Source organism: Paenibacillus sp. cl130, from assembly GCF_900116035.1.
Classification (GTDB): domain Bacteria; phylum Bacillota; class Bacilli; order Paenibacillales; family Paenibacillaceae; genus Paenibacillus; species Paenibacillus polymyxa_B.
Genome location: NZ_FOYG01000004.1, coordinates 346,029 through 511,651 on the forward strand (window position 1 = coordinate 346,029; position 165,623 = coordinate 511,651).

Sequence of the window (165,623 nt, forward strand, 5' to 3'; positions counted from 1 at the left end):
GGACATTGACTCACGCGAGGCGCTGGAGGAAGCGTTAGACACCTACACGGGAACGGTACTGGCGATTTCACATGACCGCTATTTTGTGAATAAGCTAGCAGGACGCGTGTGGGAGCTGGAGGCTGGAAAGCTGACCTTTTATCTGGGCAGCTTTGATGAGTACCGAGCGAAGAAGCGGGAGCTGGAAAACGCCCGCTTGCTAAGTGAGGGGGATGCCGGGGTACGCTTGGCATCTGCAAGTAGAGTCGCATCCGATGGCGGCTCGGGCACGGCTGCGCATTCCAGTGCAGCGAGCAAGGGCCCAGAGACGGCTGCGCGTACGGGAGCGACCTCGGGAGCCGATAAGGGTCGTGCTCGCACCGAGTCGGCAGGTCGCTTGGGGGCCCCCGCTGCCGGGTCTGGGGCACGCGAAGCGAAGGCCGCGAAGCCATCACGCCCGCCCGCTGCATCCAGCGAGCGGTTGGAGCGGGCCATCGCCGCCAAAGAAGCAGAATTGGCGACAGCGGATGCCGAGCTGGAGCTGCTCGGCACAAGCGGCGACACGATCCACATGGCGGAGCTGTGGGATGCGCGTGAGCGGTTGCAAGCCGAGCTGGACACGTTGATCGGCGAGTGGGTTGAGTTGGAGTAGGTGACAGGCTAGTAGTTACTGGATAGAAAACAGTTTATTTTATATAGAAGGTAGCCCTGAGGTAGAACGTTTACTGAAGGGCTACCTTTTTTGCAGTGAAAAGACAAAGATATCATCACAAAAATTAATGACCATTAATTAAGATAAATGGTATTGATATATTATTGTTATTATATTTTACATATAAAGAAAGTTGTTTGCATTTCGCAACATATGATACTTTTTAAATTGAATAAATAATATGATTCATTGTTAAATGAAGTTTGTGTTATCCATCATGATCTTACATATCAAATGCACGCGTTGGAACTATGTTGTGATTTGTTATGGATGGAGGGAATAGTATGTCGGACTCCTTACTGGAGGTCAGTCAGGTAACGAAAAAAATGGGAAAAAGGCACTTGTTAGACCGTGTTTCTTTTAAGCTTCAGAAAGGGAAGATATATGGATTCATCGGACCTAATGGAGCTGGTAAAACTACAATGATGCGAATCATGACCGGATTAATACAGCCAACCAGCGGTTCTGTAAAGATAGCCTCATATGATGTACAGACGGATCGGGAAAAGGCGCTGTCCAAGGTGGGGGCTATTATTGAATCTCCGGTTTTTTTTGATTATATGACAGGCAGGCAGGTTTTGCGCAATTTGTCACGGTTACACTTTGAGATTGCGTCCTCAGATCGGGAGACACATATTGAAGAGTTGCTTACAAAGGTGAGGCTGGAAACACGGGGAGATGACAAGGTGAAAACCTATTCGCTGGGAATGAAGCAAAGGCTAGGTATTGCGCAGTCCATGCTGGGGACTCCTGAGCTTTTATTGCTGGATGAACCGTCCAATGGGCTGGATCCTATGGGAATGCAGGAGCTGAAAGATATTGTGCTTCAGCTACGTGATTCAGCGAATTATGCCTTTTTTATCTCCAGTCATTTGTTGGATGAACTGCAACAGATGTGTGATGAACTCGTTGTTATCAAAGAGGGCAGGCTAGTTTGGCAGGGACCTACTGATCAATTAGTAGAGGACGGCCAACGGCTAGAGGATGCTTTTATGGGATTGATGGGACTATGAAATCATTAATATACAGCGAGTTCGAGCGATTGTGGAGACGGAAGTGGTTCTGGCTCATGGTATTATGTACACCGATTCTAGCCTGTTCGACAGGAGTATATTTTTTGCGCACGATGAAGGTTCCTGTAGAGGTATTATCCTTAAACTTTGTCGTTACTGGTCTGCGTGAGAATTTGTTTTTAGTATGCAACATAGCTGTGGCTGCTTTAGCTGCTGCTGTATACACAGAGGAATTTCGAAGCGGGCAACTGCGTTTGTTATTTATGCGCCGATTTACCCGCGGACAGATTTTCTGGAGTAAGCTGCTGGTTTTAAATGTTACTATTTTGTTTCTTCTCATTGTATTTGCAGTATCCTCGCAGGTGATCGTTGAAGTATGGACTCTTTCCTATGATGTAAGTGATGCGGGGCTGTCCGGATCTCAAGGACTGCGGATGCTTAAATACTATGGTTGGGCGCTTGCCTCATTATTTGCAATAAGCTCCTTCTATTGTTTTATCGCTATGTATAGCAAAAGTGTAACGTATGCTATCGGTGTTTGTATGGTTTACAATCTGGGCTCTTTGTTGTTTGATTCATTGTATTTAAAATTGGTCTCTTTTGTTTCTCATATCCCATACCTATACAATGTGATCGCATTTATGATTATTCCATATATGCAGCATACAGGATTAGATAGATCCTTAATCGGGAATTCGTCTGTGAATGGGGCGATTATCACCGTGGTTAGTCTATATCTTATCTTTTTTACTTGGGGCGCATACCGCCGTTTTGTGACTGATGATTATCTGTATTAGGGGCATCCGTAGCCTGAACATCATAAAAGTAAAAGAAAGATCCAATCGACCGCTTGAGGGTCAGTTGGATCTTTTATCGTTTCTTTTCCATAAGGGACGGGTATTAATTGTCTAGTCCCGCATAGATTGACATAGGGGAAAAGGAGGTATGAGCATGTGGAGTTGGGTCAAAAAGCTGTCTACACTGGCGGCGATCCTTTTGTTGGCTGTTTTTGTAAGCGCATGCAACAAGGGCGATGCTTCGGGTAAGGTGAAAATTGAGTTTTTTCAAAACAAGCCGGAGGCCAAGGGTTCATTCGATAAGCTAATCTCTCAATTCAATCAGGAACATCCCGGTATTGAAGTGACACAGGTCAACCCGCCAGAGGCAGAGACCGTGTTATTGACCCGGGTTGTCAAAAACGATGTACCTGACATTGTGGGGCTTGGGGCCACAGATACCTACTCCATTTTGGCACAAAGCGGTATTTTTACGGATCTGGCGAATACAGAATTGCCACGTACGATTGACCCGATTTACCTCAAAATGCTTAAGGATGTGACCGGGGTCGATCCCGTGTATGGAATTCCTTATGCTGCGAATGCGAATGGTGTGATGTATAACAAAACTCTTTTTAAGGAAATGGGATTACAGGTGCCTAAAACGTGGGATGAGCTGATTGCAACGGCGCAAAAGATCAAGGCTGCTGGGAAAATCCCGTTCTATTTTACATATAAAGATGATTGGCAAACGAACCTCCCCTTTAATGCCCTGGGCCCGAATCTGGTGGGCATTGATTTTTTCCTGCAACGGCGTGAAAATCAGGTCACCTTTCAGGACAAGTACCGCGAGGTTGCTGAAAAGCAGCTGGAGCTATTGAAATACGGACATGGTGATAATTTTGGCAAAAACTATGCCGACGGTAATCGTGCCTTCGCTAACGGGCAGGGATTGATGTACATTCAGGGCTCGTGGGCCATATCTGAAATTCGCAAAGCCAACCCGAAAGTGGAGCTTGGTTTTTTCCCATTACCGACAGGGAATGACGAAAAGGCGGTCAAACTGGTGTCCGGTATAGATACGCTCTTGGCCGTATCGGAGAGCACTCCGCATAAAAAGGAAGCCGAGGAGTTCATTGCCTTCTTGTTGAAGCCGGAGAACAGCAAGCAATACATTACAGAGCAAACGCTGTTTTCGGCGGTGAAGGGAGTTACGCAGGATGATCCGAGTGTGGCGGAGCTGTTGCCTTATTTTAAATCGGGCCGCGTCATTGATTTTGCCGATCACTATATTCCCAAAGCGGTCCAATTGAATTCTATTGTGCAGGCCTTCCTGCAAAACAGAGACATCGACGCTTATCTGGCCAAGCTAGACAGTGAGTGGAATAAGGTAGCTAACCGCCGATAGGAGAGGAGGAGGAGACATGAATAAGCGACTAACGACTTTTTACTGGATGACGGTACCGGCGGTGCTATTGTTTTTTGTATTTTTGACCTTGCCTGCCTTGCAGGGCTTTTATTATTCGCTTACGAACTGGAACGGCTTTGGTCATCAGTATCACTTTATCGGGTTTAAGAACTATATTAATTTGTTTCAGGATGACAATGTGGGGAACGCATACTGGTTTACTTTCAAATTTGCGATTGTGGTTACCATTGCGACTAATATCCTTAGTTTGCTGATTGCGCTAGGGCTGAATGCTAAAATACGGTTTCGTAACTTTTTCCGCGGTATTTATTTTCTGCCTAATATTTTGAGCGTGCTAATCGTGGGTTACATATTCAATTACTTGTTCTCGAACGTGTTTACGATTTGGGGGCAAAATTTAGGGATTACCTCATTGTCGACGAACATTTTGGGCAGCGAACAACTGGCTTGGGTGGGGGTTGTCATCGTAGCTGTATGGCAGGGGATTGCCTTTAATACAATTCTCTATCTGGCCGGGCTGCAAACCATTCCGACAAGTCTGTATGAGGCGTCCAATTTGGACGGTGCGGGTAAATGGCGCGAATTCTGGAGCATTACCTTTCCGTTAATTGCTCCATTTTTTACGATCAATATGGTATTGGCGATGAAAAATTCCCTGATGGTGTTCGATCAGATCGTGGCTTTGACGAATGGCGGGCCGGGTCGGGCCACCCAGTCGATTTCCCACCTGATATACACCGGAGGCTTTAGAGGCGGAGAATTTGCTTATCAGTCGGCTAACTCTGTTATTTACTTTATTGTGATCGCGATCATTTCCATCTTACAGCTGCGATTCCTCCAGAGAAGGGAGATGGATAACTGATGAAAACGAGCAGACGTACGAACTGGCCTGTGCTGCTTCTGGTAGCGTTGGGGACAATATTTATTCTGTTTCCCCTCTATATGACGGTGACGATAGCCCTTAAAAATCCCGAGCAGATGGCGCATTCCGCCTTTGCCTTTCCGACCGAGCTGCATTGGGAAAATTTTAGTCGTGCAGTAGAAATGACCAACTTCTTCAGCGCTTTTCAGAACAGTGTGATGGTCACGACATCGACGGTCATATTGACTTTGCTAACCAATTCGATGGTCGCTTATGCGATTGCCCGTAATATGCAGCGACGCTTTTTTAAGGGATTATATTTTTACTTTGTGAGTGCCATGTTTATACCGTTCCCGATCATCATGCTGCCGATTGTAAAACTGGCCTCGGGCCTTCATATGACTAATCTGTTGGGTCTTATTATGCTGCATACGGTGTATGGTTTGGCGTTTAATGTCTTCGTGTATGTCGGTTATATTCGCTCCATTCCGGTGGCATTGGAAGAGGCAGCCACGGTAGATGGTGCGACGACATGGGGTACTTTTTGGCGCATTATATTCCCACTGATGGCGCCGATTAGTGCTACGGTGGGAATTCTCACTTGTCTGTCCACATATAACGACTTCCTGCTGCCGCTCATTATTATCAGCGATGCGGAGCAATATACGCTACCGCTCGTCCAGTATGTATTTCAGGGGCAGTTCAATACTGACTTTAATCTGGCCTTTGCTTCGTACCTGATGGCCTTGCTGCCGATGATTATTATCTATCTGATTGCACAAAAATGGATTATCAATGGCGTTACGCAAGGTTCTGTGAAGTAGGGCGGGAGTCAATCGTCTCAGGCAGACTGTGCCTTACTAGGAAAATAAAAAGGGGTTCCCTATACCACGGTTCACACAGGTATAGAGGACCCTCTTTTTATAACATTGCTATTTAGCTGCTTCGCTGTTGCTTGTCAGAGGCTGCAAGGGTACAGTTGTCTCTGCTTCTGGGTCGTCCGTTGTATAGTAGAACATATAGATAGAAGCTTCCTTCCCTATGAAGTTCTTGTAGACATCCACTGCCTTGTTATTGCCGTCTCCGGCGAAATTGGCTGTGATTGGCTTGCCGATAATCCGTTCTTTACTCAGGCCAATATGCGTCTGGTTAATCCCTCCAAAGTGAGCATCCTCGCTTTCGGTTTCTACGAATAAGTCTGATCCTTGTTTGTAGTAAGTCCACTTCACAGGATAGCCACCGATTTGTGTCGTTAGCGTCTGCTTTGACTCAGAAATATCAGTTAAACGCTGTGGTGTTTTGTCATCCGAATGGGTCGTAACTTTGTATTTGCCTGTAAAAGTAACAGGAGTGTCCTTGGTAATCACAAGATTGGACGGTCGTTCAAAACGGATCGTGTTCAGATCGTGTTCCTGATCAGGTGAAGACCAACGACTACCCTCTAACGTTGTGCCGTTCACAGAAAGAAAGTACTTTTGATAAGGTAACATGGCGAATTTCTTTTCGCTTCTGATCGTGACACGGATTTGTGTAGGTGTGACAATCATTTGTTCTAGCGTAAAATTTCGATTGCCGTTCTCCAATGGGGTGTTCAGCACGCTTTTAATCGTTCCGCTTTCCATTTTCTTCTTGCTTAGCTGCAGATCAAGGTTTATGGGTTCATTTATACTTTTCTCAGTTTGCGCATATTGCAGTTTGAAAGTAGTCTGTCCTTCCGGTATATCTGCTTTAGTAAAATACTGCTGGGCTGTGTATTCCCCATTCTCTCCGGGTGTACCAAAAGCTCCCCCAGGCTGAGGCCGCACAGGTTCTCCACCTTTGTAGGCAATGATTTGTGGATTGTCCCATTCCTTCGGCTTGGACGAATCGAAGGTAATTGCCGATGACAGCATTAGCTTATCCTTCCCTTGTTCGAATACCTGTACCTTCAAATCTTGTAAGCCGTTACGATCCAGCTTGAACGTCTGCATCTGAGGCGATTTGATATCGAGCGGCAATTCCAGTTCCTGAACGCTGGTGAGCTCAATATGATCTACGGTCAGTCGCACGTTCTCTGTTTCTTGCTGCGGTGTCCAATCGCTTTCAAAGTAGCCGTTATAACGTTGGTTTTTCTCGTCCCATTGTTGAAAGCTATACTCGCCCGCACTGCTTTTCCCCGCAGCACTTTTAAGTGATACGCCTTTGACATTCCAAAACTCGTTGTCTGCGCGTTTTCCGACCTCCAAGCTGTACAGAATCACGGTCCGGTTCTCATCGACAATAGCGGTATGCAGCGTCAGCTTCACTCCGTCTCTGGTTACGGATTGCTCCAAGGGCTGTCCAAGGTCTTGATTTAGTGCCGTCTGAATGCCGCTTCTTCCGTGCAGCAGATCGCCCCAATTATAGTGGATGGCGGCATAGACGGGAACGGCAACGAGAAGTGCACTCAGAGAGGCGGCGATAGCTATTTTGCGCCAATTTCTGTGTCGGTGCGGAGTGAATGAATCGGAAGTGTCGGTTAGCGTAGGGGCAGTATGCCCTGTCTGTTCCATCCGGTTCCACATCTCATCGAAGTCAGGATAGGCCATCTCCGAATCATCATTTAACTTGCGCTTCAATGCCTTTTCTACGTTGTTCATAGTTCTCTCCTTCCATCTCGGGAATTTGTACCCCTGCATCCCGCAGTATTTGCTCCAATAACTTTATTCCTTTGTGAGTCCTCGATTTGACGGTTCCCAGCGGAATTTCCAGCAGTTTTGATATTTCCGCCAGCGTGAAATCATGCATATAGCGGAGTGTCAGCACAGCGCGGATTTTGGCTGGAAGACGATTCATATAAACGGCCCATTCCTCTGCCGATTCGCGTTCTTCCACCAGCCTGTCTACAGGCTTACCTTCCGCCCTGCTAAATAGATAGGGATTAGCCGATACCTTCAAATGCAGGCTTTTCTGGCGTTTAAGGTAATTCAGACAATGATTGACCGTAATCTTCATAATCCAGGCTTTTAGTTGTTCGATCTGTTCACGATTGCTGCGAAACAGGATGATAAACACTTCCTGTGTTAAATCCTCTGCATCCGATGCATTATGTACCATGTAGTAGCAGGTTCGGTATACATCTCGTTGATACAAATCAAACAACTCTCGATTACTCTCCAATGATGTGCTCTCCTTTCTCGTGCAGTTTATCTATATAACAACTGAGGTCCTCAAAAGGTTCATTTGGTTGCGAAAAGTAAACCGTCTGCTTCAAATGTACCATGATGTATCTATGTTGTTTGCTCATCTATGGATAAGGAAGTAGCAATAAACGAAAAGAAGCCTGTAAATCTCAAAAAATGCAGATTTACAGGCTTCTTACATTTTCCGAAGCTAGAGCTTACGGAATGAACATTCCTTCACGCGAAACTGCGTTTACGGATTAGCTTGCGGACATACTTCTGCTTAGTCAACCAGCCGTACTAGCGTTCTTCCTTGCGAGCGGGCTGCAAGGATGTCTTCGAGCGCGCTTGGCAGGTCAGCCAATCCGACTTCGCGCTCAACGAGCTGCTCCAGCCGCTCCGGCTTCCATTCGCTGCCGAGTCGCTTCCAGATCGCTACGCGGGTGTCGTATGGGCAGAAGACAGAGTCTATGCCCAGCAGACTTACGCCCCGCAAAATAAACGGCAGCACCGTCGTAGGCAGCTTGGTGCCTGCCGTCAGGCCGCTCACGGCTACAGAGCCATTGTAGGCGATTTGGCTGAGCAGCGAAGCGAGCGGCTTTCCGCCTACAGGATCAACAGCCGCTTGCCAAAGCTGCTTGCTCAGCGGGCGGATGCTCTCCGCACCGTCGTAGACCTCCTCGCGGGAAATGACCTCGGCTGCTCCGAGCGCCTTGAGGTAATCGTGAGCATCAGCCTTGCCACTGCTGGCTACGACATGATAGCCTCTCTTGTTCAGCAGGGCAATGGCTGCCCCGCCTACGCCGCCCGTCGCTCCGGTGACGAGTACCTTGCCCTGCTCCGGAGTAACGCCGTTTTGCTCCAGCCGATATAACGACAGGGCTGCGGTGAATCCAGCTGTCCCGAAAATCATCGCCTCTCTCGGCGTGAGTCCGTCTGGAAGTGGAACCACCCAGTCCGCAGGCACACGTGCATATTGGCTGAATCCCCCGAATTGAGACACACCCAGCCCGTATCCGGTAACGAGCACCGCTTGTCCTTCGCTAAAGCGGCTGTCCTCCGAAGAGACGACGGTCCCCGAGCAATCTATGCCTGGTACGAACGGATAGGCTTTGACAATATTGCCATCCTTGCGGGCAGCAAGCCCATCTTTATAATTGATGCTGGAATAAGCGACACGAATCAATACTTCTCCAGCAGGTAAACTGCTAGCTTCCAGAGAACGTACCTCTGCTTGAACTTCACCGTCCTGCGTCTGATCGACGACAAGAGCTTGAAATGATTGAGTCATCTGTAAAAGCCTCCTTTATTACCTTTTAACCCTATGAATGTCCTATATATTCCATCTTTAATTCACAAATTATGCTTAGGAAGCATACAACAATCTTCACAACCTGTCAGCGGCAATGCTCACAGGCTCGTATTCTATTATACTCTTTAGCTCATAATTACGTCGAAAAGACCAGATTCCTGGTATATTCTTTCAATATTCTGTTTCAATAAAGTTCGATAATCAATTATAAAGAGGGTGATAAATGAATTCTTACGCATTTTGCAAATCATTTTACGTAAACGGGATGTATTTTCAGAATGACTGTGCTAACATACCTTTTGATCGTTAAATAAATCTATGAAGAAAGGTGAATGAATGACAACCAGAGCACTAAAAAAAGGTTCGGTATTGTCCGAAGCTAAGGAACTGAATTTGTTCCGTTTAACATGGCCTATTTTCCTTGAATTGTTTCTGTTTATGCTAATGGGGAGCGTCGACACGTTCATGATCAGTTCTGTATCTGATAATGCAGTGTCGGGTGTGGGCGCGTCCAATCAAATTATTTCAATTGCCATCCTTGTACTGGAGGTTATCGGCAACGGCGCTGCTATCGTCGTAGCTCAATATATCGGTTCTAAGAAACTAGTCGAAGCGGCCCAGGTTACAGGTACGGCCATTACGTTGAATTTGATGGTAGGTCTTTTACTTAGCGTAATTTTTCTTGTATTTGGTACGCACATGTTGCAATGGCTGAATGTCCAGGGTGAGATTCTGGCTTACGCGGAGTCGTATATGAGCATCGTCGGGGGTGCCATTTTTCTTCAAGCATTGATTAATGCGCTGGCGGCGACCATTCGTACACATGGTTTTACCAAAGAAACGATGTATGTATCGGTTTTTATGAACGTGATCCACGTGGTCGGCAACTATGTTTTGATTTTTGGGCATTGGGGAATGCCTGCACTTGGAGTAGAGGGTGCTGCTATTTCTACAGTAGGTAGCCGCTTTATTTGTCTCTTGATCTTCTTCTGGCTGATGTACCGGGTCACTGAGGTTCGTGTCGAGTGGAAATATTACGTCCAACTGTCCAAAAAGTTCATCTCTAAAATATTGCGCATTGGTGTACCATCCGCGCTGGAGTCCATTATGTATCAGTCGTGTCAGCTCATCTTCACACTGTACGTGACTTATCTGGGCGCAGAAGCAATGGCGACACGTCAATATGCGAATAATATTTCAAGCTATATTTACTTGTTCAGTATGGCAGTCGGTATGGGTACGGCTATTGTGGTAGGAAGGCTCGTGGGAGCCAGACAGAAGGATACTGCCTATAAACGTGTACTGACCAGTGTGAAATGGGCGTTGCTCGTGACCGTGATTATTGATGCGGTGGTCATCTTTTTCCGTGTTCCCTTGCTTGGTTTGTTCACGGAAAACCCTGAAATTATTCGTTTGGGAGCACAGGTCATTTTACTTAGCATTCTGCTAGAAACTGGCCGGACAACGAATATCGTCATTATTAACTCGTTGCGTGCTGCTGGAGATGCGAAGTTCCCGGTCTTTATGGGTCTGATCTCCATGGTCTGCATGAGCTTGCCGCTTGGTTATCTGCTTGTGTTCAAGCTGGACATGGGGCTCGCTGGTGTGTGGCTGGCGATTGCTGCTGATGAATGGACTCGTGCTGTCATCATGTATGCCCGCTGGAAAAGCCGGTTATGGGAAAAGCATGCGCTGGTCGAGCACGATACACCAGATCAGTCTGCAACGCCCGTTCCTGCACACTGATCCGAGCAGTATTTATGGTTACGTGGAGGCAGTTCAAGAGAACATCTTGAGCTGCCTCTTTTTGCTGCTGAAGAACCATACTTCTACACGGTGGCACGATAGGCAACTTTGAAGTTCGACTTATATCATAATGGCATTCATAAATAGAAGTATGGTAAATTTACTAAAAAAAAGATATACTTTTGTTGCACTAACGCAGTACATGAAAGACAAGGAGTGTACCGATGAAGAAGCCGACGATTGAAGATGTTGCCCAGAAGGCAGGAGTGTCTAAAAGCACTGTCTCGCAATTTCTGAACAAACGATATAAATATATGAGCGACCAGACCAGAGACCGGATTGCCGAGGTTATTCAAGAGCTGAACTATCAGCCTAACGGGCTGGCCCGCAGCTTGAAGCAAAACCGGACGTTTATGGTCGGGGTCATTGTAGCCAACATTGACTATACCCTTTCGATCCAGTCCATCCGTGCGATTGAGGAGGAATTGCAGCGTTTTGGCATTCAGGTGATCATTTGCAACGCCGATGAAAACCCGGACAAGGAGGGCCAATATATTGATATGCTCAAGGCTCGGCAGGTGGACGGCCTGATCATCTTCCCGACAGGCAAGCATGCAGATATTTACAACCAGCTCATTCGTGAAAAGTATCCGTTAGTGTTTTTGGACCGTTTGGTAGATGGGGTAAATACGCGCAGCCTGCTGCTGGATAACGAAATGGCGATTAAGCTGGCGATTCAGGAACTTGTGGCTCACAAACATGAGCGAATTGCGCTGATTACTTTGCCCCTTGGCTTGAATCGGATTACTCCACGGGTGGAGCGGCTCAGCGGATACAAAAAGGCGCTGGAGGAGCATGGCTTGCCATTTCGAGAAGAGTACATGCGCAGTGTGCCGAGAGAAGAAATCCAGCAGACACTGAAGGAGTTGTTCCAGCTGCCAGAGCCGCCGACTGCGCTGTTGGCCGGGAATGATATTGTGTTAGCAGAGGCGCTGAAATATGTAAATGCCCGCCGTATACGCATTCCGGTAGAGTTGTCTATTATCGGGATTGACGATGCGGAGTTTGCCCATATTTACAATCCGCCGATTACGACTATTACGCAACCGATTGCGGATATGGGGAAGCAAGCGGCAAAGACGCTGCTGTCCAGCATTGAGGAGGGCGGCGAATCGGTTCCGATTATCTACCGATTTGTACCGGATATTAATCGGGGAGAATCCGTCAAAACGCTGTAGACGAGCAGTGTGTCATATATTATAAAAATAGCCCGTATTCCTTTGTACGATCTGAGTATGCGTATGCTGCTCAGATCGTACAAACGCGAATACGGGCTATTGGAAGTTAAGGCTGACTTTGGATTCGGCCTTGTTGAGCTTGCGCTAATAGCGGTGAAGGCTATGCGGGGAATAAAACCGGATTAATTCGTGCTGGCACTGAGCAAAAAGGATTCCAGCTCGGCTCGTGTCGGATAGCCGTCCATATCTCCAGCTGACATGACAGCCAGTGCGCCAAGGGCATTACCGCGTTTGACTGCCTCTGCCAGGGGCAAGCCCTCCAGTAGCGCACTGATAACGCCTGCGGCAAATCCGTCACCCGCGCCTACGGTATCAACGACATGCTCTACACGGAAGCGTTTGACGTATCCCTCAGCATCTGCGGATTTGTAATATGCACCTTCGGTTCCCAGCTTGATGATGACCAGCGAGGTACCTCGGTCAAGATAGAAGGAAGCGATATCCTCCGGTGAGGTGTAGCCTGTCAATATTTTACCTTCATGAATGCCGGGTAGAAGCCAGTCGCACCCCTCAGATGCTTCGTTAATCGCCTCCACCATCGTTTGCGTGTCAGGCCATAACTTGGGTCTGAGGTTCGGATCAAAGGATACGGTTTTGCCAGCCTTTTTCATAAATTGCCGCGCATGTCGTGCGAAATCACGGCACTCAGGGGAGAGGGCGACAGAAATACCTGTAAAATGCAGATGGCGAGCTCCGGAAAAGTAAGCCTCGTTAAAATCAGCGATGCTTAGTGTGGAGGCGGCGGAATGTTTGCGAAAGTATTCCACCTCTGGGTCCCCACTTGTAACTTTGGATTTAATCAGCATGCCGGTAGAGTGGTCTTTGGTAAACATGACGTTCTGGGTGTCGATCCCTTCTTGACGTAGCGCACTGGCAATGAACTTGCCGAACGCATCCTCGCCGAGTTTGGTCACGAGTCCCGCCCGTAGACCCAAACGCGCCAAACCGGCTGAAACATTCGTCTCTGCCCCGGCCAACGCTTTGGTGAATGAACGCACCTCATCCAGAGAGCCTGCTTCATTGGCATAAAACATGGCCATCGGTTCTCCGAAGGTAACAGCATCCAATGTTGCGGTCATTTGTATTCCTCCTTATGTTTAGTAAACTTAATCTGTAAGCGCATGCACCAACTGAATAAATTGAAATTATCACATAAATCGGTTTTTCACAATGATGAAGTTGATATATCTGCTAAAAACTTTTTGGGTAATATAGATAAAAAAATTCGATTCTGTTTATCAAAAGGTGAAAATCGTGTAAAACTTCGTGTGTATTAAGGGTTTTTCTAGGAATAGTGAAGTTTTGGGTTGACACCCTCTTAGATAATTATTACAATTCTAGCTAAGAAGTAGAGTTAGAAACCGCTTTTATAACAATTCCGTTGATAAAAAAGTTTATCTAAACAGGAGGAATGTTTTTATGGAAATGCGTTATTCAACTCATCCCGAACATGCCAAGCATTTTACGACTGAAGAGTTGCGTCAGCACTATCTGATCCAGGAACTGTTTGTACCTGAGGAGGTAAAGTTGGTCTATACGCATGAAGATCGTGTCATTATCGGGGGCATTTATCCCGTGAATAAATCTGTTGCACTGGAAGGTAACGATCAAATCAAAGCGGAAACTTTCCTGGAGCGCCGCGAACTGGGTATTTTTAATGTCGGGGGCAGCGGTACGGTCAAGGTGGACGGTGAAACTTACGAGCTGGCCACAAAAGACTGTCTCTACGTAGGTAAAGGTGGCAAGGAGTTGATCTTTGAAAGCGATTCCAGTGAAAAGCCTGCGAAATTTTATATCGTTTCAGCTTTGGCTCATACCACGTATCCGACGACAAAGCAGTCTTTTGCCGATGTACCGTCTGAAAGTCTGGGTTCGCAGGAAACAGCCAACAACCGTACGTTGCGTCGCTTTATCCATGATGAAGGCATTCAAAGTTGCCAATTGGTTATGGGGATGACGACGTTGGAGAACGGCAGTGTGTGGAACTCCATGCCGACACATGTTCATGACCGTCGTATGGAAGTGTATTTCTACTTTGAACTGGATGAGAATGCGAGAATGTTCCACCTGATGGGTGAACCGAACGAAACGCGCCATCTGGTGATGAAGAATGATGAAGCCGTTATTTCTCCACCTTGGTCTATCCACTGCGGTGCGGCTACGGGCAGCTATACCTTCATTTGGGGCATGGCCGGTGAAAATAAAACATACAAAGACATGGATCAGGTTGCCATGAGCGAGTTGCGTTAATCCGATCAGTGTATTGGAGCGTAGACCTGCAAGCGGCTGAGGTACATGGTCATCCCATTCGTGGAAAGGATCAGGAACATGACGAAAAAGAAAGTTTTGGAACATATCACTTCAGTAGGTGTCGTCGCAGTCATTCGGGGAAACACGGCGGAGGAAGCATATCTCATGTCTAAAGCCTGCATTGAAGGCGGCTTGGATAATATTGAGCTTACATTTACGACGCCGGATGCGGATCAGGTCATTCGAAGATTGAGAGACGAATTTAAAGATCGGGCAGTGATTGGTGCAGGAACAGTATTGGAGTCACTGACGGCGAGAATTGCTATTCTGGCCGGAGCAGAGTTTGTTGTGAGTCCTTCTTTTGAAGAAGAAACAGCGAAGCTATGCAATTTGTACGCGATTCCTTATATGCCCGGCTGTATGACGCTGAATGAGATTAAGGAAGCCATGAAATTGGGTAGCGATGTCGTGAAGTTGTTCCCAGGAAGTGCAATGGGAGCGGACTTTGTTAAGGCCGTCAGAGGTCCAATGCCTCATGTACAGATTATGCCAACCGGTGGCGTTGATCTGGACAATATGGAAACCTGGCTGCGTAATGGATGTGTAGCCGTGGGAATTGGGGGTAATTTGACGGCTCCAGCCAAGGAAGGTCGCTACGACTTGATCACAGAAAATGCAGCACGTTATGTAGCTAAATATAAGGAAGTACGCGCAGCGCTGTAGGCTTCAGGAAATATAGGTTTTTATACTAATTTGTGATGGAGGCGTAGACATGGGTCTGGACAATTTTTCATTGGATTTTTTCAGTCTAAAAGGTAAAACGGCGATTGTAACAGGAGGCAACAGTGGTTTGGGTCAAGGGTATTCCGTAGCTTTGGCCAAAGCGGGTGCAGACCTGTTCATTGTAGCTAACAATGATGATTATGAAGAAACAAGACGTCTGCTCGAACCTACAGGTGTGAAGGTTGTCTTTCATGAGGCGGATCTGACGCAAAAAGAATCCATTAAAAAAATTGTAGAAGAATGCGTCAATGAATTCGGTAAAATTGATATCCTTGTAAACAATGCAGGTACGATTCGTCGCGCCCCTCTGCTGGAGTATAAAGATGAGGATTGGGACGCTGTCATGGAGATCAACCTCAATGCCGTATATCATCTGAGCCAGGAAGTGGCAAAGGTAATGGTAGAGCAAAAAAGCGGGAAGATTATCAATGTCGCTTCTATGCTTGCTTTTCAGGGTGGCAAATTCGTTCCGCCGTATACAGCGAGCAAGCATGCGGTAGCTGGTTTGACCAAGGCATTTGCGAACGAGCTGGCGGTTCATAACGTTCAGATTAATGCGATTGCGCCGGGGTATATTGCTACGGCAAACACGGCTCCAATCCGTGCGGATGAAAGTCGCAATCAAGAAATCTTGTCGCGTATTCCTGCGGGTCGTTGGGGCGATCCGTCTGATTTGATGGGAGTTGTGGTTTTCCTCGCCAGTCAGGGTTCCGACTACATGAACGGTCATATCTTGGCGGTGGACGGCGGCTGGTTGGTACGTTAAGCAGCGCTGGTCGCATCGAAGTTTATGAACTGAAAGCTGCCTCCAAAGGAAACTATCCTTTCAGGCAGCTTTTATTTTTTCAATGAAGCTATATGGTGAACTTGAAGACTTGGGGCGCTGTGTCGATCCGTCCTATGCATATGGCACGAATGCCTTTATAATTTAATGAGATAAAAATTGCTAGGCTCCAGCCGTACACTTGGTTGGAGCCTTTGAGCATAACACAGACGGATTGGAGAATGGAGAGATGAGTTCACAGCAACACCAACGAGCTTTGGTATACAAATCTTTGTGGCATGCCGGTCCTTGGGTGCTTGCCGTAGGGATCATTCTGGTAGGTGCCAATCTGCGCGCCTCGATTACCTCGGTAGGACCTCTTATCGGTTTGATTAAGGATTCTTTGCATATTTCGAATACACTGAGTGGCCTATTAACGACATTGCCGCTGCTGGCTTTTGCCCTGTTGTCGCCTTTTGTAGCCAAACTGTCGCGCCGCTTCGGGTCGTCTCTTATTATTTTTGCAGCCTTGCTGCTGTTGACCGCAGGTATTGTGGTGCGCTCAACGCTGGGGGTGACCGCATTATTTGTCGGGACCGCCATGCTGGGACTGGCTATTGCCGTGTGTAATGTGTTGCTGCCCAGTCTGATCAAAGAGGAGTTTCCTCGCAACAGCGGACTGATGACCGGCGTATACTCAGTATCCATGAATGTGGTCGCAGCAACCGCATCTGGCCTGAGTATACCGCTGGCTATAAATGGAGGTATGGGCTGGCGAGGTGCTTTGGGAATATGGGGGATTGTGGGTGTCGTAGGTATTTTACTCTGGGTGCCCCAGCTCCTTAAGGCACGCAAAACAGCCAATAAAGCGGCAGTGTCTGCCCGAACCGTGAATGTATATACATCGTCTTTGGCTTGGAAGGTGACGCTGTTTATGGGGCTGCAATCTGCTCTGTTCTATGTTCCTGCCGCCTGGTTTCCAGAAATGATGAGCGGACAGGGAATGGATTCAGAGACTGCGGGATGGATGCTGTCTGTGCTGCAGTTTTCGCAAATGCCATTTACCTTTATTGTGCCTATTTGGGCGGCACGGGTGAAGGATCAGCGGGTATTGGTTCTGATTATGGCTGCGCTGTATTTTATCGGTCTGGGTGGATTTCTGCTTGGAGCTACACAGTGGAGTGTGATTTGGGTCATTTGTATCGGTATAGCGGGTGGTTTTGCTTTCCCGTTAGTGATGATGTTCTTTAATTTGCGGACGCGGACACCGCAGCAGGCAGCAGAGCTGTCTGGTATGGCGCAATCCTTTGGTTATTTGCTAGCAGCGACCGGGCCGACACTGTTCGGTTATTTGCATGATGCGACACAAGGCTGGACAATTCCGCTGCTGCTGCTCTTGTGCCTGAGTGTTCTGCTTATGTTTATAGGGCTAGGTGCAGCCAAGAAACGATATGTCGGAGGCGAGGTGGATGATCAGACTGCAATTTGATGCAGACGGTTACAGTGTGATCTGTAGTGCAGGTCGTGTTATGTTGTTGGCTAAAGAGTTTGCGCTGTTGCGCTTTCTGTACGATAACCGGAATCAGGTGTTCACCCGGGAACAACTGCTGGATCGTGTGTGGCCGCTGGAGTATCCGGTGGAGCGTACGGTGGATGATCATATCTACAGATTGCGCAAAAAACTTAAATCATGGGATGTGCTCCGTATTCATACGGTTAGAGGGTATGGCTACAGCTTGACCTTGACTGACGTGCAGCCACAGAATCATCCGTCCTTGCTCGATCAGGAGGTGCAGGACGCCGTACATGGACTATTCCGGAAATACCAGCTATTGGGGCAGGGGAATTCCATCGTAGCGCTGGCTGCCCAGCAGGAGCAGATGGGTTTTGAATTGTCTGTCTTTTATCAAATGTATACCCGTTTTGTACAGGCGGATGTTTCCTGGTTCTTGGAGCGGGAGGACTTTACACGCGCAGACCGATTGTATTGGATGCTGCTGCTATATATGTGCACAGCAGGGGTGACGGATGAGGGGCTTGCTCTATGTGAGTGTGCGCTTTCCAGCAGGCTGCTGTCCAGTGATCAGGAACGGGAATTACGCATTCTCAACATCCTGGAGGCTTATGTGGAAAATGGAAAACCTGAACGCGCACAGGAAGGTCTACCACTGACCTTGATGGTCATGGAGCGGGATGATCTCGATAAATTTGTGATGCCTGTTGCACTGATGGAGATGTACATGCATCTGGCTTCCAATCATATGGAAAAGGCTGCGGAACTGTCTGATCGTCTGGAAGGCATGCTGTCGGAAGCTCCGTATTTGCGCGAACTGGGCCGTTATCGCATGATGCGCGGACTTATGCTTTTACGTACTGGAGATGTGGGCAACGCCGAGCGGCTCATGGATGAAGGGCTGGGCACCCTTGATATGGCTAAACAGGAATTGCTAAAAATCAAAGCGATCTGCCAAATCCGCAGTTTTTTGAAGCTTTGCGGCTCCTATCCCATGCTGGAAGAGAAATATGCGGCTCAATATGATCGGCTTGACCGGGATAACAGTTTAACACTGCATCGTCCAGCGCTAAGGCGCTGGTTGGAACAAACACTTTCTGTCGTCTGATGTTTTTAGCTGTCTGATTTTCCTCTGATATAGACCCGCTAGAATGTTCTTATTGCTAAAGAAGCTGAAAATGAGAGCAGGGTGAGTAGATAATGAAGGAAAAGAAAGAACTGCAATCCACGCCTAGCATTTGGCGCAATGGCCGTTTTCGGCGGATGTTTGCAGCGCACACGGCTGCTTCCTTTGGCGATTGGTTTGATGCTATCGCCATTCAGGTGCTTGTTGCCTATCGCTGGGAAGCCGACCCTATGATGATTGCACTGATTCCGGTAGTGATGGCCCTACCGGGTCTGCTGCTGGGTTCCATCGCGGGCACGTTAGCCGACCGGGTACACAAGGCCAGGCTGATGATCGTCTGCGATGCAGCTATTGCCTTATTGACGCTGGCCATCCTCGCCGTCCCGGGCCCGGCGTGGCTGCTGCCTTTGCTTGGTCTGCGCGCGGCCGCTGGCGTATTCCAAATGCCTTCACAGCAAGGCTTGACCCGCACGGTAGTCACCAGCGACTACCTATTTCGGGCAACCTCGCTGAATGGGTTGGTCAATCAGGCCTCCAAAGTGGCAGGGCCATTACTGGGCGCTATGACCTTGACTGTGTTGTCCCCCCAGGCATGCATTATTCTCAATGCATTGCTGCGTCTCTGTTCCGGCCTGCTGCTGTGGCCGCTGCGCGGAATCGGTCCGGCGCTGGTCAGCGCAGACCAACAAGCTGTTGCAGCCGAGAAGCAAGGAAAGTCGGCTGCGCATACAGCGCCTGAGGCTGATGAAGCTAAAATGCGGGAGGAGCATGTCCGCGCATCTCGTTTTTTCAACCAATGGCGTGAGGGCTGGGCGTTCTTATGGCGCAGTCGAATGCTTTTGCATACGCTCATATTCGGACTTTTCGGCTTAATCGCCATTCTCATGATCGACTACCAGTTCCCTACATTGCTGCGAGTGCTCGCTCCAGGTAATGAATCGCTGCTTGGCTGGCTGGTTTCAGCCATTGGGGCTGGCGCCGTCGGCTGCATGCTTGTGCTTAATCGCTTGAATCGCATAAGCGCAGGCTGGGGGCTCGGTGGTGGATATGTGCTGGTTGGCGGAGCTATTGCTGCTTTAGGCTGGGCGCAACCTGGAACTGGATTGCCTGTACTGCTTATGATCGGGGCTGTGCTGGGCGTGGGCAACGGCCTGTACATTATCACCCAGAACTATATATTACAAGCCAAAACCCCTGCTGATATGGTAGGACGCGTCTTTGGTATCCAAAGTACCGTGATTGGAGCAATCATGGTCGTTTCACCGCTTGCCGGAGGAGTATTGATCCGAATAGCAGGGGCGGGCACGGCTTTTGTCTGGATCGGAATGACTGTTGGAATCCTGGGTTTGACGGGACTGTTGCTTCAATCTGTAATTTGGCGCGAGTCCCTCGCCGATTCTAGCCTGACTACGGAGCAAAATGCAGACCTTGCGTAGTAGATCTTGCGCAATAATTTGCTTTGATTTTCGTCATTTATATTTTTAGCATGGGAGAGATCATGATGACTCAACAAACTTCATCCTCAGAGCCTGTGGCACGGTTACTTGAAGGATCACGGGTATACTTGCGTCCCGTTAACGTAGAGGACACCGAGCTATACTATAATACATTGTTCGATCAGGATGTGAGGCGGCTGACAGGCACACAACGCAGCTTTACCAAGGATCAAATTGCCCGTTATATTGAAGCTAAAGGACAGGAAGCCTCAAGCCTGCTTCTGTTGATTGCGCTTCGCGAAGATGATCGTGTCATTGGGGATATAGCCCTGCAGGATATGGACAGCTTGAACCGCAGCGCCAACATCCGTATTGCAATCAATGAGCAGGGAAATCAGGGGAAAGGCTACGGCACCGAAGCGCTTGTACTCATGCTGGGTTACGGATTTGGTATCTGTAATCTGCATCGGATTGAGCTGAATGTATTTGATTTTAATGAACGTGCCATTCGTTGCTATGAAAAAGTAGGCTTTCAGCGTGAAGGTGTACAACGGGATGCTTTATTCTACAATCATGAATACCATGATTCGATTCTGATGAGTATGCTGGACCACGAATACCGCGACCGCTATGTGAAAAAAGCAGAAAGTTAATTCAACACGTTTACACGGGTTTACAGAAGAGATATAATTAAAGGATAAAGTTGCTTGTTTGCGCAGGTATGACCGACAACATCAAATGAATATATGAATTACCGGAGGAGCCTGTCACCAAGGCTCCTTTATGTCTTTTTTAGGGGAACCTGTGCTGTATCTCGGGTTCCCCTTTTTATTTTGCGAGTTGTCCGTTAAGGTCAGACACATATTTTGCACGTTTGTTTAGCATTTTATGATTCAGGATTTTGCAAAATTCGATTCCAGTCGCTCCGAAGTGCAAGATATAGACGAACTAAACCATTTCGATCTATATCTTGTTCATTGGAAGTCGCTTATGGGATTTTTGCAAAATCCTCGATTATCAGTTTTCTTCAATATCGTGAATTATGCGCATATAAGTTCAAGGATTAAACCAAAGGAGGTTATCAGCCTATGCAATTTATACTATATCTTCTGCTGATTCTACTGTTTACAAAAGTCGCGGGTCATTTGTCTGTCAAGCTCGGTCAACCAGCGGTGTTGGGAAAGCTGATCGCAGGAATTGTCCTGGGTCCAGCCGTATTGGGATGGGTTCAGAATGATTCGCTGATTCATAATATGTCTGAAATCGGCGTGCTGCTGCTGATGTTCATTGCTGGACTGGAGACGGACCTGGATCAACTTCGACGTAACTGGAAGCCTGCGGTAGCTGTGGCGGTTGGAGGTATTATTTTACCGCTAATTTGCGGTTTTGGTGTAGGGGAAGCCTTTGGATTCTCGGTGCATGAAGGCTGGTTTCTAGGAATTATTCTGAGTGCTACCTCTGTAAGCATTACGGTACAGGTACTCAAGGATATAAATAAGCTGAATACCCGGGAAGGCTCGACCATTTTGGGTGCGGCAGTGCTGGATGATGTGCTTGTCGTGGTGCTACTAGCGGTAGTAATGAGTATATTCGGTATGGGTGGAGAAACTTCGCTGGGGCTTCTTGTTGGCAAAAAGCTAGTTTTCTTCGTAGTAGCTATTCTGGGTGGCTGGTTCGTTGTTCCGTGGATTATGAAAATACTTGCTCCACTCAAGGTGACTGAAGCAGTCATCACGACTGCGTTGATTATTTGCTTTGGGTTTGCGTATTTTGCGGATATGTTGGGGATGGCAGGTATTATCGGGGCTTTTGCGGCCGGGATTGCCATTGCACAAACCAGCTTTAAGCACGTCGTAGAAGAAAAGGTGGAGCCCATCGCTTATTCCATCTTTGTTCCTGTATTTTTTGTCAGCATCGGATTAAATGTTTCCTTTGAGGGAGTAGGGCAGCAGCTCGGATTTGTTGTTGTTTTGACACTGATTGCGCTGGTGACAAAGCTAATCGGGGGAGGTCTCGGGGCGCGGCTGACGGGCTTCGATAACCGTTCTGCCCTTGCGATCGGCTCCGGGATGATATCTCGCGGCGAGGTCGCACTTATTATTGCAGCTACCGGTCTACAGACGGGTCTGTTGGCACAGCAATATTTTACATCGGTGATCATTGCCATCATTCTGACGACCTTGGCTTCGCCTCCGATTCTCAAGCTGTGTTTTAGCAATAAAAGGGAGACTTCCGCTCACGATATAGAAAAGAAGGTCAGCACTGACAAGTCATAACGAGAGTATCAACAGGTCATAACAAAAAGACCCTTCGGGTTCAGCTTCTCATAGCGTGCATGGAAAGTCTGATTTAGAGTAAAGCGGACTTTCCATGCAGCATAAGAAAATGGGCGAAGGGTCTCTTTTATGCTATAAACGCTGCAAGAATAGAAAAATTAAGACTCGGACACCACTGTGAAACGTTGGTTTAGATGTTGCGGTTTTTCGATTTCGTCCACTACGGCAACTGCATAATCTTCATAGCTGACATAGCTTGCACCTTTGGAATTAACCAACAGCGTTTCTTTTCCCACTTGGTAAGAGCCTGTACGTTTACCCAGAGCAAATTCCGCAGAAGGACTAATGAAAGTCCAGTTCAGATCGCTAGTACCACGCAGAATTTCCAGGTTTTTTCCTTGGTTATTTGCTGTTGGATATACGAAATCAGGGAAGCCAGGAGCATCTTTTACCAAAAGTGTTTGGGATTCGTCAGTGAACAAGCTGCCTGCACCACCTACGACAATTAGGCGAGTACCGGATACATTACGCAGGGCTTCAATCAGTACGTTACCTGCATCGACATGCAGATGCTCTTGTCCGAGTGGAGCGGCAAAAGCATTAACGACTACGTCAAAACCTTTCAGATCATCTGTTTTCAGATCAAAAACGTCTTTTTGTACTACAGTAGCACGGCTTTCCGTTACTTTAGCCAAGTCACGGACGATGGCGGTTACTTCATGTCCTCTGTCTAATGCTTCTTTTACGATATTACTTCCTGCTTTACCGGTTGCACCAATAACTGCAATTTTCATAATAGATAGCCTCCTATAAATATGATTTGGATGATTCATCAGTTTGATCGTAAATGTACCTGGTACATTTAAGAACTTTAACATGTAACTATTATAGTTACAATATAAAATAAAAGTCAAGCTCTTCTGTTGGGCAAACTAAAGTCCTCCGATTGGAAAGAGAGGAACTCGTTTAAATATATAAGGTGAAACTGAATGAGCAAACTTAAGCCATATTGGATATATGTAGAGCACAGATAAGAAAGGAAGAGTGAAACGATATGAGTAAAAAAGTACAGCTTGAACCCGCAGCGCAGAAATTTGCAGACGACAATGCCAAGCCTCCGTTTCTATATGATTTGGGTCCTGAAAAAGGACGTGAAACGGTCAATGAGGTTCAATCCGGTCCAGCAGACAAACCCGCCGCAGATGTAGAAGATCTGTCTATTCCAGGTGGGCCTGGCGGTGAGGTGAAGGTCAGAATTGTTCGTCCACAACAGGTGACAAGCGATCTCCCGGTCATTGTATATATTCATGGAGCAGGCTGGGTATTCGGTAATGCCCATACGCATGATCGTCTGATTCGTGAATTGGCAGTCGGCTCACAGGCAGCAGTTGTATTCCCGGAATACAGCTTGTCACCTGAAGCTAAATATCCGACGGCAATTGAGGAAATTTACGCGGTCGTTCAATGGGTGGCGCAGCATGGGCGCGAGCATGGATTGAAGCCCGATACGCTGACGATAGCCGGAGACAGTGTCGGCGGTAACATGACCGCGGCCATAACGCTGCTGGCCAAAGAACGCAGTGGTCCTTCCATCCTGCAGCAGTTGTTATTTTATCCGGTGACGGACGCTTCCTTTGACACGGAATCATACCAGGAGTTCGCCACAGGATATTTCCTGAGCCGCGAAGGAATGCAATGGTTTTGGGATCAATATACGACGGATCCCAACGAACGAGCGCAGATCACGGCGTCCCCGTTACGTGCCACCACAGAACAGCTCAAAGGGCTACCACGTGCGCTGGTCATTACAGGCGAGGCCGATGTGCTGCGCGATGAAGGTGAGGCCTATGCGAACAAGCTGCGTGAAGCAGGGGTAGATGTAACCGCTGCACGCTTTCAGGGCATCATCCACGACTTTGTGATGCTGAACCCATTGTCGGAAACAGCAGCCAAGCGCGGTGCGATCATGCTCGCTACCTCATGGCTGCGCCGAGGGTTTGAAGGCTAGTACACTATAGAGCATTTTAAGGGTGCCGTCGTGTGATTTGATCCAGTTTTTTGAACGATTAGGCTGTCTTCTTCCTGCTGACATCTATTGCAGGGAAGGCAGCCTTTATACATATCTGCAATGAAACCGCTTCACCTTCGTCGAACAGAGTGATAATATAAAATTTGAACGAGTTTGACCGACATTCAGCTTTAAGGGGGATATCCATGCCATTTCAGGGACAACGCATTTTACCTGCAGCTAAGCATATGAAGCAGCTGGAGGGTATTTTGGACAGCTCTTATGAGTATGCGGTTTTTCTGGATACGCATGTAGCGCAGCTGCGCAACCTGTACCAGATGGCTAGGAGTCGCAGCAAGCAAATGCTTCTGCATGCCGACCTGGTGCAAGGCTTGAAGAATGACGAGTATGCGGCTGAATATTTGTGTCAGGAAATTAAGCCGTTTGGGATTATTTCGACCCGATCCGGGGTGATTGCAACTGCTAAAAAGAAAGGGATTCTTGCTGTACAGCGGGTGTTCCTGCTCGATACGATTGCGCTGGAAAAAAGCTACGCGCTGGTGGAAAAAACACGACCTGATTATATTGAGGTGCTGCCCGGTGTTGTTCCACCTATGATTAAGGAAGTCAGCGAACGCACGGGCATTCCCATTTTGGCGGGCGGACTTATTCGCACCCCAGAGGATGTGGAAGCGGCGTTGGCTGCGGGAGCTACAGCAGTTACAACCTCCAATAAACAACTGTTCGAGCATTATAGGCAATAGATTAGATTTGATCATATGTATTTTGCATAAATTCAAAAAAACTCATTTTGTATCTTGGGTATTTCTGCAAGATGTTTGTTTAGTCCTATCACGAGGTTGATCTAAATCAGTAGAATTCTGATTTTCAAGATTTTGGTCGAGGACTTAAGCAGTCCCGTATATAAAGAAGTTATTTGGTGGGAGGCCACCTAGGAACATGATCATGCTCTGGTGACCTCGTACAGTCTTTTCATTGCTGAATGGTAATGGGTTAAAGCATGCTGACATTAAGAGTACCCTTGTTGTTGGAGGCAACTCCATGATTGAGTCTGTAGTGACTCGATGTGAAATTCATTGGAGCGTAAAGTATAGACATATTACACTTCTTGTACAATTAAATCACACCAGTGTAGAACCGCCATCCACGACAATGGTCTGTCCGGTGGAATATTTTCCACGCATTAAATAAAGATAAGCCTCAGCTGCGTCTTCGGGTTCTCCCGCTCGGCCAGCAGGGAGGTCTTTTCCGGCAGTTTCATACATCGCGTTTAGGTCTTCCTCAGGAATACTGTCCCACATCTCAGTACGTATTAGCCCTAAACTAACGGTGTTGACACGAAGAGGACTGAGTTCAACAGCCAGCGCCCTGGCTAGAGATTCAACAGCACTACATACGCTGGCTGCGACCGTCAAACCCTTCTGAGGTCGGACTCCGGCAATGCCAGAAGTTAAAATGATGGAACCGTTCTGTCTGATGTTCTCACTTCCGTATTTTGCGGCCATAAACGCTCCCCAGTACCGCAGGTTAAAGGATCGCCGTGCAGTCTCCACGTCAATTGAGCTGAGATTTTTGATTAGTAATGAATCGCCTGCCGAGAAAACCAAGTGGTCTAATTCACCAATTTGGCTGAAAAATGTTTGAACCTGCTCCTCGCTAGATAGATCAACCACATGTCCTTCCGAACCTTGGGGGAGGCGCAAGATCGCATTGTGAACCTTCTCTTTTCGACTGGATACTACGACTACGGACGCTCCTTCCCGTGCAGCGGCTTCGGCTGTCGCAAATCCAACTCCAGAAGTTCCTCCGAAGAGAATAATGCGTTGGCCTCTCAAAGTACTGCTACGATCGTTCTGTTCTGGTTTCACCCTAAATCCTCTCTTCTTCGATTATTTGTTATGGAACGGAAGTACAACCTATTCAGCCTTGACTGCCGATTCCTCCTACACTGTAGGCGACAAATCGATTATAATCAGTTTTGTAAACGCCCAAATAGGTCTGTATTTGTAGTACTGTTCTGAATGCTAATTGTACGGATACTGTTATAAATTCTATCAGGATATAGAGGTGTATCATTGTTATGAATTCTGAAAGAAGACGAAAAGAACTAGCTGATTTTCTTCGGACTCGTCGCACACGTCTATCCCCGCATGATGTGGGATTTCGGGTTGAGACCTCACGTCGTCGTACGCCTGGTCTGAGGCGAGAAGAAGTGGCAAGTCTATCAGGCATTTCCTTACCATGGTACACCGCATTGGAGCAGGGGCGGGATATTCAAGTGTCGGAACAAGTACTGGAGAGTTTGGTGCGAACACTTCGACTCAGTAATGACGAACGCAACCATCTATTCGTATTGGCTAACCATTCTGTACTTCCAAACGTAACAGAAGATGAATCCATTTCTCCAGCCCTTCAACAGGTTCTCGACAAGCTGGGAACATACCCTGCCTATGTCATCGACAGGCGATGGAACCTTTTTGCTTGGAACAAAATGACAAGTATATTGTGTGGAGACTTTAACCAAATAGCAGAAATTGAAAGAAATATTCTTTGGCGCATCTTTATGATGAAGGATAACAAAGCTCGCATAGTTAATTGGGAAGACGTCGCCACCATGCTGTTGGCCCATTTCAGAAGCCGATACGCCTTACACATGAATGATTCGTGGTATCAGGATTTAGTTAACATGTTAAGTGACAGAAGCGAGGAGTTTAGAGAGTGGTGGGGACGCCATGATGTTTCCAGAAACTCGGAAGGGGAAAAAGTGATACATCATCCTCAAGCAGGACTATTGACATTTCGTTACAATACTTTTACAGTCTCTGAAAGTGGTGAGTTCGTGATGGGGATATATACGCCAATCGAAAACACAGGAACTAATGAGCTGTTAGAAGATTTATTACAGGGATCTCTTTGAGGACGATAGAAAGTCAGGTCATTTCGCTAACGGGAAACGTTAGTTCAATACAAGCAGCGGCAGTCTAAGACTTTATTTTCTTGTCTTAGCTCGCCGCTTTTTCATTATTGGGCCAAGGATTTTTAGAATAAGTCTGGATAAGCCTAAAAAGTGGGCATCATAACATTATAAGCAAGGAGATCGGGAAGTGATGGAGCAATACATTCTTGCCTTGGATCAGGGCACAACCAGTTCGCGGGCCATCTTGTTTGATCGGCAGGGAAAAGTGGTATACAAGGCACAACGGGAGTTCCCACAGTATTTTCCCCAGCCGGGGTGGGTAGAGCAAAACGCAAATGAAATATGGAGCTCTATTTTGGCCGTCATCGCCTCCTGCCTGTCGGAATCAGGTGTGAAAGCCAGCCAAATTGCCGGGATTGGTATTACGAATCAACGGGAAACCGTAGTGGTGTGGGATAAACATACGGGTCTTCCTGTATATCATGCGCTGGTATGGCAGTCACGGCAAACAGCCGGGATCTGCGAGGAATTGAAAAGCCGTGGATTTGATCATATTTTTCATAGCAAAACGGGACTACTCATTGATCCCTACTTTTCTGGCACCAAGGTCAAATGGATACTCGACAACGTCGAAGGGGCACGAGCTCAAGCGGAGCGTGGGGATTTGCTGTTTGGTACGATTGATACCTGGCTAATCTGGAGATTGTCCGGTGGTAAAGCACATGTAACGGACTACTCCAATGCGGCCCGCACACTCATGTATAACATATATGAGCTAAAATGGGATGAGGAGCTGCTGGATATTCTCGGCGTTCCTGCGTCTATGCTACCAGAGGTGAAATCATCTTCTGAGATATATGCTCATACGGTGGATTATCACTTTTTTGGGCAGGAAATCCCTATTGCCGGAGCGGCGGGCGATCAGCAAGCAGCTCTGTTCGGTCAGGGATGCTTTGACAAGGGCATGATTAAAAATACATACGGTACGGGATGCTTTATGCTGATGAATACCGGAGATGAACCCTGTGACTCGGAACATGGACTGATTACGACCATTGCATGGGGGCTGAATGGTCAGGTAAAGTATGCGCTGGAGGGCAGCATTTTTGTAGCGGGATCTGCTATTCAGTGGTTGCGTGACGGGCTGCGCATGTTCCGCGAGGCCACAGATAGTGAAGCGTATGCGGCGCGTGTGACCTCGACGGAAGGGGTATATTTTGTCCCAGCCTTTGTGGGTTTGGGCAGCCCGTATTGGGACAGTGACGTGCGCGGAGCGACATTTGGTTTGACGCGGGGAACGACCAAGGAGCACTTTATACGAGCGGTACTGGAATCGCTGGCCTACCAGACTAAAGATGTCCTAACTGCCATGGCGAGCGATTCGGGTGTACCTGTGCGTTCATTGCGTGTAGATGGAGGCGCAGTGATGAACGAGTTCCTGATGCAGTTCCAGAGCGATATTCTCGATCTGCCTGTAGAACGACCTGCTGTGAACGAGACAACTGCACTCGGTGCGGCGTATTTAGCGGGACTGGCAGTCGGGTTTTGGAGCAGTCTGGATGAAGTCCGGGGATATGCGCAGAGTGATCATACCTTTACTCCGTCCATGAGTAGGGACATGCGGACTGAGCTTTATGGTGGCTGGAAAAAGGCAGTTCATGCCGCAATGGCGTTCAAGTAGAGACGGTTATGCGATAGAAGGGAGCCATCTGGCAACAGGCAGATTTCCCTTTTCATAGCGTACCGTGTGTGCTACGATATAGATAAGTTAATACTCGTCAGGAGACTTGGAGAGACCATGAACCGCTCGGCATCCGCCGCAGCGATGTTCGTGGTCTTTTTTTGTACCTTATGATGATTCGGTTGGCAGATTGCATCGTGAATATATACAAAGCTGGAGGGATAAATGATGGGAGAACAGGGATTTGCTGCGCAGGAGAGAACCGCTGTTTTGGAACGTATGGGACATGAGCATTTTGATATTTTAATCATTGGCGGCGGCATTACAGGGGCGGGTATTGCGCTGGATGCGGCGGATCGTGGTTTGAAGACAGCATTGGTGGAGATGCAGGATTTCGCAGCGGGTACGTCCAGTCGCTCGACCAAGCTAGTGCATGGTGGTCTTCGTTATTTGAAGCAGTTTGAAGTTAAGATGGTAGCCGAGGTCGGGAAGGAGCGGGCAATCGTATTCGAAAATGGTCCACATGTGACCATACCCGAGCGTATGCTACTTCCTTTTCACAAGGGCGGCACGTTTAACGCATTCACCACCTCTGTCGGGCTGCTGGTATATGATTTCCTTGCTGGTGTTAAGCGTAGTGAGCGCCGCCGCATGCTGGACATCCAAGCTACACTAGAGCGCGAGCCTTTGCTGAAGCGTGATGGACTGAAGGGAAGCGGCAGCTATGTAGAGTACCGCACAGATGACGCTCGCCTGACGATTGAGGTCACGAAGGAAGCTGTTACACGAGGGGCGCTGGCGGTGAACTATGCCAAGGCTGACAAGCTGCTGTATGACGAAGGACGAATAAGCGGTGCGAGCGTAACGGACTGGGTAACGGGAAAGCCATACGAAATTCGAGCTTCGCTGGTTATTAATGCAGCCGGACCATGGGTAGATACGTTGCGGGAAATGGATCGCTCCAAAGAGGGCAAGGTGCTTCGCCTGACGAAAGGTATTCACCTGGTGTTCGATGCTGAGCGCTTTCCGCTCAAACAGGCAGTGTACTTCGATACACCGGATGGACGCATGGTATTTGCCATCCCACGTGATGGAAAAACCTATGCAGGTACGACCGACACGGTGTATGAGGGGGATACGGCGCATCCCCGGATGACCGCCGAAGATCGGGCCTATGTGCTTCAAGCGATCAACGGAATGTTTCCGGATGTAAAGCTGACTGTTACGGATGTAGAATCCAGTTGGGCAGGGGTACGGCCGCTCATTTATGAAGACGGTAAAAGCCCTTCGGAAATTTCACGCAAGGACGAAATTTGGGAATCCCGTTCAGGTCTGATCACGATTGCAGGCGGCAAGCTGACGGGCTACCGGAAAATGTCCGAACTCGTCGTGGATCGTGCGGTACAGGAGCTGGGGCGCTTGCATGGGCAGAGCTTCCGGGCATGCCGCACCAGACATATCCCGATTTCGGGTGGCAGCGTAGGAGGCTCAGCGGGCTGGGACGCGTACGTAGGTAAGCAAACCGCAGCAGGTGTTGCGCTCGGCCTGTCGCCGGATATAGCTAGAGCATGGGCTACCCGCTATGGCTCCAACACAGAGCGATTGTTTGCCATAGCGGCACAGAGCATGAAGGAGGCTACCGAGAAGGAAGCGGCGCTGCCAGTGGAAGTGCGTGCCCCGCTCCTGTATGCGATGGAACAGGAAATGACAGTGACACCGTCTGATTTTTTTATACGCCGAACTGGGGCTCTGTTCTTCCAGATTGACGAGGTGAAGCGCTGGAAACAGCCCGCCATCGCATGGATGTCTGAACGTGCAGGCTGGAGCGCCGCGCAAGAACGACAATATACGGCTGAGCTGGATGCTTACCTGTATGAAGCTGTAACGCCTGTAGAGGTAGAGGTGAAACCCGGTGACGTTAAAGCTATTTGAGGCCGCGAGGGATATATATCCTTGAGCCATCCATTGCTTTGAGACATGGACTGAAAGCAAAGAAGCAGCGATTCTTCATAACAAGAGAATCGCTGCTTCTTTGTATACAGATGGCTTACAGCATCAAGTGGAACAGGAACGGGGCAGCCGCCAAGGTAAAGAGAGCGGCGAGCACCATCGAGATGCTGGATATCGTCCCCGTCAGCGAACTGAACTCGAATGCTTTGGAAGTGCCTGTACCATGAGCACCGGTACCGAGCAGCACCCCACGTGAGACTTCATTTTCGATACGGAACAGTTTTACAATCATCGGACCGATAATAAGACCGCTCAATCCGGTCAGAATAACGAATACAGCCGTGACCGTCGGATTGCCGCCAATCGTTTGCGATACATTCATCGCAATGGGCGTCGTAATGGAGCGAGGAATCAGGCTGCTCAGCAGCGAAGAATTCAGGTGCATCCACTTAGCAAGCGCCATGGAGGACAACACGGCTACAACAGACCCAGACAGCACGCTAAGCACGATTTGGGTCGCGTGTTTTTTTAACACAGGGAAATATCGGTACAAAGGGACAGCAAATGCAATCGTAGCTGGCTGTAGCAGCATGGACAGCAAGTGAGCGCCCGAATTATAAGAACGGTAGTTCACACCCGTCAGCGTCAAAATCAAAATGATAACAATAGGTGTAATGAGCAATGGAGACAAATACACCTTGGGTAGTGTGCGGTACATGCGTTTGGCCATCCAGTAAATAGCGAGTGTCAATACAATACATAGAAGACCGGTCATGATGATTTATGCTCCTTTCGTTTACCAAGCAGACTAGCGACCATACCTGTGCAGGCCATCACCAGAAAGGTGCCGAGCAACACGACCAGCATAATGCTCATACCATCGTGTTCCAGCATCGGCCAATAATTCATAACGCCGACAGCGGAGGGAATAAAGAATAATAGCAGCTCGGCCAGCAACCAGTTTGCGCCAACTTCAATCCAGCTTAGCCGGACCAAGCCGGTTTGCAGCAGAATAAAAAGGATCAGCATACCAATGATACTACCGGGTACAGGCAGGTGGAGCCAAGAGACTACCGCGTTCAGGATGAGCGAAAAGGCCATCAGGACGGCGATCTGGAGGACACCGCGTATGAAGCTTTTCATATATAATGGCTCCTATCTTTGAGATCGGTTATTTTCAAACTGTAATGAAATTTTACATCACAAGCTTTCATGAGTAAAATGCATATAAAGAATGTAATCTATTCCGTTTGTCTATGGGAGAAGGTGTAGCTTTGGATATCCGACATTTACAATACTTTTTGGAAGTCGCGCGGTTGCGTAGCTTTACAAAGGCAGCCCAGAGCATGTTTATTACCCAGCCGACGATCAGTAAGACGATTAAAAGTCTGGAAGATGAATTGGGGGTCGCTTTGTTCGACCGAATTGGCAAAAGAATCGAACTGACGGACGCGGGAAAGGTAATTGAGCTTCAAGCACAAGCGATTGTAAAGTCCTTTCAGAGCCTGTCCTCGGAGCTGAGTGATTTGATGAACCTGAAAAAGGGACATATCCGTATTGGCCTGCCCCCTATGGTCGGATCGAGCTTTTTCCCGCGTGTCATTGGAGAATTCCATAAGGCATATCCTGATGTGACTATTCAATTATTTGAGGACGGAGCGAAGAAAGTGGAACAGGACGTAGAAGCCGGGGCATTGGATATCGGGGTGATTGTGCTGCCTGCGGTTGGAGATATGTTTGAGACATTTCTGTTTGTGGAGGAAAAGCTGAATTTGCTCGTTCATCCTACGCATGCACTGGCAGAGTGCAAGGAGGTACCATTATCTGCGTTGGCGGAGGAGGCGTTTGTACTGTTCCGTGAGGATTTTACGCTGCATGACCGTATCATTGCCGAATGTGTCCGTGCTGGCTTTCAGCCGCGTGTAGTCTACGAAAGCTCACAATGGGATCTGATTAGCGAAATGGTTGCTGCAAACCTGGGAGTAGCGCTGTTGCCGGAGGCCATTTGCCGAGATCTGGATTCCGAGCGCTTGCGTGTTCTTCCATTGGTGGACCCCGTCATTCCTTGGCATTTGGGGATGATCTGGCGGAACGATCGTTATCTGTCCTTTGCCGCCAGAGAATGGATATCGTTCACACAACAATTGTTGCGGACGGAATATGGCGGAAAATAGTCAGTCAACAAGAAGGTGAGTACGATGCAGAGGTGTACCGAAGGAGGATGAATACTGCTTACATCATAAAAAAGCTGCCCTGAGGGGCAGCGATGTAGCTTGCTTCTATGAGTGTGTTTGGTTTATTGCACGCTTGGTGTGAAGGTACTTGTCCATAATACGGTCAAGTCTGGAGGATTTGTCCAATACACGTTCATCTTTTAATCCGTGTAAGTCAGCCATGCGATTCAGTTCACGGCGTTCTTTTTCCATGAGTTTTTCCAATTGTTCGAGGTTCACAAAGCCCACCCCCCATGTCGATTGTAAGGCATGTCTCCACTAGCGGCAGAAGTTTTTTTGATAACGATGTTATTTCCATTTTACCACTTTTTATTAACAATAATCCAGCTTTCCTGACATTTAGCGACTAATATTTATGGTTTTGCCAGTTTCACCTGATTGCGTCCTGAACGCTTAGCTTCATATAATGCCTCATCTGACTTTTCCAGTAAGTGCCTCGATGCAATGACAGGTGAACTGCCTGCTCCGATGGATACGGTTAGAGAGATCGAGGTTCCGTCATTCAAAAGAAAACGTTCATTTTCCACAGCTTTCCGAATCTTTTCGGCAAAGCTTGCTGCTTTCTGACTATCACAATTTCCAATCAGAATGGCAAATTCCTCTCCGCCTTTACGGGAGGGGTACGCCCTCGTTGTAGATTCCCGGATTAACAGCATTCCTAATTGGCTTAAGACGGTATCTCCGTTCAAATGACCATACGTATCATTAATATTTTTAAAGTGGTCAATATCCAGCATCACGAGTCCAAAGGGCTGTTTTGTAGTCTTGGAAGTATGAAAGACCTCTTCGAATAGCGCATCGAAAGCACGCGGACTGTAGAGTCCGGTTAAATGATCCCGATTTGCAGCTTCTTCCAGCAGATGAACAGCCCGTTCTGTTTTTTTGATATAGGACATCATAAAATAAGTGAACAGGCCGCCAAGTAACTTAACGGTTGTGATTATTATCATAGATTCATTATCAGGAGGATTAACCACATAGAAAGTAGATAACAGCGACACTATAGCAGCTCCAAGCACGGCCGACATCCACTTGCGGAGTGTTAGGCTTTTTTCTCGAATAAAGATAAGTGAAATGCCCAGTGTCATGAAGCAATTGACGGTAGCAGTCAGAGAAACATCTGTCCAACCACCTGTGATGTAAATACGGTACAGGCTTATGATCAAGGTAGTCAGCAGACCGGATATCGATCCTCCCATATAAACAGAAATGATAATCGCCAATTGGCGCAGATCGACCACAAAGTGCCCACGGATCCATAAACCGGTCATCATTAACAGAATGCCAAACAGACCCAGCATTAAACCGTTCATTACCCGATAAATGAATACATGTTTTTTTAGGTAACGCTCATATTTCCGGAAAAATAAATTTCCAAAGAATAAGAAGCTTGTTAATAACGCAAAATTGTTAATTAATTCTTTTAACATATCCCTATCCTTTATGCTGAAATGAGAGTTGTAGTATCGTGGGGAATAAAGCAAAAGGCCTCGTTTCTATATTTCGGTAAAAAGTAGGCATGAGTGAATACCAATCGACCACAAACGATTCTTATGTCCCTTACGTTTCGTTTATCTACGTGGTACAGTGAAAGGACTATGACCGGAACGGGTGATCGTATGAAGGAACCAATTCACATATCGGTGCGTCCACTTGTGGAATATGTGCATCGGAGCGGCAGCATTCATAGCGGCTTTCGCTCGAATAGCAGTATGCTCGAAGGAACTCGCGTGCATCAGGTTATCCAGAAAGGTTACAAGGAGCATGACCGCAAAGAGGTACATTTACGTACAGAAATTTCGTATAAGGACGAATTGTTTATCATTGAAGGTCGCTGTGACGGACTGATTGAGCTGGATGGCGTATGGACGGTTGATGAAATTAAATCGATCTCTTTGCCCCTCGAAGATATTCAGGGTGACGGTCAACCCGTACACTGGGCACAAGCATTTCTGTATGCCTATATGATTGCTCATGAGGAACAACAGCATTCCATGCAGGTCCAGCTTACTTATGTACAGGCACACAGTGAAGACATTCGCCGATTTAGGCGCGAGCTATCCTTTGCTGAGCTGGAAGCTTTCGCACAAGAGATGATTGCTGGTTATGCACCGTATGCATTCCTGCTGAGAGCACATGCGGAAAAGCGGGATGCCAGCATTGCTATGTTGAACTTTCCCTTTGACACGTATCGTTCGGGTCAGCGAACTCTCGCGGGTTCGGTGTACAAGACGATTGCCGAAGGGGTTAACCTGTTTGCCAAAGCACCTACAGGTATTGGTAAAACGGTATCCACCTTGTTTCCTGCGATCAAGGCTATCGGTGAGGGGCAGGTTAGGCGAGTATATTATGTGACGGCTCGTACCACGACTCGGGCAGCAGCCGAAGAAGCTTACGCCAGAATGCAGGCCCAAGGGCTGCACATGCATGTGGTGACTTTGACTGCGAAGGATAAAATTTGCTTTAAGGATGAAAATGATTGTGATGCTGGATCATGCAGCATGTGCGAGGGCTATTACGACCGGATCAACGGTGCGGTATCCGATATTTTGGCGAATGAGACGTTAATGACCCGGGCGGTGATTGAGCATTATGCGCGCAAGCATAAGGTATGTCCCTTTGAATTTTCGCTGGATGTGGCGTATGCCTCGGATGGTATAATCAGTGATTATAATTATGTTTTCGATCCACGGATTTCTTTGAAAAGATTACTGGAGGAGCACAAGCGAAAAGGTGTCGTACTGGTGGATGAGGCGCATAATCTGGTAGAACGCGGTCGGGACATGTTTTCGGCGGAAATTTTGAAATCTTCTTTTTTGGAACTGAAACGAGAATTTAAGTTGCTAAGCCCAGAGATTGCTGCGGCTGCGAGTGCAGTGAACGCACATATGATTATGCTGCGCAAGCAATATGCAGATACAGGAAAAGCAGTGGAGACAGCAGCACCGCAAGAGGTGCTGGAGCTGTTGGCGCCTTTTGTGGAAGCAGCTGAACGTGAACTGGTGACGGGGGGCAGTACAAGCCACGCAAGCGGTGAGGGTACGGCTTATGCATTGCTTCTAGATACGTATTTTACCGCTCAGAATATGCTGCGCATTGCTGCTTTATACGATGAACGATACGTTACTTATGTGGAAGCGGGGCGCAGTGAAGTGAGGGTCAAGCTGTTCTGCCTCGATCCTTCTCACTTGCTGGGACAAGCTATTAAGGGCTACCGCTCAGCCATTTATTTTTCCGCAACGTTGACACCGCTTGCTTATTACCGGGACATGCTCGGAGCAAACGAGGAAGATTATACGTTACAGGTTCCTTCCCCCTTCCATCAGGAGCAATGGGATGTACGTCTGCTGCCGCTCTCCATCCGTTATCGGGATCGTGAGCGTTCCAAAGGGGCGATTGCGGATATGCTGGCTGCATTGGTTGTAGAACGGAAAGGAAATATCCTTGTATTTTTCCCGTCCTATCCATATCTGCGTGAGGTATATGAGGAGTTCATGCTTCGGGACGTGTCCGCAAATACGTTGGTACAAAGTCCGGGGATGACCGAACCAGAGCGGGATCGATTTCTAGAGGCTTTCCAGCCTGGGCAAGAGCACACCTTGCTTGGCTTTGCCGTACTGGGTGGTGTGTTTGCTGAAGGTGTCGATTTACCTGGGGATCGCTTAAATGGGGTAGTGATTGTCGGCGTCGGCTTGCCGCAAATTGGAGCAGAGCGGGATGTGCTGCGGGATTATTTTTCCGAACAGGGACGGAATGGTTTCAACTATGCGTATGTATATCCAGGGATGAACAAGGTTCTTCAGGCAGGTGGCAGACTTATTCGCACAGAGCACGACGAAGGATTGCTGGTTCTGGTAGATGATCGTTTTGCCAAGGAACCGTATGCTTCTTTGCTGCCAGACGAATGGAAAAGCTACCGTCTGACGGAACAAGCGGGATTAAGGAAGGAATGGATAGACTATGAACTTTAATTTTCATAATGACTCCATACGCGGGGTGCTGCGTAGCTTTGGACATGAAGATGCCGAAGTGGATAATATAGAGACTTTTGTGACATTTGCGCGCTTGGCTAACGGTATTTTCAGAGAAATGGATACCGATTTTAGCAAGTTGGGGGCTTCTCAGGGCCGGATTATTGTTCTTAGCCTGTTGCATTGCCATTCGCCGCATCGCATGACACCATCAGAGTTGGCGGAAAAAGCTGATGTGACGCGTGGAACCATGACGGGGCTGATCGACGGATTAGAGCGAGATGGCATGATTGAACGTGTGGCTCATGAGAGTGACGGGCGGATGGTGACTGTCGGATTAAAGGAGGCAGGACGAGAGCTGTTAAGTAAGATAGTCCCTTATTATACGAAGTTGATTCGGTCGTGTATGTCTGAGTTTACGCCGCAGGATCATAAGATGATGAAGGGTTTACTGGGAAAAATGAAAGGCGGTTTTGAGCGGTCCTTGCCGAAATGCTGAATTCCTAATATAAGGAATAAGGAATAGGAGAGAGAACATGTTCTTTTATACAGATGAGGTCTATGAAGCCCGTGATTTTGGATCAATGGATGCCAGAGAAGGCGAGTGGAGAAATTGCGAGTTTACCCGATGTCGCTTTCGGGGTGTGGAGATGAATGAGTCCCTCGTGGAGGGCTGTACTTTTGTGGACTGTGATTTTACCGGAGCCATTCTGAATGCATCTCACTACAAGGAGTCGGCTTTTACCAATTGTTTGTTCACCAGCGCCAATCTGTTTGTAGTCCGGTTTGATAACTGCAAGCTAGTAGGTTCAGATTTTGCGGGGGCGAATATGGATGGTATCACAATTACGGGCGGAGACTGGTCTTATACGAATTTGCGTCATGCAGATTTAAGAAAACAAGATTTGCGAAAAATACGATTCAAGGAAGCTGACTTATCCGAATGCAATTTGGAAAAAGCAGATTTGCGGGAGGCGGATCTTACCCGAGTAAGACTGCACAAAGCCCATCTTCAAGGAACAGACCTGCGCGGTGCGAAAATGGATGGTGTGAATTTTAAAGATCTGGACATCACTGGAGCCAAGCTGGATATCGAGCAGGCAGTAGCGGTAGCTCGCTCCTATGGAGCCAAGGTGGAAGGCTAAAAAGCACGGGATACAGGAGCTGTCTCGATCTGCAGTACCCCGTGTGGGTGAAATGGATGGTTGACTTGAATTTGAAGGACTTAATCTTTAGTGGATGCTGGCAGTAGTGGAATTGCTGCTTCCGGGTCCCGGTTTGGCAAATGATCAACTCCCACAGGCTCTAGCGGCTGCTGTGGAACCGTCCAGTTGCGCGCGATATCTGCCGCAGTTCGCTGCTCCAGCAAGCGCTTGGCCACTTCATAACATTGATCGACATGCCGATTACCAATGGTTCGCATAGCAGTAAAGCCAATTGCCGCGGCTAGCCCTTGCCCCAGAAGGGGGACAAACTTGCTAACCTGCTTGGTAGCGATACGAATGCCCATTTTTTTCAAAATCTGCACGATGACTTCACGGGTAATGAGTCGCCCGATCAGCTTGCTGCCAATTGAGGTGATAAAACCATACACCATGGATTTTGTTTCTGCGTCCAGACCTTCCAGCTGCTTCTCAGATAATCCGAATTTTCCATTAATAGCTGGCAGTAGCTGCATCAAAATGCCAACATCAGCAAGAACGTCAGCCCCTGGAACTGGAACTAATACCGCCCCACCTGAAGCCGCAGCCCTTTTCGTCACCATGGATTTACATTCTTTACGGATCTGCTCCAACTCTTCTATTGTTCGGGCTGTCATATGCATCTCTCCTTCATACGCTTCCGATTAGGACCCATGATTCTACCCTGTTATTACACACATTTCTACCTTTCTTAAGCATGGAGTAAGCAAAAAATCCCTGATTCACGCACTATCCCACATTTACTCCTGTGAAGCGATCAGGCATAATGAAGGATGGTTGCCGATAAGAACAAGCCTGTTTTACGGGGATAAAGGAAGGAAGAGACAGATGAGTCAGACAAACGTTTATTTTAATCATGATGGTGGAGTGGATGATCTAGTATCCCTTTTTATGCTGCTTCAGATGGAGCAGGTTCATTTGACCGGAGTATCGGTGATTCCAGCAGATGGTTACCTGGAGCCTGCGACGGATGCCAGTCGTAAAATTATTGATCGTTTTGGACAAAATAAAAGGCCTGTGGAAGTCGCAAAGTCTAATTCACGCGGTAAAAATCCGTTTCCTGCCGCTTGGCGTTTACATTCCTTCTATGTGGATGCATTACCCGTACTGAATGAATCGGGGCGTATGGAAGCACCGCTTTCATCCCTGCCAGCTCATCAGCATCTGATCGAAAAGGTACGCGGAGCTGAAGGTAAGACGCTGTTACTATTCACTGGACCGCTAACCGATCTGGCGCGAGCGCTGGATGAAGCACCGGATATTGAAGCAAAGATTGAAAAGCTGGTATGGATGGGTGGCACCTTTGAAAAAGGGAATGTAGAAGAGCCGGAGCATGACGGCACAGCAGAGTGGAATGTGTTCTGGGACCCAGAAGCGGCATATCGGGTGTGGCAAAGCGGCATTACGATTGATCTGGTAGCGCTGGAAAGCACAAGCAAAGTGCCATTAACTCCAGCTGTACGCAATCGTTGGGCTGCGGAGCGCCGATATGAAGGCGTGGATTTCTTGGGCAATTGCTATGCAGGATGTCCTCCGCTTGTTTATAGCGAAACGAACTCAACCTATTACTTGTGGGATGTACTGACCACTGCATCCGTAGGACGCCCGGACATTGTCAAGAAAAAGACGGTGCATTGCAGCGTTATCGCAGAAGGACCAAGTCAGGGCAGAACGGTGGAACAGGCAGATGGACGTCCTGTGAACCTGGTATATGATACAGATCCAGAGGCCTTTTTTACGTATATGGCGGATTTGGCTAAGCTGGCTGCTCCCAAACGTTACTAAGTCTGGCTATGCACAAACGTGCGGCATAGGGTGATAATACTGCCTAGTGACACGTACCCATAACATAAAGCCCGTGACGTTATGCGTCACGGGCTTCTATTATAGGATATGCCATATCATCACAAGCTAATCTCTGTTTTAGGCAGACTCCTGGTATATTTTCAGGGTGAACTGGAGCGTTATCTCCGTCCCGCTACCAGGTTCACTGCTCCCTGTCATCTTACCGTTCATTCGTTTTAATAGATGTTTGGTAATCTGCCAACCCAAGCCTGGATTTCCATATGAGAGAGAGTACCCACGGTCATGTTCAAGCAACAAATTCAATTTATTCGGAGATATACCGATTCCGGTATCCTTCACCTTTAATTCCAGTTCAATCTCAGGTGCATCGGTCACGGATTGGGTGGTTGCAGATAAAGTGACAGCTCCTGTGCTTGTAAACTTCACTGCATTATCTACCAAATTAATCAGCATACGGCGAATTTTAGCTTCATCCCCGATAAAAATAGGCGAGCTGGTGAGATTCCAGTCGAGCTTCAACTCGAGATTCCGCTGCGCGGCTACCTCTGTATACAGGCTCAATACATTTTCCATCATCGTTCTCAGATCAAACGGATCTTCAATATCATCAATCTGCCTGGATTCCATAGTGCTGTAATCCAAAATATTACTCAATAACGTCATGAGCGAGCGACTGCTCGACTCCATGATGCTCATATATTGCTGTTGTTCCTCTGTTAACTCCGTCGTCAGCATGAGATCGGTGGCTCCCCATATTTCGGTTAGCGAAAACCGAATTTTATTACTCAGGGAAGATATCAAATCCAGCTTGCTCATAGAAGAGATTTCAGCATCTATCTTGTCTTTCTCCAGTTCTACCACATAACCCAGAAACACAGCCATAGCCTGAAGGGCCTTCAGTTCGGATTCTGTCAAATGTACAGATGGCGCGTCCAAGATACAAATGGTTCCGTAAGCCTGACCATTTTTCATGCGAATAGGGATTCCTGTAAATGAGTGGTTTCCAATGGTTTTAGTCACATCTAAATCACATGTGTGCGGGTGAATAGTTGTTTCTGAAATCGTGAGGTGATCGGCAGGATGGTCCAACACCAGACTACAATAGCTAAGCTCAAAAGGGAGCACATCCCCTTCCTTAACGAGCACCTCTTCCCGGTTAAATGAATCTACAATCACATTCGTAATGCCGTCATTAGCGGCAATAAAAATGGTGTTTACATGTAAAATACCACTTAGCACATCAATGACATGCGCGGTAGCCTCTTGAATACTATTATAAAAACCTGTAGGTGAAGTAATCATGTATCTCCAATCCTGATGCAAAGTGGTGGTTATCCAAAACTCTAGCAGTTTGTGTATCCCATTCCCGATCCTCTGAATGTGTTTTTGGAGCGTATCATTAATTATACATGATTATTTCATTATAAACCGATCTTTCTACTTCCATTTACCTATTCACTTGCGCAAACCTTCATTTCTTAGGTCTAATGCTAGCCTTTCTTGGAGAGTTTTTGTTTATATTATTACATATTCACGAAAAAATGTGATTATTTTCATTCTATTTTCATAAATTCATATGTAATCTCATGATATGAAAATTGTGTAATAAAATAGGAGGATAGGACCAGTAATATCATGTAAATATTCTATATAATAGGTTCAGAGGTGGAATTATGAATAGACTGGAAGCCCTAGAACACTTCCATAAGACCTATGCGGAAGATGTATTGAACCAGAAATTACATCAAGCAGCGTATTTGTATGAACAAAGAAAAGATGAGCTCATTTTTTCTTTTATTCAATCCTTTCAATCGATCTGTCTGCAAGCCCATTCCGGAGAAGTGGCCAAGACAAGGATCGGATACATTACTTATTCTATGAGGCGCACGTATCTGATGGATCGCAACTATAACTATGTCGTCGAAGCCTATGATAAAAATTGGTTCTTTGATCCTCAACCTTGTTATGGAATCTATGATGCAGGCTGGGTATTCCGCTTTTTAGCAGAGATTTTTCAGCCTGATGTCGAGCGATTTGTACTCCAGGCTACAGGGGAATTTCATCAATATATTCTGAAATTAGCGAAAGATGCTATTCAGCAAGCTGTACATTTACCTGAATTCAAGGCGTTGAAATGCGAGGACGATTTGGAAGTAAGAATAGGGGAGTATAAAGGAATCAGTGAGGTGGTGTATTCAACAGCTTATGGAGTACTACATGATTCAACAGGATAATCGTATTACGGAGTATATGTATCCAGTAGAGACGAATCGCAGGCAGTTATTGGAATGGGCAGAAAGCTCATTATGTGCTGATGAAGAATCCATTTTACAATTTTATGTATCAGGTGATTCGGACTATATTGATTTTATAGAGCATCCGGTATCCATCGTTTCTGAACAACTAAAGGAAATATTTGATATATATCAGGCCGGATTAAGCTGGAAGTTGGTTGTTTTTGCCGATATGCAGCGAATGCAGCAAACAAGGTATTGGCTGGTAAATCCGCCTAGCCTGATGTGTTTATCACCATGTAGTGAATATCATAGGGACGGTACACTGAAGAAAATCATTCTAGATGAATATGCAGTGGAGAATCATAAAATATTCACGGTTCAGGATGTCAATCATCATATCATTGTAGACCTCGATGTGGCTGAATGTATTTTGAAGTTCAATCTGGCAGGCTTGAAATTACAAAAGGTCGATACAGAGGGGCCATCTATACAAAGGAGAGTCTAAGAATGAGTGAGAGCTATGTAGTGGATGGGGCACAGATACATTGCAGCTATGGAAGTCATACGGGAAGATTTAGTGTTTCAGCTAACAGGGGGATTAGTATTGGCGACAAACTGCAAGGGAATATTCAGGATTTTCACCCGCAGACGCATATCCCTTCTTTCGGAATGTGCCGTAGTATGCATAATCCTACAGTCTCTTCTGCTAACAAAGGAAATTCCGGAAAAATCATTCCGCTGCCCTGCAAACCGAGCGTTTCTATGCCTTGGTTGAATGGGAAAAAGGATGTATACGTAGATCAATCTCCGGCTCTTATGAGCTGCTCCACGAACTTATGCATGTGGTGTGGAAAAATCTCGTTCACCACAGACGGGCAGGAATAGTTAACAGATTGTAGGATTTGCATCATATGAAAAGCAAACGGGGGGAGTAAGATGGGACTGGCAGGAACTATGCTGACTTATGGAAATATTAGAGTGAATGCACCGTATGAAATTATCAGGCTGCTTGATTTTGAATTGACACAGAAGATAAATGAGCACGGCAAGGTGTACATCACTGCTCTCATACCGGATGAGGATCATGCAAAGTATGATGGATTAGCTTACGATGAAGATGTGCTAGAGGTATATGAGACGGATAAAGAGCGAGGGACAGTTAGCATCTTTAAAGGAATTGTCACCAATATTAGAATTGCATTCAAAAATGGCGTATATCACATGTACATAGAGGCTGCCTCTTTTACATATCTGATGGATCAACAACGGAAAAATCGTTCGTTTCAAAATAGCAACTTGACGTATTATCAACTGTTCCGCAAACTCATGGATACCTATCCACACGGGGATTTTATTGACCTGACGGACAGCGATCAAAAGCTGGGCGGCTTTACTATCCAGTATGGGGAGAGTGATTGGGAGTTTCTAAAAAGAATGGCCTCTCGTCTGCAAGCTGGACTCATTGCCGAGATCACATCCGTGTTCCCGAGACTATGGTTAGGTACCTCGAAAGAACAGGTGAAAGGTGAACTGCGCAGCATTAACTTTTCCCTCCAAAAAACAAAGTCAGGTCCAGAATATACATATGCTGAAGTGGAGGATACGAAGCGTTTTGAACTTGGGGATGTCGCCGTGTTTCAACGAAAGCATTGGGTTATTGATCAGATTCATGCAGAGATGAAGCAAGGCATCATGACATATGGCTACGTTCTCGTTCCGGAAGCAGGTATTCCGAGGGAGGCTATACATAACCCGTTAATCAAAGGTACCTCTATTGAAGGGAAAGTCATTGAGTTAGATGGTGAAAACGAATCCGTTAAACTTCACTTGTCCGTGGATTCTATGCAGTCCAAAGTTGAGGGGTGCTGGTTTTCTTACCCCACCATGTATACCAGTGATGGAATCGGTTGGCATTGCATGCCCGAGCTAGGGGATCATGTTCATTTGTATTTTCCATCCAACAAAGAAAAGGAAGCTCGTGTGGTTCAATCCCTGCGTAAGAGAGACTTCAAAGGAGATGAAATCAGCAAGCCGTCAAGAAAGCTATTTCATACCAAAACTCAAAAAGTGGCGAGATTCGACGACAAAGAAGTGGCACTTTCCACCCAAAAAGAAAAGATACTTGTGCGCTTAAATCCAGCTTCCGGTATTCACGTGTATAGTCATCACGATCTTACCTTTCACGCTGATACAGACTTGGTGCTGCATGGCAAAAAGGTACAGATGACCGCTACTCGCGAAATATCTCTGACGTGCAAAAGCAGTTATATCCGAACTGATGGAACGCTTCATATCAAGGCTAGTAAGCTCATAAAAAATCAGGTGCCTGATGCAGAGCTGAAAGCCTATAAATCCCTAGTTCAAGAATTGAAAGGGAAGGGATATCCGCAATGGGTACAGGACTTGCTGCTTCAATATAAAACGGACTACTACAAGGCCGTGGCAGCCGGGGACAAAAAGGGGGCCAAGGAAGCAGCGGCCAAGGCCAAGCAATTGCGTCAGCAGGTGGCAGAAATAGATCGTATGCCTGCCTGGGCCAGAGCGCAAATGCATGAATACACGTCCCAGTGGTGGGAAGCGTACGGTGCAAATGACAAGGCCAAGCAAAAGCAGATGCATCTTCTCGCGAACCAGTTGCGTGACAATGTGCTAATCAACGAGCTGATTCGTGGTCATTCAGCCAAATCCTATCTAGATGCGAATCGGCTGGAGGAGCTGTCCGGACAATACGCAGATGCGGCCCATAAGCTGACCATCGCCGATCAAAAGGCTATTGCTAAGGAAGCTGCCGCCTTGCGGAGTAAGTATGGCGTGAACAGCCTGCTTGCCAGAGATAATTTGAACAAGCTTGCCAAGAAGTATCCAGACAGCTTCTCGTACAAGCTTCCAGCTACAGGCGATTGGGATAAGGAGCTTAACGCCGCTTTGCATGATTTTGCGAAAAAATACGGCCTGGAGAATAAGGGCTATGGTCGTGATGTGCTCGCAGTGTACCTGCATCAAGTAGCCAATGGTATCCTTCCATGGCCTAAGGTTAGCAAGGCTGCAACGCCAACAATTCCAGCAACGACAACAACGAAAACGGAACCGGGCAAGAAGCCGCCGACTACTCCTGAAAAGCAGCCGAAGGAGGAACCAAAGCCATTAGATCCTGAGGATTATAAAGATGGATTGGTAGCGGTGAAAAAGATTGAGAAGTATTTAAGCAGTAAGGGCATAAAAGGTAATCAGGCTCGAGCTCTGTACAGAATAAACGATTACACGAATAACAGCATTGTTCAAAAGAAACTGTCATCGAACCGTAAGGCACCCCTTGTGTTTTTCTTTGAAGGAGACGGTTCGTATAGTCATAAACAAGAAGATCACCCGGAAGGTCGATATGGAGCTATGGCAATTGTGGTGATAGATGGCGAAATTAAGTATACAAGCAAAAATGCCAGCACACTTCCTGATTATGAGAAGCATAATGTAGCCACTATAAAGGAAGGAGTATATGATTTTATCGGGGGACGTCATAAAGGAATATACCCAGCTTTGCGAGTTAGAGCCGGTGGTGAGATACCAGCTACGTATAAAGGTGGGAAGTTAGATCATCCTGCAACAGGGATTAATGTTCATATGGGCTATAATAACGATACTGCAGGTCGAGATACATCTATAGGATGTATTACTGTCTTTAAGGAAGAGTATGTGAATTTCTTATTAGCAGTGGGGGTTATTAACGAAAAAGTTAGTATAGGTGATATAAATTCTGCCGATGACATTAAAATAAAAGGACTAGTTATTATTGATCGGAAGGATAGAACAAAGTGAAGATGATCAGAAACATATTAATCATTCTTTTTTTAATCATGTTGTCAGCATGTAATGCTTCTCAAAAAGCCCCTACTTCCTTTTCTTCAAAAACGGTAGATATGACTTCAGAAGTGGTGGAATCAGCTACTAAAAATGATAAAACGGAGCTTGTTAAAGGGAATAGCAAGAAAGAATGGGCTTTAACCGTAGAAGAAGGCAAAGAAGATCCAGCAGAATTTTTAGTTCAGCTGGAAGGCTCAAAAGTTGAACGGTTCTTAAGTGCCGAGAAACTGATTAGTCTCCTACAGTCGAAGGAGGATAAAGAGAGATATCGAGATTCTTATGTAAATGTAGGGAGAATCCAAGAAGATGGGAGTCAAATCGTATTTGTATTAGATTTATTTGAAGAAGCGAGATTAGTAATACAGATTTATGATTTGGATTCGGGTAACAAAGTAAATGAATTTAAGCTGCCTTATAACCATCCGGTAATCTCGTCTGATTTAACCAAGTATTTATATGAGGATAAAGACAAAGCGTATATATATGACACGTTAACTAATCAATCAACAGCTATTCAATTAGATGGAAGTTCTATAGATATAGATGACATTCATCAAGGACAATTTTCTCCAGACAGTACCCAGTTTTGTTTTACCGACAGCCAGCAGAATATTGTCGTATTTGATGTATCAAATTATAGAATCATTAAGCAAATCCATATAGATTCTGGTATGGCGATAGTTAATCAATGGGCTCAGAAGAATCAACTAATCTATTCTATTGACTCCATGTCTGTAAATAAAACGTACTTGTTAAATTTAAATAATGGAGAGGAGCACCTTTTAGGCAAAGGGATGGAACGACCTTTAATGTCTCGTGATGGGTCGGAGCTATGGTTTGAAAAGTCAGACTCACCGTCTAATTATAAACTGAATATAAATACAGGTTTAGAAAGTAAAGCCGCATCTATCACTACAATTAGTGGGAATACGGCAACACCTGTGCAGTGGCTCTATACTGCTAATGATTTTTCTAAATATGATAGTGAAATAAAAGTGCATCAAATTAAAGCTTCATCCACTCTGCCAAGTAAAGGCACACAGACTTATGATGCCAAAAATCTGTTGGATGGAGATACATCTACTGCATGGTGTGAAGGTGTGAAAGGCAACGGGGAAGGGGAAACTATACGGTTAGATTTGGGGTCATTACAGAAGGTAAAGGGGATCGAGTTGATTAACGGATATGCTAAATCTAAGAAAAGTTATCTGGAGAATAACAGAGTTCAACAACTAAAACTGGAATTCTCAGATGGTTCCTCTCTAGTAATGAATGATTTTAACACACGAAAGAAATTTAAAGAGCCTATTCATACCTCATTTATTAAATTTACTATTTTATCAGTTGAACGTGGAACGAAATATCAGGATACATGTATATCCGATGTACGGCTTTTCTAGCATTCTTACAAAAGGGAGATAGCCTATGAAGTGGAAAGAGCCAACGTTTGATGCAACACCTATGTTGAAAGCTTTAGCAACCGCTAATGCGCACAGGAAAGCTAAGACTTTTGACCTTGCAGCAGAACAGAAGAAGCAAAAACTGAATTATCCCGACTGGGCTCAATCTTGGCTGCGTAAATATAAAGAAGATTGGTATATTGCTCAAGCCAATGGTGACGAGGTTGGTATGCGTAAAGCGCAAAAGCTGGCAGAGGGGTTGCGAAGCAAATTACGCGAAATGACCACGTTCCCCAAGTGGGCTCAAGAGCAAATGCAAAAAGAAACCGTTCGTTGGATGACTGCGGAGGCAAGCGGAGATATCAGGGAAAAGCTGGCTGCCGAGAAGGCAGGACGAGCTATACGAGAGAAACTTGGTTTGATCGATACGAGTACTAAAGCACCACCAGAAGAACCAGCTATCAACGAATCGAAAGATGAACCTACAAAAACGAACGTAAAGACTCCAGCTGGAAAATGGATACCTGCTGAGTTCCAGTACAACGGTAGTTCTAAAGCTGAGAAAACATTTAAAAGGCGCTCATTAAAATTCACTAAAATGCAATGGAATCAGGAAAAGATACACGGTTTATGGGAAGCTACAAAAAAGATACAAGAAACGTATCATATCCAGATTGATCCCCGTCTTTTGTTAGCAATTATTATTCAAGAAGGAACTGGAAGTTTTAACACTAGTAGTACAAATAGAGCGGCCGATGGTGAGCATGGTGCTGAAACTAATTATGCCAAAGATTTAATGAAAGCCAATAGTTTAGTATTTGGAAAGATATTGGGATATATATACTATGGTCAGGAATTTAGACAAGCCGTAGTGAAAAACAATAAATTAAGTGGTATTACAGGCAAAGGGGACGTTTTTCAATACTGCAATTGGTTCACGCCGATCATTAGAATGAAATCCAAGCGAGTTGAATGTGGAATATACGCTAGCGATAACCTTTGGGGTGAAAATGTGCGGGAAATATACAATATATTTAGTGGAAATGAAGCTTCTAACTATGAACAATATCTGTTGAGTCTCGATAAAAGTGTAACTCAGGAAATTGCTGCGTCGGAAGGTATTAAGCTTCCTAAATTTATATTCAGACCTGAACAAAATGGTAATAATAGCAGGAAAAAAGTTACAGGCGAGTGGACTATCGTTGGCAAACGATGACTACAAGTTAGAAATGAGGAAAAGAAATGTACAGGCAAAGCTACGGTTATCTCATTATGATGCTTGTAATGATATTGGCGTTAACTGCATGTAGTTCTTCGTCTATCCATGATTATAATAGTGCGGAAACAGCTACCGCCAAAGTTAAGCAAGAAGACGGTTACTATCCAGATAAAAAAGCAGACAAAGCCAAAAATGTTGTATCTGCTGATCCTAAACTCCTTCAGGACGACGACTTTGAGGTCTCATATCGATCACATAAGATTGATAAGAATACGGATATTAAAGAACTTATCCATAAGTGGGGTTACAGTGAAGGATTTGAAGCTAACAATAGAGGATATAATAGTGGGAATGGAACATATAGAAGATGGAGTCTGTCCTATCCTAACTATGAGGAGCCAGAAATAAGATTTGTAGTTTTATCTAAGATTGAACTTGAAGGGGAGGAACTGGTGGATGGTGAAAGCTATTTAGTAGCCGTGAGTTTGGAGAATCCCAAGTTTAAAACAAAAAGAGGCTTGAAGATCGGTGATACCCTTGGCAAAGTACTACAGCTCTATGGCAAACCGAGTATTGTAACAAATGGGAGTCTGCTTTATTCCAAGAATGGCTTACATTTGAGGATTCAGTGGGATACTGAAACGGAAAAAGTAAATAATATCTTCATAGAATATAATATGGAGAAATCCATAGAACAGCAACGTAGTGCTGATTATGTAGAAGAGGATGCTCAGCCCGACCCTGATCTAGAACCATATACTATTCAAAGGGAACAATCATTTACTACCATTCTTAATGGATGGGGAGAAGTAAAGTTTATATCCACTTTAAAAGATGAGGATACGAATGATCTGATTCAAGCAAAGTTTTTTTTGGAAGTTAACAGTGACAAAAATGTGGAAAACAAGATCCTGTACGAATTCCCCGAATTTTATGGTAACAACGGTAAAATGATTGATAGGATCAAAGCAGTAAGTTTTAAGGATTTGAATCAGGATGGACGTACGGATATTGTTATTATTGCTGATTATATCACCGGAGTTAATGCACACGGAATAGAGACACTGCCTGTCGCAGGGGTTTACTTTCAGAAAAAAGATAACACATACACTACCCTGCCTGAATTGGATAAGAGTATCAATCAAACTGGACATAACCGAACACTTCAAAATGTCATTCAATACGTAAGCAAACAACGAATAAACGTACAGTGATTAATACAAAAAGGGAGTTTTTTGAAATCAACTTTATAAAACAAAATACAATACTATTTTTAATATTGTTATTTAGTCTGCTATTGAATGGATGTTCTGAACAACCTACGAATGAGAAGCAGCAAGCAGTTGATCCCATCAAACCTAGCACTCAAATGATAGAGAAAAAAGCTGTGACTGAACCAGAGTCTGCTGCTCAAAAACAAGATCGGAATAGCAATATTGTGAATCCGATTAATAAAAGAAATGAAAATTACGCCATAGATTCTAACACATTAGATCAGTTTATAAAGAAAATCCAACCCCCAAATGAGCAGCTTCAGAAAATATTAAAAGAAGATTTGGACCATGATGGAAAGCCGGATTACGTGCTTGCTTTTGGATTAGAAAAAGAGAAAATTGACGCCATATTTGTAGTCCGGGAGGATGCTGGTTATCACATCATTGATAAATTAAAGGACCCAGTTATGGTTGTGCATCTTAATAAAGATGTGAAGATCATGAAGTTGGATCAAACAGAACAAAAATTTATCGTGGTATATTCCACTAGCGAAGTGAATGAGGCAGAAGGCTTCTCTATATTTGCTTTGTACCATAACCAAATTAATAACCTGAATTACAGTTATCCAGAAGCAACAGGGCAAGGGAGCAGGAAGCTAGAGGACATTAATAAAGATGGTGTTTTTGAGGATGTGAGTTACTACCGCTTTCAGGATACTCAGCAACATACGATAATGACTTATCAAAAATTCAACAGGACCGGACCAGAAAAAACAAAAGTACTATATGAGAATGAAAACGAAAAATTTGCATACCCCACGGTTCCCAAAGATATTATTCAAAATTATTTGGAAGATCATTATCTTATGAATCGCTTCTTGATACACTTGCCTGAAATGGCGGAATTCACTGCATTGTCGGCAAGCCCGAAAAATCATTTTGAAGATATCATTGATTTTTCCGCTATGGACTATACGGGATTAGACTTGAATGTAAAAGAGATTGCTTATGAGGCTAATCAGCGGGAGTTTTTGGTAAAGAGTAGCTCAGAAGAAGATGAATCAAACCAAGGACTTCTATTTACATTAGAAAAGCAATCAGGCAAGTGGAAGATTATGAGTATAGAGATGAATGATAAATTGTAGAAAGTGTGATATCCAGCATGAATTACTTGAAGTACGGGCGAGCTTCTTGCGTCCTATTACTACTCATTTCCTGTGTAGTGCTGAATGGGTGCATGAAGGGACAGGATTCTCCAACAACTAAAACAAATCATGCGCTTTCTCTCCAAAATGACGATAAAACGATTTCCTATTCGAAAAAGTTGGATACGTTAGTGAAAAAACTTCATATAGTCAACGATGAAAATAAGGATTCTGATACCAGACAGAATAAGCTTGAGGAGTTAACACAGGAACTTAATTCGTTGTTAAACGAGCCTGAAAGTGTAGAGATGACGGATGGAGAATTAGTAGAAAAGTTCGATAATAATCTCACTATCTTAACAAAATCGTTTTCGTTAAAAAGCGGGCAGCTAAACGTTAGGGTTATGAATTATAGAGCACCTAAAACGGTGACAGGTACGATCGGAGATAAATACACATTTATTCAGTGGTGGAGTACGAAACGACTTGTACATGCCCAGATGATTGAGGATGGCGGGCCAGAATTGACTACAGACTTCGTGGTTCGGGATTCAGACCAAGGAATACAGTTGTGGTTAGGGGGGTATGTCTCCATATATCATCCAGACCCCGTATTTGTTGATCTGTGGGAGTTGTCTGGACAAAAGTGGACGGAGAAAGGCATAAATGTAGGTAAGATGAAGCTCCCGAATGCGTGGGAATTGAACAAGGATATGAATGAGCCCATTATTTTAGAGAGTCGACAACATGATAGCATAGGTATCGAGGTTTTAGACCACGGTGATGGTTTCTTCATAAACAGTGATGATTCTGAACAGAACCTTATCATTGAGTTCTCCAAAAGTGGAGAAGTCCGTATTGATTCCGAATATAGCATCGCCTCGAATACTCATAGTGAACCGCAAAGCTATGAATTCATTCAAGAGAAATATTCAGAAAATGGGATCGTGATTAGATACCCTCAAATTTCAAAACTCAAGGATATTGCAAAGCAAAAATATTTAAACCAAATTCTTAAGACCGAAGCTTTAGAAGGATTACAAGACTATGCGGATTCCAATTCTGGAGTCCATGTCGAAATTGATTATGAGATCAAACGACAAAGTGAACGATTCTTGAGTGTTCAATATACGGGTATTCATTATGTGAAGGACGCAGCCTATCCTACTCATATGTTTTATACGACGAACCTGGATATGAAGCAGGTTTCAAGAATAAGATTGAGGGATTTGGTAAAGATCGAGAAACCTTTTATTGAGCTTATAAAAAGCGGGAAGATTACAGCTGTTCAGCCGGAGCAACAAGGGTTAATTGGTGATTTCACAAAAGATGATTTGATTAAACTGTTAACAAATGCGGATGTAACCAAAGGTTCGCTTGCGGAAGTAGAAATGGAATCGTTTAGTTATTTCACAAATGATTCATTGGGGGTGAGTGTACCTATGGCACATGTGGTAGGGGACCATGCGGAGTATGAAATTCGTTTTGCACAAATTCCAGAGAATATCAGGCAGAATGAGGAACTATGGAGTGAGCTAAGTTCTGTTGAGGATCAGTCTGTTTCCACAGTTGGCGGTGAAAAATTGGATACCGACCAGTATGAAGTTGAAGAGTCACAGTCTTTTCAAACTACTCTTGAAGGCTTTGGGAAAGTAAGATTTGTATCCACATATGGATATCCGGAAGGTCTTCGTAAATTCTTTTTCTTTCTATTAGATGATCAAGGACATATTTTATACTCATTCCCAGAGTTCTACGGGAACCATGAGTGGGTAGCGCGATTTGGAGGCGTAGAAGCGGTGGCCTTCAAGGATGTAAATAAGGATGGATTGAAGGATGTTGTCGTCATTGCCAATGTTGATAATGGGATTCATGGACCTGGTAGAGTTGATGAATTCCCTATGGCCGAGATATATTTTCAGAAAAAAAATAAAACCTTTACCACGCTCCCTGCATTGGATCAGGCTCTCAACGATCAGGAGCATAATCAAACTGTTAAAGATGTCATTCAGTACGTAAGCAAACAACGGATAATTGTAAACTAACCGACAAAAAGGGGCAGAGACATGGGATATCCAATCATAAAGTATAACGGAACGGTTTTATCTCTTAAAAATCCGAAAGTTAAAGTTGTACAGAAAATGAATGAGCATGTGAAAGTCTTTTTGACAGGTGTGTTAACGGGTGCCCAAATGGAAGAGTACACAGATCATATGGAGGCAGGGGCTAAGTTAGTCGTTTCTTATGTGAATGATGATCAAAAGCAGATTGTATTATTTAGGGGATTAGTCATGCAGTTCAGAATCAAGTTGGTGTCCAATGTAGCCTATTTGGTCGTCGAAGCCCTCTCCTATACAAGCCAGCTGGATGAAGTGCTTCATAGACAATCTTTTCAAAATGTGAAGATGAAGGTGCAGGCATTACTTGAACATGTACTTAAATCATATCCCAAAGCCAATTGTACGAGCCGCTTAAAAGATCAGCTTTTACAGGAATTTACGATGCAATTCGACGAAACGGACTGGTCATTTCTAAAACGTATAGCGTCTCGGCTTGGTTGGGGACTGATACCTGATCCGATTGGAGACAAACCTCAGTTTTATTTTGGATTACCGGATGGTGTCAATCAAGGTGAGCTAAAACAGTATAACTACTCGATGACCAGAAAAACCAAGCCAGGGGCCAGCAAGGACGACAATCTTTTGTATTACAAAGTACAAACGACAGGGGCCAAAGATGTTCTGCTGCATATTGGCGCAGAGGTCAAATTCAAAGGAAAAACCTTATATGTCCTGCAATCTGTTGCGTTTATACGGCATAGTGTCTTGTGGCATGAATATGTGCTGACTACATCGGATGGAATGAAACAGGATTTGATTTTAAATGAGAGCATTCGTGGCATATCATTGAAGTCCAAGGTCATTGGAATCGAGCAGGATCATGTAAAGGTTTTCTTTTATGAAATGGATAAGGTCAAGCCTAACGTCAAGGAAACCTTCGCTTTTCCAACGGCTACATTTTATACATCGGAAGGGAATACGGGATGGTACTGCATGCCAGAGTTGTTTGACTTTGTAGATATCTACTTTCCGACCTCTAAAGAAAAAGACGCCATTGTAACTCACTCGATCCGAAAGAGATCCAAGGGCGGTGACTTTATTAAGGACCCGTCGACGAAAATCTTTATGACCAAGTACCGCAAAGCCATTATATTTGAGAAAAATGAAATTTTAATCACGGGGAACGACGATGAAGTGGTGATTCGACTGCTGGATGACCATGGAATTGAACTGCGAAGCAAAAAGGATATCCGTGTAAAAGCTGACGGGAACCTGGTGTTCAATGCGGGTAACACAATACAGGTCACCGCGAAGGATGCCATCGGCTTAAAATGTAAAACGAGTTTGGTAGAAATGGATGGTAACATCAAAATGACTGGAGAAAAGATTAAGACGCAATAACTAATCCATCGTGAAAGGGTAAAGAATATGGCTAAAGAAACTACAGGAGCAATTGTAAACGAGAAACTGCCTACCCAAGAAGATATGATTCAAGAATGGAAACGTAAAATAAGCAAAGGCGAATATCCTTTTATTCATGTAACTAAGCATAGCACCAAAGGTGAAGAGCGTTAAAGATGGTTAGCAACAAGTAAATAAGGCTCCTAAGGAGCCTTATTTGAATTTGATGATCTATACCCTTTTAGCACTATTATGTAGCCGTAAAGGTGAAGTTTATTAACTACATTTGTCATTGCATACTCTTTAGTAGTACAAATTAAAAATGGTGTTCATCTATGCAATTTTCACCTAACATACAGTTACAAAGACCTATTCTACATAAACTATGTACTGTGACCAGATATACTGTATCCAATGACTTTATACTTATTTTTCCTCTCGGCTATATCGCTCGCAAAAAGGATGCACTATAATTATACTACTTCTTAATTTGGGAAAAATTAGACTTTAACATTTATAATAGTCCTTCTCAGGAAGAAGGGGTCTTGTATTTGGGGACTTCACTGTCGATAAACCAATCTGGCCCGGAGACGTCGATCACTTCTTTGGTTTTATAATTATAGTAGATGGTAATTTTGTTGTCTTCGTGGCCTTTAATGTGCCCATACAAATAAAGCCTGGAGTGGACAGCAGGATCATCCACAGCATAATCCTTTAATATGAAATCGGCATTATAGTGTTCTTTAATAAACTCCACACCGATGGGAGTGGCGACGTCTACTAATTCTTTTTTCTCTTTGTCGGACAAGCTGGAACAACCTCCTAAATACATAATAATTAAAATAAGTGCCAGAATCAGTGGGATTTTTCTGTTCAAGTTACAATTCTCCTTTTCTGGTAATCACCTTTTTTCATAACTCTATAATATATTTACACAATAGACAAGGTGGGAATAACTTGACCTTCACTAACGATAAAACATACTGGACCATTGCGGATAGAGTTTATGACCGAGAGTTGACTGCCAAAGATTCTAAAAGCAGAATTCTTCCTGACTGGAAGATTGTTGAGCCTGAAGGAGCTATGCTACATGATACGAACGGTTCTGGATTCGATGCGACTGTATTCCTTAACGAGAAGACCAATCAGGTGATCATCGGTTATAGGGGTACAGAACCTCCAGATCGCCCCAAATGGAGCGTGGCAATGGACTGGGGAACGGATATCAGCGATGTCGTCGGAGGACGCGCAAAAACGTTGGAAGAAGTCCATCAATATTATGAAAATAATAAGGCAGAGGTGGCTAAACTCCCACCACAAGTGCAAAGTGCATTTCTTCAATATGAGGAAAAGTATCAGAATAATCAATTTACACAAGCTGAGAATCTGTATGATGTCGTAAAAAAACAGTATCCCTCTGCTGAAATAACGACCACAGGCCATTCTCTAGGAGGAGCGGAGGCAGAATATGTGGCGGTGCGGAATGGACTGACATCAGTCGCTTATAATCCACCAAGTATTGTACATCTGTTACCGGATGATCTTCAAAAGAAGGTGGAAAATGGCGATTTTCGAAAGACGAATGTCGCTTATGTCAATCCGAAAGATACTATCGGTTCGGGAGCTAATGATGCACAGCCACATGTGGGTACAACCTACTTTATAGACAATGATTATAAAACGGCTAATAAAGCCAAAATCACTATTCCTGTTTCATTACCAGTCGAAAGAGAAAATAAGTGGGCTAACTTTTTTTTGGGGCCCAAATGGTCTCCCATTGTGTATGTCCCGATTACGTTACCTATGATGCAGCAAGATCCTATTACAAAGTTCTATAATTCGGTAATGGGAGAAGCAACACATAGCATGGATCATTTCACATTTGATGAAAATGGCAATATCAGCAATCCGCTGTACACCATGGACGGTCAATTGGTGGAAGGCAATCCACGGGTGCAGGCGTACGAGCAAATGCTGGCCGCGCGAGCAGAACTCAAGGAAGTCATGGGCGACCTGGTTGAACGCTACGGTGGACAAATGGGTGCTTTCGGGCAGTTTGCTGCTACTACACTGGGAGTGAATCTGATGGGAGAAGGACAGCAAAATGGTCGCACCCATGGTGGGGCATATTTTGTGGGCAACAAAAATGGGGGCACAATTCAATTAACACCTGAGGAGCTAAAGCATGCGGCTAACCAGATGCGTTCCAGCCTGCATGGGTTCTCTAGCGATACCCGAGCATCCATCCAGTTATTTCAGGCTCATATCGGGACAAGTGAAAGTCAGTCTTTGACCCCAATTGCGCATAGTGCAACGGCAACGCTAGATCGGATTAATCGCTGGTATCAAGAATCAATTACGGAGATAGCAGAATATATAGATCGCAAGGGTCAGGAATTCACGATGGTGGATCAGTAAAAGATCAGCTGTAAGAACACAACAGGGGGCAAAAGAGATGGGCAGAATATCTTTGAGTCTGGGGGATCTGCGAAGGGCTGTACAGCAATGCGAACAGCTAAAGCAAAGACTTCAGCATCAGGAGCAGCAGATGAGAAATATATATGGTCGTCTGCAAGACTGGAGGGGCGAATCGGCTGCTGAATTAACACGTAAAATGGAGACGTTTCTCCAAGGCACAACTGTACGAATACAGGAATTGGACGATCATAAAGAGCAGTTGAAACGTTATATTCGGAAAATGGAAGAAGCTGATCGACGTGAGGAGAGACGCAAACGGGCTGCACAATGGTGATACAGGCGGACTGCAATAGTTAGGAGAACATCATGAAAGATCAAAACGCATTTGTCATTTTACTTATATTGAATATCGTTTATGGCTTAACGTTATTTGCCTATCCGGTCATGCTGATGGTGGTCGCATTTTCTTTCGATGCACCAACAGCTGGAGATTATCTCATCAGTTATATTTTTGCCTATGTCATAATGAGCTACCCGATAGGAGTATTTATCTCATGGAGCTGTTGGTATTTTTATCATCGTTATGCTTTTAAGAAGGCGTATATCATAGCTAACTTTATGCTGCTGTGGCCAGCTACTCTTGTCGTGTCCTCGTGGATTCAATCGGCTTTTTCTTGAAGGGTTCCCATCTGGCCAGTCAGCTATATAACATAAAAAAACCGTACAATCGCTAGGGGACTCCCGCGGGGTATGGTTAAATGCGTTTAAATAAAACTACATATATAGTAGAAGAAAAAAATATTCTCCCAGAGTGATGACGATAACGACTTTGTAGTCTACTTTAATTTTCCTGCGGGGAATATAGCAGTGTTCGGAAACTTAAGGGTTAGACGAAAAAGTGTAAAAATGTTGAAAAGCTACAAAGTTCGACATATTGTTCGCTTTTTCGCATCATATGTTATTGAATTAGGGATTTTTGTTTGCTATTTATCGTATATTTATGTATAATCTATCGTGTTGAAAGATTGATTGTACGTAATATGCTGATGAGGGTGGGTTCATTGACGCTGCTCGACAGTAACGAAAGCAAGAAGCGGATGTGCCAGATTTACAATGAAGTTTCAAAGGAACTGTTCGGCTTCGGGACCACGCTGCTGCGGGCCACCGTTGAGAACAACATTGTTACCTTTGTGGCGAAGCACCGGCGTTCTCCACGCTCGGCGGCATTGGAAGTGGAAGCCCCCGGCTTGAAGCTGGAAGTGGATTTCCGAATGTCCATGCTGTACAAGAAGAGACTTCGCGAGAAGCTGATTGAGGATATGGAGCTCGATATAGAGGCTTTACTGCGCGATTATGATGCAGCAACGCAGTGGGCAATTACGAACATCATACTGAAAGAATCCTAATAAAATTGGATATTCGGCTTTTCGCTTCGGATCTATCTGAGGGGAGAACCTGTTATAACGCGCAGCGGGATCAACTTATTCTTTGTTTACGAAGAAAAGTATTCTTGTTTTACAAGAGTACTTTTCTTTTTTGTGTCATAAGGTGTGCAGAATAAAAAAACAGGGGGAGTTTCATATGAAAAAATGGTTTAAAGGATTTATGGCTGTGACCTTGGCATCTGTGGTACTGGCAGGTTGCGGCAGCAATGCTACTGGCGGGCAGACAGATGGAAAAGATGGCTCAGCTGATGGGAAAAAGAAACTAGTTATTTCAACATGGGGCTTTTCCGAGGACTTTTTTAACAAAGAAGTGTACGAGCCTTTTGAAAAGGAACATAACGTTGACATCGTAGTCGAAATTGGAAATAACGCAGAACGGCTGAACAAAATCAGTCAAGGCAGCACAGACGTCGATCTGATTTATCTGTCTGATTATTATGCTCAACAGGGAATTCAACAGGGATTGTTTGAGAAGCTGGATCGCAGCAAGGTGCCAAACCTGAACCAAATTTATGACATTGCCAAAGCACCGCTGGGTGAAGAGTATGGTCCTGCTTATACAGTTGGGCGCCTCGGTATTGCCTATAATCCGGAGCTGGTGAAAAAGAATGTGACCTCTTGGGCTGACCTGTGGGGCAGTGAGTTCAAAGGAAACGTGACTCTGCCGAACATTACGGCGACTGCCGGACCAATGATGGTAGATGCAGCCTCCAAAGTAGCGGGTAGTAAGGAGTTTAATGAAGACCAAGCCTTCGGAAAACTGAAAGAGCTGAGTCCGAATATCGTTAAGTTTTATAGTAAAACGTCCGAGTTCGTGAACATGTTTAGTCAACAAGAAATTGCGGGCGGTCCGATCATGGAAATGTACTTCAAAGATTTGCAGGCGGCTGTGCCAGGAGCGAAATTTGTAGCTCCTAGTGAAGGTGCTTACGCAGTAATGAACACGATTAATGTAGTGAAAGGCTCCGACCAGAAGGAGCTGGCTGAGGAATTTATCAACTGGCAGCTGAGCAAGGAAGTTCAAGAAAAATCTGCCAAGGCAAAGGTTGATTCCCCGGTGAATACGCAGGTGGTACTATCCGGTGCGGATACAGAGGGAATTACGTACGGTGCGGATGTAGTGAACAAGCTGACCAAGCTGGATATGAAGTTCGTTAACGATCATATCAAGGCATGGACAGATCGCTGGAACCGGGAAGTTGCACAATAATGAAAAAGGTCATATTAGATGTAGATACGGGCATTGATGATGCGTTGGGTATTTTACTAGCGGCCAAAAGTGGTCAGCTGGATATCCAAGCGATTACTACAGTATGCGGTAATGTTTCACTTAAACAAGCAACATTGAACACATGCAAAATCCTCGACCTTTTGGATAGACCGGATATTCCGGTTTATCGGGGGGCAGAGGCTCCCTTAATACGTAAAGGTCTGCACGAGCACCGTGTCCATGGAGAAGACGGCATTGGAGGTGCATTGAGTGGAGTAGTACCAGCCATGTCTGCGTCCGAAGGTTTTGCACCGGATATCATCATTGATACCGTGATGGCTCACCCGGGGGAAGTGACGCTCATTTGCACCGGCCCACTCACCAATCTGGCACTGGCGCTGCTCAAGTGTCCCGAGCTGACGGATCACGTCAATGAGGTCATTTTTATGGGCGGTGTTATTCACGGATGCGGCAATATTACACCTGTAGCGGAGTACAACATGTATGCTGACCCTGAAGCCGCACGAATCGTATTTCATGCAGGATTTGGTCGATTGATACAGGTGGGACTGGATGTAACACGGAAGGCTCTGCTGACTGCGGATCATATTGCTCGTCTGACCCGCCCAGCAATTCGTAATTATGTAGCTGAAAGCACGGCCGTTTATACCAAGCGTTATGAAGAACGCAACGGGGTAAAAGCGTGTGCGCTTCATGACCCGCTTGCCGTGGGTGTCGCGTTGAATTCGAGGTTAGTAAATACCTCGCTGTTGTATGTCGACGTGGAAACCTCGAGTCGCATATGTGATGGACAAACAGTGGGCGATGTACAGAACCGCCTCAATCATAGCCCTAATATGACTGTGTGCGAACAGGTGGACAGCGAAGCTTTTCTGGAGCTGTTTATCCAGGTGCTGAATAAGGAATAACATTTTGATAACCGCAAGGAGCTACCCATGAAGAAAACATACTTGTATTGGCTGCTGCTGCCAGGTCTGCTCTTTCTGGCGGTGTTCATGGTCATTCCGATTGTGTTGACGATCGGTTCGACCTTCGTACAGAACAGCTCATTCACCCTAGAAGGCTATCTCCATTTCTTCAAGGACCCTTATTTTCTGAAAATATTGCTGACTACGCTGGAAGTCAGTGTCGTAACGACACTTGTGTGCGTATTACTCGGCTTCCCGACGGCTTATTATATTTCGCAAAAGGCCCCGCGTCGTAAAGGGATTTTGCTAGCGCTGGCTATCTTCCCCTTGTTGACGAGTCCGGTGGTGCGGTCATTCAGTTGGATGGTCATTCTGGGTCGCAAGGGGCTGTTAAATAACGTGCTCATCGGTTTAGGACTCGTGGATGAGCCGCTGAATATTTTGTATACTCCGGCAGCGATGATTATTGGTCTGGTTCATTTGTTTTTACCGCTGATGATTATTTCACTGATTGGTGTACTCGAAAATATCGACGGTGATCTTGTTCATGCTGCTCAGAGCCTCGGGGCCTCCAGATTCAGCGCATTTCGTAAAATCGTATTTCCGCTGTCTGTGCCGGGCCTGATCATTGGAAGCATTCTCGTTTTCGTAGGCAGTCTGACTGCATATACGACACCAGCACTACTTGGAGGAAAACAGCGGGTTATCGCTACATTTTTGTATCAGAACGCGATGACGCTAAACGACTGGTTTTTAGCTTCTGTTATTGCAACAATTATGATTGTTATTACATTTATCGTGGTCGGTCTCTTAAATAAGGCGGCCCATAAACTCAATCCGAAGGGGTAGGTGGATATGCGGGAGAAACATTACGGACTAGGCTTCTTTAGCCTGCTGGTCTTCATCTTTCTGCTCGGTCCGCTGTTGATCATATCGGTCACTTCTTTCGAGCCGGGCACGGTGTTAAAATTTCCTCCGCAGGGCTTTTCTTTGCGCTGGTATGAAAATATTTTTGAAGTGGATTTGTTTATGTCCACGTTCAAAACGTCCATTGTCGTTTCTCTGCTAGGCAACATCTTGGCACTGCTGATCGGTATGCCTGCCGCCTATGCACTTAGTCGTTTTTCGTTTCGCGGGAAGGATGCGCTGAATGCTTTGTTCCTTTCCCCGTTGCTTATACCGGGTATTGTTCTTGGTTTTACACTGCTGCGCTATCTGATCATTGTTTACCATTTACCAGTATATGCTGGACTATTGATCGGACATACGGTGATTATGCTGCCGTTCATTATTAGAGTCATTGCATCCAGTTTGTCTAACTTTGATTTTGCGATTGAGGAAGCAGCGCTTAGTTTAGGGGCTGGACGGCTGGAAACCTTTTTCAAGGTGGTTCTGCCCAACATCCGCTCAGGTATTATTGCGGCTATCCTGATTGCCTTTCTGGAATCATTCAACAATGTCGACATTTCCGTCTTTATGACAGGACCGGGCTTCAGCACCCTGCCCATTCAAATGCTGACTTACGTCGAAAATTATTTTGACCCGACGATTGCGGCGATTTCGGTTATGCTGATGATTTTGACCGGTATCCTGATGTTCTTGATTGAACGACTGATGGGATTGTCTTACTTCACTAAAAGGTAATGGAGGCTTCAACCTTATGGCACTGCTTACTCTGGATCGCGTATCGGTCGCTTATGACAACCAACTGATCTTGCAGGATTTCGATTTGCAGCTCGAACGGGGGCAATTGCTCTCGCTGCTCGGACCGAGTGGTTGTGGCAAAACGACCACACTTCGTCTCATTGCAGGATTTCTCGAAGCTAAACAAGGAACATTTTTGTTTGGCGATAAGGATTATACTCGGATTCCGGTAAATAAACGGAACTTCGGCTTTGTATTCCAAAGTTATGCACTCTTCCCGCATTTGTCCGTTTTTGATAATGTTGCCTTTGGTCTGCGGTTACGCAAGGTAAAGGAAGATGATGTAAAGCGCCGCGTTATGACCATGCTGGATACGGTTAGCCTGGGGGGATTTGAAAAACGTTTCCCCGGTGAATTGTCAGGCGGACAGCGTCAACGTGTTGCGATTGCGCGAGCGCTTGTGATTGAACCCGACCTGTTGTTGTTTGATGAACCTCTGAGTAATTTGGATGCTAACCTGCGTGTAAATATGCGTGTGGAAATTCGCCGTATTCAACAGGAACTGGGCATCACTACCGTATATGTATCGCATGATCAGGAGGAATGTTTTTCGATTTCTGACCAGGTTGCGATTATGAATAAGGGGAACATCGAACAATTAGATGCTCCATCGACCATTTTTAAATATCCGACGACCGAATTTGTCGCCCGTTTTATTGGGTTTAATAATTTTCTGAGTTTTGACGAGCGTACTGAAGAAGGGGATCGTATTCGACTAAATACAGGCGATCTTTCGTTCGGTGTAGCGCGTAATCAGGGTACTGCCCAGCCGGGTGCTCGTCAGGGCGCTATTCGCCCGGATGATTTGGTCATTCGAACAGAAGGCAACGAGACAGGGGAAAATGAGCTTCCCGGTATTATTAAGGTAAGTACTTACCTGGGGCGTAGCTATCAGTATGTGGTAGAAACGGCGAAAGGCAACTTTACGGCTAATCAGGAAATGGATACGCCTTACCTGAGCGGTCAACGGGTTACCCTGCATTTTCCGGCAGATAAAATGGTGCTGGTCCAATAATCAGCGGGTTCGATGAAGGAGATACATCATGCGTGCAGACAAAATGATTTTACAAGTTAAGGTGTATAACAGTTACTATAAGACGTTTGAAGAAGGTAATGTAGCTATACTTGACGGTAAGTTTATGTATATCGGTCAGCGTGGTCTGGAGTCTTTTGAGGTGGCTGAGATTGTAGAGGGGCATGGGAAATATATGATTCCCGGCCTGATTGACATCCATCTGCATATCGAAAGCACAATGGTGACACCGGCAACCTTTTCCTATGGGCTGATTCGCAATGGGGTAACGACGATTGTACCGGAACCGCACGAAATGGCGAATGTTTTCGGATTGGAAGGCATTCAGGAAATGATGGAAGCCAGCAAAGATTGCGTGGCTGATATGTTCTACGGTATTCCAAGCTCTGTCCCGGCAACGCCGCTCGAAACCTCAGGAGGCGAGATCGGTATTCCCGAGATAGATGCCTTGCTGCAAACCGGTGAAATGATCTGCCTGGGTGAAATTATGAACTATGTGGATGTCATTCGTGATCCGGAAAGCAAGACGAATCGCATCTTACGCCATGTTCGTGAGCATTACCCGGAGCTGATCATTGAAGGCCATACGCCACAGCTGCTTGATCTGGACCTGCATCAGTTGATCTATGCGGGAATAGGTTCGGACCATACTCACCAAAGTATTGATGGTATGAAGGCGCGGATGGCCGCCGGGATGTTTATTGAAATCCAAGAAAAATCCATGACCCCTGAAGTGATGGACTATCTTATTCAGGAAGATGTGGCACAGCATTTTTGCTTCGTAACGGATGATGTGATGCCAGACTCTTTCGTAGAACGAGGGCATCTGAACCATATTGTAAGTAAAGCTATCGGAATGGGCATGAAGCCTGAGGATGCCATTTATGCAGCTACGTTTACTCCTGCTGCACGGATGCGAATGCATGACCGCGGAACAATTGCACCGGGAAAAATAGCTGACTTTGTACTGCTGTCCGATCTTGGTCAATTTGATGTGGAGCAAGTCTATAAGGACGGACTCAAGGTATTCGATAAGTTCGAGGAATACCATCAAGCACCGATAAAAAGCCGCTTCCCCGCCCATTTTTATCAAAGTGTGAAGCTCAATCCGCTCACGGAGCAGGATTTTACGGTAAAGATGGATGTAGCTGATGGCACACATCAATGTCGTATTATGATGGTCAAGGATGGCTCAACTTTTACGAGCGAACGGATTGCATCTGCACATGTGGAGCAGGGTGAACTGGTATGGGAACATGGTGAACATGGACTCATCGCTACGTTTGAACGGTATGGAAAGAATGGCAACCGTGCTTACGGTTTGATCGGGGGAGATACGATTAAACGTGGGGCAGTGGCAACCACCTATTCGCACGATAACCATAACTTGCTGGTCGTAGGGCATAACAAGCAAGATATGATATTGGCTGCGAATACGGTTTTATCCAGCCAAGGTGGCTTTTGCGTAGTTGAAAATGGCAAGGTGCTGTCCCATTTGCCGTTAACCGTAGGCGGGATTTTAACAGAAGGACCGCTGGAAATGGTTGCAGCCCATGTGAAGGAGCTGCGTTCAGCCTTGTTGTCGCTGGGCTACCGCCATTACAATCCAATCATGTCGCTGAGTACGCATTCTTTGCCGGTCAGCCCAGCCTTGAAGATTACCGATCATGGTCTGATTGATGTAAATGCTGGCAAGGTTGTATCCTTAATCGTGGAACCTTCAGAGATGCAAGAATAATAAAAGAGCCGACCCTCTTACGGGCCGGCTCTTTTTTGTCGTGGCTAGGTATGAGGTAGTATGTTATGGACTTTGTCTACAATACAGATACTTTAGCAGACAAAATTAACATCTTCTTTACTCCTATTGATGTAACCTATGTATAAAAGATAAATAAGTCTTGATTGTGGATGTCCTATTGCATATAGAGTTTGATTTACAATCAATTCACGTAATCTTCATGATTAAAACCGAATAAAGACTTGAAAAACATCGACACAGTGTTATAATTAAAACAGGATTTAGATTAAGTCTAAATTAATAAATAAATATTTATTGGATTCACGCATGGGATTTTGAAGAAAATCAGACACTACTGTTAACGAGTATCCAAGCTTTACACCAACTATATTTTGAATGAAAACGAGAGGGGATTTTAACATGAGTACATTAAATCATACGAACGCACCTACACAAGAGGCCATTCAAGAATTGCACAAGGCATTGAATCGTCAGGTAGCTACCTGGTCTGTATTGTACACGAAACTGCATTATTTTCACTGGTATGTGAAAGGACCTAAATTCTTCACACTGCATGCTAAATTTGAAGAACTTTACAATGAAGCAACAGCTAATCTAGATACGATTGCTGAACGTTTGTTGGCTATTGGTGGCCGTCCGGCTGCGACCTTGAAGGAGCATTTGCAACTTTCAGCTATTCAGGAGTCCGCAGGTGAGCAGACAGCTGACGATATGGTGAAGTCCGTTGTTGCTGATTTTAAAACCATCACTGTTGAACTGGCTAATGGGATGGAAGCAGCGGAAGCAGCACAGGATAAAGCGACAGAGGATCTTCTTAACGGCTTGAGAGAAGCAATGGATAAACATATCTGGATGCTGAGTGCGTATTTGGGATAAGATATTGGGATATATTTCCACGTATATGGAGATCAGGTGAACAAGGTACACATCCCGTTGGTTCCACTCTGCCGCTGGAGTATAATAACGTGAAGGCGTGGAAGACCACAGGCTCTTGAGTCATAGAGCTGCCGGGATGGGGTGTGTGTTATGGAAGTGAAACAACAGCTTTTGCATGAAGCGGAGCAGTTTATATATACATGTTATGAGGAGCTGGGCCGAAGCCGCGATGAAGCGGAAGCCCGGCTTCTTCATATTCGTCACGACATAGAGACAACTGGAACGTATGATCATACGTACGAAGAGCTGGAGCACGGAGCACTCATGGCTTGGCGCAATAGCAATCGTTGCATCGGGCGCTTATTTTGGGACAAGCTTTTGGTCAGAGATGCGCGGGCCGCGTCAGATGCGGCGGAGGTGGTCAGCGAGCTCCTGGAGCATATGCGCATAGGAACGAATGGCGGTAAAATTAAGCCAACGCTTACTGTATTTCGCGCCTCCAAGCCGGGGCAGCCGAATATCCGCATCTGGAACCATCAACTCATTCGTTACGCTGGATATGAAACCGATCAAGGGATCATCGGGGACCCGATCTCGGTGGATTTTACCAATGCTTGTAAAGATATGGGCTGGCAAGGAGCGATGACTCCTTTTGATATTTTGCCACTGGTTGTGGAAGCAGGCGGGCGGCCTCCCGAGCTATTTGATATTCCTGAGCATTTGGTGATGGAGGTAGCCATTGAGCATCCAGAACTTTCGGGTTTCGCTTCCTTGGGATTACGTTGGTATGCCGTGCCTATGATTTCGGACATGACGCTGGAAATTGGCGGTATCATCTATACGGCGGCTCCCTTTAACGGCTGGTATATGGGAACAGAAATCGGCGCCCGTAATTTTGCGGATACCTTCCGCTATAATATGTTGCCACAGGTGGCTAAGCTGATGGGGCTGGATACGACGAGTGAAACAACGCTTTGGCGTGATCGGGCGCTGGTGGAATTGAATATTGCTGTGCTGCATTCTTTTAAAAAAGCGGGAGTCAGCATTGTCGACCACCATACCGCAGCGGCACAATTCAAGCTGTTTGAGGAACGGGAGGCCAAGGCTGGGCGCGCACTGACAGGCAATTGGACATGGCTGATCCCTCCGCTATCCCCGGCGACAACGCATATTTTTCATAGTTCCTACGATAATCGGCTTGTGAAGCCGAATTTCGGAGTTCAAGAGAAGCCGTATATGTCGAGACAGGCTAATACAGCATCAGATGCAGTGCTTCAGCAGAAGCGCCAAGGTTGCCCTTTTCATTCCGGATAATGATGGGAATGACCTAATGGCTGGATTAGGATTCCAGCTTATCCCATGCAACGATAAAAAGGGTAGCCAGTGGCCCTATTAATAGGGAGAGCAGAAACCAATTTAGCCCGCTCCGATTTTTGGATTGTGCCAAACCGGCATTAATAAGGGCAAGCGTTCCCCAGCCTATATAATAATCTTCTGACATGGTATTCTCCTTTGTAAAAAGGTATAATATCGTACTGTGTATGGTATGAACACATCCATGATTTCATAAGTTTAAAGTAAATATAACTTTATATATCCTGGTTTGAGGAGCGAAGCTAAGTTGGAAAGATATCAGGCAGAGCGCGTTGTCGCTGAGCTTTTGGAACGGGCTGCTATAGGTGTGACAGTTAAGCTGGAGAAACGTTTTCCTGGTGGAAGGCTGATTGGGGGCAAATATGCCATGAATGCTCACGCCATTACCATGTATACGGACGTTATTGAAACACAGTGTTTACAAATGTTCGGCAGCGTTGATCAAGTTGAGGAGTATTTTACGGTTGTGCTTGCACATGAGATCGGGCACGCCGCCGATACGGAATTAGTGGACCTCTCCGATGCTTTGGAGCAAGAGAGCGGGATAGGGACCCGGCAACGACTTGCGCTGCAAATTGAAGAAAACGCATGGAATTATGCGCTTAGATTGGTGCCTGAAATAGAAGCAACGTTTATTTCTGCCGTAATAGACGAGTCCTTGCTGGCCTATCGAGTCCCGGTTATGGAGCATTCTGACATTGCGTAACGATGATGATCCGAGAGCCGTCAGGCTCTTTTTTTGTTGATAATAACAGACGGATCGGCAGGATCATTTAAAGGAGTAGCTTTTTAAGCTGCGACACGCGTCCCTGGGATAGTTCGAGCATTTCGGCTAATTCTTTTTGAGATACATTAGGATGCTCCTGCATGAGCTGTTTTAGTTTATTCAGGAGATCATTCTGATTTCTGTAACTCCTTCTTTTCTTGGGCTGGACAGGACGGGATTCACTCAAATGACTGGAAGGATTATCGCTCTTCAGATTTTCAATACAACTTTTACATATCAGATGATCCCTAAAATAGCTCAAATGATCTACGGCACCACAAAAATAGCAAGAAACCCCCGTATACTTGCGAATCATCAGTCCCTCTGGGGTAATAAAAAAATCGAGGGCATCTCCAATATTAATATTCATAGAATTGCGCAGCTCCTTGGGCAGCACAATGCGGCCCAAATGGTCTAATGGCCGTGTCATTCCTGTGTTCTTCATCATTTTTCCCCTTTCCTGAAATGCGCTTATAGTTGTAGGAATTGTATGTATATATGCTGGAAGTAAAAAGCGCTTATATTACAGTTTGTTTTGGTATAGCTATGCTGAAAAAAAGCTCCGGCATGACGAACAATTACGTCTGCCGGAGCATTGTACAGCCAATGAATCTAAGATGTCATGTCGAATTACTGTGGGTTGGTTGTCCAAATACCGGCTACTTTTAATTGAACCCGTGGAGGCAGTTTCAATGCGGCTAATGTCAGATCGGCCAAATCCTGCGGTTGAAGCATGCGATCCTCATCACCAATAGGCAATCCTGCGTTTGCCGCCAGTTCTGTATTGACAGTACTTGGAGTCAGCGCGATGACGCGAATGTTAGATTTGCGAACTTCCTGCATCAGTGCTTCCGTGAAGCCCATCAAAGCAAATTTGGATGCGCAATATGCCGAGCCTGTTGCAAAACCTCGTTCTCCTGCCGTCGAGGAGATATTAATAATGTTTCCGCTTTTTTGTGCCAGCATGCTTGGAAGAGCAGCATGTGTGACATAGTAGGTTCCCATCAGGTTTACGCGAATAATACGTTCCCACTCTTCGGGGTCCATATCTGCGACTGTGCCAAAGGTAGCAATGCCTGCATTGTTGATCAAAATATCGACAGCGCCCAGCTCATGTTCCAGTGAAGCTACAGCGGCAGCGGCCTGTGTGCGATCCGATATATCTGCAACAGCACTCACCACTTTCACACCGTATGTACTCCCCAGCGAATCCTGCAGCTTTTGCAGGTCAGTCAATGTTCGTGAGATTAATCCCAGGTTAACGCCTTCCTTAGCTAAAGTTTCGGCAATTGCTTTACCGATTCCTTTGCTGGCTCCTGTAATAATGGCTGTTTTATTCTTAAGTTCCATCCAGTCTCCTCCTTTTCACTCCATAACGTGGTTGTGCATGTGAGCACATGGTTACATTATACAAGGTTAAACTCATTGAACCAAACTTCGCCTCTGATGAGGTATTCATCTAGAGGTCTCCTATTTGGAAATATTAATATCCCCTGAGGTGGTTTCTACCTTTATCACGTTCACACTACCGGGAACAGATTCGGGAGTATCTATACTCCCAGAGTCAGAGTGGACATTATAAACACCTTTAAAATCGGGAGCTTGTTTAATCTTCACGTCACCAGAATCAGCATTCACTTCCAAGTTGGCTACGGCACGTTGTGTAATATTTGTCTCCCCTGAGGTTAGGGAAATAAGGCCATTACCGCTATAATCGCGGATGGTAACATCGCCTGAAGTAAGCTTCAACTCCATATCTGCTGCAAGCTGACTGGCTGTAAAATTGCCGGATGTTAAATTTGCGATCAGGTGGGTACTTTGGAGGTTTGTAATCTCGGCAGTGCCTGAAGTAGCGGTGATGGAAGTATTCTGCACGGAGGCATCTTGAAGTTTTACATTCCCTGAATGTGCATCTACCTGTAGGTCAGTTAGTGTTTCGCCGGAGGGCATCTCTACGGTAATCGTTTGATCCACATCAGGGGTGATCGAAAGGAATGACAAGGAAGCGGCCGGCTCCGATTGAATCGTAAGCTTACCGTTCTCAATTCGGGCATTATGAATTTGGTCGGCTACCTTTGTCTGAACTTCTCCACTAATGCGTATCGTACCTTGGTCGCCAGAGCCAGGAGTAAACAAAATAGAGACATCATCAGAACTGTCCACTTTCAGCTTCTGTAGCTGACCACGTGTGAACGTCCATTTTTTGTTAATCGCAGTTGTTTCCTTCATGACTTGTTGACTCCATGGGGCACCGTAGGCCACCATTCCGGCTGCGCCGATGACAATGCACAGACCTGCTGCAATAAACCACTTTTTATTCATGTTGTTAGTAAGCTCCCCTCAGGGTAGTCTGATTCCATTTCCAGTATCGTACTGTGCCCTTGACCATAAGGAGTAGGAGATAACGTACTCCAGGCAGCAGCAATAGACCTATACCCGTCAACGTGATAGAGAAAAAGAATTTGGCCGGGTAAAAGGTGCTGTTTAGTGCATAATCAGTAACGGCGAGAAGGGGGGCTGCAATGAAGCTGACCGATAGCACGGTCAATGAAGCCCATACTGCCCATAGGGTAGCCATAATCGGGATGGAGATTAGCAAATTGAGAAACAGCAGCCCTAAGAAAGTAAAAAGATTGCGTGCGAAGCTTCCCTGACGAAGCGGAGGAGAAGCGTTCCAGGCTGCATTGGGATCATCCAACGCTTCTCGGGCAATATCCTCCGGGTTACCCAGTTCATTGGCAATCTCACTTTCGCTTTTGCCATTAACCAACCCGTAGTCAAAATGCTGGCTCAAATCACTAAGCAGCTCATTGCGTACCTCTGCAGGGAGAGGAGAAAGAAGCTGCTCTACCTCTGTAAGAAACTGTTTTCTATTCATCGGAATTCCCTTCCTCCAGTAGGCTTGCGACATGATGGACAAAATCATTCCATTCCCGCGTAAGTATTCTTGTATAATTGCTTCCAGTATCAGTCAGCCGATAATATTTGCGGGGAGGTCCCTCGGTCGATTCCTGTAAATACGTTGTGCAGTATCCTTCTGATACCAGACGGCGAAGTAGTGGATATAGGGCTCCCTCAGCTACTTCAATATGACGGGAGACGGCTTGAGCCAACTCGTAGCCATAACGGTCTCTGCGTCCAATTAGAACTAGAACGCACAGTTCCAGTACCCCTTTTTTGAATTGGATGTTCACATTCACGAGCGGTGCTCCCTTCCTGGATGTTATCAATAATTCATAGGTGTCGTTCGGAATAAGGGGAAGAAACGTGTGTTTGTGCATAATTTGTCACGGGTACTAATTATAGAACAGTAGTCAGGTACAATTTAACATCATGTACTGATTAATGCAAGGTACTAAATTTTTAATAATAAAATATTTGTGCCGAAATGGGCAGATTTTCTTTCTTGAAGGCTTTATTGAATAGCGAATGTTGTAGAAAAAAGTATTTTTATTTGGAAATTACTCGAAATATGGCTGGAAGCACAAATAGGATGCTACTTTAATTTCATTCATTAAAATGATAGATTGTAAAGTATTCAATAGGGTTAAATATTACTTTTTATGAAGAGGTGGGTAAAGGGTGGATTGGAAAAATTGGTATATGGAACTGGAACAGGATGATGAGTCTTGGGATGTATCTGAGGAGATTGTTCTGCGTGGTGTAGTACATCTTAATTTTTGCGGGCAGCCCTCGGAAGTAGAAGTCGAATTTATCGTGGGGGCTGACTCCGAAGAACAGGCACAGACTATAGAAGAACCTACACAGTTGCAAAAAAACACATGGGAGCAGTATATGGAATATTCGTCAGCTATTCATCCTCAAGTGTTGGAGTCCATACACCATCATTATGCTGGCATAGTGGAAAAGTACCGGAATGCTTACAGTATATGGGGAGAGGACCCAGATGAATATGCGCCTTATGTGGAGCGGCCGGAACAATTGCTGGATCGAATACAGCTTGTGTCTATACTGATTTCCGACTCATCGGCAAAGGATGAACTGTATTTGAATTTTAGTTGCTCCTGGGATCAAGAACATGGCTTAGGCGTACATATGAAGCAGATGAAAATGGAGCATATTCAAGGCGTTTATACATTATATGACCTAGAATAAATCCCCCTTCCCGGCTTTTACCAAAAAGGGCCGGAAAGGGGAATAGGATATGGTGAAATGATGGTGCGATTCGATACGATAAAAAGATTAGTTGGATACAGCCAATGCAGCCCGGGCTGCTTGAGCCGCTTGTACCATTAGTCGCAAGGCGGCGATAGATTCCTCCTTGGTGCGGGTTTTCAGACCACAGTCCGGATTAACCCAGAACAAATCTGATGGCAGTACGCGCAGAGCACGCTGGATCATGCTTAGCATTTCAGATACATCGGGGATGCGCGGACTGTGGATATCGTACACGCCCAGACCGATGCCCTTGTCGTATACCTGATCTTCAAAGCTGACAATCAGTTCTCCGTGACTTCGCGAAGTTTCAATAGATATGACGTCGGCATCCATATCGGAGATGGACTGAATCATATGCTGAAATTCGGAATAGCACATGTGCGTATGGATTTGGGTCGCAGGTTCAACGGTGGCCGTGGTCACAAGGAAGGCTTGAACCGCCCAGTCCAGATAGGCTTGCTGTTGTTCTTTTTTCAGTGGAAGCCCTTCACGAATTGCAGGCTCATCGACCTGAATCATGCCGATGCCCGCTTGTTCCAGTGCCTCTACCTCTGCCCGTAATGCCAGAGCCAACTGTAAAGCAACTTGACTACGAGGAATATCGTTACGTTCAAAAGACCAGTTCAAAATGGTCACAGGGCCTGTAAGCATTCCCTTAACAGGCTTGGAAGTTAACGATTGGGCGAATGCCGTTTCTTCCACGGTCATGGGCTGATCGAAGGAAACGTCTCCGTATATAATCGGCGGTTTAACACAGCGGGAGCCGTAGGACTGCACCCATCCGTTTTGCGTAAAAGCAAAGCCGTTCAGCTTTTCGCCAAAAAATTCAACCATATCGGTCCGCTCAAATTCTCCATGAACAAGCACGTCAATGCCAATGTCCTCTTGAATATCAATCCATTCCTTAATTTGCTGTTGGATGAACGCCCGGTATTGCTCGGCTGACCATTCTCCTTTGCGATAGTGCAGGCGGGCCTTGCGGATCTCGGCGGTTTGCGGGAAGCTACCAATGGTCGTCGTAGGCAGTGGAGGCAACTTCAGCTTATTTTGCTGAATCTCACGACGCTCGGCGAAAGGAACGCTGCGTGACAGAGGCTCTTTTGCCAACAGGTCGGCCAGATCGGCAGCTGTCTGTACGCGTGCCGCTGAACTGTTGAAACGGGCTACCGCATCCGCACTTTGCTCAAGCTTGGCGAGTGCGGAAGGATCGTGTTTGCCAAGTGCAGCCGTCAGGACGGCGATTTCCTCCAGCTTTTCATCGGCAAAGGCCAGCGCTTGCACCAGCTCCTTGTCCAGCTTGTGCTCTGCCTCCAGACTGACTGGCACATGCAGCAGACTGCATGATGGCTGTACGATAAGCTGTGCGGCAGTGGTTTGTTCTGCTAACTGACCCAGCAGGGCAGCCACAGCGTTCAGGTCGCTTCGCCATATATTGCGCCCGTCAATAACCCCAGCGCCCAGCGTTTTTCCTTTAGGGAAGCCATGCTGCAATATATGCTGAAGATTTTCGCCATCATCATACACAAAATCAAGACCCAATCCCTGTACCGGAAGTGCGGACAGACGCTCATAATGGTCCAGGCTGCCAAAGTAGGTTTGCAGCATTATATTCAAGGAGGGCGCAGCTTGAGTCAAAGCTTCATAGACTTCCTGAATAATGTCCAAATCCTCTGCCGGGAATGAGGTGGTTAGGACAGGTTCATCGATTTGGACCCACTGAACGCCTTCTGCCGCTAGTTCAGACAGGATACGGGTGTACAGTGGCAGGAAGCTTCGTACGATGGTGGCCAAATCCTTACGATCATAGCCTTTGGATAAGGTAACGAATGAATAGGGGCCGATGAGGACCGGTTTCCCATCAATGCCTAGTTCTTGTTTTGCTTCACGATAAGCCTGTAAGGGTTTATTTTCAGTGAACACCGGGACTGCGTTTGCCAATTCAGGAACGATGTAGTGATAATTGGTATTCATCCATTTGGTCATTTCACTGGCGGTTGCTCCCTTCTGTCCACGAGCGATCCCAAAATACACGGACAGAGGAACCGGACCTGCGGGACGATGGTTGAACCGTTCGGGTACCAGACCGAACATTACAGATGTATCCAGCATGTGATCGTAATAGGAGAAGTCTCCGACAGGAATGCGATCAATCCCCTTGTCACGCTGCTTGCTCAGATGCTCCAACCGTAATCTTTTCATCTCCGTCTGCAGTTCGCTTTCGTTAATGCTGCCGTCCCAGAAGCGTTCCAGTGCTTTCTTCCATTCCCGGTTTTCGCCGATACGCGGATATCCCAGATTACTGCTAATCAAGCCGGACAATTCAGGCCATTCAATAATGGACATGTACTTTTCCTCCTAGTGGGTAGCTGTTTTATTTTTACGTACCAAAAAAGGCATTCTTCCCCCAGAGTTAAAAATAAGTAGGGGAAAGAATGCCTCCGTGATTAAAAAATCAAAAATACGGCGACTGCTCTTAACACCTCCCTATCTTCCGTAGGTACTTGCGATGTTGTTAAAATAGGCAGGTCTCCTGACTTACGGATCATGACTCTCAGCATTCCTTCCCGGTCTGTGGACCAGTGGATATATGAACAGCTGAAAGTTCCCCGTTTACAGTGGCGGGACCGTGCCGGATTTGCACCGGCTTCCCTTTTAAGCCTGATCTGAATAGAACAGACACCTATCTCCAAGCTATACGGTTAAGGTATGACGAATAATTATGCACTCGTATACTTGTTCACCATCATAAGTGAAACTTACAGGATGCGCAATAGAAACTCCAATGGAAACAGTTAGCTATATGAAAAAAAGACAAGCCTTACCCATGATGGGGACTTGTCTTAGATATATAGCATCTTGCCGGGTAAACTTCGCGTTAAGCCAATGAAACGGTATAGCCTGCCTGAATACTGGCTTTTACATCTACCAGACGCTGGTTGCGACTGCCCCGGAAGGGAAGGGTCAGGTCCTTTTGCTGTTCTACAAAACGACCATCCACAATCACATCGCACAAAAGCGCTAGCTCCTGTCGCTCCTGATCTGTGAGTAAATCTTCATAGACAAAGCCAGTATAAGCCCACACGGTTCGGTCGGGACAGGCCTCGCGGAAGTCACGCACAAATTGCGAGCATTCTGCTGCTGAGAAAAACGGATCTCCCCCGCAGAGAGTCAGTCCGTCCAACAACGGATTATCCATGATGTCACGAATGACTTCCTGTTGTCGTTGGGGTGTAAATGGCTCACCTGCACGGAAGCTCCACGACGCTGGATTAAAGCATCCGGGACAGGCATGACGGCAACCGCTAATAAACACGACAGTGCGCAGGCCGTATCCTTCGTTCAGAGATTCCGGAATGTAGCCACACAAATTCACTTATGTTTCACCCGGTCTCGAACTTCTGCCTGTTTTGCAGCATTAAAGCGAACGGTATAATCTCCTGTCAGATATCCGGTTACCCGACGTAAGCGCTGAAAGTGTGTATGCTCCTCATCTGTGCCGCATTGGGGGCAGCTTGTCCCGATAATCCCTTCATAACCACATTCCGTACAACGATCCACCGGGTGGTTGATAGAGAAATAGCCGATGTTCTGATGCAGCGCGTACTGAACAATTTTAAGAAACGCATCCGGGTTATTCCGCGCGTTACCATCCAGCTCGATGTATGAAATCGCACCAGCGTTGCAGAGGTTATGGAACGGAGCTTCCAAGCTGATTTTACGAGCAGCCGGGAGCGTATAATACACGGGAATATGAAAAGAATTCGTGTAATATTCTCGATCATTTACCTCAGGGATAATCCCGAAATCACGTTGATCCAGCAATGTGAACTTGCCCGACAGACCTTCGGCAGGCGTAGCGAACAATGTAATATTTAAATTGTGATATTCACTCATTCGATCGCAATACACGCGCATGGAAGTGATGATTCGCTGTGCCTCGCGGTATACGAAATCATCCTCCCCGTGGTGTTTCCCGTATAGTGCCTTCATGCACTCAGCCAGCCCGATGAACCCGATCGAAAGCGTACCGTGCTTTAGTACGCTTCCCACCTTATCATCTGGCGCCAGTTCTTCTCCACCTTCCCATACCCCTTCGCGCATCATAAAGTCCGAAGCTTTGGCCGGCTGGCTGGTCTGGATTTGATAGCGATGGATTAGGCCATCCACCGCAATGCGCATAACTTCTTCCAGTCTCGCATCAAAGCGATCACGGTCAGGTGTCAGGCGTTTGCCTGTGCAAATACCATACTCAATCCCAAGCCGCACCAGATTAATGGTATTGAAGGAGAGATTTCCCTTGCCACTCTGCCGGTTTCTACCGAAACGGTCAGAAATGGTGCGGGTACGGCAACCCATTGTCGCTATAATGGTATCCGGGTCATCAGCACGGTAAAAAGGCAAGTTGAAGGTGGCATCCACATTCACAAAATTGGGATACATCCGTCTGCTAGAGCATTCTACCGCCCGTAAGAACAAATCATAATTGATGTCGCCTTCTGCCTGGTTGATTCCCTCTTTGCATTGGAAAATATGCTGCGGAAAAATAGGAGTTTCCCCGCTGCCCAAGCCGCGAATAGTGGCCTCCAGCAGCGATTGAGTAACAAGCCGTCCTTCAGCAGACGTGCACATTCCGTAATTCAGTGAAGTGAATGGAATCTGTCCACCTGCCCGACTGCTCATGGTGTTCAGGTTATGAATGAGCGATTCAGCAGCCTGCCGGGTTTCCGTTTCCGTTTCTTCGCGTGCGAATGCGTATGAACGAGGGCAGACTTCTTGCAAATGGGGATTGGCCATATGTAGTTCGTCGTCAGACAGATGGGATTCTATCTCTTCCTCGAACAACCGAAGTCCTTTGCGCAGATGTTTGCGGAAGGACCGGGCAACGTATGGGGCAAGGTCCCAATCTATTTTGTTGGCGGAGACACCTCCGAATTGGCTGTTTTGCTGAGATTGGAAAATAATGGCGACCAGTGCCATAGCGGACATAATCGTTTGCGGTGTGCGCACAGAGCCGTTGCCTGTATTGAAGCCGTCTCGCAGTAAACGACCAAAAGGGATAAAGATACAATTCGTAGTTCCGAGCGCATATTGGTCCAAATCGTGAACATATACATATCCGTGGTCAATCGCGTTCGTCAGTTCAGGCGGAAGTACCCGCAGGCGCGCATACCATTTGGCATACTCGGACCCAAGCTTGCTCATTTTGCCGCTGAACGATTCTCCATTCAAATTTGCATTCTCCCGCAGCATGTCCAGATCTTGTGCCCCAATGACCCGCTCGCCGATGTCGTATAATTGATGTTCCTCCAGCACCTTCATCGTAAAACCCTCCATATAGTAAAATATATATATTTTTCACAAAAACAACATATTGATGATATCTTGTGTTAACCAATTGTTTCGATCTATATATTGTATATACGTATACATTGAGAGTATGTGACTATTGTCACATTGGTAGGAGCGGGCAGCATAAAAAAGCCAGATACAGAGTAAGGGACACATCCGCGGATATGCACCTTACTCTATATCTGGCCATCGTAGTTGCGATGAAAATGATAGGCTTGCGAGTACATAGTATATGATCTTGGGATATTGTTTTGGGAAGGTTTAGAGTAGCTTTTTCAACTGGGACACCCGGCCTTGGGAAATATCTAGCATTTCGGCATATACTTTTTGTGGCAGGTTCGGGTGTTCCTGAATCAGCTTGCGTAGCTTTTTTACCATTTCACCTTGCTGCACTCTAGATTGCTTGGGTTGCCAGGTTGTATTGGTTCGGGTCGGCTTAGAATCTTCTTGAGCCTGGATAGCATCGGTGCTTGTGGCATGCACATTTTCATCGGTCTTTAATACCTGGATGCACTCTGCGCAAATAAAGCTGTCGCGAAAATAAGTTAAATGATCCACTGCGCCGCAAAATTTGCAGGAGACACCGGTGTATTTTCTTAGTACAAACCCTTCTTCATCTACGAAAAATTCAAGTGAATCACCGATATTGATATCCATTGTAGTGCGCATTTCCTTAGGGAGTACAATCCGCCCCAATTGATCCAGAGGCCTTGTCATTCCGGTATTTTTCATTAGCGCTTCCTCCTTCAGTGATATATCCTGATTATACCGAAAAATATTATTTTTAGCTTTGTATATTGAAGGTAAAATACAACTTTTTTTGTCTTTATGCTGCGGTCTCTCTTTCAAATAGTATAGGATGTTTTCGGTATTGTTGCCGGGGTACCCCTTTTTAGCTATGATATATTAAAACGCTTTCATAAAAGTACTTTTTATCATCTTAATTAAGCTAAGGAGATGACGGATATGAGTCATGAAACAACGGGTATCGAATATTTATTTCAAGATCCGAAGATTCATCTGGATGAGCGTGTACGGGATCTCGTTTCGCGACTAACCTTGGAGGAAAAGGTTGAATCCATGTTGCAATACCAGCCGGCCATTGACCGGTTGGGAGTCGCAGCTTATAAGCACGGTACGGAAGCGGCACACGGGATAGCGTGGTTAGGTGAGGCGACTTCATTTCCTCAGCCTGTAGGATTGGCATGTACTTGGGATACGGAATTAATGCGCCTCATCGGCTCTGTTATCGCAGATGAGGCACGTGTTTACTATCGTCGTGATCCCAAATTAAACGGTCTGACCCTGTGGGCACCTACGGTGGATATGGAGCGTGACCCGAGATGGGGACGCAATGAGGAAGCTTACGGCGAAGATCCGTATTTGACGGGAGAGTTGTCAAAGGAGTTAGTCAAGGGGATACAGGGGGATCATCCGGTATATTTGAAAGCGGTTGCCACTTTAAAACATTTTCTGGGTAACAACAATGAAGTGGACCGGGGAATCGGCTCCTCCAGTATAGACCCACGAAATCTGCGAGAATATTACTTAAGAGCCTTTGAGAAGCCTTTTACAGAAGGCGGCGCCCAGTCGATGATGACTTCTTACAACCTGATTAATGGAACGCCTGCTACGTTATATCATGGGGTTAACGATATTGTCAGGGACGAATGGGGGATGGACGGCTTTGTCGTAAGTGATGCGGGTGATGTCATGGGGATTGTCAACGATCATCAGTATTACGATTCCCATACGCCTGGCGTGGCCGAATCTATTCGGGCGGGAATTGACAGCATTACAGATGATGCGGAGCTCTCCAAACAGGCGATTCGTGAAGCCTTGGCGCAAGGAACGCTACAAGAAGAAGACTTGGATCGGGCATTGTTCCATACGTTTCGTGTCCGTTTTCGTTTGGGGGAATTCGACCCGGCGGCAGACAATCCTTATGCCTCAATCGGAGAGGAAGCTCTCATGACAGAGCAAGCCCGTGAATTGTCGTTGCGTGCGGCGAGGGAGCAGATCGTACTGCTTAAAAATGAGCATGAACTCTTGCCATTGAACCCTGCCCGGTGTGGCAAAGTAGCGGTCATTGGTACGCATGGCAATGAGGTGTACCGCGACTGGTATTCCGGTACGCTGCCCTACCGGGTTACACCGCTGGAGGCGATTCGTGCCAAGCTGGAAGGCAAGGACGCAAAGGAACGCGTCGTGTACCGTGACGGTAAGAAACGCGTGATCTTGACGGCGGTGAATGACGGAGCGAAGCTCACAGTCGATTCTTCCGGTGAGATGCGCCTGTCCCAGGATGGAGAGCCCACAGTATTGACCATGACGGATTGGGGCTATGGCAGTGTGACGTTACATGATGAGCATCTGGGTACTTACGTGACGAGTGATGAGGAAACGCTCCGTGTTACAGCTGATGAAGCGTATGGCTGGTATGTCAAAGAGGTCTTTGGGCTGACTCCTGTTGGACAAGGAGAGCATCTGTGGACAACATGGAATGGCAAACCAGTGATTGCCGGAACGGAGGGCTCATTAAAGGTAGTGGAGGCTGAAAAATTTGCACTTAACGCTGTAGAGAGTAACGCCTCGACAGTTTTAGGACAGAGCCAAACATTCCAGGTAGAGACGGTGTCAGATGGTTTAGCGGAAGCGATAGCCGCTGCGCAAGCGGCAGATACAGCAATTGTATTTGTTGGAAATCACCCGCTCATCAATGGAAAGGAAGAGAATGACCGTCCAGGCTTGGAACTGGCAGCTTCCCAGCAACGGCTTATCGAGGAAGTGTATCGCGTCAATCCGAATACGATTGTGGTTCTGACGGGCAGCTATCCATTTGCCATCCCTTGGGTTCAGGAGCATATTCCAGCGATCGTATACACGTCTCATGCGGGACAAGAGCATGGTACAGCAATAGCGGATGTGTTATTTGGAGATTACGCGCCAGCGGGGCGTTTGAACATGACCTGGGTTCAGAGCGAGGATCAATTGGGCGACATCAAAGATTACGATATTATTCGCGGCGGTCGTACCTATCAATATTTTGAAGGTGAATCCTTGTATCCGTTTGGCCATGGATTGACGTATTCGCCTTTTGAATATAATGACCTGCGTACGGATGCCCCAAAGGATAGCGTAAAATCTATTGCTGCACTGGATGCCGTGGATACGCTCCAGGTGTGGGTAGAGGTGACGAATCGGGGTGTAGCTGCTGGTGAAGAGGTTGTACAACTCTATGTACGGCCCGGTGCCTCACGAGTAAAGCGACCACTGAAGACATTGTGCGGTTTTCAACGTATTCGCTTAGACGCAGGTGAGACGCGAACGGTTTCCTTTACGATTCGGATGAAGGATTGGGCGATTTGGGATGTTACACGGGATTGCTATTGCGTTGAATCGGGTGAATATACACTGCTGGCAGGCGCTTCCTCAGCGGATATCCGGTTGGAGCACCCTGTGTACGTTCGTGGCGAAGTTATTCCACCACGCCAAGCTGGACGAAGTATCCGCGCTGAAAACTTTGATAATTGCTCCGACATCGTACTGGATGAAAGCAAGGAGCAAAGGGAGGCCTGTGTACGTCCGCGCACACCTCAACGTTCCGGTTGGATTGCCTTTCATGGCGTAGACATGGATACGGTGAGTGTGGTCGAGCTTCAGTGTCGCGTGTCATGCAACAGTAGCGATGCCACAATTGAGTTGCGTTTGGATGCACCGGACAGCGAAGCTGTGGCACGTGTGAACGTGGGCAATACAGGAGGGGCGCAAGCATGGGTTACGCTTTCGGAAGCGGTACATTCAGTCTCTGGCACACGTGATGTATACCTGTTGTTGAGCGGGGAAGTGCGGCTAGCTCATTTTACTTTGGGCGCTAATGCTACAGAGGATTCCGGCTTTCAGGCTTGAACTTACTTCTGACATCACGTACAATGCATTCAACGAAGTTTCTACAGCTTAGGGGTGTCATCTCATTTGAATAGTGAAAAACGACTACGCACCGCAACGCCCAAATGGCTTGGGGTGGCGGTAAAGGCGCTTGTCTATTTGGAAAAGCACGGAGAACTCTGTGCCAGCGGTTCTATTGCCCGTTCCATTGACTGCGAAGTCACTTTGGTGCGCAGGGTGCTGACGCGACTTGTACAGGCAGATTTGATTGCAGCACGCGAAGGTCGTGAGGGAGGCTATGTGCTTACCCGTTCGGCCGACCATATTACACTTGCTGATATATACCACGCCATTGAAATATGTGATCCGATTTTCCCGGGTATGATGCATGAACCGGAAACCAATCCTTTTTGTGAGGAGTTGGCGATAGCCGTATCCGAAATTTTAGCCGAGAGCGAACGACGTATGCTGGAAGTATGGGGGTCCCATACGCTGGCTTCGCTTGCCAATCGTACATCACTCGTGGTGGGAAAATGCAATCATAATGAAGATTCAAAATGATAATAGCCGATACGACTCTCAAAAGAGGGTTGTATCGGCTATTTCTATGAAATGGTCATGCCTCAAATTATGTTTCATATGAGCAAACCCGGTTACGTCCTGCATTTTTAGCTTCGTATAGTGCTTTATCTGCCTGCTCCAACAGGGCTGCCCCGGACATATCTTCCCCGGTACCAGGAAATGTCGTCACACCGATGGACACCGTGACCTTAAGAACAAGACCATCCGCTAAAATAAACTCGTGCTGATTTACTCCACTAAGAATCTGATTAGCTATTCGCAACGCTTGCCGAAAAGCACAATTTGGCAAAAGCACGGTGAATTCTTCCCCCCCGCTGCGGGTGACTACATCATTAGGACGACATTTTTCCATTAGAATCTGCCCAAGCTGGCGCAGCACTGCATCTCCTGCCGCATGCCCATAGGTGTCGTTGACTTCCTTGAAGTGATCAATATCCAACACCAGTACAGATAAGTGCTCATGACGTTGACGAGCTTGAGGGAGCTTCTCTTCCAATGAAAACTCAAGCTGTCTTCTGTTGCTTAAATTAGTGAGATGGTCTGTGTAGGAGGTATGCTCCAGTCGAAGTAATAGCTCATTGGATGTGTTGATAGATTCAGCAATGAGGTACAGAAGACATCCGCCGATCATGGATATGAATAATTGGAGCGGATAAACGTGCAGAACATCATCAAGATTCTTCAAATTAATCATAAGGGAACAGAATATAATGCCCATAGCAAAAACGTTCATAATCATCAGCTTGGGTAAACGTGACCAGGACAGATGTGACAATAAAGCGCACCCCAGCCCAACGAGCATCATAAAAATAGCGCCTACGATGGCTTGAGTGTTGATACCAAACAGCAATAATCTACCTACACATATAAATAGGGTAGCCATGAGCGTTGCTGGGGCGCCGATGTACGTTGCGGTAGCTACGATGGCCAAATGACGAAGATCGGCAATCGTATTAAATCCTACTGGAATTGAATAGTACATCATAACAATGCCATAGCACCCAAAAAGGCCGCCTCCGATCCAATGTATCTTACGCTTCAAGGTGTGCAGACGGATTTTATATCTTTGTGATATGAGGCCAGTTATGTACAAAAAGGTGACAAGGATACAGGTATTTACAAAAAACGTACTGAACAAGATGCTAACCCTCCCGAGAGGCATATTTCTTCATTTTATCAAAAAAACTGACATTAAGCTTGAAAATGAAGAATTTATTGAAATTTATTACGCTGATGCGCTTATAACGTTTCGTTCACGTGTTTGGTGCATAACTGGGAATAGATTGAGCATACTCCAAAGATACAAGAATAAGGAAAAATAGGCGGTATCTATTGCTGCCTTACTGGAGATGAGGTTTGCTCATGATTCGCTATCCCTATCGCAAACATAATAAAAAGTCGGGTGCGGGCAAGAACAATGAAAATTCTCCGCGCTATTTAAAAATCGATACTTGTTTGGAAACCAACTTGCAGCAAATTAAGAAATTGACATCAGATAGCCCAGACTTTCTGATTCGCCGCTTTAAATTAGGGCTGAGGGCGGATGTTCCCGCCGCTATTGTGTTTCTGGATAGTATGGCTAAAACGGATACGGTGAATGAACTCATCATGAGATCCATGCTTAGCCGCCCATCTGCTGAAGTGGCTGCTGAGGCGGAGAATGCAGAAGCGCTGTACGCAAGAATACAGAGTCATGCGCTTGCACTAGGAGAAGTGAAGGACTGCGATGATTGGAATTCCATGATGGAACAACTGTTAGTGGGGGACACGATCATCCTATTGGAAGGCTGCGAAAAAGCCATTGCGTGCGGCACACGTGGGGGAGAGACACGCGCAGTCAGCGAGCCAACAACACAGACAGTCGTCAGAGGACCGAAAGAGGGATTTGTAGAATCCCTGTTCACGAATATTTCTCTCGTCCGGCGACGGATTAAAAGCTCCGATCTTACACTGGAGATGTTCCAAGTGGGAAGCACGTCCCTCACAAATGTGGCCATGCTCTACATGAAAAATATTGCAAATCCACGTGTCGTAGATGAGGTTCGTAAACGGGTAGAAAGCATCAATATTGACGCTGTATTTGAGTCCGGCATGGTTGAGGAGATGATACAGGAAAATCACTTTACACCATTCCCGACGATTTTTAACACGGAAAGACCGGACACCATTAGCAGCAATATTATGGAGGGTCGAGTGGCTCTCATTGTAGACGGGACTCCGTTTGTACTGGTGATGCCTACAATATTTGCCCAATTTTTTCAGAGTTCTTCGGATTATGAAGAGCGTTACGATATGGCGACTGTTGTTCGGCTCATTAGATATATCAGCTTCATTATTCTTATTCTGGGGCCTTCTCTCTACATTGCCTTAACAACATACCATTATGAAATGATACCGACTCCACTACTGATCAGCATATTGGCTCAGCGGGAATCCGTTCCTTTTCCGGCATTTCTAGAGGCGTTTATTTTGGAGATTACCTTTGAGATTTTGCGTGAGGCGGGTATTCGAATGCCGCGTGCGGGTGGTCAAACGGTATCCGTTATTGGTGCGCTTGTGTTGGGTCAAGCGGCCGTGGAAGCCGGAGTCGTCACCCCGCTGCTCACAATTATAGTAGCCCTGACAGGAATAGCCAGTTTCGCAATCCCAGCCTATAACATGGCAGTGGCCGGGAGATTGTGCCGGTTTATTTTCATGATACTGTCAGCGTTTATGGGGCTATACGGCATTACATTGGGGCTGATTGCGTTGATTGCTCATATGAACAGTCTAAGTTCCTTCGGGGTGCCCTACATGGCGCCTTTCAGTCCTTTTGTGCTGGAGAGTCAAAAGGATGCCGTATTGCGACTCCCATTTTGGATGATGAAGAAACGTCCTAAAAGCATAACGTCTAAGAACCAGAAACGAATGAAGGATGGAAGCGGGAATTCCCCTTCTGATAAAACCACACCGATGCAGGAGGGGGGCAATCAGGGTGTATCAGGGGAAGAGGAATGAACAAAGGGCAGTAACCTTTAAGGGGAGTATAGGGAGACTGTGTTTGGTCCTGTTACTGTTCGCTCCCTTGTTATCCGGTTGCTGGGATTCTGTGGAGTTAAACCAGAGAGCAGTAGTAGCGGGGATAGGAATTGATATGGTTGGGGAGTCAGATTACGAAGTTTCCCTACAGGTGATCGTGGCAGATGAAATCGCCGGAGCCAAAGCGAGAGGAGATACTCCTGTCGTTTTGTATCGGGAAAAGGGAAAAAATCTGTTTCAAGCGCTCCGCAGAGCCTCACAAAAGGTTCCGAGGATCATTTCTTTGGCGCACACCAAACTGGTCGTTATTGGTGAAAAGCTGGCACGGGCTGGAATCGGCGATATGATGGATTCTTTGGAAAGGTCTACAGAAATCCGGTTGCCGGTGAAAATGCTGGTGGCACGCGGTAATACTGGGAAGGATGTACTGGCAATCATGACCGCGATCGGCCGTATTCCGGCCAATGATATTTCAGGAAAGCTGGAAACATCGGAGCGTTTGTATGCCGGGGATTACGCGGTGACTATCGACGATGTCATTCGCAGCATGTCTCATAAGGGTGGCGGTCCTGTGCTGACGGGCATAGGGGTCAATGGGAATTTGGAGCAGGCTGCAAGCAAGAACAATGTGGACAATATTTTACCGAAAGCCATTGTTCATATTAACGGAATGGGGGTGTTCAAAAAGGATCGGCTTGTCCACTGGTTGGACGATGACCAGGCCATTGGACTGTCTATGATCAACAACAAGGTGAAAGGTGCCCAAACAACACTGAGCTGCGGTAAGAATAGGGAAACCATTGGCATCGAAACCTTGTTTTCTGCAACCAAGATACACACTCGGATGGAGCAAGGAGAGCCTATTTTTGTGATTAACTTAAAACAGACCGGGGCAGTACAGGAAGCCGAGTGCTCGATTAACTTACAGAGTCCGGAGGCGATGAAAAGACTGCAGGAGCAATGGACAGAGGAGACGAAAAAAGTAATCGCTTCAACAGTCAGAGACATTCAGCGTACCCGCAGCGATGTAATAGGCTTTGGCCTTGCGCTGGAGAGGAGCCATCCCCAACAATGGAAGAGGCTCTCTCACGATTGGAGCCGTTATTTTGCGGAAAGTACCGTTCGTATTCAAGTGACTTCTATACTGAAACACACTCAGTCGCGGACTAACCCATATTCCAAGGGGGAATCAGACTAGTGAAAAATAGAACAAGGAGGGAAGGCCATGAAAAAAAGGGTACAGATAGGTGCAAAAGAGATGATCTCTCTTATGGTGTTGTTTGAGATGGGTACATCCATGATGTCTATTCCCGGAAGGAATGCGGGCAAGGATGCGTGGATCGCCATCCTCATTTCCACAGTTTTGGGGGCAATGCTTTTTGTATGCTATGGCAGCCTTCACCGACGCTTTCCCGACTTGCTCATGACACAGTACTGCAGAGCCCTTTTGGGCAAGAAAGCAGGGAGTGCGCTTGCTTTTATATATATCGTGTTTTTTCTTTACGGCGGAGCACGGGATCTTCGGGACACGGGGATCCTGATTGCCGACCGGACACTTCAGCATACGCCGTTGACAGTCATTTGTGCCTTAATGATTGGACTTGTAATGTATGTGGTGTATTTGGGAATCGAGGTTGCAGGCCGGACGGCCATCATCATGTTGATTTTGCTACTGTTGCTGGGCCTAGCCACGAATATATTAATTTTGTTGGCAGGCATTGTAGATGTGGGCAATATATTGCCCATAGCCGAGCATGGCTGGCAGCCGATATGGCAAGTTGTTTATTCGCAAGCCGTGATGCTACCGTACGGCGAGATGGTTACGTTTGCGATGATTCTTCCCACATTAAAAAAGGGCTATCGTGCCAATGGGGTAGGGGTCTCTGCTATATTGTTCGGAGGGCTGCTCCTATCTATTGTTACACTGTCCAATGTGCTTGCACTGGGAGAGGATGTGTTTAAACGGGCGACTTACCCGCTACTCTCGATGATCAGCAAGGTCGAAATATCTGATTTTATCGACAGAGTCGATGTCATCGGTGTTATGAGCGTTATTATCTTTGATTTTTTTAAAATTTTCATCTTCTATTATGCCGCGGTTAAAGCCGCAGAGGATGTATTGAGAATGTCATACCATAAACTGATCCTGCCATTTGGGATTATCATGTTAGTCTCTTGTGTATTGATGACACTGAGCTATCAAGATCACCTTCAAACAGGCGAGTTAGTGCTGAAATGGCTGTTTCCGATATTTGCCGTGTTTTTTCCTATCTTGCTGCTAATCGTGTCGTGGCTGAGAAAGACCCGGAATAAAAAAGGAGAGGAAAATGTCTCATGAGACATCGTCTTGCCGACAAAACATACATCAGTACCGGTAAAATGCTCATTTTGATGTTCGATTTTATTCTTGGAAATGCGGTCATTATTAATATGGATAATGAATATGAACGGAATACATGGATTGCCACTTTGAATTTGGACGAATGTCCCTCATCTATGTCCATCCATTATTTGCTTGCGTTTTCCCTTGTTTGTTCTTTCTGATGACTCTCTTGCGGAGAATCAGAGGAAGAAGTAGAAACTTTGAGGAAACGTGACCATTGTGAGAACAGGAAGCGAAATGCGTTTCCTATTGGCTTTTTGCCCACATTTATAAAGAACACTATAAGCATTCCTGCCAGGACGACATATTCCGATGGTCGCATAGTGCGAAAAGCCAATGAAATAGGCTCCCAAGGATGATGAGCGCCGAAAAGCCATTTTATCGATATACTTGTTCCGAGCGTAAGCATCATAAAGAGAATGAATATCCACAGTATTTTCATAAAATATTCCTCCAATGTGTATGGGCTGAGATGTACCATGTATACATTGTGTTGCAAAGCCGTTCAATTTATCCGATCCCATTGACTTGAAATAAATTAAGATTTATACTTATTCTAAGTTGATCTTTATTGTGATTGTAATTTTGTAATTAATATAATCTGCGTTGGTTAAGGGAGATGCGGTATGAGAACTTTAAATTTAACTTCGCAGCGCCAAGCGGTATATGATGTGGTTCGTGAAGCCCACGATCATCCTACTGCGGCTGATGTTATGAATCGGTTGATGGAGCGCGGATATAATCTGGCCTATGGAACAGTATATAATTCCCTACGTTATTTGACGGATAAGGAATTAATCCGTGAATTGAAGCTGGGGGAAGCTGCTAGTCGTTATGATGGACGGATGGACGATCATCAGCATATTATTTGTCAGGTATGCGGCCGAGTAGATGAAGTAATGAGTGAAGTCCCACATGATTGGATTGACACGGTTGCGCATGAAACGGGGTATAATATTGCCCATGCCCATGTCGTATTCGGAGGAGTGTGTAAGGAATGTCAAAGCAAGCGAATCAGATAACGAATCGTTTCAAAGTGGCTGACATGCCTAGACGGGTGAAGGGCAGTTGGACATCGATGTTAGCAGCTCCCTCTACACCTACGGTGCAGACCGTTCCCTCCAATGAGCCTTTGTATTGTCCGACTACACGTCGTATCATTCTGATCAGTTCGGTACCGGGTGTAGTTCATGGGTTGGTGCGTACGTTGTCAGATGCGTGTTTTGATGTGATGGTTTTTCATCGCTGGGAGCCTGAAGTGCAGCGTCATCTGGGAAGCGATTTGTTGATTTACGATTTGACCGCCACCGAACCACAGAGTGAATTACTGGATATCCGCAATCGTCTTGAGGTAGAACATATGAAAGACACACCGGTTATGTATGTGGTACAGGATCGGATGTCTGTACATGCGCATGAGCTGCTTCCTTCGGAAGAGGTGCTGGTGTGGCCGCTGGCTGCCAATCATATGGTGCATGACATTGAACGGATGATTGTACGCCATCCTGCCGCTTCCCGTCAGGTAGCGCAAGCCAGCCGTCGTACGGTATTCAAGGACATCTGGATTGACCGAGATAAAATGCTGGTATATAAAGAAGAGAGTCAATTGAATCTGACTAAAACAGAATACGATTTGCTGCTGAAGCTGATTGATGCTCAAGGCAAAGTGATCTCCCGCGAGCAAATGATGCACGATATCTGGGAGACGGATTTTGTAGGAGGCAGCAACGTTGTAGATGTGCATGTCAAAAGTTTGCGCAAGAAGCTGGATGATCGACCTGCAGAACCTGAATATATTGCAACCGTAAGAGGTGTAGGATACAGATTGGCAGATTGAACTAAAAGCTATGAATACCGATGAATTTCCGCCGGATGGAGACATTCGGCGGTTTGTATATGATTCCATGAAGAAACTGACATTAGGTGTGACGGTTGACTTTATCCGGATATATACACTACAATCGGTAGTGTGAGGTGCTTCTTATGAAACGACTGAATTTTAAAGCTGGCGAAACCGGGCTTAACCGATTTTTCGGACCTCTGGAAGCCAAAATTATGGATATTTTATGGTCCACTTCGGATCGGAGTATCAAAGAAGTGCAGACCGCGTTGGAGGGGGATCGGGACTTTAACTTCAATACGGTAATGACCGTGATGAACCGTTTAGTGGAAAAGGGAATACTGAGTAAGAGTATACGTGGGAGAACGTCTTTATATCGTCCAGTATTAAGCAGGGATGAGTTCATGGATGAGCAATCCAAGGGACTGAGTCACGAATTGGTTGATGAATTTGGTCCGCTTGCTGTCAATCATATGATTGATGCTCTGGAGGTGGCCGATCCGAAGTTGATCGAACGTCTGGAACAAAAAATTAAACAATGGAAAAAGGATATGTAGACGATGTGGAAAACACGTTCTAAATTACTGTTTACAGCAGGCGCCTTGATTTCGGGTTTCGCCCTTATACAGATGGGTATGTACGCCGGGCAGCATGTTTTCGGCTGGAAATTGAATTATAACGTGTTTCAAATATGCAGAAGCTTGTTGCAGCACTACGGAATCGGCTACATGGTGGATGCGCTCAGCGGGCTGGTTCTCGTTACCTTCACTATCGCCGGAGGAGAAGCAGTCAGACAGTGTATGGCTACCAGGGCAGCTTTTCGCAGACTGCACCGAATGCGTGACCTGCCGCTGACCGAAGCACTGGGTGAGCGATATCGTGAACTCGGGACCGATCGGATATGGGTCATTGATTATGCCAAGCCAGCCGCCTTCACCATGGGATTATGGAAGCCACGTATTGTATTGTCCTCTGCACTATTGTCCGTACTGGACAAGCACGAGGAAGAAGCGGTCATATACCATGAAGCCTATCATATGAAACATTATGATCCGTTGAAGACCTGGTTGCTGCAAGTGTGTGCTAAACAGCTATTTTACTTGCCGGTGCTGCGTCACATTACCAATCATTATAAGACGGCCCGTGAAATTTTGGCTGATAACGAAGCGATTCATCGAGCCGGTTCACCAGTTGGGATTGGGAGCGCATTGCTCAAGCTTCTGAGTATGACGCCTGCCAATACTCGCCTGGTAAACTCCGCCGCTTGTTCCTCGTTTGCAGAAACGTCCATTAATTATCGTATCTCACGTATTTTAGACCCTCAGCAAGAACCTGTCATTCAAATGCCTTGGCGTTCGATTATGTTTTCCAGCTATGTGCTAGTGATGCTGACACTTATGTTCGCACTGGCGCTAATCTAGTTGGGTAAGATGTTTCCTACGGGTGGCGCTTTTCGCGCTCCCGATTCTCGATGTGCAATACACTACACTATGTAGTTTGTTACAGGATTTTTATACAACTTAAAAGGAGATGAGCAAATGAATCAAACGCTTATGAATATTGGATTGTTGTTGGTACGAATCTTTACAGGGGTTATTTTTATCGTTCACGGTGCACAAAAGTTTCAGGGATTAGACGGAACCTCTGGTTTCTTCCAAAGCATCGGACTCCCTGGTTGGATGGCTCCTGTGGTCGCCACGGTTGAGCTGGTTGGGGGTATTGCACTGGTTCTGGGTATCGGAACACGACTGGCTGGTGCGGCATTGACCATCGTTATGATCGGTGTATTGCTAACCGCTAAAAAAGGACAGCCTTTTGGCTCGATTGAATTTGATCTGCTGATTCTGTTCACCAGCCTTCAGCAAGCGCTCGTCGGTGGACGTTTTCTGGCAGTGGATCAGTTATTTGGCCGTAAAAAGGCTGAAAACAGTAACGTACAGGTCTAAATGTTCATATAACCGCGTCCTTAGTCTCATAGGGCGCGGTTTTTGTTTTTCTCCTTTGTGAAATTTTATTGTAAATCATTTGTTACTTTCAACCGATATAACTAACACTGAATGTAATTCAAATATATCGTTTTATGAGCAAAGGGGAAAAAACATGGGAACAACGCGAAAGAGAAAAACTATATGGACACTCAGGAACAAGCTAAGTTTAGGCTTTTTGCTTGTTTTGCTGATTCCGAGCTTAAGTATTTCCATTGCGACCTATAAATCATCATATAATGCTATGGAAAAACAGCTCTACAGCAGTGCAAATCAGGGTGTAGCGACGGCTAACTCGATTATTGAATACGCAATCGCCAGTAAAATTAAAGATGCGAAGTATTTGGCGGAGCGTCTGGACGCCTCAATGATAGATGGTCGAAACAGCCCATTGATTCAGCCCAAACTGATTCAATACAAGGGCTTGCACGAAGATGCGACGGATATTTTTGTTGGAACACCGGACGGGCTGATGATTCGGGGGGTGCCCAAGGAGGACGAAGGGACATTTGATCCTCGCACACGGCCATGGTACATCGAAGCGATGAAGCAACCCGGTAAGGTAGCGATCACCCCTGTTATCATCAATTCATCGGGTATTCCTGTTGTGGTGGTATCTCAGACGCTTTCCGACCAGTCCGGGGTTATCGGGATTTCTCTAAATCTGGAAAGTGTACGCAAACTGGCCTCCATCAAAGTCGGCCAGGAGGGGTATATCATCATTTTGGATCATACGAAAAAATTTGTAGTCCACCCTACGGCTAAGCCGGGTACATCTCTTGATGCAAGCTTTATAAATGATATGTATGCTGCGCAGAGCGGGCAGTATACATATGTGTATGAAGGCCAAGAGAAGTACCTGAACTATGTAACGAATAAAGATACCGGCTGGAAAATAGCAGGTACCTTCTATCAATCCGAGATTAGCGATGCCACCGCTGCCATACGTTATGTAACCATTTTTGTGTTGGCTGCCTCATTGGTGATTGCGCTTATCGCGATTTTCCTGATCACCCGTTCTGTTCTGGTACCGATTCGTAAGCTGCAAAAATCAGCAGAACGAATCAGTGAAGGAGATTTGACGGGCGATTTGGAAACTGGAAAAACGGATGAGGTAGGCGAATTGTCTTCTCACTTCCAAACTATGGTCGATAGTTTGCGCACGATGATTCGAAGCGTACACGAAACGACAGATCGGGTAAGTTCTTCAGCGGAGGAGCTGGCTGCGGGTGCAGATCAGACGACCCAAGCGATTGAGCATGTCACCATTGCTATCCAGGAAGTAGCTGTGGGCAGCGAACGTCAGGTGCAGAGCGTCAAGCACGGCTCTGTACATATGGAGGAGCTTGCTCAGCAAGCAGCGAACGTATCCGAGCGTATGCTGGGCGTATCTGAACATGTGAAGATGAACGCCGAGTCGGCTCAGGAGGGTAGCAAGGCTGCTACGCAGGCTGTACAGAAGATGCATGACATCGACGAGACCGTTAACGATCTCGGACAAGCCATGGACTCCCTGAATGAGCGCTCCGGTGAAATCGTGAATATTATCAGCGTTATATCCGGTATCGCTAAACAGACCAATCTGTTAGCTCTGAATGCGTCCATTGAGGCCGCACGCGCTGGGGATCATGGTAAGGGATTTGCCGTGGTCGCTACGGAGGTGCGTAAGCTAGCTGAGGAATCAGCGAAATCGGCTACTTTGATCTCGGAGCGCATTGAAGCGATGCAGGTGGATATGAATCATGCTCTGGGTGCTATGCATCAAGCGCGGACACGGGTGACGGAAGGCATTGGTTCGGTAACCACGTCTGAGCAATCCTTTGCGGAAATCAGCCAAGCCGTGGAACGAGCTATGGAGCATATCAATGACATTACCGGAGTGACTCAGGAAATGGCACGGGGGACTGTAGGTGTCGTAGATATTATGAGCGATATCTCCCACATTTCGGACGAGGCAGCGAGCAACACCGAGTCGATCTCAGCGGCGGCTGAGCAACAGCTCGCTTCTATAGAGGAAATTGCTTCATCTACAGCGGACCTGAGCCAAATGGCAGAGGAGCTACGCGAACTGGTTGGACGGTTTCAGGTTGAAGGAAAATCTTAAAATGATAAAAAGCGCCGGATACAGGAGATTGTACTCTGTATCCAGGCGCTTTTTTTAAATGTTTTAGCAAAATTTTTGGTTTGCAGAGTTAGAAGTTAACGTTGGAAGGACTTGCGGCGATCCAGGCGGAAACGGAAATTCCGTGAGCTGTCGGAAGGACGCAGCGAACTTCTCTGAAACATATTGTTCAGAATCAGTGCGAAAATGACTAGCACTGTACCATATAGTTCAAAACGGCTAATAGCATAACCTTGGAAGTACATGAGTACCAGCGTGGTAATCGGTACAAAGTTAATAAATAGAATTCCGTTCAGTGGAGACAGCTTTCGGATTCCGGCATTCCAGCTAAGCAGGGCGGCTAGCCCTGGAAGCAGGATCATAAAGCTCATTTCGTATTTAACTGACCACACAGCCTGCCAGTCTGGCACCACAATCCAGTTGAAAGCAGAGGCAAATGTGACGACTGCGAAGGAGACGAGAGTTCCGAGCAGACAGGTTAGGGTTGAATACCGAAGAGTAGACCATCCTGCAAAATGGCTGCCTCCCATGGAATATACGACCCATCCGACGACGCCTACGAAAATAAGCAGCAGCGGCAGTAAATGTTGTCCGGCAAGCGTGAAAAAGGTCCATTTTCCGTTCGTGATCACTAGTAAAGCCCCAGCCAGCGCAATCACCATGCTGATTAGTGTATATTTCGGAGGCATTTTACGGGTCATGATCCACACCATCGCAATGGAAATCATTGGCATTAGCACTTCCATTATAGAGGCTACCAGAGTACCTGCTGCCCCCATCGCGTGCTGTCCCTGGAAAACGGCCATATTATAAATGGTGAATCCCATGGTCCCGAAGAATAACAACGTCTTGCCCTTGCCCTCAAAGCGAAATGCTGTCCGTCCCTCTTTGAGCCACAATAGCACGACTAAAATGAGTGTAACCGATAAATAGCGCAAAAATGAAAAGTACAGTGGATTGATGTGTTGTAATGCAATGTGCGAAACCGGAAACATCGCCCCCCAGGACATACTGGCGATTAGGCATAATAAAGATCCGGTCATGATTTGTCTGTTCATGGTGTACAAAAGCTCCTCCTTGCCGGTCTCAGCGGACATATCTTATGGACACATCATAAAGGATAGGAAGCTGTTGGTAAAATGATTGAAAATAAACATTATGATCATTTAAAATGATAATAAGTGACAAGGCGCGTCAATTTTGATGGCCCCTTGTCCTTCACAATAAGGGGGAGCAGTAGTGGATCTGAACGATTTAAACATTTTCCAGACGGTGGCTGCGCATGGCAGTGTCAGCAAGGCTGCAGCCGAGCTTAGCTATGTCCAGTCCAATGTAACGGCCAGAATCAAGCTGCTCGAAAAGGAACTGCAAACGCCTTTATTTAATAGACATAAGCGGGGAATGATCCTCAATGCCGAGGGCAAGCGTCTGCTGCAATATACGAAAAGCATTTTATCGCAATTCGAGGAAATGAAACATGCGTTTCAGAATACCTCTGCACCTTCGGGAGTGCTGGAGATTGGCATTGTGGAGACTGTCATTGCCCTCCCAGCCATTTTACATGCTTACTATAGCAAGTACCCGGATGTCGAGTTGTCCCTCAAGGCCGGGGTTACAGAGTCTCTGGTGCAGGAGGTTGCAGAAATGCGGCTGGATGGAGCTTTTGTGACCGGACCGGTCAAGCATCCGCTGATTGAACAGTTTGATGTATTTCAGGAAAAGCTGGTCCTCGTATCCCAAGGAGATGACTTTTCTGTCGAGGATCTCACTACCCGTCCACTCCTGCTGTATAAAAAAGGTTGCGGCTACCGGGGACGGCTGGAAACTTGGCTCAAGATGGAAGGGATTATTCCCAAGCAGATTATGGAGTTTGGGACATTTGAGACAATTATCGGCAGTGTGGCGGCTGGTATTGGAATGACCGTTTTTCCCGAATCTTCGATCAGCGGGCTGGTGGCTCAAGGCCTTGTCTGCGGTCATGCGATGCCTGAGCCGTACAATGAAGTAACAACGGTGTTTATCCGGCGTAAGGAAGCCTTTGTTACCAGTACTTTGCAGTCTTTTATAGACGAGATTATCACTCAGACAGAGGCGTAGCTTTATTGCTTGGGCTCGGGTACAATGAGAGGGATTTGATCTCATTTTTCTTCCTGAAGGAGGGCTATTATGTTTACAATATATCCGGCGGCTTCCCGATTCAGCTTCGATAAGGGCTGGCTGCGGGGGAGTCACAGCTTTTCATTCGCGGAGTATCAGGATGAGAACAATACAGCGTTTGGTCCTATGCGTGTCTGTAATGACGATGTCATCGCACCGGGACGGGGATTTGGGGCGCATCCGCACAGTGATATGGAGATTGTTTCGATTGTGCTGTATGGGGAATTGCGTCATGAAGACAACCGTGGACATGTAGCGGTGACCCGTTTTGGAGGCATTCAGCGAATGTCAGCGGGCCACGGCATCATTCATACGGAGCACAACGCTTCACAAACGGAGGATGTCAGTCTACTGCAATTGTGGTTTAGTCCGCATACGAGAGGCCTGAAACCGTCATATGAGGCTACAGCGTTCAATCCTGAGCGTCTTCACGGTCAGCTTCTGCCTGTCGTTGCCGGAAAGCGCGTACCAGGCACAGAGGGTGAAATAGCTGCAATCAATCAGGATTTAACGATTTATTTAAGCAAGCTTCAGCCTGGAGAGCAAGTAGAATTCACACAGGCCGAGGGTCGGCGCGTGTTCCTATTCGTCATCGAAGGCTCGCTGCGTGTGAACGGTGAACATATTCTGCAAGGACGCGATTCCGCTCGTATTGAGCAGGAGCCGAAGCTCTCACTGAAAGCAGAAGATTCTGTTTTTTATATGTTGATTGATTTGCCCTAAAAGGAGGTGCGCACAATGGCGCAGCAGGAAACATGGCTGATCAAGCATGCCGTCACGGGACGTAGCTTTGCTGACAGCCGCAAGCAGGTTTTCGATTGCCATTTGGAATCGGCGGACGGCGTGTTTCGCTTTACGCTTCAAGGACTGCCGCATGAGACGGCGGAGGCGATTGTGCGTTATAGCGGGGAGTTGAACGTATTTCGTTTTGTAACGCCGGTAGACGATGGACCCGTGGTGAAGCATTGGTATTACGTCACCCCGGAAAGCGTGGAATATCATGATCAGACAGATGAGCTTACGTTCAAAGCTAGTTCTGAGATTGAATACCATCCCGAGGAGTATTGGGGAGATTAATCATTCCTTTATCATAAATTTTCAGATTTATAATGGATTTTCGAAGGCCCTGCATCATTGCAGGGCCTTTTTGTTATCTGTTCAACATGTTGAGTTCATTGGATACATAATCCTTTGCAGGCTGGTACATCCTATATGTCATATTATCTGTTCGGCTCATTCGTAAAGGGGGAATAACGATGAAGAAAGGGCGCTTTCCCAAGTTGCCGAAGCCACCGTGGAGCCGGCGAGCGATTCCAGCCGCAGACCGCAAGACACGAAATTTCAATGTGCCTAAAGGACTGCCTGAGTCTTCATGGCTAGAACAGCCGCTGCGTAGCAGTGTGGAAGACAATTTGATTGCTTTGCGTGATATTTTCAAGGATTGCTCTGATATCGTCTATCGAGAGCTCATGATTTCCCCTGAACGCAAAGGGTTATTGGCTTATTTTGAAGGTACGGTAAAATCGGAGGATTTGCAGGACCATATTCTGCGGCCTGTCATTCTGGGCATGATGCTCAAGGACCCTGAAGTGAACGGCAAATTGGAGCCGCTGGATGAAACTCGTATCTCCATGTCCCAGACCAAAACGATGGACGAATGGAAGATGGTATCGGCAGCGATACTGGACGGCAATGCCGCCTTGTTTGTAGATGGCACGCCTCGTGCGTATATTTTTAGCGCCAAGGGGGGTGTCCGCCGTGGAGTGGAGGAACCGCAGACCGAATCGGTTATTCGTGGACCGCGTGAAGGATTCACAGAGACACTTCGCGTCAATACGGCACTGTTACGTTTCAAACTGAAAACCTCCAAGCTCAAGATGTACAGCATGACCATCGGAACAGAAACTCAAACGAGCGTCGTCCTTACTTATATTGAAGGGATCATAGATCCAAAACTGGTGGAGGATGTTAAAAAAAGGCTTAGCGATATTAAAATTGATGGTGTTCTGGAGACTGGATATATTGAGGAACTGATTGAGGATCACCCGTTTTCGCCGTTTCCGCAAATGGAATACACCGAACGTCCGGATACCGTCACTGCGCAATTATTGGAAGGACGTTTTGCTATTTTTGTAGATGGAACGCCCTTTGCCCTGATTGGGCCAGTCACGATGTGGCAGATGATGCAAGCGAGCGAAGACTATTACGAGCGCTTTTTTATCAGTAATATGGTGCGCTGGATTCGTTTTCTTTTTCTCATATTGGCTCTGTTTCTGCCTGCATTATATGTAGCGGTGACGACCTATCATCATGATATGCTGCCGACGACACTTATTTTGAGTATTGCGGCAGCACGTGAGTCTATCCCTTTCCCCGCTTTGGTGGAAGCACTAATGATGGAAATTTCCTTTGAAGCGTTACGAGAAGCGGGGATTCGTCTCCCCAAAACGGTCGGTCAGGCTGTCAGTATCCTTGGAGCGCTAGTCATCGGTCAGGCCTCTGTACAAGCAGGGATTGTATCGGCCCCGATGGTCATTATTGTGTCGCTCACAGGTATTGCGTCGTTTACCATCCCGCGTTTTAACTTTGCCATCACAGTTCGTCTGCTACGATTTCCAATTATGCTGATGGCGGGATTATTCGGATTGTTTGGGATCATTATTGCGACAACGCTGATTGCTACGCATCTAACCAAGCTAACATCGTTTGGTGTTCCTTATATGAGCGGATATAGCCCATACAAACATATGGATCAAAAGGATATCGTCGTTCGTGCGCCTTGGTGGAAAATGACTAAACGTCCTTCCTGGATTGGTAAAGACAACAACAAACGAGCGAAGGAAAAGATGAATGGATCGCCTACAACCGAGGAGGGATGGTGATGAAGCCCAAATCCGATGCACAACAAATACGTAAAGCGGCTGTGCTCTGTTGTCTGCTGCTTTGTTCTGTTCTTTTGGGAGGATGCTGGGATCGCCGTGAAGTGAACGATGTGGCCTTTGTGATGGGTACGGGTCTGGATAAAGAAGGCGATCAATATCGGGTAACGATGCAAATCGCTTTGCCCGGACAACTTGGATCTTCGGGCAGTACAGGAGGAGGGGGAGGTACAAGTGGTACGAAATCCTACTACCTGGAGTCCAAAACAGGCCCAAGCTTCCGGGGAGCAAGCACCGAGGAACAGCGTGCGGTTTCGCGAACGCTGAATTACTCCCATCGACGGGTGCTGCTGTTCGGTGAGACGCTGGCGCGGGAAGGGATTAACAAAATGATGGATGTACTGGCGCGTATTCCGCAAAACCGTCTGTCTTCCCTGGTTGTTATTACGAAGGGATCAGCGATGGAAGTGCTTCAGGCAGATGCCCCGATTGAGCAATATCCGGCAGAAATGGTGCGTGAGCTCAACTATTCCTATATGAAAAAACCTCGTTCTGTTAAGCTGCTGATAAATTCCGTCCTGCTGGATGGTATTGACCCGGTGGTGCCGGTGATGTCTCTGGTGAAGAATGGCCCCTCTAATCTTAAAGACAAGAAGACAAATATTCAGGTCGATGGGCTAGCTGTATTTCGGAAAGACAGGTTAACAGGGATTATAGATAACCACCTCAGTCGATTCCTGCTTTTGGGTATGGAGCAAGCCAAGGAGACAGAAATATTTATCCACCCTCCCAAAGGTAGAGGCTACATATCTGTACACCTCATCGAAAATAATGTCCATATCAAGCCATATATTCGTGGGAACGATATTCGCATGACCGTTCATATGAACTGTAACGGGAATGTGAAGGAAAATGAGACGGATTTCGATATTTCCAACGAGGAAAATTTGAAGTGGCTGGAACAGCAGACAGCCGAGGAAATTAAGAGGGAGCTGGGAGAGGGTGTCAAGGTGATCCAGCAAAAATATCACTCAGACGTACTTGGTTTGGGCCGGGCTATTATTACGAGTCATCCGGATGAATGGGAACGGATTAAACCTCAATGGGATCAACTGTATCCCAAGGTGGAGGTCACTATAGATCCGGTCGTGCATATTGAAAATATCGGTGCGGTCACCAAACCATTCGGGGTCAAAAAGGAGCAAATCCAGAATGAATAAAGTATTTCTATTACCTTTATTGCTGGCTATGCTCTTCATGTATCTGATTGACCGCAAAAGTATTAGGGATGCACCTGCCGTCAATCGCTGGATCTCACGCGTATTGTATGTCATTAGCATTGGTGTCTGGATTTACGGAACATCAACGAAGAGCACTGTTTATGTGGCTACATGGCTGGCCCGTTTTATTGACATGTGGCTCCCCCCTACGTTGTAAATCGTGTAATGGATGCCTGCGGGCAAAAGGAGGATGTACCTGCATGAGACAGTTCACAACCAGACAAATCGTGCTGCTTGGTGTATTGATGGAGGTCGGTATTACCCTTGTACATGCTCCGGCGCAGGCAGCAGATTACGCGAATCAACATGCCTACTGGACCTGTGTAATTGCAGCTATCGTGCTATGCTTGCCGATCTGGGCCATGTTGAGACTCAAGCGGCGTTTTCCTGATCAGGACCTGATGCAGGCCATGGTGAGCTCTCACCCTGTGCTAGGACGTATGCTGCTTGCAGTCTACCTTATTTTATTTCTGATCATTTTTGCACGGGATTTGAGAATTATCACGGATTTGGTGGAGGTTGTACTTTTGCCGCTGACTCCGATTGTTGTCGTATCTCTTATTTTGCTTTTGACTCTGGCGTTTATGGCCAAAGGCGGAATAAGCACCATCGTGAATATGACCGAGATTTTTGTACCTTTGTTGATTCTGACGCTGCTGACCATGCCGCTTTTTTTCGGGCGTAATATGGATTTTTCGGTACTGAGACCCTATTTACATCCGGAAGTAGATGGAGTGATCAAGGGCAGCTGGCGCATGCTGGGATATATGGCCGATATCATGATGGTTCCCTTTGTGATTTCTGGGAAGAGCTATAATGGGCGTAGTGCGTGGTATGGGCATTTGCTCGGAACCGCATTTCTGACCATGCTGATGTTGCTGTCGGAGTTGGTTATTGGTGTTCCTATCTTGTCCCGGCTATTTTATCCATCCTATGAACTAGTGCGTCAATTGCAGCTAACGGACTTTCTGGATCGGTTCGACTTGTTCGTGGCAGCACTGACCGTACCGACCTTTCTTACGAAGATTGGGGTTGACCTGTACGTTACCAGTTTGGCAGTAAAGCGTATGTTTGCCCATGCATGGGGAAGTCTGATGGTTTGGCCCGTAGGTTTGTTGGGTTACGTCTGTTCGTTTATGCTGTTCTCCAACATCGTGCAAATTTATGATTTCAGCCGGGAGTGGACCGCGGTGATGATCATTTTTTTTGTTATCATGCCCTTGTTGCTATGGATGTTGCTCCGACCCAAATCTAAAGGGAGAGGCGGAGATGATAAGGCATCTAACGGAGAGCGGGATAGCAGTAGTCAGAAAGAAAGCCAGCATGGAGGCAGAACAGGACACGACCACTTATAAGATTACTGTATTTATCGGAAAAGTAATTCTTATTTGTCTTTTACCCCTCTGATTGTATACTTGGTAGAAAGAAATACGACTTCTACAAGGGAGGCAACAGAATGGCACAACGCATGGCAGGTAAGAGAGTCGCTCTTGCTGGTCCCCGTAAAGCAGAAGAAATGGCGCTGCTAGTTGTGAAGATGGGGGGTGAGCCAGTACAGCGCCCGGCCCAGGGCACCGTTTTTTTGGATGATATCGAGCTGCGCAACGCTGTTGTATCGTGGGTGAAGCACCCTCCGGACTGGTACATCTTCACGACAGGTATGGGGCTGGATGCCTTGTTCGATATGGCAGAGGATATGGGCGTGGCCGAGCAGATTATGGAGTTGCTGCAATCCTCCAACATTGCAGCGCGGGGCTACAAGACGGTCAATGGACTCAAAAAGCGTGGCTTTACGCCAGCAGTACGAGACGAGGACGGAAGTTTGATCGGATTGACAGGAGCTTTCGCCCCATACGATCTGAAGGGGAAGGAAGTATTGTTGCAACTGCATGGCGATCCAGCTCCACGGTTGGTAAAGTGGCTGGACGAGCAGGGGGCAGTGACCCGCCAGGTACTTCCTTATAAGCATATCCCACCTGAGGAAGCAAAATTGCAGACGTTACTGGAGGATGTTATCCATCGTAATGTTGATGCTGTTACGTTTACAAGTGGTCCGCAAATCCGATTTTTGGCCCAATATGCCAGAGAGCAAAATCGAATCGAGGAGTTACTGGAAGCTTTTCGTGAGGATGTGATTGCTGTATCCGTAGGGAAGGTGACTGCACAGTCCATTGTGGAAGAAGGGATTGACCGAGTCGTGTTTCCAACCGAAGAGCGCATGGGCGCGATGATGGTGGAGCTGGGTAAATATTTTGAACATAACGATTCGGTGCATGGCTGTGGTCTGAAGATCGTGAATGGTCATTGAAATGAGATAGAAATTATAAATGCAGTATGCTAAAAAATGAACTTATATTTTGGGATACAGAGTAAAATAAAGATAAGGGCCTACGAGGTCTTTATCTTTTTTTGTTGGACATGCATCGACAAAGATTTTTGTTATAGCGAAAATGTTTATCTAATATAATGAATAAGTTTCGATGCATGATACTTAGGACAGGAGCTGAGACGTTAATGAATTCTATTTGCGTATTTGCCGGGTCCAGACCTGGACATTCATCGGTATATGTTGAGGCTGCAGGCAAGCTGGGGGAAGCCATGGCTCGCCATCATATCCGTCTGATCTATGGTGGATCTAGCAGGGGGCTGATGGGAGAGGTGGCGGATGGAATGCTGGCGGGTGACGGTCAGGTCACTGGCATTATGCCCACCCTGTTATTTGATGCAGAGATCATTCATCGGGGAGTTACCGAATTTATTGAGGTAGCAAGCATGCATGAGCGTAAAGCGGCAATGAGCGAGATGGCCGATGCGTTTATCGCTCTTCCGGGTGGCTTGGGAACCTTCGAGGAGCTATTCGAGGTATTGTGCTGGGCGCAAATCGGGATTCATCGCAAGCCCATTGGGCTGCTGAATGTGAATGGATATTTTGACCCGTTAGTAGAAATGGTGCGTCATAGCGTGCAAGAAGGGTTTACCGGGGCCGAGCACCCAGCGTTATTAAGTATCTCTGCGGACCCGGACGAATTGCTACATATGTTAAAAAATAAAGCAGAGAACTTGAAATAAAGCGTTTTTCGTGCTTGCACAACTGATTGAGGCAAGGTTATGATAAGACCCATAATCAAATAGCGGACAGACAAGGTGCCTTTGCGGTTGAGCAAAGGGTAACAGGGAATCGGGTGCAAATCCCGAGCGGTCCCGCCACTGTAAGGAAGAGGATTTTTTAAAATGGTCACTCGTGAAAAACGGGGAAGACGAAAGAATCCGTTGATGCCAAGCCAGGAGACCTACCTTGATCTGTATGCACCGTTAACCTTCGCGGAGAGGATGGGTGTACGAAATCAGGAAATCAGGCACACGTTGCTTTTTCCATGTTGGCTAGAGGTTTGCGTGGATATGAACGTGCAGCAGCGTTTGAAGCGTAAACAGTCAGATGGAAAACAACGGCAGGCTGGAGGAAGACAAATAGTGTCTTCTTACGCTGTTTGTTCGTCTGATGAGAGATGCGTACATAGAAACCCCATCCGGGCAGGATGGGGTTTTTTTGAGTTACACGATGTGCATAAATCATTGAAATAGATAGCATAGCTGCCCTGAAAAGGATGAATAGGAGGAGCACGATGAGCCCATTAGGAAAATTGCTGGTGATTGGATTTGGACCAGGAGATATGGAACATATCACAAAACGGGCGCTGGATGCGCTGGCCGAAAGTGAGGTCATTATCGGCTACAATACCTACGTTGATTTGATCCGTCCGTTGTTGAACGGACAGGAGATTGTACGCACAGGAATGACAGAGGAAGTGAGCCGTGCACAGGAGGCGGTTCGCCAAGCAGAGATGGGCAAGAAGGTAGCTGTCATTTCCAGTGGAGATGCGGGAGTCTATGGTATGGCAGGGCTGGTGTATGAGGTGCTGATGCAAAAAGGCTGGCGACGCGAGGACGGGGTTGAGGTAGAAGTCGTACCGGGGATCTCGGCTATTCAGTCCTGTGCATCACTGTTGGGGGCGCCAGTTATGCATGATGCGTGCACGATCAGTCTGAGTGATCATCTGACCCCATGGGAAACGATTGTGAAGCGCGTAGAAGCAGCGGCTTCGGCCGATTTTGTGATTGCATTATACAACCCGCGCAGTGGTCGGCGTACCCGCCAGATTGTGGAGACGCAGTCCATTTTGCTGCGTTACCGCGATCCGCAAACTCCAGTCGGGTTGGTGAAAAGTGCTTATCGTGAACGTCAGCAAGTTATTGTAACGACGCTGGAAGATATGCTGAACCATGACATTGGGATGCTGACGACTGTAATCATCGGCAATTCCTCGACGACGGTGTATGACGGCTTGATCGTGACTCCGCGCGGATATCAGCGCAAATACACATTAGATGCGACCGAGCAGGCACTCAAGCCGCATCAGCGTCTCCGCACGGAAGCGGAGCCGTGGTCGCTGGGCGCACAAGAGGATACACCGCAGGCAGGCGCAGCCCCGACTAAGCCCGCTGGACCCTCCGCGAGCGGCGCTGCGGTTGCGACGCAGGCACGCCCGCAAGCGATGGCTGCCGTGCAGGCAACGACTGCTGTGCAAACCGGCGCAGCCCCGGCATCGCTGGCGGCAGAGGCACTAAGCCGCCTCGCTGTAGGCGGCAAGCTGCCTGGCGCAGCCAACGCTCGCTGGAGCGGGCAAGCGCCTACCGCCGAGAGCACCGCCGGAACGTTAGCGGTGGCCGGAGCGGGGGCCGCGTCCGGGATGGCGACAGGCGGCTTTGGCAAGCCTGCGCTGTTTGAGGTGGGCGTTTCCCCGGGTGTGGGAAACAAGAAGTTCACCGCTCGTCAGATGGCGCTGCTCGCCGAGGTAGCGGGTGATGACGGCGAGCTGGAATACACGCCAGATCATCAGATCGTGCTGCGCGTGCCGTGTGCAGACCCCGAGGAACTGGTCGGACGGCTGCGGGATGAACGATTCATTGTCATGCCGATTGGCGATGTGTTTAAGGTGAAGGCGTGCGACTTCTGCAATATGGAGAAGGATGACGCTGTGCCTGTGGCTGAGCATCTACAGGTTGTACTTGGCGGATTACAGGCACCCAAGGAAACGAGTATTGCTTTGAACGGATGCGGTATGGCCTGCTATGGAGCGGTGCTGGAGGATATCGGAATCGTCTATCGCAAGGGAGGATACGACCTCTTCCTCGGTGGCAAAAAATTCGGTCGCAATGCTCATGCCGCTCAGCCCGTAGCGGAAGGGATTCCGGGCGATCAGATTACTGATATCGTGGAGAACGTCATTGCTGAATATAAGGAAAAAGGGCATCCGAATGAGCGTTTTCATAAATTTTTTAAACGTGTAGGCGTCGTTGCGGGTTTCCGGCATGAAGATGCACCAGCAACGGTAGAAGTGAATGCGGTTTGTGGTGATTAATGGAATGAAGGCCTGATGAACTGGATACAAGCATATATATAAAATAGGGCGTCATGCAGGTTATCCCTATTAAAGAGGAGGAAAAAACAGCAGTGGATGCAATATTGTTGGTTGGACATGGAAGTCGGGACCCGGAGGGGAACCAGGAGCTGCTGGAATTTGCACAGGCAGTGGCAGACCGGGTACCGGATATGTGCGTGGAAACCTGTTTCTTGGAGTTGGCACGTCCCAGCATTGCTGAAGGGATGCAAACATGTGTGGAGAAAGGGGCGACGCGTGTCGTTCTTATTCCGATTATCTTGTTCGCAGCGGTACATGCCAAAATTGATATTCCGATGGCTATTGATCGGGCAAAAGCAAAATATCCGCAGGTGGAATTTGTATACGGACGCCCGATTGGTGTTCACGAGAAAATCGTCAGCATTCTGCAAAGCCGCTTGAAAGAGGCCCGTCCGGTTGCGATTCCAGCGGGAATGAATAGCGCTGTAGAGGCATTTCCCGAGGTATCCGACGAAGAAACGGCGGTACTTGTGTTAGGACGCGGAAGTAGCGATCCAGATGCGAACAGTGACTTTTTCAAAATCACCCGTATGCTGTGGGAGCAGCTTTCTTATACGTGGGTAGAGAGCAGCTTTATCGGTGTGACGCAGCCTTCTTTTCCCGATGGATTGGAGCGTTGTGTACGATTGGGGGCCAAAAAGATTATCGTGCTTCCCTATTTTCTGTTCACGGGTGTGCTGATTAAGCGCATCGGAGAAATGACCCAGGAATTTGCCGAGGCTCACCCTACATTACAAGTGGAGATGGGCGGATATTTTGGTTTCCATCCCCAATTGATTGAACTGGTGCTGGAGCGAGCTAAGGAAGGCTTGTTTGGCAAGGTTACGGCCAATTGTGATAACTGCCAGTTCCGTCTGGAGGCGCAGGAGCACCACCATCATCACCACGATCATGACCACGATCACCATCATGAGCATGAGCACGACCATGAACATCATCATCATGCACATGAGCACGATCATCATGATCACCATACACACAGCCACGATCACACTCATGAGCATGTCCATGCTCACAGCCATGATGACCATGATCACCATCACGAGCATTCACATACGCCATCTGTAGTGAACGGAAGCGGGCAGGTGAAGGGCTCATGATATTCATGCTATGCGGAACGAGCGACGCTCGGGAATTGGCGCTGCAAATCCGTGACAATGGCTTCAGCGTATTGACCTCGGTCGTAACCGAAAGCGCGGCAGCCAGCTTGTCCGAAGTGGGACTAGACGTACGTACAGGACGAATGACAGCCGATGAAATGGCTGCAATGATTCGGGAGCAGGGAATACTGGCCGTCGTTGATGCCAGTCATCCTTTTGCAGAAGAAGCACATGCGAATGCGATGACAGCCGCTCGCGTATCCGGAGTTCCTTATATTCGCTACGAGCGAACGGGACTGGTATATGACAATCATCCGTTGCTCCACATCGTGTCTTCCTATGAAGAGGCCGCATTAGAAGCGAAGCAACTCAAAGGCTCTGTAATGCTTACGACAGGCAGTAAGACGCTCGGCACGTTCACCAAGCATTTACTCGGAGACCCGGAGATTCGTCTGGTTGCACGCATGCTGCCGCGCTTGGACAATATGGAGAAATGTAGCGAACTGGGCATGGAGCAAAAGAATATTATTGCCATGCAGGGACCCTTTTCCCGCGAGATGAATGAAGCATTGTACAAGCACTATGGCACGACCGTGATGGTCACCAAGGAAAGCGGACGCACGGGAGCAGTGGATGAAAAGGTTCAATCTGCATTGGAGCTGGGGATTCACGTACTTTTGATTTCCAGGCCGGAAGTGGAATTTGGCACAGTATTTGATCATTTCGACGGAGTCATCGACGCATTGCGTATAGACAAAGAGGAGTCTGTGCTTTAAGACATAAGCCTATGAAGTTGGTCGGTCCAGTCAATCCGATGAATTCAGAACGATTTCTGGCATGTATTTAAAATATAGTCATCTTAAAATGTGCAGTTTTTGTGTAGAGGTGTTTGTAACTCCTTAACATGAATGTTATTTTCCCTATATAAGACGAACTTGAAAAATGAATATAAAACGGAGTAGTCGGAATGGTGCTGTACAAGCGTAGCGGTCGCTTTTGTCCCCGGATTTCTACGCTGATCATAAGTTTTATTCAAGGAATCCGGGGGCGGTGGCGATGGGAAGCACCATCCGACTGCGTAGTGGAACAATAGGTAACTTTAATGTTCTAAGCTAATTTAATTTTCTAATTTTCCATAAGGGAGTGGTCGATACGATGGATTTTAAAACAGATTTCAAACCGCTAACGGTACAGCCGCAGGAGATTGAAGGCAAAAGCTTCGAGATGATCACTGAAGAACTGGGAGAGCATCCTTTTACAGCAGAGCAATATCCCGTTGTACAGCGTGTCATTCATGCATCTGCTGATTTTGAGCTGGGCCGCAGCATGGTGTTTCATCCAAAAGCGATTGAAGCCGGGGTTGCAGCTATTCGCGCAGGACAGCAGGTAGTGGCGGATGTGCAAATGATTCAAGCTGGGCTGAGCAAGGATCGTATCCGTCAATTTGGTGGGGATGTGCATGTGTACATATCTGACCCTGACGTCATGGAAGAAGCGAAAAGGCTGAATACGACACGCGCCATTATTTCGATGCGCAAAGCGATTCAGGCGGGCGAAGGCGGTATCTATGCCATTGGTAATGCACCGACAGCGTTGTTGGAGTTAATTCGTCTGGTGAAAGAAGGAGCAGCTAAGCCCGGACTGGTAATTGGCATGCCCGTAGGCTTCGTCTCGGCGGCAGAATCCAAGGACGAGCTGCGCAAGCTGGATATTCCGTTCATTACGAATATTGGACGCAAGGGCGGCAGTACAATTGTCGTAGCAGCATTGAATGCGATCTCCTTAATGGCTGTCCGCTAGATGCGGTTGTCCGTTTGCTGTATCATGAAATGAATTGGAACATGATCAGCAGAAGAGGTTAAGGAGGAATTGACATGGAAAAGGAAGCGGCGTCCGTCGACAGGCCCAAACGGATGAAAAGCGGTGAAGCTCCCGCACCGGACAAGCCAATGCGGTCAGGCTTTACGACTGGAGCTTGTGCGGCTGCAGTGGCTAAAGGAGCGGTACAACTGCTCATCACGGGCATTCCGCCGAAGGAAGCAGTGATATCGCTGCCCGCGGGCTTTGATCATGCGTTTGAGCTGATTGAGCCTGTGTTGGACGCGGACGAAGCTTCCTGCACGACGATCAAGGACGGTGGCGATGACCCAGATGCCACGCATCAGGCGAGAATTAGCGCCTCTGTTAGCTGGCGCGAGGAGCCGGGCATTGAGCTGGACGGTGGCATCGGCGTGGGGCGGGTAACGAAGCCCGGTCTGCCTGTGCCTGTCGGGGAAGCAGCGATTAATCCGGTGCCGCGCCGGATGATTACGGAGGCAGTGACAGGCGTGCTTGAAGAGCACGGATCGGCCAAAGGTGTCCGTGTCGTCATCAGCGTACCGGACGGTGAAGAAATTGCCAAGAAAACGTTGAATGGGCGACTTGGCATTCTTGGCGGTATTTCCATACTAGGCACGCGTGGTGTGGTCGTTCCGTTTTCCACGTCAGCTTATAAAGCCAGTGTCGTGCAGGCCATATCGGTTGCGCAAGCGATGAACTGCCAGGAAATAGTCCTGACCACGGGTGGCAGCAGTGAAAAATATGCCATGCAAATGTACGATCAGCTGACGGAAGAGGCCTTTATTCAGATGGGGGATTTTGTCGGCTTTGCCATTAAGCACGGGAAACGGCTGGGAATGAAAAAGATTATTCTCGTCGGTATGCCCGGCAAGCTGTCGAAGGTAGCTCAAGGTGTCATGATGGTTCACTCCAAGAGCGCACCGGTGGACTTTGGCTTTTTGGCTGAGGTCGCGCGTGAAGCAGGTGTGGACGAGTCGCTTGCAGCGGCAGTGGCAGAGGCGAATACAGCTACGCAGGTGGCAGATATGATGACCGAAGCGAATGCGCTGAGCTTTTTTGAAAAGCTGTGTACCTATGGATGTCAGCATTGTCTGGACCATGCAGGTGGTGGAATTGTCGTGGAAATGGTACTGGTAACGATGAAAGGGAACGTGCTGGGGAGGGCGAGAGTCGGTGAGTAGAGTGATTCGTGTCATTGGTATCGGTGAAAATGGAGCGGCAGGTCTGTCGCAGGAGACGCTGGAGCACATTGAGCGTGCCGACCTGCTGGTTGGTGGAGAACGCCAGCTAGCCTTTTTCAAGGCATTCGCAGGGGAAAAACGAACATTAAAGAGCGGCTTATCTGCCGTGGTAGAAGAATTGGGACGGTTGCGCAATGACAAGGATATTGTCGTGCTTGCGTCAGGCGATCCGCTTTTTTTTGGAATTGCAGGTTATTTGTCTGCCAAGCTGGGGGCTGAACATCTGGATATTTTGCCGCATCTCAGCTCGGTTCAGCTGGCGTTTGCGCGTCTCGGTGAAAGCTGGCAGGATGCGGTGCTGGAAAGCGTACACGGCCGTCCGATGACCGGATTGGCGCAGCGGATCGACGGACAGAACAAGGTCGCGCTGCTGACGGATGACCGAAATCATCCCGCCACAGTCGCTGCCTATTTGCTGCATTATGGCATGACGGAATATGATGCCTTTGTCGGCGAGCATTTGGGCGGACCGGATGAGGCGTATCAGCATTATACGCTGGAAGAGATGGCACAGAGAACGTTCCAACCATTGAATGTGGTTATTTTACGCCGCCGTAAGGGCGAAGACGTGCCTGCAATTCGTCGGGGATTTGGCTTCGAGGATGCGGAATTTCACCAGCGCAAGCCGGAAAAAGGGCTGATCACGAAGCGTGAAGTACGCGTATTCAGCTTGTCCGAGCTGCGTCTGACCGAACGAAGCATCGTATGGGATATCGGCGCAGGCTCCGGCTCTGTAGCGGTGGAATGTGCGCGGCTGGCCAGGTATGGGCAAGTATTTGCCATTGAGAAGAATGAAGGCGATCTGGCTAATGTCGAAGCAAACAAAATCAAATTCCGTACCGATTTCCCGGTCATTCATGCCAAAGCGCCTGCCGGATTGGAAGATCTGCCAGACCCGGATGCGGTGTTTATCGGTGGGAGCGGGGGAGAATTGGCTGAGCTGATTCGTCTGTGTGCTTCCCGTCTACGTAAGGATGGACGAATTGTAGTGAATGCTGCAACGATTGAGACGTTGCATGACGGTATGAAGGCGATGCAAGCAGCAGGACTCGATACTTCGGTGACGTTACTGCAAACAGCGCGTAGCAAGCCGATTTTGAATATGACTCGTTTTGATGGACTCAATCCGATATATGTTATTACAGGACAGCCGGTGGTGGACGTGGCTGATGAAGTAGCAGGGGAGTAAGCTGGTAATTCAAGAGGGGGAGAGAGACAGCATGAATACAGCGGCAACAGGAACACTTTACGGCGTAGGCGTGGGGCCGGGTGATCCCGAGCTGATTACAGTCAAGGCGTATCGCATGATTCAGGAATGTGCAGTTGTGGCTTATCCGAAGAAACGCCGGGGAGGTAAGTCGTATGCTCACGAGATCGTGGAGTTGTACGTCAACCCGGAGGAAAAGGAGATGCTGGGACTCATTTTTCCAATGACCAAGGACCCGGTTGTACTGGAGCGTGAATGGAACAAAACGGTGGTTGCTTGCTGGGAGGCACTGAGTCAAGGCAAGGATGTAGCCTTTGTCACAGAGGGAGACCCTAATCTGTACAGTACCTTTATTCATTTGGCACGGCTCATGAAGGATCTCCATCCTGAGGTGCCGATTGTATCTATTCCGGGCATTTCGTCTGTGTTGGGGGCGGCGGCAGCGCTGGAATTGCCTTTGGCAGACGGAGATCAGCAGGTCGGTATTATTCCGGCTACGGATGATCGGGAAGCGATGAAGCGGGCGATTGAGAATCACGATACGGTCGTGTTTATCAAGGTTGCCAAGGTGCTGGATTTGATTTTGGATGTGCTGGATGAACTCCATCTTGGGGACCGTGCTTCTGTCATTACCAAGGTCACTTCTCCTTATGAAATGGTATGGCGCAACGCACGTGAGCTGCGCGGACAGGAACTTGAATATTTGAGTTTAATGGTGGTGAGCAAATGACGTTGGAGCCAAAAGTATATATCGTAGGAGCAGGTCCCGGCGACCCGGAGCTGATTACTGTCAAAGGCTCCCGGATTCTACGCACGGCCGATGTGGTATTGTACACGGATTCACTCGTGAACGACGAGTTGATTGCCACGGCCAAACCAGAGGCGCAGGTACTGCAAAGCTCAGGCATGGATCTGGAGCGGCAGGTCGAGATCATGAGCGAGGCTGTGCAGGCTGGACGCAGCGTAGCTCGCGTACATACAGGCGATCCGGCAGTGTACGGAGCCATTTTGGAGCAGATGGTGTTGCTGAAGCAGCGCGGAGTAGCATACGAAATCGTGCCGGGCGTCAGCTCGGTCTTTGCTTCTGCGGCCGTGTTGGGTGCAGAGCTAACTGTGCCTGACCTGACGCAGACCGTCATTCTGACACGTGCCGAAGGCCGTACACCTGTACCAGATCGGGAAAAGTTGCGTGATTTGGCATCCCATCACTGCACAGTGGCCTTATTCCTCAGCGCAACGCTGGCGAAGAAGGTAGTCGTTGAGTTTCTGGCGGCAGGCTGGAGCGAGGACACACCTGTAGCGGTTGTACAGCGAGCGACCTGGCCGGATCAAAAGATCGTACGCACGACGCTTGCCCAATTGCCAGCTGATCTGCGTGCAGCAGGTATTACGATGCATGCCATGATTCTGGCAGGCTGGGCGCTGGACCCGGGACTGGTGGACAAGGACGCGCATCGTTCCAAGCTGTACGATAAGTCGTTCACCCATGGCTATCGGAAGGGAGTGAAGCCCAGTGAGTAATCCATTTGCCGCTGTGGCGATCACGAAGCATGGAGTGGAAATGGTCCGCAATTTGGGAGCCAGCTTTCCGGGCACGGATGTGTATTACATGTCCAAGTTTGAGCGTGGCGACGAGCAGGAGCGTGGCATTCAGTTGTTCGAAGGCTCGGTCAAGCTGATTTTGCCGGATTTATTTAAACAATATAACGGTATTATTTTGTTTATTTCTCTCGGTGCAGTAGTTCGTATGATTGCACCAATTTTGGTGGATAAAAAGGTAGACCCAGCGGTAGTTGTCATTGATGATCGCGGCGAGCATGTCATTAGCGTATTGTCTGGCCATTTGGGTGGCGCCAATGAATTGACCCGCCATGTAGCGACTGTACTAGGCGCACGTGCTGTAATCACGACTGCATCAGACGTGCAGGGCACGATTCCGGTGGACATGTTTGGTCGGGAATTGGGTTGGGTGGTCGATAGCTTCGACAAGGCCACTCCTGTGAGCGCCGCTGTTGTGAACGAGGAGCCTGTTGCGCTCATACAAGAGACAGGCGAACGGAACTGGTGGCGTTATGACAAGCCTGTACCTGGACATATCAAGGTATATGCTTCGACGGCAGAAGCATTACAAGAACCATTTAACGCCGCGTTGGTCGTGAGTGACCGTTTATTGGAGCCGGAGGAAGAGGAGCAGCTTCTTTCTAATGGCGTGCTGTACCGTCCGAAAAGCTTGGTGCTTGGCATCGGCTGCAACCGTGGGACTGCATTAGAGGAGCTGGAGGCGGGTGTGCTGGACACCTTGAAGGAGCTGCGTTTGTCCGTGAAAAGCGTACGGAATATTGCCACTATTGATCTGAAAAAGGACGAAGAGGGCTTACTTGCTCTTTGCGCCAAATACGGCTGGGAGCTGGTGACGTACACCCCGTCAGAGCTGAATACGGTGCAGCTTCCCAATCCATCGGAAACCGTCTTCAAATACACTGGCGCATATGGGGTCAGCGAACCATCAGCCTTGTTGTCTTCTGGTGCAGACCATTGGCTGCTGGAGAAGAAAAAAAGCGGCAATATGACGTTGTCTGTAGCGCGGGTTTCCTATGACTGACGTCATGAAGCAGGCTGCTGTACAGTCTGATCCATCTGCCGCTACGCGCAGAAGCCGTATTGTTGTTGCTGGCACAGGCAGCGGCGCAGGCAAAACGACGGTTACCCTCGGGCTGATGAAGGCGTTCGCCGATAGCGGCCTGCGAGTGCAGGGTTTTAAGTGCGGACCGGATTATATTGATCCGACCTATCATACTGCCGCGACCGGGACTTCTTCCCGTAATCTGGATTCATGGATGACCTCACCAGATACGGTGCGTGAAATCTTTATCCGTGCTTCTGAAGGCGCGGATATCTCCGTGATTGAAGGCGTCATGGGGCTGTATGACGGCAAGGACCCGCTCAGCAACACCGGCTCGACCGCTGAGATCGCCATGCTGACGGACAGCCCTGTATTGCTGGTGGTCGACGTGCGCAGTATGGCACGAAGCGCCGCCGCTATTGTGCTCGGCTTTCAGCGCTTGGAGCCCAAGCTGCGCATTGTGGGCGTAATTGTGAATCGCTGCGGTAGCCAAGGGCACTATGGCATCGTCAAAAAGGCGATTGAGCAGGAGTGTGGCATCCCCGTGCTCGGCTGGTTAAAGCGTGATGACGGGCTGGATATTCCCGAGCGTCATCTGGGTTTAGTACCTGCTGTGGAACGCGGCGAGCTGGAGCCGCTTTTCCAACGGGCGGCAGAGCTGATCCGCGTGGGTACGGATCTGGATGCACTGCGGGCATTGGCAGATTCGGCTCCGCCGTTGTCTCTGCCCGCACAACCGTTGTTTTCCCCGGATTGGCTTCCATCAGCAGGGCATGAAGCTGATACCGGGGAACGTCCCGTCATCGCCGTCGCCAGAGACGCGGCGTTCAATTTTTACTACCCGGAAAATATGGATTTGCTACGTCAGGCGGGAGCGGAGATTGTCTATTTCAGTCCTCTGGCGGGAGAACGCGTACCTGAGCAGGCAAGCGGCCTATATCTGGGCGGCGGTTTCCCCGAAGAGTTTGCCGCAGATATCGCTGCAAATACAGGCTTTTTGGAAGATATCCGCAACGCGGTGAGCCGGGATATGCCAGTATTCGCCGAATGCGGCGGTTATATGGTACTGGCACGGACACTTACGGATCGTATGGGTAATGCCCATCACATGGCCGGGGTTATTCCGTCGGACGTCCGCATGCAAGAGAAACGGGCCGCACTGGGATACCGGGAAGCAACCGCTTTGCAGGATTGCTTGCTGCTGGAGGCTGGAGAGACAATTCGGGGACATGAATTTCATTATTCTGTCATGCACTATGATGAATCATCCGCCCCCTACTTCTATGCCTATCAAACCAAGGGGATGCGTGGTCTCCAGAGCGAGGGCTATGCGAAAGGGAACCTTTTGGCAGCCTACACGCATGTTCATCTCGCTTCTCTTCCCAAAGCGGCAGCACGCTGGGTTGAACAATGCCAGGCTTACGGTCAATAGTTTTGCAAACGAGTCCACTACTTCATAAAAACGAAAAAAAGCCGATTCCCCTAAAGGGTCCGGCTTTTCTAAATATCAATAGACTTAAACCTTACATAGTTTGGAAGCGTATACATTACTTTTTTGGTGATTCGCTTACATGAGCTTTTTCAGTTGGGAAATCCTTCCCTGACTCACACCAAGCATGGAGGCGAGTTGTTTTTGTGAAGATGCTGGATGTTCTTCCATAAGCTCTCTCATTTTCTCCAAAATAACGTCCGTGCGCTGATAAATTTTTTTCATATGCATATTTTGCTTAAGTGGGGGTGAATGGGTTTCAGTCGCTGTGACCGGAAGTAAATCTTCCGTTTTCATCGAGGCTGCACATTCATCGCAGATAAACTGATCTTTAAAGTAGGTGTTGGTATCAACCGCACCGCAAAAAATACAGTTGGTTGATTTGTACTTACGGAGCATGAGTGTCTGGTCTTCAATAAAAAACTCTAATGGATCGCCGATGTCAATCTCCATCGTCATGCGCAACTCTTTAGGTAGCACAATTCGCCCCAAGCTGTCCAAGGGCCGGGTCATTCCAGTCCTTTTCATTCATGCAACCTCCCCGGTTTTTTAAGATTTATAGAATGTATAAGGTTTGAGGCAATTCTTATCAATTCTATAACCGCAAGCATAAATACTTACAAAAAGCGGCCCTTTATTGTTAATCAAGCATGGACGCACTTTTTTTCTTACGAGTATACCATAAACAGGCCGAATCGCCATCGTTCAGATTTATAAATTTTGAATAAGTTTTAAATAAGTTTATCCCGAGCGAACATATATGCTATAATCTTCTGCTAAAGGATTTAATAGGCCGTCTGTAGAATTATTTATATATGCCGTAGCTCGGACAATGATGGCGGTGTTATGGGAAATGGATGAGGGCCAAACGGAATTTTCTGAGCGTTTTGACCCCACAAACAAGAATAAATGACACGGGTCCCGCCTTTAAAGTCCTTATATACAAGTCAGGCAAGGAGGATTTATCATGGAAAAAAGAAAAGCATTGTTGTTAGGAGATTATTCGTATCCGGAGTTTCACCCGCTGCAAGGGGTGGACGAAGAGATTAGCCATATTTTACAGGATTGGATGACCGTACAATGCAGTGAGAATCGTAAAATGCTGCTCAAGGAAAATCTAACCCCATTCGATCTATGTATCTCGTACTGTGATAGCCGCAAGGAGGTTCTGTCTCCTCAACAAACAGCAGGATTGCTGTCCTATGTTAGCGGCGGGGGTGGATTGCTTGTGCTGCATAACGGAATCACATTGCAAGGACGGTATGAGATTGCACAATTAATGGGGGCGCGTTTCTTGCGGCATCCGGCTGCCGGACCACTTTCCTTCAAAGTAACGGCGCCGGATCATCCGATTATGGAAGGAATCGAGCCGTTTGAGATCCAAGAGGAACCGTATCGTTTTGACTTTGATCCATTCACTGAAAAAACACTACTGATGGAATATGAACACGAGGGCGAGTGGTGGCCGGCGGCATGGTCACTGTCCTATGGCTTGGGTCGGGTCGTCTATTTGATGCCTGGACATAATCAGCCAAGCTTCCAGCACGAGGGATACCGCAAGCTGCTGCTTCAGGCTGCCAAGTGGGCTGGACGCTTTCCAGGTTAAACATAGATCATTCCATTCATTGAGGAAGGGGAGCTGCGAGCTTTATGCGGCTCCCCTTTTCAGGTTATACTATAGGTAATCACAGGTAGGGGAGGATATATTATGAGCGATTTGTTCAAAAAAGCCATCTCATTGGGGTGGGGCCTCACCGTTGTCAGCAAAGAAAAGGTGGAGAAAGCCGTCGAGGATCTCGTAAACCGGGGAGAACTTGCGCCCTCGGAATCCAAAGCGCTGGTCGATCGTCTGATCGAACGAGGGGCAGAGGAACAGGGACAATTCAAAACAGTGATCCGCGAACAGGTTAGCCGCATTTTGCAGGAGCTGGAAGTACCTACCGAAAATGATGTTACAAGTTTGGAGCAACGTGTGGCATTGTTGGAAAAACAGGTAGCGGAGCTGGAAAAAGAAAAGGCGGCGCTTACGGGTTCGAGCGACGCTGAAGAAGCGAACCGGCTGGATTAAAATGGCGGTTCGTATGAAGCACGCCGGTCGTTACCGGGAAATTGCCATGGCGCTGGCGCGTCATGGCTTTGGCTATATGGTGGAAGAAATGGGACTGTTCCAGCTGCTGTCATTGCCTCGCAAGTGGCTGACGAGAGAAACTCCCGAGTCCAAAACGCTAGGTGAACGGATTCGACTTGTGCTGGAGGATCTGGGGCCTGCATTCATCAAGCTTGGACAGTTGGCAAGCACACGTGCTGACCTGCTGCCGGAGCCTATTATCCGTGAGCTGGTTAAGCTTCAGGATCAGGTACCGCCGTTTTCATCTGAAACAGCGCGTGGCATTCTGGAGCAGGAGCTGGACACGTCATTAGAGGACATACTGGTTCGTTTTGACGATGTTCCGCTGGCCGCTGCTTCGATCGGGCAAGTGCATCTGGGCAAGCTGCACAGCGGCGAAATGGTCGCCATTAAAATCCAGCGTCCTGGCGTTAATCGCATTATTCGGCGAGATTTGGACATTTTGCGGGAACTGACCGCTATGGCAGCCAAGCGCTGGGAATGGGTAGAGCGGTATCAGCTTCGCCAGATGGTAGAGGAGCTGGGGAGATCGCTCATTCAGGAGCTGGATTACAACCATGAAGCCCGTAACACAGAGAAGATTGCGCTCCAATTTGAGCAGGACCCACATATCTATATTCCGAAAATATACTGGGATCATACCTCTTCCCGTATACTGACCATGGAGTTTCTAGACGGAACTCACTTGGGTAGTCGTGAAGAGCTATTACGCCGTGGATATAACTTGAAAGAACTGGCGCAGCGGCTGGTGAACAGCATGCTGCATCAAATTTTTATGGAAGGTTTTTTTCATGCCGATCCCCATCCGGGGAATTTACTCGTTCTGAAAAATGGCAGTCTCGCTTATTTGGACTTTGGCATGACGGGAAGGCTGAGCGAAGAGATGAAGAATCATCTCGCTTCCCTCATTATTGCCCTGATGCGCAAAAATACCGATGCCATGGTTCGGTCTATCGAACGTTTGGGTCTGGTCGAACCGGACACCGACCTGAATGCGCTGCGTGCCGATCTGGACAAGATACGCGAAGATTACTCAGACGTTCCTTTCTCACAGGTCAGTATTGGTGATGCTTTGAACGACCTATTTGGCGCAGCGCAGCGCCATCGGATTGGTTTGCCGTCGGACGTCCTGTTGCTAGGCAAGGCGTTGCTGACACTGGAGGGGGTCGTGGAGCATCTGGACCCTGATCTCAGTATTATCGCTTTGGCTGAGCCCTTTGGTAACAAGCTGTTGAAGGAACGCTTCAGTGGTCGTCGTATCCGAGGCAAGCTACTGGGTGGTGCAACCGAGCTGGTGGAGACGCTGATGGAACTGCCAGGACAGGCGAGACATTTGGCCTCGATTATCAGCAAGGGCAAGCTTAAGCTGGAGGTTACTGTGCCGGAGCTGGAAATGCTTCTGCGCAGGCTGGATCAGATCAGCAACCGCCTGTCATTCAGTATCGTGCTGTTAGCGTTCAGCATTATTATGGTCGGACTGATTATCGGTTCATCGCTGAATCATCAGGCGACCATGCTGTGGAATGTACCTGCCATTGAAATCGGCTTTGTTGTAGCTCTCTTAATGGTTGCCTTTTTACTGTATTCCATTTTTAAATCGGGAAGGTTTTAGATACCGACCAGGAAGGAGGGGTTATGGATACACATAAGATGAATAATCTCCTAATTGCAGATGTGCCATGGCACCGCCTGACTACTCCTTATGGTAGGGGCACGGAGTTGCCACAATTGATACCCAACGGGGAGTACGCAGCAATTGCTGATCTGATAGAGCATCAAGGCACACTGTGGCAGGTTACGCCATGGGTGTTACTTTTCTTATTGCGTAATATGCATACGAGAAATTCGGATGATATCACGCTGAGTGAGTTGGAACTGTACCATGCGGTTGTTGGAGCATTGGACATGGAAAATGCACAGGAGGATTCACAGAAGTCTGTGGAATCTCTAACCATGCTGCTGGACGAAAAATATCTATGGCCGGCAGACAGCGATCCAGAAGAAGATGAACTGGAGTGGGAAGAGGAAGAAGCACGCGGTTATGATCCGGTAGCTTTTTGGAGTTATTATGACTATAGCTATCGATTATTGAAGAAAGCACTGCCTGACTTTGAAAGCCTACTTCAGCACCATGCGGACTCGGAGATTGCTGAAGCTCTATCGGAGCTTGTACAGGAATTGCGAAAATTTCAAATATAAGAAAACGAATCAATCGAGCTATGACTGGAAACTAATCTTTTGCTAAGGAGTGATTTTAGTGGCAAAAAAATTAACTGATATACATCGAATACGTCTCCTAAGTCTCCTTCGTGATATTGGGTTTGAACCATCAAAAGTTACTATAGAAAATAAACAGGGGGAAACTGAGGTTATTGATTTAGAGTCCCCGTTACCGAAAGGGTTGCAAGCTGTTTTAAATTCCCGAGGCAGCCTAAGTAAGGAGCAATTACTTGAGATCGAAGAGAGTGTTAAACAATCCAGAGAGGATTGGGATTAGAGGGGGTATTTATTTGATACGAATGCAGCTATTGCCCTTCATAGGCTTGACTCATCTTTGGATAGAGTGATACGACAAGCTGAGGAAGATAAAGAAAATATTTTCTTTTCTGTTATAACTCAGTCCGAGTTTATAGCCGGGTTGCCCACTGATACTGACTTAGATTCGATACCTTTTCTTGGCGGGGAATTTATTGCAGTTAATTCAGAGATCGCAGTTAAAGCGGGGCGTATCAGAAGAGAACAAAAAGATAAGTTTGCAAGAAAGCTCAAGACCCCAGATGCATTGATTCTTGCGACAGCTATTATAAACCAATTGGTACTGGTTACGGCGGATCAAGATTTACAGTTCGCGGAGTCTGAGTATGAAGTTAAGGTGATAAACTTTAGCAGGTTAGAATCTTAGTAATTGCGAAAATTTTAATTATAAGAAAACGAATAAGATGAAGATAATGATCGATATTTCAAGGAAATAGATGATTTCTTTCTGTAAACAGCCTTTTAACTCATTCGTCTCTGCGAATTCCTTACGTTATAATGATGGACTAAATGTAACGGACCGGGTTCGTTTGAGAGAGACGAGCTGAATGATAGGAGAGCCTTGGCGATTGGCAGCTGGACGGATGCCCGAAACACACGGGTTGCGAGTCAACACGCTACTCTCTGTAAATATAGGAGGCTGGAACGAGACAGTATGAATCTTAGACAACAATGGTTCGGTAATATCCGGGCCGATATACTTGCGGGCATGACTGTGGCGCTAGCACTAATTCCCGAGGCGATTGCCTTCTCGATCATTGCAGGGGTCAATCCCATGGTCGGACTGTACGCCTCCATCTCGATGGCAATTGTCATCTCTTTTGCAGGTGGACGTCCGGCGATGATCTCGGCAGCGACCGGGGCCGTAGCTGTACTGGTCGTTGGCCTGGTGAAGGATCATGGCGTGGAATATCTGTTTGCAGCTACCATTTTGGCAGGAATCATTCAAGTGCTGCTGGGTGTTTTGAAAATAGGTCGCTTTATCAGCTTTATTTCGCAGCCAGTCATGACCGGATTTGTGAATGCGCTGGCCATCCTCGTCTTTATGGCGCAACTCACCCACTTTCATGGAGCTAATTGGATCATGTACGCGATGGTAGCGGGGACGCTACTTATTGTGTATATTTTACCGAGATTTGTGAAAAGCATTCCTGCCCCATTGACGGCAATCATCATCATGACGATCATTACGTATGTATTTGGATTGAATGTGAAAACAGTAGGAGATATCGGTACACTAACCAGCTCGCTGCCTTCATTCCATTTGCCGCAAATTGAGTGGTCGTGGCACACTTTGCGGATTTTGCTGCCGTATTCCTTTACGATGGCACTTGTTGGACTGCTGGAATCGCTGCTGACAGCCAGTATTTTGGATGAAATGACCGAAACGAAAAGCAATAAAAACCGGGAAGCCCGCGGACAAGGGATTGCCAACTTTGTAAATGGCTTTTTTGGTGGTATGGGTGGCTGTGCCATGATCGGACAATCCGTCATTAATGTCAGCTCAGGCGGAAGAGGGCGTTTGTCCACTTTTACGGCTGGGGTATTCTTGGCCTTTCTGCTGCTCGTGCTTGGCGGGGTTGTAAAGGAAGTGCCAATGGGCGCATTGGTGGGAGTCATGTTCATGGTGTGTATCGGAACCGTGGATTGGAAATCGCTGCGAAACATTGCCAAGGTTCCGAAAGCAGATACGTTAATTATGGTAGTCACGGTGATCATCGTGGTGGCTACGCATGATTTGTCCAAGGGCGTGATCGTGGGCGTACTGCTGAGTGCCCTGCATTTTGGCTGGAAAATGGCTAAAATCCGCATCAGCGCAACGGAGAACAACGATGAAAAGGTGTACCATGTCAGGGGGCCGATGTTTTTTGCTTCAACGACTCATTTTGTCGATCATTTCGAACCTTCGGATGATCCAGAACGTGTCGTTGTGGACTTTAGCCATTCTCATATTTGGGATCACTCCGCGGTTACTGCCATCGGCAAGGTGCTGCAAAAGTATACGAAATCCGGCAAATCTATTACCCTGCAAGGGTTAAATGAGGAAAGCCGTTTAATTATAGAGAAGCTCGGCGGTCCTGTAGTTACAGAGCCACTCGTGTGATGAATCGTATAGCATAAATCAAAGCTTGAAATGAAATTTATTCATTTCAAGCTTTTTTTATTTATTTCTGAAAGAAAACAACACTTTTCTTCCTAAATCATAGATAATTATGACAAATTTTCGTCAAAGTATTGACGTAATAATTGGGCAGGAATACAATCATTGTTATTAAGCACAGCAAATACATAGGAATAATTGAAAATCGAAAGGTATGCACATATGAACTTAGACTGGGAGTTTATTGTAGAGAGCTTGCCGTTATATGGAGAAGCTATGTGGCTGACGTTGAAGATCGCCTTTTTTGCTATTCTATTTTCACTAGTCGTCGGTTTGCTGTGCAGCACAGTACTGTATTACAAGGTAAGGGGAATTAGCGGCATCATTGTTGCCTATATTGAGCTTTCCCGAAATACGCCGCTGCTTGTACAGTTATATTTTCTGTATTATGGGTTTACGAAAATAGGTCTGCATATGAGCGAAATGACGTGTGCCATTGTGGGCATGACCTTTTTGGGCGGGGGGTATATGGCTGAGGCGTTCCGTGGGGGAATGGAAGCAGTGAGTAAAACCCAGACGGAATCCGGGCTGAGTCTCGGGCTGTCCAAGATACAACTGGCGAGATATGTTATTTTGCCACAGGCTTTTGCCATCAGTGTTCCGTCTCTGGGAGCGAATGCGATTTTTTTGCTCAAGGAGACTTCCATTGTTGGCGCCATTGCTTTATTAGATCTGATGAATGTGGCAAAAGACCTGATCGGCATGTACTACAAAACAACAGAATCACTAATTCTGCTGGTATTGGCATATCTCGTCCTGCTTTTACCTTTGTCGATACTGCTGACGTGGGTGGAAAGGAAGGTGCGATATGCTGAATTCGGGGATTAATGTGCTCTTTGAAGGTTCCAATTTCGAGCGTCTATTAGGGGGATTACTCGTTACGCTGGAGATTGCGCTACTTTCCATTATTATCGGTACTCTATTAGGCATTTTGATGGGGTTGCTGCGCACCTTAAAATCAAGACCGATTCGGTTTGTGCTGAAATTATATTTGGAGACATTCCGCATTATTCCAATTCTGGTGTGGTTGTATGTCGTATATTTTGGATTTACTCCTTTGTTGAATGTGAATATCAGCGGGGAATTGACGGCAATTATCGTATTCAGCCTGTGGGGAGCGGCCGAGATTGGTGACATCGTTCGTGGTGCATTGGAATCACTGCCCAAGCATCAGGTGGAATCCGGGCAGGCACTGGGACTGACATATAGACAGTTATACCGCCATGTGCTCATTCCCCAGGCGGTGCGCCGAATGCTTCCCGGTTCTATTAATCTGGCGACACGGATGATCAAAACCACTTCATTAGTGGTGCTGATCGGTGTAGTGGAAGTGGTCAAGGTCGGACAGCAGATTATTGAGCTCGGTGTAATCAAAGCGCCCTCGGCATCCTTCTGGGTGTACGGCTTTATTTTCATATTGTATTTTCTCGTATGCTATCCGTTATCCAGACTTTCCAAAAGATTTGAACGCAGATGGCAAAATTAGCAGGATGGGGTGGGTGTCATGGGAGAGGCTGTGGAGGTTTTACTCGAAATTCGAGGGCTGCACAAAAGCTTCGAAGACCGAAAAGTACTGCAACAGATTAATCTGGATGTAACGAAGGGGGAAGTCGTGGTCGTTCTCGGTCCTTCGGGATGTGGAAAAAGCACACTCCTCCGATGTCTCAATGGTCTGGAACCAGTCCAGAGCGGAGCTATCCGTTATAGAGGGCAGGACCTGACGGATAAGAAAGTGAATTGGCGCGAGGTGCGGCAGCATATCGGAATGGTGTTCCAGAACTACGAATTGTTTCCGCATATGACGGTCTTAGAAAATATATTGCTCGGCCCGCTTAAAGTTCAGCGGAGAAACAAGCAGGAGGCACTTGAGCAAGCGGAGCAGCTATTGGAGCGAGTGGGTCTGCTGGATCGCAAAGATGCGTATCCGAGACAATTATCAGGCGGGCAAAAGCAACGGATTGCGATTGTGCGCGCCCTGTGTATGAACCCAGAAATTATGCTCTTTGATGAAGTCACCGCATCCTTGGACCCGGAAATGGTCAGAGAGGTGCTGGATGTCATGCGAGAGCTGGCACAACAGGGCATGACCATGATTATCGTGACGCATGAAATGGGATTTGCCAAGTCGGTAGGAGATCGTATCGTTTTTATGGATCAAGGACAGATATGTGAAATGACTACACCGCAGCAATTTTTTACCCAACCGGAAACAGAGCGTGCCCAGCACTTTCTGGATATATTTCAGTACGAAACGATATAAACAGGGGGATGAATACAGATGAGAAAAGGAATGAAGTTCACGACGTTATTACTGGCTTTAAGCTTGCTGCTTGTTGGTTTGGCGGGATGTGCAGGAGGCGGAAATACCAACGGTAGTTCAGGCTCGGCTAAATTTGCTTCGATTGAGGACATTAAAAAGAATGGCAAGATTCGAATTGGTGTATTTGCAGATAAGCCGCCTTTTGGCTACGTGGATTCGGAAGGGAAGAATCAAGGCTTTGACGTTTACATTGCGAAGCGGTTTGCCAAAGATCTCTTGGGTGACGAGTCCAAGGTGGAATTTGTCCTGGTGGATGCTGCCAGCCGGGTCGCCTATTTGGAATCCAACAAGGTAGATATCATCATGGCTAACTTTACGGTGACGGATGAGCGTAAAGAAAAAGTCGATTTTGCCAATCCATATATGAAATTATCCTTTGGCATTGTGTCACCTGACAGCGCTCCAATCACCACGATTGACCAATTAAAGAATTCGGACCAGAAGCTGATTGTCGCAAAGGGAACGACGGCTGAAACCTATTTCACGAAAAATTATCCTGACATCAAGCTGCTTAAATTCGATCAATACACAGAAATCTTCTCAGCCCTCAAAGACAAACGCGGTGCCGCCATTGCCAACGATAATACAGAGCTGATCGCCTGGGCCAAGGCCAACCCCGGCTTTACCGTAACCATCCCGGCCTTTGGTGGTCAAGATACAATTGCACCCGCAGTAGCAAAGGGAAATAAGGAGTTGTTAGACTGGATCAACAATGAGCTGGCTACATTAGGCAAGGAAAACTTTGTGCATCAAGCCTACAAGGACACATTGACCTCTGTTTATGGAGAAGGCTTTACAGATCAATTGGTTGTAGAGGGCGGCAAAGTGGATTAATCATAGTATAAGTTGTTGTTTTACCATAAAGAAGCGTTGGGACAACAAGCCCAACGCTTCTTTAATATGGGGAAAAGAGGGCCTTAGCAACCTCTTATTTTGTCATGGAAATGCCCACTGGGCTAATAGTAATCCTCATTCTCATGTTACAGTCTCACTGTCTCTCAATTCCATCTTCAGGAATGTATTCTATAATATCAGCGAGAGTAATAGCCCTTGTAAATCTTCGTTGGCGGGCAAATCTATTCAAAGCATCAAGTATATGGACTAGTGTTTCCAGTTCAAGTCTTTTGGTTTTGCCATTTACCATATCTATTACGGTAGCCGGACGTATTTTTGCTTCTGAAAAATACTCCTTTATCAGTATAGATTCTAGTTACACGTACTCTGAAATAATGATAACAATTATGCTAAATAACAAGGGAAAAAATATCCCTGCCAGGGGCAGAGATATAAGGTGCAGCGGACTATTCTGTGAATGAATTAGTGTTTCTCTAGTTCATTTTCAGGTATATATTCGAGAACATCATGTAGAGTTAATGGACGACCAGAGAGCCGAATCAGTGTTTCCATCACGGTATTAAATGTTTTAAATTCGATTCGCTTGGATGTATTGTTACACATCTCATAGATGGTATTAGGCCTGATTTTTGCCTCACGAGCGAGAGCGTTTTTAGTAATCCCGATTTCTCGAAGTAATTCTTCAAGTTTAAAAACAATTCCCATACATACACCTCATTATAGAAATTTAAATAGAAATAACATTAACTATTGAAGTTTATCTTTAAAGGATATAAAATAACTACAAAGGTTAATCTTTAAAAGTTATAAAATTTACAAATCTAATCTTTAGTAAAAACCGTTTTAATAGATGTGAAGGGAGCTAAATCTAAATGAACAAAAGTAATTTTGAAAAAGTAAGTGTCATTCTTGGTCCCTGTGATCTTCCGCATATGTATGAGCTTTTTGAAGGCTATCTGATCAAGGACCGTTACGTCATGATGATCGACAATAGCGTGCTTACTCTTCGACATGTAAAAAAGGAAAGAAATCATTCGCATCTATATGTTGATGGTGACACGGGAGGAATTCACTCTTGCAAGGCATGTACAACGTGAAGACATAGATGTGATTACTGAGTTGGTCGAACGATTGCGCAACATGGATGCATTAAGTTTTCTTACAGATGAATTGTTATGGAACACATGTCGGGAAGATATAGACTTTGATTTAGTTCGGAATAAAGGACTATGAAAATGGCGAACGTAAATCTGATTCGAATTTTTGTTCTCGTTTTACTTATATAATGTAACACAGAAGCGTAAAAGGGTGAAATGAACACCGTCCTAATAAAGATACATACTCTACCCAAAAGCTCTTGCATGCTAGTAGATTTCATTATATAATATTAAATGATAATGAGAATCATAATCATTACTAACAGTCTTTAGGTGCATGCTCCCAATATGAGCCTAAGTGAATAGGATGGTGATGTGCACATGGCTAAAGCAGATGTGGCAACTGCCAGAAGACAGCTTCGGAGTCCGAACAAGGTAACTCGCAGACGAGCTTTGAAAACGATCAAAGCTGCGAAACGCGCGAAGTAGCAGGTTCCAAGTTAACTGCAAATGGCAATACCAGTGTCAAATTTTTCAGTCTCCTCGTTTTGATATTGCACCTGCTTTCCTGATGGTGGTACACAGGAAGGCAGGTGCCTTTTTTTGAATGATATAAAAAAGCGCCAGACGGGTATCGAACCGTTCTGGCGCATTATTTGGAGATATAAAAAAACCAAACTTAAAATGAACATAAAAATGGAGTAGACGGAATAGTGCTGTACAAGCGAAGCGATCGCTTTTGTCCCCGGATTACTACTCTATAAAAGGCTTTGTTCAAGAAATCCGGGGGCGGTGGCGATGGGAAGCACTATCCGACTGCGTAGTGGCACAATATGAAACTTTTAAGTTCGGTTTTAATACAAAAACTACATTTATTTCTTTTGTGCAAACAGCCATTCAATCATATCCTGATTTTGCAGAGCCGGAACCCAGGAGAAGTGTCCTGTAGGTTTGATAATCCCTGCTTCGTATTCAGTGAAGTGAATGAGGTTTCCGTTTTGTGCTTTAATGGCAGCGACCATTTCTTGCGAGTTTTTAGGACTTACTGTGGTGTCGTCTGCAGCATGGAAGGCCCAAATAGGAACGTTTTTCAATACCTCGACGTGTGTAGGTTCAACAGGCGCGTACATGTTAACGGCTTTTTCATAGTTGGTCAAACCGGCAATCGGCACACCTGCGGCGAACAAGTCAAGATTTTTCTCCAACAATCTCCACGTTCCCATGGCTCCTTGAGAAATACCAACAATATAGATTCGGTTGGTATCGATCGGGTATTTTAACGCCGTTTCACGTACCAAATCGGCTACAGCGCTGTTGCGTGGCTCATCCGCCCAAATGAATTTATGCTCCAGGTCAATCGGGCTTTGTGGAGCGATTACGAAGGATGGGTGTTTGGCTTGCTGCTCAGGAGAAGCCCAAGTAACAGCTCCGGCATTTGCCAGCAGGTTTACTCCGTTTCCGTCGCCACGTTCGCCGTTTCCGTGCAGAAACACAACCAGAGGGTAGGTTTTGCCGGGCTCTACTTTAGGCTCAAACGTAAAGTAGTTCAGCTTGAAGCCTTCTTTATTTTCAAAGGTGTTTTTTTTGAAATCGTCCACGATCGGTGTAATTTTATCCGTTGCTTTTACAATCTGTGCAGAGGCTGGGATAACTATTTTCTTTGAAGTTGCAATATCTTTCTTTTGACTAATCGTATAATTCAACGTGTTGATGCGGTTAACTGCGCTTGTTGCATCGTAAGTAAGGGTACTTGCATTTTTATCTTGCGTATCCAGCTCAATCACGACATATTTACCATGAGTACTGCGGTTGGTGATGGCTCCAGTATCATTGGTATATACACCGGTTACGGTTCTGTCTGTATATACATCATTGAGTACAGATTGAACCTGAAAGCTAGAAGTGGATAAGGATGCCCCGTCAATATGGGTGCTGTATTTCAGTACAACAGCAGAAACGACTTCGCCCAAAGGCTGTACCTGAGTAAGCAGGGTAGCCTGTGGCGCTGGAACATCAGTTGCTGCGGCAGAGCTGGAGGATGGGAAAAAGATCGTAAGCAGGAACACGAAAGATAATAAAACAAGGGCAAAACGTCTTCTTTGCATGAGATTAATCTCCTTTGGTGTCATTTTTTAAAGCGCTTACTACATATTCGGGATGGTTGACTGTTTGCTGTGGAATTCATACAAATCAAAAAAAAGGCAAACTCCGGGTACACAAGTGTACTCGGGTTTTGCCTTTTCAGTAACAATCCCACTTGAAGGATAGCACCTTCATTGGAATCTGACAAGTGAAAGCGCTACAATTTTGGATGTTTTTTATAAAAAATTCTACTTTCGCAACTTAGAATTTTGCAAAAATCCATTGAAGAGATTTGTAATCAGCAAATAGATAGATCGAAAAGATTGTATTCGTCTATGACAGGAAGATAAGAAACCGAGGCTTTCCAACGGTAATATTGTGGTATATAATCTCCTTAACTTAACGCCGTTAACTTATATAACGATGTTAATAAAGGAGATGAAATCATGAATCAATACGATGTTATTGTCATCGGTGCAGGACTGGGTGGCTTGTCCTGTGCAGCAAGACTCTCCGCGCTCGGTTACCGAACAGCTGTTTTTGAGAGCCACACTCTGCCTGGCGGTTTCGCAACTGAATTTACAAGAAAGGGCTACACTTTTGATGTCTCCTTGCATGGTGTCGGTGGACTCGGGGAAGGCAGCTTCGGTCGGATGTTAAAGGACTGTAATGCGGACCAGCGAATTGTTCCTCTCCGCAAAAAGCACCCTTACTCCATTCGTTGGGAAGGGCAGACCATTGATATTCCGTCCGATGTTCAGGAGTATGTGCAGCTCCTCAAAAACATGTTTCCTGCTGAGGTGGCAGCCATCGATAGTCTATTCGCGGGCATTCGCCGTTTTGAAACAGGCTTCTCTGCTTTTTCTTCCCTCACTTCCTGGCGCAGGGCGGCTGGCCTGCTCAAAGCAGGAACCTTCTTCCGCTGGACGCAGATGACTACCTGGGAAGCTGTAAGCCAGTTCGGGTTGTCTGACCGATTCACGGAATTCTTCACCGCGCTGTGGGCCTATTATGGATTGCCTCCAAAACGGCTTGCGGCCTTGTATTTTTTCATTCCCTGGATCGGCTATCATTTGGAGGGGACGTATTACATTGAGGGAGGCGCACAGGCTTTATCCAATGCACTGGTTGACGCTATTAAGTCAGCGGGAGGAGAAGTTCACCTGCGCAGTCAGGTGTCTGAGATTATGCTCGAACGCGGTAAAGCAGCTGGTGTCCGTCTGAAAAAAGGGGATGTATATAAAGCCAACTGGATTGTGTCTGGTATCAGTCCCCATCATACCTATGGCCGCCTACTGGAAAACTATGATGCTGCCCGTCGTGAGCTGGAAGCTGTCAGCAGTTTGGAGACTGGCATATCTCTCACCCAGCTATATCTGGGATTATCATGTGAACCCCATGAGCTTGGTATCACCGAAGAAGACTTAATCCTACGTAATGAGCCGGATTCGGAAACAGATTATGAAGTTATGATGAGCGGCCAGTATACCAAAGGCAACTGGATGCTCACCAATTATAACGCTATGGACCCTAAGCTCAATGAACCGGGGAAGGGTGTCATTGCAATTACATTTTTGGACAGATTGGAGAACTGGCCTGCCGCACGTCCCGAATATAAAGCCAAAAAAGAAGCCGTGACAGAGCAGATACTGGGATGCCTAGAACAGCTGTATCCTGGTTTTCGCAGCAAGGTAGTGGTGGCCGAGTTGGGCACACCGCGCACGATGCAGCGTTATACCGCTAATCCCGACGGGGCCGTTTATGGCTACGCACAAACGGTCCGCCAGTCCGGCATAAAAAGACTGAAGCACAAATCAGCAGTAGACCGTCTGTCATTGGTAGGGGCGTGGACACAGCCTGGAGGCGGGTTTCAAGGGGCTATGAACTCGGGTATAATGGAAGCTGATCGTATCGCCGCCAAATTGGGGTAGGCAGAAGGGGCAAGTACATCTACTCATGAAACATATCAAACGCCGAGAACGTGAAAGCAGTGAGATCCGCCGGAAAATCATTGAGGCCGCCCGGTCGCTTTTCCTGAATCAGGGGTATGCCGAAGTCTCCATGCGCAAAATTGCGGATCAGATCGAATATTCACCAACGACTATTTATCATTATTTTGCCAATAAGGAAGCCGTTGTCCGTGAACTGCTGCTAGAAGGAAATACCTTGTTCCTGCAGGCTCTTCTGCAGCGTGTGGATGAAGCACAGGCAGCGGGATTGAATACGCTGGACACATTGAAAACGGTATCTGATGCGTATGTTCGTTTTGGAACGACTAACCCGGAATATTACAACATCCTGTTTATCAGCAACCTGGAATCTGTAAGCTTGGTCAGTCTTATAGACAGTGGGAGTTTTAAAGGCTTTGAGCTGCTTGAAGCGGGGCTCAAAGCTGCTATGGAGGAGGGCTGCATCATTCAAGGAGATGAGCACCTGATCGCCAGATCCGTATGGAGCATGCTGCACGGATTGACTTCTTTGCTCCTGAATTTTGAACTTCCTATGGCAAAATCCAATGATGAATTGATCGCATTCACTATAGATACTTTCCTCAAGGGGTTAAGCCGCTGACGCAGCGGCTAACTTTCTTTACCTCACACCACTGTACATGCGAATCCGCATACAACCATTCCGAAAGATTAACGAAGTTCCAAATCTGAAAGCTGCTTAAGTACGGCTTCAATACGACGTTTATCTTTTTTGAGCATAACGAGCTGCAAAGAAGCAAGAAGTAGATCTGAGATATTGGCCCAAGCGTCTGCTTCCAGAGCGGGAAGAGGATCCCGATGAATCATAATATCCAGCGCCTCGGTTGCAATTTTTTGATGAAGCTCGCTATCGGATAGCCATTCAATCAACTGCTCAGCTGTAGGACGGGAGTGAGCGAAAAGTATTGCCCAGCCATCCACCGGATGATTGACCTTATCCCGCATCCAGTTAATGATCTGTGGTGAACGAAAATGTTGTAGCTGCCCATTAGCGGTGTATCCTTCTAATTTGTCTTCTGCGACCGAATGCTGTAGCAGGTGATTGCAAACACATACCAAGCCTTCCTGCTCGGGTAGGCAGCGGGCGCTTAGATAAGCACGTGTGGACGCAAATGCACCCTTAGCATGTAGGGTATTGTTTTGAGCTAAAGATGTCCATGCTTGCGCGGTTTCCGGTTCCCACAAGGAGCGGACCCAATCAGCAGCCCCAATCCCCGCAGTCTCCCCTACCAAAACGGCCCAAGTAGAGAATGGAACCTGGCTATGTTGAATGTTCTGCCAGTGCTGCTCCCAGGCAAGAAAAATATCCTTTGGATCATAGGCTTGAAAAGCCTGCAACACAGCAGGATGATCTACGCCATGCATGGTGGTGTAATGGATTAGCGTCTCCAACGACTTCGCATCCTCCAGCTTCATCGTGCAAAACATGTTCAACCAGCGTTGCCACAGTTGCAGTGGTGGGCTGTTTAGCTGAATGCCATGCTCATCGGCCACTTTAAACCAATCCCATAGCCATAGCCCGTGCAAGGTGAGCATGGTGTCTATATAGGCGGGTAGATTTTCCGCGAGCAGCGTGAACTGATCCAGCTCGTGATGATAGCAGAAAACCGCTGGCTCTGTTGCGGATGTTGCCATATCAAGCAGTATCGGATCACCCGCACCATTATAATTAAGGATCAGATATCGTTGCTCGTCCGCTGCTGAGTCGGTATCTTCCCCATAGGATGTAAAATAGCCAATATACTCATGATTCCATCCAAACTCTCCTGTGATATCGTCTAGGATACACTGCTCTTGTTCAAGATCATTGCTGTTTTTATATGAACACTCTGGTCCATCAGCTACAATACAGTGTTGGGGGAGGCACCATAGTAAATTTAAGCTGCCACACCGCTTTATCAATTCAGACAGGGAGGCAGGCAAATGCATCTGCAGCCGTTCCTCCAGCTCAGTTAGTTCACCTGTAGAAATCCCTTCCGTCCATTGGTATACCACATCAGGCATCCCACTTTGTCTCAGACGATCAACGACTTGTTCCAGTTTTTCTAAGGTTTGTGCAAAATGTACTGTCATTCGTATTCGCCCTCCTCTTACTCTACAACCCGGCAATGTTCTTTTTGCAAGAATGATAAAATTTCATCACGAAGTGCTATCGCTTTGGATTCATAAATGATCGCCACTTCGCGTCCATATGCATAGTTAAAACGCACGTATCCGCCAAGAGTCTGAAGAAAAGCCATGCAGATATGCTCATTTTCAATCCATAGATTTGAGTTAAAATGCTGTTTAAATCGCTGAGCCAATGCTTGTAAGGATGCCGGAGCAAAATTCAGCGCCTGATCGCTCGGATTGGCTGGATTGTAGGCCTCGGCCGTATCCAGGGGACTAAACAGTAGGAATGTAGCGGTTTTGTCTTGGCTGACAGGTTCGAAATAACGGGGGAATGGCTCCATTCTTCCAAATTCATCCTGTAGTATATGTCCTAATGTCTCTGTGAATGGAACTTGAACATCTAAAGTCTTCGTAGTAATGATCTCCGAGTGTCGTGGCAGCCACATTAAGCCTTCAACCTGAGGGTGAATCGCTAGGAAGTCACCATCTATGGAACTGCCAATGACCACGCACTCGCCCAGCTGCTGTGCTGTAATTGGGCAGTTATCATCATGCGTCCACAGTTCGTAATCCGTATAGGATTGCAATAGTTGAGGATCAGGCATTTCAATTATCAGCAGGCCACAATAGGTGCCCGGCCCGTAGCGGGTGAGGAATGCTACATAGGGAGGTGGTAAAGTTATTCCATAGGTATGCTCAATATTTGTCAGTTCATCGGTAGCCACCGGTGTGTGCTGTGTGGAAACCCAATACATGTAGAATACACCTGCTTTCCGGCACTCTATCTATAGGGATAGAGCCCAAAAGTAAATGAGAGATATGCTATAATCAGGAAATAAAATAGTTATAGATTAGTCTATCTTAATTTCATAGGAACTACAATTTGTGAGGGGACGAAGGAGGAACACATCTTATGACATCAGAGGTACAAGCCTACATAGATCCAATTTTTGAGGCGATTGATGAGGCGTACGCTTCTGAGCAAAAGCGCATCGCCGAATTCCAAATCAAAAGTGTCCTTCACGAAGGGATTCATGAATACTTAAAAGTTACCTGTAAGAAGGATGGGCTGTGGGTGGATACCTACGAACCGTTTGATTGGGATCATCGTAGACCGGATACGAAAATTTCTGGGTTTACAGATGGGGTAACATTGCAGCAGGTACAGGACGAATGGATGCCTGTGTTTAGGGAACGGATAGAGGCTCTGTTTAAGTCGAAAGAATTTAGTTCCAGGTTCTTTCGTTATCGGCTGGAATTTCATCTGGAAGTAGTCTTGGAGAATAAGGCTAGTCATTTTACATTCTCACTCCTGAACGAAGATAAGCGGCAGCAACTGTTAGCCACTATCCAACAGTTTGTAGAGCAGAAACTCAACCCCTCTAGTAAAGCTGTGCCGAAGGAAGAGGACGATTTTTTCTTAGTAAGGCACTTGCTTGATCCTCATTTGTATCCTGTAAACGCCCAGTGGATGAATGAGCTGCTGAATCGAATGGATGCCAAAGTGAAGGTCAGCCGCAAGCGTGAGGAAGCATGGAGGTATCAGCTCAGTAGTGGCTTGAAGCATTGGGCAGAGGATGAATTTTTGGCCAATTATACAGATCGGGAAAAAAGCTATGGGCTGGATTATAAAGTGAAGCCCGATATTCTCCCTTCGGAAATTCCTGCGCCAGCCATGGAGATGCTCCTGCTTACCGCGATGCGGGTGGGCTCGACCGATGCCGATGCACGGCAGAAGTATTTGGAGATTGCTGCACAGCTAGGCTCGGAGCAGGCTTCCGTGTGGCTTGAGAGCGGATCAGGAAGCATCCCAGCGTTATATACAAGTGAGCGAGTCATCTGCCAAGCCAATGATATTTTGCAAACGCTGGAGGTTCAGATTCGTTCAGAGGAAGAAGAGAGCTATAGAGAAGCACTCGTATATTTATGCGATATTTTAAGAAAGGGCTTTACCAAGGAATATCGGATGAAGTTCAAAAGCAAGGTGAAAAACTACCTGCCTGTACCCAAGTTGGCTAAATCTACGTTACATCGTTTCTTCGCCAACGCACTTGAGTATCCGTCGCTGCATCCGTTGCTGGCTGAATATGCTGAGGTCGTGATGGAAGAGTTCAAGTGGTATAACGATGTAGAGCCCGGTGAAAAGTCGGCGATGCCGGGAACCTATGCGGTGATGGGACTGGGCCTAAAAGGAAAGAACTATTTTCCATTAGTGAATCGTTATATGAAGCTGGTGGACAGTGAACATCAGTCCGTACAGGACGGTTACGCCGCTGTATTTGCTGACGCACACGGACTGACACCGGACACGATCCCCGTTTGGACGAGGGTTCTACTGGCAGGCAACGAGTCTGCCAAACCACTGAAGTCATCCAGAATCGAAACCGTAGAGCAGGCACAGGTACTGGTGGAGGAGCTTGAGAAGCTGGAGGACTATGAACAAGAGGTGCTTGTTTATCGTATATGGGGTGGCGCGAAGAAACTAAAAAACAGCCTGAAGCAGGCTGTCCCTGAGGTAAAAGAGCTGCTGGAAACGCTTATTCCATAAAAGCATCATATTCATGATAATATCGCAGTCCCTGCGCAATGCGTTCAATATCCGGCTCGCTTCCGCTGTGGCGTAACACTTCAATGATATCCTGTACAGTCGCCACCTCCAACCAAGATTGCACGTGATGGTCTGGTAGAGATGCAGGTATACTTTCATCACGATGATTGGTGACGGTGAGACCGGCATCCTCCAGTTCCCACAATTCTTCCTCGGGGATGATGTAATAGGTAGAATTGAGCGGATTACTTTGAACACGTTCCAGATTGGCAAATACCCATTCATTGATCTCTGTTTGGCCAACGGCACGAATCAATGCTTCAAGGCTGTCAAAAGTTTGTATGCTCATGTATGGAGGCCCCTCCCTTAGTCGCTGGCTTATGCTGTAGCTTTTGTAATATTCTCAAGATGGCCTGTCGATTCTTCGCATCCTTAATGTACTTGGGAATGGAATGGGAAGCCGTACGCATCATACCGGATGTAGGCTTTTCTCGCAACTCGGCAGAGATATAGGAGAGCAGGTAATTCAGGTGTATCCGGTTAAGAGCCCAGACAGGTTTCCCCCGGTAGTAATCAAGGAAGTACAGCTGAAGCTGGAAAATAGGGTCTTTTCCGTTTTGGACCACGTCTGTATGCCATTCGTGTGATTGAACACGATGCACCGGAACCTGATTGGGTGTCTCACAGTGCGGACAGTTTATATTCGTATTTTTATGGAGTTTCGTTCGGTCATCATGGATTTCGATATTAAAATACCGCTCGCAATGGTTGCATACGCCGCGTGCATATAATGTATAAGATTCTGGCTGCTGATACGTGTAGTAACAATGAGAACATCGAACGACGTAATGACAGTCTTCCTTTGAGTTGGAAATGAATGCTTGGCCCTGACAACGAGGGCAATGAACAGCTACCTGTTCTCCTCTCCTGATCACGGCGCTAAAGTCATATTTATATCCATGTTCATCTTTGAAGCGCTTTTGCTCCATATTCGTTCCTCCTTTTTCGAAAAGAGCGTAAAAACGTACGTTTTACGAGTCTTATGTTATAATATTCCTCAACAACAGAATGGCTTAGATGGGCGGTCGGCTAGTCTCCTGTAAAGGAGGTGAGGCCTGTGGAGGTTAAAGACACCCTAATGTTGATGATTCAATTCGCAACGTTGGTGATCCTAATTCTTTCCTTCCATAAAAAGAAATAGACCGCCCTCGACAAAGGCAAGCGGTCTATTTCAATGATCATCCTTTGACACGGCTACCGCCCTTAAAAGCGGCTGTTGCCAAAGAGTGAGGATGTTGACGCATCTTCACTCTTTTTTTAGAATATACATCTTATTCCCATTTTAACACTTGAAAATGGCCTTTTCAATGCGCCGAAGGGTGAAAAGGTGAATAGGACGTGCAAAAGGAGAGGGCGAACATGAGCATTTTTACAGGGCTGCAACGTCCGCAGTTTCAGGCTTATTATGATGAGGTTTTTCTAATAGAGCATCGTTTTAAAAATGGTATGGGCTTTCCGCCTTCTTATATAGATTATGTCAAAACTCTTGGTTACGGGCGACTATGTGGCTTATGGAACATTCATATTCCTCTTGGCGATCACCCGGATTCATGGCTTCATCGTTATCATAACTGGCGGGCCTGGTTTGATGATTTACTGGAATCGGAAGAGGTTCTACAAGAAGCGGCGCTGGAGCCAGATGGTTTTCCGGAGCTTTTGGAGCATGCGGTTCCCTTCGCTTCCAGTGAAGGGAATGACCTGCTGATTTGGGATATTCAATCGCCTGATGAACGGGGAGAATTCCCAATCTATGCTTTGAATCTATGCACATGGGGCAATTTTCGGTATGCAGCCTCGGATTTATATAGCCTCGTCGAAGCGTTGGTGGATGAAGAGCGCGTGAAGTCGGTATTGGGGACAGAGCGTACACCATTCTCTTATACGTTCGAGCCCTTTTAGCAGCGTAAATAACCACCTTGGTATCAAACTTCAAGGTGGTTATTTGTGCTGCTATTCTTCTGCTAGTGGTCTTCGTATTGGGCTAAATATCGCTGTACCAACTCATATCCAGCCACGCCCATTACAGTATATTGATTATATTCTTCCAGTTCCAGATTGCGTATATATTCATCCCCGCAATACAGATGGCCCGCACAATTAAAATATTTTAGCTGCTGTTGTTCCTCGGATAGAGGGCGCTGATCGATAATAGGCCATACTCCCTTCGTCAGATTTTGGGTGGCGGTGAATATAACTTCAAATCGGCCGCGATAATTTGTGAACGGAAGATATGTCTTTTCACCCTTGTACGCTTGATTCTGGCCTATGGATAGAACCCCGAAGGAGAACGCTTTTTTGAATCTACCATACAGTGTGCAGATCACCTGACATACCGCAAATCGGCCGTCATGCATGGGGATAACAAAAATATCGCCTTCCCGATGTTTGATTCTTTTGAACACCATCGTCAGGCCAGCTCTTCCTGAATGATCTCTGTTTTTAGACCTTTAGCGTTGGTAATCGTAATGCTGATCGCATCATAGCCGTTCCGCTTCGCATCTTCAAAATCGCATCGTTCGCCGTTGATCAGCTCTAACTGTCCATTCTCATCCACATCGTCTGCAAACTCGTCATCCCAATCAACATTATAAAAAGCGGTCAAGCTTACCTCGAAAGTATCTTCACCATCTTCGTCCAGATAGGGCAGCAGGGGAGTACGATTGTTCTGCTGTTCCTTGGTATAAACTTCGCATAGCAGAGCATCGTAACCATGGCGGGTTCCGTCAAAAATCACGATCTGTTCACCTGTGACTGCCTCTTCTGCAATAATGAGTTGGGGGGCAAATTCAGTTCCAGTGATCAGCTCGTCCATAAGTTCTCCATAATAAAAAATGTGGAATTTCGTATGTCCTGCCTGTGAACGAAGCGTACCTGTCCACTCCTGCTCGACCCATGCCTCTGGGTTTTCGGGTACAACCCAACCTTCTAAATAAGCCGGTCCCCAATTAGGGTTATGTATTTCTGTCATCAGTAGGCCTCCCTTTCTGCTCGTTGAGTCGTTCAATTACCTGATTAAAAAACGTTGTAAAATCTGTTGCCACCAGATACAAATGTCCACATTCGTCCTGCTCTGCAATATCATAGTTCAGTTTGTCATCATAAGCATGAAGATGTGTGCGGTCCCAGTAGTACACATACGGGGTGTATTCATTACATATTAGAACGTAAAAATTGTCGCCCGCATCTGCACCAATCAACAAAGCGTTCTGGACATGATTGATTTCATCCAGAAATTCATCATTAATCGCTAGAAGGTCATGATTTTTGTTGGATACCTCATATCCGAAAAAACAAGTCAAATCAATGTCTCCGTTATCCACGCGATCGAAGGGCACATTGCAATAAAAAGGGGCGGCTACATAAAAACCGTTATATTGTGAAAGAAAACGTGTATAGCCAGCGGGCAATATATGCTGTATCTGTTCCTCCAATGCCGCGATCTGGGCAGGCGAAAGCCCTGATTCAATTGCGAATGACATCAACAACCAGCCTCCTTGATCCTAGTAAACCATAGACCTCTTTTTGGAAATGAGAAGACGCAGCGGTGCATCGTTTGTGAGATCATGTCATGGATAGGGTGACGATTTTGTTGTCCTCATCCACATCTACCTTCACATTCACTCCCAGCTTGTCCTTAAACAGCTTACTGATATTGATATAGTCATCCTTTACCGCACGGCTTGATCTACCGGTCGTGCGAGTCATCCCAGCGGTGATGATGGAACGGACGTATGTTTTATCGAGCTTGGCTTTGGGATTATAGGTATAAATAATCTGTTCCTGCTGATTGTAATAATGGGTTAATTCCGTGTAGTCGTTAGCATTCTCATACTGCTTTTCCTCACGCACATACTCAGGATGGTCCATGGTGTAGTGGACTCCCCCGTCCAGAAAAGGATTTTCCTTGGAGGGTCGGAGTTCATATTGTCCATACGCCAGTTGAAACAGATACTCTATGCCTGAGCCCTCCGCCTGATAGTAGAGCTGACGATTGTCCCCTTTTTTATCTATAGCGGTATAGCTGCTGATTAAAGGCCAGGCATCATACTTTTTATCCTTTACCTCAATGGCAAGCTTGTAATGTACAAGCACCTTTTCATTTTGAAATAATCCAAAGCTGCTCATGATGAAATAGGCAGGCACACATATAATCCCGATAATCAATATGAATATAAATATTCTTACACGCATAAGTAGAGTGATTCTCCTTTGGTTGTCGATTATGTGGACAGCTCCCGTTTGGCAGATGCACCGAATTCTCATGCTGCGATAATTGCTTCAGAGCATGTTGTGCGAAAGGCATGCTTTTATGTGCGCGAAGCAGTGCACAAGCGGCCTCCTTGACTAAGATATATGTATCACTGCGGATCAACTCTCATGTCTGTAGTTCGATAAAGCTTCTTCCCGTCCGCCACCCTCCAGCAGCACCATAACCGCATAGGAGATCGTATCAATCCAATCGTCGAGGGTGTTGATCTGCTCTACGGTCAGCAGGTTGTTTCGCTGCAGCATACTATCAGGATACAATGCCCATGCCCGTGTATATTGACATATCCCCCACAGAGCGGCAATCAGCTCCCGTTCTACGGATGGTTTCTCCAACTCATCTGCGAGAACTTCAATGATGGTCATCAGTTCATGGAAGTTGTCCTCGATCAGTTCTCCCTGAAAGGGGCGGAGCATCCCTAGAAATCCGTTTTGCATTTTGGGATGCTCCAGATCATCGTGAATAAAAGAATGACAACGTAACAGCTTGCGAGCCTCCTGTTTATTCATTCAGCTCCTTAATCTCTGCGCGGATACCTCTGCACAGAAAGCTACCTGACAGTCCCGACAAGGCATCGATATCAACGACCATGTCTGCTTCTTCATAGCGGAAATCAAGCTGCAAGATGATGTTTTCTGTTTCTACAGGAGTTAATACATGCTCTTTGGTTTCCAGAAATGTAAAAGTCACTGCATAGCGTGGGACGTCTTTTACTGGAGCTTCAGGGATTACAGGTGCCTCAGCCGAAGGCTCCAGATCCGGTGATTTAGGGACAAGCACGCTAGCGTAGGATAGCTCAATCGTCAGCGTAATCTGGTCTTTCGTCATATTAGCAGCTGTAATTCGGTCATAATGAAAGGGAGGGAAATAGCCGAGCTTCTCGACAATGCTGTCTGCTCCTTGAATAGAAACGGTTGGAGAGAAAGCCAGTTCCAGTCCGATGGACCCTGCCAGTTGGTCTTCATATTCTGGATTGATACGTACAAGGGCTTGTTCCAGCTCTACTTTCAAAATCGTGCCTATAAAATACTGTTTGCCATGGATCAGAACAATATCATGCGGAACGAACGGCAACGCTCCCCCGGCTTGATAATGAATGAGATATTCGTTCTCTTTTTTTTCAACCTTTTGAACTTGAATTTGCATAAATTGCAGCCTCCTGGGGTAAATGGTATGACGGATTGTTTAAGTGTGTGGTAAAGGGAACGGAGTCCACGTTTGAAAAACATACTTCATATCCGGGGTATCCTGTTCGAGCATAAATGGAAGAATATCCATAATAGCGCGTGCTTTACTGCCAGCATAAAAGTTACGTGAGCTGTGTAGCAGCTTGTTTGCCTTTAACCACTGGCTCAGCTTCATCATAACGTCTTCGACGATTGCTTGGTCGATACTTTCATAAACGTCCTGACGGATTGAAACGAGCATGCCGCAATGATTAGAAGATTGGCACATGGGGTCATTGGACAAAAGAATGTACACTTCCGGCGTTGTCCCTTTGTTATAGGATGATTTGATACTGGGAGCCTCGATAGCTAGCATCAGCGGAATCAATTCATCATCAGTTACAATACGAAGCAACTCCTGCTTGTCCCAGCGAATCTTACCGTGTTTGGCCTTTTTAGCCCCGGCTTGATAGACTGACACACGGGCATTGCGGATTCCTGATATATTCAGGAGCGTTTCAAAACAATCGAACAGGTTAGTAAAGCACTCTTCGGCAAACAAAGTGTGCTTCTCCGACAAGGAACCGGTCATTATGAAATTATAATGCAGGTTGTTAACCACAAGCATCCATCCTTTATTCATGAATTACCAATTCATATACCATAATATATGACATGAAGATCGAATTCACCTTTTACATTGACTGTGGTACTGTTCATTAAAATCGTTTGGAAACCAGTTCAACTTCGCGTATACTAGGAAAGTCATAGATGGAACGGGCCTGAGCCGCATTGCGGCCGTATGTTGGTTACATGAACAGATTCAACGATAACGGATAAGCTCCCTTCCTGAAAAGGGTAGAATGAGAACCGATACAAAAATGGGAATTCTGAACTATGGAACGATAGATGTCATATGGCACATGAACCTATTTTACGTGACACATATTGAATACAGATAAGGGAAGTGAATACCACTTGAAGAATTTTGCAGCATTAGGCGTAGAGCAGCATTGGGTAGAAGCCTTGAAAGAACAGGGAATTTCATCCCCAACTCCTGTACAGCAGGAGTCGATTCCACTGTTGATGGAAGGTCAGGATGTTATCGCCGAGGCACATACGGGAACCGGGAAGACGATTGCGTTCTTACTACCCATTTTGCAAAAAATGAATTTGGACAAGCGTCATCCACAAGCGCTCGTGATTGCACCGACGCGTGAGCTGGCGCTCCAGATTACAGAGGCAGCGAACACGTTGGCCGCTACAGAGCCAAGCTTGTCATTACTGGCTGTTTATGGAGGACAGGACGTAGAGCGTCAGCTTCGTAAACTGAAAGGCGGCGCACAACTGATTATTGGTACACCTGGGCGACTGCTGGATCACCTGAGACGTGGCACGCTGGATCTGGGTGGCATTAAAATGCTGGTCCTGGACGAAGCCGACCAAATGTTACACATGGGCTTTTTGAACGATGTGGAGACGATTCTTCAGGAGGTTCCTTACCGGAGACAGACGATGTTGTTTTCCGCTACGATGCCAGCTGGTATTCGCAAGCTGGCTCGTGTATATATGAACGAACCCGTAGATGTCAAAGTGAAATCCGCTTCTTCCGTTCCGGTGAGCCAAATCCGTCAGGTCGTTGTGCAAACAACAGACCGTGGTAAGCAACAGGCATTGGTGGATATGCTGAATACGGATCGTCCGTACTTGGCTGTTATTTTCTGCCGTACGAAGCGCCGGGCTGCCAAACTGAACGAAGAGCTGCAAGAGATGGGCTTTGAGAGCGGTGAGCTTCACGGAGATTTGTCCCAGAACAAGCGGGAGCAAGTGATGAAGGCGTTCCGTGAAGCGAAACTCCAATTGCTCGTAGCGACTGATGTAGCTGCGCGCGGCCTAGATGTAGAAGGCGTCACGCATGTCTTTAACTATGACATGCCACAGGATGCCGAAAGCTACATCCACCGCATCGGGCGTACCGGCCGTGCCGGAGGCAAAGGCGTGGCAGTGACGCTCGCTACGCCAAGAGATGTTCCAGAGCTTCGGAACATCCAGAAAGTTGCTGGCGTCACATTCACCAGCAGTGAGGGCGGCGGACAGCGTAGACCTGCTTCCGATACGGCTGATCGACAGGGTCGAGAACGCCGTTCGGGCAGAAACGACCGCCGTTCCTACGGCGGCAACGACTCCGGCGGCGGACGCCGGGGCAGCGGCCGCGAACAGGTGGGTCGTCGTGATGCCACAGGCGGCGAACGTCGTTCTAGCCGCGGCAGCAGCGAGCGTGGCGGATATGACCGCAGCAGCAGTGGTTCTGCACGCGGAGGCCAAGGCCGCTCGGCAGGACAAAGCAGCGAGCGTGGCGGATATGACCGCAGCAGCGGCGGCGGTTCCGCACGCGGAGGCCAAGGCCGCTCGGCAGGGCAAAGCAGCGAGCGTGGCGGATATGACCGCAGTAGCGGCGGTTCCGCACGCGGAGGCCAAGGCCGCTCGGTAGGGCAAAGCAGCGAGCGTGGTGGATATGACCGCAGCAGCGGCGGTTCTGCACGCGGAGGCCAAGGTCGCTCGGCAGGACAAAGCAGCGAGCGTGGTGGACAAGCCAAAGGCGGCCCGCGTGGTGGTCAAGGACAAGGCGGCCGTCGCGGACGGTCCAGATAGATAAAACAGGAGTATTCTCATAGAATACTCCACTATGGTTATCATAATAGCCCCGGGGAGGCTCATCTTCCGGGGCTATTGTAATCTTCACCCATAACGCTTGAAGGAGCAGCACCATAAGATGACATGATCAGCGGAGCTACCTTGAAATAAATGATCAGCGTTCAGGATACATTTTTCAAAAGATAAATTTGGAGGGGTTATACATCATGCAGGAACAGGATATGGGCAAGCGCGCCATGGTCTCAGCATGGATCAGCCTGATTAGCAACATCCTATTAACCGGCATTAAAATTATTACAGGACTTATGTTCAACAGCAAGGTGCTGGTGGCCGATGGTGTGCATAATGCCGGGGACGTGATTGCCTCTGCAACGGCACTGGGAGCGATGCGCATATCCAGCCAGCCGCCGGATGAGGATCATCCTTATGGTCACGGCAAAGCAGAAGTGATCGGTGCAAGCGTGGTGGCGGTCATATTGTTTGGAGCGGGCATATTTATCGGCTATCATTCGATTGCAGCACTGTTCGAACCGATGCCACAGGAGCATATACTGGCATTGGTGGCCGCCATTATTTCCTTGCTCTGGAAACAGTGGTTGTATATCTACACGATTCGTATCGGGAGAGCGGCCAATAGTCAGGGTCTTATTGCAACGGCAAAAGATCATCTCGCTGATGTGTACGCCTCTGGGGCTGCTGTACTGGGTATCGGTTTGGGGCTGATTGGGGAGCACTGGAGCATTTCAATCTTATCCTACGGCGACCCTATTGCGGGATTCGTAGTGGCATTGCTAGTTCTGAAATTGGCGTGGGAAATGGGCCGTGAATCCATAGATGTGCTTATGGAAAAAGCGATTGCCACGGAGGAAATTGAAAGCTACGCCGCAGCCGCACTGAGTGTAGCCGAGGTTCAACGTATTGACCGTATCCGTGCCCGTGAGCACGGCCATTATATTATCGTGGATATCCGCGCTTCAGTGGATGCCTCTTTGACGATTCAGCAGGGACACGATATTATCCGACTGATTAAGGGGGCTGTCATGAAGCAGGAACCGCGGGTTTATGAGGTGCTTGTCCATTTGAATCCATGGTATCCAGACGACCACTAGAACAGACGACGCGAATTGACAGATAACTTGCAGGGAGGGTATGCTTTTAAAAGCCGAACGATGATGAATAAAAGCGAGGTTACCCGAAAATATGCGAAAATTTTTAAAATGGTTAGGCATTTCTGTGACTGCGGCTGTTCTTTTAGTGGGCGGATATTATACGTATTCTATATATCATTTTACGAACCAAATTTCGGTTGCTTCCGGACAGGATTCGAAATTCAAACCGCAGGCACAAACTCAAACCAATGTACAACCTGTAGAGGTATCGCTCCCACCAGAATGGGATGGGACAGAAAGAGTGAATATTCTGCTGCTAGGCGGCGACTCCCGTGGAGAGGATTCAGGGCGTTCTGACTCCGTTATGGTTGCTTCTATTGATCCGGTTACGAAAAAGGCTACACTTATGTCGATTCTTCGTGATACGTACGTCAATATCCCAGGTCATGGGCAAAGTCGATTGAATGCTGCTTTTTCCTACGGTGGACCGGATTTAACCAGACAGACCGTGAGCGACCTGTTGGGGATACCGATTCAATATTATGTATATACTGATTTTAATGGCTTTATTGCGTTGGTTGATTCTGTGGGTGGTATTGACCTGGATGTCGAAAAAGATATGCACTATACCTCCAAGGCAGATAAACACCAGTTTGATATTGATTTGAAAAAGGGAATGCAGCACATGGACGGTAAAACAGCCTTGCAATATGTACGCTTCCGTCATGATGCGACTTCCGATTTTACGCGTACGGAGCGGCAACGCAAATTCATTACCGAGCTTGGCGGTAAAATTCAGTCAACCTCATCTCTAATCAAACTGCCAAGTATTTTAAATAGCATTTCTCCTTATATTGAAACGAATCTCAGTACTACGGAAATGCTGCAATTGGCTTCATTGGGCTTTAATATCGATGCAACAACAGTAGCGAAGCAGCAAATCCCACCAAATGAATTGGTACGCGGGGAAACCATTAAGGGTGCGCAGGTGTTGGGTGTGGACGAAAGAAAGCTCAAGCGCTTCATACAGAATCTTTTTGAACAGGAGAACAAACCTGTGACCACGACGGTGGATGCTGCAACCACGATAAATGATACTCCATAACCCTCGAAAGCAAGCGAAGTTCGTACGATGACGTACAACTTTGTTTGCTTTTGTGTGTATTTGGGTATAACCTTGTATATTTTGTTCCAAAAATATATCGTATCTATGAAGAACGTATACTCAATTGTGTAAAGAGAAGGGGAATGTGGTGTGGAAATAACTCCGGCATGGAAAGACCGATTCAAGAAGTTTTTTCTGAACAACAAGTTTGTGTTATTCCTGCTGGTACTGCTGCTGATCGGCTTGAATATCTTGGTGCTTACCAAAATTTCATACATATTCACACCTGTCATGGTGCTGCTGAAAACGATAATTCTCCCTGTCATTTTATCCGGCGTCTTGTACTATCTGTTCAATCCGTTGGTTGATGTACTGGAGCGTAATAAGGTGAAACGAATATACTCCATTATTGTACTGTTTTTGCTCATTATAGGGGTTATTGCGATTGTGGTTACATCGGTGGTACCTGTAATCCGCGATCAAATACAGGGGCTTATCCAGAATTTCCCTGCCTATAGCGAGCAAGTACAACGACAATTCGAGAAACTGATCGGCAGCGATTTTGTAAACCAGTTCCAGAACACCATTCAAATTAATCCATCTGAGCTGGCCTCCAAAGCTTCTGAAAAGTTATCTAGCTTTATTAATAATGCATGGACGGGCGTGGGCAGCTTCTTGGGCGTGGTTACAGAAACGGTACTTGCGATTGCCACGGTTCCATTTATTCTGTTCTACTTGCTAAAAGATGGACACAAGCTGCCACAGTTTATCCTGAAAATGCTCCCGCCTATGTTTCGTAAAGAAACAGATCGCATTATGACTGAAATGAACCATCAGGTCAGTTCCTATATTCGTGGGCAGATTATTGTCAGCTTCTGTATTGGGGCGCTGTTGTATATTGGTTATCTAATCATTGGATTAGACTACTCTCTGACGCTTGCAGTCATTGCATCCTTTACGAGCGTTGTCCCCTACTTAGGTCCCGTTATTGCCATTACACCTGCGTTAATTGTAGCCTTGGTCACCTCACCGATTATGCTGCTCAAGATGGTTATCGTATGGACAGTCGTACAGCTCATTGAGGGTAAATTTATTTCTCCACAAATTATGGGCAAATCTCTTCGAGTACATCCGATCACGATTATCTTCGTTATTCTGACCGCAGGCAATTTGTTTGGTGTGGTGGGAATTGTACTGGCGGTTCCGGGATATGCTGTCTTGAAAGTAATCGTTACACATCTGTACAGTTTCTTTAAAAAGCGTTCGCATCTCTATGAGGCGGATAAAGAGAACGCAAGTCTTTACGAGAAATAAAATTTTCCACTATAAAATTGATATGGCCCCCTCTTGGGTAACTGTGGCTACGCGTGCTATAATTAATGCCTATCCTTATTCCAAAATAGAAAGGTCAGACTTTTATGATAAAACTCAGCATTCTTGACCAATCTCCGGTATCGGAAGGCATGACGCATGCGCAGGCATTACAAAAGACCGCTGAGCTTGCTATAGAGGCGGAACGCTTGGGTTATCATCGCTTTTGGGTATCAGAGCATCATTCTGCCGCAAATCTTGCAGGGTCCAGTCCGGAGGTACTGATTTCACATCTGGCCGCCCGGACTTCAACCATTCGAGTGGGGTCGGGTGGTGTGATGCTGCCTCATTACAGCGCTTATAAAGTAGCGGAAAACTTTCGTGTGCTGGAGGGGTTGTATCCGGGACGCATTGATCTGGGTCTGGGACGAGCGCCTGGAGGAATGCCCATTGCTACCAGAGCACTGCAAGAAGGCAAAATGCGAGGTGGCGTAGATCTATACCCTGAGCAGTTGGATGACCTGTTAGCTTATTTACATGACAGCACAGGCAATGATCACCGTTTCGGTTCGCTACAGGCGATGCCGCTCATAGAAACTGTACCGGAAATGTGGTTGCTCGGCTCCAGCGGTGATAGCGCAGGTCTGGCAGCCGAGCGTGGCGTGGGCTTTGCGTTTGCGCAGTTCATTAACGGTGAAGGCGGCACAGGGGCTATGAAGGAATACCAGGAAAGCTTCCAGCCTTCCCAGCATAGTGACCAACCGCGTTCGCTTGTTGCCGTATTTGCGATCTGTGCGGACACCGAAGAGGAGGCGAATCGGTTGGCTTCCAGTATGGACTTGTCTCTTGTACTATTAGAGCAGGGAATGCGCTCCGCTGGAACACCTTCCGTCGAAAAGGCACTGGCGTATCCGTATACGCCGTTTGACCGGATGCGTATACGTGAGAATCGCAAACGTATGGTGGTCGGTTCGCCCGAACAGGTGAAGCGTCAGATTGAGCAATTAAGTAAGGACTATAATGCACAGGAGATCATGGTTGCGAGCATTATTCACGACTTTGATGCCAAAATGAAATCTATACGTCTCATGGCTGAAGCATTTGGACTGTCTTCTGTATAGTCATAATGCGATTCGCCGGATTTAAAAGATCACAGCTTCGAGGAGCTGTGATCTTTTTTTAAATTTTTTGAGGGAATATTGGATGATATGCACTGTATGATATAGGAAATAAACCAGTTAACACTTGATAATGATTATCAATATCTTTATTATATAAAGATAGAATGAAGTTTTGATGAAAGTCGTGCGTTAAGCCCGTGACTATATATATTGGATAAGGGAAAGGGATGATTCCAAATGTTTCGTCTGAAAACGGCAAATCTGGATATTGCTTATGAAGATCGATTGATTGTAGAAGATCTGAACGTAGAAATACCGCAAGGGAAAATCACAGCCTTGGTGGGCGCAAATGGTTCTGGCAAGTCCACCATTCTGAAGACGATGGCTCGCATCATGAATCCTAAGGGCGGCAGTGTTCTGCTTGACGGTAAATCCATTCATAAGCAATCCACCCGGGAAGTAGCTAAACAGCTGGCTATTTTGCCACAAAATCCGACTGCACCGGAAGGATTAACCGTGACGGAACTGGTATCTTACGGACGTTTTCCCTATCAAAAAGGCTTTGGTTCCATGAAAGCGGAAGATCGCAAAATGGTAGAGTGGGCCATTCAAGTAACGGGAATGAGTGAGTTCCACGATCGTCCGATTGATCAGCTTTCTGGCGGTCAGCGTCAGCGTGCTTGGATTGCTATGGCGCTTGCGCAGGATACGGATATTTTGTTTCTGGATGAGCCGACGACATTTTTAGATATGGCGCATCAACTGGAAGTGCTGCATTTGCTAGAGTATCTGAATACTTCGGCGGAGCGCACCATTGTTATGGTCGTACATGATTTGAACCATGCGGCCCGGTATGCTCAGCATATGATTGCGATCAAAAAAGGGAAGGCCGAGGCGGTAGGAACTCCAACTGAGGTTATGTCTCCTGATGTGCTGCGCGAGGTGTTTGGGATTGAGGCGGATATTGTAACAGATCCTCGTACGGGTGTACCGCTCTGTCTTCCATATGCTTTGGCTGGACAGCCAGCGGTAAGCCAAGCAGTAAAGGAAATGAATGTGGAAGAGAAGCAACCCGTGGGTTCTGTTGCCGAGCGACGTGATGCCAGACCACAAGTAGCGGCAAGAGGTTAAAGGGGACATACCATGAGACCACTGGATTACAATCAGCTTGAGCAATTAGCGAAAATAGTGAGAGTCACGCCGGAGGATGCAGTATATTCCGGCCCAGTGGCGGAATGGCTTGAACCAGAGAAGCTCCGCTCTGTAATGGAGTACTATAGCGATCTTCTGCGTGCTGAAGACGATTTGACCGCAGCTGTTTATTTTGTGAACCAGTTGCGTGGCCTCGTGTTTGCGCAGCATTTTATGGTGTCTCTGTGTGAACGCCGTCTGGACCTGTCCGTTTCCAATCTCAGATTTCATATTTGTTATGAAGGTCAATATCCCTCTATTAGCCTCCAGGTCATCGACCTAACAGAGCTGGACAATACGCGGAACAATGGGGATGACCATTCTTCCGGACAGGCTCAGCAAGCGTTACGTGACTTTTACAGTTTGCAGATGCGGCCCATATTGGAGGCAATAGCTGCAGTGGGGAGCGCATCTATTGGGCAAATGTGGGGACAGTTTCCGTTGACATTGCTGTATTTTAAGGATAGAGTACAGCCATCGTTGACTGATCCTCAGGATGTGGAGCGCTTTGAACAAGATTATATGTATGTGACACGTGAGCTGGAGGGAGAGGTATTCGGGCGTAAAAGAAATCCGTTTACGGTTCGTCTCATTGAATTAGACAATCCTTACCGCCCCGGTGAAAATACCTACATGAAACCGTCCTGTTGCCAATATTACAAGACAGGTGGAGGCCAGCGGTATTGTTATGCTTGCCCAAAAATGTCCGCTTCCGAACGCGAAGAACGCAGACTCGAAGTGATGGCATCACGGTAAAGTCACTGTGGATGTTGGCATGTCCGTCACGTTTTGGTTAAAATAGGTTATGTAACCTAAACCAAGCGACACGAAGGAGGATGCTGTATGTCTGTCTATTCACATAATGCCGTAACACCAGCGAATCAGGAGGTTTCTCTGGATACTTACACCGGTAAGGTGCTGGTTATTGCGAATACCGCCAGTAAATGTGGACTTACCCCGCAATATGGGGATTTGCAAAAGCTTTATGACGAATATAAGGATCGGGGATTAGTTGTATTAGGATTTCCTTGCAACCAATTTGGCGGTCAGGAGCCGGGCAGCAGCGAGGAAGCGGCTGAATTTTGCCAATTGAATTATGGGGTTAGTTTCCCGATATTCGCCAAAGTGGACGTCAACGGACCGGATACAGCGCCTCTGTTTGAATATTTAAAAAAGCAACAACCTGGAGAACAGGAAGATGGGACAATTCAGTGGAATTTCACGAAATTCATTGTGAATCGTGAAGGTGTACCTGTGGGTCGTTTTGAACCGAAGGAGTCACCAGAAGCGATGAAAGCAGCTATTGAGCAATTGCTATAGTAGCTTCGCTTTAATTCCAACGTATATGTTTAAAAAGGGTCTGATTTCCGGAATGTCTCCGGGAAACGGACCTTTTTTGTTCTCTACATATGCATTTGTCTAAGGTGTGTTGCATCATGTGAAGGTCGATTCCAAGGGCATAATCAGGAGGCTTACAGGGAAAACTGGATGGAGCAAAGAAACATTTCAGCAAACGACTGAACTCGTATATCCTTTCTTTTTTAAATGTGGACAAATTGTGAATATCTTAAAAAGCTATTGTAATGTGAAAAATATCACACTATAATAAGCGCATGAAGTGAAATAAATCACAAACGCTAACGAGCCGTTTACGTGAAACTATTCACAATTATTATACATTTTATGCCCACACACCAAGGAGGAATTTAACATGAAAGTAGCAGTTATCGGATGTACACACGCAGGCACGGCAGCTATCGTCAATACAGCTAAATGTTATCCAGATGCCGAAATTACCGTTTATGAGCGTAATGATAATATTTCATTCTTATCTTGTGGTATTGCTCTGTACGTAGGTGGTGTCGTCAAAGATCCGCACGGACTGTTTTATTCGTCTCCAGATCAACTGGCTGACTTGGGTGTAGAGACCAAGATGCTTCATGAGGTAACGAGTGTGGATACGGCAGGCAAGACGCTGCATGCACGTAATCTCCAAACAGGTGAAGAATTTACAGACACATTTGATAAATTAATTGTGACTACAGGATCATGGCCCATTATTCCGAAGCTGGAAGGCATTGAACTTGATCATATTTTGCTCTGTAAAAACTATAATCATTCGAATGATATCATTGAGAAAGCCCAGCACGTACAGAACATTACAGTCGTCGGAGCAGGATACATTGGTGTTGAACTGGTAGAAGCGTTCCAAATGAACGGTAAAAATGTAACACTGATCGACAGTGCTGATCGTATATTGAATAAGTATTTGGACCATGAGTATACAGACCGGATTGAAAGTTCCCTGAAGGAACATGGCATTAAGCTGGTACTTGGCGAGACGGTGAGTCGTTTTGAGGGTACGAACGGTAAGGTAAGTAAAGTCGTGACCTCTAAAGGAGAATATGAAACAGAGCTTGTTATTCTCTGCATCGGTTTCCGACCTCAAACGGATCTGCTCAAAGGTCAGGTAGATATGTTGCCTAACGGTGCGATCATTGTGGATAACTATATGCAAAGTAGCTGCCCGGATGTGTTTGCAGCAGGTGACAGTTGTGCAATCCGCTATAATCCGACAGGCAAAACGGCTTATATCCCTTTGGCAACCAACGCAGTTCGTATGGGTACGCTGGTAGCACGTAATCTGGTACAACCAACCATTGCCTACATGGGAACCCAAGGAACTTCGGGTATCAAAATTTACGAAGACAATATTGCAGGAACAGGCATGACGGAAGCGGCGGCAACGGACGAAGGCATGACTGTAGAAGCTGTAACCATTGAAGACAGCTACCGGCCTGAATTTATGCCAACCTCCGAAAAGGTATTACTGAAAGTGGTATATGAGCAGGAGACACGGAGAATTTTGGGGGCACAAATTATGTCGAAGGTAGATTTGACGCAATCCATTAACACGCTATCCGTAGCCATTCAAAATCATATGACCATTGACCAGTTGGCCTTTGTCGATTTCTTCTTCCAGCCGCATTATAACAAGCCTTGGAATTTCCTGAACGCAGCAGGTTTACAAGCATTACCTACAATATCCGAACGGAACCCAGTTACTGTATAATTCGGTTTGTCTGTGACATTGTTCATAAGTTTGTCAACAATCTGAGACGTATGGACGAATCCTTATAGTACAATATAGAGTAGCATAAGGATTAGGGGGTAAGTAGCTTATGGATTTGTTTTATATCCTTTTTCTTGTAGTCGTAGCGCTGGTAGGCCTCGGTGGAGTTATTTGGTTCTTGAGAGCAGTTGAAAAGGAAGAATACAACTAAATGCAAAGCGCGTAGTAGCGCAGTAGATGTAATAATACAGAAAAGACAGTCCTTTTTCCAAGGGCTGTTTTTTTAATGCTTGATAAAGTGATTTTTTTCACAAACATAATCACTGATTTTAAATAAAATATGAAAGAAGAACATTTTAGTGAAAAGATATTAAAGGAGCGGGGACATATGGCGAGCTATAAACCGGGGCAAATTGCCGAAAAGACGGTGGAAACAGGAGTGGCCAAGGCGAACAACCCGTGGACTGTGGCGGTGGTACTGGGATTTTTGGCAGGTGCATTTATTGCACTCGGGTTTTTGCTGGATATACGTGTTATTGCAAGTGCGCCTAAAGAATGGGGAAGCATTGCCACCTTTATTGGAGCTGCGGTGTTCCCTGTAGGTCTGGTATTAGTTTTGATCGCCGGCGGAGAATTGCTGACCGGCAATATGATGGCGGTTCCTTTGGCGAGATGGGCAGGACGGATTAAGACAGGGGCCATGCTTCGTAATTTGGCGATTATTACGCTCAGTAATTTTGCGGGTGCGTTATTCGTTGCATTTTTCTTTGGCCATGTGCTGGGTTTGACAGAAACGGGCCCTTACCTGGACAAAGTGGTGGATATGGCAGGACATAAGCTACATGAAAGCTTTTTGCAGTCTTTTATATCGGGTATAGGATGTAACTGGCTCGTAGCACTGGCTGTATGGCTGGCTTATAGCACAGACTCAATTGGCGGCAAAATTATGGGGATTTGGTTCCCGACCATGGCCTTTGTCGCTATTGGATTTCAGCACGTTGTTGCCAATATGTTTCTCATTCCGGCGGCTATCTTTGCAGGCCACTTTTCATGGGCAGATTATGTTATGAACTTCATTCCTGTCTGGCTGGGGAATTTGGTAGGAGGTAGCCTGTTTGTGGCTGGAGCCTACTGGTTGGCCTATTTAAAAAAGCCTCAAGCCAACGCACATCCAGTGAATGAATCTCCAACCACTTCTTCGGTTGCACATCAAATCCGTTGAGTGATCCTGCTTAATTACGGCACTTTAAACAGCAATAAACAAAGCAAATCCGCCATGACAGGCCCGGGGGAACGAAACCTGTCATGGCGGATTTTTTTGGGAGTGGTCCATGATTTGGCATGGAGGATGAGTGTGCTCTCGTCCCATAATGCCTTGATCTCTTTTACCCTCGGTAAGATATGATGAAACAGGATGTCGAAAAAAATTATGATTCTTAAAAAAATCCGTTTTGCTCTATGCAGCAGACGGATTTTTTTAATATTTTGGAGAGCGGCTGTGTGGGAAAATCCTTCTCTTGCCATAGGCCAAAGCTGTGGATATGATAAGATCAGTGTAATTTTTGGAAACGGTAACGGAAAGGAGCATCAACACTATGGATCATCGCAATAGCGCGCCTCCTGAGGCCACGCTTCAACAAGACTTACAGAGGGGACAGCGGATGACGGAGCAGCAGGACGGTATTTTTCCGGCTGTATGCCCGTTAGATTGCCCGGATACGTGTGGGCTCCTGCTTCACAAGGAAAATGGAAAGATAGTCAAGGTCACTGGGAACCCGGATCATCCTATTACCAAAGGCGCTATTTGTAACAAAGTTCGCAATATGACGGAGCGGGTATATGATCCTGATCGGGTGCTCTATCCGTTGAAACGTATAGGCCCCAAAGGAGAAGGGAAGTTTGAACGAATTAGCTGGGAGGAAGCGGTCGATACCATTACAGGTCGGTTCAAGGAGCTGATACGTACGGATGGATCGGAATCTATTCTCCCCTACAGCTTTTATGGCAATATGGGCGTATTGAGTGTGGATGGAATGGATCGCCGATTTTTTAATGCGCTGGGTTCAAGCCAACTCAATCAGACGATTTGCAGCGTGGCTGGGAATGAAGGCTGGGCATCCGTTATGGGCTTTAAGGGCGGCACCAGCCCGGAGGACACGGAGGATGCAGACCTCATTATTGTGTGGGGTGGAAATGTCATTAGCACCAACATGCATCAGGTCGTTTTGGCTGAGAAGGCACGTAAAAAGGGTGCTAAGGTGGTCGTTATTGACGTTCATCGCAACCGGACGGCGCAATGGGCGGATTGGTTCATTCCGTTATATCCGGGGACGGATACGGCGCTCGCGCTGGGTGTTATGAATGTGCTGTTCGCTCAGGGACTGACGGACGACGAATTTTTACATCGCTACACGGTAGGCCATGAGGAACTGCGCGAGCATGTTAAGACATATACACCAGAGCGAGTTTCGCGGATTACCGGCGTGCCGGAAGCAGATATTATCCGTTTAGCGGAAATGTACGGAACTGCGCGAGCAGCGTATATCAATATAGGTAATGGGCTTCAGCATCATGATAATGGCGGTATGAACGTACGTGCGGTTACATGCTTGCCTGCGCTCACTGGACAATGGCTAAAGCACGGCGGGGGAGCGTCACGCTCTAATGGCGCTTATGGCAAATTTAACGGCGCCAATCTGGCGCGTCCTGATCTGCGACAGAACCCGGATGCCCGGGTGATCAACATGAACCGGATCGGAGAAGCGCTGCTACAGAAGGAACAGCCGATTAAGGCGTTATTTGTATACTGCAGTAACCCGGTAGTTGTAGCTCCCGATTCGGAACGGGTGACTGAAGGATTTGAACGAGAGGATTTGTTCACAGTCGTACATGACCTGTTTCTTACGGATACGGCCCGTTATGCCGATATTGTGCTGCCTGCAGCGTCTTCCTTTGAGGGTACAGACCTATATAAATCCTACTGGCATCACTATGTCCAGATGCAGGAACCCGTCATTGCTCCACTCGGGGAAAGCAAAAGCAATTATGAGCTGTTTAGCCTGCTCGGACGGGCTATGGGCTTTGACGAAGCTGCCTTTACGGAAAGTGAAGCGGACATGATCGCAGGCGCGCTGGATAATCCAACGAACCCTTATCTCAACGGTGTAACCTTGGAAGCCTTAAAGAAGTCACCTTTTGTAAAGCTCGATATGTCGCCAAAGGCTACTTATTTGGATCGTCTAACCACGCCTTCAGGCAAGATTGAGCTATATTCGGAAAAAATGAAACAAGCAGGTCTGCCCGCGATGCCTTCATATGTGCCGCTCATTGAAGGGTATGATGGAGAGCATCGACCGCAAGCGGACGAGCGGTTTCCATTAATGTTTATTTCACCGCCAAACCATAATTTTCTGAATTCTACTTTCGCTAACTTACCCAAGCATCAGCGGCTGGAGCGGGAGCCCTTGCTACAAATTCACCCGGAGGATGCTCAGACAAGAGGCATCGCGGATGGGGAACCGGTTACCGTATGGAATGATCGGGGGACGTATGAGCTGAAAGCCAAAGTCACCGATCTGATGCTGCCCGGTACAGTGATTAGCCAGGGATTATGGTGGGAAGGCAAAGGACGCAGACAGCGTGCCAATGTGTTAACCTCTGATCGGCTGTCGGATATGGGACAGGGGGCTACTTTCTTCTCAACGGTGGTGAATGTGAAGCGCCAATGAGATAATGCCATTTATGGCGTCAGATGCAAAAGGAGAAACAAAAGATATGAAATGGTTGGAGTCTTATCCGAAAGAAGTGAAAGTGTTTCTCGTTGCTAGCCTGATTAATTCTGCTGGAAGTTCCCTGATGTGGCCGTTGGTTAGCATGTATGTGTTTGACGAACTGAACCGTAGTATGGGAGATGCAGGGATTGCGATTTTAGTGCAGTCTCTGGGCGGAATTTTTGGTCAAGTGCTGGGCGGAGCCCTCTATCATCGTATTGGAGCCAAAAAATTGATTGTTGGCTCACTGGCGATGAACGCGCTGGGACTTCTCACGCTTCCATTTACCAGTGGTCATTGGGTAGCGTTTGTCATCATGATGGGCTTTATCGGCTTTTTTAATGTCGTATCTGTGCCTGCGATTCAGGCCTTTGTAGGTTTTCGTTTCGCTGACCGTCGTGGAGAGCTGTTTAATATTATTTATGTCGCTAACAATATTGGGGTTGCAGTGGGTACGGGATTGAGTGGCGTTCTGGCTGACCTTTCCTATCAGCTCAGCTTTGTGATGAACGGGGTGACTTCTGCGGTATTTGCCGGGTTTTTCTGGTCTTATCTAAGTAGGGTGGATCGGGAAGAGGGAGAAGTACAGCTCAGCAAGTCCGTGAAGAAAAGAGAGGAAATACCAGCTCGTTTGCTGTTTCGTGATACCAGATTGTATCTCTTTGTGGGATTAGGCTCGCTTTTTTTATGGTTCGGCAATTCGATCTGGAATACAGGAGTGTCTCCCCATATTATTGAGCAGGGCTTGCCTAAAACGATGTATGGGTTACTATGGACGCTGAATGGTATCCTTATTTTTGCCGCACAACCCATTATTTTTTGGATAAAACGACTGTACGCTCATCACGCTTCAGCGCAAATGACATGGGCCGGAGGATTTTATTTGGCGGCTTATATTGTCATGCTGGGCACACAGAACTATACTGGAATGATATTCGCTATGGTTCTGGCGACCCTGGGAGAAATGCTGATTGCACCTGCGGTTCCAGCATTCCTGTCTGATCATGGAGGTCGGGGTGCACCCTTTTACATTGGGCTTGTGGGGGGGATTGGCGCAGCCGGACGGGTAATGGGGCCTTATATTATGGGGAAGTTGTATGATGGCGGTGGGTTACCGCCTACACTTTGGCTGGCATCAGGCGTAGCGGTGTTGTCGATCCTGTTTTTCGTCCTGCATAGCTGGTTGAACCGTTTTCGGCATCATTCGGATACTTTGGATACTACGACACCCAAGGTAGATACTCCCAGTTCTTAAGTCCTAATAAAAGTGCAGTAATATGCTGTAATTATGGTACAATAAGTGACGAATGGTTGTAGTTATTGCTTCAGGAAAGCCTTCACAGGAAGGATTGAAAGGAATTGTTTACAAGTCAACCTTTGACAATACGTCATTCGGAGATGAAGGATGCTCCTGATCTGATTGCGCTGGATGAATTGGTATGGAATGAACGCACGGCTCCCGCTTCGCTGTCCTGGAAGTCGCGCGGAGAGTTTCTGCGCAATACGCCTCCAGGCTCTCAACTGGTCGCCATCGAACAGGAAGTACTCTGCGGGTATATTGGATTTCGTTCTCCAACGCTGTTGGCTAGTAATTGTCATGTACTCGAAATAAATATAGCTGTACATCCAGCTTATCATCGTAAAGGTATTGGGACGGCGCTCATGAACTCCATGAAGGACATTGCAGCTGCCGAGGGCATACGCAAGTTGAGTTTGCGTGTACTCTCATGCAACACGGAAGCCCTTATGTTTTATGAAAAAAGCGGTTTCGCGATTGAAGGACGTTTGCATGAGGAATTTTACATAGCAGGCCAATTCGTGGATGATGTGTTAATGGCCTATTTCTTAAAATAGGCGGGAGGCTACAGATAGTAATATTCGGTTTTATGCCCGGCCTAAACAAACAACGCCGCAGACCTGATCAGGTCTGCGGCGTTGTTGTACATCAATATTACCGAAGTTGCTTCCATTCATTTTGGAGCATACCATACACTGCGTGGTTCATGTAGCCGTCGGGCAGCAATTCCGCTTCGCGTACAATGCCTTCGAGCACAAAGCCCAAACGTTCTGGAATACCGCGGCTGCGGCGGTTCGTAGTTGCGCAACGGATTTCGACCCGATGCAAGTCCAGCTCCATCAAAGCATATTCAACGAATACGCGGCAGGCGCTGGTCATAAGACCTTGTCCTTCGTACCCGTGTCCAAGCCAGTATCCGATGCTAACGGAGCGGTGAGTCCAATTGATCTCATGGTAGCTGATGATGCCAGCAAGCTCGTTGTCTATCCAAATTCCGGCGGTCAGACTACCGTTCTCTGCGGCTTGTTTCAAGGCGCCCTGCACGAACTGCTCTGTGTGGCTGATTTCCGTGGTAGAGTCTACCCATGGAAGCCATTGACGCAGGCGGTCACGGGACATTTCGATCAGCTCAAACAGAGGCTGCACATGCTCCTTGGTGAGCGGCCGAAGGACTGTGCGTTCGTCCAACGCATATGTAAACATGATTGATCCCCTCTTTCACTCGGAAAATCGCTAAACCAGCCAGTCTAGCATTTAATCCCATGCTACCTTATTCTGCGAGAGTCGTCAAAAGGGAGAGGAAGCTTCAAATTCTATAGGTCCCACCCGGAACCGTTCATGCTCGTATACATATTTCAGATCCAAATCCCCTACAAATTCGCTTGGGGATACACTGCCAGATACAGTGGCTTGCAGAGGAAGTTGTTCGGCATCATACATTACGACAGAGCTAAAATCGAGATGCTTTGTAAATTGGGCTGGATCATCGTAAAATACTGATGCTTTAGGGTCCATCGTATGTGTAGCACCGTCAATCGTAACAGCAATATGGACCTGGCGGTCGTGATCACGTAGCTCCACTGAGCTGTGTACGCGCTGGGACACAGCATATGCTGCCGATTCGACCGCATATTCTTCCATCGTACGTGCGTTAACAATATGCAACTCCTGCAATTCGACACCCGTTCCCGAGGCACGCGTGAGGATTACGACGGCTTCACGGACACCATCCCCGTTCACATCCCTGTAATATAATTGTGGTGCGGTGGAGATATCTGCCGAGCCCGACCATCGGAATGTGCGGAGTTGCTGACCGATTTCCAGTACAGCCGAATGGAATAATCCCTGTGACGGATTAACAGCATATAAGCGGACGGATGAGTCTTCTGGAGCGCTGGCTAGCGGACGAGATTGTACGGTTTCGTTCACCGGGTCCGGTGAAGGATGGCCGGAAGTCATGACGGAAGAGGACAAAAGCATAGACAGCAGGATCACAATGAGCAGCTTAAACACGGGTGGGTCTCCTTTTCCGGACAAAATAAAAGATATATACACTATAACGAATTTATTTGCCGAAAATGTTAACTCTTTTTCATAACTTGTCACTTTTTTTGCTGAAGCGAGCATAAGGATTTTCATTTTATTGAGTTATGCGGTGTGAAAGGGTATATTTAAGGGAACAGGTTTTACACAGATTATACGGAAGAAAGGTTGATTAGCGTGGAGAAGCCGATCACTCCCCCCAATTTTATTAAAAATGTTATTGAAGAGGATTTACGTACGGGTAAGGTAAAGGAGGTTGTTACACGATTTCCGCCTGAACCTAACGGATATTTGCATATTGGACATGCCAAAGCTATCTGGATCAATTTCTCGCTGGGAGATGAATTCGGAGGACGCACCAATCTGCGTTTTGACGACACCAATCCGGCGAAGGAAGACACGGAATACGTGAACTCCATCCAGGAGGACGTGAAGTGGCTCGGTTATGAATGGGAGGAAAAACATTTTGCCTCCAATTATTTCGAAGAAATGTACAAGCGTGCCATCCTGCTGATCCAAAAGGGTAAAGCCTACGTGGATGACCAAAGCGCGGACCAAATCCGCGAAACTCGTGGCACACTGACCGAACCGGGGCAAAATAGCCCTTATCGGGATCGAAGTGTTGAAGACAATCTGAAGCTGTTTGAAGAGATGCGTGCAGGCAAATACCAAAATGGTGAAAAGGTGCTGCGTGCCAAAATTGATATGGCTTCAGGAAACATTAATTTACGTGATCCGGTTATTTACCGCATTTCACACACAGCACATCACAATACAGGCGACACATGGTGCATCTATCCAATGTACTCCTATGCTCATCCGCTGGAAGATGCGATTGAGGGAGTAACGCACTCGCTCTGTTCGCTGGAGTTCGAAGATCAGCGCCCGCTGTACGATTGGGTTGTAGCTGAATGCGAGATGGAAAAGGTACCGCATCAATACGAATTTGGACGGCTGAACCTGGCTCAAACCGTAACCAGCAAACGTAAGCTCAAGCTTCTGGTGGATGAAAAGCATGTAGATGGTTGGGATGATCCGCGTATGCCGACGATATCCGGTTTACGTCGTCGCGGCTATACGCCTGAGGCCATCCGCAGCTTCGTATATGAGACAGGCATTTCCAAAGCCTACGGAGTCATTGATTTGCAGGTGCTGGAGCATTTTGTACGTGAGGATTTGAAGCTTAAGGCACCCCGCACCATGGCAGTCATAGATCCGTTGAAGGTGGTTATCACAAACTATCCTGAAGGACAAGTTGAAATGCTGGAGGCGGAAAATAATACTGAAAATCCGGAACTCGGTACACGTCAAATTCCGTTTTCCCGTGAAATTTATATTGAGCGTGAGGACTTCATGGAAAATCCGCCGAGCAAATACTTCCGTTTGTTCCCTGGTAATGAAGTACGTCTCAAGCATGCTTACTTCATTAAATGCAACGATGTGATTAAGGACGCAGACGGAAATGTAACGGAAATCCACTGTACCTATGATGTAGAAACCAAGAGCGGATCAGGCTTTACTGGACGTAAAGTGAAAGGCACAATCCACTGGGTAGAGGCTACTCAGGCTGTACCTGCCGAATTCCGTTTGTATGAGCCTTTGATTAACGCAGAGGACACGGAAGAGATTGAAGAGGATGCATCGGAAAAAACATTCCTTGACCAATTGAATCCGAACTCTTTGGAAATTGCTCATGGCTATGTCGAGCCGAACATGAAAGAAGCTCAATCGCAGGACAAGTTCCAATTTTTCCGTCATGGTTATTTCAGTGTCGATCCGAAGCTTTCCAAGCCGGGTGAGCCTGTATTTAACCGTGTTGTTTCGTTGAAAAGCTCTTTCCAATTGCCTAAGCAATAGATTGTTGGAAAGTGTGGGAGAGATGGTAGCTTCGTGCGACCAAGTTGAAAAGGAGTCTGCCGTCGGCAGACTCCTTTATTTTACGCATGCACACTCTTTATCCATGATCATTGACTTGACGATACTCTATTGTCTTTGCTAACAAGCCAGAAGGGAAGAGGGGATAGCTCATTCCTCTAGTGTTGTTAAGGGGCTTCTTCTATTCGTTAGTGCCCGCTGGCAGTCCTGGCTGATAACCGTTCTTGTACAGCATATACCACATGATAGCGAATCCCACAGAGCCAAGTAGGGCGAAAAAGACCCCTGCATGGTACATCATTTCTCCGCCAAAGTTCTGGAATAGCCAACCTCCCGCAAAACCTGCTACGATACCGGATATACCACTCCAGGTCAAGGTATATACGGCCTGTCCGGATGATCGGTATGCTGCAGGGGTAAATAGGACGGTCAACTGGGTGCCTACATAGAAGTATCCACCGAAGGTGACGCAATGAAGAGCCTGAATGAACACAATCTGAATCGGGTCTGTGGCCAGAGCCATCAGTTCCCAACGTAAGGCAAACAGCAAACTGACGAGTGCCAAACAGCCGACCATCACAGTCATTTTTTTCTTCAAGAAGCGATCAAACAGCAAAAAGACAATAATTTCGAATACCGATGACATAAAAACGGCAAAACCAAGCATCTGTTTGGACCCGCCCAGCTCGGTGATGTACAGGGACATAAAGGCGCTGTTGATCGAATTCGGGATGGATACAAGGATGCCCAATAAAATAAAGGATATAAAGTATCCGTTCATTAAAACGCTGCCAAAGCCACGCAAATGAATAGTTGCTGTCTCCACAGTGCTTTTCAGTGGTGGAATCGACAAGGTGCAGATCAATGCAGCCAGAAGAAGTACCGTAAAGATGGTGGATATGCTGGATATCCCCGTTTGGTCAATAACTATGCCGGCAACTGCTGCTGTCACAGCCCAACCGAAGGAACCCCATATACGGAATGAACCAAATTTCCGGTCTGTGCCCTCAATATAGCTGAGAATTAGGCTGTTGCTTTGCGCAAATAAAGGGCTTTGGAAAAAATAAAAACCAATCATCGACACATAAATCATGATATACGTATGGACATGAAATAAAGCTTGCAGCAATAACAAGGTACCTATAATCATAAATAGCAGAATACGTCGGAGGTTACGGCTCCGGTCGCTTGTATAGCCCCAAAAAGGGTTCGCGAATACGGATACAAAAGGTCCGATGGCCATCAGACTCCCGATCTCCAGCTTGTCCATGCCGATATCTTGCAGGTACAGCGGGAAGAAGCTGGAGAAAATGACCATAGCTCCATATAGAAAAAAATTATACAGTTTTAAGGAATATAGAGGAGTCTCTTGAATTTCTCTCTTTTGCAAGACAAGCCATTCCTTTCTTAGCCCGATAGAGAACTACGCATCGATGCCGATCTGTGGGAAGGTTCTTATTCCAATGTATCATGTGTTGAAAGGGTTAACAAACCAATAAATTAACAATTATGTAATAAATATTTGAAGATACTAATTTGATATTGGTTTAAGCAAACTTAATGATTATTTCGCTATTTTACTAGTTATTGTTTTTGTTGCTCCAAGGGGCGACATGTAGACGAACTACAGGGTTTAAGACTATATATGGTTAGTTCAAGTAAATGTTTGGTTAGTTACAAAATCTTTATTTATAAATAGGTTCTTAAGACCTAAAGTTTATACATAGAATAGCCGATACTTAATCCATAATCAGGAGAATTTAGGATTATTTTTTTCTGAATAAAAATACATTGTCGCAGATATTACATAAAATCAGAATACTATGCTTCATAAGAAATGATATAGGTTTAATCGACTGGCCTGTATAGTTGGTTTTATGAAATATCGGGTGGAAAGGGATGGAAAATGGCATTACAGCATCATAGAGACAATTCCTTGTACCGCCGATTTCCTCGGCTTCTTTTGCTTCAGGCAGGAGAAGGAGGTGAGTTGGTGACTTCTGAAACCAACGAGCCCAATGTAATACTGACTCGTGAGGGACAATCATATTATTTGCATGATCCTGAGCAGCCTGGGCGGGAAGCAGAATTATTTGTTTTGGGTTTTAACAAGGTTAAACCTCAAGCGCACGTGATCTTTTTTGGTGTAGGACTTGGGTATCATATTCGTGAATTTCTACGCAAGTACCCGAATACCAGCTTCTCCATTGTCGAGCCCGACACTGGTTTGATGAATATTTTTTTGCAGCATCTGAATGAAAACGATTGGCTGGCTGATGAGATGATCGAAGAGGTTATGGTAGGAGGAATGACAGGAGAGACAATCGGTACACTGCATAGGTTGATCGACCGTGTATCTGGAGTGCTAGTTGTTCCATGGCTCCCGTATCGCTCCTTATTTGCTGCGGAACTGAAGAAGTTTAATGAAATATTGTACAAAATGGTCTCTAACAAGAAGGACAAAATGGCTATCAATAACGTGTACGAAAAAAAATGGGCGTTAAACAGTATTCATAATTTCCCTTATATTTTACATAGTTCGGATTTTCTGCAGGCGGGCTCAGAGCATATTAGGAGTAAGCCAGCCTTAGTAATATCCGCTGGCCCTTCGCTTAACGACGAAATTGAGCACCTGCGACATATTCGTGAGAATAATCTTGCTTATCTGTTTACAGTAGGATCGGCAGTGAACACGCTGGTGGAGCATGGCATTTATCCGCACGGCACGTTCAGTTATGACCCGAACGAACACAACGTAAATGTAATTCAAAAGGTGATCGACAAACGAATTGATTCAATTCCACTTATTTTCGGCAGTACGGTCGGTAAACACACACTCGATCATTATCCAGGTCGTCTTATGCATATCATCATTTCTCAGGATGAACTCTCCAAACACGTATTGCGTACACCGGAGGGAAATAAACCAACGATTATTAACGATGCTCCTTCAGTAGCGGTCATTGCACTCCAATGTCTGATCCATATGAAAGCAGACCCTGTTGTGTTGATAGGGCAAAATTTAGCTTATCGGGATGAACAATATTATGCTGAGGGGATTACTCATGCCCAAGGTGTTCCAGCTAGTGCCGATTTGCCGCGTGTACAGGGCGTTCATGGCGAACAGGTAGTTACACGACATTCTTTTATCAAAATGAAAACAGAGATGGAGTTTTACATTAGTACAGTGAAGGGAACTGAATTTATAAACACAACGCGTGAAGGCGCTGTTATCAAAGGAACATCTTTTCAGAACTTGGAAGAGGTAATCCAGACGCGGTTAAAAGGTGCTATTGACGATGCGTGGCTGCAAACCAGCAGTAATTCGGAATACGATCTCATGTTTCTGAGGTCACGCATTGAAGAGCTTCAGCGGGATGAAGAGGTTTTTCAAACCATTATGGAACAGATTCATCATGCTTTGCTCGGCATCAAACATAAGCTCAGTCTGAAGCAGGCCAATATGCTGAACGTGTCCTTTGGACAGTTTGATGACTTATTTGCCTCATTATTAGGTAATTGTTTTTTCAAAGTATATGTTCTTCCTCGCCATCGTATGCTGTATGAGTTTTTGTACAGTAAAATGGGCGCCATTCAGAGCAGTAGGAATCCTCTAATCAGAGGGGAGCAAATTCTGCTGTACTTCGGGGATTTCATATGGAAATGCCAGCAGGATTATATGGAAATCAAGAATGAGATCCATGAATTTCACCATTCCATTCACACCTAGATAAAAAGGAGCACGTATATGAGTAAGAAGAAAAGAAATAAGAATCATGTAAATCGAATGATTAAGGTAAGTGTACTGACAACACAGGTGCTCAACCTAGCCAACCCATATATTTCAGCGACGTTTGCATCGGAGAGCGTAAGCGACAATACGACGGAGAATGTGTCGGTGTCGGACGGGTTCATACAAGACGCTTCCTCATCCCCCGTGGCCTTATCAGTCTATATGCAGGCGCAAATGGACGAGCCTCCATACTATACATGGCTTTCACCTCAGGAAAGCGGCGTTTCTTTGTCCGCAAATCTGGCTATGTCGTTCAGTGAAGAGGTGCAACTGGGCACAGGTCATCTAGTGGTGCACCAGGAGGATGGAAGTGAAGCGGGTCGGATTAACGTGAGCGGAGGTACAGTCGTAGGTGGCACGGTACATATCAGCGGTCAGCATGTGCGGATGGAACTGGATCATCCACTGGCGGATAGTACCCAGTATTATGTGGAGGTCAGCTCGGGTATGTTTGTAGATCGCGCGGGTCAAGGCAACAATGCGATTTGGGACAAGGACATGTGGACCTTCCAGACGGCAGACACCATAGCGCCGAAGCTGGTGAGGAAGGGACCAGAGGGCCCAGACATGAGTGGCGTAAGTCCCTACGATGCGAACTTTATGCTGGAGTTTAATGAGCCAGTGAGATGGGACCACGGCTACGTAAGGTTGCACGAAGCCTCGGGTGGGGCAGTGGTTCGTGAGTTACCGATATCGGGTCAGTGGGGAACGGGGAAATCCCAATCAGTCTGGGAAAATACAGCCTACTTCTCCTTCTCGGGTGGGCTGGAACAGGGAAAGTCGTACTATCTGGAAATTACTTCGGGAGCACTAACGGATTTGGCGATGAATCCATATGTAGGGATGCATACTTCGGAGGACTGGACATTCCGCACACGAGATGAGCGGCCTCGTTATACGAATCTGTATCCAGAAGGGAGTGGTCAAACGCTCACCCCGAACCTGCACATGAGCTTCAGTGAAGAGGTGCAGTTAGGTACAGGCCATCTGGTGGTGCACCAGAAGGATGGAAGTGAAGCGGGCCGGATTAACGTGAGCGGAGGTACAGTCGTAGGTGGCACGGTACAT

The 165,623-nt window shown here is 46.7% G+C and carries 157 protein-coding genes, 2 pseudogenes and 2 riboswitches (1 of these 161 only partly in view); of the genes and pseudogenes, 116 read left to right on the forward strand and 43 right to left on the reverse strand.

The window, feature by feature from the left end; all coding sequences use genetic code 11:
* The 6 genes from abc-f to BM358_RS13935 all read left to right on the forward strand — a co-directional run.
* Positions 1–631: the 3' portion of a ribosomal protection-like ABC-F family protein gene (gene abc-f / locus BM358_RS13910; RefSeq protein WP_028540808.1), read on the forward strand. 1,448 nt of this gene lie to the left of the window's left edge; only the last 631 of its 2,079 coding nucleotides appear in the window; its start codon lies beyond the left edge, outside the window; its stop codon occupies positions 629–631.
* 344 nt (positions 632–975) lie between these two features.
* Positions 976–1,704 carry an ABC transporter ATP-binding protein gene (locus BM358_RS13915; protein ID WP_028540807.1) on the forward strand — a complete coding sequence of 243 codons (729 nt, stop codon included), beginning with the start codon at positions 976–978 and terminating at the stop codon, positions 1,702–1,704.
* Entirely contained in the window at positions 1,701–2,501 is an 801-nt protein-coding gene (locus BM358_RS13920; protein WP_028540806.1) for an ABC transporter permease, read from the forward strand. The genes BM358_RS13915 and BM358_RS13920 overlap by 4 nt, the downstream gene beginning before the upstream one ends.
* 154 nt (positions 2,502–2,655) lie before the next feature.
* Positions 2,656–3,888 carry an ABC transporter substrate-binding protein gene (locus BM358_RS13925; protein ID WP_023990876.1) on the forward strand — a complete coding sequence of 411 codons (1,233 nt, stop codon included), beginning with the start codon at positions 2,656–2,658 and terminating at the stop codon, positions 3,886–3,888.
* A gap of 16 nt (positions 3,889–3,904) precedes the next feature.
* Positions 3,905–4,771, forward strand: coding sequence for a carbohydrate ABC transporter permease (locus tag BM358_RS13930; RefSeq protein WP_028540805.1), 867 nt, complete (start codon positions 3,905–3,907; stop codon positions 4,769–4,771).
* Entirely contained in the window at positions 4,771–5,595 is an 825-nt protein-coding gene (locus BM358_RS13935) for a carbohydrate ABC transporter permease (protein ID WP_028540804.1), read from the forward strand. The genes BM358_RS13930 and BM358_RS13935 overlap by 1 nt, the downstream gene beginning before the upstream one ends.
* Before the next feature lie 108 nt (positions 5,596–5,703).
* On the opposite strand, the gene BM358_RS13940 is transcribed toward BM358_RS13935, so the two are convergent.
* The 3 genes from BM358_RS13940 to BM358_RS13950 all read right to left on the reverse strand — a co-directional run bounded on the left by BM358_RS13940 (position 5,704) and on the right by BM358_RS13950 (position 9,202).
* Positions 5,704–7,389 carry a DUF4179 domain-containing protein gene (locus BM358_RS13940; RefSeq protein ID WP_028540803.1) on the reverse strand — a complete coding sequence of 562 codons (1,686 nt, stop codon included), beginning with the start codon at positions 7,387–7,389 and terminating at the stop codon, positions 5,704–5,706.
* Complete coding sequence (locus BM358_RS13945; RefSeq protein ID WP_028540802.1) at positions 7,349–7,909, reverse strand: RNA polymerase sigma factor; 561 nt, start codon at positions 7,907–7,909, stop codon at positions 7,349–7,351. Before BM358_RS13945 ends, BM358_RS13940 begins: the two co-directional genes overlap by 41 nt.
* Before the next feature lie 285 nt (positions 7,910–8,194).
* The gene (locus BM358_RS13950; protein ID WP_028540801.1) at positions 8,195–9,202 is read right to left on the reverse strand and encodes an acrylyl-CoA reductase family protein; all 1,008 of its coding nucleotides are present in this window, start codon (positions 9,200–9,202) and stop codon (positions 8,195–8,197) included.
* 357 nt (positions 9,203–9,559) lie between these two features.
* Between BM358_RS13950 and BM358_RS13955 the strand changes: the two genes are divergently transcribed.
* From BM358_RS13955 to BM358_RS26505, 3 genes are all read left to right on the forward strand, one after another.
* Positions 9,560–10,969, forward strand: a complete 1,410-nt coding sequence (locus BM358_RS13955) for an MATE family efflux transporter (RefSeq protein WP_023990870.1) — start codon at positions 9,560–9,562, stop codon at positions 10,967–10,969.
* Positions 10,970–11,193: 224 nt separating this feature from the next.
* Positions 11,194–12,207: a LacI family DNA-binding transcriptional regulator gene (locus BM358_RS13960; RefSeq protein ID WP_028540800.1), complete on the forward strand. Its 1,014-nt coding sequence runs from the start codon at positions 11,194–11,196 to the stop codon at positions 12,205–12,207.
* Between the two features lie 9 nt (positions 12,208–12,216).
* Positions 12,217–12,393 (forward strand): hypothetical protein, encoded by a 177-nt coding sequence (locus tag BM358_RS26505; protein WP_023990868.1) that lies wholly within the window; start codon positions 12,217–12,219, stop codon positions 12,391–12,393.
* On the opposite strand, the gene BM358_RS13965 is transcribed toward BM358_RS26505, so the two are convergent.
* On the reverse strand, positions 12,390–13,346 hold the full coding sequence (locus BM358_RS13965) for a sugar kinase (protein ID WP_028540799.1): 957 nt from the start codon (positions 13,344–13,346) through the stop codon (positions 12,390–12,392). The two genes, BM358_RS26505 and BM358_RS13965, sit on opposite strands and share 4 nt — an antisense overlap.
* A 340-nt stretch (positions 13,347–13,686) precedes the next feature.
* Between BM358_RS13965 and kduI the strand changes: the two genes are divergently transcribed.
* The 8 genes from kduI (at position 13,687) to BM358_RS14005 (ending at position 22,414) form a co-directional block, all read left to right on the forward strand.
* Complete coding sequence (gene kduI / locus BM358_RS13970) at positions 13,687–14,517, forward strand: 5-dehydro-4-deoxy-D-glucuronate isomerase (RefSeq protein ID WP_023990866.1); 831 nt, start codon at positions 13,687–13,689, stop codon at positions 14,515–14,517.
* 78 nt (positions 14,518–14,595) lie between these two features.
* Positions 14,596–15,240, forward strand: a complete 645-nt coding sequence (locus BM358_RS13975; RefSeq protein ID WP_025683172.1) for a bifunctional 2-keto-4-hydroxyglutarate aldolase/2-keto-3-deoxy-6-phosphogluconate aldolase — start codon at positions 14,596–14,598, stop codon at positions 15,238–15,240.
* 49 nt (positions 15,241–15,289) lie between these two features.
* A complete protein-coding gene (gene kduD / locus BM358_RS13980; RefSeq protein WP_028540798.1) occupies positions 15,290–16,066 on the forward strand; it encodes a 2-dehydro-3-deoxy-D-gluconate 5-dehydrogenase KduD in 777 nt (258 codons plus the stop codon).
* A 247-nt stretch (positions 16,067–16,313) separates the two neighbouring features.
* Positions 16,314–17,552 (forward strand): CynX/NimT family MFS transporter, encoded by a 1,239-nt coding sequence (locus tag BM358_RS13985; RefSeq protein WP_025721977.1) that lies wholly within the window; start codon positions 16,314–16,316, stop codon positions 17,550–17,552.
* On the forward strand, positions 17,533–18,684 hold the full coding sequence (locus BM358_RS13990) for a winged helix-turn-helix domain-containing protein (protein ID WP_028540797.1): 1,152 nt from the start codon (positions 17,533–17,535) through the stop codon (positions 18,682–18,684). Before BM358_RS13985 ends, BM358_RS13990 begins: the two co-directional genes overlap by 20 nt.
* Before the next feature lie 92 nt (positions 18,685–18,776).
* Complete coding sequence (locus BM358_RS13995) at positions 18,777–20,138, forward strand: MFS transporter (RefSeq protein ID WP_028540796.1); 1,362 nt, start codon at positions 18,777–18,779, stop codon at positions 20,136–20,138.
* 62 nt (positions 20,139–20,200) lie between these two features.
* A complete protein-coding gene (locus tag BM358_RS14000; protein WP_034095118.1) occupies positions 20,201–20,791 on the forward strand; it encodes a GNAT family N-acetyltransferase in 591 nt (196 codons plus the stop codon).
* 435 nt (positions 20,792–21,226) lie between these two features.
* The gene (locus tag BM358_RS14005; protein WP_028540795.1) at positions 21,227–22,414 is read left to right on the forward strand and encodes a cation:proton antiporter; all 1,188 of its coding nucleotides are present in this window, start codon (positions 21,227–21,229) and stop codon (positions 22,412–22,414) included.
* Positions 22,415–22,572: 158 nt separating this feature from the next.
* Here the strand turns inward: BM358_RS14005 and BM358_RS14010 are convergent, their stop codons facing one another.
* Complete coding sequence (locus BM358_RS14010; RefSeq protein ID WP_028540794.1) at positions 22,573–23,208, reverse strand: NAD(P)-dependent oxidoreductase; 636 nt, start codon at positions 23,206–23,208, stop codon at positions 22,573–22,575.
* A gap of 260 nt (positions 23,209–23,468) precedes the next feature.
* Between BM358_RS14010 and BM358_RS14015 the strand changes: the two genes are divergently transcribed.
* Both BM358_RS14015 and BM358_RS14020 read left to right on the forward strand, forming a co-directional pair.
* Positions 23,469–24,422 carry an alpha/beta hydrolase gene (locus BM358_RS14015; protein WP_028540793.1) on the forward strand — a complete coding sequence of 318 codons (954 nt, stop codon included), beginning with the start codon at positions 23,469–23,471 and terminating at the stop codon, positions 24,420–24,422.
* A 206-nt stretch (positions 24,423–24,628) separates the two neighbouring features.
* A complete protein-coding gene (locus tag BM358_RS14020; RefSeq protein WP_028540792.1) occupies positions 24,629–25,186 on the forward strand; it encodes a glycerol-3-phosphate responsive antiterminator in 558 nt (185 codons plus the stop codon).
* Between the two features lie 378 nt (positions 25,187–25,564).
* On the opposite strand, the gene BM358_RS14025 is transcribed toward BM358_RS14020, so the two are convergent.
* Positions 25,565–26,311 carry an SDR family oxidoreductase gene (locus BM358_RS14025; RefSeq protein WP_028540791.1) on the reverse strand — a complete coding sequence of 249 codons (747 nt, stop codon included), beginning with the start codon at positions 26,309–26,311 and terminating at the stop codon, positions 25,565–25,567.
* A gap of 212 nt (positions 26,312–26,523) precedes the next feature.
* On the opposite strand from BM358_RS14025, the gene BM358_RS14030 reads away from it, so the two are divergent.
* From BM358_RS14030 to BM358_RS14040, 3 genes are all read left to right on the forward strand, one after another.
* Positions 26,524–27,360 (forward strand): helix-turn-helix transcriptional regulator, encoded by an 837-nt coding sequence (locus BM358_RS14030; RefSeq protein WP_028540790.1) that lies wholly within the window; start codon positions 26,524–26,526, stop codon positions 27,358–27,360.
* A gap of 190 nt (positions 27,361–27,550) precedes the next feature.
* On the forward strand, positions 27,551–29,041 hold the full coding sequence (gene glpK / locus BM358_RS14035) for a glycerol kinase GlpK (RefSeq protein ID WP_028540789.1): 1,491 nt from the start codon (positions 27,551–27,553) through the stop codon (positions 29,039–29,041).
* Positions 29,042–29,269: 228 nt separating this feature from the next.
* On the forward strand, positions 29,270–30,973 hold the full coding sequence (locus BM358_RS14040) for a glycerol-3-phosphate dehydrogenase/oxidase (RefSeq protein ID WP_028540788.1): 1,704 nt from the start codon (positions 29,270–29,272) through the stop codon (positions 30,971–30,973).
* A 115-nt stretch (positions 30,974–31,088) separates the two neighbouring features.
* On the opposite strand, the gene BM358_RS14045 is transcribed toward BM358_RS14040, so the two are convergent.
* Together BM358_RS14045 and BM358_RS14050 are read right to left on the reverse strand one after the other, a co-directional pair.
* Positions 31,089–31,766 carry a CidB/LrgB family autolysis modulator gene (locus BM358_RS14045; protein WP_013312486.1) on the reverse strand — a complete coding sequence of 226 codons (678 nt, stop codon included), beginning with the start codon at positions 31,764–31,766 and terminating at the stop codon, positions 31,089–31,091.
* Positions 31,763–32,134 (reverse strand): CidA/LrgA family protein, encoded by a 372-nt coding sequence (locus BM358_RS14050; RefSeq protein ID WP_013312485.1) that lies wholly within the window; start codon positions 32,132–32,134, stop codon positions 31,763–31,765. Before BM358_RS14050 ends, BM358_RS14045 begins: the two co-directional genes overlap by 4 nt.
* Before the next feature lie 131 nt (positions 32,135–32,265).
* Here BM358_RS14050 and BM358_RS14055 point away from each other — a divergent pair, with 131 nt between their 5' ends.
* Complete coding sequence (locus tag BM358_RS14055; RefSeq protein ID WP_023990853.1) at positions 32,266–33,165, forward strand: cidABC operon transcriptional activator CidR; 900 nt, start codon at positions 32,266–32,268, stop codon at positions 33,163–33,165.
* 105 nt (positions 33,166–33,270) lie between these two features.
* Here BM358_RS14055 and BM358_RS14060 read toward each other — a convergent pair whose 3' ends face one another.
* Both BM358_RS14060 and BM358_RS14065 read right to left on the reverse strand, forming a co-directional pair.
* On the reverse strand, positions 33,271–33,444 hold the full coding sequence (locus BM358_RS14060) for an aspartyl-phosphate phosphatase Spo0E family protein (protein WP_013312483.1): 174 nt from the start codon (positions 33,442–33,444) through the stop codon (positions 33,271–33,273).
* Positions 33,445–33,578: 134 nt separating this feature from the next.
* Entirely contained in the window at positions 33,579–34,655 is a 1,077-nt protein-coding gene (locus BM358_RS14065; RefSeq protein ID WP_028540787.1) for a diguanylate cyclase, read from the reverse strand.
* A 168-nt stretch (positions 34,656–34,823) separates the two neighbouring features.
* Between BM358_RS14065 and BM358_RS14070 the strand changes: the two genes are divergently transcribed.
* The 3 genes from BM358_RS14070 to BM358_RS14080 are packed head-to-tail and all read left to right on the forward strand — an operon-like array spanning position 34,824 to position 38,341.
* Complete coding sequence (locus tag BM358_RS14070) at positions 34,824–37,196, forward strand: ATP-dependent DNA helicase (RefSeq protein ID WP_028540786.1); 2,373 nt, start codon at positions 34,824–34,826, stop codon at positions 37,194–37,196.
* Positions 37,186–37,695 carry a MarR family winged helix-turn-helix transcriptional regulator gene (locus BM358_RS14075; protein WP_013312480.1) on the forward strand — a complete coding sequence of 170 codons (510 nt, stop codon included), beginning with the start codon at positions 37,186–37,188 and terminating at the stop codon, positions 37,693–37,695. Before BM358_RS14070 ends, BM358_RS14075 begins: the two co-directional genes overlap by 11 nt.
* A 37-nt stretch (positions 37,696–37,732) precedes the next feature.
* Positions 37,733–38,341 carry a pentapeptide repeat-containing protein gene (locus tag BM358_RS14080; RefSeq protein ID WP_028540785.1) on the forward strand — a complete coding sequence of 203 codons (609 nt, stop codon included), beginning with the start codon at positions 37,733–37,735 and terminating at the stop codon, positions 38,339–38,341.
* Positions 38,342–38,421: 80 nt separating this feature from the next.
* On the opposite strand, the gene BM358_RS14085 is transcribed toward BM358_RS14080, so the two are convergent.
* On the reverse strand, positions 38,422–39,015 hold the full coding sequence (locus tag BM358_RS14085) for a hypothetical protein (RefSeq protein ID WP_028540784.1): 594 nt from the start codon (positions 39,013–39,015) through the stop codon (positions 38,422–38,424).
* A gap of 211 nt (positions 39,016–39,226) precedes the next feature.
* On the opposite strand from BM358_RS14085, the gene BM358_RS14090 reads away from it, so the two are divergent.
* Entirely contained in the window at positions 39,227–40,183 is a 957-nt protein-coding gene (locus tag BM358_RS14090) for a nucleoside hydrolase (RefSeq protein WP_028540783.1), read from the forward strand.
* Positions 40,184–40,321: 138 nt separating this feature from the next.
* Here BM358_RS14090 and BM358_RS14095 read toward each other — a convergent pair whose 3' ends face one another.
* Positions 40,322–41,506: a sensor histidine kinase gene (locus BM358_RS14095; RefSeq protein ID WP_028540782.1), complete on the reverse strand. Its 1,185-nt coding sequence runs from the start codon at positions 41,504–41,506 to the stop codon at positions 40,322–40,324.
* Positions 41,507–41,877: 371 nt separating this feature from the next.
* Between BM358_RS14095 and BM358_RS14100 the strand changes: the two genes are divergently transcribed.
* Genes BM358_RS14100 through BM358_RS26510 form a run of 11 tightly spaced genes read left to right on the forward strand, consistent with a single transcriptional unit; the run spans position 41,878 to position 54,912 of the window.
* Positions 41,878–42,438, forward strand: a complete 561-nt coding sequence (locus BM358_RS14100) for a hypothetical protein (RefSeq protein ID WP_028540781.1) — start codon at positions 41,878–41,880, stop codon at positions 42,436–42,438.
* The gene (locus BM358_RS14105; protein ID WP_028540780.1) at positions 42,422–42,946 is read left to right on the forward strand and encodes a hypothetical protein; all 525 of its coding nucleotides are present in this window, start codon (positions 42,422–42,424) and stop codon (positions 42,944–42,946) included. Before BM358_RS14100 ends, BM358_RS14105 begins: the two co-directional genes overlap by 17 nt.
* 2 nt (positions 42,947–42,948) lie before the next feature.
* Positions 42,949–43,326 (forward strand): DUF4280 domain-containing protein, encoded by a 378-nt coding sequence (locus BM358_RS14110; protein WP_028540779.1) that lies wholly within the window; start codon positions 42,949–42,951, stop codon positions 43,324–43,326.
* 51 nt (positions 43,327–43,377) lie between these two features.
* Entirely contained in the window at positions 43,378–46,254 is a 2,877-nt protein-coding gene (locus BM358_RS14115) for a contractile injection system protein, VgrG/Pvc8 family (RefSeq protein ID WP_028540778.1), read from the forward strand.
* Between the two features lie 2 nt (positions 46,255–46,256).
* Positions 46,257–47,699: a discoidin domain-containing protein gene (locus BM358_RS14120; protein WP_231517136.1), complete on the forward strand. Its 1,443-nt coding sequence runs from the start codon at positions 46,257–46,259 to the stop codon at positions 47,697–47,699.
* Between the two features lie 25 nt (positions 47,700–47,724).
* Positions 47,725–48,915 carry a hypothetical protein gene (locus BM358_RS14125; protein WP_028540776.1) on the forward strand — a complete coding sequence of 397 codons (1,191 nt, stop codon included), beginning with the start codon at positions 47,725–47,727 and terminating at the stop codon, positions 48,913–48,915.
* Positions 48,916–48,941: 26 nt separating this feature from the next.
* Complete coding sequence (locus BM358_RS14130; protein WP_028540775.1) at positions 48,942–50,132, forward strand: hypothetical protein; 1,191 nt, start codon at positions 48,942–48,944, stop codon at positions 50,130–50,132.
* A complete protein-coding gene (locus tag BM358_RS14135; RefSeq protein ID WP_241392001.1) occupies positions 50,129–51,277 on the forward strand; it encodes a hypothetical protein in 1,149 nt (382 codons plus the stop codon). The genes BM358_RS14130 and BM358_RS14135 overlap by 4 nt, the downstream gene beginning before the upstream one ends.
* 17 nt (positions 51,278–51,294) lie before the next feature.
* Positions 51,295–53,322, forward strand: a complete 2,028-nt coding sequence (locus BM358_RS14140) for a polysaccharide deacetylase family protein (RefSeq protein WP_028540773.1) — start codon at positions 51,295–51,297, stop codon at positions 53,320–53,322.
* Between the two features lie 21 nt (positions 53,323–53,343).
* A complete protein-coding gene (locus tag BM358_RS14145) occupies positions 53,344–54,738 on the forward strand; it encodes a hypothetical protein (protein ID WP_028540772.1) in 1,395 nt (464 codons plus the stop codon).
* Between the two features lie 27 nt (positions 54,739–54,765).
* Complete coding sequence (locus tag BM358_RS26510; RefSeq protein WP_177235824.1) at positions 54,766–54,912, forward strand: hypothetical protein; 147 nt, start codon at positions 54,766–54,768, stop codon at positions 54,910–54,912.
* A 355-nt stretch (positions 54,913–55,267) separates the two neighbouring features.
* Here BM358_RS26510 and BM358_RS14150 read toward each other — a convergent pair whose 3' ends face one another.
* Positions 55,268–55,615, reverse strand: a complete 348-nt coding sequence (locus tag BM358_RS14150) for a hypothetical protein (protein ID WP_028540771.1) — start codon at positions 55,613–55,615, stop codon at positions 55,268–55,270.
* Between the two features lie 80 nt (positions 55,616–55,695).
* Between BM358_RS14150 and BM358_RS14155 the strand changes: the two genes are divergently transcribed.
* The 12 genes from BM358_RS14155 to BM358_RS14210 all read left to right on the forward strand — a co-directional run bounded on the left by BM358_RS14155 (position 55,696) and on the right by BM358_RS14210 (position 67,426).
* Positions 55,696–57,156, forward strand: a complete 1,461-nt coding sequence (locus BM358_RS14155; protein WP_028540770.1) for a lipase family protein — start codon at positions 55,696–55,698, stop codon at positions 57,154–57,156.
* Between the two features lie 37 nt (positions 57,157–57,193).
* On the forward strand, positions 57,194–57,490 hold the full coding sequence (locus BM358_RS14160) for a WXG100 family type VII secretion target (RefSeq protein WP_028540769.1): 297 nt from the start codon (positions 57,194–57,196) through the stop codon (positions 57,488–57,490).
* A gap of 32 nt (positions 57,491–57,522) precedes the next feature.
* Complete coding sequence (locus BM358_RS14165) at positions 57,523–57,834, forward strand: hypothetical protein (RefSeq protein ID WP_028540768.1); 312 nt, start codon at positions 57,523–57,525, stop codon at positions 57,832–57,834.
* Positions 57,835–58,217: 383 nt separating this feature from the next.
* The gene (locus BM358_RS14170; RefSeq protein ID WP_023990832.1) at positions 58,218–58,562 is read left to right on the forward strand and encodes a hypothetical protein; all 345 of its coding nucleotides are present in this window, start codon (positions 58,218–58,220) and stop codon (positions 58,560–58,562) included.
* A gap of 175 nt (positions 58,563–58,737) precedes the next feature.
* Positions 58,738–59,811, forward strand: a complete 1,074-nt coding sequence (locus BM358_RS14175) for an ABC transporter substrate-binding protein (protein WP_028540767.1) — start codon at positions 58,738–58,740, stop codon at positions 59,809–59,811.
* Positions 59,811–60,740, forward strand: a complete 930-nt coding sequence (locus BM358_RS14180; RefSeq protein ID WP_028540766.1) for a nucleoside hydrolase — start codon at positions 59,811–59,813, stop codon at positions 60,738–60,740. The genes BM358_RS14175 and BM358_RS14180 overlap by 1 nt, the downstream gene beginning before the upstream one ends.
* A gap of 27 nt (positions 60,741–60,767) precedes the next feature.
* Complete coding sequence (locus BM358_RS14185; protein ID WP_013312457.1) at positions 60,768–61,589, forward strand: ABC transporter permease; 822 nt, start codon at positions 60,768–60,770, stop codon at positions 61,587–61,589.
* A gap of 6 nt (positions 61,590–61,595) precedes the next feature.
* On the forward strand, positions 61,596–62,384 hold the full coding sequence (locus BM358_RS14190; protein ID WP_013312456.1) for an ABC transporter permease: 789 nt from the start codon (positions 61,596–61,598) through the stop codon (positions 62,382–62,384).
* A gap of 16 nt (positions 62,385–62,400) precedes the next feature.
* Positions 62,401–63,459, forward strand: coding sequence for an ABC transporter ATP-binding protein (locus BM358_RS14195; protein ID WP_028540765.1), 1,059 nt, complete (start codon positions 62,401–62,403; stop codon positions 63,457–63,459).
* Positions 63,460–63,487: 28 nt separating this feature from the next.
* Complete coding sequence (locus tag BM358_RS14200; protein WP_028540764.1) at positions 63,488–65,215, forward strand: adenine deaminase C-terminal domain-containing protein; 1,728 nt, start codon at positions 63,488–63,490, stop codon at positions 65,213–65,215.
* Positions 65,216–65,635: 420 nt separating this feature from the next.
* Positions 65,636–66,112 carry a Dps family protein gene (locus tag BM358_RS14205; protein WP_023990827.1) on the forward strand — a complete coding sequence of 159 codons (477 nt, stop codon included), beginning with the start codon at positions 65,636–65,638 and terminating at the stop codon, positions 66,110–66,112.
* A gap of 150 nt (positions 66,113–66,262) precedes the next feature.
* Complete coding sequence (locus tag BM358_RS14210) at positions 66,263–67,426, forward strand: nitric oxide synthase oxygenase (RefSeq protein WP_028540763.1); 1,164 nt, start codon at positions 66,263–66,265, stop codon at positions 67,424–67,426.
* A 25-nt stretch (positions 67,427–67,451) separates the two neighbouring features.
* On the opposite strand, the gene BM358_RS26515 is transcribed toward BM358_RS14210, so the two are convergent.
* The gene (locus BM358_RS26515; RefSeq protein WP_013312451.1) at positions 67,452–67,613 is read right to left on the reverse strand and encodes a hypothetical protein; all 162 of its coding nucleotides are present in this window, start codon (positions 67,611–67,613) and stop codon (positions 67,452–67,454) included.
* Between the two features lie 120 nt (positions 67,614–67,733).
* Here BM358_RS26515 and BM358_RS14215 point away from each other — a divergent pair, with 120 nt between their 5' ends.
* On the forward strand, positions 67,734–68,192 hold the full coding sequence (locus tag BM358_RS14215; RefSeq protein WP_023990825.1) for a hypothetical protein: 459 nt from the start codon (positions 67,734–67,736) through the stop codon (positions 68,190–68,192).
* Between the two features lie 67 nt (positions 68,193–68,259).
* On the opposite strand, the gene BM358_RS14220 is transcribed toward BM358_RS14215, so the two are convergent.
* The 5 genes from BM358_RS14220 to BM358_RS14240 all read right to left on the reverse strand — a co-directional run bounded on the left by BM358_RS14220 (position 68,260) and on the right by BM358_RS14240 (position 71,452).
* Complete coding sequence (locus BM358_RS14220) at positions 68,260–68,697, reverse strand: AbrB/MazE/SpoVT family DNA-binding domain-containing protein (protein ID WP_013312449.1); 438 nt, start codon at positions 68,695–68,697, stop codon at positions 68,260–68,262.
* 185 nt (positions 68,698–68,882) lie between these two features.
* Entirely contained in the window at positions 68,883–69,602 is a 720-nt protein-coding gene (locus BM358_RS14225) for a 3-ketoacyl-ACP reductase (protein WP_023990824.1), read from the reverse strand.
* A gap of 120 nt (positions 69,603–69,722) precedes the next feature.
* Positions 69,723–70,574, reverse strand: coding sequence for a DUF4097 family beta strand repeat-containing protein (locus BM358_RS14230; protein ID WP_028540762.1), 852 nt, complete (start codon positions 70,572–70,574; stop codon positions 69,723–69,725).
* A gap of 4 nt (positions 70,575–70,578) precedes the next feature.
* Positions 70,579–71,130: a DUF1700 domain-containing protein gene (locus BM358_RS14235; RefSeq protein ID WP_028540761.1), complete on the reverse strand. Its 552-nt coding sequence runs from the start codon at positions 71,128–71,130 to the stop codon at positions 70,579–70,581.
* Positions 71,123–71,452 carry a PadR family transcriptional regulator gene (locus BM358_RS14240; RefSeq protein WP_028540760.1) on the reverse strand — a complete coding sequence of 110 codons (330 nt, stop codon included), beginning with the start codon at positions 71,450–71,452 and terminating at the stop codon, positions 71,123–71,125. Before BM358_RS14240 ends, BM358_RS14235 begins: the two co-directional genes overlap by 8 nt.
* Positions 71,453–71,834: 382 nt before the next feature.
* On the opposite strand from BM358_RS14240, the gene BM358_RS14245 reads away from it, so the two are divergent.
* Entirely contained in the window at positions 71,835–72,368 is a 534-nt protein-coding gene (locus BM358_RS14245; RefSeq protein ID WP_023990820.1) for a DUF6985 domain-containing protein, read from the forward strand.
* A gap of 87 nt (positions 72,369–72,455) precedes the next feature.
* Here BM358_RS14245 and metE read toward each other — a convergent pair whose 3' ends face one another.
* From metE to BM358_RS14265, 4 genes are all read right to left on the reverse strand, one after another.
* The gene (gene metE, locus BM358_RS14250) at positions 72,456–74,774 is read right to left on the reverse strand and encodes a 5-methyltetrahydropteroyltriglutamate--homocysteine S-methyltransferase (protein ID WP_028540759.1); all 2,319 of its coding nucleotides are present in this window, start codon (positions 74,772–74,774) and stop codon (positions 72,456–72,458) included.
* A gap of 159 nt (positions 74,775–74,933) precedes the next feature.
* A riboswitch (cobalamin riboswitch) is annotated at positions 74,934–75,130 on the reverse strand.
* Positions 75,131–75,306: 176 nt separating this feature from the next.
* Positions 75,307–75,804 (reverse strand): anaerobic ribonucleoside-triphosphate reductase activating protein, encoded by a 498-nt coding sequence (nrdG, locus tag BM358_RS14255; protein ID WP_023990818.1) that lies wholly within the window; start codon positions 75,802–75,804, stop codon positions 75,307–75,309.
* Positions 75,801–77,750, reverse strand: a complete 1,950-nt coding sequence (locus BM358_RS14260; protein WP_028540758.1) for an anaerobic ribonucleoside triphosphate reductase — start codon at positions 77,748–77,750, stop codon at positions 75,801–75,803. The genes nrdG and BM358_RS14260 overlap by 4 nt, the downstream gene beginning before the upstream one ends.
* Before the next feature lie 291 nt (positions 77,751–78,041).
* Positions 78,042–78,512 carry an AbrB/MazE/SpoVT family DNA-binding domain-containing protein gene (locus tag BM358_RS14265; protein ID WP_023990816.1) on the reverse strand — a complete coding sequence of 157 codons (471 nt, stop codon included), beginning with the start codon at positions 78,510–78,512 and terminating at the stop codon, positions 78,042–78,044.
* A gap of 234 nt (positions 78,513–78,746) precedes the next feature.
* Here BM358_RS14265 and BM358_RS14270 point away from each other — a divergent pair, with 234 nt between their 5' ends.
* Positions 78,747–81,689 (forward strand): glycoside hydrolase family 3 protein, encoded by a 2,943-nt coding sequence (locus tag BM358_RS14270; protein ID WP_028540757.1) that lies wholly within the window; start codon positions 78,747–78,749, stop codon positions 81,687–81,689.
* 66 nt (positions 81,690–81,755) lie between these two features.
* Entirely contained in the window at positions 81,756–82,229 is a 474-nt protein-coding gene (locus BM358_RS14275; protein WP_013312437.1) for an Rrf2 family transcriptional regulator, read from the forward strand.
* A gap of 67 nt (positions 82,230–82,296) precedes the next feature.
* Here the strand turns inward: BM358_RS14275 and BM358_RS14280 are convergent, their stop codons facing one another.
* The gene (locus tag BM358_RS14280; protein WP_023990814.1) at positions 82,297–83,388 is read right to left on the reverse strand and encodes a GGDEF domain-containing protein; all 1,092 of its coding nucleotides are present in this window, start codon (positions 83,386–83,388) and stop codon (positions 82,297–82,299) included.
* 224 nt (positions 83,389–83,612) lie between these two features.
* On the opposite strand from BM358_RS14280, the gene BM358_RS14290 reads away from it, so the two are divergent.
* From BM358_RS14290 to BM358_RS14300, 3 genes are read left to right on the forward strand one after another with little or no spacing between them, the layout of a single operon-like run.
* Positions 83,613–85,247 (forward strand): spore germination protein, encoded by a 1,635-nt coding sequence (locus tag BM358_RS14290; protein ID WP_028540756.1) that lies wholly within the window; start codon positions 83,613–83,615, stop codon positions 85,245–85,247.
* 43 nt (positions 85,248–85,290) lie between these two features.
* Entirely contained in the window at positions 85,291–86,466 is a 1,176-nt protein-coding gene (locus BM358_RS14295) for a Ger(x)C family spore germination protein (protein WP_028540755.1), read from the forward strand.
* A gap of 27 nt (positions 86,467–86,493) precedes the next feature.
* Complete coding sequence (locus tag BM358_RS14300) at positions 86,494–87,606, forward strand: GerAB/ArcD/ProY family transporter (protein ID WP_023990811.1); 1,113 nt, start codon at positions 86,494–86,496, stop codon at positions 87,604–87,606.
* 169 nt (positions 87,607–87,775) lie between these two features.
* On the opposite strand, the gene BM358_RS14310 is transcribed toward BM358_RS14300, so the two are convergent.
* Complete coding sequence (locus BM358_RS14310) at positions 87,776–88,093, reverse strand: YczF family membrane protein (protein ID WP_080751662.1); 318 nt, start codon at positions 88,091–88,093, stop codon at positions 87,776–87,778.
* A 184-nt stretch (positions 88,094–88,277) separates the two neighbouring features.
* Between BM358_RS14310 and BM358_RS14315 the strand changes: the two genes are divergently transcribed.
* The 6 genes from BM358_RS14315 to BM358_RS14340 all read left to right on the forward strand — a co-directional run bounded on the left by BM358_RS14315 (position 88,278) and on the right by BM358_RS14340 (position 93,580).
* Entirely contained in the window at positions 88,278–88,673 is a 396-nt protein-coding gene (locus tag BM358_RS14315; protein ID WP_023990809.1) for a Fur family transcriptional regulator, read from the forward strand.
* Positions 88,649–89,488: a winged helix-turn-helix domain-containing protein gene (locus BM358_RS14320; RefSeq protein ID WP_028540753.1), complete on the forward strand. Its 840-nt coding sequence runs from the start codon at positions 88,649–88,651 to the stop codon at positions 89,486–89,488. Before BM358_RS14315 ends, BM358_RS14320 begins: the two co-directional genes overlap by 25 nt.
* A 146-nt stretch (positions 89,489–89,634) precedes the next feature.
* Positions 89,635–90,048: a BlaI/MecI/CopY family transcriptional regulator gene (locus BM358_RS14325; RefSeq protein ID WP_023990807.1), complete on the forward strand. Its 414-nt coding sequence runs from the start codon at positions 89,635–89,637 to the stop codon at positions 90,046–90,048.
* A 3-nt stretch (positions 90,049–90,051) separates the two neighbouring features.
* Entirely contained in the window at positions 90,052–90,912 is an 861-nt protein-coding gene (locus BM358_RS14330) for a M56 family metallopeptidase (RefSeq protein WP_028540752.1), read from the forward strand.
* Between the two features lie 117 nt (positions 90,913–91,029).
* Positions 91,030–91,437 carry a DoxX family protein gene (locus BM358_RS14335; protein WP_028540751.1) on the forward strand — a complete coding sequence of 136 codons (408 nt, stop codon included), beginning with the start codon at positions 91,030–91,032 and terminating at the stop codon, positions 91,435–91,437.
* A gap of 154 nt (positions 91,438–91,591) precedes the next feature.
* Positions 91,592–93,580, forward strand: a complete 1,989-nt coding sequence (locus BM358_RS14340; RefSeq protein ID WP_028540750.1) for a methyl-accepting chemotaxis protein — start codon at positions 91,592–91,594, stop codon at positions 93,578–93,580.
* A gap of 95 nt (positions 93,581–93,675) precedes the next feature.
* Here BM358_RS14340 and BM358_RS14345 read toward each other — a convergent pair whose 3' ends face one another.
* Entirely contained in the window at positions 93,676–94,656 is a 981-nt protein-coding gene (locus BM358_RS14345) for a DMT family transporter (protein WP_023990803.1), read from the reverse strand.
* Between the two features lie 181 nt (positions 94,657–94,837).
* Between BM358_RS14345 and BM358_RS14350 the strand changes: the two genes are divergently transcribed.
* The 19 genes from BM358_RS14350 (at position 94,838) to BM358_RS14440 (ending at position 114,836) form a co-directional block, all read left to right on the forward strand.
* The gene (locus tag BM358_RS14350) at positions 94,838–95,695 is read left to right on the forward strand and encodes a LysR family transcriptional regulator (protein ID WP_023990802.1); all 858 of its coding nucleotides are present in this window, start codon (positions 94,838–94,840) and stop codon (positions 95,693–95,695) included.
* A gap of 69 nt (positions 95,696–95,764) precedes the next feature.
* Complete coding sequence (locus BM358_RS14355) at positions 95,765–96,478, forward strand: pirin family protein (protein ID WP_028540748.1); 714 nt, start codon at positions 95,765–95,767, stop codon at positions 96,476–96,478.
* Between the two features lie 15 nt (positions 96,479–96,493).
* Positions 96,494–96,832 carry a hypothetical protein gene (locus tag BM358_RS14360; RefSeq protein ID WP_028540747.1) on the forward strand — a complete coding sequence of 113 codons (339 nt, stop codon included), beginning with the start codon at positions 96,494–96,496 and terminating at the stop codon, positions 96,830–96,832.
* 179 nt (positions 96,833–97,011) lie between these two features.
* On the forward strand, positions 97,012–98,637 hold the full coding sequence (locus tag BM358_RS14365; RefSeq protein WP_023990799.1) for a spore germination protein: 1,626 nt from the start codon (positions 97,012–97,014) through the stop codon (positions 98,635–98,637).
* Positions 98,637–99,854: a Ger(x)C family spore germination protein gene (locus BM358_RS14370; RefSeq protein ID WP_028540746.1), complete on the forward strand. Its 1,218-nt coding sequence runs from the start codon at positions 98,637–98,639 to the stop codon at positions 99,852–99,854. The genes BM358_RS14365 and BM358_RS14370 overlap by 1 nt, the downstream gene beginning before the upstream one ends.
* Positions 99,847–100,071 carry a hypothetical protein gene (locus BM358_RS14375; protein ID WP_023990797.1) on the forward strand — a complete coding sequence of 75 codons (225 nt, stop codon included), beginning with the start codon at positions 99,847–99,849 and terminating at the stop codon, positions 100,069–100,071. The genes BM358_RS14370 and BM358_RS14375 overlap by 8 nt, the downstream gene beginning before the upstream one ends.
* A gap of 43 nt (positions 100,072–100,114) precedes the next feature.
* Positions 100,115–101,269, forward strand: a complete 1,155-nt coding sequence (locus BM358_RS14380) for a GerAB/ArcD/ProY family transporter (protein ID WP_028540745.1) — start codon at positions 100,115–100,117, stop codon at positions 101,267–101,269.
* Between the two features lie 101 nt (positions 101,270–101,370).
* Positions 101,371–102,222: a uroporphyrinogen-III synthase gene (locus tag BM358_RS14385; protein ID WP_028540744.1), complete on the forward strand. Its 852-nt coding sequence runs from the start codon at positions 101,371–101,373 to the stop codon at positions 102,220–102,222.
* A gap of 206 nt (positions 102,223–102,428) precedes the next feature.
* Positions 102,429–102,983 carry an LOG family protein gene (locus BM358_RS14390; RefSeq protein WP_023990794.1) on the forward strand — a complete coding sequence of 185 codons (555 nt, stop codon included), beginning with the start codon at positions 102,429–102,431 and terminating at the stop codon, positions 102,981–102,983.
* A 56-nt stretch (positions 102,984–103,039) separates the two neighbouring features.
* A riboswitch (cobalamin riboswitch) is annotated at positions 103,040–103,227 on the forward strand.
* Between the two features lie 310 nt (positions 103,228–103,537).
* The gene (cobJ, locus tag BM358_RS14395) at positions 103,538–105,334 is read left to right on the forward strand and encodes a precorrin-3B C(17)-methyltransferase (protein ID WP_028540743.1); all 1,797 of its coding nucleotides are present in this window, start codon (positions 103,538–103,540) and stop codon (positions 105,332–105,334) included.
* A gap of 92 nt (positions 105,335–105,426) precedes the next feature.
* The gene (locus BM358_RS14400) at positions 105,427–106,494 is read left to right on the forward strand and encodes a sirohydrochlorin chelatase (RefSeq protein ID WP_023990791.1); all 1,068 of its coding nucleotides are present in this window, start codon (positions 105,427–105,429) and stop codon (positions 106,492–106,494) included.
* Positions 106,491–107,270 carry a precorrin-6A reductase gene (gene cobK / locus BM358_RS14405; protein ID WP_023990790.1) on the forward strand — a complete coding sequence of 260 codons (780 nt, stop codon included), beginning with the start codon at positions 106,491–106,493 and terminating at the stop codon, positions 107,268–107,270. The genes BM358_RS14400 and cobK overlap by 4 nt, the downstream gene beginning before the upstream one ends.
* A gap of 379 nt (positions 107,271–107,649) precedes the next feature.
* Positions 107,650–108,294, forward strand: coding sequence for a precorrin-8X methylmutase (locus BM358_RS14410; RefSeq protein WP_013312413.1), 645 nt, complete (start codon positions 107,650–107,652; stop codon positions 108,292–108,294).
* Between the two features lie 74 nt (positions 108,295–108,368).
* Positions 108,369–109,514, forward strand: coding sequence for a cobalt-precorrin-5B (C(1))-methyltransferase (locus BM358_RS14415; RefSeq protein WP_023990789.1), 1,146 nt, complete (start codon positions 108,369–108,371; stop codon positions 109,512–109,514).
* Positions 109,507–110,763, forward strand: a complete 1,257-nt coding sequence (locus BM358_RS14420) for a bifunctional cobalt-precorrin-7 (C(5))-methyltransferase/cobalt-precorrin-6B (C(15))-methyltransferase (protein ID WP_028540742.1) — start codon at positions 109,507–109,509, stop codon at positions 110,761–110,763. The genes BM358_RS14415 and BM358_RS14420 overlap by 8 nt, the downstream gene beginning before the upstream one ends.
* A gap of 31 nt (positions 110,764–110,794) precedes the next feature.
* The gene (gene cobI / locus BM358_RS14425; protein WP_023990787.1) at positions 110,795–111,511 is read left to right on the forward strand and encodes a precorrin-2 C(20)-methyltransferase; all 717 of its coding nucleotides are present in this window, start codon (positions 110,795–110,797) and stop codon (positions 111,509–111,511) included.
* Positions 111,508–112,302 (forward strand): precorrin-4 C(11)-methyltransferase, encoded by a 795-nt coding sequence (gene cobM, locus BM358_RS14430; protein ID WP_023990786.1) that lies wholly within the window; start codon positions 111,508–111,510, stop codon positions 112,300–112,302. Before cobI ends, cobM begins: the two co-directional genes overlap by 4 nt.
* Positions 112,295–113,383: a cobalt-precorrin 5A hydrolase gene (locus tag BM358_RS14435; protein ID WP_023990785.1), complete on the forward strand. Its 1,089-nt coding sequence runs from the start codon at positions 112,295–112,297 to the stop codon at positions 113,381–113,383. Before cobM ends, BM358_RS14435 begins: the two co-directional genes overlap by 8 nt.
* A complete protein-coding gene (locus tag BM358_RS14440; protein WP_028540741.1) occupies positions 113,376–114,836 on the forward strand; it encodes a cobyrinic acid a,c-diamide synthase CobB in 1,461 nt (486 codons plus the stop codon). The genes BM358_RS14435 and BM358_RS14440 overlap by 8 nt, the downstream gene beginning before the upstream one ends.
* A gap of 135 nt (positions 114,837–114,971) precedes the next feature.
* Here BM358_RS14440 and BM358_RS14445 read toward each other — a convergent pair whose 3' ends face one another.
* On the reverse strand, positions 114,972–115,421 hold the full coding sequence (locus tag BM358_RS14445) for an AbrB/MazE/SpoVT family DNA-binding domain-containing protein (RefSeq protein ID WP_023990783.1): 450 nt from the start codon (positions 115,419–115,421) through the stop codon (positions 114,972–114,974).
* Positions 115,422–115,860: 439 nt separating this feature from the next.
* On the opposite strand from BM358_RS14445, the gene BM358_RS14450 reads away from it, so the two are divergent.
* The 11 genes and pseudogenes from BM358_RS14450 to BM358_RS14500 all read left to right on the forward strand — a co-directional run bounded on the left by BM358_RS14450 (position 115,861) and on the right by BM358_RS14500 (position 124,871).
* Positions 115,861–116,499, forward strand: a complete 639-nt coding sequence (locus BM358_RS14450) for a ThuA domain-containing protein (RefSeq protein ID WP_023990782.1) — start codon at positions 115,861–115,863, stop codon at positions 116,497–116,499.
* Between the two features lie 102 nt (positions 116,500–116,601).
* Entirely contained in the window at positions 116,602–116,961 is a 360-nt protein-coding gene (locus BM358_RS14455; protein ID WP_013312404.1) for a phasin family protein, read from the forward strand.
* 1 nt (position 116,962) lies between these two features.
* Complete coding sequence (locus tag BM358_RS14460; protein WP_023990781.1) at positions 116,963–118,633, forward strand: ABC1 kinase family protein; 1,671 nt, start codon at positions 116,963–116,965, stop codon at positions 118,631–118,633.
* 23 nt (positions 118,634–118,656) lie between these two features.
* Positions 118,657–119,220, forward strand: coding sequence for a hypothetical protein (locus BM358_RS14465; RefSeq protein ID WP_028540740.1), 564 nt, complete (start codon positions 118,657–118,659; stop codon positions 119,218–119,220).
* A 58-nt stretch (positions 119,221–119,278) separates the two neighbouring features.
* The gene (locus BM358_RS14470; protein ID WP_016822811.1) at positions 119,279–119,518 is read left to right on the forward strand and encodes a hypothetical protein; all 240 of its coding nucleotides are present in this window, start codon (positions 119,279–119,281) and stop codon (positions 119,516–119,518) included.
* 18 nt (positions 119,519–119,536) lie between these two features.
* A pseudogene (locus tag BM358_RS14475) lies at positions 119,537–119,923 on the forward strand (PIN domain-containing protein); the annotation flags it as partial.
* A 288-nt stretch (positions 119,924–120,211) separates the two neighbouring features.
* The gene (locus BM358_RS14480; protein WP_028540738.1) at positions 120,212–121,660 is read left to right on the forward strand and encodes a SulP family inorganic anion transporter; all 1,449 of its coding nucleotides are present in this window, start codon (positions 120,212–120,214) and stop codon (positions 121,658–121,660) included.
* Positions 121,661–121,879: 219 nt separating this feature from the next.
* On the forward strand, positions 121,880–122,545 hold the full coding sequence (locus BM358_RS14485; protein WP_023990776.1) for an amino acid ABC transporter permease: 666 nt from the start codon (positions 121,880–121,882) through the stop codon (positions 122,543–122,545).
* Entirely contained in the window at positions 122,526–123,203 is a 678-nt protein-coding gene (locus BM358_RS14490; RefSeq protein ID WP_023990775.1) for an amino acid ABC transporter permease, read from the forward strand. The genes BM358_RS14485 and BM358_RS14490 overlap by 20 nt, the downstream gene beginning before the upstream one ends.
* Positions 123,204–123,221: 18 nt before the next feature.
* A complete protein-coding gene (locus tag BM358_RS14495; RefSeq protein ID WP_025721631.1) occupies positions 123,222–123,977 on the forward strand; it encodes an amino acid ABC transporter ATP-binding protein in 756 nt (251 codons plus the stop codon).
* A gap of 18 nt (positions 123,978–123,995) precedes the next feature.
* Positions 123,996–124,871, forward strand: a complete 876-nt coding sequence (locus BM358_RS14500) for a cysteine ABC transporter substrate-binding protein (protein ID WP_025721633.1) — start codon at positions 123,996–123,998, stop codon at positions 124,869–124,871.
* A 483-nt stretch (positions 124,872–125,354) separates the two neighbouring features.
* Here BM358_RS14500 and BM358_RS14510 read toward each other — a convergent pair whose 3' ends face one another.
* Positions 125,355–125,597: a helix-turn-helix domain-containing protein gene (locus BM358_RS14510; protein ID WP_023990771.1), complete on the reverse strand. Its 243-nt coding sequence runs from the start codon at positions 125,595–125,597 to the stop codon at positions 125,355–125,357.
* Between the two features lie 167 nt (positions 125,598–125,764).
* Here BM358_RS14510 and BM358_RS14515 point away from each other — a divergent pair.
* Both BM358_RS14515 and BM358_RS26520 read left to right on the forward strand, forming a co-directional pair.
* A pseudogene (locus BM358_RS14515) lies at positions 125,765–126,125 on the forward strand (hypothetical protein).
* A 245-nt stretch (positions 126,126–126,370) separates the two neighbouring features.
* A complete protein-coding gene (locus BM358_RS26520) occupies positions 126,371–126,478 on the forward strand; it encodes a putative metal homeostasis protein (RefSeq protein ID WP_175405225.1) in 108 nt (35 codons plus the stop codon).
* Between the two features lie 383 nt (positions 126,479–126,861).
* On the opposite strand, the gene BM358_RS14520 is transcribed toward BM358_RS26520, so the two are convergent.
* Positions 126,862–128,094 (reverse strand): PHB depolymerase family esterase, encoded by a 1,233-nt coding sequence (locus BM358_RS14520; RefSeq protein ID WP_028540737.1) that lies wholly within the window; start codon positions 128,092–128,094, stop codon positions 126,862–126,864.
* Between the two features lie 423 nt (positions 128,095–128,517).
* On the opposite strand from BM358_RS14520, the gene BM358_RS14525 reads away from it, so the two are divergent.
* Both BM358_RS14525 and BM358_RS14530 read left to right on the forward strand, forming a co-directional pair.
* On the forward strand, positions 128,518–130,002 hold the full coding sequence (locus BM358_RS14525; protein ID WP_028540736.1) for a phytoene desaturase family protein: 1,485 nt from the start codon (positions 128,518–128,520) through the stop codon (positions 130,000–130,002).
* A 25-nt stretch (positions 130,003–130,027) separates the two neighbouring features.
* Positions 130,028–130,642 (forward strand): TetR/AcrR family transcriptional regulator, encoded by a 615-nt coding sequence (locus tag BM358_RS14530; RefSeq protein ID WP_023990768.1) that lies wholly within the window; start codon positions 130,028–130,030, stop codon positions 130,640–130,642.
* A gap of 68 nt (positions 130,643–130,710) precedes the next feature.
* Here the strand turns inward: BM358_RS14530 and BM358_RS14535 are convergent, their stop codons facing one another.
* Both BM358_RS14535 and BM358_RS14540 read right to left on the reverse strand, forming a co-directional pair.
* Complete coding sequence (locus BM358_RS14535; RefSeq protein ID WP_028540735.1) at positions 130,711–132,132, reverse strand: SMI1/KNR4 family protein; 1,422 nt, start codon at positions 132,130–132,132, stop codon at positions 130,711–130,713.
* Positions 132,133–132,149: 17 nt separating this feature from the next.
* On the reverse strand, positions 132,150–132,926 hold the full coding sequence (locus BM358_RS14540) for an SMI1/KNR4 family protein (RefSeq protein ID WP_023990766.1): 777 nt from the start codon (positions 132,924–132,926) through the stop codon (positions 132,150–132,152).
* A gap of 158 nt (positions 132,927–133,084) precedes the next feature.
* On the opposite strand from BM358_RS14540, the gene BM358_RS14545 reads away from it, so the two are divergent.
* The gene (locus BM358_RS14545; protein WP_028540734.1) at positions 133,085–134,719 is read left to right on the forward strand and encodes a DUF6138 family protein; all 1,635 of its coding nucleotides are present in this window, start codon (positions 133,085–133,087) and stop codon (positions 134,717–134,719) included.
* Here the strand turns inward: BM358_RS14545 and BM358_RS26525 are convergent.
* Complete coding sequence (locus tag BM358_RS26525) at positions 134,709–135,068, reverse strand: DUF7716 domain-containing protein (protein ID WP_177235823.1); 360 nt, start codon at positions 135,066–135,068, stop codon at positions 134,709–134,711. The genes BM358_RS14545 and BM358_RS26525 overlap by 11 nt on opposite strands.
* Positions 135,049–135,708, reverse strand: coding sequence for a hypothetical protein (locus BM358_RS14550; protein WP_028540733.1), 660 nt, complete (start codon positions 135,706–135,708; stop codon positions 135,049–135,051). Before BM358_RS14550 ends, BM358_RS26525 begins: the two co-directional genes overlap by 20 nt.
* 128 nt (positions 135,709–135,836) lie before the next feature.
* Between BM358_RS14550 and BM358_RS27180 the strand changes: the two genes are divergently transcribed.
* Together BM358_RS27180 and BM358_RS14555 are read left to right on the forward strand one after the other, a co-directional pair.
* Positions 135,837–135,920 (forward strand): putative holin-like toxin, encoded by an 84-nt coding sequence (locus BM358_RS27180; protein WP_223822146.1) that lies wholly within the window; start codon positions 135,837–135,839, stop codon positions 135,918–135,920.
* Positions 135,921–136,138: 218 nt separating this feature from the next.
* Positions 136,139–136,678, forward strand: a complete 540-nt coding sequence (locus tag BM358_RS14555) for an HAD family hydrolase (protein ID WP_028540732.1) — start codon at positions 136,139–136,141, stop codon at positions 136,676–136,678.
* A 62-nt stretch (positions 136,679–136,740) separates the two neighbouring features.
* On the opposite strand, the gene BM358_RS14560 is transcribed toward BM358_RS14555, so the two are convergent.
* The 7 genes from BM358_RS14560 to BM358_RS14590 form a co-directional block, all read right to left on the reverse strand.
* A complete protein-coding gene (locus tag BM358_RS14560) occupies positions 136,741–137,184 on the reverse strand; it encodes an immunity 26/phosphotriesterase HocA family protein (RefSeq protein ID WP_028540731.1) in 444 nt (147 codons plus the stop codon).
* A gap of 2 nt (positions 137,185–137,186) precedes the next feature.
* Positions 137,187–137,747: a hypothetical protein gene (locus BM358_RS14565; RefSeq protein WP_023990760.1), complete on the reverse strand. Its 561-nt coding sequence runs from the start codon at positions 137,745–137,747 to the stop codon at positions 137,187–137,189.
* Positions 137,731–138,258: an SMI1/KNR4 family protein gene (locus tag BM358_RS14570; protein WP_049828352.1), complete on the reverse strand. Its 528-nt coding sequence runs from the start codon at positions 138,256–138,258 to the stop codon at positions 137,731–137,733. Before BM358_RS14570 ends, BM358_RS14565 begins: the two co-directional genes overlap by 17 nt.
* Positions 138,259–138,340: 82 nt before the next feature.
* Positions 138,341–138,970, reverse strand: a complete 630-nt coding sequence (locus BM358_RS14575; protein ID WP_023990758.1) for a hypothetical protein — start codon at positions 138,968–138,970, stop codon at positions 138,341–138,343.
* A gap of 177 nt (positions 138,971–139,147) precedes the next feature.
* A complete protein-coding gene (locus BM358_RS14580; protein ID WP_028540730.1) occupies positions 139,148–139,555 on the reverse strand; it encodes a hypothetical protein in 408 nt (135 codons plus the stop codon).
* Entirely contained in the window at positions 139,548–140,192 is a 645-nt protein-coding gene (locus tag BM358_RS14585) for an immunity 50 family protein (RefSeq protein ID WP_028540729.1), read from the reverse strand. The genes BM358_RS14580 and BM358_RS14585 overlap by 8 nt, the downstream gene beginning before the upstream one ends.
* Before the next feature lie 39 nt (positions 140,193–140,231).
* Entirely contained in the window at positions 140,232–140,840 is a 609-nt protein-coding gene (locus BM358_RS14590) for a hypothetical protein (RefSeq protein ID WP_231517145.1), read from the reverse strand.
* Between the two features lie 350 nt (positions 140,841–141,190).
* Here BM358_RS14590 and BM358_RS14595 point away from each other — a divergent pair, with 350 nt between their 5' ends.
* From BM358_RS14595 to BM358_RS14660, 13 genes are all read left to right on the forward strand, one after another.
* Entirely contained in the window at positions 141,191–142,864 is a 1,674-nt protein-coding gene (locus BM358_RS14595; protein ID WP_091002031.1) for a DEAD/DEAH box helicase, read from the forward strand.
* A gap of 209 nt (positions 142,865–143,073) precedes the next feature.
* Entirely contained in the window at positions 143,074–143,976 is a 903-nt protein-coding gene (locus tag BM358_RS14600) for a cation diffusion facilitator family transporter (RefSeq protein ID WP_023990753.1), read from the forward strand.
* Positions 143,977–144,067: 91 nt separating this feature from the next.
* Positions 144,068–145,081: an LCP family protein gene (locus tag BM358_RS14605; RefSeq protein WP_013312376.1), complete on the forward strand. Its 1,014-nt coding sequence runs from the start codon at positions 144,068–144,070 to the stop codon at positions 145,079–145,081.
* Between the two features lie 150 nt (positions 145,082–145,231).
* On the forward strand, positions 145,232–146,395 hold the full coding sequence (locus BM358_RS14610) for an AI-2E family transporter (protein ID WP_023990752.1): 1,164 nt from the start codon (positions 145,232–145,234) through the stop codon (positions 146,393–146,395).
* A gap of 104 nt (positions 146,396–146,499) precedes the next feature.
* Complete coding sequence (locus BM358_RS14615; RefSeq protein WP_028540726.1) at positions 146,500–147,513, forward strand: LLM class flavin-dependent oxidoreductase; 1,014 nt, start codon at positions 146,500–146,502, stop codon at positions 147,511–147,513.
* 237 nt (positions 147,514–147,750) lie between these two features.
* The gene (locus BM358_RS14620) at positions 147,751–148,644 is read left to right on the forward strand and encodes an ABC transporter ATP-binding protein (RefSeq protein ID WP_023990751.1); all 894 of its coding nucleotides are present in this window, start codon (positions 147,751–147,753) and stop codon (positions 148,642–148,644) included.
* Positions 148,645–148,656: 12 nt separating this feature from the next.
* On the forward strand, positions 148,657–149,460 hold the full coding sequence (locus tag BM358_RS14625) for a hypothetical protein (RefSeq protein ID WP_028540725.1): 804 nt from the start codon (positions 148,657–148,659) through the stop codon (positions 149,458–149,460).
* A gap of 87 nt (positions 149,461–149,547) precedes the next feature.
* Entirely contained in the window at positions 149,548–150,024 is a 477-nt protein-coding gene (locus tag BM358_RS14630; RefSeq protein WP_023990749.1) for a glutathione peroxidase, read from the forward strand.
* Positions 150,025–150,415: 391 nt separating this feature from the next.
* Entirely contained in the window at positions 150,416–151,777 is a 1,362-nt protein-coding gene (locus BM358_RS14635) for an FAD-dependent oxidoreductase (RefSeq protein WP_013312369.1), read from the forward strand.
* Positions 151,778–152,165: 388 nt separating this feature from the next.
* Positions 152,166–152,999: a formate/nitrite transporter family protein gene (locus BM358_RS14640; RefSeq protein ID WP_023990747.1), complete on the forward strand. Its 834-nt coding sequence runs from the start codon at positions 152,166–152,168 to the stop codon at positions 152,997–152,999.
* Between the two features lie 373 nt (positions 153,000–153,372).
* On the forward strand, positions 153,373–155,505 hold the full coding sequence (locus BM358_RS14650; RefSeq protein WP_028540723.1) for a molybdopterin-containing oxidoreductase family protein: 2,133 nt from the start codon (positions 153,373–153,375) through the stop codon (positions 155,503–155,505).
* A 46-nt stretch (positions 155,506–155,551) separates the two neighbouring features.
* Positions 155,552–156,802, forward strand: a complete 1,251-nt coding sequence (locus BM358_RS14655) for an MFS transporter (protein ID WP_028540722.1) — start codon at positions 155,552–155,554, stop codon at positions 156,800–156,802.
* Between the two features lie 104 nt (positions 156,803–156,906).
* A complete protein-coding gene (locus tag BM358_RS14660) occupies positions 156,907–157,401 on the forward strand; it encodes a GNAT family N-acetyltransferase (RefSeq protein WP_023990744.1) in 495 nt (164 codons plus the stop codon).
* A gap of 97 nt (positions 157,402–157,498) precedes the next feature.
* Here the strand turns inward: BM358_RS14660 and BM358_RS14665 are convergent, their stop codons facing one another.
* Together BM358_RS14665 and BM358_RS14670 are read right to left on the reverse strand one after the other, a co-directional pair.
* Complete coding sequence (locus BM358_RS14665; protein ID WP_028540721.1) at positions 157,499–158,047, reverse strand: GNAT family N-acetyltransferase; 549 nt, start codon at positions 158,045–158,047, stop codon at positions 157,499–157,501.
* Between the two features lie 84 nt (positions 158,048–158,131).
* Positions 158,132–158,857 carry a hypothetical protein gene (locus tag BM358_RS14670; RefSeq protein WP_028540720.1) on the reverse strand — a complete coding sequence of 242 codons (726 nt, stop codon included), beginning with the start codon at positions 158,855–158,857 and terminating at the stop codon, positions 158,132–158,134.
* A 207-nt stretch (positions 158,858–159,064) separates the two neighbouring features.
* On the opposite strand from BM358_RS14670, the gene BM358_RS14675 reads away from it, so the two are divergent.
* The gene (locus BM358_RS14675) at positions 159,065–160,744 is read left to right on the forward strand and encodes a glutamine--tRNA ligase/YqeY domain fusion protein (protein WP_028540719.1); all 1,680 of its coding nucleotides are present in this window, start codon (positions 159,065–159,067) and stop codon (positions 160,742–160,744) included.
* A 199-nt stretch (positions 160,745–160,943) separates the two neighbouring features.
* Here the strand turns inward: BM358_RS14675 and BM358_RS14680 are convergent, their stop codons facing one another.
* Positions 160,944–162,152 carry an MFS transporter gene (locus BM358_RS14680; RefSeq protein ID WP_028540718.1) on the reverse strand — a complete coding sequence of 403 codons (1,209 nt, stop codon included), beginning with the start codon at positions 162,150–162,152 and terminating at the stop codon, positions 160,944–160,946.
* Between the two features lie 603 nt (positions 162,153–162,755).
* Between BM358_RS14680 and BM358_RS14685 the strand changes: the two genes are divergently transcribed.
* Together BM358_RS14685 and BM358_RS14690 are read left to right on the forward strand one after the other, a co-directional pair.
* The gene (locus BM358_RS14685) at positions 162,756–164,492 is read left to right on the forward strand and encodes a motility associated factor glycosyltransferase family protein (RefSeq protein WP_231517134.1); all 1,737 of its coding nucleotides are present in this window, start codon (positions 162,756–162,758) and stop codon (positions 164,490–164,492) included.
* An 18-nt stretch (positions 164,493–164,510) separates the two neighbouring features.
* Positions 164,511–165,623: Ig-like domain-containing domain (locus BM358_RS14690; protein WP_143109559.1), on the forward strand; the 1,113-nt coding region annotated here is incomplete at its 3' end.

What these genes read in the sequence shown, in the direction of transcription:
- BM358_RS14440 (WP_028540741.1), top strand. Translation starts at nt 113,376, where the DNA reads ATGACTGACGTCATGAAGCAGGCTGCTGTACAGTCTGATCCATCTGCC.
- BM358_RS14415 (WP_023990789.1), top strand. Translation starts at nt 108,369, where the DNA reads ATGGAAAAGGAAGCGGCGTCCGTCGACAGGCCCAAACGGATGAAAAGC.
- BM358_RS14095 (WP_028540782.1), bottom strand. Translation starts at nt 41,506, where the DNA reads ATGATTACTTCACCTACAGGTTTTTATAATAGTATTCAAGAGGCTACC.
- BM358_RS14130 (WP_028540775.1), top strand. Translation starts at nt 48,942, where the DNA reads ATGTACAGGCAAAGCTACGGTTATCTCATTATGATGCTTGTAATGATA.
- BM358_RS14550 (WP_028540733.1), bottom strand. Translation starts at nt 135,708, where the DNA reads ATGGAGCAAAAGCGCTTCAAAGATGAACATGGATATAAATATGACTTT.
- BM358_RS14315 (WP_023990809.1), top strand. Translation starts at nt 88,278, where the DNA reads ATGAGAACTTTAAATTTAACTTCGCAGCGCCAAGCGGTATATGATGTG.
- BM358_RS14370 (WP_028540746.1), top strand. Translation starts at nt 98,637, where the DNA reads ATGAAGCCCAAATCCGATGCACAACAAATACGTAAAGCGGCTGTGCTC.
- BM358_RS14045 (WP_013312486.1), bottom strand. Translation starts at nt 31,766, where the DNA reads ATGACCGGTCTTCTATGTATTGTATTGACACTCGCTATTTACTGGATG.
- BM358_RS14590 (WP_231517145.1), bottom strand. Translation starts at nt 140,840, where the DNA reads ATGCTTGTGGTTAACAACCTGCATTATAATTTCATAATGACCGGTTCC.
- BM358_RS13940 (WP_028540803.1), bottom strand. Translation starts at nt 7,389, where the DNA reads ATGAACAACGTAGAAAAGGCATTGAAGCGCAAGTTAAATGATGATTCG.
- BM358_RS14000 (WP_034095118.1), top strand. Translation starts at nt 20,201, where the DNA reads ATGATGACTCAACAAACTTCATCCTCAGAGCCTGTGGCACGGTTACTT.
- BM358_RS14175 (WP_028540767.1), top strand. Translation starts at nt 58,738, where the DNA reads ATGAAAAAATGGTTTAAAGGATTTATGGCTGTGACCTTGGCATCTGTG.
- BM358_RS14480 (WP_028540738.1), top strand. Translation starts at nt 120,212, where the DNA reads ATGAATCTTAGACAACAATGGTTCGGTAATATCCGGGCCGATATACTT.
- BM358_RS14005 (WP_028540795.1), top strand. Translation starts at nt 21,227, where the DNA reads ATGCAATTTATACTATATCTTCTGCTGATTCTACTGTTTACAAAAGTC.
- BM358_RS14445 (WP_023990783.1), bottom strand. Translation starts at nt 115,421, where the DNA reads ATGAAAAGGACTGGAATGACCCGGCCCTTGGACAGCTTGGGGCGAATT.
- BM358_RS14605 (WP_013312376.1), top strand. Translation starts at nt 144,068, where the DNA reads ATGCGAAAATTTTTAAAATGGTTAGGCATTTCTGTGACTGCGGCTGTT.
- BM358_RS14495 (WP_025721631.1), top strand. Translation starts at nt 123,222, where the DNA reads ATGGGAGAGGCTGTGGAGGTTTTACTCGAAATTCGAGGGCTGCACAAA.
- BM358_RS13950 (WP_028540801.1), bottom strand. Translation starts at nt 9,202, where the DNA reads ATGACTCAATCATTTCAAGCTCTTGTCGTCGATCAGACGCAGGACGGT.
- BM358_RS14390 (WP_023990794.1), top strand. Translation starts at nt 102,429, where the DNA reads ATGAATTCTATTTGCGTATTTGCCGGGTCCAGACCTGGACATTCATCG.
- metE (WP_028540759.1), bottom strand. Translation starts at nt 74,774, where the DNA reads ATGTCCATTATTGAATGGCCTGAATTGTCCGGCTTGATTAGCAGTAAT.
- BM358_RS13915 (WP_028540807.1), top strand. Translation starts at nt 976, where the DNA reads ATGTCGGACTCCTTACTGGAGGTCAGTCAGGTAACGAAAAAAATGGGA.
- BM358_RS14210 (WP_028540763.1), top strand. Translation starts at nt 66,263, where the DNA reads ATGGAAGTGAAACAACAGCTTTTGCATGAAGCGGAGCAGTTTATATAT.
- BM358_RS14630 (WP_023990749.1), top strand. Translation starts at nt 149,548, where the DNA reads ATGTCTGTCTATTCACATAATGCCGTAACACCAGCGAATCAGGAGGTT.
- BM358_RS14450 (WP_023990782.1), top strand. Translation starts at nt 115,861, where the DNA reads ATGGAAAAAAGAAAAGCATTGTTGTTAGGAGATTATTCGTATCCGGAG.
- BM358_RS14265 (WP_023990816.1), bottom strand. Translation starts at nt 78,512, where the DNA reads ATGAAAAATACCGGAATGACAAGGCCTCTGGATCAATTGGGGCGGATT.
- BM358_RS14320 (WP_028540753.1), top strand. Translation starts at nt 88,649, where the DNA reads ATGTCAAAGCAAGCGAATCAGATAACGAATCGTTTCAAAGTGGCTGAC.
- BM358_RS13920 (WP_028540806.1), top strand. Translation starts at nt 1,701, where the DNA reads ATGAAATCATTAATATACAGCGAGTTCGAGCGATTGTGGAGACGGAAG.
- BM358_RS14120 (WP_231517136.1), top strand. Translation starts at nt 46,257, where the DNA reads ATGATCAGAAACATATTAATCATTCTTTTTTTAATCATGTTGTCAGCA.
- BM358_RS14335 (WP_028540751.1), top strand. Translation starts at nt 91,030, where the DNA reads ATGAATCAAACGCTTATGAATATTGGATTGTTGTTGGTACGAATCTTT.
- BM358_RS14555 (WP_028540732.1), top strand. Translation starts at nt 136,139, where the DNA reads ATGAGCATTTTTACAGGGCTGCAACGTCCGCAGTTTCAGGCTTATTAT.
- BM358_RS14225 (WP_023990824.1), bottom strand. Translation starts at nt 69,602, where the DNA reads ATGGAACTTAAGAATAAAACAGCCATTATTACAGGAGCCAGCAAAGGA.
- BM358_RS14220 (WP_013312449.1), bottom strand. Translation starts at nt 68,697, where the DNA reads ATGAAGAACACAGGAATGACACGGCCATTAGACCATTTGGGCCGCATT.
- BM358_RS14160 (WP_028540769.1), top strand. Translation starts at nt 57,194, where the DNA reads ATGGGCAGAATATCTTTGAGTCTGGGGGATCTGCGAAGGGCTGTACAG.
- BM358_RS13955 (WP_023990870.1), top strand. Translation starts at nt 9,560, where the DNA reads ATGACAACCAGAGCACTAAAAAAAGGTTCGGTATTGTCCGAAGCTAAG.
- BM358_RS14075 (WP_013312480.1), top strand. Translation starts at nt 37,186, where the DNA reads ATGAACTTTAATTTTCATAATGACTCCATACGCGGGGTGCTGCGTAGC.
- BM358_RS14565 (WP_023990760.1), bottom strand. Translation starts at nt 137,747, where the DNA reads ATGACAGAAATACATAACCCTAATTGGGGACCGGCTTATTTAGAAGGT.
- BM358_RS14040 (WP_028540788.1), top strand. Translation starts at nt 29,270, where the DNA reads ATGGGAGAACAGGGATTTGCTGCGCAGGAGAGAACCGCTGTTTTGGAA.
- BM358_RS14270 (WP_028540757.1), top strand. Translation starts at nt 78,747, where the DNA reads ATGAGTCATGAAACAACGGGTATCGAATATTTATTTCAAGATCCGAAG.
- BM358_RS14600 (WP_023990753.1), top strand. Translation starts at nt 143,074, where the DNA reads ATGCAGGAACAGGATATGGGCAAGCGCGCCATGGTCTCAGCATGGATC.
- BM358_RS13930 (WP_028540805.1), top strand. Translation starts at nt 3,905, where the DNA reads ATGAATAAGCGACTAACGACTTTTTACTGGATGACGGTACCGGCGGTG.
- cobJ (WP_028540743.1), top strand. Translation starts at nt 103,538, where the DNA reads ATGAGCCCATTAGGAAAATTGCTGGTGATTGGATTTGGACCAGGAGAT.
- BM358_RS14325 (WP_023990807.1), top strand. Translation starts at nt 89,635, where the DNA reads ATGAAACGACTGAATTTTAAAGCTGGCGAAACCGGGCTTAACCGATTT.
- cobI (WP_023990787.1), top strand. Translation starts at nt 110,795, where the DNA reads ATGAATACAGCGGCAACAGGAACACTTTACGGCGTAGGCGTGGGGCCG.
- BM358_RS14520 (WP_028540737.1), bottom strand. Translation starts at nt 128,094, where the DNA reads ATGCAAAGAAGACGTTTTGCCCTTGTTTTATTATCTTTCGTGTTCCTG.
- BM358_RS14195 (WP_028540765.1), top strand. Translation starts at nt 62,401, where the DNA reads ATGGCACTGCTTACTCTGGATCGCGTATCGGTCGCTTATGACAACCAA.
- BM358_RS14050 (WP_013312485.1), bottom strand. Translation starts at nt 32,134, where the DNA reads ATGAAAAGCTTCATACGCGGTGTCCTCCAGATCGCCGTCCTGATGGCC.
- BM358_RS14615 (WP_028540726.1), top strand. Translation starts at nt 146,500, where the DNA reads ATGATAAAACTCAGCATTCTTGACCAATCTCCGGTATCGGAAGGCATG.
- kduI (WP_023990866.1), top strand. Translation starts at nt 13,687, where the DNA reads ATGGAAATGCGTTATTCAACTCATCCCGAACATGCCAAGCATTTTACG.
- BM358_RS14500 (WP_025721633.1), top strand. Translation starts at nt 123,996, where the DNA reads ATGAGAAAAGGAATGAAGTTCACGACGTTATTACTGGCTTTAAGCTTG.
- BM358_RS14545 (WP_028540734.1), top strand. Translation starts at nt 133,085, where the DNA reads ATGACATCAGAGGTACAAGCCTACATAGATCCAATTTTTGAGGCGATT.
- BM358_RS14230 (WP_028540762.1), bottom strand. Translation starts at nt 70,574, where the DNA reads ATGAATAAAAAGTGGTTTATTGCAGCAGGTCTGTGCATTGTCATCGGC.
- BM358_RS14290 (WP_028540756.1), top strand. Translation starts at nt 83,613, where the DNA reads ATGATTCGCTATCCCTATCGCAAACATAATAAAAAGTCGGGTGCGGGC.
- BM358_RS14625 (WP_028540725.1), top strand. Translation starts at nt 148,657, where the DNA reads ATGAGACCACTGGATTACAATCAGCTTGAGCAATTAGCGAAAATAGTG.
- BM358_RS14200 (WP_028540764.1), top strand. Translation starts at nt 63,488, where the DNA reads ATGCGTGCAGACAAAATGATTTTACAAGTTAAGGTGTATAACAGTTAC.
- BM358_RS26510 (WP_177235824.1), top strand. Translation starts at nt 54,766, where the DNA reads ATGGCTAAAGAAACTACAGGAGCAATTGTAAACGAGAAACTGCCTACC.
- cobK (WP_023990790.1), top strand. Translation starts at nt 106,491, where the DNA reads ATGATATTCATGCTATGCGGAACGAGCGACGCTCGGGAATTGGCGCTG.
- BM358_RS14010 (WP_028540794.1), bottom strand. Translation starts at nt 23,208, where the DNA reads ATGAAAATTGCAGTTATTGGTGCAACCGGTAAAGCAGGAAGTAATATC.
- BM358_RS13975 (WP_025683172.1), top strand. Translation starts at nt 14,596, where the DNA reads ATGACGAAAAAGAAAGTTTTGGAACATATCACTTCAGTAGGTGTCGTC.
- BM358_RS14360 (WP_028540747.1), top strand. Translation starts at nt 96,494, where the DNA reads ATGGCGCAGCAGGAAACATGGCTGATCAAGCATGCCGTCACGGGACGT.
- BM358_RS14560 (WP_028540731.1), bottom strand. Translation starts at nt 137,184, where the DNA reads ATGGTGTTCAAAAGAATCAAACATCGGGAAGGCGATATTTTTGTTATC.
- BM358_RS14365 (WP_023990799.1), top strand. Translation starts at nt 97,012, where the DNA reads ATGAAGAAAGGGCGCTTTCCCAAGTTGCCGAAGCCACCGTGGAGCCGG.
- BM358_RS14030 (WP_028540790.1), top strand. Translation starts at nt 26,524, where the DNA reads ATGAATTCTGAAAGAAGACGAAAAGAACTAGCTGATTTTCTTCGGACT.
- BM358_RS14525 (WP_028540736.1), top strand. Translation starts at nt 128,518, where the DNA reads ATGAATCAATACGATGTTATTGTCATCGGTGCAGGACTGGGTGGCTTG.
- BM358_RS13960 (WP_028540800.1), top strand. Translation starts at nt 11,194, where the DNA reads ATGAAGAAGCCGACGATTGAAGATGTTGCCCAGAAGGCAGGAGTGTCT.
- BM358_RS14535 (WP_028540735.1), bottom strand. Translation starts at nt 132,132, where the DNA reads ATGACAGTACATTTTGCACAAACCTTAGAAAAACTGGAACAAGTCGTT.
- BM358_RS14635 (WP_013312369.1), top strand. Translation starts at nt 150,416, where the DNA reads ATGAAAGTAGCAGTTATCGGATGTACACACGCAGGCACGGCAGCTATC.
- BM358_RS14540 (WP_023990766.1), bottom strand. Translation starts at nt 132,926, where the DNA reads ATGTATTGGGTTTCCACACAGCACACACCGGTGGCTACCGATGAACTG.
- BM358_RS14100 (WP_028540781.1), top strand. Translation starts at nt 41,878, where the DNA reads ATGAATAGACTGGAAGCCCTAGAACACTTCCATAAGACCTATGCGGAA.
- BM358_RS26525 (WP_177235823.1), bottom strand. Translation starts at nt 135,068, where the DNA reads ATGAGCATACAAACTTTTGACAGCCTTGAAGCATTGATTCGTGCCGTT.
- cobM (WP_023990786.1), top strand. Translation starts at nt 111,508, where the DNA reads ATGACGTTGGAGCCAAAAGTATATATCGTAGGAGCAGGTCCCGGCGAC.
- BM358_RS13935 (WP_028540804.1), top strand. Translation starts at nt 4,771, where the DNA reads ATGAAAACGAGCAGACGTACGAACTGGCCTGTGCTGCTTCTGGTAGCG.
- BM358_RS14530 (WP_023990768.1), top strand. Translation starts at nt 130,028, where the DNA reads ATGAAACATATCAAACGCCGAGAACGTGAAAGCAGTGAGATCCGCCGG.
- BM358_RS14205 (WP_023990827.1), top strand. Translation starts at nt 65,636, where the DNA reads ATGAGTACATTAAATCATACGAACGCACCTACACAAGAGGCCATTCAA.
- BM358_RS14385 (WP_028540744.1), top strand. Translation starts at nt 101,371, where the DNA reads ATGGCACAACGCATGGCAGGTAAGAGAGTCGCTCTTGCTGGTCCCCGT.
- BM358_RS14580 (WP_028540730.1), bottom strand. Translation starts at nt 139,555, where the DNA reads ATGAATAAACAGGAGGCTCGCAAGCTGTTACGTTGTCATTCTTTTATT.
- glpK (WP_028540789.1), top strand. Translation starts at nt 27,551, where the DNA reads ATGGAGCAATACATTCTTGCCTTGGATCAGGGCACAACCAGTTCGCGG.
- BM358_RS13925 (WP_023990876.1), top strand. Translation starts at nt 2,656, where the DNA reads ATGTGGAGTTGGGTCAAAAAGCTGTCTACACTGGCGGCGATCCTTTTG.
- BM358_RS14585 (WP_028540729.1), bottom strand. Translation starts at nt 140,192, where the DNA reads ATGCAAATTCAAGTTCAAAAGGTTGAAAAAAAAGAGAACGAATATCTC.
- BM358_RS14185 (WP_013312457.1), top strand. Translation starts at nt 60,768, where the DNA reads ATGAAGAAAACATACTTGTATTGGCTGCTGCTGCCAGGTCTGCTCTTT.
- BM358_RS14180 (WP_028540766.1), top strand. Translation starts at nt 59,811, where the DNA reads ATGAAAAAGGTCATATTAGATGTAGATACGGGCATTGATGATGCGTTG.
- BM358_RS13995 (WP_028540796.1), top strand. Translation starts at nt 18,777, where the DNA reads ATGAAGGAAAAGAAAGAACTGCAATCCACGCCTAGCATTTGGCGCAAT.
- BM358_RS14190 (WP_013312456.1), top strand. Translation starts at nt 61,596, where the DNA reads ATGCGGGAGAAACATTACGGACTAGGCTTCTTTAGCCTGCTGGTCTTC.
- BM358_RS14330 (WP_028540752.1), top strand. Translation starts at nt 90,052, where the DNA reads ATGTGGAAAACACGTTCTAAATTACTGTTTACAGCAGGCGCCTTGATT.
- BM358_RS14105 (WP_028540780.1), top strand. Translation starts at nt 42,422, where the DNA reads ATGATTCAACAGGATAATCGTATTACGGAGTATATGTATCCAGTAGAG.
- BM358_RS14380 (WP_028540745.1), top strand. Translation starts at nt 100,115, where the DNA reads ATGAGACAGTTCACAACCAGACAAATCGTGCTGCTTGGTGTATTGATG.
- BM358_RS14165 (WP_028540768.1), top strand. Translation starts at nt 57,523, where the DNA reads ATGAAAGATCAAAACGCATTTGTCATTTTACTTATATTGAATATCGTT.
- BM358_RS14310 (WP_080751662.1), bottom strand. Translation starts at nt 88,093, where the DNA reads ATGAAAATACTGTGGATATTCATTCTCTTTATGATGCTTACGCTCGGA.
- BM358_RS14090 (WP_028540783.1), top strand. Translation starts at nt 39,227, where the DNA reads ATGAGTCAGACAAACGTTTATTTTAATCATGATGGTGGAGTGGATGAT.
- BM358_RS14140 (WP_028540773.1), top strand. Translation starts at nt 51,295, where the DNA reads ATGAATTACTTGAAGTACGGGCGAGCTTCTTGCGTCCTATTACTACTC.
- BM358_RS14080 (WP_028540785.1), top strand. Translation starts at nt 37,733, where the DNA reads ATGTTCTTTTATACAGATGAGGTCTATGAAGCCCGTGATTTTGGATCA.
- BM358_RS14015 (WP_028540793.1), top strand. Translation starts at nt 23,469, where the DNA reads ATGAGTAAAAAAGTACAGCTTGAACCCGCAGCGCAGAAATTTGCAGAC.
- BM358_RS14020 (WP_028540792.1), top strand. Translation starts at nt 24,629, where the DNA reads ATGCCATTTCAGGGACAACGCATTTTACCTGCAGCTAAGCATATGAAG.
- BM358_RS14665 (WP_028540721.1), bottom strand. Translation starts at nt 158,047, where the DNA reads ATGTTTACATATGCGTTGGACGAACGCACAGTCCTTCGGCCGCTCACC.
- BM358_RS14115 (WP_028540778.1), top strand. Translation starts at nt 43,378, where the DNA reads ATGGGACTGGCAGGAACTATGCTGACTTATGGAAATATTAGAGTGAAT.
- BM358_RS14355 (WP_028540748.1), top strand. Translation starts at nt 95,765, where the DNA reads ATGTTTACAATATATCCGGCGGCTTCCCGATTCAGCTTCGATAAGGGC.
- BM358_RS14375 (WP_023990797.1), top strand. Translation starts at nt 99,847, where the DNA reads ATGAATAAAGTATTTCTATTACCTTTATTGCTGGCTATGCTCTTCATG.
- BM358_RS14655 (WP_028540722.1), top strand. Translation starts at nt 155,552, where the DNA reads ATGAAATGGTTGGAGTCTTATCCGAAAGAAGTGAAAGTGTTTCTCGTT.
- BM358_RS26520 (WP_175405225.1), top strand. Translation starts at nt 126,371, where the DNA reads ATGGCTAAAGCAGATGTGGCAACTGCCAGAAGACAGCTTCGGAGTCCG.
- BM358_RS14575 (WP_023990758.1), bottom strand. Translation starts at nt 138,970, where the DNA reads ATGCGTGTAAGAATATTTATATTCATATTGATTATCGGGATTATATGT.
- BM358_RS14345 (WP_023990803.1), bottom strand. Translation starts at nt 94,656, where the DNA reads ATGAACAGACAAATCATGACCGGATCTTTATTATGCCTAATCGCCAGT.
- BM358_RS13990 (WP_028540797.1), top strand. Translation starts at nt 17,533, where the DNA reads ATGATCAGACTGCAATTTGATGCAGACGGTTACAGTGTGATCTGTAGT.
- BM358_RS14570 (WP_049828352.1), bottom strand. Translation starts at nt 138,258, where the DNA reads ATGTCATTCGCAATTGAATCAGGGCTTTCGCCTGCCCAGATCGCGGCA.
- BM358_RS14465 (WP_028540740.1), top strand. Translation starts at nt 118,657, where the DNA reads ATGGATACACATAAGATGAATAATCTCCTAATTGCAGATGTGCCATGG.
- BM358_RS14260 (WP_028540758.1), bottom strand. Translation starts at nt 77,750, where the DNA reads ATGAAGGTGCTGGAGGAACATCAATTATACGACATCGGCGAGCGGGTC.
- BM358_RS14300 (WP_023990811.1), top strand. Translation starts at nt 86,494, where the DNA reads ATGAAAAAAAGGGTACAGATAGGTGCAAAAGAGATGATCTCTCTTATG.
- BM358_RS14455 (WP_013312404.1), top strand. Translation starts at nt 116,602, where the DNA reads ATGAGCGATTTGTTCAAAAAAGCCATCTCATTGGGGTGGGGCCTCACC.
- BM358_RS14410 (WP_013312413.1), top strand. Translation starts at nt 107,650, where the DNA reads ATGGATTTTAAAACAGATTTCAAACCGCTAACGGTACAGCCGCAGGAG.
- BM358_RS14650 (WP_028540723.1), top strand. Translation starts at nt 153,373, where the DNA reads ATGGATCATCGCAATAGCGCGCCTCCTGAGGCCACGCTTCAACAAGAC.
- BM358_RS26515 (WP_013312451.1), bottom strand. Translation starts at nt 67,613, where the DNA reads ATGTCAGAAGATTATTATATAGGCTGGGGAACGCTTGCCCTTATTAAT.
- BM358_RS14235 (WP_028540761.1), bottom strand. Translation starts at nt 71,130, where the DNA reads ATGAATAGAAAACAGTTTCTTACAGAGGTAGAGCAGCTTCTTTCTCCT.
- kduD (WP_028540798.1), top strand. Translation starts at nt 15,290, where the DNA reads ATGGGTCTGGACAATTTTTCATTGGATTTTTTCAGTCTAAAAGGTAAA.
- BM358_RS14110 (WP_028540779.1), top strand. Translation starts at nt 42,949, where the DNA reads ATGAGTGAGAGCTATGTAGTGGATGGGGCACAGATACATTGCAGCTAT.
- BM358_RS14340 (WP_028540750.1), top strand. Translation starts at nt 91,592, where the DNA reads ATGGGAACAACGCGAAAGAGAAAAACTATATGGACACTCAGGAACAAG.
- BM358_RS13965 (WP_028540799.1), bottom strand. Translation starts at nt 13,346, where the DNA reads ATGACCGCAACATTGGATGCTGTTACCTTCGGAGAACCGATGGCCATG.
- BM358_RS14070 (WP_028540786.1), top strand. Translation starts at nt 34,824, where the DNA reads ATGACCGGAACGGGTGATCGTATGAAGGAACCAATTCACATATCGGTG.
- BM358_RS13985 (WP_025721977.1), top strand. Translation starts at nt 16,314, where the DNA reads ATGAGTTCACAGCAACACCAACGAGCTTTGGTATACAAATCTTTGTGG.
- BM358_RS14460 (WP_023990781.1), top strand. Translation starts at nt 116,963, where the DNA reads ATGGCGGTTCGTATGAAGCACGCCGGTCGTTACCGGGAAATTGCCATG.
- BM358_RS14485 (WP_023990776.1), top strand. Translation starts at nt 121,880, where the DNA reads ATGAACTTAGACTGGGAGTTTATTGTAGAGAGCTTGCCGTTATATGGA.
- BM358_RS14145 (WP_028540772.1), top strand. Translation starts at nt 53,344, where the DNA reads ATGGGATATCCAATCATAAAGTATAACGGAACGGTTTTATCTCTTAAA.
- BM358_RS14640 (WP_023990747.1), top strand. Translation starts at nt 152,166, where the DNA reads ATGGCGAGCTATAAACCGGGGCAAATTGCCGAAAAGACGGTGGAAACA.
- BM358_RS14510 (WP_023990771.1), bottom strand. Translation starts at nt 125,597, where the DNA reads ATGGGAATTGTTTTTAAACTTGAAGAATTACTTCGAGAAATCGGGATT.
- BM358_RS14620 (WP_023990751.1), top strand. Translation starts at nt 147,751, where the DNA reads ATGTTTCGTCTGAAAACGGCAAATCTGGATATTGCTTATGAAGATCGA.
- BM358_RS14065 (WP_028540787.1), bottom strand. Translation starts at nt 34,655, where the DNA reads ATGTTAAAAGAATTAATTAACAATTTTGCGTTATTAACAAGCTTCTTA.
- BM358_RS14490 (WP_023990775.1), top strand. Translation starts at nt 122,526, where the DNA reads ATGCTGAATTCGGGGATTAATGTGCTCTTTGAAGGTTCCAATTTCGAG.
- BM358_RS14085 (WP_028540784.1), bottom strand. Translation starts at nt 39,015, where the DNA reads ATGACAGCCCGAACAATAGAAGAGTTGGAGCAGATCCGTAAAGAATGT.
- BM358_RS14125 (WP_028540776.1), top strand. Translation starts at nt 47,725, where the DNA reads ATGAAGTGGAAAGAGCCAACGTTTGATGCAACACCTATGTTGAAAGCT.